This is a genomic window from Sphingomonas aurea, from assembly GCF_030678875.1.
GTDB lineage: Bacteria > Pseudomonadota > Alphaproteobacteria > Sphingomonadales > Sphingomonadaceae > Sphingomonas > Sphingomonas aurea.
Window position 1 is genome coordinate 55,715 of the sequence record NZ_JAUUDS010000006.1, and the last position, 162,163, is coordinate 217,877.

General features: G+C 68.8%; 135 protein-coding genes, 4 tRNA genes and 2 pseudogenes (1 of these 141 only partly in view). 70 read left to right on the forward strand and 71 right to left on the reverse strand.

What is annotated here, in order from left to right; genetic code table 11:
- Positions 1 to 24, forward strand: the 3' end of a protein-coding gene (locus Q5H91_RS11900) for a type II toxin-antitoxin system VapC family toxin (protein ID WP_305173628.1). Its footprint begins 369 nt before the window's first position; 24 of the gene's 393 nt are visible here — the last part of the coding sequence; the start codon falls outside the window, past its left edge; its stop codon occupies positions 22 to 24.
- A gap of 4 nt (positions 25 to 28) precedes the next feature.
- Here the strand turns inward: Q5H91_RS11900 and gltB are convergent, their stop codons facing one another.
- The 5 genes from gltB to Q5H91_RS11925 all read right to left on the reverse strand — a co-directional run bounded on the left by gltB (position 29) and on the right by Q5H91_RS11925 (position 8,472).
- Positions 29 to 4,531, reverse strand: a complete 4,503-nt coding sequence (gltB, locus tag Q5H91_RS11905) for a glutamate synthase large subunit (RefSeq protein WP_305173629.1) — start codon at positions 4,529 to 4,531, stop codon at positions 29 to 31.
- Complete coding sequence (locus Q5H91_RS11910; protein ID WP_305173630.1) at positions 4,531 to 5,112, reverse strand: DUF2059 domain-containing protein; 582 nt, start codon at positions 5,110 to 5,112, stop codon at positions 4,531 to 4,533. Before Q5H91_RS11910 ends, gltB begins: the two co-directional genes overlap by 1 nt.
- Complete coding sequence (locus tag Q5H91_RS11915; protein ID WP_305173631.1) at positions 5,109 to 6,566, reverse strand: NAD(P)-dependent oxidoreductase; 1,458 nt, start codon at positions 6,564 to 6,566, stop codon at positions 5,109 to 5,111. The genes Q5H91_RS11910 and Q5H91_RS11915 overlap by 4 nt, the downstream gene beginning before the upstream one ends.
- Before the next feature lie 147 nt (positions 6,567 to 6,713).
- Positions 6,714 to 7,511, reverse strand: a complete 798-nt coding sequence (locus tag Q5H91_RS11920; protein WP_305173632.1) for an undecaprenyl-diphosphate phosphatase — start codon at positions 7,509 to 7,511, stop codon at positions 6,714 to 6,716.
- Positions 7,512 to 7,536: 25 nt separating this feature from the next.
- Positions 7,537 to 8,472, reverse strand: a complete 936-nt coding sequence (locus Q5H91_RS11925) for a complex I NDUFA9 subunit family protein (protein ID WP_305173633.1) — start codon at positions 8,470 to 8,472, stop codon at positions 7,537 to 7,539.
- A 101-nt stretch (positions 8,473 to 8,573) separates the two neighbouring features.
- On the opposite strand from Q5H91_RS11925, the gene Q5H91_RS11930 reads away from it, so the two are divergent.
- From Q5H91_RS11930 to Q5H91_RS11975, 10 genes are all read left to right on the forward strand, one after another.
- A tRNA-Leu gene (locus Q5H91_RS11930) sits at positions 8,574 to 8,660 on the forward strand.
- Between the two features lie 215 nt (positions 8,661 to 8,875).
- Positions 8,876 to 10,138: an efflux RND transporter periplasmic adaptor subunit gene (locus Q5H91_RS11935; RefSeq protein ID WP_305173634.1), complete on the forward strand. Its 1,263-nt coding sequence runs from the start codon at positions 8,876 to 8,878 to the stop codon at positions 10,136 to 10,138.
- Positions 10,135 to 13,329 carry an efflux RND transporter permease subunit gene (locus tag Q5H91_RS11940; protein ID WP_305173635.1) on the forward strand — a complete coding sequence of 1,065 codons (3,195 nt, stop codon included), beginning with the start codon at positions 10,135 to 10,137 and terminating at the stop codon, positions 13,327 to 13,329. The genes Q5H91_RS11935 and Q5H91_RS11940 overlap by 4 nt, the downstream gene beginning before the upstream one ends.
- A complete protein-coding gene (locus Q5H91_RS11945; RefSeq protein WP_305173636.1) occupies positions 13,326 to 14,750 on the forward strand; it encodes an efflux transporter outer membrane subunit in 1,425 nt (474 codons plus the stop codon). The genes Q5H91_RS11940 and Q5H91_RS11945 overlap by 4 nt, the downstream gene beginning before the upstream one ends.
- Positions 14,750 to 15,376, forward strand: a complete 627-nt coding sequence (locus Q5H91_RS11950) for a hypothetical protein (protein ID WP_305173637.1) — start codon at positions 14,750 to 14,752, stop codon at positions 15,374 to 15,376. The genes Q5H91_RS11945 and Q5H91_RS11950 overlap by 1 nt, the downstream gene beginning before the upstream one ends.
- A gap of 30 nt (positions 15,377 to 15,406) precedes the next feature.
- Positions 15,407 to 16,480, forward strand: a complete 1,074-nt coding sequence (locus Q5H91_RS11955) for an SPL family radical SAM protein (protein WP_305173638.1) — start codon at positions 15,407 to 15,409, stop codon at positions 16,478 to 16,480.
- Positions 16,477 to 16,983: a metallophosphoesterase family protein gene (locus Q5H91_RS11960; protein ID WP_305173639.1), complete on the forward strand. Its 507-nt coding sequence runs from the start codon at positions 16,477 to 16,479 to the stop codon at positions 16,981 to 16,983. The genes Q5H91_RS11955 and Q5H91_RS11960 overlap by 4 nt, the downstream gene beginning before the upstream one ends.
- Before the next feature lie 36 nt (positions 16,984 to 17,019).
- Positions 17,020 to 17,103: transfer RNA gene (locus Q5H91_RS11965), tRNA-Leu, on the forward strand.
- A gap of 158 nt (positions 17,104 to 17,261) precedes the next feature.
- Positions 17,262 to 18,548: an ABC transporter substrate-binding protein gene (locus Q5H91_RS11970; protein WP_305173765.1), complete on the forward strand. Its 1,287-nt coding sequence runs from the start codon at positions 17,262 to 17,264 to the stop codon at positions 18,546 to 18,548.
- Positions 18,549 to 18,553: 5 nt separating this feature from the next.
- Positions 18,554 to 18,958, forward strand: a complete 405-nt coding sequence (locus tag Q5H91_RS11975) for a DUF4112 domain-containing protein (protein ID WP_305173640.1) — start codon at positions 18,554 to 18,556, stop codon at positions 18,956 to 18,958.
- On the opposite strand, the gene Q5H91_RS11980 is transcribed toward Q5H91_RS11975, so the two are convergent.
- The 9 genes from Q5H91_RS11980 to rpmI all read right to left on the reverse strand — a co-directional run bounded on the left by Q5H91_RS11980 (position 18,955) and on the right by rpmI (position 26,747).
- Positions 18,955 to 19,671, reverse strand: coding sequence for a ribonuclease T2 family protein (locus Q5H91_RS11980; RefSeq protein WP_370655260.1), 717 nt, complete (start codon positions 19,669 to 19,671; stop codon positions 18,955 to 18,957). The genes Q5H91_RS11975 and Q5H91_RS11980 overlap by 4 nt on opposite strands.
- A complete protein-coding gene (locus Q5H91_RS11985; RefSeq protein ID WP_305173641.1) occupies positions 19,668 to 20,069 on the reverse strand; it encodes a hypothetical protein in 402 nt (133 codons plus the stop codon). Before Q5H91_RS11985 ends, Q5H91_RS11980 begins: the two co-directional genes overlap by 4 nt.
- 38 nt (positions 20,070 to 20,107) lie before the next feature.
- Positions 20,108 to 20,953 (reverse strand): carboxylating nicotinate-nucleotide diphosphorylase, encoded by an 846-nt coding sequence (gene nadC, locus Q5H91_RS11990; RefSeq protein ID WP_305173642.1) that lies wholly within the window; start codon positions 20,951 to 20,953, stop codon positions 20,108 to 20,110.
- The gene (locus tag Q5H91_RS11995; RefSeq protein ID WP_305173643.1) at positions 20,950 to 21,831 is read right to left on the reverse strand and encodes an aldose 1-epimerase family protein; all 882 of its coding nucleotides are present in this window, start codon (positions 21,829 to 21,831) and stop codon (positions 20,950 to 20,952) included. The genes nadC and Q5H91_RS11995 overlap by 4 nt, the downstream gene beginning before the upstream one ends.
- Before the next feature lie 79 nt (positions 21,832 to 21,910).
- Positions 21,911 to 24,397: a phenylalanine--tRNA ligase subunit beta gene (gene pheT, locus Q5H91_RS12000; RefSeq protein WP_305173644.1), complete on the reverse strand. Its 2,487-nt coding sequence runs from the start codon at positions 24,395 to 24,397 to the stop codon at positions 21,911 to 21,913.
- 145 nt (positions 24,398 to 24,542) lie between these two features.
- Positions 24,543 to 25,637, reverse strand: coding sequence for a phenylalanine--tRNA ligase subunit alpha (gene pheS / locus Q5H91_RS12005; protein ID WP_305173767.1), 1,095 nt, complete (start codon positions 25,635 to 25,637; stop codon positions 24,543 to 24,545).
- Between the two features lie 22 nt (positions 25,638 to 25,659).
- The gene (locus Q5H91_RS12010; protein WP_305173645.1) at positions 25,660 to 25,971 is read right to left on the reverse strand and encodes a GIY-YIG nuclease family protein; all 312 of its coding nucleotides are present in this window, start codon (positions 25,969 to 25,971) and stop codon (positions 25,660 to 25,662) included.
- 194 nt (positions 25,972 to 26,165) lie between these two features.
- Positions 26,166 to 26,531 (reverse strand): 50S ribosomal protein L20, encoded by a 366-nt coding sequence (gene rplT / locus Q5H91_RS12015; protein ID WP_305173646.1) that lies wholly within the window; start codon positions 26,529 to 26,531, stop codon positions 26,166 to 26,168.
- Positions 26,532 to 26,543: 12 nt separating this feature from the next.
- The gene (gene rpmI / locus Q5H91_RS12020; protein WP_305173647.1) at positions 26,544 to 26,747 is read right to left on the reverse strand and encodes a 50S ribosomal protein L35; all 204 of its coding nucleotides are present in this window, start codon (positions 26,745 to 26,747) and stop codon (positions 26,544 to 26,546) included.
- Positions 26,748 to 26,906: 159 nt separating this feature from the next.
- Between rpmI and Q5H91_RS12025 the strand changes: the two genes are divergently transcribed.
- The gene (locus tag Q5H91_RS12025; protein WP_305173648.1) at positions 26,907 to 29,006 is read left to right on the forward strand and encodes an AsmA family protein; all 2,100 of its coding nucleotides are present in this window, start codon (positions 26,907 to 26,909) and stop codon (positions 29,004 to 29,006) included.
- A 151-nt stretch (positions 29,007 to 29,157) separates the two neighbouring features.
- Here the strand turns inward: Q5H91_RS12025 and Q5H91_RS12030 are convergent, their stop codons facing one another.
- Positions 29,158 to 29,964, reverse strand: coding sequence for an inositol monophosphatase family protein (locus Q5H91_RS12030; RefSeq protein WP_305173649.1), 807 nt, complete (start codon positions 29,962 to 29,964; stop codon positions 29,158 to 29,160).
- A gap of 72 nt (positions 29,965 to 30,036) precedes the next feature.
- Between Q5H91_RS12030 and Q5H91_RS12035 the strand changes: the two genes are divergently transcribed.
- From Q5H91_RS12035 to Q5H91_RS12050, 4 genes are all read left to right on the forward strand, one after another.
- Complete coding sequence (locus Q5H91_RS12035) at positions 30,037 to 30,573, forward strand: peroxiredoxin (RefSeq protein WP_305173650.1); 537 nt, start codon at positions 30,037 to 30,039, stop codon at positions 30,571 to 30,573.
- Positions 30,574 to 30,755: 182 nt separating this feature from the next.
- Positions 30,756 to 33,662, forward strand: a complete 2,907-nt coding sequence (locus tag Q5H91_RS12040) for a TonB-dependent receptor domain-containing protein (protein ID WP_305173651.1) — start codon at positions 30,756 to 30,758, stop codon at positions 33,660 to 33,662.
- A gap of 77 nt (positions 33,663 to 33,739) precedes the next feature.
- A complete protein-coding gene (locus Q5H91_RS12045; protein ID WP_305173652.1) occupies positions 33,740 to 36,811 on the forward strand; it encodes a glycoside hydrolase family 2 TIM barrel-domain containing protein in 3,072 nt (1,023 codons plus the stop codon).
- Positions 36,808 to 39,093: a S9 family peptidase gene (locus Q5H91_RS12050; protein ID WP_305173653.1), complete on the forward strand. Its 2,286-nt coding sequence runs from the start codon at positions 36,808 to 36,810 to the stop codon at positions 39,091 to 39,093. Before Q5H91_RS12045 ends, Q5H91_RS12050 begins: the two co-directional genes overlap by 4 nt.
- 1 nt (position 39,094) lies before the next feature.
- Here Q5H91_RS12050 and Q5H91_RS12055 read toward each other — a convergent pair whose 3' ends face one another.
- Complete coding sequence (locus tag Q5H91_RS12055) at positions 39,095 to 41,392, reverse strand: hypothetical protein (protein ID WP_305173654.1); 2,298 nt, start codon at positions 41,390 to 41,392, stop codon at positions 39,095 to 39,097.
- Positions 41,392 to 44,118, reverse strand: coding sequence for a DUF5695 domain-containing protein (locus Q5H91_RS12060; RefSeq protein WP_305173655.1), 2,727 nt, complete (start codon positions 44,116 to 44,118; stop codon positions 41,392 to 41,394). Before Q5H91_RS12060 ends, Q5H91_RS12055 begins: the two co-directional genes overlap by 1 nt.
- Before the next feature lie 121 nt (positions 44,119 to 44,239).
- On the opposite strand from Q5H91_RS12060, the gene Q5H91_RS12065 reads away from it, so the two are divergent.
- The 3 genes from Q5H91_RS12065 to Q5H91_RS12075 are packed head-to-tail and all read left to right on the forward strand — an operon-like array spanning position 44,240 to position 49,355.
- Entirely contained in the window at positions 44,240 to 46,594 is a 2,355-nt protein-coding gene (locus tag Q5H91_RS12065; RefSeq protein WP_305173656.1) for a glycoside hydrolase family 127 protein, read from the forward strand.
- Entirely contained in the window at positions 46,591 to 47,613 is a 1,023-nt protein-coding gene (locus Q5H91_RS12070; RefSeq protein WP_305173657.1) for an Ldh family oxidoreductase, read from the forward strand. Before Q5H91_RS12065 ends, Q5H91_RS12070 begins: the two co-directional genes overlap by 4 nt.
- Positions 47,610 to 49,355 carry a DUF885 domain-containing protein gene (locus Q5H91_RS12075; RefSeq protein WP_305173658.1) on the forward strand — a complete coding sequence of 582 codons (1,746 nt, stop codon included), beginning with the start codon at positions 47,610 to 47,612 and terminating at the stop codon, positions 49,353 to 49,355. Before Q5H91_RS12070 ends, Q5H91_RS12075 begins: the two co-directional genes overlap by 4 nt.
- 240 nt (positions 49,356 to 49,595) lie before the next feature.
- Here the strand turns inward: Q5H91_RS12075 and Q5H91_RS12080 are convergent, their stop codons facing one another.
- Positions 49,596 to 50,777 carry a M24 family metallopeptidase gene (locus tag Q5H91_RS12080; protein WP_305173659.1) on the reverse strand — a complete coding sequence of 394 codons (1,182 nt, stop codon included), beginning with the start codon at positions 50,775 to 50,777 and terminating at the stop codon, positions 49,596 to 49,598.
- Positions 50,778 to 50,787: 10 nt separating this feature from the next.
- Positions 50,788 to 51,999, reverse strand: a complete 1,212-nt coding sequence (locus tag Q5H91_RS12085) for an NAD(P)/FAD-dependent oxidoreductase (RefSeq protein WP_305173660.1) — start codon at positions 51,997 to 51,999, stop codon at positions 50,788 to 50,790.
- Positions 52,000 to 52,088: 89 nt separating this feature from the next.
- Here Q5H91_RS12085 and Q5H91_RS12090 point away from each other — a divergent pair, with 89 nt between their 5' ends.
- The 5 genes from Q5H91_RS12090 (at position 52,089) to Q5H91_RS12110 (ending at position 56,304) form a co-directional block, all read left to right on the forward strand.
- Entirely contained in the window at positions 52,089 to 53,003 is a 915-nt protein-coding gene (locus Q5H91_RS12090; protein ID WP_305173661.1) for a dihydrodipicolinate synthase family protein, read from the forward strand.
- Positions 53,004 to 53,016: 13 nt separating this feature from the next.
- Positions 53,017 to 54,015: a 4-hydroxyproline epimerase gene (locus Q5H91_RS12095; RefSeq protein WP_305173662.1), complete on the forward strand. Its 999-nt coding sequence runs from the start codon at positions 53,017 to 53,019 to the stop codon at positions 54,013 to 54,015.
- Positions 54,016 to 54,053: 38 nt separating this feature from the next.
- Positions 54,054 to 54,719: a GntR family transcriptional regulator gene (locus tag Q5H91_RS12100; RefSeq protein WP_305173663.1), complete on the forward strand. Its 666-nt coding sequence runs from the start codon at positions 54,054 to 54,056 to the stop codon at positions 54,717 to 54,719.
- 49 nt (positions 54,720 to 54,768) lie between these two features.
- On the forward strand, positions 54,769 to 56,184 hold the full coding sequence (locus tag Q5H91_RS12105; protein ID WP_305173664.1) for an amino acid permease: 1,416 nt from the start codon (positions 54,769 to 54,771) through the stop codon (positions 56,182 to 56,184).
- 43 nt (positions 56,185 to 56,227) lie between these two features.
- Positions 56,228 to 56,304 (forward strand) — tRNA-Arg (locus Q5H91_RS12110).
- Positions 56,305 to 57,001: 697 nt separating this feature from the next.
- Here the strand turns inward: Q5H91_RS12110 and phbB are convergent.
- The 4 genes from phbB to Q5H91_RS12130 form a co-directional block, all read right to left on the reverse strand.
- Positions 57,002 to 57,724, reverse strand: coding sequence for an acetoacetyl-CoA reductase (phbB, locus tag Q5H91_RS12115; RefSeq protein WP_305173665.1), 723 nt, complete (start codon positions 57,722 to 57,724; stop codon positions 57,002 to 57,004).
- Positions 57,725 to 57,754: 30 nt separating this feature from the next.
- Entirely contained in the window at positions 57,755 to 58,777 is a 1,023-nt protein-coding gene (gene hemH / locus Q5H91_RS12120; RefSeq protein WP_305173666.1) for a ferrochelatase, read from the reverse strand.
- The gene (locus Q5H91_RS12125) at positions 58,777 to 60,981 is read right to left on the reverse strand and encodes a molybdopterin cofactor-binding domain-containing protein (protein WP_305173667.1); all 2,205 of its coding nucleotides are present in this window, start codon (positions 60,979 to 60,981) and stop codon (positions 58,777 to 58,779) included. Before Q5H91_RS12125 ends, hemH begins: the two co-directional genes overlap by 1 nt.
- A 392-nt stretch (positions 60,982 to 61,373) precedes the next feature.
- The gene (locus tag Q5H91_RS12130) at positions 61,374 to 63,056 is read right to left on the reverse strand and encodes a class I adenylate-forming enzyme family protein (protein WP_305173668.1); all 1,683 of its coding nucleotides are present in this window, start codon (positions 63,054 to 63,056) and stop codon (positions 61,374 to 61,376) included.
- A gap of 336 nt (positions 63,057 to 63,392) precedes the next feature.
- On the opposite strand from Q5H91_RS12130, the gene lgt reads away from it, so the two are divergent.
- From lgt to Q5H91_RS12160, 6 genes are all read left to right on the forward strand, one after another.
- Complete coding sequence (gene lgt / locus Q5H91_RS12135; protein WP_305173669.1) at positions 63,393 to 64,271, forward strand: prolipoprotein diacylglyceryl transferase; 879 nt, start codon at positions 63,393 to 63,395, stop codon at positions 64,269 to 64,271.
- Positions 64,272 to 64,297: 26 nt separating this feature from the next.
- Complete coding sequence (locus tag Q5H91_RS12140) at positions 64,298 to 65,362, forward strand: class I SAM-dependent methyltransferase (protein ID WP_305173670.1); 1,065 nt, start codon at positions 64,298 to 64,300, stop codon at positions 65,360 to 65,362.
- Positions 65,359 to 65,880, forward strand: coding sequence for a GNAT family N-acetyltransferase (locus Q5H91_RS12145; protein ID WP_305173671.1), 522 nt, complete (start codon positions 65,359 to 65,361; stop codon positions 65,878 to 65,880). Before Q5H91_RS12140 ends, Q5H91_RS12145 begins: the two co-directional genes overlap by 4 nt.
- Positions 65,877 to 66,656 (forward strand): peptidoglycan editing factor PgeF, encoded by a 780-nt coding sequence (gene pgeF, locus Q5H91_RS12150; RefSeq protein WP_305173672.1) that lies wholly within the window; start codon positions 65,877 to 65,879, stop codon positions 66,654 to 66,656. Before Q5H91_RS12145 ends, pgeF begins: the two co-directional genes overlap by 4 nt.
- A gap of 64 nt (positions 66,657 to 66,720) precedes the next feature.
- Positions 66,721 to 68,031, forward strand: coding sequence for a cystathionine gamma-synthase family protein (locus tag Q5H91_RS12155; protein WP_305173673.1), 1,311 nt, complete (start codon positions 66,721 to 66,723; stop codon positions 68,029 to 68,031).
- Positions 68,031 to 68,546 (forward strand): phosphoribosyltransferase, encoded by a 516-nt coding sequence (locus Q5H91_RS12160; RefSeq protein WP_305173674.1) that lies wholly within the window; start codon positions 68,031 to 68,033, stop codon positions 68,544 to 68,546. The genes Q5H91_RS12155 and Q5H91_RS12160 overlap by 1 nt, the downstream gene beginning before the upstream one ends.
- A gap of 127 nt (positions 68,547 to 68,673) precedes the next feature.
- Here Q5H91_RS12160 and Q5H91_RS12165 read toward each other — a convergent pair whose 3' ends face one another.
- From Q5H91_RS12165 to Q5H91_RS12185, 5 genes are all read right to left on the reverse strand, one after another.
- Complete coding sequence (locus Q5H91_RS12165) at positions 68,674 to 70,347, reverse strand: bifunctional metallophosphatase/5'-nucleotidase (protein ID WP_305173675.1); 1,674 nt, start codon at positions 70,345 to 70,347, stop codon at positions 68,674 to 68,676.
- Positions 70,347 to 71,630 carry a UDP-N-acetylglucosamine 1-carboxyvinyltransferase gene (gene murA / locus Q5H91_RS12170; protein ID WP_305173676.1) on the reverse strand — a complete coding sequence of 428 codons (1,284 nt, stop codon included), beginning with the start codon at positions 71,628 to 71,630 and terminating at the stop codon, positions 70,347 to 70,349. The genes Q5H91_RS12165 and murA overlap by 1 nt, the downstream gene beginning before the upstream one ends.
- A 117-nt stretch (positions 71,631 to 71,747) precedes the next feature.
- The gene (clpS, locus tag Q5H91_RS12175) at positions 71,748 to 72,086 is read right to left on the reverse strand and encodes an ATP-dependent Clp protease adapter ClpS (RefSeq protein WP_305173768.1); all 339 of its coding nucleotides are present in this window, start codon (positions 72,084 to 72,086) and stop codon (positions 71,748 to 71,750) included.
- A 226-nt stretch (positions 72,087 to 72,312) separates the two neighbouring features.
- Entirely contained in the window at positions 72,313 to 73,254 is a 942-nt protein-coding gene (locus Q5H91_RS12180; RefSeq protein WP_305173677.1) for a phasin family protein, read from the reverse strand.
- A gap of 84 nt (positions 73,255 to 73,338) precedes the next feature.
- A complete protein-coding gene (locus tag Q5H91_RS12185; protein ID WP_305173678.1) occupies positions 73,339 to 75,087 on the reverse strand; it encodes a PHA/PHB synthase family protein in 1,749 nt (582 codons plus the stop codon).
- Positions 75,088 to 75,342: 255 nt separating this feature from the next.
- Between Q5H91_RS12185 and Q5H91_RS12190 the strand changes: the two genes are divergently transcribed.
- From Q5H91_RS12190 to Q5H91_RS12225, 8 genes are all read left to right on the forward strand, one after another.
- Positions 75,343 to 78,108, forward strand: coding sequence for a TonB-dependent receptor (locus tag Q5H91_RS12190; RefSeq protein WP_305173679.1), 2,766 nt, complete (start codon positions 75,343 to 75,345; stop codon positions 78,106 to 78,108).
- A 156-nt stretch (positions 78,109 to 78,264) separates the two neighbouring features.
- Positions 78,265 to 79,473 (forward strand): LL-diaminopimelate aminotransferase, encoded by a 1,209-nt coding sequence (locus Q5H91_RS12195; RefSeq protein WP_305173680.1) that lies wholly within the window; start codon positions 78,265 to 78,267, stop codon positions 79,471 to 79,473.
- A 168-nt stretch (positions 79,474 to 79,641) separates the two neighbouring features.
- Positions 79,642 to 80,418, forward strand: coding sequence for a sulfite exporter TauE/SafE family protein (locus Q5H91_RS12200; protein WP_305173681.1), 777 nt, complete (start codon positions 79,642 to 79,644; stop codon positions 80,416 to 80,418).
- A gap of 206 nt (positions 80,419 to 80,624) precedes the next feature.
- On the forward strand, positions 80,625 to 81,743 hold the full coding sequence (locus Q5H91_RS12205; protein WP_305173682.1) for a TonB family protein: 1,119 nt from the start codon (positions 80,625 to 80,627) through the stop codon (positions 81,741 to 81,743).
- A gap of 63 nt (positions 81,744 to 81,806) precedes the next feature.
- A complete protein-coding gene (locus Q5H91_RS12210; RefSeq protein ID WP_305173683.1) occupies positions 81,807 to 83,906 on the forward strand; it encodes a RelA/SpoT family protein in 2,100 nt (699 codons plus the stop codon).
- A gap of 164 nt (positions 83,907 to 84,070) precedes the next feature.
- On the forward strand, positions 84,071 to 84,784 hold the full coding sequence (locus Q5H91_RS12215) for an HPP family protein (RefSeq protein WP_305173684.1): 714 nt from the start codon (positions 84,071 to 84,073) through the stop codon (positions 84,782 to 84,784).
- Complete coding sequence (locus tag Q5H91_RS12220) at positions 84,781 to 86,202, forward strand: M48 family metalloprotease (RefSeq protein WP_305173685.1); 1,422 nt, start codon at positions 84,781 to 84,783, stop codon at positions 86,200 to 86,202. The genes Q5H91_RS12215 and Q5H91_RS12220 overlap by 4 nt, the downstream gene beginning before the upstream one ends.
- A 43-nt stretch (positions 86,203 to 86,245) precedes the next feature.
- A complete protein-coding gene (locus Q5H91_RS12225; RefSeq protein ID WP_305173686.1) occupies positions 86,246 to 87,340 on the forward strand; it encodes a glycosyltransferase family 2 protein in 1,095 nt (364 codons plus the stop codon).
- On the opposite strand, the gene Q5H91_RS12230 is transcribed toward Q5H91_RS12225, so the two are convergent.
- Both Q5H91_RS12230 and Q5H91_RS12235 read right to left on the reverse strand, forming a co-directional pair.
- Positions 87,337 to 88,062, reverse strand: a complete 726-nt coding sequence (locus tag Q5H91_RS12230) for a class I SAM-dependent methyltransferase (RefSeq protein WP_305173687.1) — start codon at positions 88,060 to 88,062, stop codon at positions 87,337 to 87,339. The genes Q5H91_RS12225 and Q5H91_RS12230 overlap by 4 nt on opposite strands.
- Positions 88,063 to 88,313: 251 nt before the next feature.
- Positions 88,314 to 88,733 carry a GtrA family protein gene (locus tag Q5H91_RS12235; RefSeq protein ID WP_305173688.1) on the reverse strand — a complete coding sequence of 140 codons (420 nt, stop codon included), beginning with the start codon at positions 88,731 to 88,733 and terminating at the stop codon, positions 88,314 to 88,316.
- 134 nt (positions 88,734 to 88,867) lie between these two features.
- On the opposite strand from Q5H91_RS12235, the gene Q5H91_RS12240 reads away from it, so the two are divergent.
- From Q5H91_RS12240 to Q5H91_RS12250, 3 genes are all read left to right on the forward strand, one after another.
- The gene (locus tag Q5H91_RS12240) at positions 88,868 to 90,640 is read left to right on the forward strand and encodes an AcrB/AcrD/AcrF family protein (RefSeq protein WP_305173769.1); all 1,773 of its coding nucleotides are present in this window, start codon (positions 88,868 to 88,870) and stop codon (positions 90,638 to 90,640) included.
- Between the two features lie 65 nt (positions 90,641 to 90,705).
- Positions 90,706 to 90,867 (forward strand): Flp family type IVb pilin, encoded by a 162-nt coding sequence (locus Q5H91_RS12245; RefSeq protein ID WP_305173689.1) that lies wholly within the window; start codon positions 90,706 to 90,708, stop codon positions 90,865 to 90,867.
- 125 nt (positions 90,868 to 90,992) lie between these two features.
- Positions 90,993 to 91,472 carry a hypothetical protein gene (locus Q5H91_RS12250; protein ID WP_305173690.1) on the forward strand — a complete coding sequence of 160 codons (480 nt, stop codon included), beginning with the start codon at positions 90,993 to 90,995 and terminating at the stop codon, positions 91,470 to 91,472.
- Between the two features lie 5 nt (positions 91,473 to 91,477).
- On the opposite strand, the gene Q5H91_RS12255 is transcribed toward Q5H91_RS12250, so the two are convergent.
- The 7 genes from Q5H91_RS12255 to Q5H91_RS12285 form a co-directional block, all read right to left on the reverse strand.
- Positions 91,478 to 92,101 (reverse strand): MarC family protein, encoded by a 624-nt coding sequence (locus Q5H91_RS12255; protein ID WP_305173691.1) that lies wholly within the window; start codon positions 92,099 to 92,101, stop codon positions 91,478 to 91,480.
- A complete protein-coding gene (gene folD / locus Q5H91_RS12260; RefSeq protein WP_305173692.1) occupies positions 92,101 to 92,958 on the reverse strand; it encodes a bifunctional methylenetetrahydrofolate dehydrogenase/methenyltetrahydrofolate cyclohydrolase FolD in 858 nt (285 codons plus the stop codon). Before folD ends, Q5H91_RS12255 begins: the two co-directional genes overlap by 1 nt.
- Positions 92,955 to 93,257, reverse strand: coding sequence for a DUF167 domain-containing protein (locus Q5H91_RS12265; RefSeq protein ID WP_305173693.1), 303 nt, complete (start codon positions 93,255 to 93,257; stop codon positions 92,955 to 92,957). The genes folD and Q5H91_RS12265 overlap by 4 nt, the downstream gene beginning before the upstream one ends.
- Positions 93,257 to 93,562 (reverse strand): YggT family protein, encoded by a 306-nt coding sequence (locus tag Q5H91_RS12270; protein WP_305173694.1) that lies wholly within the window; start codon positions 93,560 to 93,562, stop codon positions 93,257 to 93,259. Before Q5H91_RS12270 ends, Q5H91_RS12265 begins: the two co-directional genes overlap by 1 nt.
- A gap of 120 nt (positions 93,563 to 93,682) precedes the next feature.
- Complete coding sequence (gene argB / locus Q5H91_RS12275; protein WP_305173695.1) at positions 93,683 to 94,600, reverse strand: acetylglutamate kinase; 918 nt, start codon at positions 94,598 to 94,600, stop codon at positions 93,683 to 93,685.
- 49 nt (positions 94,601 to 94,649) lie between these two features.
- Positions 94,650 to 96,230, reverse strand: coding sequence for a GH39 family glycosyl hydrolase (locus Q5H91_RS12280; RefSeq protein WP_305173696.1), 1,581 nt, complete (start codon positions 96,228 to 96,230; stop codon positions 94,650 to 94,652).
- Positions 96,231 to 96,324: 94 nt separating this feature from the next.
- On the reverse strand, positions 96,325 to 96,960 hold the full coding sequence (locus Q5H91_RS12285) for a queuosine precursor transporter (protein ID WP_305173697.1): 636 nt from the start codon (positions 96,958 to 96,960) through the stop codon (positions 96,325 to 96,327).
- 159 nt (positions 96,961 to 97,119) lie between these two features.
- On the opposite strand from Q5H91_RS12285, the gene Q5H91_RS12290 reads away from it, so the two are divergent.
- The 4 genes from Q5H91_RS12290 to Q5H91_RS12305 are packed head-to-tail and all read left to right on the forward strand — an operon-like array spanning position 97,120 to position 99,994.
- A complete protein-coding gene (locus tag Q5H91_RS12290) occupies positions 97,120 to 98,457 on the forward strand; it encodes a NupC/NupG family nucleoside CNT transporter (RefSeq protein WP_305173698.1) in 1,338 nt (445 codons plus the stop codon).
- Positions 98,458 to 98,495: 38 nt separating this feature from the next.
- Positions 98,496 to 98,753: a type II toxin-antitoxin system Phd/YefM family antitoxin gene (locus Q5H91_RS12295; RefSeq protein WP_305173699.1), complete on the forward strand. Its 258-nt coding sequence runs from the start codon at positions 98,496 to 98,498 to the stop codon at positions 98,751 to 98,753.
- Entirely contained in the window at positions 98,750 to 99,181 is a 432-nt protein-coding gene (locus Q5H91_RS12300) for a type II toxin-antitoxin system VapC family toxin (RefSeq protein ID WP_305173700.1), read from the forward strand. Before Q5H91_RS12295 ends, Q5H91_RS12300 begins: the two co-directional genes overlap by 4 nt.
- A 54-nt stretch (positions 99,182 to 99,235) precedes the next feature.
- Complete coding sequence (locus Q5H91_RS12305) at positions 99,236 to 99,994, forward strand: MerR family transcriptional regulator (protein ID WP_305173701.1); 759 nt, start codon at positions 99,236 to 99,238, stop codon at positions 99,992 to 99,994.
- A gap of 7 nt (positions 99,995 to 100,001) precedes the next feature.
- On the opposite strand, the pseudogene Q5H91_RS16585 reads toward Q5H91_RS12305, so the two are convergent.
- The 3 genes and pseudogenes from Q5H91_RS16585 to Q5H91_RS12315 all read right to left on the reverse strand — a co-directional run.
- Positions 100,002 to 100,112, reverse strand: a pseudogene (locus tag Q5H91_RS16585) (PEPxxWA-CTERM sorting domain-containing protein); the annotation flags it as partial.
- A 180-nt stretch (positions 100,113 to 100,292) separates the two neighbouring features.
- A pseudogene (locus tag Q5H91_RS12310) lies at positions 100,293 to 101,522 on the reverse strand (esterase-like activity of phytase family protein); the annotation flags it as partial.
- Between the two features lie 485 nt (positions 101,523 to 102,007).
- Positions 102,008 to 102,877, reverse strand: a complete 870-nt coding sequence (locus tag Q5H91_RS12315; RefSeq protein ID WP_305173703.1) for a 3-hydroxybutyryl-CoA dehydrogenase — start codon at positions 102,875 to 102,877, stop codon at positions 102,008 to 102,010.
- Positions 102,878 to 102,947: 70 nt separating this feature from the next.
- Here Q5H91_RS12315 and Q5H91_RS12320 point away from each other — a divergent pair, with 70 nt between their 5' ends.
- The gene (locus Q5H91_RS12320; RefSeq protein ID WP_305173704.1) at positions 102,948 to 104,048 is read left to right on the forward strand and encodes a DUF1176 domain-containing protein; all 1,101 of its coding nucleotides are present in this window, start codon (positions 102,948 to 102,950) and stop codon (positions 104,046 to 104,048) included.
- Between the two features lie 153 nt (positions 104,049 to 104,201).
- Here the strand turns inward: Q5H91_RS12320 and egtD are convergent, their stop codons facing one another.
- From egtD to gluQRS, 5 genes are read right to left on the reverse strand one after another with little or no spacing between them, the layout of a single operon-like run.
- On the reverse strand, positions 104,202 to 105,179 hold the full coding sequence (egtD, locus tag Q5H91_RS12325; RefSeq protein ID WP_305173705.1) for an L-histidine N(alpha)-methyltransferase: 978 nt from the start codon (positions 105,177 to 105,179) through the stop codon (positions 104,202 to 104,204).
- A 1-nt stretch (position 105,180) separates the two neighbouring features.
- Positions 105,181 to 106,443, reverse strand: coding sequence for an ergothioneine biosynthesis protein EgtB (gene egtB / locus Q5H91_RS12330; RefSeq protein ID WP_305173706.1), 1,263 nt, complete (start codon positions 106,441 to 106,443; stop codon positions 105,181 to 105,183).
- 43 nt (positions 106,444 to 106,486) lie between these two features.
- On the reverse strand, positions 106,487 to 107,056 hold the full coding sequence (locus Q5H91_RS12335; RefSeq protein WP_305173707.1) for a cob(I)yrinic acid a,c-diamide adenosyltransferase: 570 nt from the start codon (positions 107,054 to 107,056) through the stop codon (positions 106,487 to 106,489).
- Between the two features lie 16 nt (positions 107,057 to 107,072).
- Positions 107,073 to 107,300: a twin transmembrane helix small protein gene (locus Q5H91_RS12340; protein WP_305173708.1), complete on the reverse strand. Its 228-nt coding sequence runs from the start codon at positions 107,298 to 107,300 to the stop codon at positions 107,073 to 107,075.
- A 9-nt stretch (positions 107,301 to 107,309) separates the two neighbouring features.
- The gene (gene gluQRS / locus Q5H91_RS12345) at positions 107,310 to 108,188 is read right to left on the reverse strand and encodes a tRNA glutamyl-Q(34) synthetase GluQRS (protein WP_305173709.1); all 879 of its coding nucleotides are present in this window, start codon (positions 108,186 to 108,188) and stop codon (positions 107,310 to 107,312) included.
- Between the two features lie 68 nt (positions 108,189 to 108,256).
- Between gluQRS and Q5H91_RS12350 the strand changes: the two genes are divergently transcribed.
- From Q5H91_RS12350 to ppc, 3 genes are all read left to right on the forward strand, one after another.
- Positions 108,257 to 108,823 carry an HNH endonuclease gene (locus Q5H91_RS12350; RefSeq protein WP_305173710.1) on the forward strand — a complete coding sequence of 189 codons (567 nt, stop codon included), beginning with the start codon at positions 108,257 to 108,259 and terminating at the stop codon, positions 108,821 to 108,823.
- An 11-nt stretch (positions 108,824 to 108,834) separates the two neighbouring features.
- Positions 108,835 to 109,218 (forward strand): EF-hand domain-containing protein, encoded by a 384-nt coding sequence (locus Q5H91_RS12355; RefSeq protein ID WP_305173711.1) that lies wholly within the window; start codon positions 108,835 to 108,837, stop codon positions 109,216 to 109,218.
- Between the two features lie 351 nt (positions 109,219 to 109,569).
- A complete protein-coding gene (gene ppc, locus Q5H91_RS12360) occupies positions 109,570 to 112,266 on the forward strand; it encodes a phosphoenolpyruvate carboxylase (RefSeq protein ID WP_305173712.1) in 2,697 nt (898 codons plus the stop codon).
- Positions 112,267 to 112,429: 163 nt separating this feature from the next.
- On the opposite strand, the gene Q5H91_RS12365 is transcribed toward ppc, so the two are convergent.
- Genes Q5H91_RS12365 through Q5H91_RS12380 form a run of 4 tightly spaced genes read right to left on the reverse strand, consistent with a single transcriptional unit; the run spans position 112,430 to position 115,929 of the window.
- Positions 112,430 to 112,918, reverse strand: a complete 489-nt coding sequence (locus tag Q5H91_RS12365) for a methylated-DNA--[protein]-cysteine S-methyltransferase (RefSeq protein ID WP_305173713.1) — start codon at positions 112,916 to 112,918, stop codon at positions 112,430 to 112,432.
- Positions 112,915 to 113,304, reverse strand: a complete 390-nt coding sequence (locus Q5H91_RS12370) for an acyl-CoA thioesterase (protein ID WP_305173714.1) — start codon at positions 113,302 to 113,304, stop codon at positions 112,915 to 112,917. Before Q5H91_RS12370 ends, Q5H91_RS12365 begins: the two co-directional genes overlap by 4 nt.
- On the reverse strand, positions 113,301 to 113,864 hold the full coding sequence (locus Q5H91_RS12375) for a DedA family protein (RefSeq protein WP_305173715.1): 564 nt from the start codon (positions 113,862 to 113,864) through the stop codon (positions 113,301 to 113,303). The genes Q5H91_RS12370 and Q5H91_RS12375 overlap by 4 nt, the downstream gene beginning before the upstream one ends.
- Position 113,865: 1 nt before the next feature.
- Positions 113,866 to 115,929 carry a S9 family peptidase gene (locus Q5H91_RS12380; RefSeq protein WP_305173716.1) on the reverse strand — a complete coding sequence of 688 codons (2,064 nt, stop codon included), beginning with the start codon at positions 115,927 to 115,929 and terminating at the stop codon, positions 113,866 to 113,868.
- 261 nt (positions 115,930 to 116,190) lie between these two features.
- Between Q5H91_RS12380 and Q5H91_RS12385 the strand changes: the two genes are divergently transcribed.
- From Q5H91_RS12385 to Q5H91_RS12400, 4 genes are all read left to right on the forward strand, one after another.
- A complete protein-coding gene (locus Q5H91_RS12385) occupies positions 116,191 to 116,811 on the forward strand; it encodes a retropepsin-like aspartic protease family protein (protein WP_305173717.1) in 621 nt (206 codons plus the stop codon).
- 38 nt (positions 116,812 to 116,849) lie between these two features.
- Positions 116,850 to 118,658, forward strand: a complete 1,809-nt coding sequence (locus Q5H91_RS12390) for an aminopeptidase P family protein (protein ID WP_305173718.1) — start codon at positions 116,850 to 116,852, stop codon at positions 118,656 to 118,658.
- Positions 118,659 to 118,825: 167 nt separating this feature from the next.
- Positions 118,826 to 118,900, forward strand: a tRNA-Thr gene (locus Q5H91_RS12395).
- Between the two features lie 921 nt (positions 118,901 to 119,821).
- Positions 119,822 to 120,874, forward strand: a complete 1,053-nt coding sequence (locus Q5H91_RS12400; RefSeq protein ID WP_305173719.1) for a hypothetical protein — start codon at positions 119,822 to 119,824, stop codon at positions 120,872 to 120,874.
- 239 nt (positions 120,875 to 121,113) lie between these two features.
- On the opposite strand, the gene Q5H91_RS12405 is transcribed toward Q5H91_RS12400, so the two are convergent.
- On the reverse strand, positions 121,114 to 121,338 hold the full coding sequence (locus Q5H91_RS12405) for a hypothetical protein (RefSeq protein WP_305173720.1): 225 nt from the start codon (positions 121,336 to 121,338) through the stop codon (positions 121,114 to 121,116).
- Between the two features lie 78 nt (positions 121,339 to 121,416).
- Between Q5H91_RS12405 and Q5H91_RS12410 the strand changes: the two genes are divergently transcribed.
- Positions 121,417 to 121,566, forward strand: a complete 150-nt coding sequence (locus tag Q5H91_RS12410; protein ID WP_305173721.1) for a hypothetical protein — start codon at positions 121,417 to 121,419, stop codon at positions 121,564 to 121,566.
- A 10-nt stretch (positions 121,567 to 121,576) separates the two neighbouring features.
- Here the strand turns inward: Q5H91_RS12410 and ald are convergent, their stop codons facing one another.
- Positions 121,577 to 122,677: an alanine dehydrogenase gene (ald, locus tag Q5H91_RS12415; protein ID WP_305173722.1), complete on the reverse strand. Its 1,101-nt coding sequence runs from the start codon at positions 122,675 to 122,677 to the stop codon at positions 121,577 to 121,579.
- Between the two features lie 99 nt (positions 122,678 to 122,776).
- Between ald and Q5H91_RS12420 the strand changes: the two genes are divergently transcribed.
- The 4 genes from Q5H91_RS12420 to Q5H91_RS12435 all read left to right on the forward strand — a co-directional run bounded on the left by Q5H91_RS12420 (position 122,777) and on the right by Q5H91_RS12435 (position 125,825).
- Positions 122,777 to 123,244 (forward strand): Lrp/AsnC family transcriptional regulator, encoded by a 468-nt coding sequence (locus Q5H91_RS12420; protein ID WP_305173723.1) that lies wholly within the window; start codon positions 122,777 to 122,779, stop codon positions 123,242 to 123,244.
- 105 nt (positions 123,245 to 123,349) lie between these two features.
- On the forward strand, positions 123,350 to 124,234 hold the full coding sequence (locus Q5H91_RS12425) for a 2-dehydro-3-deoxygalactonokinase (protein ID WP_305173724.1): 885 nt from the start codon (positions 123,350 to 123,352) through the stop codon (positions 124,232 to 124,234).
- A complete protein-coding gene (locus Q5H91_RS12430; RefSeq protein ID WP_305173725.1) occupies positions 124,231 to 124,887 on the forward strand; it encodes a 2-dehydro-3-deoxy-6-phosphogalactonate aldolase in 657 nt (218 codons plus the stop codon). The genes Q5H91_RS12425 and Q5H91_RS12430 overlap by 4 nt, the downstream gene beginning before the upstream one ends.
- Positions 124,884 to 125,825, forward strand: coding sequence for a Gfo/Idh/MocA family protein (locus Q5H91_RS12435; RefSeq protein WP_305173726.1), 942 nt, complete (start codon positions 124,884 to 124,886; stop codon positions 125,823 to 125,825). Before Q5H91_RS12430 ends, Q5H91_RS12435 begins: the two co-directional genes overlap by 4 nt.
- Before the next feature lie 148 nt (positions 125,826 to 125,973).
- Here Q5H91_RS12435 and Q5H91_RS12440 read toward each other — a convergent pair whose 3' ends face one another.
- Together Q5H91_RS12440 and Q5H91_RS12445 are read right to left on the reverse strand one after the other, a co-directional pair.
- Positions 125,974 to 127,314, reverse strand: coding sequence for a family 43 glycosylhydrolase (locus Q5H91_RS12440; RefSeq protein ID WP_305173727.1), 1,341 nt, complete (start codon positions 127,312 to 127,314; stop codon positions 125,974 to 125,976).
- The gene (locus Q5H91_RS12445) at positions 127,311 to 128,852 is read right to left on the reverse strand and encodes an alpha-N-arabinofuranosidase (protein ID WP_370655261.1); all 1,542 of its coding nucleotides are present in this window, start codon (positions 128,850 to 128,852) and stop codon (positions 127,311 to 127,313) included. The genes Q5H91_RS12440 and Q5H91_RS12445 overlap by 4 nt, the downstream gene beginning before the upstream one ends.
- 289 nt (positions 128,853 to 129,141) lie before the next feature.
- Here Q5H91_RS12445 and Q5H91_RS12450 point away from each other — a divergent pair, with 289 nt between their 5' ends.
- The 3 genes from Q5H91_RS12450 to Q5H91_RS12460 all read left to right on the forward strand — a co-directional run bounded on the left by Q5H91_RS12450 (position 129,142) and on the right by Q5H91_RS12460 (position 132,524).
- Positions 129,142 to 130,722: an aldehyde dehydrogenase (NADP(+)) gene (locus Q5H91_RS12450; RefSeq protein WP_305173728.1), complete on the forward strand. Its 1,581-nt coding sequence runs from the start codon at positions 129,142 to 129,144 to the stop codon at positions 130,720 to 130,722.
- Positions 130,719 to 131,711 (forward strand): AraD1 family protein, encoded by a 993-nt coding sequence (gene araD1 / locus Q5H91_RS12455; protein WP_305173729.1) that lies wholly within the window; start codon positions 130,719 to 130,721, stop codon positions 131,709 to 131,711. Before Q5H91_RS12450 ends, araD1 begins: the two co-directional genes overlap by 4 nt.
- A gap of 102 nt (positions 131,712 to 131,813) precedes the next feature.
- Positions 131,814 to 132,524 (forward strand): FadR/GntR family transcriptional regulator, encoded by a 711-nt coding sequence (locus Q5H91_RS12460; protein ID WP_305173730.1) that lies wholly within the window; start codon positions 131,814 to 131,816, stop codon positions 132,522 to 132,524.
- A gap of 473 nt (positions 132,525 to 132,997) precedes the next feature.
- On the opposite strand, the gene mmsB is transcribed toward Q5H91_RS12460, so the two are convergent.
- The 13 genes from mmsB to Q5H91_RS12525 all read right to left on the reverse strand — a co-directional run bounded on the left by mmsB (position 132,998) and on the right by Q5H91_RS12525 (position 149,542).
- Entirely contained in the window at positions 132,998 to 133,867 is an 870-nt protein-coding gene (gene mmsB, locus Q5H91_RS12465; RefSeq protein WP_305173731.1) for a 3-hydroxyisobutyrate dehydrogenase, read from the reverse strand.
- A 64-nt stretch (positions 133,868 to 133,931) separates the two neighbouring features.
- On the reverse strand, positions 133,932 to 134,705 hold the full coding sequence (locus Q5H91_RS12470; protein ID WP_305173732.1) for an enoyl-CoA hydratase: 774 nt from the start codon (positions 134,703 to 134,705) through the stop codon (positions 133,932 to 133,934).
- Positions 134,706 to 134,808: 103 nt separating this feature from the next.
- Positions 134,809 to 135,873: an enoyl-CoA hydratase/isomerase family protein gene (locus tag Q5H91_RS12475; protein ID WP_305173733.1), complete on the reverse strand. Its 1,065-nt coding sequence runs from the start codon at positions 135,871 to 135,873 to the stop codon at positions 134,809 to 134,811.
- Between the two features lie 139 nt (positions 135,874 to 136,012).
- Positions 136,013 to 137,173 (reverse strand): acyl-CoA dehydrogenase family protein, encoded by a 1,161-nt coding sequence (locus Q5H91_RS12480; protein WP_305173734.1) that lies wholly within the window; start codon positions 137,171 to 137,173, stop codon positions 136,013 to 136,015.
- A complete protein-coding gene (locus tag Q5H91_RS12485; RefSeq protein ID WP_305173735.1) occupies positions 137,170 to 137,700 on the reverse strand; it encodes a hypothetical protein in 531 nt (176 codons plus the stop codon). Before Q5H91_RS12485 ends, Q5H91_RS12480 begins: the two co-directional genes overlap by 4 nt.
- A 2-nt stretch (positions 137,701 to 137,702) precedes the next feature.
- The gene (locus Q5H91_RS12490; RefSeq protein ID WP_305173737.1) at positions 137,703 to 139,235 is read right to left on the reverse strand and encodes a CoA-acylating methylmalonate-semialdehyde dehydrogenase; all 1,533 of its coding nucleotides are present in this window, start codon (positions 139,233 to 139,235) and stop codon (positions 137,703 to 137,705) included.
- Between the two features lie 211 nt (positions 139,236 to 139,446).
- Positions 139,447 to 141,348: a sulfate adenylyltransferase subunit CysN gene (cysN, locus tag Q5H91_RS12495; RefSeq protein ID WP_305173738.1), complete on the reverse strand. Its 1,902-nt coding sequence runs from the start codon at positions 141,346 to 141,348 to the stop codon at positions 139,447 to 139,449.
- Between the two features lie 160 nt (positions 141,349 to 141,508).
- Positions 141,509 to 142,411 (reverse strand): sulfate adenylyltransferase subunit CysD, encoded by a 903-nt coding sequence (gene cysD / locus Q5H91_RS12500; RefSeq protein ID WP_305173739.1) that lies wholly within the window; start codon positions 142,409 to 142,411, stop codon positions 141,509 to 141,511.
- A complete protein-coding gene (gene cysQ, locus Q5H91_RS12505) occupies positions 142,408 to 143,226 on the reverse strand; it encodes a 3'(2'),5'-bisphosphate nucleotidase CysQ (protein WP_305173740.1) in 819 nt (272 codons plus the stop codon). The genes cysD and cysQ overlap by 4 nt, the downstream gene beginning before the upstream one ends.
- A 241-nt stretch (positions 143,227 to 143,467) precedes the next feature.
- The gene (locus tag Q5H91_RS12510; protein ID WP_305173741.1) at positions 143,468 to 144,004 is read right to left on the reverse strand and encodes a SixA phosphatase family protein; all 537 of its coding nucleotides are present in this window, start codon (positions 144,002 to 144,004) and stop codon (positions 143,468 to 143,470) included.
- Entirely contained in the window at positions 144,001 to 146,715 is a 2,715-nt protein-coding gene (locus Q5H91_RS12515; RefSeq protein WP_305173742.1) for an ATP-dependent DNA helicase, read from the reverse strand. The genes Q5H91_RS12510 and Q5H91_RS12515 overlap by 4 nt, the downstream gene beginning before the upstream one ends.
- 56 nt (positions 146,716 to 146,771) lie before the next feature.
- Positions 146,772 to 148,286 carry an O-antigen ligase family protein gene (locus Q5H91_RS12520; protein WP_305173743.1) on the reverse strand — a complete coding sequence of 505 codons (1,515 nt, stop codon included), beginning with the start codon at positions 148,284 to 148,286 and terminating at the stop codon, positions 146,772 to 146,774.
- A gap of 29 nt (positions 148,287 to 148,315) precedes the next feature.
- Positions 148,316 to 149,542, reverse strand: a complete 1,227-nt coding sequence (locus Q5H91_RS12525) for an acyltransferase family protein (RefSeq protein WP_305173744.1) — start codon at positions 149,540 to 149,542, stop codon at positions 148,316 to 148,318.
- Between the two features lie 197 nt (positions 149,543 to 149,739).
- Between Q5H91_RS12525 and Q5H91_RS12530 the strand changes: the two genes are divergently transcribed.
- Together Q5H91_RS12530 and Q5H91_RS12535 are read left to right on the forward strand one after the other, a co-directional pair.
- Complete coding sequence (locus tag Q5H91_RS12530; RefSeq protein WP_305173745.1) at positions 149,740 to 151,317, forward strand: lysine--tRNA ligase; 1,578 nt, start codon at positions 149,740 to 149,742, stop codon at positions 151,315 to 151,317.
- Between the two features lie 289 nt (positions 151,318 to 151,606).
- Positions 151,607 to 152,092 carry a hypothetical protein gene (locus Q5H91_RS12535; protein ID WP_305173746.1) on the forward strand — a complete coding sequence of 162 codons (486 nt, stop codon included), beginning with the start codon at positions 151,607 to 151,609 and terminating at the stop codon, positions 152,090 to 152,092.
- Between the two features lie 107 nt (positions 152,093 to 152,199).
- On the opposite strand, the gene Q5H91_RS12540 is transcribed toward Q5H91_RS12535, so the two are convergent.
- Entirely contained in the window at positions 152,200 to 152,625 is a 426-nt protein-coding gene (locus Q5H91_RS12540; RefSeq protein WP_305173747.1) for an organic hydroperoxide resistance protein, read from the reverse strand.
- 95 nt (positions 152,626 to 152,720) lie between these two features.
- On the opposite strand from Q5H91_RS12540, the gene Q5H91_RS12545 reads away from it, so the two are divergent.
- On the forward strand, positions 152,721 to 153,149 hold the full coding sequence (locus Q5H91_RS12545) for a MarR family winged helix-turn-helix transcriptional regulator (protein ID WP_305173748.1): 429 nt from the start codon (positions 152,721 to 152,723) through the stop codon (positions 153,147 to 153,149).
- A gap of 239 nt (positions 153,150 to 153,388) precedes the next feature.
- Here the strand turns inward: Q5H91_RS12545 and Q5H91_RS12550 are convergent, their stop codons facing one another.
- From Q5H91_RS12550 to sucC, 3 genes are all read right to left on the reverse strand, one after another.
- Positions 153,389 to 154,318, reverse strand: coding sequence for an electron transfer flavoprotein subunit alpha/FixB family protein (locus tag Q5H91_RS12550; protein ID WP_305173749.1), 930 nt, complete (start codon positions 154,316 to 154,318; stop codon positions 153,389 to 153,391).
- Positions 154,315 to 155,064: an electron transfer flavoprotein subunit beta/FixA family protein gene (locus Q5H91_RS12555; protein ID WP_305173750.1), complete on the reverse strand. Its 750-nt coding sequence runs from the start codon at positions 155,062 to 155,064 to the stop codon at positions 154,315 to 154,317. The genes Q5H91_RS12550 and Q5H91_RS12555 overlap by 4 nt, the downstream gene beginning before the upstream one ends.
- Positions 155,065 to 155,264: 200 nt before the next feature.
- Positions 155,265 to 156,464 carry an ADP-forming succinate--CoA ligase subunit beta gene (sucC, locus tag Q5H91_RS12560; protein ID WP_305173751.1) on the reverse strand — a complete coding sequence of 400 codons (1,200 nt, stop codon included), beginning with the start codon at positions 156,462 to 156,464 and terminating at the stop codon, positions 155,265 to 155,267.
- Positions 156,465 to 156,592: 128 nt separating this feature from the next.
- Here sucC and Q5H91_RS12565 point away from each other — a divergent pair, with 128 nt between their 5' ends.
- Both Q5H91_RS12565 and Q5H91_RS12570 read left to right on the forward strand, forming a co-directional pair.
- A complete protein-coding gene (locus tag Q5H91_RS12565) occupies positions 156,593 to 157,117 on the forward strand; it encodes a sterol desaturase family protein (RefSeq protein WP_305173752.1) in 525 nt (174 codons plus the stop codon).
- 24 nt (positions 157,118 to 157,141) lie between these two features.
- Positions 157,142 to 157,486 carry a pilus assembly protein PilZ gene (locus Q5H91_RS12570; RefSeq protein WP_305173753.1) on the forward strand — a complete coding sequence of 115 codons (345 nt, stop codon included), beginning with the start codon at positions 157,142 to 157,144 and terminating at the stop codon, positions 157,484 to 157,486.
- Between the two features lie 54 nt (positions 157,487 to 157,540).
- On the opposite strand, the gene Q5H91_RS12575 is transcribed toward Q5H91_RS12570, so the two are convergent.
- On the reverse strand, positions 157,541 to 158,476 hold the full coding sequence (locus Q5H91_RS12575) for a ribose-phosphate pyrophosphokinase (RefSeq protein WP_305173754.1): 936 nt from the start codon (positions 158,474 to 158,476) through the stop codon (positions 157,541 to 157,543).
- Between the two features lie 82 nt (positions 158,477 to 158,558).
- On the opposite strand from Q5H91_RS12575, the gene Q5H91_RS12580 reads away from it, so the two are divergent.
- The 4 genes from Q5H91_RS12580 to ribD form a co-directional block, all read left to right on the forward strand.
- On the forward strand, positions 158,559 to 159,887 hold the full coding sequence (locus Q5H91_RS12580) for a glutamate--tRNA ligase (protein WP_305173755.1): 1,329 nt from the start codon (positions 158,559 to 158,561) through the stop codon (positions 159,885 to 159,887).
- Between the two features lie 123 nt (positions 159,888 to 160,010).
- A complete protein-coding gene (locus Q5H91_RS12585) occupies positions 160,011 to 160,676 on the forward strand; it encodes an energy transducer TonB (RefSeq protein ID WP_305173756.1) in 666 nt (221 codons plus the stop codon).
- A gap of 287 nt (positions 160,677 to 160,963) precedes the next feature.
- Positions 160,964 to 161,311, forward strand: coding sequence for a hypothetical protein (locus Q5H91_RS12590; protein WP_305173757.1), 348 nt, complete (start codon positions 160,964 to 160,966; stop codon positions 161,309 to 161,311).
- Between the two features lie 8 nt (positions 161,312 to 161,319).
- The coding region (gene ribD / locus Q5H91_RS12595) for a bifunctional diaminohydroxyphosphoribosylaminopyrimidine deaminase/5-amino-6-(5-phosphoribosylamino)uracil reductase RibD (RefSeq protein WP_305173758.1) at positions 161,320 to 162,163 on the forward strand (844 nt) is incomplete at its 3' end.

The following is a 162,163-nucleotide window of genomic DNA, read 5'->3' on the forward strand; positions in this document are numbered from 1 at the left end:
ACCGATATCCGGTCCGCGCTCTGATCCTTCATTCCGCTGCCTCGGCCCTGTCCTCCAGCGGGTGCGACAGGCGAGTCAGCATCTCCTTGGGCACCACCTGCCAGAAACGGCCCGCGACGCGGTCCCAGTCGTCGAGTAACCCCTTCGACCATTTGCTGTCGGTCGCCGCCGCATGCTGGCTGATGAGCATGTAGAGCTGGTTCTCCCAGTGCTGGCTGGCCAGCCGCTGCCAGACGATGCTCTCCGGATTGGCGCGCCGCGCGAAGCTGTCGTCGGCGTCGTAGACGAACGCCATGCCGCCGGTCATGCCAGCGCCGAAATTGGCGCCGACCTGCCCCAGCACCACCGCGGTGCCGCCGGTCATGTACTCGCAGCCATTCGCACCGCAGCCCTCGACGACGACCACCGCACCCGAGTTGCGGACCGCGAACCGCTCGCCGGCCTGCCCCGCGGCGAACAGCGTGCCGCTGGTCGCACCGTAGAGCACGGTGTTGCCGACGATCGTATTGTCCTGGCTGGCAAGCGGCGACGAGACGGCCGGGCGGACGATGATCTTGCCGCCTGACAGCCCCTTGCCGACATAGTCGTTCGAGTCGCCGAACACCTCGAGCGTCACGCCCTTGCACAGGAACGCGCCCAGCGACTGGCCGGCCGACCCGCGCAGGCGGATCGTGACATGCCCGTCGGCGAGCTTCGACATGCCGAAGGTGCGCGTGATCTCGCTCGACAGCCGGGTGCCGACCGCGCGATGCGTATTGCGTACCGAATAGGTCAGCTGCATCTTCTCGCCGCGGGTGAAGACCGCCGAGGCATCCTTGATGATCTGCGCGTCGAGGCTGTCGGGTACGGCGTTGCGGAAGGTCGACAGGCTGAACCGCCGCTCGGCGTCGGTCGCGTCGACCTTGGCGAGGATGGGGTTCAGATCGAGGTCGTCGAGATGCTCGGCACCGCGGCTGACCTGGCGCAGCAGCTCGGTGCGGCCGATCACCTCGTCCAGCGACTTGCAACCGAGCCGGGCCAGGATGTCGCGCACCTCCTCGGCGATGAAGGTCATCAGGTTGATGACCTTTTCGGGCGTGCCGGTGAACTTGGCGCGCAGCCGCTCGTCCTGCACGCAGACGCCCACCGGGCAGGTGTTCGAATGGCACTGGCGCACCATGATGCAGCCCATCGCCACGAGGCTGAGCGTGCCGATGCCGAATTCCTCCGCACCCAGGATCGCGGCGATGACGATGTCGCGCCCGGTCTTCAGCCCGCCGTCCGCACGCAGGCGGATGCGCCCGCGCAGGCCGTTCAGCGTCAGGGTCTGGTTGACCTCCGACAGGCCCATTTCCCACGGCGTGCCGGCATATTTGATGCTGGTCTGCGGGGAAGCACCGGTGCCGCCGACATGGCCGGAGACGAGGATGACGTCGGCATGTGCCTTCGCCACCCCCGCCGCGACGGTGCCGATCCCGGCGGACGACACCAGCTTCACGCAGACCCGCGCGCGCGGGTTGATCTGCTTGCAGTCGTAGATGAGCTGCGCGAGATCCTCGATCGAGTAGATGTCGTGGTGCGGCGGCGGCGAGATCAGCGTGACGCCAGGCGTCGCATGGCGCAGGCGGGCGATGAACTCGGTCACCTTGAAGCCGGGCAGCTGCCCGCCCTCACCGGGTTTGGCGCCCTGCGCGACCTTGATCTCGATCTCTTCGCAGGCGTTGAGATATTCGGCGGTCACGCCGAACCGCCCGGACGCGATCTGCTTCACCCCGGAATTGGCGTTGTCGCCATTTTCGTACGGCGTGTAGCGCGCCTTGTCCTCGCCGCCTTCGCCCGACACCGCCTTCGCGCCGATTCGGTTCATCGCGATCGCCAGCGTCTCGTGTGCCTCCGGCGACAGCGCGCCGAGCGACATGCCGGGGGTGACGAAGCGCTTGCGGATCTCGGTGATTGCCTCAACCTGGTCGATCGGCACGCCCTCTGCGGGGAAGTTGAACTGCAGCAGGTCGCGCAGATAGACCGGCGGCAGGTCGCTGACCCCGCGGCTGAACTGGAGATAGCTGGAATAGCTGTCCGTCGCGACCGCGGTCTGGAGCAGGTGCATCAGCTGCGCCGAATAGGCGTGGGTCTCGCCGCCGTTGCGCTGGCGATAGAAGCCGCCGATCGGCAGCGTCGTCACCGCGCTGTCATACGCCGCCTCATGCCGGACAATCGCGGAATAATGTAGCGAGGCATAGCCCTCGCCCGAAATCTTGGCGGGCATGCCGGGGAACAGGTCGTTGACCAGTGCCCGGCTGAGGCCCACCGCCTCGAAATTATAGCCGCCGCGATAGGAGGAGATGACGGCGATGCCCATCTTCGAGATGATCTTGAGCAGCCCCTCTTCCACCGCGACGCGATGGCGGTTCAGGCACTGGTCGATGGTCAGTTCGCCGAACAGCCCGCGCGCGTGCCGATCGGCGATCGCCGCTTCGGCCAGATAGGCGTTCACCGTCGTCGCACCGACGCCGATCAGCACCGCATAATAATGCGTGTCGAGGCACTCGGCGGTGCGCACGTTGATCGACGCGTAGGAGCGCAGGCCGCGGCGGACGAGATGGGTGTGCACCGCCGCCGCCGCCAGCACGCCGGCGATGGCGACACGATCCTCCGACACATGCTCGTCGGTCAGGAACAGCTCCGACCGGCCCTCGCGCACCGCCTGTTCGGCCTGATTGCGGATGCGCTGGATCGCGGCGCGCAGCTTTTCCGGGCCGCCCTCCGCCTCGAACGTGCAGTCGATCTCCGCCGCCGAGCGGCCGAAATGCGCCTTCAGCCGCGCCCAGGCTTCACCGGTCAGCACCGGCGAGTCGAGCACCAGCACCCGCTCGCGCTGATCGCGCACGTCGAGGATGTTGGCGAGATTGCCGAACCGCGTCTTCAGCGACATGACGTGCCGCTCGCGCAGGGAATCGATCGGCGGGTTGGTCACCTGGCTGAAATTCTGGCGGAAGAACTGGCTGATGAGCCGCGGCTTGTCGCTGATGACGGCGAGCGGCGTGTCGTCGCCCATCGAGCCGATCGCTTCCTTGGCACCGTCGACCATCGGGCTGAGGATCAGCTCCATATCCTCCAGCGTCTGGCCGACCGCGACCTGGCGGCGCGCCAGCTCGGCACGGGGATAGCGGACGACGGCGTCGCCCTCCACCGGTGGCAGGTCGTCGAGCGCCAGGAACTCGCCGATCATCGCGGCATAGTCCTGCTCGCCCGCGATCCGGTCCTTGACCGCACGGTCCTCGAGCACGATGCCGGCGTCCAGGTCGACCGCGATCATCTGCCCCGGCCCAAGGCGCCCCTTGGCGACGACGGTGCTCTCCGGCACCACCACCATGCCGCTCTCCGACCCGACGATCAGCAGCCCGTCATTGGTGCGGGTATAGCGCAGGGGGCGCAGCGCGTTGCGGTCCATCCCCGCCACCGCCCAGCGGCCGTCGGTCATCGCGAGGGCGGCGGGACCGTCCCACGGCTCCATCACCGAGGCGAGATACTGGTACATCGCGGAGTGGGCAGGCGGGGTGTCGCCGGCCTGCCATGCCTCGGGCACCAGCATCAGCTTGGCGGTCGGCGCGTCGCGGCCAGAGCGGCAGATCGCCTCGAACACGGCGTCGAGCGCGGCGGTGTCGGACGCGCCGGCGGGGATCACCGGCTTGATGTCCTCCGAATTGTCGCCGAACGCGATCGACGCCATCCGGATCTCGTGCGACAGCATCCAGTTCTTGTTGCCGCGGATCGTGTTCACCTCGCCATTGTGCGCCAGGCAGCGGAACGGCTGGGCCAGCCACCATTGCGGAAAGGTGTTGGTGGAATAACGCTGGTGGAAGATCGCGACCCGGCTCTCGAACCGCTGGTCGGTCAGGTCGGGATAGAAGACCGACAGGCTCTCCGCCAGGAACAGCCCCTTGTAGACGATCGAGCGCGCCGACAGCGAGCAGATGTAGAAGCCGCTGATCTGCGCGGCGATCACCCGCTTCTCGATCCGGCGGCGGACTAGGTACAGGTTCTTCTCGAACTCCGCCTCGTCCATCTCGTCCGGAAGCGGGCCGGCGATCATGATCTGCTCGATCTCGGGCCGGGTCGCCTGCGCCTTCATGCCGATGACCGACACGTCGACCGGCACCTGTCGCCAGCCATAGATGGTATAGCCCGCCTCGATGATCGTGCTCTCCACGATCGTGCGGCAATCCTCCTGCGCACCTAGGTCGGTGCGCGGCAGGAACACCATGCCGACCGCCAGCCGGTTCGGCCGCACCTTGTGCCCCGACGCGGCGATCGCGTCGTCGAAGAAGCGGTGCGGCAGGTCGAGATGGATGCCAGCGCCGTCGCCGGTCTTGCCGTCGGCATCCACCGCGCCGCGGTGCCACACCGCCTTCAACGCGTCGACCGCGGACTGGACGACCCGGCGAGAGGGCCGCCCATCGGTGGCGGCGACCATGCCGACGCCGCAGGCATCGCCCTCGAAATCGGGGCGGTACATGCCGTGCTCGGCGAGATAGGCGCGCTGGTCGGTCATCACTTCGTCTCACCCTGCTTGATGGCGGCGATTTCCTTCGCGAACGCCATCGCATCCTCCTGCACATGGCCCATTGCATCGGCCATCATCGTGCGCTGCCACGCCGCGATGTCCGGATCGGCCATGATCGTCATCGACGCCTGCATGTAGGCGGTGCCGGTCGGCGTGCGGAAGAACCGCTCCAGCTCGCCCAGCTGCGTCACGTCGAAGCGCCGCGCATAGGCCCGGCTCATCGCGTCGATCATGCCGGGCAGCGAGGTTTGCAGGCGGGTCACGGTGCGCGCATTCTGCTGTGCCAGGAACCGGTCGAACGCGGCGGCGACGCGGGGATCGTCCCCCAGCATCTTGGTGAAGTCCGGGTTCTGGGTCATGCCCTGCCGGATATTGGCAAGCAGCGGGTCCATCATGCCGCGGATCATCTGCTGGCGCGTCGCCGGCGGCATCATCACGTCGAGCAGCCGCGTCGCCGCCTGGAGACGCGCCGCATCGGGCGCCGCCGCGGCGACGGGAGCGGGAGTCGTCTGGGCCGCAACGGGCGAAGCGGCGAGCAGCGCCGCGGCGGTGAGTAATGCGCGCATCATGCCGCCACCTTCTCTGCCTTAGCCTTCGCCTTCAGCCATTTGTGCATCGAGGCCGCCACGTCGCGACCGTCGCGGATCGCCCACACCACCAGGCTCGCGCCGCGGACGATGTCGCCCGCTGCGAATACGCCGTCGAGGCTGGTCATCAGCGTCTTGCCGTCGACCAGCACCGTGCCCCAGCGGCTGACCCCCAGTTCCGGCGCGCCCCACAGCGTCGGCAGGTCTTCCGCGTCGAAGCCAAGCGCCTTGATGACCAGATCGGCCTCCAGCGACAGCTCGCCGCCCGGATCGACCTCGGGCGCGCGGCGGCCGCTTGCGTCGGGAGCGCCCAGGCGCATCCGGCTGGCACGGACCTGGCCGACCGCCCCGCCGCCCCCGTCCTGCCCGCCCTCGAACGCCAGCGGCGCGGAGAGCCAGACGAACTCGGCGCCTTCCTCCTCGGCATTGGCGACCTCGCGCTGGCTGCCGGGCATGTTGGCCCGGTCGCGGCGATAGAGGCACTTCACCGAGGCCGCCCCCTGGCGGATCGCGGTGCGGACGCAGTCCATCGCAGTATCGCCGCCGCCGATCACCACCACGTTCCGACCTGCCGCATCGAGCGAGCCATCGTCGAACGCCGGCACCGCATCGCCGAACCCCTTGCGATTCGACGCGGTGAGGAAGTCGAGCGCCGCGACGACGCCCTTCGTCTCGTTGCCCGCCACCTCGACTTGGCGCGCCTTGTAGACGCCGGTCGCGATCAGCACCGCGTCGTGGCGCTGGCGCAATTCGTCGAGGCTCGCCTGCTCGCCGACCGCGAAGCCGTAGTGGAACTGGATCCCCGCCGCCGCGAGCCGCTCGATCCGGCGCATGACCACCGGCTTCTCCAGCTTGAACCCGGGGATGCCATAGGTCAGCAAGCCGCCCGCCCGGTCGTGCCGGTCATAGACATGGACGTCATAGCCGTTGCCGCGCAGATACTCCGCCGCGGTCAGCCCGGCCGGCCCCGCGCCGATCACCGCAACCGACTGGCCGCGCGACGGCCCAACCGCTACCGGCTCGACCCAGCCCTCCGCCCAGGCGGTGTCGGTGATGAACTTCTCGACCGACCCGATCGTCACCGCGCCGTGGCCGGAGAACTCGATCACGCAATTGCCTTCGCACAGCCGGTCCTGCGGGCAGATGCGACCGCAGATCTCGGGCATGGTCGAGGTGCTGTTCGACAGCTCATATGCCTCGCGCAGCCGGCCCTCGGCGGTCAGCCGCAGCCAGTCCGGGATGTGATTGTGCAGCGGGCAGTGGATCGAGCAATAGGGCACGCCGCACTGCGAGCAGCGCGACGCCTGATCCTCGGCCGTCGGCACCGCGTAGCGGTCGGCGATTTCACGAAAGTCCTGCGCGCGCAGCTCCGCCTCGCGCTTGGCCGGATAGACCTGCTCCTGCACCACGAACTTCAGCATCGGATCACCCGCCATGCCACGTCTCCCGCATCGACCGGGAGCTGCATTACGGATGGGACAAACTTCTACAAGTCAGCTTTGCTGACATACTTAGCTGTGACGCAGAAGATTCCGAACGGGAGCGCCGCTTACAACCTGAAAATTAGGTCCGTTTATTGCCTATCACCTATTCAGCAGGATCAGCGCCGCTGCACCTGCAACGATCCGATACCAGGCGAACGGCGCAAAGCCGTGTCGAGTAACCAGCGCCATGAAGCCCTTCACCACTGCCAGCGCGACCAGGAACGAGACGACGAACCCGACCGCCATTAGCTTCATCCCGCCGGCCGTGATCTGATCGTGATGCTTCGCCAGTTGCAGCACGGTGGCTCCGGTCAGCGTCGGCAGCGCCAGGAAGAAGCTGAACTCCGCCGCGGTCCGCCGGTCTATACCCAGCGACATCGCGCCCATGATCGTCGCGCCCGAGCGGCTGACGCCGGGGATCATCGCGATGCACTGCACCAGTCCGATCTTGATCGACTGGCCCGCGGACACCCCGGCGATACCGCCGACATTCTGCGTCCGCGCCAGCCGCTCGACGATCAGGATCGCGACACCGCCGGCGATCAGCGCCCAGGCGACGACCTGCGCGCTTTCCAGCAGCGTCTCGATCTTGTCGTTGAACGCGAAGCCCAGCACCGCGGCAGGCAGGAATGCGATCAGCAGGTTGCGCACGAATGCGACCGAATTGGGCTCGCGCTTCACAAGCCCCATCAGCACCGCCATGAACGTCCGCCAATAGAGGACGACGATCGCCAGGATAGCGCCCGGCTGGATCGCGATGTTGAACACCGCCCAATCCGCCGCCCTGAAGCCCAGCAATTCGGTCGCCAGCACCAGATGCCCGGTCGAGGATACGGGCAGGAACTCCGTCACCCCCTCGACGATGCCCAGGATGATGGCGGTCAGCAGATCGGTCATGTCAGTCGCCAGGCGAGAGGAAGGGTCAGAGCGCCTGCTCGACGGAGCGCCGGCCGAACCGGCCCTGCCGGCGGAAGCGGACCAAATATTCGGGCGCCACCGTCGCCAGCGGCGTCGGAACGATACCCAGGCTCGCCAGCCCGTCCGCGCCGGCCGCCACGACATTGTCCTGCTGCAGCATCAGCCACTGGTCGCGACTGATCGGCGACAGCGGCATGGCTGCAAGCAGCGACCCGATCGCGTCGGGCAGCTCGACGATCGAGGGCGAGCGGTCGATCGCATCGGCGATGAAGCGGATCAGCTCGCCCATCGACAGGATGTCGGGACCGCCCAGCTCGAACGTCCGCCCGCCGTACCGGCTGGGATCGCCCGCCGCGGCGGCGATGGCGTCGCCGACGTCGCCGGCGAAGATCGGCTGGAACTTCACCGGCGCGCGCAGCACCGGCACCACCGGGCTCGCCGCGATCATCCCGGCGAAGCGATTGACGAACTGGTCCTCGCGCCCGAACACGATCGAGGGGCGCAGGATGGTCGCGGTCGGGAAGGCGGAGCGCACCGCCTTCTCCCCCTCGCCCTTGCTGCGACCATAGGCGGACGCCGCGTCCGCATCCGCGCCGATCGCCGAGACATGCACCAGCGCCTCGACCCCGGCATCGCGCGCCGCCTCGGCAACGGTCCGGGCGCCGTCGACATGCACCCGCTGGAACGCGCCGGCGAGCACGCCGACCAGATTGACGACGATGTCGGCCCCGGCGACCGCGCGGGCGATCGTGTCGGGCCGGGTCACGTCGGCGGCGACGAACTGGGTCTGCCCCAGCCCGCCCTGCGTCCGCAGGAACCAGGCGTGGCGCGGATCGCGCTGCGCCACCCGCAGCCGCGCGCCCTGACGCAGCAGCGCCTGTGCGGCATAGCGACCGACGAACCCGCCGCCTCCGATCAGCGTCACCAGCTTGTTCTTCATCGACCTCGTTTCCGGCAAAGCATCACGATATCGCCTTTGCCCCCCGAAACTCCCGTTGACAAGGCTCCACCGCGCCCCCTAAAGGCCGCCGCCTACCCCGTGCCCAGATGGCGGAATTGGTAGACGCACCAGCTTCAGGTGCTGGCGATCGCAAGGTCGTGGAGGTTCGAGTCCTCTTCTGGGCACCATTTTCCGATCAGATGCGAATACCCCCTGAGGGGCACCTCCCCGGCGGCTCCGTCGTGCGGGAAGACCGGATCGTGCCCGACGATCGTGACAGTTTCATGGACCGCAAGGCGCAGCGAGCATGCTCGCTGCCCTGCAACAAATGTCATGTTGCCGTAAGCACCCTGTAAGCGCGCCGTCCCTAGGCACCCGCGGATCAACCGCCACAGGGTTCCTGATGCACGCTTCGTCCCCTCCGCAGCCGCTGCCCGCCACGCGCATCCTGTCATCTCGTGAACAAGGTCGCTGGCTCGCCATCGCCGCCGCGGTTGCGGTCGGTGCGATCCTGCTGTGGCTGGCGATCGCGCGGCTGACCCATCACGAGCCTGCGCCGCCCGGCTCCACACCGCCCGGCACGTTCCGCCCGACCGCCGCCCAGATGGCGGGACTGAAGACGACGCGGGTCGGCTATGGCGCGTCGGACGACCGCACGCTGGCAAGCGGGTCGATCACCGTCGACGGCGATCGCAGCACGCCGGTGCTGATGCCCTATTCGGGGCAGGTGGTGCGCGTGCTGGCGGATGCCGGTCAGCGGGTGGTCGCGGGGCAGCCGCTGCTGCTGGTGAAGACGTCGGACTTCGTCGACGCGCGCAGTGGGCTGTTCGCCGCGCGCGCCGGGTTACAGAACGCGCAGGCACAGCTGGCGGCGGCGACCCGCAACGCGGAGCGGCAGAAGCAGATGTTCGAAACCGCAGGCGGCGCCCAGAAGGATTACCAGCAGGCCCAGGCCGATCTGGTCGCGGCGCAGGCGACCGCGCGCACGGCCGCCGCGGCGCTGGGGGCGGCGCGTGACAAGCTCGCCATCCTCGGCAAGTCGCCGGGCGAGATCGGCCGGCTGGAGGGCGTAGGCGAGGTCGCGGGTATCCACGACCAGACCACGCTGCACGCGCCGATTGCCGGCCTGATCGCCTCACGCGACGTGTCGGCCGGGCAATATGTCAGCCAGGGCGGCGACAAGCCGGTGATGACCATCACCGACCCCTCGCACGTCTGGCTGGTCGCGCAGATCGCCGAGGGCGACGCGAGCGCGGTGCGCCGCGGCGACGCGGTGACGGTGACCACGCCCGCCTTTCCCGGCCGCAGCTTCCACGCGACGATCGACCTGGTCGGTGCCGCGCTCGACCCGCAGAGCCACCGCCTGCCGGTGCGCGCGACCATCGCCAATCCCGACGGCGCGCTGAAGCCCCAGATGTTCGCCAGCTTCTCGATCCGTCGCCCGCAACAGGGTGAGGCGCTGCGCGTTCCCGCCGCCGCCGTGATCCACGAGGGCGACACCGCGCGCGTCTGGATCGTTCGGCCCGACGGGCTGCTCCAGGCACGCAGCGTCACCGCAGGCGACGAGCAGGACGGCCAGCTGGTCATCCTGTCCGGGCTGAAGCCGGGCGAGCGCATCGTCACCGCCGGCGCGCTGTTCGTCAACGAGGCGGGGCTGGGCGAGTGAACCGCATCGTCGAATTCGCGCTGCGCCAGCGGCTGCTGATCGTCGGCATCTTCGCCGCGATGCTGGTCGCCGGCGCGGTCGGCTTCTGGAACCTTAATATCGAGGCCTATCCCGATCCCGTCCCGCCGATGGTCGAGATCATCACCCAGACGCAAGGCCTGTCGGCCGAGGAGATGGAGCGCAATGTCACCATCCCGATCGAGGTCGGCATGGCGGGCATCCCGCACCTGACCGCGATCCGCGCGATCAGCCTGTTCGGCCTGTCCGACATCAAGATCCAGTTCAGCTACGACCTGACCAACGATGCGGCCAGGCAGCAGGTCATCAACCGCCTGTCGCAGCTGCCGCCTCTGGCGGGCGGTGCCGAGCCGACGCTGTCGCCGACCAGCCCGGTCGGCGAGATCTATCGCTATCGGATCAGCGCGCCGCCGGGATATTCGGTGATGGACCTGAAGACGCTGCAGGACTGGGTGCTGCAACGCCGGTTCAAGCGCATTCCCGGCGTGATCGACGTCACCGGCTGGGGCGGCAAGCTGCGCGCGTACGATGTCGTCATCGACAACGACCGGCTTGCCGCGCACGATGTGACGGTCGCGCAGGTGCTGGCCGCGCTCGCCAAGAGCGACGGTAATGTCGGTGGCCAGACGATCAACTTCGGCAGCCAGGCCGCGATCGTCCGCGGCGTCGGGCTGATCCAGTCGGTCGACGCGATCGAGAACGTGTTGGTCGCCACCGCCAGCGGGCAGCCGGTGCTGCTGAAGGACGTCGCGCACGTCCAGATCGGCAATGCGCCGCGGCTGGGCATCGCCGGCTACAACGACCAGGACGACATCGTGCAGGGCATCGTCCTGATGCAGCGCGGCGCCCAGTCGATGCCGACGATCGCCGCGGTGCAGAAGGAGGTCGCCGACATCAACGCGTCGGGCGTGCTGCCGCCGGGCGTCCATCTGGAGCGGATCTACGACCGGTCCGACCTCATCAAGCTGACCATTCACACCGTGCTGGAGAACATGGTGGTCGGTATCGTCCTGATCTTCGCGCTCCAGTGGCTGTTCCTGGGCAACCTGCGCAGCGCGATCATCGTCGCGGCGACGATTCCCTTCGCGCTCGCCTTCGCGATCCTGATCCTGGTGTTGCAGGGGGAAAGCGCGAACCTGCTGTCGGTCGGCGCGCTCGACTTCGGGCTGGTGGTGGATGCCAGCGTCATCATGGTCGAGAACGTGTTCCGCCACATGGTCGAGCGATCCGAGCGGGTCGAGGAAGGCCATGGCCACTACACCCTCGCCAGCCGCTTCTCGGCGGTGCTGGGCGCGTCGAGCGAGGTCAGCCGCGGCATCTTCTTCGCCGCCGCGATCATCATCGCCAGCTTCCTGCCGCTGTTCACCCTGACTGGGGTGGAGGGCCACATCTTCGGCCCGATGGCCAAGACCTATGCCTATGCGATCACCGGCGGCCTGATCGCGACCTTCACCGTCGCGCCGGTGCTGGCGACGCTGCTGCTGCCCGACAGGTTGTCGGAGGTGGAGACGTGGATCGTCCGCAAGCTGCGCCGCGCGTACGAGCCGGCCGCCGCCTTCGCGCTCGGCAACCGGGTGCTGGCGATCGGCGGCGCGGTGCTGATGCTGGGCGCGGCGGTGATCGGCGTGCGCTCGCTCGGCATCGAGTTCCTGCCGCACCTCGAAGAGGGCAACATGTACATCCGCGCCACCCTGCCCGCATCGATCAGCCTGGAGGCGGGACAGCCGGTGGTGAACGGCGTCCGCCGCATCCTCGCCTCCTATCCGGAGGTGGAGGCGGTGCTATCCGCGCATGGCCGCCCGGACGACGGCACCGATTCGACCGGCTTCTTCAACGCCGAGTTCTTCGTGCCGCTGAAGCCCTTCGACAGCTGGCCATCGGGCGTCACCAAGGAAACGCTGACCGACGAGCTGTCGAAGAAACTCTCGGCCAAATACCCGGGCGTCGACTTCTCCTTCTCCCAGATCATCGAGGATAACGTCGAGGAAGCGGCATCGGGGGTGAAGGGCGCGAACTCGATCAAGCTGTTCGGGCCGGATCTGGCGACGCTGGAAAGCTATGCGGACCAGATCAAGGACCAGATGGGCAAGGTGCGCGGGATCGAGGATCTGGGCGTGTTCCAGTCGCTCGGCCAACCGACGGTGCGCATCGACGTCGACCGCGCCCGCGCCTCGCGCTACGGCCTGACCCCCGACGACGTGAACGCCACCGTCGCCGCGGCGATCGGCGGCCAGTCGAACGCCGAGCTGTACGAGAAGGGCACCGACCGCCACTTCCCGATCGTCGTCCGGCTGAAGCCCGAGCAGCGCGACACGATCGACGCGATCCGCCGCATCACCATCGGTGCGCCCTCTCCGGACGGGACCGGCACCATCCAGGTACCGCTGTCGGAGGTCGCCGACGTGCGGCTGACCTCGGGCGCGTCGTTCATCTACCGCGAGCATCAGGAACGTTATATCCCGATCAAATTCTCGGTGCGCGGGCGCGATCTGGGCGGCGCGGTGGACGAGGCGCGGGCGCGGATCACCCGCAACGTCCACCTGCCTGCCGGCTATCACCTGGAATGGGCGGGCGAGCTGGACAACCTGAACAATGCCGTCGCCCGGCTGGAGGTGGTGGTGCCGATCAGTCTGCTGATGATCCTGCTGCTGCTCTACGCCAATTTCGGATCGATCCGCGACAGCCTGCTCGCCTTCTCGGCGATCCCGATGGCGATCGTCGGCGGCGTGCTGGCATTGGCACTGACCGGGACGGCGTTCAGCATCTCCTCGGCGATCGGCTTCGTCGCGCTGTTCGGCATCGCGGTGATGGATGGCATCCTGGTGGTGACGACCTACAACCATGCCATCGACGAGGGGATGACACGGTCACAGGGGTTGGCGACTACGGTACGCAACAGCCTGCGCCCGGTGGTGATGACGTGCCTGGTCGCCGCGATCGGCCTGCTGCCCGCCGCCCTGTCGAACGGCATCGGCAGCCAGGTGCAGAAGCCGCTGGCGCTGGTCGTAGTCGGCGGCATGACGCTGGCACCGATCCTGATCCTGCTGGTACTGCCGGTGCTGATCGACCGCTTCTCGCGCCGGGTGCCGCCCGACGAACGCGGCGCGCATGGCCGCGACGTGGGACATCACCATTCGGCACCGGATGCCGGCGGTACGGAGGCCTTGGCATGAAGCGGATCGCCACCCTGCTGCTCGGCGGCGCGCTCAGCGCCTGCACGGTCGGCCCGCACGACCTGGACGCGCACGCAAGCCTGCCGCCCGCCCCGGTTGCGCAGCGCTTCGCCCCCGCCACCGGCCCGTCCCAGGCGACACGGATCGCGCCGGTGCCCGCCGACTGGTGGCGCAGCTTCGGCAATGCCCAGCTGGACGCGCTGGTCGATGAGGCGCTCGCCCACGCCACCGACATCGCGGTTGCCGACGCGGCGCTGCGCCAGGCCCAGGAACAGGCCGGCGCGACGGCAGGCAGCGCGCTGCCGCAAGTCGATGCCAGCTATCAGGCGGAGCGTCAGCGGGTGTCGAACGCGCTGTCGCCCGCAGTCGCCGACCAGAACCAGCAGCTCTACACGCTCCATACCGCGCAGGTGACGGTCGCCTATGGCCTCGACCTGTTCGGCGGCACCCGTGCGCGCATCCGCTCGGCCCGGGCAGCGGCGGCGGTGCAGGGCCACCGGCTCGACGCGGCGCGGGCGAGCGTCGTCGCCAACCTCGTCCAGGCGGTGATCCAGCGCGCCGCGCTTGCCGACCAGATCGCCGCGGCGCGGACCAGCATCACCGTCAACCGCGACATCCTGCAGGCGCTCACCCGGCAGCAGCAGCTGGGCGCAGTCGGCGCGGCCGACATCGCTACCCAGCAGACCGCCCTTGCCGGCGCCGAGTCCGCGCTGCCGCCGCTGATCCGCGCCGAGGAGCACCAGCGTGTCATGATCGGCACGCTGATCGGCCGCGCCGCCGGCAGCGACCTGCCTGCACTGCCGACGCTTGCATCGTTGATCCTGCCCGCCGAACTACCGCTGGCGCTGCCCTCCGACCTCGTCGCGCGCCGGCCGGACGTGCTGGCGGCGCAGGCCCAGCTGGAGGGGGCGGGCGCCGATGTCGGCACCGCGATCGCCGCACGGTTGCCCAGCATCCAGCTCAGCGCCAGTGCCGGCGGCATCGCCCAGCGCTTTCCGGACATGTTCGCCAGCGGCAATCCGTTCTGGGCGCTGATCGGCGGCATCACCCAGCCGATCTTCCACGCCGGTGCGCTCCGCCACCAGCAGCGCGCCGCCGAGGCCGCGCTCGACGGCGCCAAGGCGCAGTACCGTGCCGCCGTACTTCAGGCGTTCGGTGACGTGTCCGACGCGCTGACCGGCCTCGCCACCGACGCCGACGCACTCGACGCGGCGACGCGGGCGAGCATGGCATCGGGCCGGGCGCTGACCTTCGTCCAGCGGCAGCTCGCGCTCGGCGATGTCGGCACGCTGGCGCTGCTCAACGCCACCGGTGCCGACGCGCAGGCGCGCAGCCAGCTGGTCCAGGCTCGCGCCGCGCGGCTGACCGACACCGTCGCGCTGTTCCAGGCCGCTGGCGGCCCGATCGCGGCGGCCCGCTGATGGCCGGGGTAATCGGCGCGACCAGCGGCAAGTTCGTGCTAGCCGGTGCGCTGCTGCTGCTGAAGGGCGGGGTCGACGGTCAGCCTGCCCGCATTGCCATCGCGCCCGGTGCGCCGACGTCGGCGGTCGGCACCGGCGTCGACGCGCATGGCGGCGACGAGCGGACCATCCACCTGCGCGCCGAGAGCTTCCGCGCCCGCATCGCCGCGGTCGAGCCGCAGCCGGCGGCGGATGCGCAGTTGCGCATCGGCCAGGATGTGCTCGCGGCCCATCCGATCGCGATCGACTTCGCCCGGCGCACGCTCGAACTGCTGTTGCCGGGCGAGGCCCGCGCGTTCGAACGCGACGCCACCCCGATCGCTGTCGGCCACGCGGCGGACGGCAGCCTGTCGGTTGAGATCACCCAAGCCGGCCAGCCGCCGCAGCGCGCGCTGCTCGACCTGGGGAGCGCCAGCGGCATCACCGCGTCCCGTCTGGCACCGGACGCATCGGTGACGGTCGGCGGCGTCGCCCTGCCCGGCGCCGACGTTGCGGACGGTCCGCGCCCGGTCGTCGGCCTCTACGCGTTCCGCCGCAGCCGCGTGGTCTTCGACCTGGGTCACGACCGGATCTGGGTTCGCCGCTGAACCCCGCACGGCGTCGACCGTTGGGGACCGGTGTCGACCGCTCCCCTCCTGCGCGCCTGGCAACCGCGGCGCCTGATCGTCACCCGGTCGGCGCAGGGCTTCGCCCATGGGCGCGCGATCATGGACCGTGCGGCCTCGCTCGACATAGAAGTGGTCGAACTGCCCGGCGACCGGTTGTCGCTCGCCCTGCCCGAAGATTCCCGCCGCGCCTATGCCGAGGCCAAGGCGACCCTCGCCGTCGTCGTCGCGCCACCGTCGAAGCGCCGCCTGCAACCGATCGCGCCCAGCGCCGACTGGCGCGTCGACCTGGCCGAGGGGTGCCCAGCGCATTGCAGCTACTGCTATCTCGCCGGCTCGCTGAAAGGGCCGCCGATCACCCGCGTCTACGCCAATCTCGACGAGATCCTCGCCGGCCTGCCGCCCTATCTGGGACAGGGCACGATCACGTCGCGCCGCGACGACCGCGCGCATGAGGGCACGACGTTCGAGGCAAGCTGCTACACCGACCCGCTCGCGCTGGAGCCGCTGACCGGCTCGCTGTCGGCGGCGATCCGCTGGTTCGGCGAATGGGACGTGGCGGCGCAGTTGCGCTTCACAACCAAGTTCGCCGACGTCGCGCCGCTGCTCGACATTCCCCATCACGGCCGCACGCGGATGCGCGCCTCGGTCAACCCGCGCGCCTTTGCCCGGTTCGAGGGCGGCACCGCGCCGGTCGCGGCCCGGCTCGTCGCGCTCCGCCGCATGGCCGATGCCGGCTATCCGGTCGGGCTGACCATCGCCCCGATCATCGCGGCGGAGGGCTGGCAGCCGGCCTACGGCGACCTGATCGACGCCATCGCCGCACAGCTGGCGGGCGTGACCGGGCTGGACCTGACGGTCGAGCTTATCACCCACCGCTTCACCGCCGGATCGAAGGCGGTGCTCGACAGCTGGTATCCCGGATCGGCGCTCGACATGAGCGGGCAGGACCGCGTCACCAAGCGGACCAAGTTCGGTACCGAAAAGCAGGTCTACGACGCCGCGACGATGCGGGCGCTGCGCAGTTTTTTCGAGGCACGGATCGGCGACGCGCTGCCGATGGCGCGGATCCTCTACTGGACATGACACTGTTCTTCACCGCCGACACGCATTTCGGCGACCACCGCACGATCAACATCCGCGGCCGCCCCTTCGCCGACGTCGCCGCGATGGACGCGCTGCTGATCGATGGCTGGAACGCCGTCGTCGGTCCGAATGACGAGGTCTGGCACCTCGGCGACGTGGCCCGGCGGCCCGCCGATGTCCCAGCCCTGCTAGTGCGCCTGAACGGCACCAAGCACCTGATCCGCGGCAATATCGATACCGACGGGGCATCGACGGCGCAGGGCTGGTGCAGCGTCGGCGACTATGCGGAGATCGCGGTCGGCGACCGCCGGCTGGTGCTGTGCCACTATCCCTTCCGCAGCTGGAACGGCCAGCATCGCGGCGCGCTGAACCTGCACGGGCACAGTCATGGCCGGCTGAAGCCGCTGCCGCGCCAGTATGACGTCGGCGTCGACGTTCACGGCTTTGCGCCGGTCACGCTCGATCGCCTGCTGCTCGGACAGAAGAAGGACGACGCGGCTTGACCCGCCCGCCCGCATCGGGCTTTCCCTGCAACGTGCGCGGACGTGGCGGAATCGGTAGACGCTGCCGACTTAAAATCGGCTTCCATCGGAGTACGGGTTCGAGTCCCGTCGTCCGCACCATCGCCCTGCTGCTCGCCGGACTGGCCGCCGGCTGCGAGCGGCGGCCCGATTCGGGTCCGGTCGTCGCCAGTGCGATCACGGAGCCGGGCATACGGGGCATCTCGCTCGACGATCTGGCGGACCGCTCGCCACCCGCCAGCCTGCCGGCGCGGCTGCTGATCGACGCGACCGGGCAGGGCCTGGTCCGCTTCGACGCCGCCGGCCAGATCGAACCGGGGCTGGCGGAACGCTGGACGGTCCTCGACGGCGGCGGAAGCTATATCTTCCGCCTGCGCGAGGCGTACTGGCAGGACGGCACCCGCGTCACCGCCGAACAGGTGGTGCAGCTGCTCCGCCGCCGGCTGTCGCCGCGCAGCGACAATCCGCTGTCCCCCTTCCTGACCGCGATCGACGAGATCGTCATCATGACCCCGCAGGTCATCGAGATCCGCCTGTCGCGGCCCCGGCCCGACCTGCTGAAGCTGTTCGCCCAGCCCGAGCTGACGTTGATCCGCCCCGCCCCTGCCTGGGGCAGCGGGCCGCTGCGCATGGCCAAGGCGGGCGCCGCGCCGCTGCTGCGCCCCGCTTTCGATCCCGGCCGCGCCGACCCCGACGACCAGCGCGAGCTGGAGCCCGAGCAGGACGTGCGGCTGATCGGCGAGCGAGCGTCGCTGGCCATCCTGCGCTTCGCGATGCGCCGGTCTGACTATGTCGCGGGGGGCAGCTTCGCCGACTGGCCGCTGCTCGCGACCGTCGACCTGCCGCGCACCGCGGTGCGGATCGATCCGGCAGCGGGGCTGTTCGGGCTGGCGGTGGTCCGGCGCGAGGGGTTCCTGGCAGATGCCGGTAACCGGCTGGCCCTGTCGGAGGCGATCGATCGGGCCCAGCTGGTCGCCGCGATCGCCCCGACCTGGGAGGCCGCGGATCGTATCCTGCCCGACACGCTCGACTCCGCCGCGCCGCCACAGGTGCCAAGCTGGTCGCTGCTGACGCTGGAGCAGCGCCGCGCCGCCGCGCAGGCGCGGGTCGCGGCCTGGCCGGAGCAGGTGCGGCTGCGTATCGCCCTGCCGCGCGGGTCGGGCGCGACATTGCTCTACGGATCGCTGGCTGCGTCGTTCGCGAGCGTTGGCGTCGTGCTCGACCGGGTCGCGCCGACGGAAGAGGCGGATCTGCGACTGATCGACGTGGTCGCCCCTTATGACAGCGCGCGCTGGTATCTGGCGACCGCCTGCGCCCCTTGCGCGGAACCCGCGACGCAGGCGCTGGAGGCGGCACGCACGGCGCCCGATCAGGCGAGCCGCGGCGCCGCGATCGCCGCAGCGGATGTGGAGATGAATGCCGACGGCGCCTTCATCCCCCTCGCCCGGCCGCTCCGCTGGTCGCTGGTCGCGACGCGACTGGCGGCGTGGCAGCCGAACGCGCGCGCGTGGCACCCGTTGAATCGGCTGCGCCCCGACGCCAATTGAGGATCATGGCCAACACCGCATCGCTCGACCGCCTCCCCCTGGACTGTGACCCCGCCGCGATCCGGCGCCGGATCGAGACAATGGAGCGGCTGCTGGAGCGCAGCTTCACCGTCCCCGGCATCAATCGCCCGGTCGGCCTGGACTTCATCGTCGGGCTGGTGCCGGTGATCGGCGACGTGCTGGCCGCGGCGATGGGCAGCTGGATCGTGTGGGAAGCGCGCAACCTGGGCATGTCGAAGTTACAGCTGGCACGGATGGCCGGCAATGTCGGCTTCGACGCGATGCTGGGCCTGGTCCCCTTCGTGGGCGATGCGGCGGACTTCTTCTTCCGGTCGAACACCCGCAACCTGCGGATCATCCGCAAGCACCTCGACAAGCATCACCCCGGCACGGTGACGCTGGAGGGTTAGCGCCGCCCCCGCCAGATGCGCAGGTCCGCATTCGGTGCCAGTCCGCCCTGATGGACCGGGCAGCGGCGATAGCGGAAATCCTTGCTCAGGCAGATCCACACCTCGTCCAGCCAGCCCTGCCGGTCGGCGGTGATGCGCATCATCTCAGGCGCCAGGCCCGGATTGCGCGCGGCGATCGCGCTCGCCAGTCCGCCGGCGGTCAGCGACCGCCGCGACAGCGCATCCATGTCCGGGAAGCGGAGTCGCCGGTACAGCGCGGTCGAGCGTGCGAAGTAGCGCGCAGGGGTATAGCCCGCCATGCAGGTGCCGTGCTTGGCCCATTCATGCTGCTGCAGCTGCGCAGACGGCGTCGCGCACAGATGCGCGCGGATCACCCGCGCCGGCACGATCTGCGCCGGGCGACAATATTGCGGCCACTGCTTCTCCACCCCGTCCGGCCACAGGCCGTGCAGGGTGAAGCCGAAGCGGTTGTCCTCGCCGCACTGGAAGCGCGAGGTGGGTCGGTCGCCGGCGCCGCTCCGGCAGAATTGCGGCGACCAGCTGATCGCCAGCGTATAGCTGCCGATCAGCACCACCCGACGCGGCTGCTCGCGGCTCGGCAGATCCGGGCGGACGCGCGGCACCTCGCCCGGCACGGCGCATTGCAGCGCCTGGGCGTGGAGCGTCACCGGCGCGGCCAGCATCGCCGCGACGATCAGCAGCCGGTGGATCACGCGTCCTCCTCCCAGTCGTCATGTGCCCGCGCGAACCAGGTCGCGGCGTTCGGCCGGAACAGCAGCACCGCACCCAGCACGGTCAGCACCACCTGCACCGTGTTGATGACGCCGAGCAGCCCCAGCGCCACCTGCCCGCTCGCGATCTGCCACAGCAGCGATGCGGCGCCGAGCGCGGTCAGCACCACCAGCAGTACCCGCGCGACGTTGCTCCCACGGCGCGTGGCGAACAGGATCAGCAGCAGGAACGCGCCGACGATCAGCGCCGTGACCCCCGCCGCCAGCCCGGTGCCATACACCTCCTGCAACGGCCCCCACGCCATCACCGTGCCGGCCAGCAGCAGTACGGTCGCCAGCAGATAGAGCCGCTCGGCGTGGATCACGGATTTCGGGCGCACCCGCACTTCCCCTTCGTCGTTCGCCCGCACCCTAGGAGTTAGGCCGCCGAGAAATCCAGCCCGATATCGACCGCCGGCGCCGATTGGGTCAGTCGCCCGACGCTGACATAGGTCACGCCCGTCGCCGCGATCGCGCCGATCGTGTCGAGCGTCACGCCGCCCGACGCCTCGGTCGGCACGCGGCCGGCGACGATCGCCACCGCCTCCGCCAGCTTCGGCGCGGACATGTTGTCGAGCAGCAGGTGGGTCGCGCCCGCACCGATCGCCGGCTCGATCTGGTCGAGCCGGTCGACCTCCACGATGATGCGCGCCATCCCGGCGGCGACCGCGCGCTCGACCGCCGGCGCGACTCCGCCCGCGACCGCGACGTGATTGTCCTTTATCATCGCCGCGTCCCACAGGCCCATGCGGTGATTGTGCGCGCCGCCCATCCGCGTCGCGTACTTCTCCAGCAAGCGCAGACCCGGGATGGTCTTGCGCGTGTCGAGCAGGATCGCCCCCGTATCGCCCATCGCGTCGACATAGGCGGCGGCCAGCGTCGCGATGCCCGACAGATGCTGCACCGTGTTGAGCGCCGACCGCTCCGCGGTCAGCAGCGCACGGGCATTGCCCGACAGGCGCAGCAGCACCGTGCCCGCCGCCACGCGGTCGCCATCCGTCACGCAGCGCTCCACCACGACATCGGGATCGAGCGCGCGAAAGAACGCCTCGGCCAGCGGCAGCCCGGCAACCGCCATCGGCTCACGCGCGGCCATCACGCCGGTGAAGCGCGCATCGGCCGGGATCACCGCGGCGGAGGTGACGTCGCCGACGGGACCCAAATCCTCGGCAAGGACAGCGTTGATGAAGCCGTCCAGGTCGAAGTCGGGGGGCAGGTTCTTCATCGGGGTTCCACCGTCACGTTCATCATGATCCGCTTCTCGCCGCCGGGCGCGACTTCGAAGACGCCGGGTTTGTCGCGGAACTCGCCGGCGAACCCTTCCGGATCGGCGATGCCGTGCCAGGGTTCGATGCATAGGAAGGCCGCGCCGGGCTTGGTCCAGATGCCCAGCGCCGGCGTGTTGGGAAATTGCACGCGCAGCCGCCCGCCCGTCGCGCCGCCATAGGTGACCGCATCGGACTCGACGGGGTCCCAGACCAGCGCGTCATGCGCGAACAGCGCGTCCGCCAGGTGCAGCGTGCGCCCTTCGAGCGGGCTGTCGGCCGTGGCCGCGGCGATCAGCCCGTCAGGCGCGATCTCGCGCAGGCGGCCGGGCTCGTCGCGGTCGAAGACGATGCGGTGGTCGCTTCGCGGCGCGCCGTAGGGCAGTGGCCAGGCGAAGGCGGGATGGAAGCCGAACTGCGCCAGCAACGGCCGATCGGGGTCGCGATTGACGATCGTCGCGGTCACCCGCAGCGTCGCGCCGTCGAGCGCGAAATGCAGTCGCACTTCGAAATCAAAGGGGTAGCTGGCCTGCGTCTCCGCATCGGCCGCCAGGGCGAACACGACGGACGTCGCATCCTGCTCCACCACCGCGAACATCCGGTCGCGGGCGAAGCCGTGCTTGCTCATCGGATAGTCGCGCCCGTCGACCCGGATCGTGCCGCTGTGCGTCATGCCGATCACCGGGAACAGCACGGGGGCATGTTTGGGCCAGAAGGCGGGATCGGCGTCGGTCATCAGCTCGGCACCGTCCGCGTCGCGCAGATGCGTCAGCTCCGCCCCGAACGGATTGATCGCGGCGGAGAGATGGTCGTTGGTCAGCCAGATCAGGTCGGTCATCGCTGTTCCTGTCGCAGGCCGGGATCGGCCGCCTTCTCGCACCCCCGGCGCAGGCTGGGGTCTGGTCCTTGCCGAAGCGTCACGCCCGCAGAGTCGCGCCCAGTTTCGTCGCTGCGGCGACCACCTTGTCGGCGACCGCCTTCAGCTCCGCCTCGGTGAAGCTCTTGTCGCCGGGCTGGAGGATCGCCTCGACCGCGACCGACTTCTCGCCGTCACGCTCGAACACGTCGAACACGCGCGCGGCAACGATCGACGCCTTGTCGGCGCCGCGGATCGCGCGAACCAGCGCATCGGCGGTCAGCGCCGCGGGCACGAGGAAGGCGAAGTCGCGGCGGACCGGCTGAAGCGCGGGCGGCGCATAGGCCAGGCGCATGAAGCCGGTTGCGCCACGCTTCGCCGGCAGCGCGTCGAGATACAGCTCGACCGCCGCGACCGCGCCGTCGAGGTCGAACGCCTTGAGCAGGGCCGGATGCAACATGCCGAACCGCGCCAGCACCGTCTTCGGCCCCAGCCGCAGCGTGCCGGACTGGCCGGGATGGAAGGCGTCGCCCGCCTCCCCCATCACCTGGAGATTGTCGACCGGTGCGCCCGCGGCGGCGAGCAGCGCCAGCGCCTCCGCCTTGGCATCGAACGCGTCGTAGCCGGCGGCCTTGCCCCCCTGCCACCCACGCGCGCGGCGGTCGCCGGCGAGGATCAGGCCCAGTGTCGGCCGCTCGCCATCCTCCAGATAGCGGCGGCCGATCTCGAACAGGCGGACGCTGCCGGCGCCGCGGCGCAGGTTGCGCTCGGTCGCGGCGAGCAGGCCGGCGAGGAGCGACGGGCGCATCACCTTCAGCTCCTCGCTGATCGGGTTGGCCAGCGTGAAGGCGCCGCCGTCGAAGGGAGCCGCCTGCGCCTCCGACACGAAGCTCCACGTCACCGCCTCGTCCAGCCCGCGCGCGGCGGCTGCGCGGCGGACGCGGCGCTCCAGCTTCTGCTCGGCGGTGGCGGTCGGACGGGCGACGCCGGGGATGCGGGGCAGCGGCACGGGGGCGACCTTGTCGATCCCCTCGATCCGGATCACCTCCTCGACCAGATCGGCGGGGCCATCGATGTCGCGGCGCCAGGTCGGCGGCGTGACGCGCCAGTCGTCGCCGACCGCGAAACCGAGCGAGGTCAGGATCTCGCGCTGCCGCTCGGGCGCGACCGCCAGCCCGCCGAGCGTTTCGGCGAGGTCGGGGTCATAGGCGATGGTCCTGGTGGCGAGCGGCGGTTCGCCCGCGCGGGTGATGCCGCTCGCGGTGCCGCCGCACAGCGCCAGAATCAGGCGGGTGGCGACGGCAAGGCCGGCGTCGAGGAACGCCGGATCGACTCCCCGCTCGAACCGTTGCCGTGCGTCGCTCGTCAGCGCCAGTGCCTGCCCGGTGCGGGCGATCGCCTCCGGCTCGAAATAGGCGCACTCGACGATCACGTCGGTGGTGCCGTCCGACACGCCCGAATGCTCGCCGCCCATGATGCCGCCGATGTCGTGGACGGCGACGGCGTCGGCGATCACCGTCATGCCCACGGTCAGGGTATAGGTCTTGCCGTTGAGCGCCAGCACCTGTTCCCCCGCCGTCGCAGCGCGCGCGACGAGCGGGCCGGTCAGCTTGGCGCGATCGTAGACGTGCAAGGGGCGACCGAGATCGATCATCACGTAATTGGTGATGTCGACCAGCGCGCTGATCGGCTTCTGCCCGATCGCGGTGAGGCGACGCCGCATCCACTCCGGCGCCTCGCCATTGGCGACGCCGGTGATGCCCTGCGCATAGAACGCCGGGCAGCCGGGCGTCTCGGTGCGGACCTCGGGGCCGGGGCCTTGCCCCTCCACAGGCTCGACCGCGTCATTCCCGCGCAGGCGGGAATCCGGAGACGCTGAAGTCGCGGCTCCCTCACTCCCGTCACGCGTCTGGATCCCCGCCTGCGCGGGGATGACGGAGGTGGCGGCGGGGATGACGGCATCGGGATAGGCGTCGGCCAGCGGCTTCAGCGTGCCCAGCCCCGCCGCCGCCAGATCGCGGGCGATGCCGCGCACGCCCATGCAGTCCTGCCGGTTCGGCGTGATCGACACGTCGATGACCGGGTCGGTCAGCCCGGCATAATCGGCGTAGCTGTCGCCCACCGGCGCATCGCCCGGCAGTTCGATGATCCCGTCATGCCCCTCGCCGATCTGCAGCTCGCGCGCCGAGCACATCATGCCGTTCGACTCCACCCCGCGGATCGCTGCGACCTTCAGGGTGATGTCGGCGCCGGGGACGTAGGTGCCGGGCGCGCCGAACACACCGACCAGCCCCGCGCGCGCGTTGGGCGCGCCGCACACCACCTGCATCGGTCCGTCGCCAGCGTCGACCGACAGCACCTGCAGCTTGTCCGCCTGTGGATGCCGCTCCGCGGTCAGGACACGCGCGACGCGGAACGGCGCCAGCGCGGCGCCGGGATCGGTGACGCCCTCCACCTCCAGCCCGATGCGGGTCAGGCCCTCGACGATCGCGGTCAGCGACGCGTCGGTGTCGAGATGCTGGTGGAGCCAGGAGAGGGTGAACTTCATCGGGCTAATCCCATAACTTCCGTCATCCCGGCGGACGCCGGGACCCATGGACGCGACCGGCCGATGACGACCGTCACGTCCGCCAATATGCCGCACCCCATCCATGGCTCCCGACGTTCGCCGGGATGACGGATGGGCGTGGGGTTCAGGCCGCCACGCCCACACCGCCCGACAATGTCGGTACGTCGAGGCTGGCGAAGCCGTAATGCTTCAGCCAGCGGATATCGCCGTCGAAAAAGGCGCGCAGGTCGTCGATGCCGTATTTCAGCATCGCCAGCCGGTCGATCCCGCAGCCGAAGGCGAAACCCTGCCACTCGGCGGGGTCGAGGCCGCAGGCGGCGATGACCTTGGGGTGGACCATGCCGCTGCCCAGCACCTCCATCCAGCCGCCATCGGTGTCATCGCCCGAGCCGCCGATCACCCGCTTGCCCTTCACCACCGTGTAGCCGACATCGACCTCTGCCGAGGGTTCGGTGAAGGGAAAATAGCTGGGGCGCAGCCGCAGGACGATGTCGTCCCGCTCGAAGAACGCCTTCAGGAACGTCTCCAGCGTCCATTTCAGATGGCCCATGGTGATGCCGCGATCGATGACCAGCCCCTCGACCTGATGGAACATCGGCGTGTGGGTGGCATCCGAATCGCTGCGATAGGTGCGACCGGGCGCGATGATGCGGATCGGCGGCGCCTGGCTGGTCATGGTGCGGATCTGGACCGGCGAGGTGTGGGTGCGCAGCACGCGCTTTACCGTCCGCTCGTCCCCGCCCGGCTCGACCCCGGCGAGGTAGAAGGTGTCGTGCATCGCGCGTGCCGGATGCGTCTCGGGAATGTTGAGCGCGCTGAAATTATGCCAGTCGGTCTCGATCTCCGGTCCCGTCGCGACCGCGAAGCCCAGGTCGGCGAAGATCTCCGCCAACTCGTCCATCACCTGGCTGACCGGATGGACGGTGCCCGCCGGCGTCGCGTCGACCGGCAGCGTCATGTCGAGCGTCTCGGCGGCAAGGCGGGCATTCAGCGCCGCATCCTCCAGCGCCGCCTTGCGCGTGGCGATCGCTGTCGTCACCGCCTCGCGCAGGCCCTGGATGCGCGGCCCCTCGACCAGCCGCTGCTCGGGCGTCATCCCGCCCAGCGTCTTCAGGAGCTGGGTGATGCGGCCCTGCTTGCCGAGCGCGTCGACGCGAACGGCATCGAGCGCGTCGAGCCCGGGTGCCGCCTCCACAGCGGCCAGCATGTGCGCACGCATATGGTCGAGGTCGTCGTTCACGTCATACTCCCGAGAGCGCCGGCAGGCCGAGGCCGATGGCGAGGTCCTGCCAGTCAGGATTATCGCGTTCGATCAAGGCCAGCTTCCAGTCGCGCCGCCAATTCTTCAACTGCTTCTCGCGGACGATCGCCGCTTCCATCGTGTCGGCCACTGCGTACCAGACCAGACGGATCACGCCGTAGCGGGAGGTGAACCCCGGGATCAATCCTTCACGGTGCTGAACGAGACGGCCGAGCAGGTTCGACGTGACGCCGACGTAGAGCGTGCCATGCGGGCCGCTAGCCAGGATGTAGACGCAGGGCTGGCGTTCCATCTGACTCCTTACCCCTTCGTCATCCCCGCGCAGGCGGGGATCCAGACGCGCTGACGTTCGCGTTCCTATCAGCAGCTTCAGCGTTTATGGATTCCCGCCTGCGCGGGAATGACGAAGTTTTCTGGCGCGCGCGCCATAACGAAACAGGGCGCCGGTGTTGCCACCGACGCCCCGTATCCTGAATCCGAAACAGCTTACGCCGCCTGGGGCAGTGCCGCCTTGGCCTGCGCGATGATCGCGCTGAAGGCGGCTTCCTCGTGCATGGCGATGTCGGCCAGGACCTTCCGGTCCAGTTCGACGCCGGCCAGCTTCAGCCCGTGCATGAACTGCGAGTAGGTCAGGCCCTCGGCCCGGACACCGGCGTTGATGCGCTGGATCCACAGGCCGCGGAACGTGCGCTTCTTAACCTTGCGGTCGCGATACGCATACTGCCCGGCCTTCTCGACGGCCTGGCGGGCGATGCGGATGGTGTTCTTGCGGCGACCATAATAGCCCTTGGCGGCCTCAAGAATCTTCTTGTGCTTCGCCTTGGTGGTTACACCGCGCTTGACGCGTGCCATGTCCCTGTCTCCTTACTTCAGGCCGTACGGCGCCCAGGCCTTCACCGTGGCGGTGTCGGCCTTCGCCAGCACCTTGGTGCCGCGATTCTGGCGAATGTACTTCGAGTTGTGCGAGATCAGGCGGTGGCGCTTGCCGGCGACGCCGTGCTTCAGCAGACCGGTCGCGGTCAGCTTGAAGCGCTTCTTGACGCCGCTCTTCGTCTTGAGCTTGGGCATTTTGGTCCTTTCAAATGGGCGATGCATCGGACAGCCGCGGCAGCCCCATTGGCCGGGCCGTCTTCACGCGCATCGCTCGGTGAAGCGGGGCCCTTAGCCGCGCACCGCGCGGATTGCAACCGATGCGGAACCGGAACGGCCGCGAAGCGTCGGGCGGCGATGGAGATGGCGCCCGTCCTGCCCGAGTCCGCGCCGCCGCGGCGCAGCCGCCGGCGTCGCCTGCGCAACGTCCTGATCGGCGTGGTCGTCGCGATCTTCGCTGTCTGGCTGGTGCTGTTCGTCACCAAGGGCCGCTTCCTTAAGCATCCATTCGAGCGGATCGTCGGCGGGCTGACCCACCGCACCGTCACGGTCGGCGGCGACTTCCAGCTCTATTTCGCACCCTTGCGCATCAAATTCTACGCCGAGCGGCTGGTGATCTCGAACCCCGAATGGGCGACGCGGCCGCAGCTGTTCACCGCCGACCGCATCGACAGCCGCATCGCCCCATTGTCGCTGCTGTTCGGCAAGCGGCGCTTCTACACGCTCGACCTGACGAACGGCGCGGTCGATCTGGAATGGAACCGCGCCCACACCGCCAACAGCTGGACCTTCGGCGAGAACAAGGGCGGCAAGCCGCTGGAATTTCCCCGCATCGACACGGCGACCGTCAGCGGCACGACCGTCCGCTACCTCGACCCGCGGATGCGGGTGCTCGCCGACCTGAAGGTCGCCGATATCCGCTCGACCGACGCGCGCATCGGCAAGGCGGTGGGCGTCACGGGCACCGGCCGCATCCGCGACACGCCGTTCACGCTGGTCGCGCGGCTGCTGTCGCCTGACGCCACCGCCAACCGGGGCAGGAACGAGCTGGTCGCCCGGCTGCGCGCGGCGGGCAACACCGTCGACGTCGCCGGTACCCTGCCCTCGATCGCCAATATCGAGAATGTGCCGCTGGCCGTGGCCGCGCGCGGACGCAATCTGTCCGAGCTGCTCGGCATCATCGGCGTCGTCATTCCCAACACCCGCGACTACCGCTTGCGCGGTCAGCTGGTGAAGGCGGGCGAGGAGTATCGCTTCACCCGCGTCCGCGGCGTCGCCGGGCAGACCGACCTGGCCGGGCGGCTGACGATCCGGAACGGCAAGCGGGTGCACCTCGATTCGGTGCTGACCACGAAGAGCCTCGACATCGTCGATGCCGCGCCGTTCATCGGCTACAACCCCGACATCGTCGCGGCGAAGGGCGCGGTCGCCGCCGCCGCCGCGACCGGCGCCGCACCCCAGCGCATCCTGCCCGAAGCGGCGCTGCCGGTGAAGACGATGCAGGCATTCGACGCCGGCCTGAAATGGAAGATCGGCGTGGTCCGGTCGAAGAACCTGCCGATCTCGAACATCGACCTGACGCTGGCGCTGGAGCGTGGGCGGCTGGCGCTGTCGCCGCTGACCTTCGCGATGGCGCGCGGCAATGTCGCGTCGGACGTGGTGTTCGACACGCGCCAGCGGCCGAGCGCCGTCACCTACGACATCCGTCTCGCGCCGACACCGATGGGGCGGCTGCTCGCCGGATACGGCGTGGCGGAGGCGGGGACGACCGGCACGATCAAGGGCCGCATCCAGCTGGCCGGGCGCGGCGACACGATCCACGATTCCCTCGCTACGTCGCGCGGGCGGATCGCGTTCGTGATGCCGCAGGGGACGCTGTGGACGCGCAACGTCCAGCTTGCCGAACTCGACCTCGGCACGTTCGTGCAGAAGATGTTCGAGGACAAGCTGAAGAAGCCGGTCGAGGTGAATTGCGGCCTGCTGGCCTTCACTGTCCGCAACGGCATCGCCGCCGCCGATCCGATCCTGATCGATACGAGCAAGAACGTGATCGTCGGCCGCGGCGGCTTCAGCTTCCGCAACGAGGCGATCGACCTGGCCTTCCGCGCCGACGGCAAGAAATTCTCGCTCTTTTCCGGTCAGTCGCCGGTCGGGCTGGGCGGCTATTTCGCCAAGCCGTCGCTGAACGTCATATCCGGCGAACTGCTCGGGCGGGCGGGTGCGGGGCTGGGTCTGTCGCTGGTGGCGACGCCGCTGGCGGGAGTGCTGGCGTTCGTCGATGTCGGCGATGCGAAGTCGGCGGCGTGCGGCCCGGTCCTCGCCGGCGCCACTGCCAAGGCGCAGCGCACCACCAAGGGCGAAGTGCGCGACGATGTCGGCCGCGGCACCACCGCCACCAGCGAGGATGGCAAGGGCGGGACGAAGGGGCAGAAGAAGAAGTTCCTGGGGATTTTTTGACGCCGCCCCCCCTATTCGTCATCCCGGCGCACGCCGGGACCCATGGTTGCGACGTGGCTGGCGATGGCACACGAACGGTGGCGGCACCGGGTCCATGGGTCCCGGCGTTCGCCGGGATGACGGAGGGGTGGTGCCGCTTGAGCCCCCCCCCTCAATGCGCGTGCGGCATCGCCCGGATCGCTTCGAGCACATCGTCCGTCCGCGCGGGGTCGCCGATCGCCAGCACATGGCCCGCGCTCGACGCGGTCAGCGGGTCGCCGTTCCAGTCGCACATCCGCCCGCCCGCGCCCTCCACCACCGGCACCAGCGCGGCGAAGTCGTAGAGCTGCAACCCCGATTCGGCGACGATGTCGAGATGCCCCGACGCGAGCAGCCCGTAATTGTAGCAGTCACCGCCATAGACCGGCCCCTGCCGCGGATTGCCGCCGGACACCGCGGCGACCAGCCCCATGAAGTGCGGCACGTCCCCTTCGGCAAACAGGTGCGGGCTGGTGGTGGCGATCGTCGCGCCGGCCAGTTCGGGGCAGAGGCGGGCGTGCGCGGGCACCCCGTTGAACGTGGTGCCGCGCCCGGTCACGCCCACCCATCGTTCGCGCTGGATCGGCTGGTCGATGATGCCCAGCACCGGCCAGCCATCCTCGACCAGCGCGATCAGCGTGCCGAAGATCGCGCGCCCGGCGGTGAAGCTGCGCGTGCCGTCGATCGGGTCGAGCACCCATTGCCGCCCGGTGCGCCCCTCCTTGATGCCATATTCCTCGCCGTGGATGCCGTCGGCCGAGCGCTCCGCCTCGATCAGCCGGCGCATCGCCGCCTCCGCCTCGCGGTCGGCGAGCGTGACAGGCGAGTGGTCCGCCTTCATCTCCAGCCCGTGCTCCTTGCGGAAATAGGGGCGGATCACCGCGCCTGCGGCGTCGGCAAGGGCGTGGGCGAGTTCGATGTCGGCGGCGGTCACGGGCATGCCGCCTGCCTATCGCGGGCGGCGCAGGCGCGCTACACCCATCGAACCCTCGACCCCGGAAGGACTTCCGCCATGCGCCGCACCGCCCTGACCCTCATCGCCGCCCTCTCGCTCGCCGCACCGGCGATGGCCGCGCTCGCTCCGGGGGCGACGGCGCCCGGCTTTTCCACGCGCGGCGCCGTCGCGGGCAAGGTCGTGTCGGTCGACCTGGCGCGCCTGCTGAAGAAGGGGCCGGTCGTGCTCTACTTCTTCCCTGCCGCCTTCACCGGCGGCTGCAACGCCGAGGCGCACGCCTTTGCCGAGGCGATCCCCCAGTTCCGGGCGGCCGGCGCGACGGTGGTCGGCATGTCCGCCGACGACGTACCCACGCTGACCCGCTTCTCGGCCGAGAAGTGCGCCGGCAAGTTCGCCGTCGCCAGCGCCGGCCCGGCCGTGGTCAAGGGATACGACGTGGCGCTCGGCCAGCAGGTCGGCGGACGCGACGTGACCAAGCGCACCAGCTACGTCATCGCCCAGGACGGCCACATCGCCTATGTCCATGACGACATGAACCCGGCCGAGCACGTGTCGGGTACGCTGGCGGCGGTGCAGAAGCTGAAGCGCGGTTAGGTAACGCGCCGCCCATCTGGCGTCGACTGCCTGTCGAGAGTGTCGGCGCCGACATCCATGTTTGTCACCGTCAATCGGCCAAGGAGGAACTTTCGCAAAAAAGTGTCACCGTATTGTATAATATATTTGCCTCCGTTTTTGTATAATGTATATCCCCTTTGTCATAAAAGAGGGGTGTTGTCATGGTACGACTGTCGAGCTTGCTACGCTCTACCGGTGCGACTGCACTGGTGTTGGGACTGGCTCAGCCAGTCACGGCCCAGATTTCTCCTACTCCCGATGCGCCCGCCGATGAGGATACGGCGATCGTCGTCACCGGATCGCGCCTCCAGGTGCCGGGACTGGAGAGCAACAGCCCGATCACAGCTGTCGATTCGGCCGAGATCCGCCTTCAGGGCGCGGTCAATGTCGAGAATGTGCTGAACCGCCTACCGCAGATCACGCCCGATTCGAACGAGAACGTCTCCAACGGCTCGGATGGCACCGCGCGCGTCAACCTGCGCAATCTGGGCAGCAATCGCAATCTCGTGCTAGTCAATGGCCAGCGCCTGCTGCCAATCCAGGCAACCGACCTGAACTTCATCCCTTCGGCGCTGGTCCAGCGGATCGACGTGGTCACTGGCGGCGCCTCGGCGGTGTACGGCTCGGACGCTGTATCGGGCGTCATCAACTTCATCCTGCGCGATGATCTCGACGGCGTGCTGGTCGATACCCAGTATGGCTTCTCTGCGCACAACAATGACAACAGCGCGCGGCGCGCGTTGACCCGCTCGGCCGGGTTCAGCACCGCCCTGCCCTCGCCGGTCGATGGCCAGCGCTTCGACGCGAACATCGCAGTCGGTGCGAATTTCGCCGACAACCGCGGCAACGTCACCGCCTATTTTGGCTATCGCGAGGTACAGCCCATCCTGCAGGCGAACCGCGACGTGTCGGCCTGCGCGCTCGATCCAAATACGGCGCGCGACGGCTATGTCTGCGGCGGGTCGACCAACAACGAGTTCGGCTTCTTCCAGCCGCTGAGCGGCCCCAGTGCCACCGTGGCATTCAACAACACGCGCGACGGCAACAAGACGTGGGTGCCCTACAATCTTGGCTTCCGCTATAACTACGCGCCGCTGAATTTCTTCCAGCGTAACGACACGCGCTACACCGCGGGCGCCTTCGCGCATTATGAGATCGCCAAGGAAGCCGAGCTGTACGGCAGCTTCATGTTCATGGACGACCACACCAACTCGCAGGTCGCGCCGTCCGCACTGTTTGTCGGCACCACCTTCACGATCAACTGCGACAATCCGCTGCTCAGCGCGCAGCAGGGCAACCTGCTCTGCGGCTCCGCTTACGGCACCAACACGTCGCAGACTACGCTGATTGGTTATCGGCCGGTGGCAGGCGCGGCGCGGCCGCGGCGCGACGACCTGCGCCACACCGACTATCGCGTGTCGGGCGGCCTGCGCGGCGAGATCGCGACCGGCATCCGCTACGACGTCGGCGCGCTGTTCTCGTCGGTGCTGTTCAACGAAAATTACCAGAACGACATCGATCCGGCGAAGGCCAATCGCGCGCTCCAGGTCGTCAATGTGGCCGGCGTGCCGACCTGCAAGTCGGTGATCGACGGCACAGACCCCAATTGCGTCCCGCTCGACGTGTTCCGCTACAACGGGATCAGCGAGGCGGCGTTCGGCTATATCTACGCGCCGACCTTCACCCGCGGGCTCGACAAGGAGTCGGTATTCACCGGCACCGTATCGGCGGACCTGACCAGCTACGGCGTGCAGAGCCCCTGGGCGTCGCACGGCGTGGGCCTGGTGCTGGGTGCCGAGCATCGCCGCGAGAGCCTGGAGTTCCGCGCCGACGCGCTCGCCCAGCAGAAGGGCACGACCGAGAGCGAGGGGCGCTTCAACGTCACCGAGTTCTTCACCGAGGTGCGCCTGCCGCTCGTCGAGGACCGCCCCTTCTTCGAGGAACTGACGCTGACCGGCGGCTATCGCTATTCGAAGTACAGCACGCGCGATGATGGCATCTCGACCTACAAGGGCGAGATCTCGTGGGCACCGGTTCGCGATCTCCGCCTGCGCGGCAGCTACAACCGTGCTATCCGCGCGCCCAACATCTCGGAGCTGTTCCAGTCGCAGGGGCTCGGCAACGTGTCAGGTCAGGATCCCTGCTCGGGCGCAACGCCGCGGGCCAGCCTGGCGCAGTGCCAGCTGACCGGCGTCACCGCCGCGCAATACGGACGGATCATCGCCTGCCCGACCGACGTCTGCACCCAACAGTTCGGCGGAAATCCGGCGCTGCGCCCTGAAGAGGCGGATACCTACACCGCCGGCATCGTCCTGACACCGCGCATGGTCCGGCGCCTGTCGCTGTCGGTCGACTATTTCAACATCAAGGTGCGTGACTACATCTCGTCCATCGCGCCGTCGCTGTCGATCAGTCAGTGCTTCGCGACCGGCGACCCGTTCTTCTGCTCGCTGCTCCGTCGCGATCCGCGATCGGGCGCGCTGTTCGGCGAGCAAGGCTATGTGATCGGCACCACGCAGAACACCGGCTCGCTCAAGACGTCGGGCATCGACGTCGGCGCCAGCTGGGATGTCGACACCCGCGCTGGCGGCATTGCGCTCGCCTTCCAGGGCACCTGGCTGAACGAGTTGCGTAACGAGCCGCTGCCGGGCCTCGGCTCCTACGACTGCAAGGGCCTATTCGGGCCGACCTGCGGCCAGCCTACGCCCGAGTGGCGGCACCAGGCGCGGATCAGCTACACCGATCCCGACAAGATCGGCACGATCTCGCTGAACTGGCGCTATATCGGCGGCACGCGGCTGACCAACAACACCGACGATCCGTTTCTCGAGGGCGACGCCTACACGATCAATGCCAAGCTGCCCGCCTATAGCTATTTCGACCTGGCCGGCACGGTCGCGGTGCAGAAGGGGCTGACCTTCCGCTTCGGCGTCAACAACCTGCTCGACAAGGATCCGCCCGCGATCGCGCAGGGTCTGCTGGCGGTGTTCGGCAACGGCAACACCTATCCCGGCATGTACGATGTGGCGGGGCGGTCGTTCTTCATCGGACTGAACGCCCAATTCTGACACCGAAACGCCCCGTGACGGCCGGCCTGCCCTTGGCTAGGTCGGCCGTCTCACCGGCCGCGAACGGATAGACCGCCATGCCCCATCACCGCCCGACGATCGCCCTTCTTCTCGCGGCGTTCGCCGTGCCGGTGGTGGGGCAGACGCCCGTTCCGGCCGAGTGGGAACAACCGGAGGTGTTCCGCCAGGGCGCCGAGCCGATGCACGCGACCTTCCGCGGGTTCGAGACGCGCGGGCTGGCGCTGGCGGACGATGTGCGCAAGTCGCGCTATCACCTGTCGCTCGACGGCGATTGGAAGTTCCACCTGTCACCGACGCCGGAGGCGCGGCCGGCGGACTTCTACAAGCCCGGCTATGACGTGTCCGGCTGGGGCACGATGAAGGTGCCCGGCATCCTCCAGGCAGAGGGACATGGCGGGCCGGTGTTCGTCGGCTCGGGCTATCCCTTTCCCCGCAACCAGCCCTGGATCGACCACACGCTGAACGAGGTCGGGTCGTACCGCCGCGACTTCACCGTGCCGGCGCATTTTGCCGGGCGGCGCCTGCTGCTGACGGTCGGCGCGGCGGGCGCGGCCTATTACCTGTGGGTCAACGGCGTGCGCGTCGGCTATTCGGAGGATTCCAAGCTCCCTGCCGAGTTCGACGTCACCGCCGCCGCCCGGCCGGGGCGCAACACGGTGGCGATCGAGCTCTATCGCTACGCCGATGGCAGCTATCTGGAGGACCAGGATTTCTGGCGGGTCAACGGGATCGAGCGGAGCGTCACCCTCTACGCCGCTCCCGCCACCCGCCTGCGTGACCTGGGCGTTGAGGCGGGGCTGACCAACGACTATCGCGACGGGCGGCTGGCGCTGGACGTCGATGTCGCCGACACCGGGCCGGCCGGCCGGGTGCGCGCGACTTTGCTCGACGGCAAGCGCGCACTGCTGATGCAGGAGGCGGCCGTGACCGGCGGCAAGGCGCGCATCGCGGGCAACCTGCCCGGCATCCGCAGCTGGAGCGCAGAGACGCCGAACCTCTACACGCTGCTGGTCGAGCTGCTCGATGCGCAGGGCCGCATGGTGGAGGCGACCAGCCGCCGCATCGGCTTCCGCACGGTCGAGATCGCCGGCGGCGAGGTGCGGGTGAACGGCAAGCGGATCATGATCCGCGGCGTTAACCGGCACGAGCATGACCCGCACACCTTTCATGTCGTGTCGGAGGCGACGATGCGGCGTGATATCGAGCTGATGAAGCAGGCGAACGTCAACGCGGTCCGCACGTCGCACTACCCCAATGATCCGCGCTGGTACGAGCTGGCCGACGAATACGGCCTCTACGTGATGGACGAGGCGGATATCGAGAGCCACGGCTATCTGTCGCTGACCCAGGAGAAGAACGACCCGACGCTGAACCTGGGCCACAAGCCCGAATGGGCGGCGGCGCATCTCGACCGCGTCACCCGCATGGTCGAGCGCGACAAGAACCACCCGTCGATCATCTTCTGGTCGCTGGGCAACGAGAGCGGCGTCGGCCCCAATTTCGAGGCAGCCGGCAAGTGGGTGAAGGCGCGCGATCCGTCGCGCCTCGTCAGCTTCCTGGGTGTCAGCATGAGCGGGTGGCGCCATCCGACGCTGCCCTATGTCGATATCTTCGCGCCGATGTACGACGATGTCTGGAAGATCGCCGACTATGCCGAGCGGCCCGAATTCCCCCAGCCGCTGATCCTGTGCGAATACGCCCACGCAATGGGCAACAGCCTGGGCAATTTCCAGGATTACTGGGACGTCTTCCGCAAATATCCCAAGCTGCAGGGCGGCTTCATCTGGGACTGGGTCGACCAGACGATCCTGATGAAGGACAAGGACGGCCGCGCATTCTGGGCGCAAGGCCCCGACTTCGCCAACAAGGGCGGTGACGATAGCCCGGTCGGCGACGGCGTGGTCGGATCGACCCGCGTACCCGATCCCGAATATTACGAGATGGCCAAGGTCCAGTCGCCGATCGCCTTCGCCGCGGTGCGCCCCGGTTACGAGGTCGAGAACCGGCACGACCATATCGACCTGTCGCGCTTCACGCTGGACTGGACGATGATGGAAGACGGCCGCGCCGTCGCCACCGGCACGATCCCAACCCCGGCGGTGGCGCCGGGTGGCCATGCCCCGCTCGCTTTCACCCCGCCAGCGGCAAAGGATTCGGGTGCCGAGCGGATCCTGGTGCTGCGCGCGCGGGCGAAGGCGGGGGCGATCCCGCTGGTCGCGGCGGGTCATGTCGTCGGCTGGGAGCAGTTCCCGCTATCCGCCCCGCGCGCCCTGCCGGTCACGGCGGGCGTCGCCCCGACCGGGACGCCCGACGCGTTCACGCTGGAGGCCGGCGGCGCGGTGCTGGAGGTCGACCGGGCCACCGGCCTCGTCCGCCGCTACGCGCGCGGCGGGCGGACGCTGCTGACCGGTGGCACGCCCGATTTCTGGCGCGCGCCGACCGACAACGATGTCGGCACCGGCGTGACCAAGAGCCACGCGATGTGGAAGCAGTTCTCCGAGAACCGCCGGCTCGACGGCATCGCGGCAGAGGGCGACGCGATCGTCGTTCGTCACGACATGGGCGTGGGATCGGTCAAGATGGTCACGCGCTGGACGATGGCGGCAGATGGCACCGCGCGCGCCGAGGTGACGTTCACGCCGCTCCGCACCACCCTGCCCGACCCCTTGCGCGTCGGCCTGACCTTCCGCACGCCCGCCGCGCTCGACCGGGTGCGCTGGTATGGGCGGGGGCCGCAGGAAACGTACGCCGATCGCAAGACCGGCGGGCTGGTCGCGGTCTGGCAGGGCGCGCTCGCCGACCAGTATCACGCCTATGCCCGTCCGCAGGAGTCAGGTTCCAAGCAGGACGTGCGCTGGATCGCGCTGACCGGGGCGGGAGGCGGGCTGCGGGTGACCGGCGCGCAGCCGCTGTCGGTCAACGCGCTGCCCTTCCCCTATGACGACCTGTCCGAGTTCCGTCACAGCAGCGACATCCGCCCGCACGGCGACGGCACGCTGATGATCGACGCGGCGCAGGCGGGGGTCGGCGGCGACACCGGCTGGAACCTGGATGGACGCGCGCACCCGCAGTACCGCATCCCGCTGAAGCCGATGACCTACAGCTTCACGATCGGTGCCGACCGATGAAGCGCGCATTGGCGCTGGCACTCCTCGCCCTGCCGCAGATCGCCCCCGCGCAAGGGCCGACGGTCGCCGACCGCATCCAGCGATCGATCGACCTGCGCGAGCAGTGGCAGTGGCTGACCCGCGACATCGCCACCCCGCCGACCTGGGACGAGGATGGCCGGCACTTCCATTATCGCAAGACGGTGGAGGGCGGTTACGCGTTCGTCGATGTCGCCCGCGACGGCGGTGACAAACGTCCGGCGTTCGACGCCGGCGTGGTCGCCCGCGCGCTGGCGGCGCTGACCGGCAAGCCGGTCGACCCGCTGCGCCTGCCGTTCGAGGCATTCGACTATGCCGATGGGCGCGGCGCGATCGTGGCGCAAATCGACGACGACACCGTCCGCTGCACGCTGGTCCAGACCGTCTGCACCGTCGTGCCGCCCGAGCACCCGTCGCGCCCGCGCGGCTTCGGCGTGGTGCGCGACCTGCGCGTGCCCGCCGAGAACCATCCGCGCCCTTCGCCGGACGGTAGGCTGGAGGCGCTGGTCCTCGACGACAATCTGGTCGTCCGCGTCGCGGGCGGCGGCAGGGAGGCGTGGCGCAGCCAGGACGGCAGCCCGGCCGACTTCTACGATCCGGAGACGATCGCCTGGGCGCCGGACGGCCGCCGTGTCATCGCCTATCGCGTACGCCCCGGCTATGCCCGGATGGTCACCCGCGTCGTCGCCGCGCCGCCCGGCAAGGTGCAGCCCGAGGTGGTGCAGCAGCTCTATCCCAAGCCCGGCGACGCGGTCGATCAGGAACGGCCGGTGCTGTTCGCGGTCGCCGACGGCAGGCGCATCGCCATCGCCGACACCCTATTCCCCAACCCGTATTACCTGTCGGAAGCGACGTGGCGGAAGGACGGGAAAAGCGTCGCGTTCGACTATCTGCGCCGCGGCTTCGGCGAGGCGCGCACGATTGCGGTGGATGCCGATACCGGCGCGGCGCACGTCGCGGTCGGCGAGGACCCGGCGACCTTCGTCTTCCGCGACCGCATCTTCGGCCACGATGTCGGCGGGCTGGGGCGGGAGATCGTCTGGGCGTCGGAGCGCGACGGCTGGCGCCACCTCTATCTGGTCGACGCCACGACCGGACGCATCAAGCGCCAGATCACGAAGGGCGAGTGGATCGTCCGCGACATCGCCAAGGTCGATGATGAGAAGCGCCAGATCTGGTTCTCCGCCGGCGGCTACGTTCCCGGCGAAGACCCCTATTACAAGCAGTGGTTCCGGGTCGATTTCGACGGCCGCAATCTCGTGCGCCTGACGAAGGAGAACGCGACGCACGAACTGCGCTTCTCCCCTGACATGAGCCGCTATGTCGACGTCTATTCGCGCACCGACCTGCCCGAGACGACGGAGCTGCACGATGCGCGCGACGGCCGGCTGATCGCGACGCTGGAGAAGGGCGACATCACCCGCCTGACCGCCGCCGGCTTTCGCCCGCCCGAGCGCTTCACCGCCAAGGGCCGTGACGGACGCACCGACATCTACGGCGTGGTCGTGCGGCCGCGCGACTTCGATCCCGCGAAGCGCTACCCGGTGATCGAGAACATCTATGCCGGCCCGCACGACAGCTTCGTGCCCAAGGCGTTCTGGCCGTTTGGCGGCTTTTCCGGTGGCGACAAGGTCATGGGGATGCAGCAGCTCGCCGACCTGGGCTTCGTCGTCGTCCAGATCGACGGCATGGGCACCGCCAACCGGTCCAAGGCGTTCCACGACGTCGCGTGGAAGCACATGGAGGACATGGGTTTCCCCGACCGGATCGCGTGGATGAAGGCGCTGGCGGCGAAGGACCCTGCCGTCGATCTCAGCCGGGTCGGCATCTATGGCGGCTCGGCGGGCGGGCAGAACACGCTGAACGCGCTCCTCTTCCACCCCGACTTCTACAAGGCGGGAATCGCCTATGCCGGCTGTTTCGACAACCGCATGGACAAGATCGACTGGAACGAACAGTGGCTCGGCTGGCCGGTCGACCAGAGCTACCTCAACGCCTCCGGCGTGGTGCATGCCGGCAAGCTGCAGGGCAAGCTGATGCTGGTGGTCGGCGAGCAGGATTCGAACGTCGATCCGGCCTCGACCATGCAGGTCGTAGACGCGCTGATCCGCGCCGACAAGACGTTCGACCTGCTGGTGATCCCCAATGGCGAGCACAGCGCCGGCCGCACCACCGGCCCGGTGCCCTATGCGATGCGCCGCCACTACGACTTCTTCCTGCGGGCCCTGCGCGGCGAGGGTGTGGCGGACTGGAACGCGCGGTAGTTCAGCGCGTCCGCACCACCACCTCGAACCTGCCGCCGCCCCGCGCGTCGATGATTACGGCATCTCCGGCAAGGCGCGCGGGGCGGCCGTCGACCGTCGCCGACACCGGCTTCGTATCGGCCGGCAGGCGGAACCGCACCCGCGCCTCCTTCGGACCCCGCGCGGCGAAGGCGAGCGTCGCCGTCGCCTGCCGGGCTGCGGCGGCGAAGCGGGTGGCATAATCCACCCGCCCCCAGCGGGTCGGCGCCTGGCGCAGCGCGATCTCCCGCCCGCCCGCGAACCAGTCGCGCGGGATGCCGCGCCCCAGGTCGAGCCGGTCGGCATCGTCGTCCTCGATCGCCAGCAGCCAGCGGACGAGCAGCGGAATGGTCAGCTGCGCGGGAATGCAGAACAGCGGCAGGTCGCCGGTAATCCCCGACACCTCGCCCGCCACCCAGCTGCCCCGCGAGTGCGAGTGGAAGCGGTGCGAGTGGAGGAAGAGGAGGTACTCCTCGATCTGGTCAAGCCGCAGCAGCGCACGGGCATGGCCGTAGGATATGAAGCCCAGCTGGTCGCGGTGGTCGGCGTTGGCGGGCGCGAAGTTGGCGGTCACGCCGATGCAGGTGCCGCCATGCCCGCGCACGCAGTCCGCGACCAGCGCGGCGAGATCGGGCGGCAGCACGTCCGCCTGCAGCAGCTCGGCATAGACGCGGTGCGACCAGCCCTGTTCGTTGCGCTTGCGGGTCGCCAGCGCCTGTCGCCACGTCCCCTCCGCCCCCGGCAGCGGCCCCAGATAGGGCGGCGTCAGGTCGCGGCGCACCGACTGGCGGATGCGCGCGATCAGGTGCGGCTCCAGCCGGTCGGCGCGCGCCGCCCAGCCATCGGCCTCGGCGCGGGTCCCGATCACCGGCCACACGCGCGCGAGATCGCGCCAGCCGCGCACCGCCCAGGCGCTGTTGTTCCAATAAGGCTTCCACCACAAAGACGGATCGGGGTGTAGGCACGCGTCGGACTCGCTCCAGCCATGGAGCAGGCCATGGCCGCGGTCGGTGGCGGGCAGTGCGAGCGCCTGGTCGTGCAGCTCCGCCAGGATCTGCGCGGTGGCGGCGACCTTACCGCGCACCCGCGCGACCGTGGCAATGTCGCCGGTGTAGCGCAGGTAGCGCGCGACGAGCGACAGCGTCAGCCCGAACTGCGGCACCTCCGGCCCGCGCATGTCGACCATCCCGTTCTCGCCGACGAAGCGATCGAAATACTGGTCGAACACCGCCTTGGCCTGTGCGAACCGGCCCCATTCCAGATTGGCGTAGACCGAGCTGGTGAAGATGTCCTGGAAGCCGTCATATTCCGGCCCGACATAGTCGCGGTCGACGACCCCGTATTTGGGATAGGTGCCGCCCGGCCGGACCACCAGCTCCTTGGCGAAGGCGTGGGCGACCATGTCGGTGAGTGCGGAGTCGGGCAGCGCCGTGGGGGCCAGATCGGCCAGCTCGCCCTGCCACACGATCGCGAAGCGCAGCAGCGCGGTGTAGAAGGCGGCGGCATCGGGGTTCTGGCGGCGCGGCGGGAACGGCGCATAGCTGTGGCCATAATGCGTCGCGACCGCGCGACCGCCCACCACCCGCACGGTGCGGTGCCAGGTCTGGACGAGGAGCGGGTCGTCCGCATCCACGTCCGCGAACACGATCAGGTCGTACCAGCCGCCGCCGGCGATCGGGATCGCCTTGTGCACCGCCGGCAGCCAGCCGCCGAGCAGCCCCTCGAACCGGGTCTTCGCGCCGGCATCCCCCTCCAGCGCGGGGAAGACGTGTTCCGGACGATAGCCGCGCGTGCGGCCGTTGGGGAAGACGGGCATGGTGTCGCCCGCCTGCCGCGTACCGACGAAGCTGGTCCAGCCCAGCCGCGCGCCCAGCTTGTCCGCCTCGAACTCCGATCCGGAGGGCGGCGCGGCGTCGCGGACCCGTTCGGGATCGGGATCGCCGCCGCCCGCCAGCAGGGCATCGGCGAGCAGGTCGGCATCGGCCATTGCGATCGCCTTCAGCGACAGGCCGAGCCAGGGCGGCGTGGCGGTCGCGTGCATCGCCTCGGTCCGCTTGGGCAGCAGCACGGCCACGTCGCCCCGGACCAGCGCCAGCATCCCGTCGCGGTTCGACCAGTCCTCGCGCACCTCCCACCCGGCACCGTCCACGGTGAAGCGTTCGGTGACCGGCAAGGACGCGGCGGCACCAAGTGGGCCGAGCGGCGGCATCGCCGCCGCCGCGGCGGCAGGGGCGATCGCCGCAGCGGCGGTGCCGCCGGCAAGAAACCGGCGGCGATCCATCAGCGCGGCTCCAGCGTGACGGTGGTGGCCCCGCTGCCGAGCGGGATCGTCCAGAAGCCCCGCTCCATCCGCCCGCCATTGGGGGCATAGGCTTTGCCCCCCGCCGGCGCCTCGACCGCCAGCCGCGCGGCCGGCGTGGTCGCGGTTGCCGGATCGAGCGTCACGACGATGCGCCGCCGCGCCGGCTGCCACTCCGCCCGCGCGATCGTGCCGGCGGCAAGGGTGATCCACTGGCCCGCCGGCGCCACGAACAGCCGCGTGCGCGCGCCGTCGTGCGGCACCACCCCCACCGCGTCGCGGCCCTCGTCCACCGTCCCGCCAAAGCCCAGCCACCCCAGCGCCGGATCGCGCACCAGATAGGTGGCGGCGGCATAGGCATGGCCGAAATATCCCATGCCGTAGTCGCCGGTCATCGCGTCCCAGTCCATCACGTCGGGCTCGGAGTGGAAGCCGGCCGAGGCGAAGCCCTCGCGGTCGACATTGGTGATCCCGCCCATGAACCCGCCATAGGCGACCCGCAACAGGTGCAGGTCGGCGGGATCGCGGCGATAGGCGTCGAACAGCGGCACCGCGTTCAGCGCCGACCCGTAATGGTGCAGCTGCCGCTCGATCCGCTTGATCTTGCCGCCGTAGAGGAAGTCCCAGTAGCGCCGCGCATTGCCGTTATAGCCCCAGTGCGGCACCGTCGGGTCATAGCCCAGGATCACCTCGCGGGTGACCGCGGCTTTGTCCGGGAAGCCGAAATACTGCATCCAGGCATAGACTTCGGGCTGGCCGGTCGAGTCCCACGCCATCTCGCTGCCGAACGGATAGGCGAGCGTGCGCCAGTGGTCGGCGCGGCTCCGCATCAGCCCCTCGACCTCGTTGGCCTGCGCGGTCATCCCCTCGCGCTTCAGGTCGCGCAGGATCTCCAGGAAGACCTCGCCCTCCATCTGACCGAACTGCGCGTAGTGCGGCGCGTCGCGCATCATCGCGACGGTCGTGCGGTACGCCCAGTCGAGATACCAGCGCCATTCGTGACCGGTCACCAGCCCGACATGGTTGCGCGCCAGCCGGTACAGCACCCAGTGACCGGCGGCGACGTGCGGGTAGTTGTACGACCGGCCGAGGTCGTCGGCCTGATCCTTCTTCCACGATGCCCAGGTCGACCAGTCGATGTCCTTGGCATAGTAATCCGGGAAGCGCGCCGGGTCGTACCAGAACAGGCTCTTCTTCACCCCGCCCGCGTGCGCGCCGTCGGCGACCTGCAGCTTGCCGACGACGGTCTCGTCGATCAGCCGCTCCAGTTTCGCGACCTCGCCGGGCTCGGGATGGTCGAGCTGCTTCATCGCCGCGGCGACCCAGGCGCCACCGCCACCCTCGTCGCTCATCCCCGCGATCCACACGCGCTGGTCCTGCGTGACGATGCGGTTCGCCTGCCGGTCATAGGTCAGGATGGCGGGGGCGCGGCCGAACGGATCGGCCTTGTCGTCGAACCACTGCCGGCTGGTCGCAAACCGACCGAGGTCGGCGGACACCTGCGCCAGCGGCTTGGTGACGTAATAATGCACCGCCTGCACGCTGCCATCGGCATAGGTGATCGCCACCCGCGCCCGGCCCCAGCCGGAGCCCGTCACCCGGTACCGCGCCCAGCCGGCCGGCCCCGCAACCCTGGTCAGCGTCATCGCGTCGGCCGGCGACACCGCGACCGAGCGGATCGACTGGGGCGCCTTCACGAACAGGTCGGCGGGCGCGTCGGTCGGCACGACATAGCCGGGGATGCCGATCGCGACCGGCCGGCGTTGCGCCGTCAGCGTCGGCTCGATCGCGCGGATCGCCGGCGCGGCGACGAAGCGGACGCCGACCGTCCGCCGCTCGCCCGGTGCCAGGGTGAAGCTGGTTCCCGGATTCCACGGCGCGCCCTTTCGCCCCGCGATCGGATTGGCCGGATCCGCCGCCATTCCGGCGCTGGCGACCATCCAGTCGTAGAAACCCTCCGACGTCTGCTCGCGCGGGCTGCGGTCGGTAAAGATATCGCCGGCCGGGGCGCGGCCCTGCTGGCGCAGGATCCGGTACGCCTCCAGCGGCGTCTTCGCCTCCGGCAGGACGAGCAGCGCTGGCCCCTTGCCGTTCAGCCGGGTGACCTGAAGATAGCCGGCGTCCTGCCCGATATAGGGATCGACGAAGCTCGCCTGCGCATGCGCCTGTTCCAGCGAGCGGCCCGAGATGATGTTGTCGAACACCATCGGCAGCCCCAGCTCGCCGACCTCGACCGGCTGGCGGCCGGGATTCGCCAGGGTGATGCGCAGCACCGGCGCGCCGTCCTGCCGCACCCATGTACGCTCGACCGTCAGCGGAAAGCCCGCGCCCATCGACGCGGTGATGTCCGCCCGCGCGATCGTCGCACCGCCCGCCGCCAGCACTCGGATCGGCCGGCGCGCATTGGCGGAGGCGAAGTCCCGCCACGCGCCGGTCCCGGTCCGCAGCCGGACATGGACGTCGCCGATATGATTGTATCCGTCGCCCCGCCGCTCGCCGGCGCGGTTGCTCGGCACGAAGTCGAACCCGCCCGCCCCGCGCGGCGCCAGACGGGCGAGGGTCTGCGTGTCATGGCGCAGCGCCAGATCGAACGCGCCGACCGCGTAGCGATCTTCCGCCGGTCGTGGTGCCGCCTGCGGCACGGGCGCCGCGGCGGCGAGCGGCGCAATCGTCAGCGCCATGATCGGCAGCAGCTTGTCGTGACGCACGCTCGATTTCTCCCCCGGTAATCCGGTATGTCCAACGACGGTTGACCGTCTCTCGTCATCTGCCTATCGTATACCGTATTCTGGAGAAACAGGAATGTCGATCGGTCGCCGAACTTTTCTGATGAGCGGCGCGACCCTGCCGCTCGCCGCCCTGCCCGCCGCCGCGCACGCGGTAACGGGCGCGATGCCGTTAAAGGCCGAACCCTTCCCTCTTTCGGCGGTGCGGCTGCGCCCCTCCGACTTCGCCCATGCCGTAGAGGTCAACCGCGCCTATCTGCTGCGGCTGGAACCCGATCGGCTGCTTCATAACTTTCATGCCTTCGCCGGCCTGCCGACCAAGGCCAAGGTCTATGGCGGGTGGGAGAGCGACACGATCGCCGGCCACACGCTCGGCCATTATCTCTCCGGCCTGGCCCTCACGCACGCGCAGATCGGCTGCACCGACTGCGCCGCCCGCGCGGCCTATATCATCGACGAGCTGGCGGCGTGCCAGGCGAAGAACGGCGACGGTTATGTCGCGGGCTTCACCCGCAAGCGCAAGGACGGCACCGTCGTCGATGGCAAGGAGATCTTTCCGGAGATCATGCGCGGCGACATCCGTTCGGCCGGGTTCGACCTGAACGGCTGCTGGGTGCCGCTCTACAACTGGCACAAGATGTACACCGGGCTGTTCGACGTCATCGACCATATCGGCCCGAACCCGAAGGCGATGGCGATCATGACCGGGCTGGGCGGTTACATCGACCGCGTCTTCGCCGCGCTCAGCGACGATCAGGTCCAGACCGTGCTGGCCTGCGAGCATGGCGGCATCAACGAGAGCTTCGCCGAGCTTCACGCCCGCACCGGCGACCCGCGCTGGCTGAAGCTGGCCGAGCGCATCTATCACAAGAAGGTGCTGGTCCCCCTCAGCGAGAAGCGCGACGAGCTGGCCAATATCCACGCCAACACGCAGGTGCCCAAGCTGATCGGCCTGGCCCGGCTGTACGAGATCACCGGCGAGGCGAAGCACGCCACCGCCGCCCGCTTCTTCTGGGAACAGGTGACGCGGCACCACAGCTACGTCATCGGCGGCAATGCCGACCGCGAGTATTTTACCGCCGCCGACACCACCGCGCAGCACATCACCGACCAGACCTGCGAGTCGTGCAACACGTACAACATGCTGAAACTGACTCGCCATCTCTACGCGTGGCAGCCGGACGGCGCGTTGTTCGACTTTTACGAGCGCGCGCACCTCAACCACATCATGGCGCATCAGGAGCCGGTGAACGGCGGCTTCACCTATATGATGCCGCTGATGACGGGTACGAAACGCGCCTATTCCGCGATGGAGGGCGAGGAGTTCTGGTGCTGCGTCGGCACCGGCATGGAAAGCCACGCCAAGCACGGCGAGAGCATCTTCTGGCAGGGCGGCGACACGCTGATCGTCAATCTCTACATCCCCGCCGACGCGACCTGGGCGGCACGGGGCGCCAAGCTGGGCCTGGCGACCGGCTGGCCGTTCGAGGGCGAGGCGACGCTGAGCTTCGACGCGCTGGACAAGCCCGGCAGCTTCCCGGTGGCGCTGCGCGTCCCCGGCTTTGCCAAGTCGACCGAGCTGTTCGTCAACGGCAAGCCGGTCACCGCGGCGCGCGCCGGTGGCTATGCCATCGTCGAGCGGCGCTGGAAGAAGGGCGATACGCTGACCATCCGCATGCCGCTCGAGCTGCGGATGGAATCCGCGCCGGGGGATGCGCAAACCGTGGCGGTGCTGCGCGGGCCGCTGGTGCTGGCCGGCGATCTCGGCCGGGCGGACGGCGAGTGGGACCAGCCCGATCCGGCAATGGTCGGCACCGACCTGATCGCCCAGTTCCGCCCCGTCGCGCCCGAGAAGGCGCAGTTCGAAAGTCACGGGCTGATCCGCCCCGGCGACCTCAACTTCGTCCCCTTCTATCGCCAGTACGACCGGCGCAGCGCCGTCTATTTCAAGCACTTCACCGATGCCCAGTGGCAGGTCGAGGAAGCCGCGTTCCTGAAGGAACAGGAGCGGCAGAAGGACATGCTCGCCCGCTCGGTCGACGTGATGCATCTGGGCGAGATGCAGCCGGAGCGGGACCACCAGCTGACGTCCGACATCTCCTACCCCGTCTCGTATCGCGGCCGCTCTGGCCGGGACGCGCGCACCGGCGGCTTCTTCGAGTTCGTGATGGCGGTGAAGCCCGGCCCGCTGATCCTGCAGGCGACCTATTGGGGCGACGAGGGCAAACGCAGCTTCGACATCCTGATCGACAACCAGCGGATCGCGACCCAGCAGCTGGATCGCAGCCGGCCCGGCAGCTTCTACGACGTCGAGTATTCGGTGCCCGAGGCGCTGACCCGCGGCAAGAAGCAGGTGAAGGTCCGCGTCGTCCCGCATGACGGCAATACCGCCGGCCCGGTGTTCGGCATGCGCCTGTTCACCGCCGCCACCGCCAAGACGGCTGCGCCGACCGCATGAGCGACACGGTGCGGATGACGCTGGCGGAGGTGCGCGACTATGCGCGCGCCACGCTGACCCGCGTCGGCCTGTCGCCCGCGCACGTCGCCGCGGTGGCGGAAACGATGGTCGCGGGCGAGCGCGACGGCTGCGGCTCGCACGGGCTCTACCGCCTGCTGGTCGCTGCACACAGCGTCGCCAGCGGCGTGGTGGTGCCCGACGCGGTGCCGGTGCTGTCGCGGCCAAAGGCGGGGCTGGTGCAGGTCGATGGCGGCGGCGGCTTCGCGCAGCTGGCGTTCGAGACGGGGCGACCCGCGCTGGTGGAGACCGCCCGTGCGAACGGCATCGCGGCGCTGGCGCTGAACGACATCGTCCATTTCGCAGCACTCTGGCCGGAGGTGGAGGCGCTGGTCGCCGATGGTCTGGTCGCGCTGGCCTTCACCCCCAGCCATGCCTGGGTGGCGCCCGCCGGCGGGACCAAGCCGCTGTTCGGCACCAACCCGATCGCGTTCGGCTGGCCGCGCCCGGGCGGCACGCCGTTCGTGTTCGACTTCGCCACCTCGATGGTTGCGCGCGGCGAGATCGAGCTGCACCGCCGCGCCGGCAAGCGCGTGCCGACCGACTGGGGCCACGCCCCCGACGGCAGCGAGACCGACCAGGCGGAGGCAGTGCTCGCCGGTGCGATGCGCACCTTTGGCGGGCACAAGGGGTCGGCCCTGGCGACGATGGTCGAGCTGATCGCCGGCCCGCTGATCGGCGACCTGACCAGCGCCGAATCGATTGCCGCCGACCGCGGCCGCAAGGGCTCGCCGATCGGCGGCGAGCTGATCCTGGCGATCGATCCCGCCGGCTTCCTCGGTGCCGCCGCGGCCGGGCACCTGACCCGTGCAGAGGCGGTGTTCGCCGGGATCGAGGGTCAGGGCGCGCGCCTGCCCGGATCGCGCCGCCACGCCGCCCGCATGGTCAGCGAGCGGGACGGTGTGGTGATCTCCCGCGCGCTCCTGACCGATATCGACGCCGTGACGAAGGACCTGCCATGACCTTCCTGCCCGCCCTGCTCCTCGTTCTCGCCCCTGTCTCGGCGAACGCCCAGACCGCCCCGAAAACCGCCGACGCGCGGTTCGATGCGCTGGCGGAGGCCGAATACAAGTGGCGCGGCACGCTGGCGGCGACCGACGAGAACACACCCAAGGACGAGCAGCGCGGCCTGCCCGATATCGGCCCGGCGATGCAGGCGGCCAAGACTAAGCGCTGGACCGAGACGCTGGCCGCCCTCGATGCGATCCCGGTCGCCCGCCTGTCGTCGGCGGCGCGCGACAACTACACCGTCTATCGCGGCCAGATCGAAGCGCTCCTCGCCGAGCAGAAGTATCGCGATTACGAGAAGCCGCTGAACGCCGATTCCAGCTTCTGGATCGACCTCGGCTATGCCTCGCGCGCGACCTATCGGACCGAGGACGAGTATCGCGGCTATCTGAAGCAGCTGGCCGACATTCCCCGCTATTTCGACCAGAACATCGCCAATATGCGCGCCGGGCTGAAGCGCGGCTTCACGCCTCCGCAGGTGACGCTGCAGGGCCGCGACATCGGCGTCGCCGAGGTGGTGAAGGCCGGCGGCACCGAGGCATCACCCTTCTACGCGCCGTTCAAGACGATGCCCGCGACCATCCCCGCCGCGACCCAGGCGGCGCTGCGCGCAGAGGCGCTGCGGGTGATCGCGAGCGCGGTGGTGCCCGGCCATGCCAAGCTCCTCGCCTTCCTGCGCGACGAGTATATCCCCGGCGCGCGGAAGACCCTGGCCGCCTATGACATGCCGGACGGCCGGGCCTATTACACGTCCAAGATCGCCGAATATGTCACGCGCGACCTGACCGCCGAACAGATCCACGCGATCGGCCTGGCCGAGGTCGCCAAGATCCGCGCGCGGATGGACACGGTGATGCAGGCGGTGAAGTGGCAGAAGGGCCTGCCCGCCTTCCTCAATTACCTGCGCACCGACCCGCAATTCTATGTGAAGACCCCGCAGGCGCTGCTCGACCGCGCCGCGTGGACGGCCAAGGAGTTCGACGGCAAGGCGGCGCAGTGGTTCGGCCGCCTGCCCCGCGCCCGCTTCGCGATCGAGCCGGTGCCGGCCGAACTCGCCCCCTTCTATACCGGCGGTCGCGGCGGGCCGGGCATCTACCTGGTCAACACCTATGACCTGCCTTCGCGCCCGCTCTACTCGCTGCCCGCGCTGACCCTGCACGAGAGCGCGCCCGGTCACGCCTGGCAGATGCCGTTCGCGATGGAGCTGGAAGGGCTGCCCGACTATCGCCGCGACACCTATATCTCGGCCTATGGCGAGGGCTGGGCGCTCTATTGCGAGGCGCTGGGCGAGGACATGGGCATCTATCACACGCCCTACGAGACGTTCGGGATGCTCAGCTACCAGATGTGGCGCGCGGCGCGGCTGGTCGTCGACACCGGCCTCCACGCCAAGGGCTGGACCCGCGAACAGGCGCAAGCCTTCCTGCGCGACAACACCGCGCTGTCGAACCACGAGATCACCACCGAGGTCGATCGCTACATCGCCTGGCCCGGGCAGGCGCTCAGCTACTACATGGGCGAGCTGACCTTCCTGGCCGGCCGCGCGAAGGCGGAGAAGGCGCTGGGCGCGAAGTTCGACATCCGCGCTTTCCATGACGCGATGCTGTCGCTCGGCTCGGTGCCGCTGCCGATGGTGGATGCCCGCGTGGACCGGTTCATCGCCGAGGGTGGCAAGGGGCCGTATCCGTTGAAGTAGCAGGTGCGGGAGCAGCGATGCGAAAGAGCCGGTTCCGCGATCACGGAACGGGGGGCGTGTAGGACAGCGGGTCGAGCGGCCATCGTCGGAAAGGCACTGAACGCCTTCCTCGGTTCAGGACAATCTTCCGTCATTCCCGCATAGGCGGGAATCCATAAACGCTGACGTCCGCGCCCCTTGCGCGGACCTGCGCGTCTGGATTCCCGCCTGCGCGGGAATGACGGACATGGAGGAAGCGCCCTACCCGAACGGCCGGTCGATCGACGGCTGCGGCTCGGTGAACCAGGCCGCGCCGGTGTCGGTGACGTGGAAATGGTCCTCCAGCCGCACACCGAAACGGTCGGGCACCACGATCATCGGCTCGTTGGAGAAGCACATGCCCGGCGCCATCGGCGTGCGATCGCCGCGGACGAGGTTGGCGGGCTCGTGGATCGACAGGCCGATGCCGTGGCCGGTGCGGTGCGGCAGGCCGGGCAGGCGATAATCGGGGCCGAGCCCGGCACGCTCCAGCACCACCCGCGCGGCGGCGTCGGCGGCCTCGCACGGCACGCCCGGCGCGGCGGCGGCAAAGGCGGCGGCCTGCGCCTCATGCTCGATCGCCCAGATGTCGCGAATCTCCTGTCCGACCTCGCCGAACGCATAGGTGCGGGTGATGTCGGAGTGGTAGCCATGAACGCGGCAGCCGGTGTCGATCAGCACCAGCTCGTCCTCGCCCAGGCGCTGGTCGCCGGGCAGGCCGTGGGGAAAGGCCGTCGCCCGGCCGAACTGGACCGCGCAGAAGAACGATCCGCCGCCGCCGATCGCATGGTGCGCGGCGTCGATGAAGCGGATCACCTCGCTCGCCGCGATGCCCGGATGCAGGATCGCGGCGGCACGGGCCTGCACCTCCAGCGTCATCGCCTTCGCCTCCGCCAGGCAGGCCAGCTCCGCGGCGGACTTGACCATGCGGCAGCCGTCGATCGCGGGCGCGCCGTCGACCAGCGTCGCACCCGTCGCACGCAGCCGCTCCGCCCAGGCAAAGGGCATCAGCGGGTCGACTGCGATCCGGCCCAGCCCGCGCGCGGCATCGGCGACGAGCGCGACCGGGTCCTCGTCCTCCTCCCACAGGCGCAGGTCCGCTCTGATGGTCAGGTCTGCCTCCAGCGAGCCCTGCTCGAACCGCGGGCAGATCAGCACCGGCTCCCCGCTGACCGGCAGCAGCAGCGCGACCATCCGCTCGGTCGCGCTCCAGGGCACGCCGGTGAAGTAGCGCAGGCTGGCGCCGGTGTGGACCAGCAGCGCCCCCGCGCCCGCCGCCTCGGTCAGCGCGCGCGCGCGGTCGAGTCGGGCGGCGTATTCGCCCCGCGTGATCGGCGGCACGCGCGTCGCCGGAGGCGCGATGGCGGCGAGTTGAGTCGCGGCGTCGGAGGTGCCGATGGTCATGCGGGTCCTTTCAGAAACGTTTGACGGCGAACGGCGTCAGGTCAATGGCCGGCGCCTGCTCGGTCATCGCGGCGGCGAGCAGTTCGCCCGTGACCGGCGCCAGCGTCAGCCCCAGATGCTGGTGGCCGAACGCATAGAACAGATTGTCCGCCCGGGTCGACCGACCGATCGCCGGCAGATAGTCGGGCAGGGTCGGCCGCGCGCCCATCCAGCGGCGATATGGCCCGGCGATCGGCAGGCCGAGTTCGGCGACGTGGCGCTCCAGACGCTGCCACTTGCGCGGATCGGGGGCGGTGTCGGCGCGGCCCAGCTCGACGAAGCCCGCCACCTGCACGCTGTCGGCATAGCGCGTGACGATGATCGAGCGGTCCTCGAACACCACCGGCGGCAGGTCGGCGGGCCAATGTTCGGCGCTGCCGCGAATGTGATAGCCGCGCTCGGCGATGAGCGGCACGCGGTGGCCGGCTGCCGCCATTAGCGATCGCGCGCCGATTCCCGCTGCCACCACGACCCGGTCGGCCGCGACACCGGTCACGGCGACCTGTCCGCCCTTGCACGTCAGGTCCGCCCGCTGCCGCACGAAGCGGACCCCGGCCGTCGCCAGCGCCGCTTCCAATGCGCTCGCCAATCGGTCGAGATCCGCGACCTGCCCGCTGCCGGTGAAGCGGATCGCCGCCGCCACCTGGGGCGACAGCGCGCGCAGGGTGGCAAGGTCTGCGGTCGAGGCGTCCGTCACCGTCGCAGTGCCGGTATCCGCCGCCTGCCATGCGGCGCGTCCGGCGGCCGCCTTCGCCCGATCAGGCCAGGCGAGCAGATGCCCGTCCTCGCGCAACAGGTCGCGCGCACCGATCGCCTCGGCCAGCCGTCGCCACGCCGGCATCGCCTCGGCCAGCAGCCCGCCCAATGCCGCCGATCCGGCCGAGAACCGCGCGGGCGTGGACGCGGCGAGCAGTCGCATCGCGAAGGGTAGCCACGCCCCGACCTGGCCCAAGGGCAGATCCAGCGCCCCACCCAGCGCGAACAGGCGGCGTGGCACGCTGCGGATCATCGCGGGCGACGCGAGCGGCGCGACCTGCTCGGTTGCCAGATGCCCTGCATTCCCCCAGGATGAGGCGGAGCGGTCGACCATCGGATCGACCAGCACCACGCGCTCGCCCCGTTGCGCCAATGCAAGTGCCACAGAGCGACCGACGATCCCGGCCCCGACTACCGCCACGCTCATTGCACCGGGTCCAGTTTCGTCGATTGTCTCTTGCTCATGTTAGCGCGATATCGTATACGATATTCATACACAAGCATCAGGACACCGAAATGACGATCGATTGGCAGGGCGTCTTCCCCGCAGTGACCACCCAGATCCGCGAGGACATGTCGATCGACCTGGCCGACACCCAGCGCGTGGTCGACGACCTGATCCGCGACGGCGTCACTGGCCTGATTGCGCTCGGCACCGTCGGCGAGAACAACTCGCTGACGTTCGAGGAGAAGGTATCGGTTCTGACCGCGATCGTCGAGGTCGTCGATGGCCGCGTGCCGGTCGTGACCGGCGTATCGGAATATGACACGCGTCGCGCCGCCGCCTACGCCCAGGCGGCCGAGAAGGCCGGTGCCAACGGCCTGATGCTGCTGCCGCCGATGGTCTATGTGCCCAAGGCGAAAGAGCTGGCCGCACACTTCCGCGGCGTGGCCGAGCAGACCGGCCTGCCGATCATGCTCTACAACAACCCGCCCGCCTATCGCACCCAGATCGACAACGAGGTGCTGGCGCTGGTCACCGACGTGCCGAACATCGTCGCGATCAAGGAATCGGCCCCCGACACCCGCCGCTTCACCGACGTGAAGACCGCGTTCGGCGACCGATTCGTGCTGTTCGCCGGCCTGGACGACGTGGCGCTCGAGGGGCTGTACCTCGGCGCGCAGGGCTGGGTTTCGGGCCTGACCAATGCCTTTCCCAAGGAGTCGGTCGAGCTGGTCAACGCCTTCCAGCGCGGTGACCATGCCAAGGCGATGGAGATCTATCGCTGGTTCATGCCGCTCCTCCACCTCGACGCCGAGCATGACCTGGTCCAGTCGATCAAGCTGGCCGAGCAGGTCATGGGTCGCGGGTCGGAGCGCGTGCTGCCGCCGCGCTACAAGCTGGAGGGCGAGCGCCGGGCAGAGGTGATCGCGATGGTCGAGAAGGCGGCGGCGACCCGCCCCACGCTCGGCCTGGCAAAGGCGGCCTGATCCGGGCCGCCCGATGCGCCACACCTTCTTCTGCATCGATGGCCACACCGCCGGCAACCCGGTGCGGCTGGTGGCCGGCGGCGCGCCGCTGCTGAAGGGCGGCTCCATGTCGGAGCGGCGGCAGGATTTCCTGACCCGCTTCGACTGGATCCGCACCGGGCTGTGCTTCGAGCCGCGCGGCCACGCGATGATGTCGGGCGGCTTCCTCTATCCGCCGACGCTGCCCGACACCGACATCGGCATCCTGTTCATCGAGACGTCGGGCTGCCTGCCGATGTGCGGCCACGGCACGATCGGGATGATTACCTTCGGATTGGAGCACGGCCTGATCCAGCCGCGCGGGCCGGGGCGGCTGAAGGTCGAGGTGCCCGCCGGCGTCATCGACATCGCCTATGAGACCGAGGGCGATCGCGTCACCGCGGTGCGGATCACCAATGTCCCCGCCTATGTCGCGGCAAAGGGCGTGAAGATCGAGGTCGAGGGGCTTGGCCCGCTGACCGTCGACGTTGCCTATGGCGGCAACTACTACGCCATCGTCGAGCCGCAGGGGCCGTATACCGGGCTCGACGATATGGGGGCCGAGTGGCTGGTCGAGATGGGCCGCCGCGTCCGCGCCGCGATGCAGGACGCGGTCGAGCCGGTCCACCCGCTCGATCCCACCATCCGCGGCGTCAGCCACGTCCTCTGGGCGGACAAGCCGCGCGGAGAGGGTGCGGACGGCCGCAACGCCGTCTTCTACGGAGAGGGCGCGATCGACCGCAGTCCGTGCGGCACCGGCACCTCTGCCCGGCTGGCGCATCTCGCCGATCGCGGCACGCTGAAGCCCGGCGACCGGTTCGTCCACGAAAGCTATATCGGCAGCCGCTTCATCGGCCGGGTCGAGGCGGCGGCCGAACTGGGCGGCGTGCCGGCGATCATCCCGTCGATCGAAGGATCGGCAATCGCGACCGGTTTCAACACGATATGGATTGATCGCGCCGATCCGTTCTGGAAAGGTTTCGCCGTCCAATGACGGCGCGGCCTCGCTCCGTAAACGCGGAGCCTTCCCTCGTGCCCATCCCCCGGAATATTGTCGTACGAACCCTGTCCGATCAGGTATTCGAGATCGTGCGCGAGCGGATCGTGACCGGCAGCCTGCCCGACGACGCACCGATCCGCCAGGATGCGCTGGCGACCGAACTGGGGGTCAGCAAGATTCCCCTGCGCGAGGCACTCGGCCGGCTGGAGCAGGAGGGTCTGCTCGTCAGCCAGGCGAACCGCGGCTATTCGGTCCGACCGATGTCGGCGGACCAGGCCGACGAGATCTACGCGCTGCGCCTGTCGATCGAGCCCGCGGCCGCCGCCCGCGCCTCGCTCCATGCCACCGAGCGCGACCGCAGCGAAGCGGTCGCCGCCTTCCACGCGCTCGACGAGGCGGCCCGCTCGAACCTGGCCGAGGTCGCGGTGCGCAACCGTCATTTCCACGTCGCGCTGGTCCGTCCCGGCGGTCGCCTGCTGACCACGCAGCTGGTCGAGCGGCTGTCGATCCTGGCCGAGCGCTATGTCATCACCCATCTGGAGCCGGCCGGGCGCGAGACGCGCGCGCATCTGGAGCACCGTCACCTGATCGACGCGTGGATGGCGCGCGACCAACCGGTGCTCGAGACCCTGCTCCACCAGCATATCGAAGCCACGCTGTACGACCTGCGCGCCCAATTCGCCGCAGCCGACAGCTGATCCGACCACGCGAAACATGCGGGCGGATCGATCATGACGAGGGGATAATATGTCGATCATCGGACCGCGCAAGCCACTGGGCGCGCACGCACCGGCGGGCCAGGCGCTCGCCAAGACGCTCAGCTGGCCGCACCTGATCGCGCTGGGCGTCGGCGCGATCGTCGGCACCGGCATCTACACGCTGACAGGCGTCGGGGCCGAGCGCGCCGGCCCGGCGGTGATCCTGGCCTTTGCCATCGCCGGCGCGGTCTGCGCCTGCGCCGCGCTCGCCTATGCCGAACTCGCGACGATGATCCCGGCGGCGGGCAGCGCCTATACCTTCAGCTACACCGCGCTGGGCGAGACGATCGCCTGGGTCGTCGGGTGGAGCCTGATCCTCGAATATTCGCTCGCCTGCTCGACGGTGGCGGTCGGCTGGTCCGGGTATCTCGTGGGCTGGATCCAGGCGATGGGCGTCACCCTGCCCCACGCGCTGCTGGTCGGCCCGCATTCAGGCGGGATCATCAACCTGCCCGCGGTGCTCGTCGCGCTCGCCGTCATGGGCATGCTGGTGGCGGGCACGCGCGAGAGCGCGACGCTCAACATCGTCCTCGTCATCATCAAGCTGGTCGCCCTGACCGTCTTCGTCATCTTCGCGCTGCCGGCGTTCGACTCCGCCAACCTCCACCCCTTCATGCCCTATGGCTTCGGCAGCACCGAGGTGGAGGGGACCAAGCGCGGGGTGATGGCCGCCGCCGCCATCGTCTTCTTCGCCTTCTACGGCTTCGACGCGGTCGCGACCTCGGCCGAGGAGGCGAAGAATCCCGGCCGCGACCTGACCATCGGCATCGTCGGATCGATGCTGGTCTGCACCGCGATCTACATGGCCGTCGCGGTCACCGCCGTGGGCGCGATCCCGTTCCTGCGGCTGGCCGACTCGCCCGAGCCGCTGGCGCTGGTGCTGCGCACCCTCAATCAGCCGGTCGCCGCGCACCTGATCGCGCTGGCCGCGGTCGTCGCGCTGCCCTCGGTCATCCTGGTGATGATGTATGGGCAGAGCCGCATCTTCTTCGTCATGGCGCGCGACGGCCTCCTGCCGCAGCGGCTGGCGACCGTCAGCAAGCGGACCGGCGCGCCGACCCGCATCACCGTGCTGACCGGCCTGTCGATCGCCGCGGTCGCCGGCTTCTTCCGGCTCGACGAGATCGCCGAGCTCGCCAATGCCGGCACGCTGATCGCCTTCATCGCGGTCGGCGCCTGTCTGATCGTCCTGCGCCGCACGGCACCCGATGCGCCCCGCCTGTTCCGCTGCCCTGCGCCCACGCTGGTCGGCACGCTCGCCATTCTGGGCTGCCTCTACCTGCTCTATAGCCTCCCGCTGGCGACGCTGATCCGCTTCCTGATCTGGAACGCCATCGGCCTCCTCGCCTATTTCGCCTATGGCTACCGCGCCAGCTTCGCCCGCCGCGGCGGAGCCCCGCAATAGGCACTGGCGCCCCGCCCCCCACGATGCTAACCGCATCGCCCAGGCACCCGTAGCTCAGCTGGATAGAGCGCTGCCCTCCGAAGGCAGAGGCCACAGGTTCGAATCCTGTCGGGTGCGCCAATCTCCTATACGCGTACGAACAGTGTTGCAGGACGGCGTGCCGCCTGCGGCGACTACGTCGAGCGTGTGGTTGTGATCATGGATCGTGATCTGCTCGCGGATCAGTGAGTTTGCACTTTAGCCCAGACCGATAATTGATCGTCGGCCGGTCGCAGAGGCGCTTGCGCCCATCATCATCGTTGCTCGGGCGGGAGTGGCGGCGCGAGTTTCGCTGGTGATCGCCCATCCTTGGTGGCGCTGCTGAACATCGTGCCGCGATCGAACCGCGCGCTGCACCGTCGCTCGCTCCTGAGGAGGCAGGGGCCAAGGGTCAGTGTCGTGTTCCGCTGGGACGAACCAAAGCCGTTTATGCGGTTGCTCATCTGGCGGTTGGGACAGCGTTCCAGCTTAAGAACTTTCCCTTTGGCACGGCTCTAGGAATCGCACGGCGATCGGGCGCGATATCCGGTCCCGGCACCGTTTCCTGAGGGGCGCATCGGATACGTGGGGGGAATGCCCATGGCTGCGATCGGAGACATTCTTCGATCGCGAGGGTCGGTGGATGTTCGCCCCGCTGATCGTCGGTCGGGTCGTCACAAGAGGAAGGCGACGGCGAACCGCCGCGCTTGACGTCGGACGGGATCGGCTGTTCGCCGGCCGCTCCGGGCGCTGCGCCGGCCAGGCCGGCGCAGCGGCGGCGGTGCGCCGCCTCCGCCCGTCAGTACATATGCTGCCCGCCATTGATCGACAGCGTCGAGCCGGTCACGAAGCCGCCGTCCTCCGAGCACAGGAACGCCACGCCGCGCGCGATCTCGTGCGCCTGGCCCAGGCGGCCGACGGGGATCTTGGCGACGATCTTTTCGAGCACGTCGGCCGGGACCGCGGCGACCATGTCGGTGTCGATATAGCCGGGCGCGATCGCGTTGACCGTCACGCCGGCCTTCGCACCCTCCTGCGCCAGCGCCTTGGTGAAGCCGTGGATGCCCGACTTGGCGGCGGCATAGTTGACCTGGCCGTACTGGCCCGCCTGGCCGTTGATCGAGCCGATGTTGACGATGCGGCCCCATTTGCGCTCGCGCATGCCGGGGAAGGTCGCCTTGGCCATGTTGAAGCAGCCACCCAGATTGGTGTCGATCACCTCTTTCCATGCCTGGTAGGTCATCTTCAGGATGGTGCCGTCGCGGGTGATGCCGGCATTGTTGACGACGATGTCGATCGGGCCGAGTTCCTCGGCGATCTGCGCGCAGCCGGCCTGGACCGAATCATAGTCGGCGACGTCGAACTTGTATGCCTTGATGCCGGTGCGCTCGGTAAACTCGGCCGCGCGCTGGTCGTTGCCGGCGTAGTTGGCGGCGACGGTGATGCCGGCCTCTTTCAGGGCGAGGCTGATCGCCTCGCCGATGCCGCGCGTGCCGCCCGTGACGATCGCTACCCGTGCCATTCTCTAATCCTCTCCCTAGGTTGATCGATGCTAAGGCAGGGGCACCCAGCCTTCAAGCTCGCGCGCCAGAATATCGCGCAGCATCGCGATGCCGCCATCCTCGTCGTTCAGGCAGGGCAGATAGGCGAAATGGGTGCCGCCCGCCGCCAGGAAGCTCTCGCGCCCGCGGATCGCCAGTTCCTCCAGCGTCTCCAGGCAGTCAGCGGAGAAACCGGGGGCCAGGATCGCGACCCGCCTCGTGCCGGCTTTCGCCTCCGCCACCAGCGTCTCGTCGGTGGCGGGGCCGAGCCATTTGGCGGGGCCGAAGCGCGATTGGAAGGCAATGGTCAGCGGCCGCCCGGCAAGCACCGGTGCCAGCGCGTCGGCAAGGAGGCGCGCGGTCTTCTGGCAGTGGCAGTGGTACGGGTCGCCGAGTTCCAGCGTCCGTTTCGGCATGCCGTGGAAGCTGGCGATCAGCGCCTCCGGCGCGAAGTCCAGCTGTGCAAGGCCGGTTTCGACCGAGGCGCGCAGCGCGTCGATGTAACGCGCGTCGTCGTGATAGGGTGGCAGGGTGCGGATCGCGGGCTGCCAGCGCATCCTCGCCAGATGCGCGAACGCCTTGTCATTGGCGGTCGCGGTCGTGGCGGCGCAATATTGCGGATAGAGGGGGGCGAGCAGGATACGCTCGCAGCCGGCGTCCTTCATCGCCTGCAACCGCTCGGCGATGGCGGGGCGGCCGTAGCGCATCGCCCAGTCGACCCGTACGCCCGGTCCGAACGCCGTCTTCAGCCGTTCCGCCTGTGCGCGGGTGATCGCGGCGAGCGGGGAGCCGTCTTCGCGCCAGACCTGCTGATAGGCATGGGCGGATTTCCTTGGCCGCGTGTTCAGGATGATGCCGCGCAGGATCGGCTGCCAGGCGATCGGCGGGATCTCAACGACGCGGCGGTCCGACAGGAACTCGCCGAGATAGCGCTTCACGCTCTTGGCATCGGGGCCATCGGGGGTGCCGAGGTTCATCAGCAGCACGCCGACCTTCGGCGCGGGTATGGCGGGGTGATCGGGAGGCAGGTCCATCAGGCCACCCTTAGCGGCAGGCGCCGGATGCGATAGCCGGTCGAGGACTGGAGCGCGTTGGCGATGGCCGGGGCGACCGGAGGCACGGCGATCTCGGCGACGCCGCCGGGTGCCTCGTCGGAGCGGATCAGCTCGACGGTGATGTCGGGCGTGTCGGCGAGGCGGGGGAGCCAGAGCGTGTCGAAGCCGCGCGCAGTCGCGAGGCCGCGGGTGAAGCCGGTGCTGGCGCCGAGGGCCTGGGCGAGGCCATAGACCAGCCCGCCCTCGATCTGCTGGCGGACCAGGTCGGGGTTGACGACGCGCCCGCAGTCGACCGCGGCGACCAGCCGGTCGACGACGGTGCGGCCGTCGGCGCCGCGATGCGCCTCTGCCATCACCGCGATATAGCTGCCGCGAAACGCATGGGCGGCGATGCCCTGTCCGCTGCCCGCGACGCCGCCGCCCCAGCCGCCGAGCGAGGCGGCGGTCGACAGGCAGCGCGCCAGCCGCGGCTCGCCGCCGAGCATGCCGATGCGGTAGGAAACCGGCTCCGACCGGGCGGCATGGGCCAGCTCGTCGAGGAAGCATTCGGTGAAGAAGCAGGTATAGCCGTGCGCGCCGCCGCGCAGATGGCCGGTGGGCAGCGCCAGATCGGCGGGGTGGTGGTCGATCGCATAGGCCGGAATGCGATAGGGCGGCACTGCGCCGCCGACGACGTAGCGGTCGGCGGGGTCGAGCCGCAGCGCCATCGCGGCGCCCATGTCGGGACGAAGTGAAGCGGCGAGCGCGCGACCGGTGGCGGGGGCGGCGATCTTCGCCTGCCAGCCGGTGATCGCACCGCCCTGCCCCAGCCGCGCCGCCAGCTTCGCCATGGCGGGCGGGCGGTAGCGGTCGTGGAGCAGCGCCTCGCCACGCGACCAGGTGACGCTGACCGGACGTTTCAGCTCGACCGCGAGGATCGCCGCCTGCTCGGCAACGGTCGGGTCGAGTGCGGCGCCGGCGTCGCCACCGAGCTGCATCGGATGGAGGATCACCGCGTCGAGCGACAGGCCGGCGGCACCGGCGGCGGCGGCGCGGGTCCGCTGGGGCGCGGCAGTCTGGACCCAGAGTTCGAGCCGGTCGTCGCGCAGCACGGCGGCGGCGGCGGGCGTCTCGATCGCGGCATGGACACCGGCATCGGCACGGTAGGTTGCGGTGAAGAGGGTGGCGCCGCGGAATGTCGCGTTCAGGTCGCCGGCGGCCGCGATGCGCTGGCCCTCGCCGGCGAGGGCCGCGGTCAGGGCCGCGTCGATCAAGCGGTCGTCGATCACCGGACCGCTGGTGGCGAAGCGTGGTCGGGCGGCGTCGAGCGCGCGCATCGCCGCCCAGCCGGTGTTCGCCGCCGCCGCGACCCAGCCCGGCCGCTCGACCAGCTTGACTAGCCCGCGTATTGTGTTGGCGGCGGCGCGATCGACTGAAACCAGTCGACTGTCGCCGGGCGGCGCCTGACGGACGGCGACATGGACCATGTCGGGCAGGCGGATATCGGCGGCGTAGTTGGTCGATCCGTCGACCTTGGCCGGCGCGTCGAGCCGGGGAAGCGGCTGGCCGGCGAGCTTGCCCGCGCCGGCGACGCCGATCGGCAGCGGGTCGGGTGCGGTCAGGCGGGCGGCGTCGGCGGCAAGCTCGGCGAAGCGCAGGCGGCGCTTGCCGAGAAGGACGAAGCCACCCTCGGCCGAAAGGTCGGTCCAGTCGGCATCCCAGCGTGCCGCCGCGGCCATGCACAAAACCGCCCGCGCGGCGGCAGCGGCGGCGCGCAGCGGCTCTTCGAACATGCGGATCGAGCTGGAGGCTGCGGTGAGCATCGGCGCGGGCGTGGCGCTGCGGTCGTCGCCAGCGGGCCAGCGGTTCGGCATGCCCTCGAGCAGGTCGTCGGTCCCGAGCGGGTTGGCGTAGAGCGGGTTGAGGGGCGCGGGTTCGACCCCGACGGTGCGCCAGTCGGCGCCCAGCTCGTCGGCGGCGATCTGGGCAAGGCCGGTCCAGCTGCCCTGGCCATATTCGACCTGCGGCACGGCAATGGTGACGCGACCGTCCTCGCCGACCTTCAGCCACGCACCGAGGATATGCTCGCCGGGATTGGCTACGAGGGTCGGCGCATAGACGCGCGGCCACAAGCCCCATGCCGCGACCAGCCCCATGCCAACCCCGCCGCCGATCAGCACGCCGCGTCTGGTGATTGCCGTCATGGTGTCGGCTTTAGGCGGGATCGGGGATGGTGGCCATTCGGATGACGCGGAAAAATCTCTTCCGGGTGGGGAGGATCGGAAGAGATGATTCACCCGGAGGCGCGGAGGCGCGGAGACGCGGAGGGTGTCGCGCCTCGCCGCGCCAGCGGCCCTCCATCACCGGCCGGCGATCGAAGAGGGTGCGCTGCCGCGCACGAGACAGTCTCCGCGTGAACCAAAGCCGGTCATCCCGACGCGACGACGTTGCGGCTCCAGCCTCGGGCGTCAGCGGTTCTGGCTCCCCGCCTGCGCGGGGATGACTCATCACCCGCACCGTGTCTCCAGCGGAATGAGTCTGGCTCCCCGCCTGCGCGGGGATGACCAAGGGGGCGGGAGACGGGTGACGACGATGGTCAGGCCGCCACGGCCAAGGCACGATAGGCCGCCTTCAGGCCGACCTTGTCGATCTTCTCGGTGCCCAGCCGCGGCAGGGGCGCGTCGGCGATCCAGATGCGGGTCGGGACCTTGAAGGCGGCGATGTGATCGGCGAGGTAGGTGCGCAACGCCTCTTCGCCCACATCGGCGTCGAGGTGGACGACCGCGACGGGAACCTCGCCCAGCCGCTCGTCGGCGAGGCCGAAGACGGCGGCCTCCTTGACCGCAGGATGGGTGTAGAGCGCGGCCTCGACCTCCTGGCAGCTGATATTCTCGCCGCCGCGGATGATGATGTCCTTCTTGCGGTCGACGATGAAGAGATAGCCGTCCGCGTCCAGGTAACCGATGTCGCCGGAGCGGAAGAAGCCGTCGGCGGTAAACGCCGCCTCGGTCGCCGCCGGCCGGTTCCAGTAACCGCGGAAATTGGCGATCGAGCGGATGCCGATCTCGCCGCGCTGGCCCTGCGCCAAATGGGTGCCGGCATCGTCGAGGATCGCGACCTCGACCAGCGGCTTCGACGGGCGTCCGCAGGAATCGGGCTTGGCGATGTAGTTGCTGCGCCAGTTGCCGGTGCCGACCGCGTTGGTCTCGGTCAGACCATAGCCGATCAGCGGCGCCGGGCCGCCCATTTCCGCGTCGATCCGGCGGACATGCTCGACGGGGCGCGGCGCGCCGCCGGCGCCGAAATCGCTGACGCTCGACAGGTCGTAATCGCCCCGGTCCGGATGATTGAGGATCTCGAAGCTCATCAGCGGCACGCCGATGAAATAGGTGACGCGCTCGCGCTCGATCAGGCGCATCGCCTCGCGTGCGTCCCATTTCGGGATGATGACGAGCCGGCGGCCGATCGCGAAGCTCTGCAGGAACACCGGCACCTCGGCGGTGACGTGGAACAGCGGGATGGTCAGCAGCGTGACGTGCTGCGTAGGCGGGGCGACGCCGTCCTGGGTCGAGATGGTCAGCATGGTCAGCGCCTGGGACAGGAAGCTGAACGTGCCGGCGATCACCGCGCGGTGATCGGACAGGGCGCCCTTGGACTGGCCGGTCGAGCCCGAGGTGAAGAGGATCGTCGCCAGATCGTCCGGCCCGACCTGCGGCAGGTCGCCGGCCTCCCCGGTCAGCAGCGGCGCGGTGGCCTGGTCGAGCGGCAGCGTGTCATCGATGGCGACGACCGGCGTGGTCAGACCGGGGATCTGCGCCAGCCGCGCGGCGCGCGGGCCGTCGGCGACGATCAGCGCGCAGTCGACGTCCGCGATGGCGGCGGCGAGTTCCTCGGCCTGCCACCAGCCGTTCAGCAGCGTCGCGACGCCGCCCGCCATCAGCACGGCCATGTAGGTGACGATCCACGACGGCGAGTTGCGCGCGGCGATGCCGACCCGGTCGCCCCGCCCGATCCCGCGCCCGACCAGCGCGCGCGCTACCCGGTCGGCGGCGGTGTAGACGGCGCCGAAGGTCAGCCGCTCTTCGCCCGCGACCAGGAATTCCAGATCACGATGCTGGGTGCAGTAATGCGCGAAATAGGCGGGCAGCGAGGGTGGCGCGGCGGCGATCATCGGCAGCGTCGTGCCCCAGCGCTCCACCCCACCAGTGGCCAGCATCCCGCCGGCCGCCGTCAACCCGGCGATCGTATCGTCCATCCGGCGATCGAGTTCCGTCCGCATCCGTCTCTCCGCTTGGTCTTATCATTGTCGAGGGTCCAAACTCAATCAGGACAGCGCCGTGATCGTTCCAAAGCGACTGGCTGGCAAGGAAGGTCGTGCAGACGCGTAGCGGTGCTACGCGCAAGCGGCCTGACGCCGCCAGCCAGTCGCTTTGGAACGACCGCTTTGCGGCGGGCCGATGCGGGTGACATGCGACGTCGCGCGTCGGTCACGATGCTTGAGCATCGCTCCCTCCTTGCTCCTTGCCTGTCGCCCGCATCGGCTCCGTCACGACGTTGTCCTGATTGAGTTTGGACCCTAAGCCACTATGCAGGCGCCGATGACGAGGGGAAAGCCTTGATCCACCTACTTGCCCTGGCCGGCGACCATATCCGTTTCACCGATCTGGGACTGCACCCGGACGTCTTCTCGATCGGCGTCTTCACGCTACGCTGGTACAGCCTGGCCTATATCGCCGGCATCGTGCTGGGCTGGTGGTACCTGCTGCGCCTGCTCGACCAGCCCGGTGCGCCGATGGCGCGGCGGCACGCCGACGACCTGGTCTTCTACGCGACGCTGGGCATCATCCTGGGCGGGCGGATCGGCTACGTCACCTTCTACGCGCCGGAGATGTTCCTGCACCCGCTCTCGATCCTGCGGCTATGGGACGGGGGGATGAGCTTCCACGGCGGGGTGATCGGCACCTCGATCGGAATCATCCTGTTCGCACGCAAGAACGGGCTAAACTGGCTGCGTATCCACGACTATGTTGCCTGTGTGGTGCCGTTTGGGCTGTTCTTCGGCCGGCTGGCCAATTTCGTGAACGGCGAATTGTGGGGCAAGCCCGCGAACGTGCCCTGGGCGATCGTCTTCCCGCGCACCGTGCCCTTTCCGCTGGTCGACCCGGCGCGCCACCCCAGCCAGCTGTACGAGGCGGGGCTGGAGGGCGTGCTCCTGTTCCTGCTGCTGTGGTTCGCGTTCTGGCGCACGAAGGCGCGCTACGATCCGGGCAAGCTGGTGGGGCTGTTCCTGGTCGGTTACGGCATCGCCCGCTTCACCGTCGAGTTCTTCCGCGAGCCGGACAGCCAGCTGCGCGCCTTTGCCGAGGCGACCGGGCTGCACATGGGCCAGTGGCTGTGCGTGCCGATGATCGCCGGCGGGCTGTACCTGATGGCGACCTCTGCCAGGCGGCGGGTGCGAGTGGAGCCGATCGCCGGGACGGAGAGCGTGGCGTAGATGCCGCTCGTTCTCGTCATGTCGGCATGACGGAAGCCGTGGAAGGTCCGCTGCCCGAGCGGCTGGCGCGGGCCATCGCGCTGGCCGGGCCGATGCCGCTGTCGCAATATATGGCGGCTGCCAACACGCAGTATTATGCCACGCGCGATCCGCTGGGTGCGGGAGGCGACTTCGTGACCGCGCCCGAGATCAGCCAGATGTTCGGCGAGCTGGTCGGGCTGTGGAGCGCCGACCTGTGGGACCGGGCCGGGCGGCCGGACTGCCACTGGGTCGAGCTGGGGCCGGGGCGCGGGACGCTCGCCGCCGATGCACTCAGGGCGATGGACAAGGCGGGGCTGAACCCGACCGTCCATTTCGTCGAGACCAGCCCGGTGCTGCGCGGCCTGCAGGCGGAGCGGGTGCCGGGTGCGACCTTTCACGACTCGGTCGCGACCCTGCCCAACGACGCGCCGCTGATCGTTGTCGCCAACGAATTCTTCGACGCGCTGCCGATCCGCCAGCTGGTCCGTCGCCATGCTGTCGAAGGGGCGGGTGGCTGGCACGAGCGGCTCGTCGCGTGCCAGGACACGCTGTTCCTGCCGATCGCCGGCCGGGCGGTACCGGACGCGGTGATCCCGGAACCGCTGCGCGAGGCGCCGGCGGGCGCGATCCTGGAGATCTCGCCCGCCGCGGTCGGGATCATGCGCGAGCTGGCGGCGCGGATCGCGCGGCAGGGCGGCGCGCTGCTGGTGGTCGATTACGGGCATGAGGGACCGCTGCTCGGCGAGACGCTGCAGGCGGTGCGCGCGCACGGCTTCGCCAACCCGTTCGAGGCGCCGGGCGAGCATGACCTGACCGCGCATGTCGATTTCACGATCCTGTCCGCCGCAGCACAGGATGCGGGCGCGACGGTCTGGGGGCCGGTCGAACAGGCCGAGTGGCTGGTGAAGCTGGGCATAGACGCGCGCGCCGCCGCGCTCGCCCGCACCGCCCCCGGCCGCGCCGAACAGATTAGCGCCGATCGCCAGCGGCTGGTCGGCAGCATGGGCAGCCTGTTCAAGGCGCTGGCGGTCACCGCGCCGGGCTGGCCGACGCCGGCGGGATTCACATGATCGCGTGGCGCGACGCCGGGCCGGGCGACGGGGTGGCGCTGGCGGCGCTGTTCGCGCGCTGCTTCACCGATACGTTCGGGCACCTCTACGCAGCCAAGGATCTGGCGATGTTCCTTGCCGGGCAGGGCGAGGACGGCTGGGTACAACAGCTGGCCGACCCCGCCTATGCGGTGCGCCTGGGCGAGGTTGACGGCGCGGCGGTGGCATTTGCCAAGCTGGGTCCCCCTGCCCTGCCGGTGCGGCGACGCGGGCAGGCCGCCGAGTTGCGCCAGCTTTATGTGCTCGCCGACCATCATGGCAGCGGCGCCGGGCAGACCCTGATGGACTGGGCAATCGCCGCCGCACGGGCGCGGGGGGCGAGCGAATTGTTCCTGTCGGTCTATGTCGACAACCACCGTGCCCGCCGCTTCTACGCCCGGCAGGGTTTCGAGGAGGTCGGCACCTATGCCTTCATGGTCGGTACCCAGCGCGACGAGGATATCCTGCTGCGCATGGGGCTGAGGCCGCAGACAGCATGAGCAGCGATGGCGTGAGCGTCGAGGTGATCCGCGCGCCGCTGCTGGGCGACGTTCCGCACGGCTTTCTCGGTCGGCGTGGAGGGGTGTCGACGGGGGTGACGGCGGGGCTGGACCTGGGACGCCGCGGGCAGGATGTGATCGGCCCCGAACTCGCCGAGAATCGCCGCCGTGCGGTGGACGCGGTACTGCCCGGCGCGTCGCTCGCCACGCTCTATCAGGTCCACTCGGTCGATGTGGTGCGGGTGCTGACCGCGATGCGCGACGACGACCGCGCGCGCGGCGACGCGATGGTGACCGACCGGCCCGGCATCCTGCTCGGCATCCTGACCGCCGATTGCGCGCCGGTGCTGTTCGCCGACCCGGAAGCGCAGGTAATCGGCGCCGCCCATGCCGGGTGGAAAGGCGCGATCGCCGGGGTCACCGACGCGACCGTCGCGAAGATGGAGGCGCTGGGCGCGCGGCGCGAGCGGATCGTCGCGGCGGTCGGCCCGTGCATCGCGCGACGCAGCTACGAGGTCGACGACGCCTTCGCACTGCGCTTCACCGCAGAGGATGCCGCGAACGAGCGGTTTTTCGCGTCGGGGCGGCAGGGACATCACCGCTTCGATCTCGAAGCCTATGTCGCGCATCGGCTGGCTGCCGCCGGGATCGGGCGCATCGCGACGCTGGGGCTGGACACCTATGCCGATGCCGACCGCTTCTACAGCTATCGCCGGGCGACGCACCGGGGCGAGGCGGACTATGGGCGGCAGATATCGCTGATCGGCCTTTCCTGAACGACCGGTCGCCGTTTCCTGTTGGCCGGCTAATGCGTTAGGTCCGGTATCAAGGAGACAGCCCATGGCCGACGAAACCGAAGCCGATCTGAGCGGCGCGCCCGCCCCCTCCGTCCCGCGTGACGAGCCGCACACCATCGCCGGCCGCAAGCTGAAACCATCGACGATGATGATGGGCCACGGCTTCGACCCGTCGCTGTCGGAAGGGTCGCTGAAGCCGCCAATCTTTCTGACCTCGACCTTCGTCTTCCCGAACGCCGCGGCGGGCAAGCGCCATTTCGAGGGCGTCACCGGCAAGCGGCCGGGCGGGGCCGAGGGACTGGTCTATTCGCGCTTCAACGGGCCGAACCAGGAGATCCTCGAGGACCGGCTGGGCATATGGGAAGAGGCGGAGGACGCGCTCGCCTTTTCCAGCGGCATGTCGGCGATCGCGACTTTGTTCCTATCGATGGTGAAGCCCGGCGACACGATCGTCCACTCCGGCCCGCTCTATGCCGCGACCGAGACGCTGATCGCGCGCATCCTGGGCAAGTTCGGGGTGAAGTGGCTCGACTTTCCGGCGGGTGCGACGCGCGAAGAGATCGACCGGGTGCTGGAAGAGGCCGCGACCGGCCATGTCGCGCTGATCTATCTCGAATCGCCCGCCAACCCGACCAACGCGCTGGTCGATATCGAGGCGGTGGCGGCGAGCCGCGACGCGATCTTCGCCGACCGACCGGAAAAGCCGCCGATCGCGATCGACAACACCTTTCTGGGGCCGCTGTGGCAGCAGCCGCTGCGCCACGGGGCGGACATCGTCGTCTACTCGCTGACCAAATATGCCGGCGGGCACAGCGACCTGGTCGCGGGCGGGGTGCTGGGCAACAAGGCGCAGATCGACACGATCCGGGCGATGCGCAACACGATTGGCACGATCTGCGACCCCAATACCGCCTGGATGCTGCTCCGCTCGCTGGAGACGCTGGAGCTGCGGATGAGCCGCGCCGGCGAGAACGCGGCCAAGGTCTGCGCCTTCCTGCGCCAGCATCCCAAGGTGGAGCGGATGGGCTATCTGGGCTTTATCGAGGATGCGCGCCAGCAGGACATCTATGCCCGCCACTGCACGGGCGCGGGATCGACCTTCTCGCTACTGGTGAAGGGCGGCGAGGCGGAGGCGTTCCGCTTCCTCGATGCGCTGCGCATCGCCAAGCTGGCGGTTTCGCTGGGCGGCACCGAGACGCTGGCCAGCCACCCGGCGGCGATGACCCACCTGTCGGTGCCCGACGCGCGCAAGGCGGCGCTGGGGATCACCGACAATCTGGTACGCATCTCGATCGGGGTCGAGGATGCCGACGACCTGATCGCCGATTTCGACCAGGCGCTGGGCGCGATCTGATGCCGGTGTTCACCGATATACCGCAGGAGGCGTTCGTCGCGGCGGTGCTGGACCTGGCGGCACAGCTGGCCGCGGACGCGTGGCGGCCCGACTTCATCATCGGAGTGGGACGCGGCGGACTGGTGCCGGCGGTGTTCCTGAGCCATGCCACGGGTCTGCCGATGCTGTCGGTCGATCACAGCAGTCAGGTGAAGGACTTCGCCGACGACGCGCTGGTCCGGCTGGCGCTGCGCACGCGCGGGGGCGAGCGGCTGCTGTTCCTCGACGACATCAACGATTCGGGGCGGACGATCACCCACCTGCGCACCGCGCTGACGGCGGCGGGTAGCGTAGCCGGCGCGGTGCGGTTCGCGACGCTGATCGACAATGTGTCGTCGGCCGAGCGGGTGGAATATCGCCACCGCACGATCGACCGGCGCGAGGTCAAGGACTGGTTCGTCTTCCCATGGGAGGCGGTGGCGCCGGCAGCCTCGGTCGAGGCGGATGCGGCGGAGGTGCCCGAGCGGATCGGGTGACCTGCTGTCATCCGCGATCTCACAATCGTCATCCCCGCGCAGGCGGGGATCCAGACGCGCTGACCTTTGGGCAAAAGGCGCTGCGTCAGCGGTTATGGATCCCCGCCTGCGCAGGGATGACGTCAGGTTAGGGGCGAGTCATCACCCGGATCCGGCCGACCGGCGGCGGGGTGACCGGCGGGCCGGCGGAGAGGTACGTAGCCATCGCCTCCACATCGACCGGACCGCCCGACACGTAGCGGCCCACGGTCAGGCTCGAGAACCCGTCGCCGCCGAACGCCAGGAAATCGCTCAGCACCACGCGGTAGGTGGCGCGATCGTCGAGCGGAGCGGTGCCGACCTTCGCGTCGGTGATTCGCGACCCCGCCGGCTTCGCGGCGTCATAGGCATAGGTCATGCCCGCGACGCTGAGCAGGATCTTGCGGTCGAGCTGCTGCTCCAGCACCGCGCGCAGCTCCGCACCGGTATAGGCGCGTACGGTCAGCGTATTGCCGAACGGCTGGACCGCGTAGAGGTCGCCGTACGTCACCGATCCATCTGCCTTGGGGGTCAGCGCGCCGCGGATGCCGAAGGGGTTCATGAACGCGACCTGCGCGCCCTGCCCCTTGCCCGCGGCGAGTTCGGCGTCGGCGATCAGGTTGCCGAAGCGGGTTTCGGTCATGCCGGCGCCCTCCTTGGGGCGGGGCAACGACTCGGTCAGGCGCCCGGAGGGGCGGGCGGCGAGGGGCGCGGAGGCGGCGGCGTAACGGGCAACGAGCTTCGCCACGCGCGGCTCGCCGACGACCCCCTGGTTGCGGACCGTGACGTTGCGCGCGCTCTTGGCGACGACGCGGTGGGTAGCGGGGTCGATCGCCAGCACCGCGTCGGTCACCAGCGTGCCGTACTTGCCGGCACTGGTCAGGAGGAACGGCTTGCCCGGCGCGTAGGCGGCATAGTCACAGATGTACGAGCGATGGGTGTGGCCCGAGACGATCAGGTCGACGCGGGGGTCGAGCCGGTCGAGGATCGGGCGGATCGCCCCCGACAGCCCGCGGCAGTCGTTCGGCCCCGCCTCCTGCGCGCCGCCCTCGTGGATCAGCACCACGATCGCGTCGGCGCCGGCAGCCTTCAGCTTCGCGGCCTCCGCATTGGCGATGTCGGCCTCGTCGGCGAAGCGGATGCCGGGGATGCCGGCGGGGCTGACCAGGGTCTGGGTGGTGCGCGTGGTCAGGCCGATGAAACCGATCGTCACCGTCCGGCCACCCTCCGTGAAGCGGCGCAGGGCGGTGGCAGGGAGCAGGCTCTGCCCCGCGGCGGTGATGGTGTTGCCGGCGAGATAGGTGAAGCCGGCGCCGGCGAACGGCTCGAGCGTGCACGGCTTCGCGGTGCTGGTGCCGACCGCGACCGCCGCACACCCGCCGCGCTGGAGGCGGAGCAGCTCCTCGGCACCGCGATCGAACTCGTGGTTGCCGGCGGCGTTCAGGTCGACACCGATCAGGTTCATCGCCGCGACGGTCGGCTCGTCGAGAAAGATCGAGGACATCAGCGGGCTGGCGCCGGTCATGTCGCCGGCCGAGACGGTGATCGAGTGGCGCGCCTCTTTACGCAGCCCGCCGATCGTCGCCGCCAGCCACGCCGCGCCGCCGGCGGGCACTGCGTCGATGTCGATGCCCGGCGGCTCCAGATTGCCGTGGAAGTCGTTGAAGGCGAGGACGTGGACCTCGATCGGCCCCTTGCCTGATGCGGCGCCGTCCACGCGCGGCGTGCGCGCGGCGCAGCCCGCCAGCAGCGCGACGGCGAGCGCCAGGCCAAGGGCACGCATCAGCCGTCGCCGATCCGCTCGATATCCGCACCCACCGCCGACAGCTTCTCCTCCAGCCGCTCATAGCCCCGGTCGAGATGGTAGACGCGGCTGACCTGCGTCTCGCCCTCTGCCGCCAGCCCCGCCAGGATCAGGCTCATCGAAGCGCGCAGGTCGGTCGCCATCACCGGTGCGCCGACCAGCCGGTCGACCCCCTTCACCACCGCGGTGCGGCCCGACACGGTGATGTCAGCCCCCATCCGCGCCAGTTCGGGGACGTGCATGTAGCGGTTCTCGAAGATCGTCTCGGTCAGGACGCTGGTGCCGTCCGCCTTGCAGAGCATCGCCATGAACTGCGCCTGCATATCGGTGGCAAAGCCCGGGAAGGGCGCGGTGGTCAGCGTCAGCGGCCCGACCGGCCCGGTGGCGGCGACGCGAACGCTATCCTTACTGGGCTCGACCGTCACGCCCGCCTCGGTCAGGGCGGCGAGGGTCGCGCCCATGTCGTCGGCCGCGACGCCGGTCAGGGTCAGGTCGCCGCCGGTAATCGCCGCAGCGCAGGCATAGCTGCCCGCCTCGATCCGATCGGGCATCACCGCATAGGTCGCGCCATGGAGGCGGTCGACGCCCTCGATCTCCAGCGTCTCGGTGCCGATACCGTCGATCCGCGCACCCATCGCGACGAGACAGCGGCACAGGTCGACGATCTCGGGCTCGCGCGCCGCATTCTCGATGCGGCTGCTACCCTTGGCCAGCGCGGCGGCCATGACGACGTTCTCGGTCGCGCCGACCGACACGACCGGAAAGCGATAGCGGCCGCCGGACAGCCGCCCGCCGGGGGCGGAGGCGCGGACATAGCCCGCCGCCATCTCCAGCTCGGCGCCGATCGCCTCCAGCGCCTTCAGGTGGAGGTCGATCGGGCGGTTGCCGATCGCGCAGCCGCCGGGCAGCGATACCCGCGCCTCGCCGGCCCGCGCCAGCACCGGGCCGAGCACCAGGATCGACGCGCGCATCTTGCGGACGATGTCATAGGGCGCCTCGGTACTGGTCAGCTTGCCGGCACGGATCGTCATGACCCGGCCGAAATCCTGCGGGCTGGTCCCTTCGATCCGGGTCGAGGCACCGAGCTGGTTCAGCAGGTGGCCGAAGCCGTCGACGTCCGCCAGCCGCGGCAGATTGCGCAGCGTCAGGGGTTCGTCGGTCAGCAGCGCACATGGCATCAGGGTGAGCGCGGCGTTCTTCGCGCCGGAGATGGGCAGGCGGCCGGACAGGCGGTTACCGCCGCGGATGATGATGCGATCCATGCCCACGATCCCTATCGCCTGCCGCGCGGGGCGCAAGCGTGTCGGGGCGCCGATGATCGCTGCCTGGAGACTCCCCTCCCTGGACAAGGAAGGGGAAAAGAAGGAGCCTTTAGGGGCCTACGCCTTCTCCAGCGTGCATTGCAGGGGATGCTGGTTCTGGCGGGCGAAGTCGGTGACCTGGCCGACCTTGGTCTCGGCAACCTCGTAGGAGAAGACGCCGCAGACGCCGACGCCGCGCTGGTGGACGTGGAGCATCACCCGCGTCGCCTCTTCCATGTCCATCCGGAAGAAGCGCTGCAGGCAGAGGACGACGAACTCCATCGGGGTATAATCGTCGTTCAGCATCAACACGCGGTAGGGCGTGGGCTGTTTGGTGCGGGTGCGCGTCTTGGTCGCCAGGCCGGCACCGGTGCCGCCATTCTCGTCGCTGCCGTCGCCGTCGCGGCGTTCGGCCATGGTGATCGCTCGCTTGTGCATGGATCGCCGAAATATGGCATCGGGCGGGTGCCGGGCAAGACCCCGGCGTGAAGTTTGATCCACCGGAGGCGGATACGACACCGCCCTCCACCCGGAATGCGAGTGGAAGGCGGTATGGTGTCCCCTTCCACCATCGTGCCGGGACGAGCCCGACGTGATGGTGAGGAAATCTGGCGGGGCGGCCGGGGCCGCCCCGCGGGTCCGCTTACGCGGCGACTTTGATCTTCTCGGCCGCGACGGCGACGCGGTTCGAGATCGGCTGCGCGACCTCACCGGCCAGCTTCAGCGAAGCCTCGGTGCCGCGCGACGTCTGGGCGACCAGCGCGTCGAAGCTCGAGCGGACATAGTCGGCCTGGAACTTCAGCAGCTCGGTCGGCGACTTGATCGTGGCGAGGGTGCGGAGTGCCTGGCTGGCCTCCTCGAACGACGACTTCATGTACGCCGCGGCGTCCTGGCCCATCGACTCGAAGCCCTTGGCGGCGATCTTCGACGACTCGACGACGGCCTCGACATTGCCCTTGCCGAACTCGGTGATCTCCTGGAAGAAACGCGCGCCCTTCTCGACCGCACCCTTGGCGCGCTCATTGGCCTCGGCGAAAGCGGCCTGGCTCTTTTCGGTCACGTTCTGAACGGTATCCATGATCGTCTTCTCCTGTTGGGTGGTGGGGGCGGCCGCGGCTTCGGTCTGGACGACCGCCTCCTGAACGGCAGTGGTGATGGTGTCGGTGACGGTTTCGACCTGCGCGACCGTCTGCTCGGCGACCTGATCGACCTGGTCGGTGGCGGCGGTGACCGCCTGCTCCGTAGCCTCGATCACCGGCTGGGTCGTTTCCACGACCTGATCGGCCACCGCCGCTACTGGTTCCGGGACGACTGGTGCCGGATCGATCGCAGCCGGGGCGCTCTCTGCGACTGGCTTCGGCTTGGGCGCGGGCTTGGCGCGCACCACCGGCTTCAGCGTCGGCTTGACCGTCGCGGCGAGCGCAGGCGGAATCGAAGCCTGGATCGGGGTCGGCAGATCGATCGCGGGAGCCGCCTCCTCGACGGCAGGCGTCAGATCGGCGAGCGGCGCAACGATGCCGGGGATCTCGGCGATCCCGGCGGGCGGCAGCCTGCGTCCCGAACGCTTGTTACCCGATGCGGACATGCATCCATCTCCCTTACTCTGCTGCGACGCAACATAGAGCAGGAATCGGCCGCATTCAAGTATTTTGTGCGGTGCAGCAATAACTCAGCGTATTCGGACATATTCGCCGGGCGCGGGCGCCAGCGCGGGCAGCGAACCCTTACCCGGCACCCGCGCGCCGGCCACTTTGACGCTGCTATCATCCAGCGATGTCAGCCACTTGCGCCAGTCCGGCCACCAACTTCCCTTGGTCTCGGTTGCGCCCGCGACGAAATCGGCAAGCGATGCTGCCCCATCCTCGTTGGTCCAATACTGGTATTTTCCGGCGGCCGGCGGATTGACGACGCCGGCGATATGCCCCGATCCGGCGAGCACGAATCGCAGCGGCCCGGCGAAGTGATCGGTCAGCTTCCACACGCTTTCCGCAGGCGCGATATGATCCTCCCGCCCCGCCTGAACATAGCTGGGCGTGGTCACGGTGCCGAGGTCGAGCGGCGTGCCGTCGACGCTGAGCGCGCCCGGCTTCACCAGCAGATTGTCGCGGTAGAGGTCGGTCAGGTAGGACAGGTGCCATTTCGACGGCAGGTTGGTGGTGTCGCCGTTCCAGTGGAGCAGATCGAACGGCGCATAATCCTTGCCGAGCAGATAGTTGTTGGTGACATAGTTCCAGATCAGGTCGCGCCCGCGCAGCAGGTTGAAGGTCGCGGCCATGTAGCGCCCGTCCAGAAACCCCTCCGGCGAGAGGTTGGCGAGCATCTTCAGCTGCTCGTCGTCGACGAAATGGGTCAGGTCGCCGGCATCGGCGAAATCGACCTGCGCGGTGAAGAAGGTCGCGCTCGCCACCTTGTTCGCCTGCCCGCGCGCGGTGAGCAGCGCCAGCGTTGCCGCCAGCGTCGTGCCCGCCACGCAATAGCCGATGGCATGGACCGACGGCATGCCGAGCAGTTCGCGGATCGTGTCGACCGCATCGACCTGGGCGCGGACATAATCGTCCCACGCCACGTCCTTCATGCCGGCATCGGCCGACTTCCACGACACCATGAAGACGGTCAGCCCTTGGTCGACCGCCCAGCGGATGAAGCTCTTCTCCGGCGTCAGGTCGAGGATGTAGAAGCGGTTGATCCAGGGCGGGAAGATGACCAGCGGCGTGCCCGCGACCTGCTTCGTGGTCGGGGCGTACTGGATCAGTTCGTAAAGGGGGGTGCGCTTCACCACCTGTCCCGGCGCGGTCGCCAGGTTGCGCCCGACTTCGAACGCGGTGCCGTCGGTATGGGTCAGCTGGCCGCGACCGATATCGGCCATCATGTGCTGGAGCCCCTTCAGCAGGTTCTCGCCGCGCGTCTCGATCGTCCGCTCGATCACCTCGGGGTTGGTCAGCGCGAAGTTGGACGGGCTCATCGCGTCGACGAACGCCTGCGTGGCGAAGCGCAGCTGCTCCTTCTGCTTGGGCGCGACGCCCTCGACCGCGTCGACGCCGCGCAGCAGATGGTCGGCGATGGTCAGGTAGCTCTGGCGGACTAGGTCGAACGCCGGCTCGCGCCAGGCATCACCCTTGAACCGCTTGTCGACCGGGGCGGCCGGCGTGCCCGGCTGGTCGCCCGGGGTCAGGATGCGCTGCCACAGCGTCAGGCTGTCGCTCCAGAAATCGTGGAGGCGACCGAGCGTCGCGGGATCGTTGACGCCGGGCACGGTCGGCAGCGCGGCGAGGCCCTGCTCCATCATCATCTGCTGCGCGCGGCCCACCACCCAGGTCCAGTGCTGGATCTCCTCCAGCGTCGGCAGGGCGCCGGTGCCGGAGGTACCGGGATCAGGCGCATCGGTCGCGGGCGAGTGCGGGTCGCGCGGGGCTGCCATGACGTCTCTCCTGTCGAAAGCGTCGTGTAGCCCGCGCGTGCGGTCTTCGGAAGCGGCATTCGGGCCCGTTACGGCCATCAGAACGGACGTGGGCGGATAGTGATGCAGAAACGCATCACGAAGCGACATTTTCTATTAAATCAGACAAAACGGCACCAAACCAACTTGACACCAACCTTTTAGCATACGGTATACTCTGCGTAATTGCTGACGAGAATTCAGCGGCTAAGTGGGGAGGTTGAGATGATACGGAGCATGTTCCTGACTTCGGGAGCGATGACGGCCTTGATCGCGGGATCGGCCGCCCAGGCCCAGACGTCGCAGGCGTCATCCGTCGCACGCAACGCCAGTGCGGACGCGGAGGCGACCAGCACATCTGAGCAGGACATCCTCGTCGTCGGCCTGCGCAAGAGCGTCAAGGAAGCGGTCGAGCGCAAGCGCAAGTCCAAGCAGATCGTCGACTCGGTCGTCGCCGAAGACGCCGGCAAGTTGCCCGACAACAACGTGATCGAGGCATTGGCCCGCGTTACCGGCGTCCAGATCAGCCGCAGCCGCGGCGAGGGCAGCGGCCTTACGATCCGCGGCCTGTCTGACGTGCAGACAACGGTCAACGGCAACAACGCCAACCAGGGCGAGGGCCGCTCGATCAATCTGGCCGATGTTCCCGCCGAGCTCATCAAGGCGATCGACGTGTACAAGACACGTTCGCCCGATCAGGTCGAGGGCGGCGTCGGTGGCAGCGTCAACATCGAACTGCGCCGTCCGCTTGACCTGAAGGAGGGCCTGACGGTCGCCGGCAGCGTGCGCGGCGTGTACAGCGACAATCCCAAGAAGGTCAGCCCGTTCGCCAGCCTGCTGGTATCGAAGCGGATGGACACCAATATCGGCCAGATCGGCTTCCTGCTCAACGGATCCTTTCAGAAGAACTATTATCGCGAGACCTTCGTGAGTTCGGAGGGCATCGATAATTTCTGCTGCTCAGGTGACGCAAATTCACCACTTGGTCTCTTGCCTGCCGCCTACAAGGACCTCGCATCGCCTTATCGCGTCAATTACGGCCTGGACCAGGGCCGGAACAAGAAGAAGGCACTGAGCGCGTCGGTGCAGTGGAAGCCGAACGACAACCTCGAATTCGTACTCGAGGGCAGCTACATCAATTCGCAGAACAACAACCAATATGATGGCCTGTATCTGGCGATTCGCGAGGGTGTACTGTCGAACATCACGACGCTGCCGGACGGCAAGACCCTGGTTTCCGCGACCGTTGGGCCGCGCGCCGCGGGGCAACGACCCCCGGCCGGCTTTACGTCGCAAGCCTATGACTCCAACTCGGACTTCTACAGCACCAATTTCGAGACGACCTGGCGCAGCGGCATCGCCACCGTACATGCCTCTGCTCAGTATAGCTGGAGCAAGAACGACGCATTCAACGTCGAATTGCTGCCGATCGTCCCGGGCGCCACTACCGCGACCGTCGATCTCGTCTCGGACCGCTTCGCAGGCGGGGGGCCGTTCATCACCTTTCCGGGCGTCGACCTGACCAACATCAACAACTATATCGTCGATCGCTATCAGGATCGTCGCTACGCGAGCAAGAACAAGGAGTTCTCTTCGCAGCTCGATATCGAGTTGGCGTTGAGCGACTCCGGCCTGCTCCGCCGGTTCAAAACCGGCGTGCGTTTTATGGATCGCCTTCCGAGCAACAGCTATGGCTACCGCGACGGTTATCCGCGTCAATCGGTCGTGGTGAACGGCGTGACCACTCGCGTCGGAACGCCGCTATCCGCCTTCCCGGGGGCCGACGCGGCGGGGCCGGTATCGGCGCTTGTTCCCGGTGCAGAGGCACTGTCCTGGGTTCACATTCCCGGCCGCGTCCTGATCGCGAATGTCACGGCAAACCGCCAGTATATCGTGGCGAACGATCCAGCTAACGCCGCGCTTTGGTCGACAGATGAGCCGCCGAGTGATCGCGGGCAGGTGTACCGCGCCTCGGAGAACAGCTTCGCCTTCTATGGCCTTGTCGATTACGGGTTCAAGCTCGGCTTTCCGGTCGACGGTCAGATCGGCGCGCGCGTCATCAACACCTTCGGCTCGGCGAGCAGCACCAACTTCGCTTATGGACCTTTAACCGATAATCCGACGATTTCGGCCGGAAGGGGTCGCGCCAATTACGTCGACATCCTGCCGACCCTGACTGCCACCATTCACTTTACCAATAAGTTCCAGCTGCGCCTCTCGCGGACAACGAACATCCAACGCGCAGATTTCTATAATCTTCGCCCATCGGCTATCATCGATCAGTTCCGTATCCCGACCTACGTCTATACGGGCAATCCGAAGATCAAGCCGAGCACGGCAATCAAGTATGACGCCAGCCTGGAATACTACTTGCCAGACGGTGTTATCTCATTGGCCGGCTTCATCAACAATCAGGACGGCCTTCTCTTCTATTACGACCGGCCGGCCAATCTTGCTGCCTACGGCATCAACGAAGACGGCTTCATTTCGTCGCTCTACAATGCAGGCAAGGGCAAGAATGTCGGCGTCGAGGCCAACCTGCAGACCTTCTTCCGCTTCCTGCCCGGCGTGCTGCGCAACTTCGGCATCGGCCTGAACGGCACCTGGATCCCGACTGCAACGCAGAAATACCCCTATGCGGATGAAGAAGACAATGACGTTCCCGGCGCGAACGACGTAACCGGGCTGTCCAAATATACCGGCAATGCAACGCTGTTCTACGAGACTCCGTCGTTCAGCACCCGAGTGAGCTACAATTATCGCTCGCGTTTCCGCAACGACGTGAACTATCGGAACCCGATCTATTCCAGCTTCACCCAGTCGACATCGCGACTGGATGCGGCGATCAACTACACGCCCGTAAAGTTCATTACCTTCTCGTTGGAGGGCACCAACCTGCTCCGCAACAACGACAAGGTCTATTACGGCATCGACAAGCTGCTGCCACAGGGCGGGCGCCTCCAGCCGCGCACCGTGCAGCTGAGCGCCCGCTTCCGCTACTGATCGTCACCGGAGCGGCCGGCTCGTCAAGGGCTGGCCGCTCCCACGGGCGACGAAAGGCGAAAGCTACAGACAGGTACACAGAGCCGTCGCCGCGGGGTGGCCTCGCGAACGAGCGCGGCGTAAGGCTTGCCGCACCTTTCAATCACAAGGTGCCCCATGTCCGACGAGTTCTACCGCATCAAGCGTCTGCCCCCCTATGTCATCGCCGAGGTCAACGGGATGCGGGCGGCGGCGCGGGCGGGGGGTGAGGATATCATCGACCTTGGCATGGGCAATCCCGACCTGCCGCCGCCGGACCACGTCCTCGACAAGCTGATCGAGGTGACGCGGAAGCCCGACGCGCATGGTTATTCGCAGTCCAAGGGCATCCCCGGGCTGCGGCGTGCGCAGGCCAACTATTACGGCCGTCGCTTCGGGGTCGAGCTCGATCCCGAGAACGAGGTCGTGGTGACCATGGGATCGAAGGAGGGGCTGGCCAGCCTGGCGACCGCGATCACCGCGCCCGGCGACGTGGTACTGGCGCCCAACCCGTCCTATCCGATCCATACCTTCGGCTTCATCATCGCCGGCGCGACGATCCGCGCGGTGCCGACCACGCCCGACGACCATTATTTCGAGAGCCTGGAACGCGCGATGGAGTTCACCATCCCGCGCCCGTCGGTGCTGGTGGTCAATTACCCGTCCAACCCGACCGCGGAGACGGTCGACCTGGCGTTCTACGAGCGGCTGGTCGCCTGGGCGAAGGAAAACCAGGTCTGGATCATCAGCGACCTAGCCTATTCGGAACTGTATTACGACGGCAACCCCACCGTCTCGATCCTGCAGGTCAAGGGCGCCAAGGACGTCGCGGTCGAGTTCACCAGCCTGTCCAAGACCTATTCGATGGCCGGCTGGCGGATCGGCTTCGCGGTCGGCAACAGGAAGCTGATCGCGGCGATGACGCGGGTGAAGTCGTATCTCGATTACGGCGCCTTCACCCCAATCCAGGCGGCGGCGTGCGCGGCGCTGAACGGGCCGCAGGACATCGTCGAGAAGAACCGCCTGCTCTATCACAAGCGCCGCGACGTGCTGGTCGAGAGTTTCGCGCGGGCGGGCTGGGACATTCCGGCACCCCGCGCCTCGATGTTCGCCTGGGCTCCCCTGCCCCCGGCCGTCGCGCATCTAGGCAGCCTTGAGTTCAGCAAACAATTGCTGACAAGCGCGAAGGTCGCCGTTGCGCCAGGGGTGGGCTACGGCGAGAACGGAGAGGGCTACGTGCGCATCGCGTTGGTGGAGAATGAGCAGCGGCTGCGCCAGGCGGCGCGCAACGTGAAGCGCTATCTCCAGTCGATGGGCGTGAATACGCCGGGTCAGAAGGTCGGTTGAGCGCGCTTGCGGTTTCGGCTGGTCGCCGCATGATGCCACGTTCGCCGCACTTCCGTGCTCCTGCGAAAGCGGGAGCTTCGCGAAACCCGCTTCGTCATGCCGGTACGAGCCCGGCATGACGATCAGACGGACACCGGCACGAGGGCGCGACATCGGACGCCACGCGCAATGACGATCGAACCCCTTTACTCGCTGGCCGGCGTGTTCGTCGGCGTGCTCGTCGGGCTGACCGGGGTCGGCGGCGGGTCGCTGATGACGCCGATCCTGGTGCTCGCCTTCGGCTTCCACCCGGCGACCGCGGTCGGCACCGACCTGCTCTACGCCGCCGCGACCAAGACGGTGGGCACCACCGTCCATGGCTGGCGCGGGACGCTCGACTGGCGGATCGTGCGACGGCTGGCGATGGGAAGCGTGCCGGCGACGATCGTCACGCTGCTGCTGCTCGGCCGGACTAGCGAGCATAGTCCGGCGATGGAGCATCTGCTCGCGACGCTGCTCGGGCTGGTGCTGATCGCCTCGGCGATCGCGACGCTGCTGCGCCACCGCATCGTCGCCGCCCTGACCCCACGGCTGGGCGAGAGCGAGGCGCACCAGCCGGTGTGGCTGACGGTGCTGCTCGGCGCGGTGCTGGGCGTGATGGTGTCGCTGACCTCGGTCGGAGCGGGCGCGCTGGGGATGACGGCGCTGCTCGTCCTTTATCCCCGCCATCCGCTGAAGAGCCTGGTGGGCGCCGATATCGCCCATGCGGTGCCGCTCACCTTGCTGGCAGGGGCGGGGCACTGGCTGCTCGGCTCGGTCGACTTGGGGCTGCTCGGCTCGCTGCTGATCGGGTCGATCCCCGGCATCGTCGTCGGCAGCCTGCTGGCGGGCGCGATCCGCGAGGGCGTGCTGCGTCCGATCCTGGCGATCGTGCTGGCGATCGTCGGCGTCAAGCTGTTGCTGTAACAGGCTGTCTGGGAATCGGCGGAAGAGCCGATTTCGGGCGGTGCCGGCCCACTCCCCCACCCGACCTCCCATAGCGTATCCTTGATGGGAGGTCGGGTGGGGGAGCGGGCCGGCACCGCGAAATGGGCTTTCAGCGCATTTTCAAACACGTTGTAACAGGCCTTCGCCGACTTGCGGCGGTCATGAGCCGCGACCATGCTGCCGGCATGATTCGCTCGCTCGTCGCCGCCCTTACCCTGATCGCCGTCCCCGCCGCAGCGATCCCGCCGGCGCCCCCGACGACGACGAACCCCGCCGACCGCCCGCTCATCGCCTGGCTGCCCGGCCCCGTCCGCTGTGCAGGCGAGGTGGCGAACCCGGTGACGATGCGCCGGCCGCTTACCGCCCTGGGCTGGAACGGGATGACGGCAGCACCCGCCCCGGTCGTCGTCCGCTTCGCGATCGATGCGGCGGGACGCCCGGTATCGATCGCGCGGGCGGAGCAGATCTCCGCCGTCATGGCGCAGGATATCGAACCCTCGCTCGCCGCCTCGCGCTTTGCCGCCGGTGCGCCGCGGCAGGGATGCGAGGTCCGCTACACGCTGCGCATCACGCCGATGGACGCCACCCCGGTCGAGGACCTCGCCTCCTATACCGTCGCACCCGACTCGGGGCCACTGCCACAGGCAGGGTGGGACCGACTGCACCCGGCGGGCAGCACCTGCTTCGATCCGCCGCGGCCGCAACCGCTGGTGCGCGTGCTGCCGGAATTCGGTACGCTGCCGGCGACGCCGGGCGTGAGGGACTGGACGCTGGTCGGCTATGACCTGGATGCCAGGGGGCGGCCGATCGAGGTGCGGACCGTCCACGGCACCGGCAACCGGGTATTGGACGCGGCCGGGATCAAGGCGACCCGCGCGTCCCGCTTCACCGCCGGCGCACGGACCGGCTGCCGCTATCCCTATTGGCGCGCGCCGGCGACGCTGGCCGCGCCCGAAGGACCCGATCCCGAGACCCTGCGTCCCGCCGGGGCCACCTGCCCGGACGAGGGCGGCGCCTGGACGACGCCGCCGCGCCTGTCCTATCCGGAGCCGTGGCGCCGCCGCGGCATCGAGGGCTGGGCGATCGTCGCGTTCGACGTCGCGCCCTGGGGCGAGCCCGGCAATCTCCGCATCCTCGCCAGCGAACCGGCCGAGGCGTTCGGCCAGCAGGCGGAGCAGGTGATCCGCGCGGGCCGAAAGGCCGCCGCACCCCAGGGACGATCCGGCTGTATCGAGCGGGTCCGCTTTCTGATGCCCCCTCGCGGCGCGGCCGAAACCGGACCGGCAGAGATGCCGATCGACTGATCGCTAATCCTACCGGATCAATATGGTTGCCAAAGGGGCGGTAGAACCGGCATCTATCGTGCTGTGCTGCGGCAATACGAACTGGTCGATCGGGTCCTGGACTACGATCCGGAAGCGGACGAGGCGCTGCTGAACCGCGCCTATGTGTTTTCCATGCACGCGCATGGCAGCCAGAAGCGGGCATCCGGCGACCCCTATTTCAGCCACCCGATCGAGGTCGCGGGCATCCTGACCGACCTGCGCCTCGACGACGAGACGATCGCGACCGCGATCCTGCACGACACGGTCGAGGATACGGTCGCGACGCCCGAGGAGATCGAGCGGATCTTCGGGTCCAATGTCGCACGGCTGGTCGACGGCGTCACCAAATTGTCGAAGATCGAGGCACAGACCGATAACGAGCGCGCTGCAGAGAATCTGCGCAAGTTCCTGCTCGCCATGTCCGACGACATTCGCGTGCTGCTGGTGAAGCTGGCCGATCGCCTCCACAACATGCGCACGCTGCATCACATCGCCAAGCCCGAGAAACGGCGGCGGATCGCGCGGGAGACGATGGATATCTATGCCCCGCTCGCCGAGCGGATCGGCATGTACGAGTTCATGAAGGAAATGCAGACGCTCGCCTTCCAGCAGATCGAGCCGGAGGCGTATGAATCGATCACCCGCCGGCTGGAACAGCTGAAGCAGGGCGGCGGCGACCGCATCGCCCGGATCGCGTCGGGGCTGAAGCTGCTGCTGTCGCGTGGCGGCATCGAGGCAGACGTGTCGGGGCGCGAGAAGCATCCCTATTCGATCTTCCGCAAGATGAGCGAGCGGCACATCAGCTTCGAGCAGCTATCCGACGTAATGGCGTTCCGCGCGATCGTGCCGACCGAGGAGGACTGCTACCGCGCGCTGGGGCTGATCCATCGCCGCTGGCCGATGGTGCCGGGGCGGTTCAAGGATTACATCTCGACCCCCAAGCGCAACGGCTATCGCTCGCTCCACACGACGATCATCACCGCTGAGCAGACCCGGGTCGAGATTCAGATCCGCACCGCCGCGATGCATGCGCAGGCCGATTTTGGCCTGGCGGCCCACTGGTCGTACAAGCAGGGCGCGCAGCCCGACGCGCAGGTCAGCTGGATCCGTGACCTGGTCGAAATCCTCGACACCGCCGATACGCCGGAGGAGCTGCTCGAACATACCCGCATGGCGATGTATCAGGACCGGATCTTCGCCTTCACGCCCAAGGGCGAGCTGATCCAGCTGCCCAAGGGCGCGACGCCGGTCGACTTTGCCTATGCGGTCCATACCGATCTGGGCGACCAGGCGGTCGGCGCCAAGGTGAATGGCGGCGTCGTCCCGCTGTCGACGGTGATCGAGAATGGCGACCAGGTGCAGATCCTGCGCTCCGCCGGGCAGACGCCGCAAGCAGCGTGGCTGGGGGTGGCGACGACCGGCAAGGCGCTGGCCGCGATTCGCCGCCACCTGCGCCAGACCGAGCGTGGCGAGCAGATCGCGCTCGGCCGCAAGCTGTACGACGACATCATCCGCCGCCTGCCCGCGCAGCTGGGCACCGACGCGCTCGGCCATGCGCTCCGCCGCCTGAAGCTGCCCGACGAGGCGGCGCTGATGGTCGCAATCGCCAGGCGGACGCTGTCGGACGTGGCGGTGATGGAGGCGCTGATGCCCGGCTCGGCCGGTGCCGACATCGCCGCCATCGCTCCGCAGTCGAGCGCCTTGTCGATCAAGGGGCTGACGCCCGGTGTCGCCTACGAGCTGGCGCAGTGCTGCCACCCGGTGCCGGGCGACCGCATCGTCGGCCTGCGCCGGCCGGATGCGGGGATCGAGGTCCACGCGATCGACTGCGTGATCCTGGCCGAACTGGCCGACCGGTCGGACGAGGAGACCGACTGGGTCGACGTCCAGTGGGGCGACGAGACCGAGGGCGCCGTCGCGCGCATCTCGGTGACGGTCAAGAACGAGCCGGGCGTGCTCGGCCTACTGGCGACCGTGATCGGCCAGCACCGCGCCAACATCATCAACCTGCGCCTGGATACGCGCGACATCCGTTTCCACACCAACACGATCGACGTCGAGGTGCACGACGTCCACCAGCTGATGCGCCTGCTCGCGGCGCTGCGCGCGCTGGATGCGGTGAATGCGGTGGAGCGGGTCTAGCCTCTCACTTCACCCCTCCCCTTCAGGGGAGGGGCCGGGGGTGGGGCGGTTCCGCGGCCGCGGCGCCTGGGGAGAGGCCCCACCCCAACCCCTCCCCTGAAGGGGAGGGGTTATTCCGGAATGTACGACACTACCTGCTATCCAACAACCATGGACCCTGACCCTTGCGCCTCTTCGAACCCCTTCTCGCCGGCGCCGACCTGCCGCAGCGGCTGATCGGCTGCGCGACCGCGGCGGTGGCGATCGCGCTGACCATCGTCGTGTGTTCGGGCCTACCGCTGACCGCCGCCGACCTGCCGATCATCGTCGCGCCGCTGGGCGCGTCGGCGGTGCTGGTGTTCGCGGTGCCGTCCAGCCCATTGGCGCAGCCCTGGCCGGTGGTTGGCGGCAACACGATCTCGGCACTGGTGGGCGTGGCGGCGTTCACGCTGATCCCCAATGCTACCATCGCGGCGGGCGTCGCGGTCGGGGCGGCGATCCTGGCGATGTCGCTGCTGCGCTGCCTGCATCCGCCCGGCGGCGCGGCGGCGCTGACCGCGGTGATCGGCAGCCAGGGTATCCACGCCGCGGGCTTCGCGTTCGCCTTCACACCCGTATGCATCAACTCGGTCGCGCTCGTGTCGATCGGCATGATCCTGCACCGGGCGACGGCGCGCACCTATCCGCATGTTGCCGCACCGGCCGCATCGCGATCGGCGTTGCACGACGCCGATATCGACGCGGCGCTGGCCGACATGCACGAGAGCTTCGACATCAGCCGCGAGGATCTGAACGCGCTCCTGACCCATGCCGAGCGGCACGCGACGGCGCGGGTGAAGGGGAACAAAGGCCGGTATGGACCTTTGACCCTGCGCAAGACAGGGGAACCCAGCCGATGACCACACGCGTCCTGACCGCCGCCATGCTGCTCGCCAGCGCCGCGCCGGTCGTCGCCCAGCAGCAGCAGGCACGCGCGATCTCCGCGTCCGACAAGCGGCAGGGCGCGGCCGCCAATCCGCAGCTGGTGGCGCAGTTCGGCGGCGCCTATACCGGCCCACAGGCCGGCTATGTCGAGCGGGTCGGCAAGCGGGTCGCAGTCCAGTCCGGCCTGTCGAATGCCACCGGCGACTTCACCGTGACGACGCTCAACTCGCCGGTCGAGAACGCCTTCGCCATCCCCGGCGGCTATGTCTACGTGACCCGCCAGCTGCTGGCGCTGATGAATTCGGAGGCCGAGCTGGCATCGGTGCTGGGGCATGAGGTCGGCCATGTCGCCGCCCGCCACTCGCAGTGGCGCCAGACCCGTTCGACGATCGGGTCGATCTTGGCGGCAGGCGCGGGACTGCTGACCGGCAGCAGCCTGGCGACACAATTGGTTGGGTCGGGGGCGCAGCTTTATACGCTGAAATATGGTCGGGATCAGGAGTATCAGGCCGACGCGCTGGGCGTGCGCTACATCACCGCCGCGGGGTATGACCCCTATGCCGCCGCCAACATGCTGGGCGCGCTGGGCGCATCGACCGCGCTTGCCGCACGCGCGGCGGGCAGCGACGCCAATGCGGTGCCGACCTGGGCCTCGACCCATCCCAACAGCGCCGACCGGGTGCGCCGCGCCGAGCAGCTCGCCGCCGCGACCGGCCGGCCAGAGGCATCGCCGCCGCAGGACACCGCGTTCCTGAAGATGCTCGACGGGCTGCGCTACGACGACGATCCGGCGCAGGGCGTGGTCGAGGGCCAGAGCTTCCGCCATCCTGCCTTGCGCGTCCGCTTCGCCGCACCCGCAGGCTATCGCATCGCCAATGGCGACGATGCGGTGACCGTCGTCGGCAGCGGCGGGCAGGCGCAGTTCCAGACCGCGAGCGGCAGCGATCCCGCCACCGCCCTCGCCGCCCGCTTCCGCGCGCTGGGCGTGACCGCGGACGGCGAGACGCAGGCCGGCAGCGCCAACGGCCTGTCCTACGCGTACCGCACCGTCCGCGCCGCCGCCAACGGGCGCGCGGTCGACGCGACGGTGGTCGCGTACCGCTTCCCCGCCGCGATCTATACCTTCACATTGGTGACGCCGGCGGGAAGCGGGATCGGGCCGTTCCAGCCGCTGCTCGCCAGCGTCGCGCCGCTGTCCGCCGCCGACGCCGCGGCGATCCGCGGCAAGGTGATCCGGGTGGTTACGGTCGGCAGCGGCGACACGGTCGACACGCTGGCGGCGCGCATGGCCTATCCGGACCTGCGCCGCGAGCGGTTCCTGACGCTGAACGGGCTCGACGGATCGGCACCCTTGCGCGCGGGGACGCTGGTGAAGCTGGTGGTCGCCGGCTAGCCGCGGCGATGACAGCGGCGCGGGCAGCGGTTATGTCTGCGCCATGCACCGTCCCGCCCTGTCCGTCGTCATTCCCTGCTACAACGAGGCGGCGTGCCTCAAGACGCTGCACGCGCGTGTCGCCGCCGCCGCGCGGGACGCGGTGGGCGAGGATTTTGAGATCGTCCTCATCAACGACGGCTCGCGCGACGACAGCTGGCCGGCGATGCAGCGGATCGCCGCCGCCGACGCCCATGTCGTCGCGATCAACCTGTCGCGCAACCACGGCCACCAGCTGGCACTGACCGCCGGGCTGGACCTGTGCGCCGGCGCGCAGATCCTCATCATCGACGCCGATCTGCAGGACCCGCCGGAACTCCTCGCCGACATGCGCCGGACGATGGCGGCGCAGGAGGCCGACGTGGTCTATGCCGTCCGCCGCCGGCGCGAGGGCGAGACGATCTTCAAGAAGGCGACCGCCGCCGCCTTCTACCGCGTGCTCGACCGGGTCACCGACACGCCGATCCCGCTCGACACCGGCGATTTCCGGCTGATGAGCCGCCGCGCGCTCGACGCGCTCCTCTCGCTGCCCGAGCAGGCGCGCTTCATCCGCGGCATGGTGGCGTGGATCGGGTTCCGGCAGGTCCCCTTCCCCTATGACCGGGCCGAGCGGCTGGCAGGCGAGACGAACTATCCGCTGGGCAAGATGGTGCGGCTCGCCTTCGACGCGGTGACCGGTTTCTCGACCGCGCCCTTGCGCTTCGCCAGCCATGTCGGGCTGGCGCTGACGGGGGTGTCGGTGCTGCTGATCCTCTACATCGCCGCAGGCTGGCTGTCGGGAACGGCGGTGCAGGGCTGGACCTCGACCATGCTCGTCACCGTGGTGCTGGGCGCGGTGCAGATGTTCGTGCTGGGGATGATCGGCGAGTATCTGGGGCGGCTCTACATCGAGTCGAAGCGGCGGCCGCTCTACCTGATCGCCGACGTTGCCGGCCCGGTACAGGGACAGGCGACCCTGGGGTTCCGGGCGGAGGCGGTCCAACCCGCTCCCCTCCCCTTCAGGGGAGGGGCTGGGGGTGGGGCGCTTCCTCACGCAGAGGTGCTCGTGGAGACGCCCCACCCCAACCCCTCCCCTGAAGGGGAGGGGCTTGCACGCTAGGGCCGCGCCAGCGTCACGATCGATACGCCCGGCGCCATCGGCATCCGGCCGACCATGTGGCGCTCCAGCCGGAAGACCGTCTCGAACAGCGAGTTGACGAGCGGCGGCGGCGGCGAATCGTCGCTGTCGTCGCGTCCGGTCAGCCGGCCGAGCAGCCGCGCGCCCGCCGCCAGCGGGAAGAGCAGGCTGTTGAAATAGCCGAGCTTGTCCGGGGTCAGCCCCGCCGCCGTGATCGCCGCCCGCAACGTCGCCTTCGAATAGCGGCGGTGATGGTGGTTGACGACGTCGTGCGCGCTCCACATCCACTGGTGCGCGGGCACCGCGATCAGGATCTTGCCGCCCGGCTTCAGCAGCGTCTTCATCGCCGCCAGCGCCGCAACGTCGTCCTCGATATGCTCGACCACGTCGAGCACCGCGACCAGGTCATACGCGCCGCGCTCCACCCCCGGCAGTCCGGGCAGCGGCGCCGCGCCGACCGGCCGGCCCAGCCGCTCAGCCGCGATGGCGCGGGCGGCGGGATCGATCTCGATTGCCTCGACCGTGCCGAACCGCGCCAGCATCGGCAGATTATGCCCGGTGCCGCAGCCGATTTCGAGGATGCGCGCATTCGCCGGCAGGTCGCCATAGCGGGTCAGGTAATCCGCGAGGATGTCGCGGCGCGCGCGATACCACCAGTGGGTGGAGTCGTGCGCGGCCATGCGGTCATAGACGATGCGATCCATGGTCAGGGTCCAAACTCAGTCAGAACAGGGATCGTGATCGTCCGTGGAAGACCGCCGACAAGGAGCGCAGCGCAGTCGCGTAGCTGCGTTACGCGCAAGCAAGCGACGGATGGTTGGGCCGCCATGTCCCCCGGACATGGCTGGAACGATGCGGGGCATCGTTCCACCCGCCCATCCGGCGCTCTTCCACGGACGACCGCGAAGCGGCGGGCGACATCCGTCACGACCCTGTTCTGACTGAGTTTGGACCCTCACGCGAACACCAGCCAGCGGTTGAGGGCGAAGGTGACCATCGTCGCCAGCGCGACCGCCGGGAGCAGCGGCGCCCAGGCGGGCAGGCCGAAATGGGCCGTACCGATCCAGGTCACGGCCGCGTTGATGACCATGCCGGTGGCCTGCACGCCGACGAACTGCGCCTGCTGCCAGCCGCCGCGGCGCGTGCCGTGTCCCCGAAAGCTCCAGCGGCTGTGCAGGACGAACCCCACGCTCACCGCGACCGCAAAGGCGATGGGTACGGCGTAGACGGCATGGTCGCGGCGGAATACCCAGCTGGTCAGCGGCAGGTAGACCGCGCTGTAGATCAGCGTCGAGATGCCGCCCGCCACGCCGAAGCGGACCAGCTGACCGAGCAAGCCGCTCGTCCGCCACGCCTCGATCCTTGCTGTCACCACCGGCTTGTTCTTTGCACCGTCGAGATTAGAGCGGGTCGCTGTAGTGCCGGCACGGGCGAGGGGAAAGCGTTTTGATCCTGGATGGTTCGTCGGACCCCCGCACTGACGCGGCACCGGCCCCCGCGCCGCCGCAACTGCCCGCGGAGCTGCGCCGCAATCTCGACCGGCACTGGCTGGCGCTGGTGCTGGTCGCCTGGCTCGCCATCGCCGCCTGGTTCGTGTGGGACCGGTGGACCGGCATACGCTGGCTGTCGCTGGGCGACACCGACGACAATATGCGCCTGATGCAGGTGCGCGCCTGGATGGCGGGTCAGGGCTGGTACGACCTGCGCCAGTACCGGATGAACCCGCCGGCCGGCTTCGACATCCACTGGAGCCGGGTGGTCGACCTGCCGATCGCCGGGCTGATCCTGCTCTTCCGCCAGTTCACGTCCGCCTCGATGGCGGAGCGGCTGGCCTGCGGCATCGCGCCGCTGTTGCCGCTCGGCATCGCGCTGGTCGCGCTGGCGGCGACGGTGCGGCGGCTGGTCGGGGCGATCAGCTGGCCGCTGGCGCTGCTGTTCCTGATGATGAGCGCCGCGCAGACGCTGGCGATGTTCATGCCGATGCGGATCGACCATCACGGCTGGCAGCTCGCCTGCCTGGCCGTGACGGTCGCGGGATTATGCGATCCCCGGGGTCCGCGCGGCGGTGCGCTGGTCGGGCTGGCGAGCGTCGTGTCGCTGGCGATCGGGCTGGAGATGCTGCCCTATATCGCCATGGCCGGTGCGATCACGACGCTGCGCTGGGTGTGGGACGCGGGCGAGGAGCGGCGGCTGGACGCCTATGCGGTCACGCTGGGGCTGGGCGGTGCGGCGATGTTCGCCGCCTTTGCCTCCAGCGCCAACTGGACGATGCGCTGCGACGCCTTCACGCCGGTGTGGCTGGCGGTGGTCGCGGCGAGTGGGCTGGCGCTTTATATCCTCGCCTTCCTGTCCCCCCGCGCGCTGATCGTGCGGCTGGCGCTGGCGGCGGCGGCGGGGGCGGCGATCGTGGTCGGTTTCGCCGCCTTCTTCCCGCAATGCCTGGGCCGGCCCGAGCAGGTGTCGCCCGAACTGGCGCGCACATGGCTGAACAATGTGCGCGAGGCCAAGCCGCTCTACGCCCATCCGTTCCGCGTCGCCTTCCCGATCGCGACGCTGCCGGTGATCGGGCTGGTCGGCGCGATCGTCGGCGCGTGGCGCGCGCGGCGGGCGCCGGCGGCGGTCGGCTGGGCGGCGGTGGCGCTGTTCACCATCTTCGCGACGCTGATGCTGCTGTGGCAGACCCGCGCCGGGCCTGCCGCGCAGCTGCTGGCGGTGCCGGGCGCGGTGGCGCTGGCGGTAATCCTGTTCCCGTGGCTGCTCGGCCACCGGCTGATGCCGGTGCGGGTGCTGGGCACGGTGACGGCGTTCGTGCTGGTGTCGGGCGCCTTTGCCGGGCTGGCGGTGCAGTATCTGCACATCGATCCGCCCAGCGCCTATACACGGCGCGTCAACGGCGCGACCGGCGAGTGCATGCGGACCAGCCGCCTGCTGACGCTGAACCGCTATCCGGCGGCGACCGTCTTCACCTTCGTCGACCTGGGGCCGCGGCTGATTACGGTTACCCACCACGATGCGATCGCGGGGCCGTATCACCGCAACGGCGACGCGATCCTGGACGTGCAGCACGCCTTCAGCCGCTCGCCCGACCAGGCGCGGGCGATCATGAAGCGGCACGGCGCGACGCTGCTGCTGCTGTGCCCGAACATGGCGGAATCGACCATCTATCGCAGCCGCAATCCCGGTGGCTTCTACGACCGGATGGCGCACGGGGCGAAATACCCATGGCTGACCCCGCTGCCGCTGCCGCGCAAGTCGCCGTACCGGCTATACCGGATCTCGTGAGCGAAGGTCCGATTAAGGATTTGTTCTCCCCCGTCGTTTAGGACTTTTACGCAGGGAGATTTCTGATGATGTTGCTTATCCGCGCTCTGCGCGACTGTCGCGGCGCGACCGCGATCGAATATGGCCTGATCGCCGCCCTGATCGCGGTCGCGGCGATCGGCGCCATGTCGCGGCTGGGCACCAAGCTGAACACGACCTTCAACGCGGTGTCCGCCAATATGAAGTGAGCGGGTGGGCCAAGTGCCCCCTGCTCTGTCATTCCCTCGGAGCCGGGGATCCAGACGCGCAGGTTTGCGCAAGGGCCGCCAACGTCAGCGCCTCTGAAACCCCGCCTGCGCGGGGATGACGGAGAGTGATCGACAATAAACAGATGACATCTGCATCTGCTCTTCACGGACATGCCATATCGGCGACCGCCTTAAAGGGGGCGCTTTGCATGTCGGATGCCAATATGCGTAAGGGCTTGGGCTGCTTAACCGTAGCGCCTGGGACGGCGATCGGGCTCGCCGGGCTGACCGACGGAGTTGGCCCAACCGGCTGGCGTGGACTCGCTGAGGTACTCGGTTGGCTGATCGTCTGCCTTGCAGCCGCCGGTATGTTCGCGATCGTCTTGGGGCAAAAACGTTCAAGTCTAGAATTACGTTTGCTCGTGCACATTGGCGCAATCGGCGGCGGCTGCCTGGTCTATCGGTCTGTCAGGTGGCTTTGTCTGGACGCTCCTATGCCGGCCAAAATCCTGTTTACTGACAGTGTTCAAAAGATTGGCGTGGCTGGATTGCTGGTAGGTGGATTGTGGACAATCCACGCCATTTGGGGCGCATGGCGATCTTGAGAACTCTACCGCAGCGCCACCTCGACCCCGTCGATCACGAACTGCACCGCCAGCGCCGCCAGCAACACGCCGAGCAGACGGGTAATCACCGCCTCGATCTTCGCGCCCAGCAGCCGCATCAGCGGCCCGGCCGCCAGCAGCGCGACCAGCGTCAGCAGCAGGATCGTGCCGAGAGCGGCCAGGATCACCAGCGAGCGTTCCAGCCCTTCGTTGCGGCTCATCAGCAGCATCACCGACGCGATCGATCCCGGCCCGGCGATCATCGGCATCGCCATGGGGAAGATCGAGACGTCCTCCGCCTCCTCCGGATGCTCGGCGACCTTGGCGGCGCGATCCTCGCGGCGCTGGGTGCGCTTCTCGAACACCATTTCGAGCGCAATCAGGAACAGCATGATGCCGCCAGCGATGCGGAACGACGCCAGCTCGATGCCCAGGCCGTGCAGCAGGTCCTCGCCGAACAGCGCGAAGACCAGCAGGATCGCCGCGGCGACCAGCACCGCACGCACGGCCATCGACCGCCGATGCGCCGGCGTCGCCCCCGCCGACAGCCCGGCATAGATCGGCGCGCAACCGGGCGGATCGATCACCACGAAGAAGGTGATGAGCGAGGAGACGAACAGCTCCAGCACTAGGCGACGCCCTCTCGCCGGCGCGCGGAGTCGAGGGTATTGGCGAGCAGGCAGGCGATCGTCATCGGGCCGACCCCGCCGGGCACCGGGGTGATCGCGCCGGCGACCTGCACCGCCCCGGCAAAGTCGACGTCACCGACCAGCCCCGTGTCGGTCCGGTTGATGCCGACGTCGATCACGGTGGCGCCGGGCCTGATCCAGTCGCCCTTGACCAGCCCGGCGATGCCGACCGCCGCCACGACGATGTCGGCGCGGCGAACCACCGCCGGCAGGTCGCGCGTGCGGCTGTGCGCGACGGTGACGGTGCAGCTCTCGGCGATCAGCAGCTGCGCCATCGGCTTGCCGACGATGTTCGACCGACCGACGACGACCGCGTCCATTCCCGACAGCGTCGGATGGACCGACTTGAGCAGCATGATGCAGCCGAGCGGGGTGCAGGGGACGAAGCCCGGCATCCCCGTCGCCAGGCGCCCGGCATTGACCGGATGGAAGCCGTCGACATCCTTGTCCGGGTCGATCGCCAGCAGCACCGCCTGCGTGTCGACGCCGGCGGGCAGTGGCAGCTGGACCAGGATGCCGTCGACGCCCGCATCGGCGTTCAGCTGCGCGACCAGCGCCAGCAGCGTGGCGGTGTCGGTATCGGCGGGCAGGCGATGCTCGATGCTCTCCATCCCCGCCTCGCGCGTGGCGCGGCCCTTGGAGCGGACATAGACCGAGGAGGCCGGATCCTCGCCGACCAGAACGACGGCGAGCCCCGGCGCGCGCCCTGCCGCCGCCCGGAATGTCGCCACCTCGCCCGCGACCCGCGCACGCAGGTCCGCGGCGATCGCCTTTCCATCGATGATCTTCGCGCTCATGACCCGGCCTCATAGAGGGCAGCGGCGGTCTTCGCCAGCACTGCGGGATCGCCGGCGACGCGCAGCCGCTTCAGCCGCGCGGTGTCGCCGGCGACCAGCGTCACGTCGCGCCTGGCAACGCCGAAATGCGCGGCGATCAGGCGGACGAGCGCAACATTGGCGGCCCCGTCGACCGGCGCGGCGGCGAGGCGCGCCGCAAGGTGATCGTCGGTGCCCGCCGCCAGCATATCACGGCCGCCGCGCGGCGTGACGCGGACGGCCAGGTCGATGCCGTCGTCCCGCTGCCGCCAGGCTGCCATCAATAGGGGTTGGCGGCCAGATAGTTCGCGGCGATGTTGGGCAGGACGATGTTCGACAGGATGTAGATCAGCAGCAGCACCACGAGCGGCGATAGGTCGAGCGCACCGAAATCGGGCAGGATGCGGCGGATCGGACGGTACATCGGCTCGGTCATCCGACCCAGCGCGTTCCACACCGTTCGGACGAAGTCGTTATAGGTGTTGATGACGTTGAACGCGATCAGCCACGACAGGATCGCCTGGACGACGATGATCCACCAGACGATGTTGAGCAGCAGCTGGACGATCTGGAGGATGGCGATCAAGGCGGGGCTCCGATGAATGTCGCTGTTCTATAGGGACGCGGGTGCGCCGGGAGAAGGGCTACCTTAGAGGCTGTTTGAAAACGTGCTGAGCGCACGTTTTGCGAGTTTTCAAACGGACCCTTAGCGCCCCGCCACCCCGGTCGCGCTGACCAGCGTGCCGGCACCCGCGCGGGTGAAGATCTCCAGCAGCATGGCGTGGGGGATGCGCCCGTCCAGGATCACCGCGGCGTCGACACCCGACTGGACGGCGGCGACGCAGGTCTCGATCTTGGGGATCATGCCGCCGGTGATGGTGCCGTCGGCGCGCAGCTCGGCGACGCGGGCGGGATCAAGCGCGGTGAGCAGCTGCCCCTGCTTGTCCAGCACCCCGGCGACGTCGGTGAGGAGGAAGAAGCGCGCCGCGCCCAGCGCAGAGGCGATCGCGCCGGCCATCGTGTCGGCGTTGATGTTGTAGGTGTGGCCGTCCGCACCGATGCCGACCGGTGCGACGACCGGGATGATGTCGGCGGCGGACAGCGTGTCGATGATGCGGCGGTCGACCGCGATCGGCTCACCCACGAAGCCCAGGTCGACGTGGCGCTCGATGCCCTGGAGCGGGTCGGCGTCCATCCGCCCGACCTTTTCCGCCAGCACCAGCCCGGCATCCTTGCCCGAGATGCCGACCGCGCGCCCGCCGGCCTGGCCGATCCAGCCGACGATATCCTTGTTGATCGATCCGGCCAGGACCATCTCGGCGACCTTCGCCGTCTCGGCATCGGTGACGCGCAGGCCGTTGACGAACTGCGACTCGACCCCCAGCCGCTTCAGCATCGCGCCGATCTGCGGGCCGCCGCCATGGACGACGACCGGGTTGACCCCGACCGCCTTCAGCAGCACCACATCCTCGGCGAAGTCGCGCTGCAACTCGGGGTCGCCCATCGCGTGGCCGCCATATTTCACCACGAAGGTCTTGCCGGCATAGCGCTGCAGGTACGGCAGCGCCTCGGTCAGCGTCTCCGCCTTGGCGAGCAGGGCGGCATCGGGTGCATGGCTGGTCATGCGCGCGCCTTTAGCGGCGGCGGACGGCGAGCGGAAGCGCTACCGCCCGCTACCCGCGCGTCAGTTCCACCATCACGACGTCATGATCGCGCATCGGCAGGTCGAGCGTCGCGGTGCCGTCGCGCCCGGCCCGCACCGTCGACACCACCGGCCGGTCGCGGGTCAGCGACTGGAGCGTCGCCAGCTGCGCGGCATCCAGCGTCTCCGGTCGGCCCATTTCGAGATAGGCGGTATAGGCGTCGTTCTGGCGGAAACCCGTCCGGCGCGTGCGGACCGTATAGCGCCCCGGCGCCAGCCCGGCGACGCGCAGCCGCAGCGGCGCGGCGGCCGCCGCCGGGCGCACCCTGGTGAAGAAGGGCCGGTTGCTGACCGGCTGATCGGGCAACACGTCGCGCCACGCCAGCAGCTGGATCGCCTTGCCCTTCACCGCGGCGATGCTGTCGGGATCGCCGGTCGGCAGCTCGCGGTCGCCCAGCTCATGGAGATATTTATACGCGAACCAGGCCGGCTTGCGCACGCCCTGCGGCGTCATGAGGCCGAAGCCGCCCTCGAACGGCCGCTTCTGCGGCCCCGGCTCCTCGAACAGGTCGCTGAACGTCCAATAGCTCATGCCCTGGGCCAGTCCCTCGGTCCGGCGCAGCTTGGCGAGGATATAGGCGGCGCTCAGATAATCGTCGTGGATCGGGTCGCGCGGATTGTAGCTGGTGCTCCACTCGGTGAAGAACAGCGGGAGGCCGGGATGCTTCGACGCCTCGATCTCGGCGCGCACCTTGCGTACGTCGGCGACGACCGCGTCGGGATTGCGCGACAGCTTGTTGTCGCCCTCGCCCCTCTCGTCGAGGAAGCCGCCCTCGACCCCGTAGGTGTGGGTGGCGATGAAATCGACCGGCAGGCGGTGCGTATCGGCATAGGCCAGGAACTCCGGCACCCAGGCCGCGCCCGCCGTGGCCGGGCCGCCGACCCGCAATTGCGGGTCGATCGCCTTGATCGCGCGCACCGTGCGGCCATAGTAATCGAGATAGGCGGCCTTGTCGGCGCCCTCCCAGAACCCGTCGAGATTGGGCTCGTTCCAGAATTCGAAATACCAGCGCCGCACTTCGTTCGCGCCATAGCGGGCGATGGCGTGGCGAACGAAGGCATCGACCAGCGCGGACCATTTCTCCGGCTGCGGGTGCGAGGTGTTGCCCTTCCAGTAGAACAGGGTCTGGTCCGACGTGCGCATCGCGTGCGGGGTGAAGCCCAGCTCCACGAACGGCCGGATGCCCAGCTTCAGCAGCCGGTCGTAGAGATAGTCGATCCGCGTCCAGTCATAGACCGGCCGCCCGTTCACCTCGCGATAGGTGCCGAGCGCGTCGTGGAACAGCGCGTGGAAGCGGATGTAGCGAAAGCCCAGCTCGCGCTGGACGATGGCGAGCTGCGCCAGGCTGTCGTCGCGGATGAGCACGCCGGGATAGTCGGAGCCGACCGACATCAGCGCCATCGGATCGCGCGGGCGGGTCGGCGCACGCGCGTCGACCCGGATCTCGCGGACCGCGGCGACCTCCGTCGGGGCTGCCTGTGCCGGCGGGGCCGCGAGCGGCAGCGCGCCCGCCAGGCCCAGGGCAAGCTGCCACTCCCATCGCTTCGCCATGCCCCGCATCCCGCTCTCCCTCACTTTATCTGTGATAGCGGTATCACGACATCGCGCAGGTGAAAAGCGTCTCTCATACAGGTGCTTGCGTGGATTACCGATCCAGCCGCCGGCCCAGTGCCACGAACAGGTAGATGGCGGGCGGCACCAGCACGGCGGACAGCACCACCTTGGCGAGCATCTGGCCGAGCAGCAGCTCGCCTATCGGGAAGATGCCCAGGAATGCGATGCTGACGAACAGCAAGGTGTCTACCACCTGGCTCAGGATGCTGGCGATGCCGGCGCGCAGCCAGAGGAGCTTGGCGCCCTCACGCCCCTTCAGCCACGAGAAAATGGTGACGTTCAGCGTCTGCGAGATGCCATAGGCGACGATCCCGCCCGCCCAGATCCGCGGCGTGCCGCCCATCATCAGCGCGAACGCATCGGCGCGCGCCGGCTCCATCTGCGGACTGGCCGGCACCGCCAGGACGACGATCGCAAGCAGGATCGAGACGATCAGCGGCACGAAGCCGATCCGCACCAGCCGCGTCGCGGTGCGCGGCCCATGCAGTTCCGCCACCGCGCTGGAGGTGACGACCAGCAGCAGGAAGGCGAAGATTCCCGCCTCGACCGCGAGTGGTCCGAGCGCGACCTGCTTGTTGCCGAGCACTCCGGCGATGCACACCATGCCGCCGTAGAAGATCGAGAAGGCGAACAGCGAAGGAGAGATGGCGGCGGGGCGGGTATCCATCGCGGGACGCTAACGTCTGATGCCGCCGCGCACAATCGGCTGTCCTAATGCCGCGATTTATGGTGATAACCCGGCAAACCGGGATTGGGACGGGCCGCGGGCCCGCGAGCATGGGATGACGGGCGTGACCTTCGCGACTTTTCACGGGCGGCCGCACGCGTGAGCCGGCTGCTGATCGGCATTGCCGGCATCATCGTCATCCTGGGCATCGCCGTCCTGATCTCGACCGACCGGCGCGCGATCCGGCTGCGCGTGGTCGGCGCCGCCTTCGCGCTACAGGCGGTGATCGCCGTGGTGGTGCTCTATTGGGGGCCGGGGCGCGCGGCGCTGGCGACCGCGTCGGAAGGGGTGGCGGCGCTGCTCGGTTACTCGCAGCGCGGCACCGAATTCCTGTTCGGCAACCTCGCCAGCCCGGCGGTCGGCGGCACCAGCTTCGCGATCGCGGCGCTGCCGGTCATCATCTTCTTCGCCAGCTTGGTGTCGATCCTCTATTATCTGGGCGTCATGCAGCTGGTGGTGCGCTGGGTCGGCGGCGCGATCGAGAAGGTGGTCGGCACCTCCAAGGTCGAATCGCTGTGTGCGGCGGCGAACATCTTCGTCGGCCAGTCCGAATCGCCGCTGGTCATCCGCCCCTATCTGGCCGGGCTGACCCCGCCGCAGCTGTTCACGGTGATGACCAGCGGCATGGCCGGCGTGGCCGGCACGATCCTGGCGGCATATGCGTCGATGGGCATCCGCATCGAGTATCTGCTGGCGGCGAGCTTCATGGCAGCGCCGGGCGGCATATTGATGGCCAAGATCGTGATGCCCGACCGCAGCCTGCCGCCCGAGGGCGAGCTGCCGCTGGGCGACCAGCCCGATGAGGGCCGCGTGATCCAGCTGGCCGAGCACCGGATCAGCGGCCAGGGCCCAGCCGCGCTGCTGCCCGAGGGTGGCACGCCGGGCGAGCCGATGCCCGAGGCGACGCACGACGAGGAGAAGCCCGCCAACATCATCATGGCGGCGGCGCAAGGGGCGCAGACCGGCGTGCGGCTGGCCGTGGCAGTCGGCGCGATGGTGCTGGCGTTCGTCGCCCTGGTCGCGCTTGCCAATGGGCTGCTCGGCGGGGTCGGGCGCTGGTTCGGGATTGCCGACCTGTCGTTCCAAGGGCTGCTCGGCTATGTCTTCGCGCCGGTCATGGTGCTCCTCAACATCCCGTGGAGCGAGGCGGGGATCGCCGGCGGGCTGTTCGGGCAGAAGATCGTGCTGAACGAGTTCGTCGCCTATATCGATCTCGGCAAGCAGGCGGCGGTGCTCAGCCCGCGCACGGTGGCGGTCATCACCTTTGCCTTGTGCGGCTTCGCCAATTTCTCGTCGATCGCGATCCAGATGGCGGTGACCGGCAGTCTTGCCCCCAACCAGCGACCGATGATCGCCCGCCTTGGCATCCGCGCGCTGATTGCGGGGAGCCTGGCGAACCTGATGTCGGCGGCGCTGGCGGGATTGCTGATCGGCTGATCCTTGTGACCATGTAGCATCAATGCTACATTGCTGTCATGACCCGCCACTTCACCGCCCGCGAGTTCAACCAGGACATCGCCGGCGCCAAGCGCGCGGCGCGGGAGGGGCCGGTCATCATCACCGATCGCGGCCAGCCGGCGCATGTGCTGCTGAGCTATGACGAGTATCGGCGGCTGGGGGGTGAGGCGCGGGGGCTGGTCGACCTGCTGGCCTGGCCGGGCACGGAGGACATCGCACTCACCCTGGCCCCGCGGGCAATGGCGACGCCTTTCGCGTTCGATACGGAGGAATGATCCTCCTCGATACCAACGTCGTGTCTGAACTGCGGCAGCGACGGGGTGGACCCGACCCGCAGGTCATGGCGTGGCTTACCGAACAGGATGAGGAAGCGACGTTCCTTTCGGCGATGACCGTGCTCGAACTGGAGCGGGGCATGCTGCTGCTGGAGCGGCGCGATGCCGATCAGGGGCAGCGGCTACGTTTGTGGTGGGAGGCGGCGATCCTGCCACGCTTCTCGGCACGCATTCTGCCGGTCGGCGCGGAGATCGCCCGCGTTGCAGCGCGGCTTCATGTCCCGGACCCGCGCCCGGAGATCGATGCTCTGATCTCCGCCACCGCACTGGTCCACGGATTGATGCTCGCCACCCGCAATGTGCGCGATTTCGCCGGCACCGGCGTGCGGCTGGTCGATCCCTGGGCGTATGGCACCGCATCACAATAGCCCGCCATTTTCCCCCTTGCGGCTGACGCAGCGTCAACCGCTATCCCCTGTCCGATGGAACAGGCGATCGACATTGCGGAGGTGGCGCGGGCCACGGGGCTGACGGCGCGGGCGCTGCGCTTCTACGAGGGGCGCGGGCTGGTGCGGCCGTTGCGCAGTGCCGGCGGGCGGCGGCTGTACGGGCCGGGGCAGCTCGCACGGCTGCACGCGGTCGTCGCGCTGAAGCGGGCGGGCTTCACGCTCGCCCGAATCGCAGAGCTGCTCGGCGACCGACAGGTCGACCTGCCCCGCCTCGTCGCCGCACAGCTGGCGGCGATCGACGCCCGTGCCGCCGATCTCGCGGCCGCGCGTACCCTGTTGTGCGCCGTCCAGTCCCGCCTCGACCGCCGCGAGCCGGTCGACGTCGCGACCCTGTGCTCGCTCATTCGAACCGGAGACATGACGATGGAACAGCAGAACTGGAAGGCGGTGTCCGACCGCTATCTGAGCGCACAGGCCGAGGCCGACTTCGCCGACGCGGCGATGCCTGCCGATTTCGACCAGGCGGCATATGCCGCGCAGTGGACCGACCTGTCGGCGCGGATCGCGGCGGCGCTGCCGCTCGACCCGCACTCGGCGGAGGCAGGCGCGTTGTTCGACGCGTGGCAGGCGCTGCTCGCGCCCTTCACCCAGGTCGCCACCCCGGCGATGATGGCCGGGGTGACGCGGATGTACGACGACATGCCGAATTGGCAGGACGAACAGGCGCCGCCGTTCCCGCACGACGTCTGGACCTTCATCCGCCGCGTCGGCGAGGTGCGACGCGGCGGATAGGCTGCCGTCAGGCGAAGCGCACGCCCACCTTGCGGCGGCGGCGGGCGGCGGCACCGACCATGGCGAAGCCGGTCAGCATCAGCGCCCAGGTCGCGGGCTCGGGCACCGCGGCGGTCAGCGAGGCATATTCGGCCTCGCTCAGCCGAAAGCTGTAGACCATGTTGGGCAGCAGCGTGGTGCCCGCCGGGCAGCCGGCGCCGAGCGCCACCTGCACGCTGGTGCCGCTGCCGTTCACGCCGCTGGTGCACACGTCGAACTGCGTGCCGCTGCCGTTCTGGGTCACCGAATAGTCGTTGTCGGTGACGACGATCAGCGTGTAGCTGCCGTCCGCCAGCCGCGGGCCGAAGGCGAAGCCCTCGATCTTCTCGGGCACCGGCTGTCCCATCGCGCGCAGCGCGGCGGCGATGTCGAGGAACGGCGTGGCGCTTTTCGCCACCGGAGTGACGCCGGCGGGCAGGCCGTTGCTGCCGGCCACGCTGATATTCTTCACGTCGGTCGCGTTCGTCAGGTCGATCTTGAAGATCTGCTTGCTGCCGACCGGCTTGGCGCCGTTGGGATCGTCGACGCCGAAGCCGCGATTGTCGCGCTCCAGCACCAGCAGCGTCTTGTCGCCGACCGCCTGGATCGCTGACACGCCGATCGAGCGGCCCTGCTTGTCGCTCTTGAAATCGTCCGAGGTACCGGGGATTCGGTCGTTGATGTCGGTCAGCGATTCGAGCTGATAGACATATTGCGCGGTCTGCTTGCCGGTCGCGACGTCGAAGGCGACGATGCGCGTGTTGCGGCTGTAGATGCCCGGCGCATCGCTCGACTTGGCGGGCTTGCCGTCCTGCTGCAGCGGGTCCTGGAGGATGGCATAGGCGGTCTTGCCGTCGGGGCTGATCGTCAGCCCCTCGAACCCGCGATTGTCCTGCCGGCCGCTTGCCGAGGTGGGATAGCCGTCGACATAGTTGACGTTGCCGCTGGCGTCACGGGGCAGCAGGTTCGACGGCGTCTCGAATGCGCGGACGAACTGGCCGCCCTTGGTGAACTCATAGACGGAAGGGCCGTACTCGTCGGAGACGAGCAAATTGCCGTTCGGCAGCCGCGCCAGCCCCTCCGGATCGAGCGAGCGGCCGAGGGTGCCCGAATTGCCGTTCAGCAGCTGCGGGTTCTGGCCGTCGTAATTCTGGCCGGCCACGGTGTAGAGCGTGGTGTTGGTCAGGGTGAAGCCGCCAATCGCGCCGGTGTTCTGGTTGATGTCGAGCGTGAAGCCCTGCAGCCGCGGCGCATAGGACAGAACGCCGCCGCCGGGACCGCGATCGGTCGTGCTCCAGAAGGTCTGCGTGCCCGCATCGTAGATCAGGTCCGACCCGAAGCCGCCGAAGCGGTTGTTGCCGACGCCCGACAGCCCCGACAGGTCGGTGCCGTTGGGCACGGCCAGCGCCGAGACGAGGGTGACAGCGGCGGCAGGCAGCGGCGCGAGCAAGGCGGCGGCGGTGGCGAGCAGGAACGACGGACGCATGATGGTAACTCCCCTGTTTACCATCGTGCCAGACAGGCATCGCGTTACGCGCCCGTGACGAAGCCGCGACCGTTTCGCGACAGGTTGCGGGCGTGTCGTTTCGACACAGGAGAAGCTTTCGCGCTAAGACGCGAAGACGCCAAGATAAAAGAAGGAAGTGGGGTTCACGCGGAGCCGCGGAGACGCGGAGATGTATCGGGCGCGGCAGCGCACCCTCATCATCCCCGACCGCAGATCAAGAGCTGCCGCGGGACCGCGCGAGACACCTCCGCTCCTCCGCGCCTCCGCGTGAACCCTTGTCGTCTTGAGGCCAATTGCGATCACGACTGCGCACCCCTCCCCTTCAGGGGAGGGGCCGGGGATGGGCGTATCCGCAGGCGCGCCACCCGGGGAAGCGCCCCACCCCAACTCCTCTCCTGAAGGGGAGGGGCTTGATGCGTGCCGTCCTGATCGCACTCGCCTCTAGCGTCTTGGCGTCTTCGCGCGAAATCATGGGTCCGCGCGGCGGATTACCGCGTCGGCACCGGCTCCGCGCCCGAATAATCGTAGAAGCCGCGACCGGTCTTGCGGCCGTACCAGCCCGCCTCGACATATTTCACCAGCAGCGGCGCGGGGCGGAACTTGGGATCGCCGGTGCCCTCGAACAGGACGCGGGTGATCTCGAGGCAGGTGTCGAGCCCGATGAAGTCGGCCAGCGTCAGCGGCCCCATCGGATGGTTCAGCCCGAGCTGGCAGGCGGCGTCGATGTCGGGGATGGTGGCCACCCCCTCGCCCAGGGCGAAGCACGCCTCGTTCAGCATCGGCATCAGCACGCGGTTGACGATGAAGCCGGGGGCGTCGTTGGCACGCACCACCCGCTTGCCGAGCGCCTGGGCATACTCCTCCACCTTCGCCACCGTCGCGTCGCTGGTGGCGAGGCCGCGGATCAGCTCGATCAGGCCCATGACCGGTACCGGGTTGAAGAAATGGACCCCGACGAAGCGCGCCGCATCGGGGGCCGCCTGCGCCAGCCGGGTGATCGGGATCGACGAGGTGTTCGACGCCAGCACCGCGTCGGGGCCGAGCACCTTGCCGACATCGGCGAAGATCTGGCGCTTTACACCCTCGCGCTCGGTCGCCGCCTCGATCACCAGCGCGCAGTCGCCCATCGCCGCGACGCCGTCGACCGGCTCGATCAGCGCGAGCGCCGCATCGCGCGCGTCGGCGGCGATCTTCTCCTTGGCGACCAGCCGGTCGAGCTGCCTGGCGATGCCCGCCCTGCCCTTGTCCGCCTGCTCCCGCGAGACATCGGCGAGCAGCACGCGGTAGCCGGCCTGTGCCGATACCTGCGCGATCCCCGCGCCCATCTGACCCGCCCCGATCACGCCAATCGTCTGCATCACGTATCTCCTTGGGCCGGGCTGTAGCGGCTGGGGAACGCCGCTGCCAGCCGCGCCGTTGATGCCGATGATGCGTATCGCTTTGCCCGCCGCCACGCTCGGGATTCTCGCCGCCTGTTCGGTGCAGGTCGCACCCGACAATGCCGCGTCGCCGACGCCCTCCCCCACCCCGGTCGCATCGCCGACGCCGGCTGCGGCGGCGGACGTGCCGGTCCGGCCCGGCGCGCTGAAGACCTTCGGCGACTGGGCGGTCGGCTGTGACAACACGCACCTGTGCACCATGGCGTCGCTCGGCCCGGATGGCGGGCTGTTTCCCGAAGTGACGATGGCGATCCTGCGCCAGCCGGGGCCGGCGGGCGGGTTCGACCTGTCGTTCGACGTGCCGGGCGAGGGGCGGCCGACAACGCCCGTCGCGGTCTCGGTCGACGGCAAACGCCTGCCGCTCGCGACGCTGAACGGCGCGGCCGCGCAGGCGGTGGTCCGCGCGCTGGCGAACGGCACGACGCTGGCGGTGCTGGAGGCAGGCGACAGGCAGCGGGCAGTGATCTCGCTGGCGGGCGCCTCAGCGGCGCTGCGCTATATCGACGCGCAGCAGGGGCGTGCCGGCACCGTCACCGCCGTGGTGGCGACGGGAGCGCAGCCGGCAGATACCGTACCCGAGGCAACCGCCGCCCCGGTCGTTCGCGCGCCGGTCGCCACCGGCATCGCTGCGACACCGACAGCCACGCAACTCGCGCGGATGCGGCAGGTCGCGGGATGCGAGGATGACCGCATGGCCGACAGCGACATCTGGAAGCCCGAGACGCATCCGCTGGGTGGCGGAGCGACCCTGGTGCTGCTGCCCTGCTCGGCCGGCGCCTACAACCTGTCGTCGACCCTGTTCGTCATGAAGGACGGCAAGGTCGCGCCGGCGCGCGTCGACGCGCCGACCGGCTTTGGCCCTACCCCGGCGGCCGGGACCGACAGGCTGGAGAGCGTCGTCAACGGGACGTGGAAGGATGGCGAGCTGACCAGCTATGCCAAGGGGCGCGGGCTGGGTGACTGCGGCGTCAGCCAGACGCTGGTATGGGACGGCACCCGACTGCGCCTGACCGACCAGGCCGAGATGGGCGAGTGCCGGGGGAACCCGAACTACATCACGACGTGGCGAACGCAGGTGGTGCGGGGGTAGGCGTTCTAAAATCCTCTCCTGAAAGGGGAGGTGGCAGCCCGAAGGGCTGACGGAGGGGTATCGACGTTGGTGCGGTCGCGTGTCCTCGCAACCGGGGACACCCCTCCACCACCGCTTCGCGGCGGTCCCCCTCCCCTTGCAGGGGAGGATCTCCTAAGGCGCCGGGCGTTCCGCCTGCGCTTCGGCAAGGTAGACGGCGAACAGCCCGTCCGGGTCGGTCCACTCCGCCACCGGCGTCCAGCCGCCGGCGCGCAGCAGGATGCGGGCGTCGCGAGCACCATATTTGTGGCTGTTCTCGGTATGGATCGTCTCGCCCGCCGCCATCTGGAACGGGCGGCCGTCGACGGTGAAATCCACGTCGCGCTGCGCCTGGAGATGCATCTCGATCCGCGCGCGATCGTCGTTCCAGCGGGCGACATGGCGAAAGGCATCGACCGGCACCGTGCCGGCCAGCTCGCGGTTGATCCGCTCCAGCAGGTTCAGGTTGAACGCCGCGGTCACCCCGGCCGCGTCGTCATAGGCGGGAACCAGCACGTCGGCACCCTTGATCCGGTCCATGCCGATCAGCAGCATCGCGCCCTCGCCCAGCGAGGCGCGCATCGCGCGCAGCAGGTCGGTCGCCATCAGCGGCGTCATGTTGCCGATGGTCGAGCCGGGGAAGAAGCCGAGCTTGGGCGCGTCGGCGATCGCGCGGGGCAGCGCCAGCGGCCGCATGAAATCCGCCTCGAACGGCAGCACCAGCAGGTCGGGGAAGGCGGCGGACAGCGCGCGTGAGGACTGGCGCAGGAAGTCGCCCGATATGTCGATCGGGACATAGGCGGACGGATCGATCGCGCCGAGCAGCAGCGGTGTCTTGGTCGAGGAGCCCGAGCCGAACTCCACCACCGCGCGGCCGGCCCCGACGCGCGCACGCACGTCGCCGCCGATGCGCGAGAGGATGCCGATCTCGGTCCGGGTCGGGTAATACTCGGGCAGATCGGTGATCGCCTCGAACAGTTCCGAGCCGCGCCGGTCGTAGAACCAGCGTGCCGGGATCGCACGCGGACGGCGCGCCAGCCCGGCGAGCACGTCGGCGCGGAACTGCGGGTCGGCGAAGCTGCGCGTGCCGTCGGCCGCTTCCTGCTTCAGCATGTCAGGCGTCCTTGGCCAGGCGCACGCCGGTGAACTGCCAGCGCTGGTGCGGGTAGAAGAAGTTGCGATAGCTGGCGCGCGCATGGCCGCGCGGCGTCGCGCAGCTGCCGCCGCGCAGCACGAACTGGCCGCTCATGAACTTGCCGTTATACTCGCCCACCGCACCTTCGGCGGCGTGGAAGCCGGGATAGGGGCGATAGGCGCTGCCGGTCCATTCCCAGACGTCGCCGAACAGGCCGCCGCCGGGCCGCGGCGCGACCGCGCCGGCGCGATCGAGCAGGTTGCCGTCAGCGGTATCGGCGTCGGCGGCCAGCGCCTCCCACTCCGCCTCGGTCGGCAGGCGCGCGCCGGCCCAGGCGGCATAGGCGTCCGCCTCGAAGAAGCTGACATGGGTCACCGGTGCCGCCGGATCGACCGCGCGCCGCCCGTCGAGGCCGAAGCGGGTCCAGCCGCCCTCGCCTTCCTCCCAATAGAGCGGTGCGGTGATCCCCTCCGCCTTCACCCAGGCCCAGCCGTCCGCCAGCCACCAGCGCGGCTCGCGATAGCCGCCGTCCGCGATGAACGCGGCCCATTCGCCATTGGTCACGGTGCGGTCGGCGATGGCATGCGGGTGCAGCAGCGCGTCGTGACGCGGCCCCTCGCAGTCGAACGCGAAGCCGGTGCCGTCATGGCCGATCCGGACGATACCGCCGGGCTGCTGGATCCACCCGAGCGGCGCCGCCGCCTGTACCGGCCGGGCACGCTCGGGGGCGAACAGCGCGGGTTCCAGCGGATTCTGCGCGAACAGGTGGATCAGGTCGGTGACGAGCAGCTCCTGATGCTGCTCCTCATGATGGCAGCCAAGCTCGACCAGCGCGCATGCGGCTTCCGGCAGGTCGGGCAGTGCAGCGGACAGGGCGGCATCGACATGCGCGCGGTAACCGCGCACCTCGTCCAGCGACGGCCGGGTAATCATGCCGCGCCGGTCGCGCGCGTGGCGGCGGCCCTCCGCCTCGTAATAGCTGTTGAATAGGAAGGCGAAGCGCGGGTCGTAGGGGACGTAGCCGCCGACATGGTCGCGCAGCACGAACGTCTCGAAGAACCAGGTGGTGTGCGCCAGGTGCCATTTCGCCGGGGAGGCGTCGGGCATCGACTGGACGGTCGCGTCGGCGTCAGACAGGGGGGCGGTGAGGTCGAGCGTCAGCCGCCGGACGGCACGGAAGCGAGCGGCAAGCGCATCGCCCGCCGGATCCCTGGTCGGATCATCCGACAGCCTGCTCGCCATGATCGCCCATCCCTTCGCCCGTTCGCGAGACGAGCCGATCGGCTCAACGCGTTCCCCCCGGAACCCACAGAACGTCCCCCGCCCCGTTTTGGTTCAGCGCCCGCGCGGCAACGAACAGGAAATCGGAAAGGCGGTTGATATAGGATAATGCGTGCGGATTGATCGCCGCGTCCCCGGCCGCGGCGACCATCGCCCGTTCGGCCCGGCGGGTCACCGCGCGCGCCAAGTGCAATGCCGCCGCGCCCGCACTGCCGCCGGGCAGGATGAAGCTGCGCAGCGGCGACAGGTCCGCGTTGACCCGGTCGATCTCCTGCTCCAGCCGCGCGACCTGCTCGGGCACGATGCGCAGCACCAGCTCGCCGGGGGCGAAGTCGTCGCCGGGGGTGGCCAGATCGGCGCCGAGGTCGAACAGGTCGTTCTGCACCGCCAGCAGCGCGTCGCGGATCGTACCCTCGTCGATATCGGTCAGGGCGACGCCCAATGCGCTGTTCGCCTCGTCGACGTCGCCGATCGCGGCCATGCGCGCCGCCGCCTTGGACACGCGAGACCCGTCGACGAGGCCGGTCGAGCCGTCGTCGCCGGTTCGCGTGTAGATCTTCGTCAGCCGGACCAACGCCGCCTGCCGCCGGTCAGGTGCGGCCGGCGGCGAACAGGATCAGCACGACGATCAGGATCGCGCCGGCCTGGAAGAAGATGCGCTGCTGCATCATGCGGTTGGACTTCAGCGCCGCGCGGCTGGGGCCATCGCCCTTCACCTCGGCGGTGGATTCCTGGAGAAACGCGACGATGCCGCGGACGAGCGCCACGACCGTCGCGATCATCGCGGCGATCAGCAGGATGACGAGGAACGTGTTCATGGCGTCAATCTAGGCATTCGCGACCGAAAAGCCAGTGGGCAGACGACCGTTACGCAGGTCATCCGCCACGCTTTTTCCGTCCACCCCGGCCGCGCGCATCGCGGCCAGCGTCGGGCTGCCGTGCCGCTTGGCGAGCCGCTGTCCGTCGGCGCCGGTCAGGAGCGGGTGGTGGTGGTAGCGCGGCGTCGGCAGGCCGAGCAGCGCCTGGAGCAGGCGATGGACATGCGTCGCGTCGAACAGGTCGACGCCGCGGACCACGTCGGTCACGCCCTGCGCCGCGTCGTCGACGGTCACGGCAAGGTGATAACTGGCAGGCGCGTCCTTGCGCGCGAGGACGACGTCGCCCTGCGAAGCCGGGTCCGCGCGGACCCGACCGGCGGCGGCGTCATGCCACCAGAGATCCTCGTCCGCCATGCCGGGCTGCGCGAGCGCCCGCGCCAAATCCAGCCGCCAGCAATGCGCCTCCCCCATTCGGGCCGCCGCCGCCGCGGGCGCCAGCGGCCGGCACGTTCCCGGATAGGCCGCGACCGGCCCGTGCGGGGCGCTGGCGCTCGCCGCGATCTCGGCGCGGGTGCAGAAGCAGGGATAGACCAGCCCGCGCGTCCGCAGCTCCGCCAGTGCCGTGTCATAGAGCGCCAGCCGTTCCGACTGGAACACCGGCGGCTCGTGGCGCAGACCCAGCCAGGCCAGATCGTCTAGGATCGTCGCGACATGCTCCGCCCGGCTGCGCGTGCCGTCGATATCCTCGATGCGGAGCAGGAAGCGCCCGCCCGCCGCGCTCGCCAGATCATGCGCGCGGATCGCCGACAGGGCGTGGCCCAGGTGCAGCCGCCCGGTCGGGCTCGGCGCGAAGCGGCTGACCACCTGTTCCTCTTGACCGCGAATCATCGGCCGTGCTGTCATGCTGCCGTCACGCCGGTGGGCGACAGCGCTTCCGGCCTTGATTGGGGAAGCGTGTGTTTCATCCCGATTTGATCCGACATCCCGACAGCTGCCCGACGCTCGTCCTGAACGCGGACTATACGCCGCTGTCCTATTATCCACTCAGCCTGTGGCCGTGGCAGACCGCGGTCAAGGCGGTGTTCCTCGACCGGGTCGACATCGTCGCCCATTACGAGCGCGAGGTGAGGAGCGCCAGTTTCGCGCTGAAGCTGCCCTCCGTCATCGCGCTGAAGCAATATGTGCGGCCCTCGCAATTTCCCGCCTTCACCCGCTTCAACCTGTTCCTGCGCGACCGCTTCGCCTGCCAATATTGCGGCGTGTCGCGCGATCTGACGTTCGACCATGTCGTGCCGCGCGCGCAGGGCGGGCGGACGACATGGGAGAATGTCGTCACCGCCTGCGCGCCGTGCAACCTCAGGAAGGGCGGGCGTACCCCGCGCGAGGCGGCGATGCCGCTCCACCTGGAACCGATCCGCCCGACCAACTGGCACCTGCAGGAGCATGGCCGGTCCTTCCCGCCCAACTACCTGCACGACACATGGCACGACTGGCTCTACTGGGACGTTGAGCTGGAAGCGTGAGACAGGGGTCGATGATGCGGGCAGGCGTGGCGATGATGGTGTTGGGGTTGGCGACCGCGGCGTGCGGCCCCGGCGACGATGAAAAGAGCAAGGCGGCCGACGCCCGCGCCGCCGCCTTCACCCCGCCCTCCGTCACCTCGCGCCTCGACTATGGCAGCGCCGCCGCACGCCGGTTCCGCACGCTGGACCGCGACGGTGACGACGTCATCAGCCATGACGAGATGCCCCGCGCCGATTCGCGCCTGCTGGAACTCGACCGCAACAAGGATGGCGAGATCACCGAGAGCGAGTTTTCCGAAGGCATGCTGAAGCGGTTCGACGCGATGGACCTGAACCAGGACGGTACCGTGACCTCGGAGGAGCGGCGGACGGCGCGCGCGGCGCGAAAGGAATAGAGTTTGCGCTAAGGGTGACACTCACCCCCTCTTCGTCATTCCCGCGCAGGCGGGAATCCATAGACGCTGACGTTTATGGCTTGCACCGCAGCGTCAGCGTGTCTGGATTCCCGCCTTCGCGGGAATGACGAAGGGAAGAGCATACCCCTCTTTGCGTCATCCCGGCGGATGCCGGGACCCATGGACACGGTGCCGCCAGCGTCAGCGCGCATCATCGGCCGCACCGAAACCATGGGTCCCGGCGTTCGCCGGGATGACGAAGAGGTGGGCGAGCCGCGCGCACCCACCAACATACGTAGACCCGCCACCCTAAGATTGACGCCGCCCGCGCCGCAGCGCAGCATCGCGGCCATGGCCAGCCAGTCCCCCACCTCCCTTCCGCCGATCGCCAACAACCCGGACGTTCGCTTCCTGGGCACGCTGCTCGGCGACGTGATCCGCGACTATGGCGGCACCGCGCTGTTCGAGGCGACCGAGACGATCCGCAGCGCCTCGGTCGAGCGGCACCGTGGGCGTGGCGACGGCAGCACCGTCGATCTCCAGCTCGAGAAGCTGGATCTGGACGAGACGATCGACTTCGTTCGCGGCTTCATGTTGTTCTCGATGCTCGCCAACCTGGCCGAGGATCGTCAGGGGTTCGCCGCCGAAGACGGCGCCGACCTCGCCTCCGCGCTCGACCGGCTGGCGGCGGAGGGTATCGACCGCGACGCGGTGATCGCCCTTCTCGACCGCGCGCTGGTCGCGCCGGTGTTGACCGCGCATCCGACCGAGGTGCGGCGCAAGAGCATGATCGACCACCGCAACCGCATCGCCACGCTGATGGCGTGCCGCGACGCGGGCCGGACCGAGACGGACGACGGCGACGCGGTGGACGAGGCGATCCGCCGCCAGATCGCGCTCCTGTGGCAGACCCGCGTGCTGCGCCAGGAACGGCTGGGCGTGGCGGACGAGGTCGAGACCGCGCTCTCCTACTTCAACGACGTCTTCCTGCCGACCATCCCGGCGCTCTACCAACGCTGGGACCGCGCGCTGGGCCGCCGGTGCCCCAGCTTCCTGCGGCCGGGCAGCTGGATCGGCGGTGACCGCGACGGCAACCCCCATGTCGACGCCGCCTCGCTGACCTTCGCCCTGTCGCGCTCGGCAGAGGCGGTGCTGACCCATTACTGCGACACGCTCCATGCGCTGGGCGCCGAACTGTCGATCTCCTCGGCCCGGGTGCGCGTCGACGAAGGTGTCGAGGCACTGGCCGAGGCCAGCGGCGACGATGCCGCCAGCCGCCGCGACGAGCCGTTCCGCCGCGCGATCTCCGGCATCTACGCCCGCATCGCCGCCACGCACCAGGCGCTGACCGGCAAGGCCCCGCCCCGCCCCGGCCGCCTGCACGGCGAGCCCTATGCAGACCCACAGGCGTTCCGCGCCGACCTGGTCACGATCGCCAAGGGCCTGGCGGCGGGCGGCGGCGGCACGCTGGGGTCGAGCGGCGCGCTCGGCCGGCTGATCCGCGCGGTCGACGTCTTCGGCTTCCATCTCGCGACGCTCGACCTGCGCCAGAATTCGGCGGTGCACGAGCGCGCGGTCGCCGAACTGCTCGCCGCCGCCGGGGTCGAGGCGGACTATGCCGCGCTGGACGAGGAGGCACGGATCGCGCTGCTCCGCCGCGAGTTGGCCAATGCCCGCCCGCTGGTCAGCCGCTTCCACGACTATACCCCCGAAACCGCGTCCGAGCTGGCGATCGTCGATGCCGCCGCCGCCGCGCACGTCCGCTACGGCCCCGCCGCGATCCGCGTCTACATCGTGTCGATGGCCAAGTCGGTGTCGGACCTCCTCGAGGTCAACCTGCTGCTGAAGGAAGCGGGTCTCTACCGGCCGGGCCAGGCTTCTGGCGACGCGCCGCACGCCGCGATCATGGCGGTACCGCTGTTCGAGACGATCGAGGATCTCGACGCCGCGCCTGCGATCATGGAACGCTGGCTCGCCCTGCCAGAGGTCGCCGCAATCGCACGGGCGCGCGGCCATCAGGAGGTGATGATCGGTTATTCCGACTCGAACAAGGATGGCGGCTACCTGACCTCGACCTGGGGCCTGTCCAAGGGGTCGACCGCGCTGGCGCCGGTGTTCGAGGCGGCGGGCGTCGGCATGCAGCTGTTCCACGGCCGTGGCGGCGCGGTCGGGCGCGGCGGCGGATCGGCCTTTGCCGCGATCCGCGCCCAGCCGCCCGGCACCGTGCAGGGCCGCATCCGCATCACCGAGCAGGGCGAGGTGATCGCCGCCAAATACGGCACGCGCGAGAGTGCGGCGACCAATCTGGAGGCGATCTCGTCCGCCGCCCTCCTCGCCAGCCTGGAACCGGTGCGACTGTCGAATGCGGAGAATGCCGCCTTCGCCGCGGCGATGGACGCGCTGTCGACGGATGCCTTCGCCGCCTATCGCGACCTGGTCTATGGCGACGATCGGTTCCGCACCTTCTTTCGCCAGATGACGCCGATCGCCGAGATCGCGAACCTGAAGATCGGCAGCCGCCCGGCCAGCCGCACCAAGTCCGACCGGATCGAGGACCTGCGCGCCATCCCCTGGGTATTCAGCTGGGCGCAGGCGCGCGTCATGCTGCCCGGCTGGTACGGCGTGGGGCAGGCGATCGACCGATTCGCCGACAAGGGGCTGCTCGCCGAAATGGCAGAGGGCTGGCCGCTGTTCGCCGCGACGCTGGCGAACATGGAGATGGTGCTCGCCAAGTCCGACATGGCGATCGCCGCACGCTATGCCGGACTGGTCGACGCCGAACTGCACCCCTTCTTCGACCGGATCCAGACCGGTTGGCAGCAGACGCATGACGGGCTGCTTGGCATCACCGGCCAGTCGCGCCTGCTGGAGAAACACCCCGCGCTCGACGCCTCGATCCGGCTGCGCCTGCCCTATATCGAGCCGCTCAACCTGCTGCAGATCGAACTGATGAAGCGCCACCGCGCCGGGGACAGCGACGCGCGCATCGGCGAGGGCATATTGCTGTCGATCAATGCGATCGCCACCGCGCTGCGCAACTCGGGCTGAAAAACCAAGGGCGGCGATCCGGAATGGATCGCCGCCCCCAGCCCGTAGTGACACACGTGAATGTGTACAGCGGACGGCGTCCGCTGCAAGACCGTCCTATCCCGAAAACCTTGCCGGATTGTGTCGGAATGTGGCGATCCTGCGGCGAACCGCCGAGTGCGGCTCAGACCAGTGCGCGCTGCCGCCCCTCGATCCCCAGCAGCAGGTCCTTGGCTGCGAGCCCGCCGGCAAAGCCGGTCAGCGCGCCGTTGCTGCCGATGACGCGGTGGCACGGGACGACGATCGACAGCGGGTTGCGGCCATTCGCCGCCCCCACCGCGCGGATCGCGGTCGGTCGGCCGATCGCGGTGGCGATCGCGGCGTAGCTGCGCGTCTCGCCCCAGGGAATCGTGCGGAGTGCCGCCCAGACCTGCTGCTGGAACGGCGTGCCGGCGGGCGCGAGGGGAAGGTCGAACGTGCGCCGCTGGCCGGCAAAATACTGGGCTAGCTGCGCCGTCGCCGCTGACAGCACCGGATGATCCGGATCATGGCCGCCATGGTCCAGCCGCACGCGGGCGCCGTCGTCGCACTCCCACAGCACCGCCGCCAGCCCCGCCGCGGTCGCGACCAGCGTCAGCGCGCCGACTGGCGAGGCCATGACGGCGAAGCTCATGCGAGGAACGGCGCGGCGATGTCGTCGCGCACGCGCAGCAGCCGCCCGGTCGCGCGGTCGATCAGCGCCCAGGTCGTCACCGCCTCTACCTTCACCCGCCCGTCGTCTCCGGTGAAGCGGACGTGGCGGTCGAACCGCGCGCCGCGCGGGCTGGCCGCCCAGGTCTCCGCCGTCACCCCTTCGCCCTCGCCCAGATTGCCGCGATAATCGACCTCGTGCCGGGTCACGACCCAGACATAGGCGGCCTGATGCTCCGCCGGCGCCACCGCCGCCCAGTGCGCGGTGGCGATATCCTGGATCCAGCGCACCCAGACGGCATTGTTGACGTGCCCCAGTTCGTCGATATCGGCCGCCGCCGCGACGAAGCGCTGCTGGAAATGGCTCACGCGCTCCTCCGCCAGCGTCGCAGCTGCCCGACCGCCAGCACCGCCGCGGCCAGCGCCGCTGCGGTCAGGATCAGCGTGGTGCCGCTCGGCCGATAGCGGTCGACCAGCGCATCGAAGCCGCTGCCGAACCAGTAGCCGACACTGGTGAACCCCACGCCCCACACCGTCGCCGCCACCGCGTTCAGCGCCATGAAGCGCCGCTGCGCCACCGATGTGGTGCCGATCGCGATCGGGCTGATCGTCCGCACGCCGTAGAGGAAGCGGAAGCCGAGGATGAACACGGTCGGATGCCGCTCGAACGTTGCCAGTGCGCGGGCGAAGGCGGGGCGCGCCATGATCCGCTGCACGCGCGGGTGCTGGCGATACCGGCGGCCGAGCAGGAAGAAGAGCTGATCCGCGACGAACGATCCCGCCACCGCCACCGCCATCGCGGCGGGCAGCGGCACGATGCCGCGATGCGCCAGCACGCCGCCCGTGACGACCACCGTCTCGCCCTCCAGCCCTGCGCCGAAGAACAGCGCGATCAGGCCGTATTGCGACAGGATCGACTCGACCGTCACCCTATTCCTCTACACCCAGCTGCCACAGGACGAAGGCGTGCTCCTCGGCGATCTCGCGCAGGGACTCGAACCGGCCCGACTTGCCGCCGTGCCCGGCGCCCATGTTGATCTTCAGCAGCAGCAGGTTGGCATCGGTCTTGACGCTGCGCAGCTTTGCCGCCCATTTCGCCGGTTCCCAATAGGTCACGCGCGGGTCGTTCAGGCCGCCGGTGATGAACAGCGGCGGATAGTCCTGCGCGACGACATTGTCGTACGGGCTGTACGATCGGATCAGGTCGAACGCCGCCTTGTCCTCGATCGGGTTACCCCATTCGGGCCACTCGCCCGGCGTCAGCGGCAGGTCGGCATCGAGCATGGTGTTGAGCACGTCGACGAACGGCACGTCCGCCACCACCGCGCCCCACAGCTCTGGGTCCGAATTGACCACCGCGCCCATCAGCTCGCCGCCCGCCGATCCGCCGGCGATCGCGATCCGCCCGGGGGCGGTCCAGCCGGCGGCGACCAGCCCCTTTGCGACATCGACGAAGTCGTTGAAGGTGTTGGTGCGCTTTTCCAGCTTGCCGTCATGATACCATTGCTGGCCCAAGTCGTCGCCGCCCCGGATATGCGCGATGGCAAAGGCGAAGCCGCGGTCGAGCAGGCTGAGCCGCCCGGTCGAGAAGCCCGGCGGGATCGCCATGCCGTAGGCGCCGTACGCATAGAGGTAGAGCGGCGCCGTCCCGTTGCGCCGGAACCCGGCCGGATAGACGATCGACACCGGGACCTCGGTGCCGTCGCGCGCGGCGATCTTCACCCGCTCCGTCCGGTACTTCGCCCCGTCATAGCCCGACGGGATCTCCTGCACCTTGCGGACGGTCAGCGTGTCGGCGGCGACGTCATAGTCATAGACGGTGCCCGGCGTGACCATCGATTCATACCCGATGCGCAGCACGTCCATCGCATATTCGGGATTGTCGCCGGTGCCCGCGGCATAGCTTCCTTCCGGAAACGCGATCCGGTGCCCGGCGGTAGGGGCGTCGTAGCGGTGGATCGCGATCTGATCGAGCCCGTCCTCGCGCCCCTCGACCACGAAGAAGTCGCGGAAACACTCGACCCCGGTCATGTAGAAATGCGGGGACGGCGCGATCAGCTCGTGCCAGTCGCCGGGCGCCGCCAGCATCGCGGTGCACAGGCGGAACTGCGGGTCGGTGTCGTTGGTGTGGATGAACAGGGTGCCGTCATGCTCGTCCAGATCATACTCGCGGCCCTCCTTGCGGGGCGCGACCAGGATCGGCGTTGCGGTCGGGTCGTTCGCCGGCACCAGGCGGATCTCGCTGGTATTGTGGTCGCCGGTCGCGATGACGATCCAGTTGCGCGCGCTCGTCTCGCCGACCGACACGCGGAAACCCTCGTCCGCCTCGCGGTACAGCTCGACATCGTCGGCGACGGGTGTGCCCAGGCGGTGGAGCCGTGCATTGTCGGTGCGCCACTGGTCGTTGGCGACGCCGTAGAGGAAGCCGCTGTCGTCGGCGGTCCAGACGATGTCGGACAGCATGTCCGGGATCGTCTCGGGCAAATCCCGGTCGGTCGCCAGATCCTTGACCCGCACCGTGAACCGCTCGGACCCGTTATCGTCGATGGCGTAGGCGAGCAGGTGTCCGCCATTGCTGACCGCGAACGCGCCGAGGCGGAAATATTCCTTGCCTTCGGCCAGCGCCGGTTCGTCGAGCAGCAGCTGGTCGGGGCCACCCGCCACCGGCTTGCGCCACCATTTGCGGTACTGACCGCCGGTCTCGAACGCGGTCCAGTAGAGCCAGTCGCCATCCTTCTGCGGGACGGAGGAATCGTCCTCCTTGATCCGCGCCTTCATCTCCTCGTAGAGCCGGTCGACCAGCGGCCGGTGCGGCGCCATCACCCCCTCGAAATAGGCGTTCTCGGCCTTGAGGTAGTCCAGCACCGCGGCGTCGGTGACTTCGGGATAGGCCGGGTCCTTCAGCCAGGCATAGGGGTCCTCGACCTGGGTGCCATGGACGGTGAAGACATGCGGCTTGCGCGGAGCAACGGGGGGCTGAAGGGATTCGCTCATCCCCCAGGCCCATAGCGCGGCTGCGCCTTAGCGACAGCTGAATCCGGTCGGTCCCTTCTCGTCGTCCCGGCGAACGCCGGGATCCATGGGTTCGATGTTGCCGCTGCCTGTGCGCAAACGCTGGCGGCACCGTGTCCATGGGTCCCGGCATTCGCCGGGATGACGATAAGGAGCAAACCGTCATTCTCGCCTGCGCGGGAATGACGGAACGGGCGCAACCCCTTCACATCCCATACAGCCCGCCCCAGCTACAACGGCATCATGTTCCCACTCTCCGGGTCCGCCCCCGTCCCGTATATCCTCGCCGCCGCGCTGGTCGTGGTGATCCTGGTCGCGCGGCGGGTGCCGGTGATCGGCGGGCTGGTGCGCCTCGCCACCTGGGGCGCGCTCGCGCTGCTCCTCGTCACGGTGCTGGGAGAGCGGGCGATGGTCGACCCGTATCTGGCCCGCATCGCCACCTTCCTGAAGCTCGACGACCAGCGCGTCGTCGGCGACACGATGCGTATCCGGATGAGTTCGGACGGCCATTTCTGGGTGCGCGTGAAACTGGGCGGGACCGAGCGGCGCATGCTGATCGACAGCGGCGCGACCGTTACCGCCATCTCCACCGGTACCGCCGCGGCGGCGGGCCTGACCCCGAGCGACGGCATCGTGCCGGTCGTCCTGCGCACCGCCAACGGATCGGTCCAGGCGCAGACCGCGACCGTGCCGGAACTGCGCCTGGGCAATATCGTCGCGCGCGACCTGTCGGTCGTCGTCTCGCCCGCGTTCGGCGACATGGACGTCATCGGCATGAATTTTCTGTCGCGGCTGAAATCCTGGCGGGTCGAGGACAACACCCTGATCCTCGAACCTCATCACCCGCAGGCGACCGCCGGCTGACCTGTCGCGCCCCGCCGCGCGCGGCTATGGTCGCGATCATGACCGACCATAGCGCCCGCCTCGCCGCCCTTCGCGACCAGCTCGCCCGCCAGCGGCTGGACGGTTTCGTCGTCCCCCTCACCGACGAGCATCTGAGCGAATATGTCGGCGGCTACGCGCAGCGTCTCGCCTGGCTGACCGGGTTCGGCGGATCGGCGGGCACCGCCGTCATCCTCGCCGACCGCGCGGCGATCTTCACCGACGGCCGCTACACCATCCAGGTGCGCGAGCAGGTCGACGCCGCCGACTGGCAGTTCGTCGGCATCCCTGAAATATCACCCGCCGACTGGCTGGCCGAACACGCGCCCGCCGGCGCGCGGATCGGCTACGATCCGTGGCTCCACACCGCCGCATGGGTAGAGGAGGCGGCCAGGGCGCTGGCCGGGCGCGACGCCGTACTCGTCGCCGTCGATGCCAACCCGGTCGACGCGATCTGGACCGACCGCCCTGCCCCCTCGCCCGCGCCGCTGGCGGTGCAGGACGATGCGGTCGCCGGCGCCTCCTCGGCCTCCAAGCGCGCCGCGATCGCCGACTGGCTCGTGGGGCGCGGCGCCGATGCGGTGGTGGTGTCTGCGCTCGACTCGATCGCCTGGCTGCTCAACGTCCGCGGCGGCGATGTCGACCATACGCCGGTCGCCCTGTCCTTCGCGATCCTCCACGCCGATGGCGCGACCGACCTGTATGTCGCACCGGAAAAGGTCCGCGACGCGGTGCGCCAGCACCTCGGCAACTCGGTCCGCATCCATGACCGCGCCGGCTTCGCGGCGGCGCTGGGCGGCTTCGCCGGCCGCCGCGTCGCGCTCGATCCCAAGGGCGCGGTCACCGCGATCGCCGCCGCGCTCACCGCCGGCGGTGCGACCCTGGTCGCCGAGCGCGACCCCATCCTCCTCGCCAAGGCGATCAAGAACCCCGCCGAGGTCGCCGGCCACCGCGCCGCCTCGCTGCGCGACGGCGCCGCCCTCACCCGCTTCCTGCGCTGGGTCGAGGCGACCTGCCCCGCCGGCACCGAGACCGAGCTGTCCGCCGCCGCCCGCCTGCTCGCCTTCCGGCAGGAGGGCGGGCTGCTGCGCGACACCAGCTTCGCGACCATTTCGGCGACCGGCGCGCACGGTGCGATCCCGCACTATCACGTCACGCCCGAATCGAACGCGCCGATCCTGCCCGGCCAGCTCTTCCTGATCGATTCGGGCGGGCAATATGCCGATGGCACCACCGACGTGACCCGGGTGATGCCGATCGGCGCGCCGACCGCAGAGATGCGCGACCGCTTCACCCGCGTGCTGCGCGCCCATATCGCCATCGCCACCGCGGTGTTTCCGGACGGTACGGTCGGCGGCCATATCGATGCCTTTGCCCGGCGGCCGCTATGGGAAGCGGGGCTCGACTACGGCCATGGCACCGGCCACGGCATCGGCGCCTATCTCTCGGTGCATGAGGGGCCGCAGCGGATCGCCGCGCCCAACTATCCCGGCGGCCAGGCACTGGAGCCGCTGCGCGCGGGCATGATGCTGTCGAACGAGCCGGGCTATTACAAGGCGGGCGCGTACGGCATCCGCATCGAAAATCTGGTCCTGACCGTGCCGCGCGCCATCGCCGGTGGCGATCCCGACCGGACCATGCTCGGCTTCGACACCCTGACCCTGGCCCCGATCGAGCGCACCCTGATCGACCCCACGCTCCTCACCGACAGCGAGCGCGCTTGGGTCGACGCCTATCACGCCACCGTGTCATCGGCACTCTCGCCGCTGTTGCCGGCCGAGGACGCCTCCTGGCTGGCCGGCAAATGCGCGCCGCTCGCCGCCGCCTGATCGCTCCCCTGGCTGCCGGCGCGGGCCTGCGCCTTGCGCCGGCGCAGGTTGGCGCGCAGCTGCGCCGCCAGCCGTTCCGCCCGGTCGTCCTTCTCACCCATCTTCGCCTATCGCCTTGACAATCGTCGCCACCTCGTCTCTAGGCGCGCTTCCGCCGTTGGGCGAGTGCTGCCGTAGCTCAGTGGTAGAGCGCATCCTTGGTAAGGCTGAGGTCGTGAGTTCAATCCTCACCGGCAGCACCATTTCTTCTCAGAGACTTAGCTGGAAACGGTTCACCCCCACACGGGGTCTCCTTCGAATCGGATAATGACGGGAGAAGGCCGGCAACCAGAATCCTGTTCCGGCGCGCCTGTAGCGCTGCAGTTGCAGCAGATCAGCCAAGCGGCGTGTCTTCCCGAGGCAGCGCAGGCGCGCCAAATGCGGGAACCGGCTTGCTGTAGGTCGTTCTGTCGACTTGATCCTGCATCATGAACTGGAGCCCACGGACCCGAGGCCCGTAGCGCAAATGTTCATACTCCTTGAAGGGGAGCCAAATGACGATCGACTGCCCCGCCTCGATCGAAGCCGGCAGTGCAGGCGATACGATAGTTCCGGCCGGTAGCGCCAAACCTAGGCGCTCTGAACGCCGCCAATCCCCACTTCGAAGGAACGAGCCCAGGCGCTTACGCCAGTTCCCCCAATCCATAATCAGCGCAAGTGAGGCGTGCCTGACATAGACCGGCCCGCTTCCATGATTGGCTACATTGGCACGAACAAATTGGCCAGGGGGGTCAAAGCTCGGGCTGTTGTATGCGGGTACTGTTGTAATCGTCAGGCGCGGTCGAGCGGCGCGCCACTGCCGGTAAGCCACAAACGTGCTTAGCGCTGCACCATACGCCCCTACAGCATCTGCAATCTTCATTGCTCGATAGAGGCAGACGATCAAAGAAGCTGCAACCCCTCGCGTCTTAACGGTCTAGCTTGAACCCCTCAGGCAGAGGCGGGGCATTATCGACTCCCTCCGGAAGCGCACGCAGCGAACGCCCGGCACGCTTAGGCTTAGCGACCGCTGCCCCGGACAGCGGCGGTCTGCTGGCTGCCATGCGGCTGGGAGATGTAGCGACCTCTTGACGCTTCCCTTCCTGCAGCGGCGTATGCGCAGCGGAGGAGGCGTCAAACACCGCATGATTGACCTAAAACAATTGTCTTCTGAGGTGTCCGGCCTTTTTCGCGATCGAGGCAAGCGAATGGCGGGTCTTAGTTTTTGGGGTAAGGTTGCCCTCGTTCCCATCTTCGCTGGTGTTGCTGGCGTAAGCCAGTTCACGGATTTTGAAAGCGGGAAGGCGACCGCGGCGCAAGTTTGCGGGATCTCCGCTTCAATCGTCGTGGCAGTCCTATCGTTCGTTCTGGGCTTCGCGGATAAAGACGGGGCTGATGAATTGGCGAAGGCGCATGAGGCGGTCGAAGCGGCTCGCATTGCGCAAGCTGACCTCACACAGATCGACGTCCTTGAAATGGAGCATGAGCAGGCGATCCAACTCGTTGAATCGCTATCGTTGATGAGGGCGTTGATTGAAAGCGTGCTTGTCGCGCCGGCTGGAACTGAGGTGCAATTCATGCAAGCTCTTCTGAAGGCCAGCTCTCGCAATCTCCGTGTGGCCATGGGCTTCCAGTCAAGCCACCGATGGACCATCACGGTGTATCAAGCTGTTTCATCGGCACATCGGACATTCTTAACGCCTGTAGCTACAAGCCGCGCGATTGAATGCTCGTTGGATAACGCCCGCTCATGGGAGGCGGGAACAGGCATTGCAGGCGCAAGCTATGCCAATAGCTGCGAGGTTGTGATCCCCGATCTGACCAGGCCAGGCTTGAAAGAGCTTTTCGGCACCAAAGCGAATGCGTCAAAGGAGGATGACCTTGATCTGTACCGCTCAATGGCGGCGTCCCCCGTCCGTTTAGACGGGCGCTCCCATCCTTGGGGGGTGGTGGTTGCTACGAGCGACCAGCTCGCACACTTCAACGCAGACGCATTTGCAGCGATGCGTCCAGACGTGGTTGTAAAAGAATTGGCAGGCATCATCGCGCTGGCCGCAGCAGCGTACTCACGCATTTCGACACTTGCCAGCACTGCCCCTTCGCTGCCAGATACAGAGGACGACGAAGGAACCAAGGCGGTCACTAACGGCTTTACCAATATCCTTCATCGCATGTTCAACCGTGGGAGGGCAACGTGACCATCATGCACAATCCCGGTGGGACACTGGCCCGCGAAGCGACGATTGATCGTCGCATTGACGCCCTCATAGCACGCATGATCAACCCAGGTTGGTCAGATGCCGAAGCAGCCGAATACCACCAGTTGGTGGGTGCCCGCACGAGCTCAATGCTTAATCGGAGCAAGCGTGGGCGTAGAGGCGTGTTGCATGCCGCTTGAGGGGCAGCTTCATATACCGCCGGTTCGGCCCATCCGGTACTAGTCCATCGTAAATCCGGCCGGAAGCGGCGGCATCTCGTCCACCTTAAAGCCTTCAGGTAGCGCGGGGAGTGACCGCCGCAGACGCTTGGGCTGCTTCGCTGGCGCACCGAACAGATACTCCTTCGCTTCCTTGCGCGCCGCTTTCATCAGCCCGCTAACCGCATCCTGCTTGTCCTCGTCGGACATGCTGCGCCAATCACCGGTCTGCACCAGCTCGTCCAAGCGAGGCTTGGCGATCTTGCCCGTGAATTCCTGATACCGATCATACTCCACGTCGGTCAGCTGCGCGGCGACTTTCGCATGTTCCGCACCGACCGGCTCGGCGACGTCACCTTCCTCGACGAACGCTATCCCGAACGCCGCGCCGTGCTGCGCCGCCGCTGGCTGGCGATGATGGCGGAGCATCGGGCGACGGTCGAGGGCATCGCAGGGGCGCCCTCGACCGGATAACGTCCCGGCGTCAGGCCGCCTCGAACGGCAGGTCCAGCGCCTCGGCGACGGCGGCGTGGCGGATCTTGCCGCCCGACACGTTCAGGCCGTTGGCCAGGTGCGGGTCGGCCTTCATCGCCGCCTCGGCCCCCAGATTGGCCAGCTTCAGCGCGAAGGGCAAAGTCGCGTTGTTGAGCGCGAAGGTGCTGGTCCGCGCCACCGCGCCCGGCATGTTGGCGACGCAATACTGGATCACGCCGTCGACCTCGAACACCGGGTCCTCGTGCGTGGTCGGGCGCGACGTCTCGAAACAGCCGCCCTGGTCGATCGCGATGTCGACCATCACCGCGCCGCGCTTCATCGTGCCGATCATCTCGCGCGTGACCAGCTTGGGCGCGGCGGCACCGGGGACCAGCACCGCGCCGATCACCAGATGCGCGTTCTTCACCGCCGCCGCGATCGCCGCCTTCGACGCGTAGGCGGTCTTGATCTGGCTGGAGAAGAACATGTCCAGCTCGGCCAGCCGGTCGTTGTTGATGTCGTAGATGGTCACGTCGGCGCGCATGCCGACCGCCATCTGCGCGGCATTGATGCCGCTGACGCCGCCGCCCAGGATCGCGACCTTGGCCGGCGCGACGCCGGGCACGCCACCCAACAGGATGCCGCGACCGCCCTGCTCCTTCTCCAGATAATGCGCGCCGACCTGCACCGACATGCGCCCCGCCACCTCGCTCATCGGCTTCAGCAGCGGCAGGCCGCCGCGCGGCGCGGTCACCGTCTCGTACGCGATGCAGGTCGCGCCCGACTTCATCAGCCCCTCGGCCTGCGGCTTGTCGGCGGCGAGGTGGAGATAGGTGAATAGCAGGTGGCGCGGCTCGAGCATCGCGACCTCCTGCGGCTGCGGCTCCTTGACCTTCACGATCATGTCGGCGGCCTTGAACACCTCGGCAGCGGTCGACAGGATCGTGGCGCCGGCGGCGACATAGTCCTCGTCGGAGAAGTCGATGCCCATGCCCGCCCCGGTCTGGACGACCACCTCATGCCCCGCGGCGACCAGTTCGGTCACCGACGGCGGGGTCAGCCCGACGCGATACTCGTGATTCTTGATCTCCTTCGGAACACCGACCTTCATGCAACCCTCCTAGATTATGGCGGGAGAATAGCTCCGATCGGGCGGGAAGTGTGTGCGATCACGTCTTGCCCATTGCCACAAGGCGAGAGATAATCCCGCATGACGGTCGATCAGCGGGACGAGATACTGGACGCGTTCGACACGCGCATCCTCGACCAGCTGGCGTCGGACTCGGACCTGACCAGCGCCGCGCTCGGCGAGCGGGTCGGCCTGTCGCCGAGCGCCGCGCACCGGCGGCTGGGGCAGTTGCGCGAGCGCGGCTATATCACCGGCTTCCGCGCCGTCCTGTCGAAGGCGGCACGCGGCCATCCGGGATCGGTGCTGGTCAACGTCACGCTGCGCGACCAGACCGAGCAGACCATGGCCGCGTTCGAGCGCTGCATCGTCGAGTGTCCCGAGGTGCGCGAGTGCTTCCTGATGAGCGGCGAGGCCGACTATCTCCTCCACGTCGAGATCCGCCGCGACGACACGTTCGAGCGCGTCCATCGCGAAACCTTGTCGCGCCTGCCCGGCGTCACCCGCCTCGCCTCCCATTTCGTGATCCGCGAGGTCGTGCGCCGCGACTAAACACCGATCACCGCTTGCGACATCGCACCTATTGTCCTACAATTTCGCCATGATCGGGAGAGTCAGCGGCACGCCCCTCGGCCGGGCGACGGGCATGGTGCGCGCATGAGCCGCGGCGCCTATCTCGCGCTCGACTGGGGCACCACCAACCGTCGCGCCTATCTGATGGCCGATGATGGCGCGATGCTGGACACGATGCGCGACGACCGCGGCGTGCTGGCGGTGGGGCGCGAGGAGTATCCGGCGGAGCTGGAGGCATTGCGCGCGCGCTACGGCGACCTGCCGGTGATCGCCGCCGGCATGGTCGGCTCGACTCGCGGCTGGCACGAGGCGCCCTATGTCGCCGCGCCCGTCGATGCCGCCGGACTCGCCGCGGCGGCGCTGGTGCTGGACGATCAACGCTTCACCATCGTCCCCGGCGTCTCGCTGCTGACCGACACCCGCGCCGACGTGATGCGCGGTGAGGAGGTGCAGGTGCTAGGCGCCGTCGCCGCCGGCCTCGCGCCCGCCGACGCTCTGTTCTGCCAGCCCGGCACCCACAACAAGTGGGTGCGGACGGAAGCCGGCCGGATCACCGGCTTCGCCACCGCGATGACCGGCGAGCTGTTCGCGCTGCTCCGCGACCATGGCATCCTCGCCGGCATGCTCGGCGGGTCGGTCGCGGACGGCCCCGCCTTCCGCGACGGGCTGGCGCGCGGCGCCGGTGCCGCCGACCTGACCGTCGCGCTGTTCGAGGTGCGTGCCGGCGTGCTGCTCGGTCGCCGCGCAGCCGAGGACGCCGCCGCCTATGCCAGCGGCATCCTGATCGGCGCCGATGTCGGTTCGCAAGGGGCGGGGGGTGCGATCGGCACCGTCCACCTGCTCGCCGACGGCAACCTCGCCGATCTCTACGCCGCCGCCATCGCCGCGCTGGGCGGGACGGCGGTTCGGGTCGACAGCCACGCCGCCTTCCTGGCGGGCATCCATCACCTTCGGGAGCTGATCTCTTGACCGAGTCCAATACCGACCGCGGGGGCGCGTTGCTCCGGCGGTTCGACGAGGCGTTCGCCGCCTGCCCGCTGGTCGCGATCCTGCGCGGCATCACCCCGGCCGAGGCGGAGCCGGTCGCTGTCGCGCTGGTCGAGGCGGGCTTTACCCTGATCGAGGTGCCGCTGAACTCACCCGATCCCTATGACAGCATCGCCCGCATGGTCGCCGCGGTCGGCGAGCGGGCGATGATCGGTGCCGGCACGGTGCTGACCACCGCGCAGATCGAGCAGGTCCAAGCCGCCGGCGGCACGCTGATCGTCTCGCCCAACACCGACACCACCGTGATCGCGGCGAGCGCCGCTGCCGGGCTCGTCTCGCTGCCGGGCTATTTCACCCCCAGCGAAGGATTCGCTGCGCTGAAGGCGGGTGCCCACGCGCTGAAGCTCTTCCCGGCGGACGGCACCACCCCGGCGATGCTGAAGGCGCAGCGCGCCGTGCTGCCCAAGACCGTGAAGGTCCTGGCGGTCGGCGGCGTCTCGCCCGAGACGATCCCGGCGTGGCGCGCGGCGGGCGCCGACGGCTATGGCCTCGGCTCCAACCTCTACAAGCCCGGCAAGCCCGCCGCCGATGTCGGCCGCGATGCCGCCGCCTTCGTCCAGGCGGTGCGCGCATGACCGCCCCCATCCGTCTCGCCGTCATCGGCATGGGCAAGATCGCCAACGACCAGCATCTGCCCGCGATCGCCGCCAACCCCGATTTCGATCTTGTCGCCACGGTCAGCCGCAGCGGCGAGCCTGTCGGCGACCTGCCGCTGTTCCCCAATATCGACGCGCTGATCGCCAGCGGCCCGGTGGTCGATGCGGTCGCGCTCTGCACCCCGCCCCAGGTCCGCCGCGCCATCGCCGCAACGGCGCTGGCGCAAGGGTGGCACGTCTTCCTCGAGAAGCCGCCCGGCGCGACGCTGGCCGAGGTGGTGACGCTGGAGAATGCCGCGCAGGCGGCCGGCGCCAGCCTGTTCGCCAGCTGGCACTCGCGCTACGCGCACGGCGTCGAGCCGGCGCGCGCGTGGCTGGCGGCACGCACCATCCAGCGCGTCACCGTGACCTGGCGCGAGGACGTGCGCGTCTGGCATCCGGGGCAGGAGTGGATCTGGGCGGCGGGCGGCTTCGGCGTGTTCGATCCCGGGATCAACGCGCTGTCGATCGTCACCCGTATCCTGCCGCGCCCCTTCTTCCTTGAGGATGCGGTGCTCGACGTACCCGCCAACCGCCAGGCGCCGATCGCCGCGCGGCTGAACTTCCGCGACGATGCCGGCGTGCCGATCGCCGCCGATTTCGACTGGCGGCAGGAAGGGCCGCAGCACTGGGACATCGTCGTCGAGACCGACCAGGGCATTTTGCGGCTGGCCGATGGCGGCGCCACCCTGACGCTGCCGACCGGGGAGACGCCGACCCAGGCGGACGGGCTGCACGGCGAATATCCCGGCCTCTACGCCCGCTTCGCCGAGGTGATCCGTGCCGGGACCAGCGATGTCGACGTCGCCCCGCTGCGCCACGTCGCCGACGCCTTCCTGCGCGGAAAGCGCGAGACTGTGGAGCCGTTCGTCGAGTGAATGAAACCTTCCCCTGCAAGGGGAGGGGATCGCCGCGAAGCGATGGTGGAGGGGTGTCGCGGCGAGCGAGGCTCGGACCGGCCGCCGGTGACACCCCTCCGTCATGGCTGCGCCATGCCACCTCCCCTTGCAGGGGAGGATCAGGGAGCTATCGGATCACCCACTCCCACAACGCCGCCGGCCCCTCGAACGTCGCACGCAGGTACCGCGCCCTGACCGGGTGCCGCACCTGGATCGGTGAACCTTGGGCCGTGGCCATCGCCGCGACCGGCCGCCACTGGCGCCCGTCGTCCGAAGCATCGACCGCGAACCGATAGCCCTTCGTCGCAAACTCCGGCCGCAGCTCGCTCTCGCGCAGCTGCCGTACCTGTCCAAGGTCGGCGACCAGCGCCGGCCGCTCGCCCGATCCACGCCACAGCGTCGCGTAATTGTCGTCCGCCGCCGACGCGCCCTCGCCTACCGGCATCCAGCGCAACCCCGCCTGGCGCTGGGCCGCGAAGCCGTTCACGGCACTGCCATGGCTCGGCACGACGCGCGCGATGGTGCCGTCGGCGTTGATCGTCAGCGGGTCCACCGCGATCTGGCGCAGCACCTCATCGCCACTCCGCGGCCAGGGCAGCGCCTGCCGGTGGTAGAGGATGTACGGCTGCCCGCCCGAGCGGAACACCGCATGGTGGCCAGGACTGACCACATCGCGCTTCGCGTCGGTCGACAGGATCGGGCTGCCCGGCCCGGCCCGGAACGGCCCCAGCGGCGAATCGCCGATGGCGTAGTTTACGCGGTAGCTGTCCTCGGTCGTCTTGCCGTCGCTGAAGGTCAGGAGGTAGTGCGCGCCCGATCGGACCATGAACGGCCCCTCGAAATAGCCGGGCGGCGTCACGTCGCGCGGCACGCCGTCAAACGTCACCATGTCGGGCTTCAGCTTCACCGCGAAGCAGTGGCCGTTGGTCCAGTTCCAGCCCGATCCCCAGTAGAGATAGGCCTGGCCGTCCGCGTCGACGAACGCCTCTGCGTCGATCATGTGGTATGCCGGGGCGAACGCCTTGGCGATCAGCGGCTTGCCGCCGTTCGCGTCGCGCCACGGCCCGGCCGGTGCCGGCGCGGTGCCGACCCACACCTCGTTCCCGACCGAGACGTACATGTACCAGCGGCCGTTCGCCGCCTTGACCACCGATGGCGCCCAGACCTTGGCATCGCCAGAGGTCGGGCTGGTCGCCGCCGCCTTGGTCGGCCATTCCGGCGCCGAGAAGGTCCAGTCGCGCCCGTTGGTCGAGGTCCACAGCCCCAGCCGGTCGTCACCCCACGGGTCGATCGTCGCGAAGATGTACCAGCGCCCGTCATCATGGACGATCGACGGGTCGGCGAAATAGCCGGGGATCAGCGGATTGCGGTCCCCGCGCTGGTCCCAGCGCGGGGTCGGCGCCTCGGCCGCGACCGCCAGGGTCGCTGCCGAGGCCATCGCCGCCGCGACGACGCCTGCGCGGATCACTTGATGTCGAGCATCACGATCGACTTGGCCGGCAGCGTCACCGTCAGCGTGCCCGCCGCCAGCGTCGCCCCGGTGAACGCCGCCGGCTTCACCGTGTCGGGCGCGTCGAAGGTGTTGTGCGCGTCCATCGCCTGCGCAGTCAGGATGCGGCCGGTCACGCCAGCACCGGTCACCCCGTCCAGCTTCACCGTCACCGTCGTCGGGCGATTGGGATCGACGTTGGTCAGGCCCAGATGGACCGCCCCGTCGGTGCCGCGCACCGCGCTGGCGCTGACCGCCTTCAGCGTCCACTCGTTCTTGTTGTACCAGCGCGACTGCACCTCGACCGGCAGGACGATGCCGTCCTGATAGTCCTTGTACAGGTCGAACACCCAATAGGTCGGGGTCTTCACCATGCGGTTGCCGTCGGTCAGCATCATCGCCTGCAGCACGTTGACCATCTGCGCGATGTTGGCGCCGCGCAGGCGATCGGTGTGGCGCGCGAAGATGTCGAAGTTCAGGCTGGCGACCATCGCGTCGCGCAAGCTGTTCTGCTGGTACAGGAAGCCCGGATGGCTGCCCGGCTCCTGATCGTACCAGGTGCCCCACTCGTCGACGAACATCGCGACCCGCTTCTGCGGATCATGCTTGTCCATACGCTGGGCGTGCTTGGTGATATACTCGTCCATCTTCAACGTCTTGGCGAGCGTGCGCGCCCACTGATCCTCGTCGAAGCCGGTCGCCGACCCCTTGTGACCCCAGTCATACGGGATGGTGTAGTAATGCACGCCGATCGCGTCGAAATGACCGCCCGCATCGCGCATCATCACGTCGGTCCAGTTATAGTCGTCGGCGTTGGCGCCGCTTGCGACCTTCATCACCTGCTGACCCGCCGGCATCTTGACGAAGGTGCTGTAGCGGCGCGTCTCGTTGGCGGCATATTCGGGCTGCATGTTGCCGCCGCAGCCCCACAATTCGTTGCCCAGCCCGAACAGCGGCAGCTTCCACGGCGTCTTGCGTCCGTTCGCCGCACGCTCCTTGGCCAGGCTCGATCCGGTCGGCGAGGTCATGTACTCGACCCACTCCGCCATCTCATAGGGCGGTGCATTGCCGAGATTGCCCGATACGTACGGCTCGGCGCCGACCATCTCCGAATAGTTCATGAACTCGTGGGTGCCGACCGCATTGTCCTCGGTCACGCCACCCCAATGGGTGTTGATCTTGACCTTGCGCGACTTGGGATCGCCGATCCCCTCGCGCCAGTGATATTCGTCGGCGAAGCAGCCGCCCGGCCAGCGGATCACCGGCACCCGGATCGCCTTCAGCGCGTCCAGCACGTCGCGGCGATAGCCGTTCACGTTCGGGATGCGGCTGTTCTTGCCGACCCAGATGCCTCCATAGATGCCGGTGCCCAGATGTTCGGCGAACTGGCCGAAGATGCGCTTGTCGAACTTGGGCGCCGGCCGGTCACCATGGACGGTGACAGTATCGGTCGTCTCCTGCGCCATGACGGGCGCCGCCGTCAGCAGCAGCGCGGCGGCAAGTATCTTCCTGAACATCAATGCTTCTCCGTGGCGTCGACAGGGCGCGCGGGTGGGATGGGACATGGAAATGCCGGGGCAGGCGAGCGGGGGGCGGTCGAAACGCGCAACGGCCTCATCCACAGTTCCCCTTCATACCGGCGCGTCGGGCGCGCTTCTTGTCCGACAATATCTCGGATTTGGCGCTTTGCAAGGATGTTCTGACCGTTTTGTCACAAACGCCCCCTCTCGTGGTACTGCGCAACATACGAGGTTGCCAGCACCGCCCCCGGCTATTATGTCGGAGTTAATTGCTGAGAGGATTCACATGATCGACGGCTCGATTCTAGTCGGTGCGGAGATACGGCAGGCGACGGCGCGCTTTACCTCTGTCAACCCCGCCACGGGGGAGACGCTGACCCCCGATTTCTCCTCTGCCGACGCATCCGCGGCGGCTGATGCCTGTGCGTTGGCGGCGGCGGCCTTCCCCGCCTATTCCGCCACCACGCCAGAGGATCGCGCCGCCTTTCTCGAGGCGATTGCCGAGCAGATCCTGGCCATCGGCGACGAGCTGATCGAGCGTGCCATGGCCGAGAGCGGCCTGCCCCGCGCCCGGCTGGAGGGTGAGCGCGGTCGCACCGTCGGCCAGCTGCGCCTGTTCGCCAGCGTGGTGCGCCAGGGCGACTGGCTCGACGCAACGATCGACCCGGCGCTGCCCGATCGCGCGCCGCTGCCCCGCCCCGACCTGCGCCGCGTCAACCTGGCGATCGGCCCGGTCGCGGTGTTCGGCGCGTCCAACTTCCCGCTCGCCTTCTCGGTCGCTGGCGGCGACACCGCCTCGGCGCTCGCCGCGGGCTGCCCCGTCGTGGTCAAGGGCCACCCGGCGCATCCCGGCACGGGTGAGCTGGTCGCCCGCGCGATCCGCGCCGCGGTCGACGCCTCTGGCCTGCCCGCCGGCGTCTTCTCCTACCTGCCGGGCGAAACCAACGCGCTGGGCGAGGCGATCGTCGCCGATCCGGCGATCAAGGCGGTCGGCTTCACCGGCTCGCGCGGCGGCGGCCTCGCCCTCGTCCGCATCGCCGCGGGCCGCGAGGAGCCGATCCCCGTCTATGCCGAGATGTCGAGCATCAACCCCGTGATCCTCTTCCCTGCCGCGCTGGAGGCACGGGGAGAGGCGATGGCGACCGCCTTCGTCCAGTCGCTGACCATGGGCGCCGGCCAGTTCTGCACCAATCCCGGCCTGGTGCTGGCGATCGGCTCGCCCGCGCTCGACGCCTTCGTCACCGCCGCCGGCGCCGCACTGACCGACAGCCAGCCCGCCACCATGCTGACGCCGGGCATCCATTCCAGCTTCGAGCAGGGCGTCGACGCGCTGGCCGGGCACAACGCCGTCACCACCGTCGCGCGCGGTCGCGTCGGCGAGGGCGTGAACCAGGCGGTCGGCGCACTGTTCCAGGCGGACGCGGAGGCGTTCCTCGCCGACCGCGCGCTGGGCCACGAGGTGTTCGGATCGTCGGCGATCGTCGTCCGCTGCCGCGACATGGCCGAGATCGGCCGCGTCGTCGCCAGCCTGGAGGGGCAGCTGACCGCGACCTTCCAGATGGATGAGGGCGATCAGGACGACGCCCGCGCGCTCGTCCCCATCGTCGCCGCGCGCGTCGGCCGCATCCTGGCGAACGGCTGGCCGACCGGTGTCGAGGTCAGCCACGCCATGGTCCATGGCGGCCCCTTCCCGGCGACCAGCGACGGGCGCAGCACCTCGGTCGGCGCCGCTGCCATCTATCGCTTCCTGCGGCCCGTCTGCTTCCAGAACCTGCCCGATTCGCTGCTGCCGCCGGCGATCGCGGAGGCCAATCCCTGGGGCGTCGCCCGGCGCGTCGAGGGCCAGCGCGAAGGATCGCCGCGATGAGCATCACCAGTCCCAAATTGACCCTCCTCGTCCAGTTCGAAGAGAACGGCACCCGCGGCGTCGCCGCGATCGGCCCGGACGGCGCTCGCCGCGTGACGGCTGCGACCACGACGCTGGCGCTCGCACAAGCAGCGATGGCCGCCGGCGAGACGCTGGCCGCCCATGCCGGGGCACGGCTGGGCGACGCGGTCGACCTGTCGGCGCTCCGTCTGCTCTCGCCGATCGACCATGCGGACGCCGCGCACCTGCTCGTCTCGGGTACCGGCCTCACCCATCTCGGCTCGGCCGAGGGGCGTGACAAGATGCACCGCAGCGCGGCCGAGAACCCGGCCCCGACCGACTCGATGAAGATGTTCCTGATGGGCGTCGAGGGCGGCAAGCCCGCGGACGGCGGCATCGGCGCACAGCCTGAATGGTTCTACAAGGGCGACGGCGCGATCCTGGTCGCGCCGGGCGAGCCGCTCGCCATGCCCGACTTCGCGCTCGACGGCGGTGAGGAGCCGGAGATCGCCGGCATCTACCTGATCGACGATGCCGGCACGCCGGTCCGCATCGGCTTCGCGCTCGGCAACGAGTTCAGCGACCATGTCACCGAGCGGGGCAATTATCTGTGGCTCGCGCACAGCAAGCTGCGCCCCGCCGCGCTGGGGCCGGAGCTGCTACTCGGCGACCTGCCGCAGGACATTCGCGGCACCAGCCGGATCCGCCGTGGCGATACGGTGCTGTGGGAAAAGCCGTTCGTCTCGGGTGAGGCGAACATGTCGCACGCGCTGGCCAATCTGGAGCATCACCACTTCAAATATGCCGGCTTCCGCCGCCCCGGCGACCTGCACGTCCATTTCTTCGGCACCGCCACCCTGTCGTTCAGCGATGGGATCAAGACCGAGCCGGGCGACGTGTTCGAGGTCGAGGCCGCTCCCTTCACCCTGCCGGTGCGCAATCCGCTGGCCGTGGCGCCGGCGGGCAACGCCACCGTCCGCACCATCTGAATGCGTGTTTGATCGGGTGGTGCCGGCCCCCTTCCACCCGCGGCGGGGGTCTTGTAGCATCGCGGTCATAATCGACGCCGCGCTGCGGGCAGGGGAGGATCAGTGAAGGGCAGTCGCATCGTATCGCCCCGCATCCACGGCACCATCGCGCATGATATCGGCGTTGAGATCGTCGGTGGCCGCCGCCGTCCCGGCACCGTGTTCGGTGGCGAGATCGAGGCGAGCGAGGCGCTCGGCGTCTCGCGCTCCGCCTATCGCGAGGCGATCCGCATCCTCGCTGCCAAGGGGCTGGTCGAGAGCCGCCCCAAGGCCGGCACCCGCGTCACCCCGCGCGACCGCTGGAACCTCCTCGACCCCGACGTCCTCGCCTGGACGTTCGAGGGAGAGCCGGATCCCGACTTCATCCAGGACCTGTTCGAGCTGCGCGCGGTGATCGAGCCCGCCGCCTGCGCCTTCGCCGCGCGTCGCCGCTCCGACGACGATCTCGCCGAAATGAAGGCGGCGCTCGACCTCATGGAGAAGACCGGCCTCGCCTCGCCGGAGGGTCGCGCCGCCGACCAGCGCTTCCACCGCGTGGTCCTGTCCGCCGCCCGCAACGAACCGCTGACCGCGCTCGCCAGCACCGTCGGGGCCGCCGTCCGCTGGACCACCGAGTTCAAGCAGCGCCGCCGCCAGCTGCCGCGCAACCCGCTGCCCGACCATGTCCGCGTGTACGAGGCGATCGTCGCACGCGACGCGGATACGGCGCGGTCGGTGATGGTCGAGCTACTGCGCCTCGCGATCGAGGACATGGGCCTGCAGCAACGGGCGTAGATCCTCCCCTGCAAGGGGAGGTGGCAGCCTGCAGCGCTGACGGAGGGGTGTCCCCGCTGACGAGGAGACGCGCCACCATGATCCGCGACACCCCTCCACGACCGCTGCACGGCAGTTCCCCTTCAAGCCTGAACCGTCACCCCAGCGAAAGCTGGGATCTCCCCATGGGACAGCGAAACACCAGCCCTGGAGCGTGATCCACCGAAACCGAAGCACCTCCCCGGCGAAGGCCGGCGAGGCAAACGCGTGGATCACACTCGAGGGCCGATCGACATTCAGCATCGCAGGCCTTTGACACGCCCTGTCGTCCTTCCCGCGAAGGCGAGCATCCAGACGCGCGGAGGCTGCTTGCAGAGCCGCGACGTCAGAGGTTTCGGATCCGCGCCTCCGCGGGGATGACGAAACATGGCCTGTTACGCCGGATGTCGATCCCGCCAGGAAAGACCCCAGCCTGCGCTGGGGCGACGATCAGGTCACAAACTCCGGATGATCGCGGAGAAATCCAGCCCCTCATTCCCCGCCGCTGCGAACGCCTCGTACCGCTCTGCCGCGCGCGATCCCATCGGCACGTCGGCACCGGCGTCCTTGGCCGCCGCCATGGCGAGGCGCAGGTCCTTCAGCATCAGCGCGGTCGCGAACCCGCCCTGATAGTCCTTGTCGGCCGGCGTCGTCGGGCCGACCCCCGGCACTGGGCAATAGCTCGTCATCGACCAGCTCTGCCCCGACGACACGCTGGCGATGTCGTAGAACGCCTGCGCGTCCAGCCCCAGCTTGTCCGCCAGCGCGAACGCCTCGCACGTCGCGATCATCGTCGCACCCAGGATCATGTTGTTACAGATCTTGGCCGCCTGCCCCGCGCCATTGGCGCCGGCGTGGATGACCGCCTTACCCATCGCCGCCAGCACCGGCTGGCTCCTCGCGAACGCGTCTTCGCTGCCACCGACCATGAAGGTCAGCGTGCCCGCCGTTGCCGCCGCGATCCCGCCCGATACCGGCGCGTCCACCGCCGCCAGTCCGCGTGCCTGCGCCGCCTCGGCCACGGCCCGCGAGGTGGCGACGTCGATCGTCGAGCAGTCGATCAACAGCGCCCCGGCGGGCAGCCCGGCAAAGATCGTTTCATAGACCTCGGCGACGTGGCGGCCGGCGGGCAGCATGGTGACGACCGCCTCTGCCCCATCCGCCGCCGCCGCTGCGCTGTCCGCCACCAGACACCCTGCCGCCTCCGCTCGCGCCAGCGCCTCGGCCGAAAGGTCGAACGCACGCACGTCATGCCCCGCCTTCGCCAGGTTCGCGGCCATGCCGCCGCCCATATTGCCCAGCCCGATGAATGCGATGCGTGTCATGTCTCTCTCCTGCCTTCACCGCTGTCCGTCATCCCGGCGTCCACCGGGACGACGATGGGGCGGCCTATTTCCCCGTCCAGACCCCGGCCCGCTTCTCGACGAAGGCCGCCATGCCCTCGCTCTGGTCGGCACTGCCGAACAGGCCGTGGAACAGCCGGCGTTCGAACTGCACGCCCGCCGCCAACCCCGACTCGAAGGCCATGTTGACCATTTCCTTGTTCGCCAGCACCGCCAGCGGCGCCATCGCGGCGATGGTCGCGGCGGTCTTTACCGCCTCCTCGACCAGCTCGTCGGCCGGCACGATACGGCTGACCAGCCCGGCGCGCTCCGCCTCGGCGGCGTCCATCATCCGGCCGGTCAGGCACATCTCCATCGCCTTGGCCTTGCCGACCGCGCGGGCCAGCCGCTGCGACCCGCCCATGCCCGGCGACACCGCCAGCTTCACCTCGGGCTGGCCGAACTTCGCGGTGTCGGCGGCCAGGATGAAGTCGCACATCATCGCCAGCTCGCACCCGCCGCCAAGCGCGTATCCGGCGACCGCCGCGATGATCGGCTTGCGCGTGCGGGTAAAGCGGTCCCAGCCGGCGAAGAAGTCGTGGCCGTACATCGCGGCGAAGCCTTGGGCCTGCATCTCCTTGATATCGGCACCCGCCGCGAACGCCTTGGCCGATCCCGTGACGACGGCGCAGCCCTGCGACGCATCCGCATCGAATGCCGCCATCGCGGCCAGCAGCTCGTCCAGCACCTGGCCGTTGAGGGCATTCAGCGCCTGCGGCCGGTTGAGCGTGACCAAGGTCACCGCCCCGCGCTGCTCGACGATGATGGTTTCGTAGGTCACGACACTCTCCAATTCGTCGCCCCGGCGCAGGCTGGGGCCTTTCCGTCACTACGCACGCGCCTTGCCGCAGATGATCCCAGCGTCGCCGGGATGACGTACGCGGTCAGGGCACCCACGCCTCACCCTCGGGCAGGGGTGCGAAGATCTGATCGATCACGTGATCGCTCACCGCTTCGGGCGTCGCCGGGTCCCAGCGCGGCGCATTGTCCTTATCGACGATGACCGCGCGCACGCCTTCGAGGAAGTCGTGCCGCTGCACCACACGGCTCGCGACCGCATATTCCTGCCGCATCTCGTCGGCGAAGCTCGCCATCCCCGCGCCCTCCTTCAGCAGGCGTAGCGACACCTTCATCGTCTGCGGGGACTTGGTGGCGAGCGTCGCCAGCGTCGTGCGGGCGAAGTCGCTATCGTCCGCTGCCAGCGCGGCGAACACCGTTTCCAGTTCGTCCGAGGCGAACAGCCGGTCGATCGCCTGCCGCTCCGCCAGCAGTCGCGCCGCGGGCGGGGGCGCTGCCAACTCGTCCAGCACCATCTCGATCGCCGTCGGATCGGCGACGATCGCCGCCTTGGCCTCCTCGACCCGCCCGGCCGCCAGATAATGCGTCGCCAGCCCCAGCGCGTGCGCCTCCGCCCCGTCCAGCCGGTGCCCGGTCAGCGCCAGATATTGGCCGATCCGCCCCGGCAGCCGCGACAGGTACCAGCCGCCGCCGACATCGGGGAACAGCCCGATCCCCGTCTCCGGCATGGCGAGCCGCGTATTCTCGGTCGCCACCCGGAACCGCGCCGGCTGCGAAATGCCGACGCCGCCGCCCATGGTCACCCCGTCCATGACCGCGACGATCGGCTTGGCATAGGTGAACAGCCGGTGGTTCATCCGGTATTCGGTCGCGAAGAAATGCCGCGCCGCGCTGCCGTCGCCAGCACCGCTTTCGGCCAGCAGCCGGATGTCGCCGCCCGCGCAGAAGCCGCGCGAGTATTTCGGGTCGCCATCCGGCGAGGGTGCATGGTCGAGGATGATCGCACGGACCGCGTCGTCGCCGCGCCAATCCTCCAGCGCGGCGAGCACGCCCTCGCACATCGCCACGGTCAGCGCGTGGAGCGCCCTGGGCCGGTTCAGCCGGATGCGGCCCACAGCGCCCTCGGTGGTGACGATCAGTTCGTCCGTCACGCCGCCACCACGTCCGTCATCCCCGCACCCACTCCCGTCATCCCCGTGAAGGCGCGGATCCAGAACCGCTGACGCTGCGGATCAAGCGAGGACCGCGCGTCTGGATTCCCGCCTGCGCGGGAATGACGATGGATCACGATCACTGCCGCACCAGCTCGCGCCCGACGATCATCCGCATGACCTGGTTGGTCCCTTCCAGGATCGAATGCACGCGCAGGTCGCGCCAGAAGCGCTCGATCGGATAGTCCATCAGATAGCCATAGCCGCCGTGGAGCTGCAGCGCCCGGTCGACCACGCTCGATCCGGTATCGGTCGCCAGCCGCTTCGCCATCGCCGCGAAGCGGGTCTTGTCGGGGGCGTTCGCCGTCACCTTCGCCGCGGCCATGTAGAGGAGCGCGCGCGCCGCCTCCAGCTCGGTCGCCATGTCGGCCAGCGTGAACTGCGTATTCTGGAAATCGGCGATCGCGGTGCCGAACTGCTTGCGATCCTTGGTATAGCGCACCGCCTCGTCCAGGCAGCGCTGCGCCCCGCCCAGCGAGCAGGCGCCGATGTTCAGCCGCCCGCCGTCCAGCCCCATCATCGCGATGCGGAACCCCTCGCCCTCGCCGCCGACCATGTTCTCGGCCGGGACGCGGACCTGATCGAACGTCACCTGCCGCGTCGGCTGCGAGTGCCAGCCGAGCTTGCGCTCGTTGGCGCCGAACGACACGCCGGGCATGTCCTTCTCGATCACCAGCGCCGAGATGCCCTTCGGCCCCTCGCCGCCGGTGCGGACCATGGTGACGTACACCTCGTTCTCGCCGGCGCCCGAGATGAACTGCTTCGATCCCGACACGACCCAATGGTCGCCGTCGCGCACCGCGCGCGTCTTCAGCGCCGCCGCGTCCGATCCTGACCCCGGCTCGGTTAGGCAATAGCTCGCCAGCCGCTTCATCGTCACCAGATCGGGCAGGTACTTGTCCTTGACCGTCTGCGAGCCGAACCGGTCGATCATCCACGACGCCATGTTGTGGATCGAGATGAACGCCGAGGTGGACGGACAGCCATAGGCCATCGCCTCCATGATGAGCGCCGCCTCCAGCCGCCCGAGCGCGATGCCGCCGCTCTCTTCGCTGACATAGATCGCCGCGAAGCCCAGCTCGGCGGCGGCCTTGATCGTGTCGCGCGGGAAGATGTGCTTCTCGTCCCACTCGCCGGCATTGGGGGTGATCCGATCGGCGGTGAAGCGCCGCGCCAGCTCCTGAATCTCGCGCTGGTCGCCAGTCAAATCAAACTGGGGCGTAAGATCAAACTGGTTCACGCCGCCACCTCCGGGCACTTGGAATAGCGGAACGGACCCCCTTCCATCCCCTCACCGGTGCCGTCGCGGACCAGCGTCTTGCCGTCGTCGAGCAGGGTCATGCGCGCCTGCTGCTGCCACGTCTGTCCCTCGCCCGAGAAGGACAGCGTCGCGGTCAGCACCGTGCCTGCCTGCTTCGCATCGCTGATCGTCGCGCGCGACTCGTAGAAGCGCAGCCGATCGGCGGTCACCGTCATCAGCCCCTTGGCGGCATAGTCCATCTTCGGATCGCAGTCGTTGGGCACCATGCCCCAGCGGCCCTGGAACGCGACCGGGATGCTCGTCACCGGCGTCGCTGCGGGGAGCGCCGATGCCGTGTTACCGATCGGCACGACGCTGTTGACCGGATCGTCCTGGAGGTTGTCGGGCGCCTCTTCGACCACCGCGCTCGCATCGCCCTGCGCGTTGTTTCCCGCCTCGCCGCCACCGCCGCTGCACGCGATCAGCACCAGTGGAAGGAAGAGCGCACCACATCGTATCATCATCATGCTTACCCCATGGTCGGGATGACGAACGCATCCTGCACGCGGGCGGGTCCGCCGTCTTCGGCACCGCGCGGCAGTTCGGCTGTGCCGTCCGGCCAGCGCTGGGTGATCGTCTTGACCTTGGTCCAGAACTTCACCCCCTCCATGCCGTGCTGGTTGGTGTCGCCGAATGCAGACCGCTTCCACCCGCCGAAGCTGTGATAGGCGACGGGCACCGGGATCGGCACGTTGATGCCGACCATGCCGACATTCACCCGCGCGGCGAACTCGCGCGCGGCATGGCCGTTGCGGGTGAAGATCGCGACGCCGTTGCCGTACTGGTGCTCCGAGGGCAGGCGCACCGCCGTCTCGAAATCGGGCGCGCGGACGATCTGGAGGACCGGGCCGAAAATCTCCTCCTTGTACGACTGCATCTGTGGTGTGACCCGGTCGAACAGGCTCGGCCCGACGAAGAAGCCCTGCTCGTGCCCCTGAAGGGTGAAGCCGCGGCCGTCGACCACCAGCTCGGCGCCTTCGTCGACGCCGGTCTGGATCCAGTTTTCCACGCGGCTCTTGTGCGCGGCGTTCACTACCGGCCCGTAATGCGCCTCCGCATCGGTCGACACGCCCACCCGCAGCGCCGCGATGGCGGGAATCAGCTTCTCGCGCAGTGCCTCGGCGGTCCTGTCGCCGACCGGCACCACCACCGGCAGCGCCATGCACCGCTCGCCCGCCGAACCGAACGCCGCACCCGCCAGGTCGGCGACGACCTGGTCGAGGTCGGCGTCGGGCATGACGATGCCGTGGTTCTTGGCGCCGCCCATCGCCTGCACGCGCTTCCCCGCCTCGACCCCGCGACGATAGACATAGTGCGCGATGTCGGACGAGCCGACGAAGCTGACCGCGGCGATGGCCGGATGGTCGAGGATCGCGTCGACCATCTCCTTGTCGCCGTGCACCACCTGGAGAATGCCCGCGGGCGCGCCAGCCTCCAGCATCAGCTCGGCGAGCCGCACCGGCACGGAGGGATCACGCTCCGACGGTTTCAGGATGAAGGCGTTGCCCGTCGCGATCGCGACGCCGAACATCCACATCGGGATCATCGCCGGAAAGTTGAACGGCGTGATCCCCGCCCCGATGCCGAGCGGCTGGCGCATCGAATAGACGTCGATCCCCGGCCCCGCGCCCTGGGTATATTCGCCTTTCAGCACATGCGGGATACCGCAGCAGAACTCGATCACCTCCAGCCCGCGCTGGATATCGCCCTTCGAGTCGGCGATCACCTTGCCATGCTCGGACGACAGCAGGTGGGCGAGCGCGTCCATGTTCGCCTCGACCAGCTCCTTGAACCGGAACATCACCCGCGCGCGCCGCTGCGGGTTGACCGCCGCCCAGCCCGGCTGCGCGCCCTGCGCCGCGGCCACCGCCCGGTCGAGATCGGCCTGCACGCCCAGCGTGACCCGCGCCTGCACCTGGCCGGTATTGGGGTCGAACACCTCGCCCGACCGGGTGCCGCCGCCGCCCGCACCGCCGGCGATCACATGATCGATCGTCCGCATCGCATCTCTCCTGCTGCCCGGCGCCGCCGGGTCGTTCGGCGGGGACTAAGCATGGCCGGCCAGCGGGATCAATGCGGCGCGAAAACTCGCAATTTTGCGTCGTTTTCGGGTTGATCGGGATAGTCGAAGAGCCGCACAGGCCAGTGTGAGGGCAACTCTCGAACCCGCCCCCGTCCGGCCGGGACGAACCCGGCCCGATGGAGGCGGCGGATCACCCGATCAAATACACGACGATCGCCTCCGCCGCCGCCTCCGCGGTCATCGCGGTAGTATCGATGCGGATCTCCGGATCGACCGGCGCCTCGTAGGGGCTGTCGATACCGGTGAAGTTCTTCAGCTGCCCGGCCCGCGCCTTGGCATAGAGGCCCTTCACGTCGCGCGCTTCCGCCTCGGCCAGCGGCGTGTCGATATGCACCTCGACGAACTCGCCCGGCGCCATCATCGCGCGCACCATCTCCCGCTCCGCGCGGAAGGGGGAGATGAAGGCGGTGACGACGATCAAGCCTGCATCGGTCATCAGCTTGGCGACCTCGCCGACCCGCCGGATATTCTCGACCCGGTCTGCGTCGGTGAAGCCCAGGTCGCGGTTGAGGCCATGGCGGACATTGTCGCCGTCGAGGAGGAAGGTGTGGCGGTTCATCCGCGCCAGCTTCTTCTCGACCAGATTGGCGATAGTCGACTTGCCCGCACCCGACAGCCCGGTCAGCCACAGCACCGCCGGGCGCTGGTTCTTGAGCGACGCATGATGCGCGCGGTCGATATCGGTCGGCTGCCAGTGGACGTTCTGCGCGCGCCTGAGCGCGAAGTGGAGCATTCCCGCCCCGACCGTCGCGTTGGTCAGCTTGTCGATCAGGATGAAGCCACCCAGCTCCCGATCCTCGGCGTATGGGCGGAACACGATCGGCCGGTCGGTCGCCAGCGTCGCGACGCCGATCGCGTTCAGGTCCAGCGTCTTCGCCGCCAGATGCTCCAACGTATTGACGTTGATGACGTATTTTGGCGGCTGCACCGTCGCCGATACCGTCTGCGTGCCGAGCTTCAGCCAGTATGCGCGACCGGGCAGCAGCGCCTCGTCCGCCATCCACACGATTGTCGCCTCGAACTGGTCGGCGACCGGCGGCGGATCGCCCGCCGCGGCGACCACGTCCCCGCGCGAACAGTCGATCTCGTCAGCCAGCGTCAGCGTGACGGACTGACCGGCGACCGCCCGGTTCAGGTCCCCGTCGAGGGTCACGATCCGCGCGACCGTCGACGTGCGCCCGGACGGCAGCACCCGCACCGCGTCGCCCGGCGCGACGCTACCGGTCGCGATCAGGCCGGCAAAGCCGCGAAAGTCCAGATCGGGCCGGTTGACCCACTGTACCGGCATCTCGAACGGCCTGGCCTGCGCCGCGGTCTGGTCGACCTCGACCGTCTCCAGATGCTCCATCAGCGTCGGGCCGTCATACCACCCCATCGCCGCCGAACGGCCCGCGACGTTATCGCCCTTGAACCCGGAGATCGGGATGGCGACGAACGCCTCGATCCCGATCGACGCGGCAAAGGCGCGATAATCGGCGACGATCGCGTCGAAGGTCGCCCGGTCATACCCGACCAGGTCCATCTTGTTCACCGCCAGCACGATGTGGCGGATGCCGACCAGCTGCGCGAGATAGGAGTGCCGCCGCGTCTGGGTCAGCACGCCCTTCCGCGCGTCGATCAGGATCACCGCAAGGTCAGCGGTCGAGGCGCCGGTCACCATGTTGCGCGTGTACTGCTCGTGCCCAGGCGTATCGGCGACGATGAACTTGCGTTTCTCGGTCGCGAAGAAGCGATAGGCGACGTCGATCGTGATCCCCTGCTCGCGCTCGGCGGCAAGCCCGTCGACCAGCAGCGCGAAGTCGATCTCGCCGCCCTGCGTCCCGACCCGCTTCGAATCCGCCTGCAACGCCGCCAGCTGATCCTCGAAGATCATCTTCGAATCGTAGAGCAGCCGCCCGATCAGCGTCGACTTGCCGTCATCGACGGAGCCGCAGGTGATGAAGCGCAACAGCGTCTTGCGCCGGTGCCCGTCGAGATAGGCGGCGATGTCCTGCCCGATCAGCGCGTCGGGGGTGTAGCTGGGGTCGGTCACGCTCAAATCCTCCCCGATACGGGGAGGGGGACCGCGACGCGAAGCGGCGTGGTGGAGGGGGTTATCCACAAGCGCTCCGCTCGCGGCGATCCCCCTCCACCATGCTGCGCATGGTCCCCCTCCCCGCGAGCGGGGAGGAATTGAGAAACACGCGCCCACATCAGAAATACCCCTCCTGCTTCTTCTTCTCCATCCCCGCGCCGCCCTCGTCCTTGTCGATCGCGCGGCCCTGGCGTTCGGAGGTGGTGGTCAGCAGCATTTCCTGGATCACCGCCCCCAGATCGGCCGCCTCGCTCTCCACCGCGCCGGTCAGCGGATAGCAGCCGAGCGTGCGGAACCGGATCGAGCGTTCGACCGGCACCTCGCCGTCGCGCAACGGGAAGCGATCGTCATCGACCATCAGGATCATTCCGTCGCGCTCCACCGTCGGGCGCGGCGCGGCGAAATAGAGCGGGACGATCGGGATCTTCTCGATCTGGATGTACTGCCAGATATCCAGCTCGGTCCAGTTGCTGATCGGAAAGACGCGGATGCTCTCTCCCTTCGCCTTCTTCGCATTGTAGAGGTGCCACAATTCGGGCCGCTGGTTCTTCGGGTCCCAGCGATGGCTGGCCGAGCGGAAGCTGAACACCCGCTCCTTCGCTCGCGCCTTCTCCTCGTCGCGCCGTGCGCCGCCGAACGCGACGTCGAAGCCGTATTTGTCCAGCGCCTGTTTCAGCCCCTCGGTCTTCCACAGATCGGTGTGGAGCGCGCCATGGTCGAACGGGTTGATCCCGCGCGCCTCCGCCTCCGGATTGCGATGGACCAGCAGCTCCATGCCAGCCGCCCGCGCCGCGCGGTCGCGCAGTTCGTACATCGCCTGGAACTTCCACGTCGTGTCGACATGGAGCAACGGAAAGGGCGGCGGCGCGGGATAGAAGGCTTTGCGCGCCAGATGCAGCATCACCGCCGAATCCTTTCCGACCGAGTAGAGCATCACCGGCCGCTCGGCCTCCGCCACCACCTCGCGCAGGATGTGGATCGACTCGGCCTCCAGCCGCTCCAGATGGGTCAGGTCGGTCATTTGCCGTCGTCCACGAAGGGGCGCAGCGGCAGGCAGGCATGCCCACCCGACGCCACGAACCCCGGATTGAAATAGCGCGCCTTGCGGTACGTCAGCGGCTGTCCGTCCAGGCACAGGGTCCGCCCGCCCGCCGCGCGGAGGATCGCGTCGCCCGCCGCCGTGTCCCACTCCATCGTCGGCCCGGCGCGCGGATAGACGTCGGCCTCGCCGGCCGCGATCAGCGCGAACTTCAGGCTGGAGCCGACCGACACCCGCGCGCCGCAGCCGCTTGCCGCCAGCCATGCCTCGGTCGCCGGCGTGCAGTGCGACTTGGAGGCCACCGCCACCGGCGCTCCGGCGCAGTCGCGCACCTTCAGCGGCGCGCGCGCGCCGACCGCGCCGTCCACGACCTCGGTCGCCCAGGCGCCGCGCCCCACCGTGCCGCACCACAATTGCCCGCGCGCCGGCGCATAGACGATGCCGGCCACAGGTGCCTCGCCATCGATCAGCGCGACGTTGACGGTGAAGTCGGTGCCGCCGCCGACATATTCCTTGGTGCCGTCGAGCGGATCGACCAGAAAGAACCAGCGCCCGCCCACGTCCGGCACCCGCCCCGCTGCCGCCTCTTCTTCGGCAACGACGGGGATGTCGGGGCACTGCGCGGCCAGTGCGGCGAGCAGGATCGCCTCCGCCTCGCGGTCGGCGACCGTCACCGGCGACGCATCCGCCTTGGTATCCGCCACCACGCCCGCCGCCCGGTGGACCAACGTCCGCGCGCCGGCGGCCAGCACCGGTTCGATCATGCGCTCTATGTCGAAGCCATCAGCTTCGGCCATGTGTCTGTCCTGCGAGAGAGGGGAATGTCGCAGCGTCAGATAGCGACGCCGCCGTCCGATTACGCGCAGGCGTTCATTGCCCCGCCCCAAGCAGGACTTGGGGATTGGCACGCGCTCGCGCACCCGTCACCCCAGCGCAGGCTGGGGTCTCCCAGTGGGACCGGCAGCACGCACCAAGCAGAAGATCCCAGCCTGCGCTGGAATGACGTGACCTAATCCTCCCTCGCAGGAGGACTTCGCTTCAATCCGCGTCGGGGCCCAGCGTCGCGTCCAGATCGCGCGGCCGCACGAACCGGGTCAGCCGCGCCGTGCCGCGACCCGCCCCGCTCCAGCCGTCCGTCAGTTCCAGTTCCGCGACCGCGCCGGTCGGGTATTTCGCCTCCACCCGATCGCGCAGCGCGGCACCATCATCGGCCACCAGCAGCAGCACCAGTTCCTCGATCCCCGGATTGTGCCCGACCATCAGCACCCGCCCCGCCTCCGCCGGCAAGTCGCGGATCAGGTCGAGCAAGGTCGCCGCGCTCGCCAGATAGATGGTCCGGTCCCACGTCGGCGTCAGCGCCGCGCCATAGCCCTGCTCGACCGCCGCCAGCGTCTCCACCACACGCAACGCCGGCGAGGCGACGACATGGTCGAAGGCGCGGGCTTCGGCGCGCAGGTGCCGCCCCATTTCCACCCCGGCCCGCTTGCCCTTGGCGTTCAGCGGCCGGTCGAAATCGCGCGCGACTCCATCGTCCCAGCCGGATTTGGCGTGGCGCAGCAGCGTCAGCGTCTTCATCGATTCTCCGTGGGCACCGGCAGGCTTTCCCCATGCCCGATCCTGGCTCCGGAAGAAAGCCGCGCTGCGACCCGCGCCACCGCCTCGTCCAGGGTCACCCGCGCGACCGGCACGCCGGACGGAAAGGCGGGCAGCAGCCGCGACGGCATCGCTGCCGACAGCAGCACGAACGCACCGGAATCGTCGGCGCGCCGGATCAGCCGGCCGAATGCCTGCGCCAGCCGCGCCCGCACGATCCGGTCGTCATAGGCCGACCCGCCCCCCGCCAGCCGCCGCGCCGCGTGCAGCACCGTCGGCTTGGGCCAGGGCACCCCCTCCATCACCACCAGCCTCAGCGAGCGCCCCGGCACATCGACCCCGTCGCGCAGCGCATCCGTGCCGAGCAGGCTGGCGGTTGGATCGTCGCGAAAGATATCGACCAGCGTGCCCGTATCGATCGGATCGACATGCTGCGCGTGGAGCGGCAGCCCTTCCTGCGCCAGCCGGTCGGCGATCCGGCCATGCACCGCGCGCAGCCGCCGGATCGCGGTGAACAGGCCCAGCGTGCCGCCCCCCGCCGCGACGATCAGCCGCGCATAGGCATTGGCCAGCGCCGCCGCATCGCCGCGCTTCACGTCCGTGACGATCAGCACCTCGGCCTGGCTCGGATAGTCGAACGGGCTCGCCGCCTCGAACCGCGCCGGTGCCCGCGCGAGATGCGGCGCCCCGGTCCGCGCCTCGGCAACGTCCCAGTCACCGCCGCCGGTCAGCGTCGCAGAGGTCACCAGCACGCCGTGCGCGGGCTTCAGCACCACCTCCGCGAACGGCCGCGTCGGGTCGAGCCAGCGGCGGTGCAGCCCGACATCGTACTCGCGCCCCTCGGCGCGGTCGACCGCCATCCAGTCGACCACCTCTGGGTCCGCCGGACCGCCGATGCGGGCGAGCAGCGCCAGCCACGCCGCCACCGTCTCCGCCCGCCAGCCGAGCGAGGCGATCGCCCCCTCCACCCGTGCTCGCGCCGCGCCGTCGAGCCAGTCGGGCGCCTCCGCCAGCACCGCCTCCAACCGCCGCCCCAGTGCATGGAGCGGTCGCAGCAGCGCATCGAGCGCGTGCGCCGCCGGTGCCGCCGCCTCGATCAGCGCCGGGGTCGGCTCTGCCAGTTCGGTTTCCAGCCCGTACCCCGCATCTCCGGGCTGCTCGGCCCGCGCATAGGTCAGGCCGCGCACCGCGGCGAGCAGCGTCTCGATCGGCCCGAACGGCGCGCCCTCGCCCAGCCGCCCCAGCCAGCCCTCCGACGCCAGTGCCTGCGCCGCCGCCACGGCATCGGCGATCGCCCGTGCTCCGCCCTCGTCGTAGCTGGCCACGTCGGACAGCCGCGCCGCCAGTCCGCGCCGCCGTCCGCGCCCGCCCGCCTCGGGGCCCAGCACCCAGCGCCTGAGTTCGATCGTCTCGCCCCCGGTCAGCGCCACCCCGAACATCGCGTCTGCCGCATCGAACAGGTGGTGCCCCTCGTCGAAGACGTAGCGGGTCGGCCGCGTCGCCGTCTCCCGCCCGCGCGCGGCGTTTACCATCACCAGCGCGTGGTTGGCGATGACGATGTCCGCCTCGGCCGACGCCCGCGCCGCCCGCTCGATGAAGCATTTCCGATAATGCGGGCAGCCGGCATAGACGCACTCGCCGCGCCGGTCGGTCAGCGCCGCCGGTCCGTTGCGCCGGAACAGGGTCGGCAGCCAGCCCGGCAGGTCGCCGCCGACCATGTCGCCGTCGGCGGTGAACGCCGCCCAGCGCGCCACCAGCTGCGCCAGCACCGCCGCGCGGCCGCCGAAGCCGCCCTGGAGCGCATCCTCCAGGTTCAGCAGGCACAGGTAATTCTCGCGGCCCTTCCGTGTCACCACCCGCTCGCGCCGCAGCACCGGGTCGGGATAGAGCCGCGCCGTCTCCGCCGCCAATTGCCGTTGCAGCGCCTTGGTATAGGTCGAGATCCACACTGCCCCGCCCGCCCGCTCCGACCACAGGCTGGCCGGCGCCAGATAGCCCAGCGTCTTGCCGATCCCCGTCCCCGCCTCGGCCAGCACCATGTTGGGCGCCTCGCGGATCGCGCGGGGAGCAAAAGCGGCGGCGGCGGCGGCGGCATAGGCGCGCTGCCCCGGCCGCTCCTCCGCGGCACCGCCCGTCAGCAGCGCCAGCCGCGCCTCCGCCTCGCCCGGCGCGATCTCGACGGGGCGCGGCGCGGGTCGCGGCGCCGCCTCCTCCCACTCGGGCAGTTTCGAGAACAGCCACCGCTCGTCGCTGCGTGGCCGCGAGATGTGCGGCGCCACCACCGGCGCCCAGGGCCAGCGCAGCCGGCCCAGCGCCTGCACCGCCGCCCATGCCCCCTCGCGCTCGGGCCAGTGCCCCGCGGGCACCGCGAGCAGCGCCGCCGCCGCCTCCAGCAGGAAGGACGCGACATCCTCGTCGCGCTCTGACGGCGAAAGGTCGACCGCGCGCGCCAGCCCGGCCGGCGTCGGCACCGCGAACCGCGCGGGATGGAGGAACGCGTACAGCTCCAGCAGGTCCAGCCCCGACAGCTCGGCATAGCCCAGCCGCTGTCCGACCAGCGGCGCATTCAGCAGCAGGACCGGCGTATCGGCGGCAATCCGGATCGCCTCCCCCCGCCCCACCCGCCGCGTACCGTCAGCGGTCGCGATCCAGATGCCGCCATGGCTGGCGTGAAGGGCAGGATAGGGCAGCACGCCCCTATGTAGGGCGGAACGAGTGGGGAACGCTACCCGCGTTCAATGCGCCGCGGTCATGCTAGGGCGGATCGCTCTTCAACCGGCGTATCAAGGCGCCGTGCCAGTAAGGCTCGTGCCGGTTTCACAGTTTCGGACTTAAAGGCATGACTTACCGAATTACTGAGGGCGAACAGGAGCAGGATCGTGCTGACGATACGTGGCTCGGTTGGAACGAAGGGGAACATTGATGCCGCCGCGAAGACGATACCCAACCCCAGATCGGCCAGACTGCCTGCTCCACGCTGCCGAACGGTCCTGCGCGCGGTGTACGCGTTTATTCCCTGCAGCAGCAGCGCACCGACGAAGAGCGACAAACCGATCAGCCCCGAAAATAGCGCTATCGCCAGATAGCCGTTGACGAAGTCGATGATGCCTTCACCCTGTGTCATGCTGACCATCTGCTGTTTGACCGCCTCAATGGGCTGGCCGATCAGAGGATGTGCTCTCACCGTTTCGAAGCCCAGATCGCTCAATCGGTCGCGATACTCGTTGCTGCTCCTAGCATCGGACGAGAACCCAACGAGACTGGCGACCCGCGGACTGGTCAGCGCCGCGCCATAGACTACCACGCCGGCCAGCAACATCGTGGGTAGGTAGCCGGCAATCGCCCGCCCGCCACGGCGTGAAAAGACGACGCCGATACTGCCGCAGACCGCACCTAGCCACGCACCACGCGCCTGCATGCAGAAGAGCCCGACGATCAGCACCGCCATTACGATCCGAAAGCCCATCCTGCTCGGGAAGAGATCGCGCGCCGCAAACGCGGTCACTACGCAGAGTGTAAGGATCGTGCCCGATAGGGGCGGATTCATCATCGGTCCGCCTGCGCGCAGCATCCCACCCCGCATCTTCACGCCGGCATTGACCAGCGTGCCGAACTGCTGGCCATATACCTGGTACATCGGCCAGACCCTGACACTCTCGAAGATTGCGATCGCCGACAGGGCGAGTCCCGCCCCGATCACTAATAGGAACGCGTTGCGGACACAGGCTGGGTCACCCAGCGCCTTCCTCACGAGCATGTACGGAATCACGAACGTTATCAGATTTTCGGTTACAACACGCAGCAGGTTCGTGAACGTCGAGTCCCGGGCGCCGATGAAGGTGAAGACCAGGATGATTGCACAGGCCGGTATGTCGCTGATGAACGCCGCAGAGCCGTTGCGCCCCGTCCAGAACAGGCTGCCGACTAGCAGACCCAGCCCGACACAGGCAGTCGAAGAAATGTTAAAGAGCTGCAGCGATCCCACCATCACGGTAATTCCGATCTGCGGCAGCACGATAATGAGAAACAGCGCCGTTCCGGCAGCTGTCGACCGTTTGCGCGCGAACAAGGCTGTGACGGCGGCCACCGCCCCGAATGCCGCGTAAATCTGCGTGATGCAAAGCACTAAGAAAGCGGAGGCATTCGCGTACATTGCAGTCTGCGCTACTGTCCGCAGATTGCGCCGGACGAAAATCGTCAGCAGGGCGATTGCCATAACCGAAAGGACGGCGATTACGATGCTGGTTTTAAGAGTGTAGATCATGCGTCTGCCGTTCCGGAATGATCGCGCCGTCAGCGCTGGTGCAGCTTCGCCTGCGCGTCCCTAGCCCTTTGAGCGGCTTTTGCATAACCGCCTGCCATGAAGGGCCGCTCCACCAATTTCCAGCTGACGATAGACAGCACAAGCGTGCAAGTCGCCGACAGGGCAAAGTAGACGAGAAACGGCTGTCCTGGCCCCAGCTCGGCTCGAATGATTTGCTGGGTCGGAAAGGCATAAAGGTACATGCCATAGGACAGGTCATTGGCCCGCGCCCGCATCTCGACCGACGTCTTCGGTGTCGAGCAGACGTAGAATAGAATATACGCGAGGCCTGGCGTGTAGATCACGTCCATCAGAATGCGCGCGGTCAGCTGTTGCGAGGGTAGCCAGGTTGCCGCGAGCCACGCCACGGCAATACCCAGCAGGATCAACGGACTGCGCGGAATGGCCGTGCGATAGGCGTGGAACAACATGCCGGTCACGAACCATCCCGCGACCGAGAACCACAGCAGTGGCCAGCCTACAACCGCGCCGATGATCCCGAACCCCGGATTCCATCCGGTCAGATCGGCATAGATCTTCGCGGCCGTCAGGATCGCCAGCACCACCCAGCACCCCACCACGAACCGCTGTCGCAGCAGCGAAACGCCTGCGACCAGCCCGATATAGCAGAACACCTCGTACCAGATGCTCCATAGCGATCCGTTGATTGCGGCAATCGGTGCACCCTCGAACACCTGATCGACCGGCGCATAGCCACGGAACACAAGATTGGCTCCCAGCCAAGTCGGAAAGCTTTGGCGCAGCAGCCCCCAGGGATCGAGGCCCGCGTAGATCGGGGCGACGATGTACGCGCCGGCGAACACCGCGACCAGATAGGCCGGGTACAACCGCTGCGCCCGCTTCACCGTAAAACGCCAGGCGCTACTGCTGCTTTCCCAACTGCGGAGGATCAGCGCGCCGCTAAGAATCAGGAAGCAGGCCACTCCGACATTGCCCGCGTTGTAGAGGCCGCGAGTCAGTTGCGCGATCGGTTCGATGCCCTCGTCGCCCAGGTAGATGGCAAAGGAATGCGACCACAGCACCATCAGCGCCAGCATCAGCCGCGCCACGGTGACGTTGTTGTCGCCGTTCAGGATGTTGGTCATCAGCAGTGGCGCATCCGCCGTGCGCCGCCGGCCTATGATCCGCCGCGCGGCTCCACCCTCGCCAAAATCGGTCGCGACCGACGCGTGCAGCTCCTGTCGGGGTTCAGCCATGGCGGACGGCTCTACCGATCCAGTATGTCGACGCGGTTAACAGCGTCGCGTCGGTCGGGATCATGGCGGTCCTTGAAGGCGGCGGAAATAGTGGATCCGGACGAAGCTGCTGCCTTCGTCCTGAACGTGATGAACGGCGATGCGGAAGATCGCATAGCATTTGCGCTTCCCGCCCCAAAGCGCCAGATGCGTGGCCGATGACCGATACCGACCTGCGCACCGCCGCCCTCGAATCCAAGGCCTGGCCCTATGAGGAGGCGAGGAAGCTTCTTGCCCGCTATCCGGACGGGAAGCCAGACGGCGCGCCGATCCTGTTCGAGACCGGCTATGGCCCATCCGGCCTGCCGCACATCGGCACGTTCAACGAGGTGCTGCGCACCACCATGGTCCGCAACGCCTTTCACGCGCTGTCCGACCGGCCGACCCGGCTGATCGCGTTCAGCGACGACATGGACGGGCTGCGCAAGGTGCCCGACAACGTCCCCAATGGCGACATGCTGCGCCAGCATCTCGGCAAGCCGCTGACCCGCATCCCCGATCCGTTCGGTACGCACGACAGCTTCGCCGCGCACAACAATGCGCGGCTGCGCAGCTTCCTCGACCAATATGGCTTCGACTATGAGTTCGCCTCGTCGACCGAGTACTACACCGGCGGCCGGTTCGACGACGCGCTGAAAGTCGTCTTGCGCAACTTCGACGCGATTCAGGCGGTGATGCTGCCGACGTTGCGCGCCGAGCGCGCGGCCACCTACTCGCCCGTGTTGCCGATCTCGCCGACCACCGGCGTCGTGCTCCAGGTGCCGGTCGAGGTGGTGGATGCCGACGCCGGCACCATCGCCTTCACCGACGAGGATGGCCAGCGGATCACCCAGTCGGCGCTTGGCGGCCTATCGAAACTGCAATGGAAGGTCGACTGGGCGATGCGCTGGGTGGCACTCGGCGTCGACTATGAGATGGCGGGCAAGGACCTGATCGATTCGGTCATTCAGTCGGGCAAGATCGCCCGTGTCCTCGGCGCCCGTCCGCCCGAAGGCTTCAACTACGAGATGTTCCTCGACGAGCATGGCCAGAAGATCTCGAAGTCGAAGGGCAACGGCCTGTCGATCGAGGATTGGCTGACCTATGGCCCAGAGGAGAGCCTCGCCTTCTTCGCCTATCGGGAACCGAAAAAGGCCAAGCAGCTGCACATGGGCGTCATCCCGCGCGCGGTCGACGAATATTGGCAGTTCCGCGGCAACTATGCTGGGCAGGATCTGAAGCAGCGGCTCGGCAACCCCGTCCACCACATCCATGACGGGCGGGTGCCAGAGGAGGCGCTGCCGGTCACGTTCGGCCTGCTGCTCAATCTGGTCGGAGTGATGGGAGAGGCGTCCAAAGATCAGGTCTGGGGCTATCTGGCCAATTACGTGCCGGATGCCGACCCTGCACGCTATCCGGCACTCGACCGGCTGATCGGCCACGCACTTGCCTATGCCCGCGATTTCGTCGCACCGACATTGCAGCGGCGTGCGCCGGAGGGCGTGGAGGTCGCGGCGCTCCGCCGGCTCGATACCGAACTGGCGGCGTTGCCCGCGGACGCAAGCGCCGAGGACATCCAGAACATCGTTTACGAGATCGGCAAGACCGGCGATTTCGCCGAGCTGCGCGACTGGTTCAAGGCGCTGTACGAGACGCTGCTCGGCTCGTCGCAGGGGCCGCGGATGGGCAGCTTCATCAAGCTTTACGGCATCGCCAACAGCCGCGCGCTGATCGCCGACGCGCTCGCCCGCGCCTGACGCGAGCGCCAAGATCGCTGTCCTGGCCACACAATTTCCTCGGTGGCGAGGCGGCGGGTCGGTCCGGCGCTGGGCGATGATTTATGGCGCGCCCGTGTGGCTGTTTATCCTGCTGACGCCGATCTAGCGCTACTGACCGTCAAGGCAGGCAATATCGTCAACGAAATCTGACGGTCGCATCTTGTTGACATAATCGGCTGTCGCTAGAGTCAGAGCAGATTGACCGAGAGGATCCATGCCCCCTCACCTCGAAACACAGCTACGCGACCAAACCGCAGATGCGCCACGCGTGTTCGTAGAGGAGGCGCTGGGCCGCTTCTCGGGCAACCATGTCCGGCAGTATCGACCGATGATCGAAGCCGCGCAAGTCGCCGCGGACGAGGCGAAGGCGACGCTCGTCCGCTGGGTGGAGGCGGCACGGCGCGCAGGGATGAGCTGGACGGATGTCGGCGAGCTGGTCGGCATCAGCAAACAGGCGGCGCAACAGCGCTACGGGCGTGAGCCGGTGCCAGACGCGCCGTTCGGCACGATCGTGGTGGTGCCCGGCCCGACCGGCGCCACCGAGCAGGAGCTGCTCGACCGAGAGGGGGCTGCGGGGCGCGAGCTGGTCGGCGTCGATGCGACACGGCTGTTGTTTCGCCAGACCGATCGGGTGTGGGAGCATCATCGCAGCGTCGATCCGCTCGATCCCGCGGAAATGGAGGCGGGCGGCTGGGCCGAGGCGGCGCGCTGGTTCGTCTTCGCCTATTACAGGCGGCCCGGATCGGGCGGCTGACGGTGGGCGGCTGAAGGATCGACGCACGGGCCGGCGGAGGGAGCCGACCCGTGCGGATCACCCGGCTGCAAGGGGAGGAGATTGCGCCAGGGTAACGGGTTGAACGATCAGGCGATGGTCAGCCCGACATCGACATTGCCACGCGTCGCATTGGAATAGGGGCACACCTGGTGCGCTGCCTCGACCAGCCGCTCGGCATCCTCGTGCGAGAGGCCGGGCAGCGCGACGCTGAGGTCGGCGGTGATGCCGAACCCGCCTTCGGACCGCGGACCGATACCGACGGTCGCGGTGACCTTCGCATCGGCGGGTACCTTCAGCTTCAGCGAGGGGGCTACAGCCTTCATCGCGCCAACGAAACACGCCGAATAGCCCGCCGCGAACAGCTGTTCCGGATTGGCGCCGTCACCGCCCGCCCCGCCCAGTTCGCGCGGCGTCGACAACGTGACCTCGAACCCACCGTCCTCGACCGCGGCATGGCCGTCGCGACCCCCGGTAGCATAGGCAGTGGTGCGGTACTTGACGTCGACGCTCATCGATTGCCCTTATCGCTATAAATGTTGCTGCGATACCTATCTAGGGAGTGCGCAGAGGCTTGTCCAGCCAATTATTATCGCGATATAAATCGGCGATGCCCACGCCGCTGCCGCTCGATCATCAGCTCTGCTTCTCGCTCTATGCGGCGAGCATCGCGGTCAATCGCCTCTACAAGCCGATGCTCGACCGGCTCGGCATCACCTACCCGCAGTTCCTGGTGCTCGGCGCCTTGTGGGACGAGGATGGACGGACGGTCGGGAGAATTGCCGCGCGGCTGTCACTCGAGTCGAGCACGATCACGCCGCTCGTCAAGCGGCTGGAGGCGGCGGGACTGGTGACGCGCACCCGCGATGCGCAGGACGAGCGACAGGTACGGGTGGCGCTGACCCCCGAGGGGCGGGCGTTGCAGCAGGAGTGCAGCTGCCTGGCCGAGGCGCTGGTGGCACGGTCGGGGCGGTCGATGGCGGAGTTGCAGGCGCTGAACCGCCAGGTCCAGGCGCTGCGGAGCGCGCTGGAGGGCTAAGTTTTCCGCCGCACCGAGCCCTACCGGCAGTCCCCGACATCCATGTCATCACGAATGCAGCTCGGTCCCGTGCGGGGCAGTGGACGACGGGACAACCCTAGGATGACGGTCAGAACGGAGCTGCAAACTTCTCTTTGTGCTCTCGCAAAGGCGGGAGCCCAGTGCCTTCGCCGCAGAGGTGAGGCTAGGTAATACTGGGCTCCCGCCTTCGCGGGAGAACACAGGCAGAGAGCGGTCGATTACAGCTTTTCGGTCAGCTCCGGCACCACCTTGAACAGGTCGCCGACCAGGCCGAGGTCGGCGACCTGGAAGATCGGGGCGTCCTCGTCCTTGTTGATCGCGATGATCGTCTTGCTGTCCTTCATGCCCGCCAAATGCTGGATCGCGCCGGAAATCCCAACCGCGACATAGACCTCGGGTGCCACGATCTTGCCCGTCTGGCCGACCTGATAGTCGTTGGGAGCATAGCCCGCATCGACCGCGGCGCGGCTGGCGCCGACACCGGCGCCCAGCTTGTCGGCGAGCGGGTCGATCAGCGCGTGGAACTGCTCTTCCGAGCCGAGCGCACGGCCACCAGAGACGATGATCTTGGCGCTGGTCAGCTCGGGCCGGGCATTTGCGGCGATCTCCGACCCGGCGAAGGTCGACAATCCCGTGTCGCCGGTCGAGGCGACGGCCTCGACGATACCCGAACCACCCTCCGCCGCCGCCTTGTCGAACGCGGTGCCGCGGATCGTCAGGACCTTCTTGGCGTCTGCGGTCTGAACGGTGGCGATCGCATTGCCGGCGTAGATCGGCCGGGTGAAGGTGTCCGGCCCCTCGACCGACAGCACTTCGGAGATCTGCATCACGTCGAGCAGCGCGGCGACGCGCGGCGCGATGTTCTTGCCGGTCGTGGTGGCGGGCACGACGAACGCATCGTGATGGCCCATCAGCTCGACCACCAGCGGTGCAACATTCTCGGCGAGCGCATGGGCAAAGGCCGCGTCGTCGGCGACATGGACCTTGCCCACGCCGGCGATCTTCGCCGCCGCCTGCGCAACGCCATCGACGCCCTGACCGGCAACCAGCAGATGCACCTCGCCCAGCTGCGACGCGGCGGTGACCGCGGCGAGCGTGGCGTCCTTCACCGTCGAGCCGTCATGCTCGACCCAGACCAGAGTCTTCACTTCGCCACTCCCATCGCCTTCAGCTTCATCACCAGCTCGTCGACATCGGCGACCTTGACGCCGGCCGAGCGCTTGTTGGGCTCGGCGACCTTCAGCGTCGTCAGGCGCGGGGTCACGTCGACGCCAAAATCGGCGGCGGTCTTCTGCGCCAAGGGCTTGGACTTGGCCTTCATGATGTTGGGCAGCGAGGCATAGCGCGGCTCGTTTAGGCGCAGGTCGGTCGTGACGATCGCCGGCAGCTTCAGGTCATCAGTTTCAAGCCCGCCGTCGACCTCGCGCGTCACCTTGGCGGTTTCGCCCGCGATCTCGACCTTCGACGCGAACGTGCCCTGCGCCCAGCCGAGCAGGCCGGCGAGCATCTGCCCGGTCTGGTTGTTGTCGTCGTCGATCGCCTGCTTGCCCAGAATGACCAGCTGCGGCTGCTCCTCCTCGACGATCTTCGCCAGGATCTTGGCGACGCCGAGCGGCTCGACCTTCGTGTCGCTGGTGACGAGAATGCCGCGGTCTGCGCCCATCGCGAGCGCGGTGCGGATCGTCTCCTGCGCCTTCTGCTCCCCGATCGAGACGACCACGATCTCGGTGACGCCGGCGCGGTCCTTCAGCCGGATCGCCTCCTCGACGGCGATCTCGTCGAAGGGGTTCATCGACATCTTGACGTTGGCCAGGTCGACACCCGTCCCGTCCGCCTTCACCCGCGGCTTCACGTTATAGTCAAGCACGCGCTTGACCGGCACCAGCACCTTCATCGGGGCTCCTCTCGGGTCAACAATCCGGTTCGTGGGTCGCACTAGTCACGAACAGGGCATTTTCGCAAGTCCGGTATGGTTCGGCAGCCTCGTCATGCCGGGCTGGTCCCGTCATGACGCGCGCCAACGATCTCACAACGAAGAAGGGCCCGGACGTTTCCGTCCGAGCCCCTCGGCATAGCGGAAGATCCGCCGCACGATTACGCCGCCTTCTGCACCTCGGCGACGATCTTGCGGGCGGCGTCGCCCAGATCGTTGGCGGGAACGATGGCGAGGCCCGAATTGGCCAGGATGTCCTTGCCCTGCTGGACGTTGGTGCCCTCCAGCCGGACGACCAGCGGAACCTGCAGGTTCACTTCCTTCGCCGCCGCGACGATGCCGTCGGCGATGATGTCGCAGCGCATGATGCCGCCGAAGATGTTGACCAGGATGCCCTTCACCGCCGGATCGGACAGGATGATCTTGAACGCCGCGGTCACCTTCTCCTTGTTGGCGCCGCCGCCTACGTCGAGGAAGTTGGCCGGGAACATGCCGTTCAGCTTGATGATGTCCATCGTCGCCATGGCCAGGCCGGCGCCGTTGACCATGCAGCCGATATCACCGTCCAGCTTGATGTACGCCAGGTCGTACTTCGACGCCTCCAGCTCCATCGCGTCCTCTTCGGTGGTGTCGCGCAGTTCCATCAGGTCTTTGTGACGGAACATGGCGTTGCCGTCGAAGCCGACCTTGGCGTCGAGCACCATCAGCTTGCCGTCCTCGGTAACGGCCAGCGGGTTGATCTCGATCTGCTCGGCATCGGTACCCAGGAACGCGTCGTACAGCTTCGACGCGACGTTGGCGGCCTGCTTGGCGAGATCGCCCTTCAGCTCCAGCGCGGCGGCGACGGCGCGACCGTGATGGCCCTGGAAGCCGGTGGCGGGGTCGATGTCGATCGAGTGGATCTTCTCCGGCGTGTCATGCGCCACCGTCTCGATGTCCATGCCGCCCTCGGTCGAGGCGACCATCGAGATGCGGCCGGTCGCGCGGTTGACGAGCAGCGCCAGGTAGAATTCCTTGGCGATGTCGACGCCGTCGGTCACGTACAGGCGGTTCACCTGCTTGCCGGCATCACCGGTCTGGATCGTCACCAGCGTGTTGCCGAGCATGTCGGTCGCCGCGGCGCGCACCTCGTCCTCGGTCTTCGCCAGCCGCACGCCGCCCTTGGCGTCGGGGCCCAGCTCCTTGAACTTGCCCTTGCCGCGGCCGCCGGCGTGGATCTGCGCCTTGACGACATAGAGCGGCCCCGGCAGCTTCTTCGAGGCCTCGACCGCCTCCTCCACGCTCATCGCGGCAAAGCCTGCGGGAACGGGAACGCCGAACTTGGCCAGCAATTCCTTTGCCTGATACTCGTGGATGTTCATGGGCGGCCTCGCCTTATGATGCTATCGGGAACGTACCGCCCTTTGCACAGGCGGGCACGCGAATCCACCCTAACCGGACAGCGTGAGCAAATCGTTATTGCGAGTGCAACGCAATAGATGGAACTACGATGCCCTGGCCGCTCGGCGCCCTGATCCTCCTCCTGACCGTGATCGGCATGGAAGGCTTTGCCTATGCCGCCCATCGCTGGTTGATGCACGGACCCGGCTGGTTCCTCCACGCCAGCCACCACCGCGCGCGCCCCGGCAACTGGGAGTGGAACGACCTGTATGCGGCGATCTTCGCGGTGCCGTCGATCGTGCTGCTGCTGGGCGGGTTGCAATGGGGCTGGTGGCCGGGCTGTGCCTGGATCGGCGCCGGGATCGCGGCCTATGGCGCGATCTATTTCGGGTTCCACGACGTGATCGTCCACCAGCGCATCCCCACCCGCTACCTGCCGAAGTCGCGCTACATGAAGCGGATCGTCCAGGCGCACCGGCTGCACCATGTCGTCGAGACGAAGGAGGGCAACGTCTCGTTCGGGTTCCTGGTCGCGCCCCGGCCCGAGTCGCTAAAGGCGGAGCTGAAGCGGCGGTCGCGGGCCGGCGTCCGCGCACCTAAAACGACCGGGGCGGACGCATCAACGCGGCCTTAACCGTCCCTGCCTCAGGGTCGGGCCATGGAACGCCCGGTCTTCAACCCGCCCTTCGCGCCCGCTCCGCCGCCGCCCGGCGCGACCCACGATCGGCGCGACACCGCGCGGCGGTCGGTGCGGATGCACGCGCACCTGCGCGATCGGGGTCAGACACGGTTCGATATCGACGTCAGCGACCTGTCGACGACCGGCTTCCGCGCGGCGACCGCCTTTACCCTCTATCCCGGCACGATCGTGTGGCTGACCCTGCCCGGCCTCGCGCCGATCGAGGCGGTGGTCGCGTGGCACGACCGCTATCACTATGGCTGCACCTTCGCGCGGCCGCTACACCCTGCGGTGTTCGATCACATCGTGGGCATGTCCCACTAGCGACGACAGCAAGGCCGCCGCCGCCCGGTAAGGGCGTGTCCGATCGATCGGCGATCAATCGAACAGGCTGGACACGCTCGTCTCGTCCGCGATCCGCTTGATCGCCTCGCCGAGCAGCGGGGCGATGGGCAGGTGGCGGATCTTGTCCGTCGTGCCGATCGACTCGTGGTTGCCGATCGAGTCGGTGATGACCAGCTCGCGCAAGGCCGATCCCGCCACCCGCGCCACCGCGCCGCCCGACAGCACGCCGTGGGTGACATAGGCGACGACGTCCTCCGCCCCCGCCTCGCGCAGCGCCGCCGCGGCGTTGCAGAGCGTGCCGGCCGAGTCGACGATGTCGTCGATCAGCACGCAGAACCGGCCCTCGACATCGCCGATGATGTTCATCACCTCCGATTCGCCGGCACGCTCGCGCCGCTTGTCGACGATGGCGAGCGGGGCATTGTCGAGTCGCTTGGCGAGTTGGCGCGCGCGGACCACCCCGCCGACGTCGGGCGACACGACCATCAGGTTGCGGTCGCGGAACCGCGCCAGAATGTCCGCTGACATCACCGGTGCGGCGTAGAGATTGTCGGTCGGGATGTCGAAGAAGCCCTGGATCTGCCCGGCGTGCAGATCGACCGACAGCACGCGGTCGGCGCCCGCCACGGTGATGAGGTTGGCCACCAGCTTGGCCGAGATCGGCGTGCGCGGCCCCGGTTTCCGGTCCTGCCGCGCATAGCCCATATACGGGATCACCGCGGTGATGCGCCGCGCCGACGCGCGCTTCAGCGCGTCGATGATGATGAGCAGTTCCATCAGATTGTCGTTGGCGGGATAGCCGGTCGACTGGATGACGAACACGTCCTCGCCGCGGACATTCTCCTGGATCTCGACGAAGATCTCCTCGTCGGCGAAGCGGCGGACCAGCGCATCGGTCAGCGGGCTTTCCAGATACTGGGCGATCGCGCGCGCGAGCGGCAGGTTCGAATTACCGGTAATCAGTTTCATCTGTGTGACTCCCCGCGTCGCGCACGCCCTTAGGGGCCGGGAGCGGGTAGCGAAAGAGGGTGCGGACACGTAGGGCGGGATCATGACCACCACCCGCTTCGCCCCGTCGCCCACCGGGCGGCTGCACGTCGGCAACATCCGCGCCGCGCTCCACAACTGGCTGTGGGCGAGGAAGACCGGCGGACGCTTCGTGCTGCGCATCGACGACACCGACGCGGAGCGGAGCGAGGAGCGCTTCGTCGACGCGATCCGCCGCGACCTCGACTGGCTGGGCCTGACCCCCGACACCGAGATACGCCAGTCGGAACGGTTCGCGCTCTACGGTGCGCGATTCGACGCGCTGGTCGCCGATGGCCGCATCTATCCGGCCTATGAAAGCGCACAGGAACTGGACCTGAAGCGCAAGGTGCTGCTCGGCCGCGGGCTGCCGCCGGTGTACGACCGCGCCGCGCTGGCACTGTCGGACGCGCAGAAGGCGGCGCTCGAGGCAGACGGCGTCCGACCGCACTGGCGCTTTCGCCTGGACCACGCGATGCCGCTGGCGTGGGACGATCTGGTGCGCGGACCGCAGAACTTCGATCCGTCGACGATGAGCGATCCGGTCGTGCGCCGCGCGGACGGATCGTGGCTCTACATGCTGCCCTCGGCGATCGACGATATCGACCTGGGCATCAGCCATGTCGTGCGCGGCGAGGACCATGTGTCGAACACCGCGCTGCAATTGCAGATGTTCGCGGCGATGGGCGCGACGCCGCCCGCCTTCGCGCACACGGCGCTGCTGACCGGCGCCGAGGGGAAATTGTCGAAGCGGCTGGGCTCGCTGGGCGTCGATCATTTCCGCGATGTCGGGATCGAACCGGCTGCGGTGCGCGCGCTCCTCGCCCGGATCGGGACGAGCGATCCGGTCGAGCCGCTGGTCGATATGGCGCCGCTGGTCGAGGGGTTCGCTTTCGCCCATTTCGGCCGCGCGCCGGCGCGGTTCGACGAGGCGGAACTGGCGCAGCTGAACGCGCGCATCGTCCACCAGCTGCCCCACGACACAGTCGCCGACCGGCTGCCCGCCGGCATGGGTGCGGCGGAGTGGGATGCGGTGCGGCCGAACCTGGCGACGGTCGCGGATGCGGCGTCATGGTGGCAGGTGATCGAGGGGCCAGTCGCGGCGCCCGCCCCGGCGGAAGATGACGTCGCCTATCTGGCGCAGGCGGCCGAGGCGGCGGCGGCGATCGACTGGGCGGGCGATCCCTGGCACGCACTGACCGCCACGCTGAAGGAGGCGACCGGGCGCAAGGGCAAGCCGCTGTTCCTGCCGCTGCGCCGCGCGCTGACCGGGCTGGACCATGGGCCGGACATGACGGCGCTGCTGCCGCTGATCGGACGCGAACGGGCGGTCGCACGGTTGCGAGGCGACTGACGAGCTGCCGACTCTCTGCGCCCGTCATGCGTCGATCAGGTGCACTTGCCTTCCCCTACGGAAAGCGTAACATCACGGGTGCGAAACGGCCGACTCGCTCACTCTGGAAGAGGAGACGGGTGCATGTATGCGGAACGTTACACCGGCGATCGCCGGTTCAGTCTCGGCGGGCTCGCGGCAGCGGTCGGGATCAACGCCGCGGTGATCGGCGCGCTGATGGTCGCGGCACCGCTGGTGACCAAGGCGCCGGCGCCCGACGGACCACTCGAAACCTATCGCGTGCCGATCGAACCGCCGCCCCCACCAGATCCCGCCCCGCGCCGCGAGGCGAAGGCGCCGACCCGGATCGAGGCGCCGTTGCCGCCCCTTCCGCTGCCTCCGACCGACCGCTGGACGGTACAGCCGCTGCCGCCGATCCCCGATGAGCCGACGGGCGACGGCACCATGGCGGGCACCGGAACCGGGCCGGTAGGGACGCCGACACCCGTGCCCGCACTGCCGGTGATCGTCGCACCGGGGGTGGACCCGCGCTACGCCGGCGATTTCCAGCCCGCCTATCCGCCCTCCGAGCAGCGGCTGGGCAATGTCGGCACGGTGACGGTGCGGGTGCTGATCGGCATCGATGGCCGCGTGAAGCAGGTCGAGCGGGTGGCGGCGACCAGCGACGCCTTCTTCCGCGCGACCGAGCGACAGGCGCTGTCCCGCTGGCGCTTCCGCCCCGGCACGCGCGACGGGGTGGCGCAGGAGGCGTGGCGGACGATGACGGTGCGGTTCGTGCTGGATAGCTGAACCGCGTTCGCGCAGAGACTTGACGAAGAATGGGTTCGCGCGAAGACGCAAAGACGCGACGGTGTTTCGGTTGCCGCAGCGTGGCCGCCCGATCGCCGCACCGGTCGAAATGCTGCCGCGCGGCTGGGGGCGAACCCTCCGCGGCTCGGCGCGGATCCTCTTCTACCTTCGCGTCTTAGCGTCTTGGCGCGAACAGCATCCACCCTCCGCCGCCTTTCCGGCGTACGGCTAGGCTTCGCCACACTGCCCACTGGCGCTCGGACAGGCGAGCGCCTATTTTCAGCGACATGAACTTCTTCGGCCGCATGTCGCCCCTGCGCGCGTATCGGGACCTTCGCGTGTTCTTCGCGGGGCGTGAGCCTTACGAACTGTGGTTCCTGATAGCGGCGATGGCGATAACCGGCTTCTTCATCTACGCCTTCGCCAAGGACAGCGCGATCGAGCCGGCGTACAAGCGCGACATCGTCTATGTCGAGCAGTGGAAGGCGGATCGCACCGACGCGCAGATCCGCGCGCAGCAGGCGGTCGACGCGCCGATCAAGGCAAAGCGGCTGGCCGAACAGAAGGCGGCGCAGGAAGAGCGGCAGCGGGGCTTCAAGAAGCTGGACGACGCGATGTCGCGCTGGGGGCTCTGAGCCCCATAATGGACGATGCACGCCGGATGCGCGCCGCGCTCGCGCTGGCCGAGCGCGGACGCGGGCGGACGGTGCCCAATCCCAATGTCGGATGCGTGATCGTGGCGGACGGCCGCGTGGTCGGCCGCGGCTGGACGCAGCCGGGCGGGCGTCCCCATGCCGAGGCGATGGCGCTGGCCGAGGCGGGCGAGAAGTCGCGCGGCGCGACTTGCTACGTCACGCTGGAGCCATGCGCGCATCGCTCCGAACGCGGGCCGGCGTGCAGCGACCTGCTGGCGGCGGCAGGCGTCGCGCGGGTGGTGGCGGCGATCGAGGACCCCGATCCACGGACCGCGGGCGCGGGATTTGCGCGGCTGCGCGCGGCGGGGATTGCGGTGACGACGGGGATCGAGGCGGACGCGGCTCGGCGGTCGATGGCGGGGTTCCTGACGCGGGCGGCGCTGGGGCGGCCGTTCGTGACCCTGAAGCTGGCGACCTCGCTCGACGGGTGCATCGCCCGCAGCGACGGCGAGAGCCGCTGGATCACCGGTGCGGAGGCGCGGGCGCACGCGCATCTGGAGCGGGCACGGCATGAGGCGATCCTGGTCGGGCGCGGGACGCTGGCGGCGGATGCGCCGCGGCTGGACGTGCGGCTGGCGGGGCTGGAAGACCGGTCGCCGCAGCGTGTCGTGTTGAGTACGGCGACCACATACTGTTCACCGGCGGAGGCCGGGGCCCAGTTGGGAGACGAGCGCGCTTCCATCGCTGGAACCAGCCCAACTGGGCCCCGGCCCTCGCCGGGGAACAGGGAAGTGGGCGACTGGATCATCCTGCCCTCGCCCACCGCCATTGCCGAACTCCCCGGCGACCATC

Coding starts and splice junctions, on each gene's coding strand:
- gltB (WP_305173629.1), bottom strand. CDS start 4,531: ATGACCGACCAGCGCGCCTATCTCGCCGAGCACGGCATGTACCGCCCC.
- Q5H91_RS11910 (WP_305173630.1), bottom strand. CDS start 5,112: ATGATGCGCGCATTACTCACCGCCGCGGCGCTGCTCGCCGCTTCGCCC.
- Q5H91_RS11915 (WP_305173631.1), bottom strand. CDS start 6,566: ATGGCGGGTGATCCGATGCTGAAGTTCGTGGTGCAGGAGCAGGTCTAT.
- Q5H91_RS11920 (WP_305173632.1), bottom strand. CDS start 7,511: ATGACCGATCTGCTGACCGCCATCATCCTGGGCATCGTCGAGGGGGTG.
- Q5H91_RS11925 (WP_305173633.1), bottom strand. CDS start 8,472: ATGAAGAACAAGCTGGTGACGCTGATCGGAGGCGGCGGGTTCGTCGGT.
- Q5H91_RS11935 (WP_305173634.1), top strand. CDS start 8,876: ATGCACGCTTCGTCCCCTCCGCAGCCGCTGCCCGCCACGCGCATCCTG.
- Q5H91_RS11945 (WP_305173636.1), top strand. CDS start 13,326: ATGAAGCGGATCGCCACCCTGCTGCTCGGCGGCGCGCTCAGCGCCTGC.
- Q5H91_RS11950 (WP_305173637.1), top strand. CDS start 14,750: ATGGCCGGGGTAATCGGCGCGACCAGCGGCAAGTTCGTGCTAGCCGGT.
- Q5H91_RS11960 (WP_305173639.1), top strand. CDS start 16,477: ATGACACTGTTCTTCACCGCCGACACGCATTTCGGCGACCACCGCACG.
- Q5H91_RS11975 (WP_305173640.1), top strand. CDS start 18,554: ATGGCCAACACCGCATCGCTCGACCGCCTCCCCCTGGACTGTGACCCC.
- nadC (WP_305173642.1), bottom strand. CDS start 20,953: ATGAAGAACCTGCCCCCCGACTTCGACCTGGACGGCTTCATCAACGCT.
- Q5H91_RS11995 (WP_305173643.1), bottom strand. CDS start 21,831: ATGACCGACCTGATCTGGCTGACCAACGACCATCTCTCCGCCGCGATC.
- pheT (WP_305173644.1), bottom strand. CDS start 24,397: ATGAAGTTCACCCTCTCCTGGCTCCACCAGCATCTCGACACCGACGCG.
- pheS (WP_305173767.1), bottom strand. CDS start 25,637: ATGCGTGCGCACATGCTGGCCGCTGTGGAGGCGGCACCCGGGCTCGAC.
- Q5H91_RS12010 (WP_305173645.1), bottom strand. CDS start 25,971: ATGGAACGCCAGCCCTGCGTCTACATCCTGGCTAGCGGCCCGCATGGC.
- rplT (WP_305173646.1), bottom strand. CDS start 26,531: ATGGCACGCGTCAAGCGCGGTGTAACCACCAAGGCGAAGCACAAGAAG.
- rpmI (WP_305173647.1), bottom strand. CDS start 26,747: ATGCCCAAGCTCAAGACGAAGAGCGGCGTCAAGAAGCGCTTCAAGCTG.
- Q5H91_RS12025 (WP_305173648.1), top strand. CDS start 26,907: ATGGAGATGGCGCCCGTCCTGCCCGAGTCCGCGCCGCCGCGGCGCAGC.
- Q5H91_RS12030 (WP_305173649.1), bottom strand. CDS start 29,964: ATGCCCGTGACCGCCGCCGACATCGAACTCGCCCACGCCCTTGCCGAC.
- Q5H91_RS12035 (WP_305173650.1), top strand. CDS start 30,037: ATGCGCCGCACCGCCCTGACCCTCATCGCCGCCCTCTCGCTCGCCGCA.
- Q5H91_RS12040 (WP_305173651.1), top strand. CDS start 30,756: ATGGTACGACTGTCGAGCTTGCTACGCTCTACCGGTGCGACTGCACTG.
- Q5H91_RS12045 (WP_305173652.1), top strand. CDS start 33,740: ATGCCCCATCACCGCCCGACGATCGCCCTTCTTCTCGCGGCGTTCGCC.
- Q5H91_RS12050 (WP_305173653.1), top strand. CDS start 36,808: ATGAAGCGCGCATTGGCGCTGGCACTCCTCGCCCTGCCGCAGATCGCC.
- Q5H91_RS12055 (WP_305173654.1), bottom strand. CDS start 41,392: ATGGATCGCCGCCGGTTTCTTGCCGGCGGCACCGCCGCTGCGGCGATC.
- Q5H91_RS12065 (WP_305173656.1), top strand. CDS start 44,240: ATGAGCGGCGCGACCCTGCCGCTCGCCGCCCTGCCCGCCGCCGCGCAC.
- Q5H91_RS12070 (WP_305173657.1), top strand. CDS start 46,591: ATGAGCGACACGGTGCGGATGACGCTGGCGGAGGTGCGCGACTATGCG.
- Q5H91_RS12075 (WP_305173658.1), top strand. CDS start 47,610: ATGACCTTCCTGCCCGCCCTGCTCCTCGTTCTCGCCCCTGTCTCGGCG.
- Q5H91_RS12080 (WP_305173659.1), bottom strand. CDS start 50,777: ATGACCATCGGCACCTCCGACGCCGCGACTCAACTCGCCGCCATCGCG.
- Q5H91_RS12085 (WP_305173660.1), bottom strand. CDS start 51,999: ATGAGCGTGGCGGTAGTCGGGGCCGGGATCGTCGGTCGCTCTGTGGCA.
- Q5H91_RS12090 (WP_305173661.1), top strand. CDS start 52,089: ATGACGATCGATTGGCAGGGCGTCTTCCCCGCAGTGACCACCCAGATC.
- Q5H91_RS12095 (WP_305173662.1), top strand. CDS start 53,017: ATGCGCCACACCTTCTTCTGCATCGATGGCCACACCGCCGGCAACCCG.
- Q5H91_RS12105 (WP_305173664.1), top strand. CDS start 54,769: ATGTCGATCATCGGACCGCGCAAGCCACTGGGCGCGCACGCACCGGCG.
- phbB (WP_305173665.1), bottom strand. CDS start 57,724: ATGGCACGGGTAGCGATCGTCACGGGCGGCACGCGCGGCATCGGCGAG.
- hemH (WP_305173666.1), bottom strand. CDS start 58,777: ATGGACCTGCCTCCCGATCACCCCGCCATACCCGCGCCGAAGGTCGGC.
- Q5H91_RS12125 (WP_305173667.1), bottom strand. CDS start 60,981: ATGACGGCAATCACCAGACGCGGCGTGCTGATCGGCGGCGGGGTTGGC.
- Q5H91_RS12130 (WP_305173668.1), bottom strand. CDS start 63,056: ATGCGGACGGAACTCGATCGCCGGATGGACGATACGATCGCCGGGTTG.
- Q5H91_RS12140 (WP_305173670.1), top strand. CDS start 64,298: ATGACGGAAGCCGTGGAAGGTCCGCTGCCCGAGCGGCTGGCGCGGGCC.
- Q5H91_RS12145 (WP_305173671.1), top strand. CDS start 65,359: ATGATCGCGTGGCGCGACGCCGGGCCGGGCGACGGGGTGGCGCTGGCG.
- pgeF (WP_305173672.1), top strand. CDS start 65,877: ATGAGCAGCGATGGCGTGAGCGTCGAGGTGATCCGCGCGCCGCTGCTG.
- Q5H91_RS12155 (WP_305173673.1), top strand. CDS start 66,721: ATGGCCGACGAAACCGAAGCCGATCTGAGCGGCGCGCCCGCCCCCTCC.
- Q5H91_RS12160 (WP_305173674.1), top strand. CDS start 68,031: ATGCCGGTGTTCACCGATATACCGCAGGAGGCGTTCGTCGCGGCGGTG.
- Q5H91_RS12165 (WP_305173675.1), bottom strand. CDS start 70,347: ATGCGTGCCCTTGGCCTGGCGCTCGCCGTCGCGCTGCTGGCGGGCTGC.
- murA (WP_305173676.1), bottom strand. CDS start 71,630: ATGGATCGCATCATCATCCGCGGCGGTAACCGCCTGTCCGGCCGCCTG.
- clpS (WP_305173768.1), bottom strand. CDS start 72,086: ATGGCCGAACGCCGCGACGGCGACGGCAGCGACGAGAATGGCGGCACC.
- Q5H91_RS12180 (WP_305173677.1), bottom strand. CDS start 73,254: ATGTCCGCATCGGGTAACAAGCGTTCGGGACGCAGGCTGCCGCCCGCC.
- Q5H91_RS12185 (WP_305173678.1), bottom strand. CDS start 75,087: ATGGCAGCCCCGCGCGACCCGCACTCGCCCGCGACCGATGCGCCTGAT.
- Q5H91_RS12190 (WP_305173679.1), top strand. CDS start 75,343: ATGTTCCTGACTTCGGGAGCGATGACGGCCTTGATCGCGGGATCGGCC.
- Q5H91_RS12195 (WP_305173680.1), top strand. CDS start 78,265: ATGTCCGACGAGTTCTACCGCATCAAGCGTCTGCCCCCCTATGTCATC.
- Q5H91_RS12200 (WP_305173681.1), top strand. CDS start 79,642: ATGACGATCGAACCCCTTTACTCGCTGGCCGGCGTGTTCGTCGGCGTG.
- Q5H91_RS12205 (WP_305173682.1), top strand. CDS start 80,625: ATGATTCGCTCGCTCGTCGCCGCCCTTACCCTGATCGCCGTCCCCGCC.
- Q5H91_RS12220 (WP_305173685.1), top strand. CDS start 84,781: ATGACCACACGCGTCCTGACCGCCGCCATGCTGCTCGCCAGCGCCGCG.
- Q5H91_RS12225 (WP_305173686.1), top strand. CDS start 86,246: ATGCACCGTCCCGCCCTGTCCGTCGTCATTCCCTGCTACAACGAGGCG.
- Q5H91_RS12230 (WP_305173687.1), bottom strand. CDS start 88,062: ATGGATCGCATCGTCTATGACCGCATGGCCGCGCACGACTCCACCCAC.
- Q5H91_RS12245 (WP_305173689.1), top strand. CDS start 90,706: ATGATGTTGCTTATCCGCGCTCTGCGCGACTGTCGCGGCGCGACCGCG.
- folD (WP_305173692.1), bottom strand. CDS start 92,958: ATGAGCGCGAAGATCATCGATGGAAAGGCGATCGCCGCGGACCTGCGT.
- Q5H91_RS12265 (WP_305173693.1), bottom strand. CDS start 93,257: ATGGCAGCCTGGCGGCAGCGGGACGACGGCATCGACCTGGCCGTCCGC.
- argB (WP_305173695.1), bottom strand. CDS start 94,600: ATGACCAGCCATGCACCCGATGCCGCCCTGCTCGCCAAGGCGGAGACG.
- Q5H91_RS12280 (WP_305173696.1), bottom strand. CDS start 96,230: ATGGCGAAGCGATGGGAGTGGCAGCTTGCCCTGGGCCTGGCGGGCGCG.
- Q5H91_RS12285 (WP_305173697.1), bottom strand. CDS start 96,960: ATGGATACCCGCCCCGCCGCCATCTCTCCTTCGCTGTTCGCCTTCTCG.
- Q5H91_RS12295 (WP_305173699.1), top strand. CDS start 98,496: ATGACCCGCCACTTCACCGCCCGCGAGTTCAACCAGGACATCGCCGGC.
- Q5H91_RS12300 (WP_305173700.1), top strand. CDS start 98,750: ATGATCCTCCTCGATACCAACGTCGTGTCTGAACTGCGGCAGCGACGG.
- Q5H91_RS12305 (WP_305173701.1), top strand. CDS start 99,236: ATGGAACAGGCGATCGACATTGCGGAGGTGGCGCGGGCCACGGGGCTG.
- Q5H91_RS12315 (WP_305173703.1), bottom strand. CDS start 102,877: ATGCAGACGATTGGCGTGATCGGGGCGGGTCAGATGGGCGCGGGGATC.
- Q5H91_RS12320 (WP_305173704.1), top strand. CDS start 102,948: ATGCGTATCGCTTTGCCCGCCGCCACGCTCGGGATTCTCGCCGCCTGT.
- egtD (WP_305173705.1), bottom strand. CDS start 105,179: ATGCTGAAGCAGGAAGCGGCCGACGGCACGCGCAGCTTCGCCGACCCG.
- egtB (WP_305173706.1), bottom strand. CDS start 106,443: ATGGCGAGCAGGCTGTCGGATGATCCGACCAGGGATCCGGCGGGCGAT.
- Q5H91_RS12340 (WP_305173708.1), bottom strand. CDS start 107,300: ATGAACACGTTCCTCGTCATCCTGCTGATCGCCGCGATGATCGCGACG.
- gluQRS (WP_305173709.1), bottom strand. CDS start 108,188: ATGATTCGCGGTCAAGAGGAACAGGTGGTCAGCCGCTTCGCGCCGAGC.
- Q5H91_RS12355 (WP_305173711.1), top strand. CDS start 108,835: ATGATGCGGGCAGGCGTGGCGATGATGGTGTTGGGGTTGGCGACCGCG.
- ppc (WP_305173712.1), top strand. CDS start 109,570: ATGGCCAGCCAGTCCCCCACCTCCCTTCCGCCGATCGCCAACAACCCG.
- Q5H91_RS12365 (WP_305173713.1), bottom strand. CDS start 112,918: ATGAGCTTCGCCGTCATGGCCTCGCCAGTCGGCGCGCTGACGCTGGTC.
- Q5H91_RS12380 (WP_305173716.1), bottom strand. CDS start 115,929: ATGAGCGAATCCCTTCAGCCCCCCGTTGCTCCGCGCAAGCCGCATGTC.
- Q5H91_RS12385 (WP_305173717.1), top strand. CDS start 116,191: ATGTTCCCACTCTCCGGGTCCGCCCCCGTCCCGTATATCCTCGCCGCC.
- Q5H91_RS12390 (WP_305173718.1), top strand. CDS start 116,850: ATGACCGACCATAGCGCCCGCCTCGCCGCCCTTCGCGACCAGCTCGCC.
- Q5H91_RS12400 (WP_305173719.1), top strand. CDS start 119,822: ATGATTGACCTAAAACAATTGTCTTCTGAGGTGTCCGGCCTTTTTCGC.
- Q5H91_RS12410 (WP_305173721.1), top strand. CDS start 121,417: ATGTTCCGCACCGACCGGCTCGGCGACGTCACCTTCCTCGACGAACGC.
- ald (WP_305173722.1), bottom strand. CDS start 122,677: ATGAAGGTCGGTGTTCCGAAGGAGATCAAGAATCACGAGTATCGCGTC.
- Q5H91_RS12420 (WP_305173723.1), top strand. CDS start 122,777: ATGACGGTCGATCAGCGGGACGAGATACTGGACGCGTTCGACACGCGC.
- Q5H91_RS12425 (WP_305173724.1), top strand. CDS start 123,350: ATGAGCCGCGGCGCCTATCTCGCGCTCGACTGGGGCACCACCAACCGT.
- Q5H91_RS12435 (WP_305173726.1), top strand. CDS start 124,884: ATGACCGCCCCCATCCGTCTCGCCGTCATCGGCATGGGCAAGATCGCC.
- Q5H91_RS12445 (WP_370655261.1), bottom strand. CDS start 128,852: ATGTTCAGGAAGATACTTGCCGCCGCGCTGCTGCTGACGGCGGCGCCC.
- Q5H91_RS12450 (WP_305173728.1), top strand. CDS start 129,142: ATGATCGACGGCTCGATTCTAGTCGGTGCGGAGATACGGCAGGCGACG.
- araD1 (WP_305173729.1), top strand. CDS start 130,719: ATGAGCATCACCAGTCCCAAATTGACCCTCCTCGTCCAGTTCGAAGAG.
- mmsB (WP_305173731.1), bottom strand. CDS start 133,867: ATGACACGCATCGCATTCATCGGGCTGGGCAATATGGGCGGCGGCATG.
- Q5H91_RS12485 (WP_305173735.1), bottom strand. CDS start 137,700: ATGATGATGATACGATGTGGTGCGCTCTTCCTTCCACTGGTGCTGATC.
- Q5H91_RS12490 (WP_305173737.1), bottom strand. CDS start 139,235: ATGCGGACGATCGATCATGTGATCGCCGGCGGTGCGGGCGGCGGCGGC.
- cysD (WP_305173739.1), bottom strand. CDS start 142,411: ATGACCGACCTGACCCATCTGGAGCGGCTGGAGGCCGAGTCGATCCAC.
- cysQ (WP_305173740.1), bottom strand. CDS start 143,226: ATGGCCGAAGCTGATGGCTTCGACATAGAGCGCATGATCGAACCGGTG.
- Q5H91_RS12510 (WP_305173741.1), bottom strand. CDS start 144,004: ATGAAGACGCTGACGCTGCTGCGCCACGCCAAATCCGGCTGGGACGAT.
- Q5H91_RS12520 (WP_305173743.1), bottom strand. CDS start 148,286: ATGATCTACACTCTTAAAACCAGCATCGTAATCGCCGTCCTTTCGGTT.
- Q5H91_RS12525 (WP_305173744.1), bottom strand. CDS start 149,542: ATGGCTGAACCCCGACAGGAGCTGCACGCGTCGGTCGCGACCGATTTT.
- Q5H91_RS12530 (WP_305173745.1), top strand. CDS start 149,740: ATGACCGATACCGACCTGCGCACCGCCGCCCTCGAATCCAAGGCCTGG.
- Q5H91_RS12540 (WP_305173747.1), bottom strand. CDS start 152,625: ATGAGCGTCGACGTCAAGTACCGCACCACTGCCTATGCTACCGGGGGT.
- Q5H91_RS12545 (WP_305173748.1), top strand. CDS start 152,721: ATGCCCACGCCGCTGCCGCTCGATCATCAGCTCTGCTTCTCGCTCTAT.
- Q5H91_RS12555 (WP_305173750.1), bottom strand. CDS start 155,064: ATGAAGGTGCTGGTGCCGGTCAAGCGCGTGCTTGACTATAACGTGAAG.
- sucC (WP_305173751.1), bottom strand. CDS start 156,464: ATGAACATCCACGAGTATCAGGCAAAGGAATTGCTGGCCAAGTTCGGC.
- Q5H91_RS12565 (WP_305173752.1), top strand. CDS start 156,593: ATGCCCTGGCCGCTCGGCGCCCTGATCCTCCTCCTGACCGTGATCGGC.
- Q5H91_RS12570 (WP_305173753.1), top strand. CDS start 157,142: ATGGAACGCCCGGTCTTCAACCCGCCCTTCGCGCCCGCTCCGCCGCCG.
- Q5H91_RS12575 (WP_305173754.1), bottom strand. CDS start 158,476: ATGAAACTGATTACCGGTAATTCGAACCTGCCGCTCGCGCGCGCGATC.
- Q5H91_RS12580 (WP_305173755.1), top strand. CDS start 158,559: ATGACCACCACCCGCTTCGCCCCGTCGCCCACCGGGCGGCTGCACGTC.
- Q5H91_RS12585 (WP_305173756.1), top strand. CDS start 160,011: ATGTATGCGGAACGTTACACCGGCGATCGCCGGTTCAGTCTCGGCGGG.
- Q5H91_RS12590 (WP_305173757.1), top strand. CDS start 160,964: ATGAACTTCTTCGGCCGCATGTCGCCCCTGCGCGCGTATCGGGACCTT.